Here is a 230,686-nt window from a genome sequence, read left to right as displayed (position 1 = left end):
CTGATTCACGGATTCGTCCCGAAACAATCGCAGCCGAAGATATTTTGCATGATCTTGGCGTGTTCAGCATTATCAGTTCCGATTCACAGGCCATGGGCCGAGTGGGTGAAGTCATTATCCGCACTTGGCAGACAGCCGACAAAATGAAAAAACAACGCGGCAAACTCGATCTAAACCCGGATTCACCCTCAGATAACGATCGAATCAAGAGATATATCGCCAAATATACGATTAATCCAGCTATCGCACACGGAATCGGTCACCTCGTCGGTTCGGTGGAAGTCGGAAAGTTGGCCGATCTAGTGGTGTGGAAACCAGCCTACTTCGGAGTAAAACCCGAGATCGTCATTAAAGGTGGCATGATCACGTTCGCCCAGATGGGTGATCCCAATGCTTCCATCCCGACACCCCAGCCTGTATTCGGCAGACCGATGTTCGGAGCCTATGGTAGCGCCATTGCCAGCGGATCGATCACCTTTGTCTCCCAAGCCGCAGCAGATGCAGGAATCAAAGAGACATTGGGCCTGAAAAAACGGGTCGAACCCGTCAAAGGCTGCCGCTCGGTCAGCAAAAAAGACATGATTCATAACGACGTAACCCCTGTCATTGAAGTCGATCCCGAAACCTATGAGGTACGCGCCGACGGCGAACTTCTCACCTGTGAACCCGCAGACGAGCTGCCTATGGCACAGCGGTACTTTATGTTTTGATATGAATACGGATTAGCTGATAAGGGGGCAACGCATGATGAATAGTGGCACGAAGCTACTTCGTTACGTTCAACTGCTGGATTCAGCGCTGCCCATCGGCGGGTTCTCCCATTCCTTCGGTCTGGAGGCTTATACGCATGATGGCACCGTGCGAAATACCGCGCAGCTTGAACAGTTTATTCGCAGCCAGCTTCATTCCAGCCTTGTTCGACTAGATGGCCTTGCCATCAAAGGAGTCTATCAGGCGATAAAACAGCAAGATGCCGCTCTACTTGCTCTATATGACAAGCGTGTCCACGCCCAGCGCTCCCCTCGGGAACTCAGGGAAAGCGGCCACAAAATGGGAAAGCGACTGCTTAAGCTCGCCCGCTCACTTTATCCATGGATGGACTTTTCCCTGATTGATGAGGCCATCCGGGAATACGGCGCGTATTGCGGCATCACGACCATTCACGGTTATATCAACTATCAATTGGAGATTGGATTGGATGAAGCCGTCACCGGGCATCTGTATACCTCAGTTAACGCTTATGTGAATAGCGCACTTCGCCTTCTGCCCATCGGACAAACCGAAGCGCAAATGTTGATTCAGAAACTGCTTGATGACATTGAAGCGGAATGGGCTCTCATTCGGGAAAATGACCCGGAAGACATGCACAGCTTCGGAATCGCCCAGGAAATCTACGCCATGCGGCACGAGAACTTACCCGCGCGACTGTTTATGTCTTAACTACAACTTTTATCTAACTTAGGAGGAATTGTTATGTGTGGAGGAGCTAATCATACGCATCATCCGGAGTGGGAACGCAAGGCATTTGATCGGAGTCGTCCGATGCGAATTGGAATTGGCGGACCGGTAGGTTCAGGTAAAACAGCCCTTGTGGAGAAACTATCCAAGGCACTGCGTACACGTTATAGTCTTGCTGTCATCACCAATGACATATATACCAAGGAAGATGCCGAAATCTTGCTGCGTCAGAATGCATTGGCACCAGAGCGTATTATCGGCGTAGAGACAGGCGGATGCCCGCACACAGCTATTCGCGAGGATGCCTCCATGAATTTCGAAGCGGTTGACGAGTTAATTGCACGTTTCCCGGATCTGCAACTGATCTTTATCGAGAGCGGCGGCGACAATCTCTCTGCCGCATTCAGTCCAGAACTCGCTGATGTGTTCATCTACATTATCGACGTCGCCCAAGGGGAGAAACTTCCTCGCAAAGGCGGTCCCGGCATCACACGTTCAGATCTGTTGCTAATCAACAAAACCGACCTTGCCCCTTACGTTGGAGCAAGCCTGGAAGTCATGAAAAATGATACGGAGCGGGTACGCGAAGGCCGTCCTTATGTCATGTCTAATCTAATGAGCGGTGAAGGTGTGTCCGAGATTGTCCACTGGCTCGAACATCAATATATGGATGACGACACTTCCGCTGCACATCTGCATTCACACAGCCATGAGCATGGCACTCACTCGCATTAATTCATCTTCTGTTCCCACGGGAACAGAGATGAATCGGAACGAAAGTGCAGGTGGACCCGTCACGCGCCGCAGCGAGCTTCGGGCCACTTTTGCCTTTCAAGGTGAGCGGACTGTCATGACCGATCGTTATTACAGTGCACCTCTCCGGTTTAGCCGATCCTTTCGACCTCCCGGAGGCGGAACCGAATTATGTGTGTATACGTCAGACGTCTCTCCCGGCGTCCTTAACGGGGATCATTATCATTCCGAGTGGGTATTAGGCGAAGGAACCCATGTGATGCTGAGCAGTACGTCAGCTACCAGGCTTCATCCCACTCCATCGCTTCCTTCATCTGTCAATCATCATTTTCGGTTGGGAAAAGGAGCCACACTGGAATATTTCCCTGAATGCGTTATCCCCTTCAAGGGAAGTTCTTCATCACTCGCTGTAACCTTTGAGCTGGAAGACCAGGCTATCCTGGCTTATGCAGATATCTGGTCTGCCGGACGCATTCATCGGGGAGAAGCTTTCCAATTCAAGCGTTACCGCAGCTTGACGGAGATATGGCAAGGAGAGCAACTGGCTGTCTGGGATCGATTCGGAATCGAACCGGAAACCGATGACCCCAAACACTCAGCGTCCCTCCTTCACTATACCCACACGGCTGCGTTATGGATGATTGCCCCGGGACTGGGCACTGCAGAGTTGGAACAAGTCAGATCCGCTCTGCCACCAGATGGACGAATGCTCGCAGGTGCGAGTTTGCTGGCAACCGGAGGCATCGGCGTTCGACTACTTGGCATGGCAGCTTGGGAGCTTCAGGAGCAATGTCTTCAGATCTGGAATACACTCCGTCCCCATCTACTGGGCAAAGAAACCCTCATCTTTCGTAAATAAGGCATGAAGCATGCATGGATAAACACAAAAACCTCTGAACATATTCCGAGTATGTTCGGATTAGTCCAGAGGTTTTTGTACATTTAGTCTATGGTTGCTCATATCGTTTACGCTTCGTTTTCCTCAGAATTGTTTTCTGATTTGTTCTCAGCTCCATAGCGATAGTCTCCTGCATCTTTGCTTTCCTTGGATTTGCGGTAACGGGTAAACTCGATATATTCACTGATAAAAGACTGTTCCACAGTCGATAATTCACTTTCCTGGCAATTCAATTGCCGCAACACGTCAAAAAAATAATCCTCCCGTTTTTCCCGTACCATCGCTTCCTTCGACGGACGCCCAATCATGAGCCAGTCCAGGCTCACATCAAAAAACGAAGCAATCTCAATTAACTTATTCGTACTCGGAATAGACTTGCCACGTTTCCAATCACCCAGATTGCCTGTGCTAATCTTCAGCTGTTGGCAGAAAGCCTTCTTGGTCATTCCTCGTTCGGCAATCAGGTGTTCAATTCGCTCATAGATCGACTGCATACAAGAACCGCCTTCCAACCGTAATAATCAACTCATCTGCTTGAATTATACCACATTATTCCTGAATGCTCAGCCTTTAAATACCTGACATGCCACCAGGTGTATCGCATAACACAAAGATAGACTCCCATGAGTAACCATGAGAGTCTATCTTATAACGTTGTTACTGTGATGCGGTCGAGAGGACTCGAACCTCCACGGGTATACACCCACTACCCCCTCAAGATAGCGTGTCTGCCATTCCACCACGACCGCATATTCAATTGTAAAAATGGTGAGCCATGAAGGGCTCGAACCTTCGACACCCTGATTAAAAGTCAGGTGCTCTACCAACTGAGCTAATGGCTCTTGCTGTAAACTTCACCGGATGTGCCATGCTTCATTCTAGTCTCTAAGAGCAATGACTTTGAGGATTTCTCATCAGGAATATAGATCTCATGAGGTGGTGAAGATATGACCCGTAGGGGATTCGAACCCCTGTTACCTCCGTGAAAGGGAGGTGTCTTAACCCCTTGACCAACGGGCCTTAATAACTAGTTGTCTTTCTTGGCGACAAGAATGAGTATACCACAGGACAATTTGAACTTGCAATACTTTTTTTCGAATTTACTTTTCACCCCTTTTTGCCCATTGCATACCACGCTTCAGAGATCCGTTATTCGCCCTCTCCCCATTCACGCTAATGTCATCCCCGTGCTGGAACAATGTAAACCATTCATCAAAACACTTATAAAAACTTACGTTCACTTATAATATTGCAAAGTACATTAGGAATACTTATAATTAAAGTATCAGTATAAGTACGGTCATCCATACACCCGGAGGTGACATGTTTGTTTCAAGAAGAACGAATGCAGCTCATTGTTGAACATCTACGCAAACACAATCGCATCTCAGCCGATGATATTGTCACCTTATTTGATGTATCACGGGATACTGCTCGTAGGGATCTGATCAAGCTTGAGGAACAGGATGCCATCATTCGAACACGCGGCGGTGCCATTCTCCCCCCTCCTCCGCAAGAATTCAGATCCTATAAAGACCGTCTACTCGATGTTTCTGAGGAAAAGAGGGCCATCGGCAAGCTCGCGGCGGCCATTGTAAGACAAGGCGAGATCATTATTCTGGATTCTTCCACAACCGTGCAGGCGTGTGCCGAGAACTTGAACGGCAAATCCTGTACCGTCATTACCAATTCAATTCATTCCGCTGATCTTCTCTCCAACCACACGGCTGTCCAGATTCGTTTACTCGGCGGCAAAGTGGATAAGGAACAACGTTATGTCTACGGTACTTCTGTTATCGAGACCCTCTCCCACTATTATGTAGATAAAGCCTTTATCGGAATTGGCGGTATCACCATGGATGGCTTCAGTGCTTCCGAAGAGGAAGGGAAAATTAAACACCAAATGATGAAGGCTGCCAAGAAAGTCGTTGTTCTTGCAGATCAATCCAAGTTTGATAGACGTTATGGTTATCGTTTTGCCGACTGGTCATTGGTGGATGTATTGATTACGGATCAATGGCCAACCAAAGAATGGCTTGTTTTTCTAGCCGAACAGCAAGTTGAGATTCTCATTCCTGAACCTACAGATGATAAGGAGTTGTAAGTATATGAAATTATTTGCCACAGATTTAGATGGAACATTATTGAACAGAGACAGCCAGATTAGCCCGGAGAACGCAGCAGCCATCCAAAAAGCACAGCAATCCGGTATGAAAGTTACCATTGCTACAGGCCGCGTCTATTCCGATGTTGTGACCATCAGCCGCGAAGGCGGAATCAAAACCCCAATTATCGGCTCCAATGGAGCGACAATTCATGACGCAGACGGTGAACGTTTATTCCATCTTCCGCTCGAGCGTGACACAGCAGCTTCCGTCATGCAGTGGCTGGAAGATCATGATGTCTATTATGAGGCTTCAACGCAACAAGGCATCTATGCCCCGCTTAGCAGTCATGAAACTTTGCTCGCTGAGATGGAACGCGTTCTGGGTTCTAATCCCGGTGAGGACATTGCACGGATGATTCGGGCCATCAAGAAACACTACGACAAAAAAGACTACCACCGCGTAAACAGCCACCTCGAAATTCCGGCAGAAGCTTACATCTATAATATTATGGCCTTCTCCATGAATCCGGACAAAGTAAAGACAGGACGAGAATACTTCGCTTCCCGATCCGATGTCGCAATGGTTGTATCCTTTGAGCATAACTTCGAAATGCAGCACCCGGACGTATCCAAAGGTAATGCCCTGTCCAAACTGGCGGCTCACCTGAACATCTCCATGGAAGATACAGCAGCGATCGGCGATAACTTCAACGATGTCTCCATGTTAAAAATGGCTGGACTCGGCATCGCCATGGGGAATGGCGAACCCGAAATTCAAGCATTAGCCAAAGCCATAACGCTGACGAATGTCGAGCACGGTGTCGCACATGCCATTGAGTGCCTGCTTGAAGGGAAACCGGTGTCCCGTCCGGAAACCGTTGTCGGAGAAGGTCAATAACTGACCCTGTGCTACAACCAACCACTGAACCTGCATGGTCACCTGTTAATCCATGCAGGTTCGCTTCATTTCAACTCAGCAGATCGAACATGAGGCACGTCCTGTAACAAAATAATCAGTTGCTCGCCCCGGTATGAACCCGGCAGTTGCAACGTGAACTCAAGCACAGTCTCTTCCACGGAGCCTGTGCTTGTTTGCTGTTCTGTTTTAAATCCGATGACCGAGATCTTTTCCTGTCCCAGAAGTGCCAAAACAGCCTTCAGGGCCTCCCCTTCCTTTTGCAAGTGGATGGTTAACGTCTCTGTTCGGGCCGACACCAGCCAGCGTGTGGGTCTATGCAGTAGCATCTGTGCAACTACAATAAGCAGTGTCACCCCTGCACCTGTCCAATACAGACCTGAACCTACCGCAAGCCCCATGCCTGCCGTAGCCCATATTCCAGTCGCTGTGGTCAATCCTCTGACCGTGTGGCGCTGCGTGAAGATCATGCCTGCTCCAATGAAACCCACACCGCTAACCACCTGTGCTGCAATCCTCGATGGATCAAGAGACAGATTGTCCCAGCCAGCTTGATCCTGGAATCCGTACTTGGACACAATCATCATCAGGGCAGCACCGACAGCGACCACAAAATGAGTACGAATTCCCGCCTCTTTCATACGGTTTTGCGCTCATATCCAATCAGCACACCACATATCCCAGCTATGAGTACACGCATCAAGTATTCCACTTCCATGCACATCACCTCTTTCGTTATGTATATGCTTACATGTGTCTTTCTTTACTATTACCCAATCTTTCCCTTGAACCTCACTCAGGTCAATTCTCTGCCCGGAAATTTTCCCCTTGTCTCTCTCCCAATCCGTAATAATGTCTGAAATTATATATCAGAGGATGCCATTCCTCCGGATTAATCTTGTTCGGTCCAGATATCAGGCGTGTGTGCGCGTGCACCTTCAACGCTTTCACTTCCACAATCGCCATGAACGGTGTATGTTCGGGAACACGTATGTGTTGTACAGACGCTTCAATCTGGAGCGGACATTCAGCTATTTTATCTGGAGCCACATGAACCGAGCTTTCAGATGTCAATCCAGCTACAGTGAATTTATCATGGCAAAACGTATAGCCCATCTGCCTTTTCTCCTCAGGAACCGGGGTAACTCCCGTATAACGACCCAATGCTTCAACCTGTTTCCACATAGATACATCCGGCAAATTAATCACACACTCAGGGTGTCGACTCAGATTTTCATAGGCTTTGGCCTGTGTACCTACACCGAGAACCAGACAGTCCCCCAGTGCCCAAGATGAGGACAGTGGAGACAGGTTCGTTGACCCACCCTTGTTTAATGTGCTTAACAGCAATACAGGCGTACCATAATATAAAATACTGGGATTAATCGTTTCGTGTTGAATCCATTCTGGACTTTGGGACAATTGCTCTGTAGCAAAGTCCTGTTTCGTTATTTTGTTCATCCTGTACCTCTCCTGTTCCAATTCCATTGGTTTTATTATCTCAATCTGACCCCTATGGGTCGATACAACAGAATTGTAATACAGCAATAGTTCATATATCATCGAAGTATGAATGTATATCCGAATATTACTATTATTGCGTCGTTAATCGCTGATCCAAGCCGCTCTATTTTTCTGTCATCTTTGCTGGATGGGCGGGCATTGCCCGCTGGAGAGCTTGCTCATATAGCAGGTGTCACTCCCCAGACGGCAAGCAGCCATCTCGCCAAACTCGTCGAGGGAGGATTACTTGAAGTTGAACAGCAGGGCCGTCACCGATACTACCGTCTTGCAAGCAAAGAAATTGCTAATCTGATTGAAACGATGGCCAGTATCGCCCCGCCGGTACAGGTACGCTCTCTCAAACAATCCGATCAGCTTCAACAATTGAGCTATGCACGGACCTGTTATGGTCATTTGGCAGGTAAATTGGGAATTTCGCTCTGTGAAGCCTTGTTAGAGAAGGGGTATCTTACAGAGCCCGAAGAGGCACACAGTAAGGATTACCATGTTACGGAGGAAGGAACGCAATGGTTCACCACGTTTGGAATTAAACTTCAGATGAAGCCGGGATCACGCCGGGCCATCGCTCGTAAATGTCTGGATTGGAGCGAACGCCGTCATCATCTCTCAGGCATGCTTGGCGAACAGCTAAAGCAACGATTATCGGAACTGGAATGGACTCGTCAAAAAAAAGGAAGTCGCTCTGTCGAAGTGACGGAAGCAGGCAAGAAAGGTTTATATGAGGTGTTGGGTATCTCACTATAGGCTGTAGATGGAAGTGCAGCACAGGATTAACGAAGAAGAATAAAACGCAAAAAATCCCCTTCACTGTGACCGGTTAGCCGATCTAATGTGAAGAGGATTTTATTGTTTATTCAGAACGGAGAGAGAGGGATACTCTCACTTCGTTCGAGACTGCGAAGTATTGCTAACGAAGCTGATGCTCCGACGAACCTTTAGGGTTCTCATCCCTTTGCAGAGAAGTTTAATCAGAACGGAGAGAGAGGGATTCGAACCCTCGCACCGCTTACGCAGTCTAACCCCTTAGCAGAGGGTCCCCTTATAGCCACTTGGGTATCTCTCCAAGAAATGGCTCCCCGAACAGGGCTCGAACCTGTGACAACTCGATTAACAGTCGAGTGCTCTACCAACTGAGCTATCAGGGAAAATTAACTTGAATAAGATTAATTTATCATGATTAATAATCCAAGTCAACATGCCTTTCATCACTTTCTTACGCGTAGTGAACAATACACACATCAGATATTCTGAAGTGCCAGTTTTCCCGCACAACGACCACAGCGGTAACGCTTCGGATCTATTTTCCGCTTACGCAAATATTCCGTACCACAGCTCTTGCACACCAGCTTATAACGATAGGGTAATGGCTTCCTGCCTTTGCCGTCAGGAAGGGATTGGCAGAACCGTGAGCCTCCTACCTTCTGCAATAAAGCCTTAAACTCCGGGTCCCGATGCTGATAACCGCGACCGCGAATATGCAGATGATAGTGGCATAGCTCATGCTTGATAATCTTCTCTACCTCATCTCGCCCGTAGGCTTCGAGCTGATGCGGATTGATCTCAATCCGGTGACTTTTGAGCATATAACGTCCACCTGTGGTAGTCAGACGACCGTTAAACAACGCTTCGTGGGTGAACGGAACTCCGAAATGATCCAGCGATACCTGTTCAATCCATCGTTGTAATTCCTCATTTTCCATCGGTATCCTCTCCTTGCACCCCCTCGGAGTATTGGTTTTTCCGGCCATATACTTGAATTTTAACCGTTTCGTAGGCTACACTGTCAAGTAGAATGTATGAGGGGAGATTATTACTCGTTATGCCTACAATGCGCTATGTTATCTTGCAGCAGGAACAACAATTGCAGTTTGTGGAAATGCCTTCAGATTATGCCTATCAACTCAGTGCGCTCAATCTGCGCCTGCATAAGGAAATTGATAAACTCACTGCAGCAGATGTCCCTGTCCTGCCTTGGGCGATCGCCGAATGCGACAACCTCGATCTCCTGAACGAAAATCTTACTATTATTGGCGGCCTTGATTATATCAATGCACTTGAAGAATCTTTTGCAGCACTACGTGAAAGCCATTATCCTTTGATCTCCCTGCTTACCGAAATTCGGGCGCTTCAGGCCCAATTGGAACAATGGTATGAAGAAGAGATGGAAGCTCTCTAATTCACTCCACGTATCATTTTAAAATGAGAACAACGGAAAGCACATCTCCCTGCATTGGGATTTGTGCTTTTTGGTGATTGAGATATTGATTTGCCGGGGTCCTTCACTTATCCCGCACAGTCCAGGCTATTGTCACATATGCTAACGTACAGATGAATTATGCAAGAGGAGGAGATACCCTTGCCTCAATGGCTTTGCAATCAACTGATGCGTGCATTTCACAAAAAGGACAGCCGGCAAATCAAGCTGCTGAACGAATGCTGGTTCTTTTATCGTAACAAACCAGCAAGCGGCACACCGCGCAGCGCGGAGAACGAACTTTAAGAGGTTGTTCAAAAAGTCCGCTTTTGACTACGAACTTTAAGAAAAAGCACATGATCATAGCTACCGTACTTACCAGAGGAATGAGAACGGATAACGGGACCATTATTGTCGACAACAAACAGCCTTCCTACTCAGGAAGGCTGTTCTCCAATCCTATAACTAAGAAGACTGTTGTGCGGACGCAGGCTTCTTCATCGTAAGGCCGACACGGCCTTTTTTGGTATCTACATTCATGACCCACACCGTTACGTTATCCCCGACAGACACCACGTCCATCGGATGTTTAACATATCCGTTGCTCAGTTGTGAAATATGGACAAGCCCATCACTCTTAATTCCAATATCGACAAAGGCACCGAAATCAATAACGTTCCGAACTGTACCCTGCAGCTCCATGCCTTCCACCAGATCCTCAATTTTCAATACATCCGTACGGAAGATTGGCAATGGCATCTCTTCACGCGGGTCACGACCCGGACGCTGCAAGCTGTCCAGAATGTCACGCAATGTAGGCACACCCACGTCCAGTTTCACAGCCAGCTGCTCTGGCTGTTGCTCAGAAAGCAATACCGACAGTTCCTTGGTACCCAGCTTGTCCAGTGCAACCTGAAGCTCCTTGAACAGCTGATCCACGACCTTGTAGGATTCAGGGTGAATCGGTGTACGGTCCAGTGGGTTCTCACCCTCACCAATACGCATAAAGCCTACACACTGCTCATACGTTTTGGCGCCTAGACGTGGTACTTTCTGCAACTGGCGGCGGTTCGTGAACCGACCATTTTCTTCACGGTACTTCACAATGTTTTTGGCAATCGTAGCGTTAACTCCAGCAACATAGGACAGCAATGAAGGCGAAGCTGTATTCACGTCCACGCCCACATGGTTAACTGCGGATTCCACGACAGCCTTCAGGCTTTCTTCCAAAATCTTCTGGGAAACATCATGCTGATATTGACCCACACCAATGGCTTTTGGATCAATCTTAACCAACTCAGCCAGCGGATCTTGCACCCGGCGAGCAATCGAAGCCGCACTGCGTTCAGCTACATCGAGGTCCGGGAATTCGTCCTGGGCCAGCTTGGATGCAGAATAGACACTCGCTCCAGCTTCGTTAACGATCAGATATACGAGACTTTCGTCACCGTTCTCCTGAATGATCTCGGCTACAAACTGCTCCGTTTCACGCGATCCTGTACCGTTACCGATAACGATCAGACCAATATCATATTGCTTGATCATCCGATGGAATACTTCGGCTGCTTCACGTTTCTTGTTGTGCGGTGGCGTCGGATAGGTAACAGCTACTTCCAATAGCTTGCCTGTATCGTCCACTACAGCCAATTTACAACCCGTACGATAGGCCGGATCGACACCCAGCACACGTTTGCCATGAATTGGCGGCTGAAGCAACAGGTTACGCAGGTTAGCCGAGAATACCGAAATGGCCTGATTTTCACCTTTTTCCGTAAGTTCTCCACGAACTTCACGCTCGATGGAAGGCGCAATAAGCCGCTTGTAGGCATCTTCAATTACCGCACGCAGGACGTCCTGTACGGCAGAAGCACCACGAATGATCTGTCCTTCCATGTGGCGATGGGCCGGCTCTGCCTGTACTTCGAGACCGACTTTCAGAATATTTTCCCGTTCACCACGATTAATCGCGAGAATACGGTGTGGAGGCATTTTCTTGGCTAATTCGCGGTAATCATAATAATTCTCGTATACGGACTCCTCTTGAGCATCCTTCGCCTCCGAAGTCAGCATGCCGTGATCCAAGGTGTACCGACGAATCCATGCACGAATGGCAGCATCGTCTGCAATGTTCTCCGCGAGGATATCTTTGGCTCCCTGAAGCGCCGACTCCGCATCTTCTACGCCCAGTTCAGCATTGATATAACGCGCAGCTTCCTGAAGCGCATCTCCTTGTTTCGGTTGACCCCAGATCCATACAGCAAGGGGTTCAAGACCTTTTTCTTTGGCTACGCTGGCACGCGTTTTCCGCTTCTGACGGTAAGGTCGATACAAGTCTTCCACTTCCTGCAGCTTCACAGCCTGGGTAATGGATTTCTGCAGTTCTGCGGTCAGCTTGCCCTGTTCCTCTATAATACGGATGACTTCCAATTTGCGATCCTCGAGGTTGCGCAGATACACAATGCGTTCTTCAATCGATCGCAGCTGGTTCTCATCCAGCTCTCCAGTCATTTCTTTACGGTAGCGCGCTATAAATGGAATCGTATTGCCTTCGTCCAGAAGCTCCGACGTAGTACGGACTTGCTTCAAGGACAGTGACAGTTCCTTGGCTACCTGTTTGATGATTCGTTCATGGCGTTCTGCCTTTATTGTTTCTTCATTGGGTTCCAGAACCGTTTCCTGTTCAGACAAAATAAATCCCTCTTTCCTTCCTGAATCGTTCGTTACAATCATTTCAGGGCAGCTCTGCTGCTGTAATTACAGTATGGTTGAATCATCAGATTCATCCACTCTACCTTATATTATCACAAAATCCCGTCCAAATTTCCATCAATCCGATAGCATACAAGTTCTGACAGGATGATGTCATTCTCAAGCCTTCCCCAATACACCATAAAAAGACCGAAAAACGTCAACACGACGCTCCTCGGCCCTCCCTTGTTAAAACCTTATATGCAATTGCAGTCTAAATAAGTGAAACTGCTCATTTACACGATGACGGAGAGGACAGAAAAAACCTGAAAAAGCGAAGCTATAAGCTTTCTGCAAGAAAGCTACTTCGGGAGCATACACTTCGCCTTTATCTCCGGATTTTCCCTTTGAGAAAAGGGAATCAAAAAATCTGGGGATAACAGCGATTGGAAGGTTGTTCTGTCATCGTAGTATCCGTGTAAATAAAATGTAGTTCACTTATCTAGACGCGCTCGAACCGGAACATCTCACTCAGGTAATCTCCTGATGCACTGCCTACTGAAATACCGCCATACATCAGGGCATCCCCGGTAAAGGTCTCCGAGCCGCCTTTCAGACGGTAATCCGCATTAGGGTCCAATCCTTTCAGTTTCAGACGCTGCAGTGGTGCATTCGGTTCAGAGAGCACGCGGAAGTAGAATACAACGGCTTCGCTACCGTCTGGTGCAATAAACATCCATGCTGTCTCATTGCCTTCAAATGGACTGAGCAAACGGCGGAATGTTCCATATTGAACCGTTCCACGGATCTCCTTGTACAGCTCTACCTGTGCTTTCACGATCTCGTTCTCTTCCTCCGTGAATTTCGTCAGGTCCAGCTCGTAACCGAAGTTGCCCGACATCGCAACATGTCCCCGAATCTCAAGTGAAGTTATCCGGTTGACCTGATGATTCGGTACCGCTGAGATATGCGATCCCATCGAACTTACCGGGTAAACAAGACTCGTACCGTATTGAATTCGCAGGCGGGATATGGCATCCGTGTTATCACTTGTCCACGTCTGTGGCATGTAATACAGCATACCTGGATCAAAGCGGCCACCACCACCAGAACAGCTCTCGAAGAGAATGTTCGGGAACGCCGAAGTGATTCGTTCCATAACGTCATACAGCCCCAGCATGTAACGATGCGCAGTCTCACGCTGTCTGTCTGCCGGAAGCAATGCAGAACCCACTTCCGTCATATTCCGGTTCATGTCCCATTTCACATAAGTGATTGGTGCAGAGCCAAGTACATCCGTTAACATGCGTACGATCTCATCACGCACATCCTGACGGGAGAAGTCGAGTACCAGTTGCTCGCGTCCTTCTGTCCGGCGACGATCAGGCACATGCAGACACCAGTCTGGGTGTGCACGGTACAGCTCACTGTCTGGTGAGATCATCTCAGGCTCGAACCACAATCCGAACTGCATGTCCAGACTTGTCACACGATTTGCCAGGTCATCAAGGCCTTGTGGCAATTTATTCTTATCTACAATCCAGTCACCCAGCGAGGAGTTGTCGCTGTCCCGGTGTCCAAACCAGCCATCATCCAGGACAAACAGCTCAATACCCAGCTTCTGTCCGGCGCGAGCAATCTGTTCGATTTTGTCTGCGTTGAAACCAAAATAGGTAGCTTCCCAGTTGTTGACCAGAACAGGACGTTCCGCATTACGGAACTGACCACGCGCAAGACGCTCCCGGTACAGTTCATGATAGGACTGAGACATGCCATCCAGCCCTGCATCCGAATACACCATAACGGTCTCAGGTGTCTGGAATGCTTCCTGTGGCTCCAGCTTCCAGCTGAACTCGAACGGGTTGATCCCAAGCGATACACGAGTGGTGTGGAACTGATCCACTTCAGCCTGTGCGGTGAAGCTACCGCTGTAGACGAGACTGAATCCATAGACTTCTCCCTGATCTTCATCCGTTCCCGGTGTCATCAGCGCAATAAATGGATTCTGTTGGTGACTGCTTGAGCCACGACGGCTCTCAATCCCTTGTAGTCCGGAAGCAAGAGGTCTGCGAACAATATCACGTTCACGTGTCCAAGCCCCTGACAACTGCAGCAATTCATAATCCGCATGCGGGAAATCGACGGAAGAACTGAGCGCACGCACCACGTTCACTGAGGTAGCGCTCTCATTAACGATACGCATGGAGCGTGTAATCGCATTAAATGCCGTAAAGGCTGTATAGGAAAGCTCAATCTTGATACCTGCGACTTTGTCTTCCAACTCAATAACCAGCGTCTCTGCTTCGTCATCGGATTCAACATACGTTGCTGGCAGTCCTGTAAGCGCTGCCTTTCCTTTGACCAGTCGATGGCCTGTATACGTAAACTCCGAAACCGTCGAGCCATTTTCAAGTTCCAGTTGGATAGCCGGATTACGGAAATCACTTGTGCCATACACGGGTAGTTCCACTGCCAATGTATCAAATGAAATCGTACGGTCCTCTGGTACCGGGTTCGGACTGAAAGATGCTCGTTCTGTCCGTACATGCAACCAGCTCAGATCGGTGTCGCGTAATTTTTTGCCATAATACAAATGTACCAAATATCCTGAAGGCAGTACCTGAAATACGTAACTGGCCTCACGGGTCTGTAAATGAAACTGAAGTTTCTCCTGATTGATGTAAATGCTCATATGTCTCCTCCACCTCTATATCTAAAAGTCTTTTGGGTAAACGGTTTCTCAGGTTCCATTATAACGAAAAGTATGCAAATGTTCTACGCTTTCATCAAGCTTTAATCAAAAGAGCGTACAACAACCCGAAGGATGTCATACGCTCTTTTGATTACAGTCTGAAATTAGTGTGTTCCCTTACAGGAACATCCATTGCCTACGGATGGCAGAGTAGTGTACAAGACGCTACCTGATGCCTTAAAAATCGATTAAACCAAGGCTGATCTGTAACGCTTCGTTGACCAATTTCATGGTCTCCTCGTCCAGATGGGTAATCTTGTCAGTCAGCCTCTGCTTATCAATCGTCCGTATTTGTTCGAGCAAAATAACCGAGTCCCGGTCAAAGCCGTGTGCCGCCGCATCAATTTCCACATGCGTTGGCAGCTTTGCCTTCTGGATCTGGGCGGTGATAGCCGCCACAATACAAGTTGGACTGAACCGGTTGCCGATATCATTCTGGATAACCAGAACCGGCCTGACTCCACCTTGCTCGGAACCGACAACGGGAGAAAGATCCGCAAAAAAAACGTCACCACGTTTTACGATCAATGTCTACACCCCGCTAACTAAGCGGTCCAGAGTGCTGTCCGCATCTTCCTCCGCATGAAAGGCTTCGGATGCCATGGTCAGATTAATTTTAGCCATCTCCATGTATCCGCGCTGCATCGTTTCACGGATGTAACGTTTCTTACGCTCCGTCAAATACAGCTTCATAGCCTGCCTAATCAATTCGCTGCGGTTGGAATTCTCCAGCGCTACGATGCCATCCACTTCCTGCAAAAGATAATCAGGTAAACTGATCATGATCCGCTTGGTGTTCTGCAAGTTGGCCACCTTTCTTCCACCCCCACAAACCTTTCGCCATTGTGAACCAGTATTACATTTTTCCAGAACTTTTATACAAAGGAATATATATGCCCCGAGTATATCAAGTATGCTGTACTCCATTATAAACACGGGGAACAATATTCGTACAGACCAAACATCTCATTTCAGGATTTTAAATCCTTACCGTCATACATAATTCGAGATGCTCCGACAGTTTTCCTTCTGTTCTGAAAAAAAGTTTATTGGAAATGGCGTCCAGTTCACCTGTTAGGATGTCAAAAGTGGATTGATTCTGGCGACTTCTGCTCCCCCACGGAAATATACCCGTGGAATGCGATGCGCCATCATGCAGATCACTTCATAAGCAAGCGTACCCAGCTGGGATGCCACCTCGTCTGCGGTTATAACGCCACCAGACTGATGACCGATGAGGACAACCTCTTCGCCGACTTGAATTTCTTCCGCTTCTTCTGCGAAAGATTGTAACGACACCATACACTGATCCATGCAGATCGCACCGACGACAGGAACGCGGCGACCACGCACAAGCACTTGCGCTTTACCTGTTAACATTCTTGAGAATCCGTCTGCATAACCGATCGGCAGGGTCGCTATTCGTTCGTGCTCTTGCGTAACATAACGGGTTCCGTAACTGATCCCCCAATGGGGTGGCAGTGTTTTGACCAGAACCGCCTTCGTCTTCAACGTCAATACCGGGGACAGCTTCACCACCTGATGATTCACCTGAGCCGAAGGATACAATCCGTACAGGCTAATTCCCACACGTACCATGTCATAGGACAATTCCGGTGTATCAATGGCAGCGGCGCTGTTCGCCGTATGTATAATCGGGATGACACATCCCTGATCCCTGAGCGCATGAACTACGCCTTGAAACCGTCGATACTGCTCCAGTGTATAGGTTTTGTCTTCTTCATCCGCTTTGGCAAAATGGGTAAACATGCCTTCCAGCATCACCTGCTCGAGCGAGGCCACTTCCTGTATAAAAGCCAGTGCCTCATCGCCAGGCAATAGACCTAATCGGCCCATGCCGCTGTCGATTTTGATATGAACCTTCAGTTTGTTAGCGAATGTGCCCGCATCCAGCTGTCGAATGGCATCAAGCACTTCCCTGCTGAACAGCGTGATGGTCACATCATGTTTCCATGCAACAGGGATCCCTTCAGGCGGCGTATATCCCAATACCATGATTGGAATCGTAATCCCATGTTGTCGCAATTCCAGAGCTTCGTCAAGAAAAGCCACACTTAAGTAATCCACACCCACTCGTTCCAGTTCTCTGGCCGTCTCCACCGCTCCGTGTCCATAGGCATTGGCCTTCACACAGGCGAGGAATTTCATGCCCTGAGGCAAAGCCTCGCGGAAAGCTTCTACGTTAGTGCACAAATGATCCAAATTGATCTCCGTTTGGGTCGGCCGATATTGTCCTTGCACGTTAAGTCACCTTCTCCAATCATCATAATCCGGCTCACGTCAGACTCCATCGTAATGCTCCAGCATGTGACTGTCAAATGGACCGAAGTTTCGCATTCCAAAACATATGCAAGGTGCGCCGTTTGAGGAACAAATGCGAATACCGATGATGACCGATAAGCAAGATTTTCAGGGCGAAATTTCACTTTCCACCCCAGCAAATATCTGCTTATATCGATTATTTACCCGGTTCCCTCTACATAGAAGCGCGTTTTGCATTATTGGTTGATCTTGGGATACGATACATGCATCTTCAGTCTATTTATAACACGTTGGACAGACGTTCCGGTCTTGTTCTGGATAAGAAAAACACGCTACATGTGATGTACATCCTTCACAACAAGCAAAGCACCGGAGTAAAGGTCTCCGATGCTTCTTAGCATTCCTTATGTTAATGCCACTATTCGTTCAAAAATTATTTACCTGACTCTTCCTGCATGGATGTTGCAATGCGTACCATTTCGTTCTCAGGCAGATCTGCACTGGTGATCCGATATTCTATACCATCTGCCATCCATGTCAGAGTCTGTAATGCATCTCCACTGATCATCCCCAGTGTGAATCCAAGATCCAGTACACGGGATGGGGCAAGCGATACAGCTCGATCCTGCGGTCGGGCTTCAAATATCGTGTAATTGTATGTTCCTTCATAACGAAGCATGACTGAATAGTCTCCTGCTTCCTCCAAAATCTGATCATCCTTAAGTTGGACTCCTTCCGGCGCATACGTCGGCTGAATTACACCGAAACTGTCTGCACCTTCCGGCTCTGCAAGCGTTGGTTCCTCGCCTTCCTGACCTGTTGTAGCACCCTCTGTACCTTGCTGCTCTGTGTCACCACTCACCCCCGTCTGTCCATCACTGACAGTTCCGTCAGGTTCGGGCGCCGTCTGAGGATTGGCTGGTTCTTTACTGCCGTCCTCACCTGTTTGCTCCGCAGGAGCGACACCAGAATCCGTTCCTGTTTGGCCGCCCTTTTCTGTAGCAGCGGTCATGTTACGTTGCATATCAAAGGCATCTTTTTCAAATTCAGTACCGAATTTGAAGGAGTCAAACTTCACATCCACAACTACATTGGCATTGGAGTCGGATACCTCCACCTGTTTGGGTGCGTAATCGGATTTGTTCAGCCAGATTTTTTGTCTGACAAGTGCATGTGTATTATAATTGGCAGCTACATCAAAAACATAGCTCTCCTTCTCATCCGCAAACTGACGGGTTGTATCCCCGGTAATGCTCCGAATCAAAGTTTCATAGAGGTATACCTGTCCTTGGTTATCTGGCCAATTGCTCTGAAAACGGAAGCTTTTGTTCTGGCTCGGCGTCAGAACAAACACACCCTCATCATTACGCAGTACAATCTGCGTTACATCTTTTTTTGCATTGGTTAACGCAATACGATAATAGGAAGGCTTCTGATGCCATACCTCGACCTTGTACTGCTGCGGCGAATCTCCGGTATGCAGCGTCATCACGCCTGCCCCCTGGTAACTTTCCATCTCTCCTACGACTTCGTTCAGATCTTTGACCACAGCTGCCGCATCCTTCTTCCCGCAGGCGGCAAGCAAGACCGATAAGACCAATACCATGGCAAGCATCCATGATATTCGGCGCATGACATCATCCCCTTTAGCACATGTTTTCACTTCAGGATTTTGCTTGCAGCAGAACCCCTACTTGATTAGTACATGTCTATGAGGGACTTGTTCGATATATGCGGACTAGTTTGACAAGCTTTCCGTGAAGTCAGTTAATACGGTATTGCTAAGCAAAATCAGTCTCGGGGAGGATGTTAAATTTATCCAGAAGAGGCATAGTGGATTGTAGGAAACTATCCACTTTATTGAATATCGGAGGGGAAGGTATGACGACAACTCAGCTTCGCGCTTCACTGAAAGGACTGGATGAATTCATCGATGATCAACTTCAACTATGGAAAGGTGTCGGCACAGCGGTGGCTGTGATCCATAAGGATGAAGTCATCTGGCAAAAAGGCTACGGTTACCGTGACCTGGAGTCTAAACTTGAAGTTACCCCAAATACGCTGTTTGCCATCGGTTCAAGTACTAAAGCCTTTACCGCAGCAACTGGGGCTCTGCTTGTGGATCAGGGGATACTGGACTGGGATGCACCTGTGAAGACGTATATGAAAGAATTCAAGATGTTCGATCCGGTCGCAACAGAACGTCTAACTATTCGCGACATGCTGTGTCATCGTTCCGGTCTCCCAAGGCATGAGTTGGTTTGGTACAACTCCCCACGTACAAGAGAAGAACTTGTTCGTACTTTACAGTATCTGGAGCCGAATCAGGATTTCCGAAACAAATGGCAATATCAGAATTTGATGTACATGACGGCAGGTTATCTGGTTGGACTACTTAATGAAACTTCATGGGAGCAAGTTGTTCAAAAGTCCCTATTTAATCCGCTGGGTATGAACTCAAGCCTATTCTCTGTCGAAGAGATGCAGCTTCAGACTGACTACGCCTGTCCTTATATAGAGAAAGATGGTCAGAATATCAGAACTCCTTTTCGAGCCATCGATACCGTAGGACCCGCTGGTTCCATTAACAGTAATCTAGTCGATATGATTGCATGGCTTAAGTTCCAGTTGCATCAGGGACAATGGGAAGGAACATCGCTGGTATCTAAGGAACAAATGAAGGTTATGCACAGTCCTCAGATGGCTTGTGATTCACCATTCAACAGCAAAGAGCTGCCTCTCAGTACATATGGTCTGGGCTGGATGATTGAGCCGTATCGTGGACATGCCATGATTCATCATGGTGGGGCTATTGATGGTTTCGCATCTCAGGTTGCCTTTTTGCCAGAGGAGCAGATCGGAATCGTAGTACTGAGCAATACCAACGGAAGTGTTATTCCGTATACGGTTGCTTTTCATATCATGGACCGACTGCTTGGACTGGAACCCGTCAATTGGAGTTCCAGAATAAGCAAATTAATGGGGAAAGAGCCGGCAGAACCAGAGACTAATCCGGAGAACTCGTCGGAAGTATCTACTCATTCAGAAACTGACGTTGAGGAAAAAACAGAAGAATCTCAAGTCACACCTTGTGATCGTCTTTCCACCGCCTATGTGGGGATATACACGCATCCTGGTTATGGCGAAATGTACATTCGGGAAACACCGGACGGGTTGCAGGCAACCCTCAACGCCATTGAAATGCCTATGGAATACACGGGAAAAGATACTTTTTCGGTCGAATATGTGTTGTTCGGCCTGAAGATCACGTATACGTTCACCCTGAATGAATCATCAGAAGTTGCTCAATCCATCTCCATTCCTCTGCTGCTCGAGCCGGGTACGAAGCCTATTGAATTCACCAGAGTTTCGTAGATGATCTTACCTAGTGTGATGCATTTCCGTTGTGGTAGCCGTTCCTACCTACCACAACGGAATATACACCGGATAACTCGCATCCTCTTCCTCGGCGCCTGGTTTTCTCTTCACCCACAATTGACGCAGATCAGGCAGGCTATGTCCCGCGACACAATAATTACGAAGAGAAGCATGATGAGCGTGTTCTTCCCTGAAGCTGTATGTGGGCAGAAGCAGTGCCTCGTGAATAAGTCGATCTTCCAGTTGAATCAAGCTATCTAACCGTTCAGCAGGTTCACGGATCATGACAATTCGTCCGCATTCCTGTTCCAGTTCATGTCTCCAGTAATCATTCATCGCAATCAGGAACAGCGTATTCTGGAAGGTATACATGGTCACAAGACTCAGCATGACATGTTGATCGAACACTTCTCCTGTATAGATTACATCACAATCCCTGAATCCATCTTGATAGACCGCATGGACCGGGTCTCCTAGGATGATCGTTATATGTAAGCCGATTTGTGTACACCTCTTTGCAAACCAGACCATATCTGTCTCCATCTTATCTCCTTCTTCCACCCACAGAGATAAGGTCTGTCCTTGATAAGAGCTACGTCGTAATAATGCTGCGGCCCGTGCCAGTGAGGACTCCACGGAAGGTGCTGGTTCATCAGAACCACCCAATTGTTCCGATTGCGGTTTCCACAGCTCCCCTTGGTCCAAATTCTCCGTTAAATGCTGCTTCTGTACTCGTCCTCGAATCAGACTATAGGCAGTCTGCGTATTCGTACTCCCGAGCGCCTCCGACAACTCATCTGCATTCAATAACTGTTGAACAGCCCGGCGAAAATTCACATCATGCTGTGGCCCTTCCTTTTGCATATTAAACGTCATATATACGCCGCCCTGCATCTCATGCTCCACGGCACGAGGCTCAGCATCCGGAAATAAATCATGCTTGATGACGGACTCCACCCTCCCAGCGTGGGGAAGTTGCCATACTTCAACGCGGTCAATATAGGCCCGGCCTCGGAAGTAAGATGGGAATACTTCCAACACAAGCAGCTTGGAATCATGACGCGTCAACCGATAAGGTCCTGTTCCAATCGGATGGAGCGGATTCACCTCCACATCTCTCGGCAAGATCGATGCAGACATACTGCTCATCAGATCCGGGAACATGAAATTTGGCTTGTTTAACACAAAACGTACAGTCAATTCGTCAAACGTCTCTATGCTCTCAATGGATCCATACAGAGGCCTGCATGGGTTACTATTATCAGAGATAATGCGATCAAAGGTAAACTTCACGTCCTCTGAATCCAATACCCTGCCATGATGAAATGGTATACCTTTGTGCAGATAAAAGGTCCATTCCCTCCCCTCCGAATGACTCTCCCATGCCACGGCAAGACTCGGTTCACAGACCTGGTGTTCAGCATTATAGCGAACCAAACGATCGAAAACCTCCGCAATAATAAATACTTCTCCCCACATGGCCGTCTGCGTGGGATCCAATGTCTTAAAAGGAGTATTCTGTGGAATCCGCAAGGTGTCTACTCTGCCTCTAACTCCTTCATTCGAACGTAGCCCGAATTGGTTCTGTAACTCCCGCATCAATTGTTCTCGCATCGTGAATGGCAGGGTTGAAGCCAGTTCATAGGCGTCTTCCATTCTGTTCCCGTACAGGAGATGTTCAAACCGCTCACGTGCCACTTCAAGCAGCGGCATACAGAAGACAAGCAACGATGTTTTACCTCTGCCGCGCTGCGGGTTCCATCTTACCCATCCGTTATCCATAAATTTGTTCATAATCAGGTTCATGTTGCGCATGGTACAACACAAATGATGGGCAAGTTCACCCACTGTGGTATGTATTTCTTGTTCCTCATGTACATGCAGAAAGTTCAACCGCAATTGAATGTAATGTTCTGATACGTCCATATATGCCCTTCCTTCTTCTATCTTCTAACTTCTATCTTCTATCTTTCTGCCTCTATCTGCTAAAATACGAAATCCATTCGATTGCTTCTACAGTTTTTCTTCAGGTTTTTCTCCATTATACTCAGTAACAGCAACATGACCAGTGGGAAGGAAGAAGAACGACTTATGAAATACGCCGATTTACACCCGAACATCAGGATACGTATCATTACTGATTTTTTCACCGATCTGACCCAGAAATCCATCATCCCATTCATGGCGATCTATCTGAGTATTCAGATTGGGGCAGGCTTGGCTGGATTATTGCTGACCGTCAATATTGTGGCTTCCATGATTATAGGATTGTGGGCAGGATATTGGTCTGACCGAATTGGAAGAAAGAAATTAATGGTGCTCGCACAAAGTCTGCAGGTCGTGGCTCTACTTGGCTTGGCTATCGCAAATTCGCCGTGGATGGATTCGATCATCGTCACTTGTCTCATGTTTCTCCTCAGCAGTCTCAGTTCAGGAATCACGGTTCCGATTGCCAATGCCATGATTGTCGACGTAAGCAGTGAACATGAACGTCATTATGTGTACGGATTGCAATATTGGACAACGAACGTTGCTGTAACCTTTGGCGCCCTGATGGGCGGGCTATTTTTCGAATCTTTTCGTTTTCTATTGTTCAGTCTGGTATGTATAGAAAGTATGATTACCCTGTTCATTCTGGTCTTTATGATTCGTGAAACAATGGATAAACGTCAAACAGAAAGTTCAACAGCTCTTTCGAAACAACCAATCAAGAGAAACATAATGAACACGTATAAGACCGTTCTTCAGGACAAACGTTTCATGATATTTTTCACTGCAACTGTGCTTGCCGTCTCCCTGGAATTCCAGTTGGATAAATACATTGCTGTTCGTCTAAAAAGTGAATTCACCTCACAACTGTTCGGTTTGGATCTTTCTGGTCTTCATATGTTCAGCCTGATCATGGTCATCAACACCGTCTTGGTTGCCTTGCTCGCCATTCCATTCTCCAGGTGGATGGGTCGTTTCCAATTCAGGTCCATCATGACTGTCGGTATGTGCCTGTATACCGCAGGCTTCGCCGTGCTTGCTTTCAGCAACTGGGCCTGGTTACTCATCTCATCCGCTATACTCCTGACCATTGGAGAATTAATGTACGCCCCTGTTCGTCAGGTCATGCTCGCTGGTATGATTCCCGATGCGGATCGTGCTGCCTACATGGCTGCTGACGGATTGAGCTATAACGTGGCTGCACTCCTCGGAAGTCTCGGGTTAACCATCGGCGCCTTTCTACCGTCATATGCGATGGCTGGTCTGTATGTACTCATGGGGCTCGGAGCGCTCGTCTATTTCCGAATGTCACTTCCGAAGGTAAAGGAACAGAAGGAACAGCCGCTGCGTGCAGATGCATCCTGATTTCACTTTTCCGGAACAAAATAATCATCCAAGGGAGCCCAGCAGGCTCTCTTTTTCATGTTCATTATCGTCGATTTAAAAGTAAATGATCATAAACATTTTGTATATTATAGTTTACATTTAGACAATTATCATGTACATTAGGTTCATGGAGGTGAGTAAGTGGAAGAATTACACAATCACGTTCGGGAGTTACGAGCCAGAGACCGGCTGTCCCAAGCGGAACTAGCCAAACTCATCGGCGCATCCCGCCAAACCATTGCCCTGATTGAACGTGGAGACTATTCTCCATCGGTCGTCCTGGCCTTAAAAATAGCCCATGTATTTCGTGAACCTGTCGAAAAAATATTTGAATTGAAAGGTGGAGATTAGAATGAAAAATTCATCATCCTCGTCCATCAAAAAGCGATTACGTCTTCCCTTGTATGCAGCTGGTGGCGCTGTAGTAGGTTTTCTCGGAGCTAGCGGAGTCCATAAAGTCCCTTCTGACTTGAACTGGACGCTGTCCGTGTATTATGACTATGATCTTTTATTCGCGATCCTGGCAGCTCTTGTGCTAATTATGACGGTGTGGAGCATCTTCAGTCTCTCCCGCACGCCATCTGTCCCTCCCAAGGAAGATGATGCTTATGGAGATTCTGATTCACTAATCTCTCCAGCAGAGCGCTCTCTCGGAAAAGCGATGATACTCAGCGGATTCAGTGTTATTGTTACGTTTACCTGGGCAGCACTTGCCTTGTCCTTGTATGCATCCAACAGAACCATGCCGAATTCTCCAGAACTGTTTAACCTCTTGAATCTCGTTGCTTCGTGTATCTCTATTATCATCGTCATGGTAGTGCAAACTCTGACTGTGAAGCGATACAACCGTTATTATCCTGAGCGCACAATGGATCTGAACTCGCGCAATATGAAGAAGGATCATTTTGAGAAGCTGGATGAAGGCGAGAAATGGGTTGTGTATCGCGCAGCCTATCGTTCTTTTCAGATGATGAATGTACTTCTTGGTGTCGGGATGGTCTCTATGGTTCTATATTCCATGCTCTTTTCCTTTGCTCCATTCCCGATTGTAGTGCTCTCCGTGATCTGGATTGCCAACATCGGAATCTATTATCGTGAAACCTATCGTGCGAGTAATCAGTAATACATGGGTAGGTAACTATTTTGTTAATATTTTCATAAAGGAGTGTTTGCATGCTTTTATCCAAACGAAACACCCGCTTCAGGTTCACCTCCCTAACAGGAGCTTTCATGGCCGTGGTTCTGTCTCTCAGTCTGTGGGTACCCGCAGTTCAGGCGGAGACCCCGACTTCTGTAGCTGCTGAACAGGGAAAGACGAAAGCGCTGACAACTGAATCGGCTACAGCATTTCTGGATTCATTCTTCGATTCACCTGAGGCAAAGCCCCATTATGTGGGTGCCTCCGTGGTAGTTGTGAAAGATGGCAAAGTACTGGCGGAAAAAGGATATGGCTTCTCCGATGTGGAGAGTAAAACACCTATCGATCCGAAAAAGACTGCCTTCCGTGTAGCCTCTGTCTCCAAAACGTTCACTTCAGCAGCTGTAATGCAGCTGGTCGAGCAAGGCAAGGTTGATCTGAAAGCTGATTTTCAGACCTATGTGAAAGGGCTCGAATTCGATAATCCTTTTGACAAACCTGTAACTGTGGAACATCTTCTCACCCATACGACTGGATTCGAGATCCGCGATCCGCAGCCGGAAGACATCCACGATGACTTCGATAAGTACATAGCCATGGAGGATTATGCACAGCAACACATGCCTCCTGTTGTCAGAGAACCTGGTAGCGCCTATATGTACGATAACTTCTCGTTTTTGCTGCTCGGCATGATTGTCGAGAATGTAAGCGGTGAGCCCTATGAATCCTATATGCAGCAGCATATCTTCAAACCGCTTGGCATGGATAACAGCAGCTTCATGCTCAGCAAGAAGTTCCAGGAACAGCTCGCTACAGGCTATGATGAAGCACACAATCCGCTTGATCTGTACACTATCGATCCAACACCTATGCCTCAAGGCGGCATGTTATCTACCGCAGAAGACATTGGGAAGTTCATGATCGCTTTCCTGAATGATGGCGTGAAGGACAACGAGCGGATTCTCAAGGAATCCACGGTAAAAAGCATGGAACAATACCGTTCTTCCATTCATCCATTGTTGCCGGACACCACCTATGGATTCGAAGCAGCATTTCAGATTCCGGGTGCAGGAAGCAGTCCAAAAATTATTACGAAAGCAGGCGACCTGACCGGATTCAGCTCTTATCTCTTCTTTATTCCCGAGCAAAATACAGGCGTCTTCCTGACGTATAATCAGAATGGAGCACTTCGTAATCTGTTCTACCCGGCATTCATTCAGAATTTCTTCCCGCAATATGCAGAGCCTGTGCAATTCAAGGAATACACGCCGCAATCAGCAGCTGAGCTGCAACGCTTCACCGGATTGTACGCAGATCTTCGACTGAGCACGATTGTAAGTTCCCTGAAAGGTGGGGGCGATAAGCCAGGACAACTAAGCATTAATGATGTGTTCCTGGGTCAACGCAACCTGATTCAAGTGGAAGATAATCTCTTCAAAGATGAATTGACTGGTCAATTCACAGCATTCAAAGAATATGCAGATGGTACCACATACCTGAAAGAACCTTACCTCAACCCTTTGGGTTATGAGAAAAAAGGTCAAAAGCCTATGGGCTTCCGGGATGTCCGCGAGAGCAGTCCTTATGCTGAAGCAATCTACGCAATACAATCTCTTGGATATTATGAGAATGATGCCAACAAGGCTTTCCAACCGAAAACAGCTGTCACACGAGCTGAATTTATTGAGAACACCCTTAAACAGAGTGGATTGAAGCCTAGCAAAACAACGCCTCCTGCAGGCACCGACTGGGCCGACCATGCAGCAGCCGGATATATTCAACTTGGATATGAAATGGGTATGATTACTGGCACGGACGAACAGCAGTTTAAGCCGGATCAAGTAATTATCCGACAGGAAGCCATGGTCATGATGTGGAGAATTCTGCAACTGCAATATCCTAATGAACTGTTCACGGATGTCCAACTTGCAGGACACACGGACCCTTGGGCTGTGCCTGCTGTTCAGATGATGGCGAAGCTTGGTATCCACGGACCTGAGGTGAAGGTTCTGGAGGATGGTTCCCTTGATTTCCTTTCTCGCAAACCTTTGATTCGTCAGGAAGAGGCTGCGATTATGTACGCGCTGCTTACACAGCCAACAGATCAAATCGTCGCTGAACTGATGGCTGCTCAGCAGCCGACAGCGGAACCAACGGATGAAACAGCGCCTGAGGGTGATGAGGCAGAAACTGCTCCGGTTCCAGCGCCAACACTGGTCCCTTCTCCAGCATCGGCACAATAGAAATAAAACATCCTAATAGCGATTAGATTTATCATGCTCATGATGTAAGACAAACAGGCTTGTTCAGAAGGATACAATCCTTCCCGAACAAGCCTGTTTCTTTACTTTTCATAACTTATTATATCTATCTGTTACAGAGTGAGATCCGTTTCTACGCCAGTAAGGAAGAGACATGACGATTGCCATTACGCTGGTCGTACTTGTCTGCCGCTGCTTGAGCATACCCTGCAAAATAATTCGCCAGTTTATGCAAATCTCCCGGATCTCCCTCATAAGGGAAGGACGCAGGTAGACGAAGTCGATATTCTGGGGATTCGTCCGCCCAGCGACGTAACAAGGGTGCAGTTCTGGCATAGAACATCATTTTGGCAAATGGATCTTCATTATCCATCGCGTACACCAGACTTTCTTCCAGCACGTCGATCCCCTTCGCCGGATTGGTGCGTACAAGGTAATCCATTTGCTCGGCAAAGCTCCTCACAAAATCATTTTGTCCCTTGATCATCCGGTACCCTTTTTGTTGATGTTTGTCTGCTTCCGCAGTCCGCCCCAATCTGTAAAGCGGCATCAAGATCTCCGACAACGTAAGATGTGGAATCTCCGCACAGCTCATCCGCCCTTTCAGGATCGGATTTGCCACTTCAAGCACCTTCTCGTCATCACCCGTAAGGATGAAATAACGCATAATCTCATCCTGTTCACAGGCTTCGCAATCACTCATAAAGTCTCGATCCATGGTTCTAAACTTGGCATAACTGCTTCCTGCTTCCTCCAGATCCCCAAGATCCATGGAGATACGGAATCGATAATACCAATACGACCGTTCGCTGTATCCAAATGACTTGAAACGCTGTCCGAAGTCCTCAAGCAACTCCATTATTTTATCGTGAGACACTTCCGGGAAACTGGATAGTTTGCCTAGAATCCATTTGTAAGACCACATTAACGTTTCTTCATCATATTCTTCTGGCTGTTGGTCGAACTTGCCCAGCTGCCAGGAAAAAGCAATCAGTGCTTTCATCGGATAACCACAGAATGTCGCTGTCTCCACAATCTCCGATCTTGCTTCGTATGCCTCTTCCTCCATACCGTTCACATCGGCCACTCTAGCTGCTTCTTCCAGCATCCCCAGCTTCGCTGGGCCATTAGGCAAGCCATAGGCCTCGTCCATCAATTCTTTAAAGTCCATCTCTGTCTTCATCAGGCATCTCCCTTACGATCTGTATTTGCACGTAAACCCCAGTCTATAAAACGAACAATTCCCTGATTTAACACTTCAAGCTCTTGCTTGCTCATGGCATAATGCCCCATCATCAGTGCATTGACATACAGCATCTCAATGGCAATCGGCGTCATCTGGGCATCCGGTGATGTTAACACACGCTGAATAACCGGATTGTTCACATTCAAGTACAAGGTTGAATATCCTGCCGAACTAATGCCAGAGGACAAGGAGCCAAGCACAGATGAAAATAATTCAGTGCTCTCTTCGCTTGCTTTTTCCAGCGCACGCAGGGTAGAGGATTCCTGAGACAACGTGAACAACACCGGCAGATCCGATGGCTTGAAACCTTTGACCTCAGCCCGACATCTGAAGCGCTGCAAAGCGGAATCAGCCAGTCGCAACGCATCGTAAAACTGATTGCGTTCAGCGGGTGGCACATCGGTGAAGCTCATCGAGACCTGATCCGGCTGGAGCCGCTCCGTGTGGACATTGTGCACACAGAGCGGCAGTGTCGCCATCAACTCGCTGTCATAGATGTAGCCACCGTTAATAACCAGCATCGATTGTGCGGAAGCCACATGATGGATCTGACGGTACTCGTCTACAGAGGACGTGAAATACAGCGTCTCCCCTTCATCCATTAGCTCACCGAGTTCCCGGTGGCCCCTCGTGCTCTCAAATGGCAGCCAGCGATGAATCATCGCGTAGAATGCCTGATCCTGTACAGCCAGCGCCTTCATGGACAGGGCATGCAGGCGGATCAGCTTCTGTAGCCGTTCCGTCTGGCTCTCAGCCATGTCGGCCAGTCCCTTGCGAAGTGCGTCGCCGAGTTCGGAGCGAACTTCCTCCAGCTTTTCATTTTCATAGAAATGTTCCCGCGAAGCCGTCGGTTGAAGCTCATCTGTCCAGATCAGACATTTCACGAAGAAAGCCCACTCTGGCAAAATGTTCTCTGCTTTCTCCGAAATCAGCATTCGCTTCAGATACACCCGATGAGAACGCTTGGCATTCAGGTTAACTGCGTGTGGCAGCACAAAAGCAATGCCTCCCGTACGGCCTGAAGCCGTCGTTAAAGGAATAAAGTCCTGAAACTTCTCGCCAAGCAGACGCTCACCAAAAGCCAATACCTCTACTCTGCGTGAACGTGCGAGTGCAGGGTCCATCAGCCAGATCGGAGTCTCGCTATTCACCACATGTTGCATACCATCATGATGCAGCGTGACCGGATATGGCAATAACGCTCCATAATAGAACAGAGCTTCTTTCACATAATCTGCTTCAAAGTAGTGAGCTGCGTCTGGTGTGCACCGTAGATATACTTTGGTCCCTGGGGACAGTTGTGTGTCCAGCTGACGGATTGTATATGTGCCATCGGGCTTCCCCCGCCATTCCATCGAAGGGCCACCCTTGGCGGATTGCGTCAGCATAACGATTTCGTGACTCACCATGAAACAGGATAACAACCCGATCCCGAAACGTCCGATAAACGAAGACTCTCCATCCAGCAGCGCTTGCTGTCCGCGCTTCGAGGATTGTCCAATCATGGCCAGGAATTCATGGATATCAGCTTCAGTCAAGCCGATGCCGTTGTCCTCCACCATCATGGTCAGCTGCTCACCTGTTCCTGTCAGTTCTACACGCACTGTACCCTGATATCCGGGCTCTGCCTCTGTTCGTGCAGTAATCGCATCCGTCGCATTCTGCATCAGTTCACGCAAGAACACTTTCGGACTGCTGTATAAATGGTTGGACAAAATCTGGATCATACCGCTCAGATTCACTTGAAAACGATACTCATTGGATGCTGTCATGACTCACTCACCTTCCTCTACGTCCAAACACAATATGTATCCATACGATGTATACATATGAATGTGTTAGACGAATTCATTATGTAATTGTTAAAACAGACGCTCCCATGACAGGCAAGCCAAGGCATGACGTCAAGCCGGCCCTGGGTAACCAAGACCGGCGTTAGATGCATATTCCAGGCATGCCTGAGATGTCTGCCTTTATATCCTTACAATAAGGATACATGGTACAAGCCATAGTGAAAACAAACCTGAGACCCGATTTGAAGGGGAATTGAGGGTATGTGTGCATCCTCCATCCGGGACTATTGACGGAGAGATTTATCTTTTTTTGTCATCCATTTGAACGATATGCTCCTACCGGACGTATAATCTCCAAACTCAGATCGGACGGTGAATGTACATGATCGAAGTACGAAATATATCCAAGCAATTCAAGGTGCATCAAGCACTGAATGATGTCAGCTTCACAGTTAAGCAAGGCAGCGTCACTGGGTTGATTGGCCCCAACGGTTCGGGCAAAACCACACTGATCCGTATCATGAACGGTGTCTTGGGTGCCTCAGGTGGACAGGTAACCATTAACGGATTGGACTCGGCTCGTGAGGCGGAGAAAGTACTGGCCATGTGTGGCACCCTTACCGAACAAAGTGGATTATATGAAAATATGGGCGGGCGTGACAATCTGACATTCTTCGCTGATGCATTCGGTCTGAAGCAAGCCAGAGAACGAATTGATGAGCTTGTGAACCTGTTCGAGTTGCAGGAATATCAGCATCGCAAAGTCGGCACCTATAGCACAGGCATGAAGAAACGCTTGGGCCTTGCACGAGTGCTCTTGCACCGTCCTTCCATCCTGTTTCTGGATGAGCCAACCAATGGCCTGGATCCGGATGGAATTCAGATGGTGCTTCGCATCATCCGGCAGTTAAATAAGGAAGAAAAGATGACGATTCTGGTCTCGTCTCACGTGCTGTCTCAACTGTCAGCTGTCTGTGATCGTTATATTTTCATGGAAAAGGGCCGCATTGTTGAGGAGGGTACGGAACAGGAGATTGTTAGCCGGTACCTGTCCACACCAAAGCTCGAAGTAGAAGCCAACATGCCTAATGGATGGCACAATTCAACCGATTATACGCCTGAGACAACATCCGCATATCAAGCGACGTATCAGCTTCCATCCCGTGAGGATATTCCACTGTTGTTACGGCAATTAACGGAGCACGGCCAAGTCTATCAGGCCCGCATCACGGGCAGTGATCTGGAAAGTATCTATTTTGCCATAAGGGAGGCACACCATCATGAATAACCGCCAAGCCATACGTGCACTGGTACGCAAAGATATTCGGTCCGTCACAGCCAGTGTTCAGCTCTGGTTGCCCATGTTAATCGTTCCACTGATCATCGGAATTATCATGCCCTCTGCGCTCCTGTGGGCGGCCTCCAGAATGGAACTTCGTTCTCTGGGCAACATCAGCTTTCTGCTCGAATCATTGGATACGTTAACCCATAGTGGACAGATTCCTCAGCTTGCTTCCATGCCTACAGATAATCATCGTATTGTATATTATTTGGCCATGTATATGTTCGCTCCCTTGTTTCTCATCATTCCGGTGATGGCGTCCAGTATTCTGACGGCCAATAGTTTCGCTGGAGAAAAGGAACGTAAAACGCTGGAAGGATTGTTATTTGCACCGATCAGTATGGACACTCTTTTTAAAGGCAAAGTACTGGCTGCCCTGATCCCATCCATTCTATTATCCTGGGTTACTTTCCTGATCTACGGATTGATAGCCAATATTCTGATGTACCCCATGTTTGGAACGTTGATGTTTCCCAATCTGAACTGGATGATTCTGGTCCTGTGGGTTGTTCCTGCTTGCAGTCTTATGGTGATTTTGTTAAACGTGCTGATCTCGGCTAAGGTTCGTGGGTTCCAGGAAGCCTATCAGCTCGGAGGAGTGATCGTCCTTCCCCTAATCGCCTTAGTCGCTGGTCAGGCCAGTGGCATGCTGTTGATCGGTCCCTGGGTATTATTCATCATTGGAGCTGTGCTCCTGCTTATTAGTCTGGTTCTGCTTCGTTTGGTCACGCTGTGGAATAGTCGTCAGCAACTGGCGGAAAGTCAGATCTGACTGATGTGCAGATTGAGAAATAAATAAACGCAGGGTATGATGTGGAGACATATACTTTCGGATGGTAATAGAGAGGAATGGAATAACCGCATGGAATCCAAACTACTTCAAAAATTAAAATATGCTTCACAATTAACAGCACAGGAGAAGCATATTGTGGACTATATCCTGAACAATCCCGAAGTTGTATTCGATTCTACGGCCCATGAACTGGCTCAGCAGACCTATACAAGCTCATCCACCATTGTTCGCTTATGCAAAAAGCTGGGTACCAAGGGGTACCCAGACTTTCAGTTAAAGCTTGCTGTCCAAAATGTCTTCGATGGTTTCTGTACTTTATATTTTCGACATGTTTACATGGGAAGCATTAGCGATACGTATTAACGATTACCGTTGATCTGCTGCGAATTGAATTCCAGCATCCTTACGCGCACTCATGAGCACACTCATCACAGACTGGCTGTGTTCCAGCAGTTCGTAAGACCGTTTGTGATCCCCACTTGCATGGATGTCCCTGAACGCTTCCCACTCATAGTACAGCCAATTGGATTTGGTCTGGCATTATACGCTTCAGCAGGCTCATTTCCGATCTGAAGCATGATCTCCCGGCAACCGTTTGCTCCTCCCACAACCTGAAGATACCCCTTCTCTCCCTGAATGAGGACAAAGTTCATACTGCTTGTGTCTTTGGCACCTACACATTCTGCAATAAACTCCGGATATTTAAGAATCACCACACCTGATGTATCAATGCCGTTCGCATGCTGGTTCGCGGTATACGTTACGGAATTCGGACTGCCGAACAGATTCATGACCAGATGTAGATTATAAATATTGATATCCATCAGTGCTCCACCCGAAAATTGTGGATTGAATACGTTCGGCGTTTCCCCTGCCAGCAGATCATTGTATTTGCGCGAGTATTGACTGTAGTTACACTGAATGAGTTTGATTGGACCGAGCTTGGGCAGTTGCTCCTGTATGATTTTAATATTGGGCAGATGTATGTTGGAGATGGCTTCAAACAGCAACAGATTTTTTTCCTTCGCAAGTGCAATCAGCGTTTCTGCTTCCTCAAGCGTAGACGTGAACGGTTTTTCAACAACGACATGTTTGCCATGTTGAAGTGCCTGATAGGCCTGTTCATAATGCATGCTATTCGGTGACGCAATGTAGATGAGATCTACATTCGCATCTGCGAATAGAAATTCCAGGTCCGTATAGATTGTACCCACAGCGTATTTTCCCGCGAGCTCCTGTGCTGTCTCTCTCTTTCGGGAATACATTGCTGTACAAGTGACATCCTCCAGTTCATTTATCGCGGATAGAATGGCATCCACAATGGACCCCGTACCAATCGTTGCTATATTCATCATATTATTTCGCTCCTGTCGTTGGTTTGTCAGTCGGCTCTCTTCGCTACTTCGACGCCTTCATGCAAATGCATGAAATTCAATTTCATTCTCTTCTTTTTTCATATTCGAGATCTAACATATCTTCCATTGTTTACCGATATAACATAAGGCGTTAATTACATACATATAGAACGAAGGGGACGATGAAAGAATGAAAACAGGGTATACATACTTGCAACGCACTATCTGTACATTGCTGCTCATTACACTGCTTGCAGCAATGACATTGGGAGGCGGAAGCGCAGCCCAGGCAGCTTCACTCAGCCAATCCACAGTGTATTATGAGTCCGACGGAGTCTTGTACAAAGTATCCGCTGATGGTAGCAACACGACTGAAGTATTAATTGATTTCCAAGGTGTGGACTTGCTCTCAGCAGGCTCTTATCTCTACTACACTCAGACTGCTTCTTCCACAACCTTGCTTCGGGTTCCGAATGACGGGTCCAGTGATGCGGCGGAGACATTTGCTACAGATGTACTCAGCTATTATACGGATAACGGGTTCATCTATTATCTGGACGCTACAGGTACGATCTATCGCGCTAATGGCAATAGTGATGCTTCCACTGCCACCAAGATTGCCGACAAGGCCGATACCGATTTTCCGTTTCTTGTGGTCGTCAAAGGGCGTGCCTACTATAATGCGTTAGTTAATGGAAACACATGGATCGTCTCCAAAACGTCCAACGGCTCTGGAGCTGTACAGCGGATTGCCGCAGGTGCAGTGGAAAGTCGTTATTTTACCAACCAAGCCAAAAAAGAACTGCAACTGATGGTGAATACAGATCCCGACGAGCAGTTCTACTCCACCAATGCTGTCGTTATGTATAAGGTGAATTACAACACTGGCAAGGCCACTGCTGTTAATCCAAAAGCCAAGCTGGATGTGAATGCTGTATATTCCGGTGGATGGGGAAACAACCTTTACGTGTATAACAAAGGAATCACGCTAGATAGTAACAAGGATTACAATTACGCCAAAGGCAAAGCGTTTGCGTTAACGACTTCAGCCAAAACGCTTCAGCTTCATAACAAGAGCGTCCGGGAAGTAAGTGCACTCGGTACAGACAAGGTTGTCCTTGTTGATGCAGACAAAAAGGCTTATGCCAAAACGGTCTCCGGCAACAAAGTGACCAAGTCCGCCAACCTGAACCTGAACAATGTAACGTATGTTGCGAATCAATTGACCAATGGCACATCTACGGCTGCATACATCTCGGGCAATAACGGTCTCTATTCAGTCAACACAGCTCTCAAGGTAACCAAACTTACCAGTGACGAGTGGGATGCATTCCATATCAGAGATGATGTTGCCGGCCTGTTCTACATCAATGCCAAAGATCAGTATCGCCTGTATCACGTGCAAACGGGTGGAACTGGTAAAAAAGTAATGAGTGACGTTTTCCTCGACAATATTCTATTGGTAACACCATACTAACCTATACTGTGGATTCAGACATATAGCCTATTTAACAGTCTTGTCCATAACGATGAGGATTACCTTGCAGCCATACTGGCTCTGGGTAGTCCTTTTTCGTGTCGAAAACTATTTTTCAAAAACATCTTCCATATGAGAATGATAATTGTTATCATTAAGAAAATAAGACAAAAGGATGGTCCGTATGACTGAACAGTTTCCTTTCATTGCTGAAACCTCATCTCTACCGCTCCTCTCCTCCATGTGCCGTGTGCGTCGCGGGGAGAACTTCCGTGTGCAAGGCAAGACGGTGTCTCGGCCCATGCTCTGTCTTATTTTGCAAGGAGACGGTGTTCTGGTCCTGAATGATACAGTCTATACGGCTCAAGCGGGCAGTTTCTTCGTGTTGAATCCGGGCACAACCATTGAGGCTGCTGCGCGCTCGAAAGTAACCGAATGTATATTAATAAGCATGGATACCGTTCGTTTGCAGCAAGTTCGCGGTGAATGGAAAATGACCTCTACTCCTGGCTTCCCGCTGGATTGGCAGACAGGCAGATTGCTGGTTCGTCACGAGCAGCAGGCTGTATCACGTTTGGGACAACTGTATGAAACCTATCGCGGTCTTCAACCGGATCACTTTATCAGCATACATAGCCAGCTGCACGAACTGCTGCAGTTTCTCTCGGAGAATCGGCTGGAAGCCAATCATGAGAAAGTGGACCCTGCCTTGGAACGCAGCATTATGTATATGCGACGCTTCATGAGTGAAGGAATCAGCATGGATCAGCTCGCCAAGATTGCTGGACTCACACCCAGCTCTTATTCTCGCAGTTTCAAGAAAGCCAAGGGCATGTCACCCACCGATTACCTGAACCGTTTACGTATAGACGAAGCCAAAAAACAGCTGACAGCGGAAACGTGTATCCTTAAAGACGTCGCGATATCTGTTGGGTACGGCAACGAGTATTATTTTAGCCGCAAATTCAAACAAACCTTGGGGATTGCACCCAGCGTATATATGAAAAGAGATCAACTTCGAGTTGCCACGGCATCCATCATGGGATTCCACGAGAACCTGGCCTCACTTGGACTGCATCCGGTAGCTGTGCTGGAAGGAGTCCTTGATCGCGATACCGATGATTATGGACAAGAACGCCGATTAACCAGGCAATTAGATCAACTTCGGCAGGCGAAGCCAGACTTGATCATCGGTGACTTTTACCACAAGCCCTATTACGATCGTCTGAAAAGCATTGCACCCACCATCATTTTGGAATCAACAAATGACTGGCAAGAGAACCATACTCGCATAGCCGAACTGGTTGGACGTGAGAAGCAGGCGTTGCTGAATTTCAAGGAACTTGAGTTTCGCAAACTTGAAGCAGGCCAGAGCCTACAACTGTATTTCGAACAGGGACGTATTGCTCTCATGCACATTACGAACCAGTTCATCCGCTTGCAGGGATCTGACGAGCACCCGTTAAATCAGTTGTTGTATGATGAACTGGGGCTCCACCCTGCCCAGCTTGTATCTCCCGAAATCTACAGAAATGAGTATGCAGCGGATAGTATCCCCGTGCTGGACACGGACTACCTGTTTATTCATCGTGCCGCGCTTCAGCCTGCCAGTGAAAAGGTGTTCCGACGCATGAAGCAAACGGCATCGTGGAATCGATCCCCTGCTGTGTTGCAAGGCAACGTTCACGACATCTCGAATTGGCAACGGTTATGCTGGACTCCAGCTGGACGTCTGCAGATTCTAAACGAACTGGAACAGATTGCCCAGCAGTCGGTGGTCTTTCCTCATGCAAGTCTGATCGGACATTAAACGTGAACATAAGTCGATACGATGGGCAAGGTTATCTTTTACATCGTGTTCCTTAAATTATAATAGAGTAAGATATTGCACAGGCCAAAGGGCCCTCTCCTGTAACGGAAAGGGCCCTTTGCATGTAATTATGAGTGTTCCTTAATCTCTTCCTTCGGAACCAACTTGTATATCTCTTCATCTTCCATGGTATCGATTAACCGATCCAACCATTTGTAATATGCTTCCGCTTGCAAAACCTTGTGTTTGTCTTCCATCAAGATGTGGATAAGTTCAGCATCAGCCTGCTCATCCAGATCTTCGACTAATCGATTCAGTTCTTCAATCGATTTGCGTAGAACCTGAAGGTTACTCTCCACGGCTTTTCTCCATTTGATAGCAAAATAATCCGTAAACGTCTGATGCCAGTCATATTCCACTTCATATAGGTCTTTTCTGGAGCCCTTGCTCCACACTTTATTTACCATTTTCAAATCCAGCAGTGTTCGCACACCTGTACTCATACTCGTTTTGCTCATTTCCATTTCCCGTCCCATATCGTCAAGGGTCATTGGTTTGTCTGCAAAAAATAGCAATCCATATAAGTGTCCTGTAGATAGCGTAACGCCGTAAAGATCCATATTACGTCCAATGGCTTCAATGACGCGCTTACGAATCCTCAGCACGGTTGCCTGCTGTTCCTCTTGTAAATGGTCCAAGCCCATGCTTGCAACCTCCATTCTGACATTCCCAGTCTTGGCAAAATAATTGCAACACTCTAAAGTCCTGCTTACATGGGAAAGCATCCGGCCGGACATCCTATATGCCAGAGGGTTTCCTTTCACCCAATGTATGAAAATGGGAACTTTACCATCCTGCAATTGCCTACGACTATCTTTTAACCAAATAAATTAGCTTCAATTCAACTCATTTTCTATTGTAGGAAAAGCAATGTCAAATGTAAAGGTGCCTTATTAGCCAGAATAAGGAGAATGACGGAGTATTTGGACGAAAAACTTTGTACAGTTTTTACTGTACAAACATTATGTACTGTTTATTCGGTTGATATACTGGTTAAGTATTGTTAGAATTATATACGTTACCCAGAAAGACGGGAAGCGAAGCAACAATTACCGGATTTCGTGGCTGGGCGCACAAGTGTATGGGCTTGTGGATGCTAAAGCCGTTCGAAGTGCACAACACATCAGAAGGGGTGAAAACATGACCATACTTGAAGTGAAAAACGTAAGTAAATTGTTTGGACCCCAAACCGAGCAAGGTCTGCAATTACTGGAGCAAGGTTGGGGAAAAGAAAAGTTGGCCAAAGAAAAACAGATAACGGTTGGTGTCAACCGGGTCAACATGGAGATTAAGGAAGGCGAAATCTTCGTTATTATGGGGCTGTCCGGGAGTGGTAAATCCACACTGGTACGGATGTTCAATCGCCTGATTGAACCAACATCCGGAGAAATTCTGGTCCATGGTAAGGATCTACGCAAGATGAACAAAGAACAATTGCGCGAAGTGCGCCGGAAAACGATCAGCATGGTCTTCCAGAAGTTTGCGTTATTCCCGCACCGTACCGTTCTTGATAATGTGGAGTATGGATTAGAAGTACAGAAAGTAGACAAAGAAGTACGCCGTGAGAAGGCGAAAACTTCACTTGAGCTGGTTGGCCTTAAAGGCTGGGAAGACAAAATGCCAGATGAACTCAGTGGCGGGATGCAACAACGTGTCGGCTTGGCCCGTGCACTTGCCAATGATCCCGAAGTATTATTAATGGATGAAGCCTTTAGTGCACTTGATCCATTGATTCGTCGTGATATGCAAGATGAGTTGATCGAGCTTCAGGATAAAATGAAAAAGACGATTATTTTCATTACCCATGACTTGGACGAAGCGCTGCGCATCGGCGATCGTATTGCCCTCATGAAAGACGGCGCAGTCGTGCAGATCGGTACACCGGAAGAAATCATGATTCAACCGGCCAACTCATATGTGGCCCGCTTCGTCGAAGACGTGGATCTGTCCAAGGTCCTTACTGCATCTCATGTGATGCGTCGCCCTGAAACAATTACGCTTGACCGTGGTCCTCGTGTTGCCCTCGAATTAATGCGCGAACGTGGTATTTCCAACCTGTTTGTCATTGACCGTTCGAAGAAGCTACTTGGTGTTATTACAGCAGAAGATGCTACCCGTGCGATGCGCGAAAACAAAGTTTTGAACGACATTCTGATCACGGACGGACCGACGGTGTCGCCTGAGACCCTGATTCATGAATTGTTCGAAATCGTAAGTTCTGCCCATGTGCCTCTCGCTGTTGTTGGTGAGAATGGCCGTCTGCAAGGTGTTATCGTCCGCGGTGCCCTGCTGGGTGCACTTAGCGGTGAAGTTGCAGTAAAGGAGGAACTTGTGAATGATTCCCAAAATACCACTAGCATCGTGGATTGAATCCATTGTTGACTGGATGAGCTCCTCGCTCTCCGGATTATTTAACGTAATCTCTGTTGTTATTCAGGAAGTGGTCGGATTCTTCTCCGGGCTGTTCATGCTGCCACATCCACTCCTGTTCATCGCCATATTGGGTGTTCTTGCGTTCCTCGTAGGTCGACTCCCACTTACACTATTCACGGTTATCGGGTTCTTGCTCGTAGACAACTTGGGCTACTGGTCCCAATCTATGGACACACTCGGACTGGTTATCACTTCAGGATTGGTCTCGATCCTCCTTGGTGTACCCGTCGGAATCTGGCTCGCATACAGTAAAACCGCGGCGCGTATCGTTACACCGTTGCTTGACTTCATGCAGACAATGCCTGCATTTGTCTACTTGCTGCCTGCGGTTACGTTCTTTAGCCTTGGTGTCGTTCCAGGTGTTATCGCATCTGTTATATTCGCGATTCCACCAACGATTCGTCTGACTCACCTGGGTATCAAACAGGTATCCAGCGAATTGGTTGAAGCAGCCGATGCATTCGGCTCGACTTCCATGCAAAAACTGTTCAAAGTTCAACTTCCACTCGCTTTGCCTACTGTGATGTCCGGTATTAACCAGACCATCATGCTGTCACTTTCCATGGTTGTTATTGCATCCATGATTGGTGCACAGGGTATTGGTGCAGAAGTATATCGTGCGGTAACACAGCTTCAAATCGGTAAAGGTTTCGAAGCCGGTCTTGCTGTTGTCGTACTCGCGATTGTGCTGGACCGTTTCACACAAAATCTGTTTATGCCAGGTCGCAAAAGAACCTCACGCATTACAACAAAGCAAAAAGCGTGGATCACTGCTGCAGCAACATTCCTAGTGTTAGTAGCTGGTTTCTCACAATACTTCGTTGGTGGCACGACTTCCGCTGGCGGCAACAACTCAGCAGCCAATGCTGTAGGTGAAGAAGTGAACTATCAGATTATTGGTATCGATCCAGGGGCTGGTATCATGAAGTCCGCAGCAAAAGCGATCGATGACTATAACCTGACTGACTGGACTCTCATTGAAGGATCAGGTGCAGCCATGACGGCCACACTGGACAAAGCGCTCAAAAATGAAGACCCAATCATCATTACAGGTTGGACTCCGCACTGGATGTTCAACAAATATGATCTGAAATATCTGGAAGATCCAGAGAAATCTTTCGGTGATGCTGAAGAAATTCATACTATCGTCCGTAAAGGTCTGAAAGAAGATCACCCTGTTGCCTTTGAATTCCTGTCCCGTTTCCAATGGACATCAGATGAAATGGGTGAAATGATGACTGCCATTCAGGATGGCACATCCGCAGAAGAAGCAGCTAAAGCTTATGCCGAGAAACATGCCGATCAGATTGCTGAGTGGACCAAAGGTCTGACTCCAGTGAACGGTGATGCTTTCAAACTGAGCTATGTGGCTTGGGATTCCGAAATCGCAAGTACTAACTTGCTGAAATATGTGATGGAAAACAATCTGGGTTATAAAGTTAACGCTCTGCAAGTAGAAGCCGGACCGATGTGGACGGGTGTTGCCTCAGGCGACGTAGATGCCTCTCCAGCAGCTTGGCTGCCATTGACACACGCTGACTACTGGGAACGTTACAAAGACCAGGTGGACGATCTGGGTGCCAATATGAAGGGTGTACGTACAGGACTCGTGGTTCCTAGTTACATGACTGAAGTAAACTCCATTGCCGATCTGGAGACAGGTGCCGCTTCTTCCACTCCATCAGCAAGTGCCAATGTGGGTGAAGAGGTTAATCACCAAATCGTTGGTATTGATCCAGGTGCTGGTATTATGAAATCCACGGCTAGTGCGATTGAAGCATACGGACTGACCAACTGGAAGTTGATTGAAGGTTCCGGAGCAGCCATGACGGCTACACTGGACAAAGCTTTTAAGAACGAAGAATCAATTATCATTACAGGTTGGACTCCGCACTGGATGTTCAATCAGTATGATCTGAAGTATCTGGAAGATCCCGACAAGGTCTATGGTGACGCGGAAGAAATTCACACCATTGCCCGCAAAGGTCTAAAAGAAGATCATCCTGTTGCCTATGAATTCTTGTCACGCTTCAACTGGACATCGGATGAAATGGGTGAAATGATGATTGCCATTCAAGATGGAACTTCTCCAGAACAAGCTGCCCAAGATTATGCAGAGAAACATGCGGATCAAATCGATGAATGGACTAAAGATTTGACTCCGGTGAATGGGAATACATTCCGATTAGGTTATGTGGCTTGGGACTCCGAAATCGCAAGTACAAACCTGCTGAAATATGTGATGGAGACCAAACTTGGTTACAAAGTAACAGCGTTACAAGTTGAAGCCGGACCAATGTGGACTGGCGTTGCAACAGGCGATGTGGATGCTTCTCCTGCTGCCTGGTTGCCTCTCACACATGCCGATTACTGGGATAAATACAAAGATCAACTCGATGATCTCGGTGCCAACATGACTGGTGTTAAAACCGGATTAGTTGTGCCTGAATATATGGATGTCAAATCCATTGAAGATTTAAAAGATAATTAAACCAGATTGAGATGAATAAACCTGAATTTGGTAAAAAGGCCACCGAAATTATTCGGTGGCCTTTTTCTGTCATCTTTTTTTCTGCGGTCTTTCTCAGCCAATCTTGAGCTACCTGAAGCTACACGACCTGACTTTTATATGCTTACAAAACACATGTTCTATGTAGGCAAAATGCTATCTAATCCTCAACTGCCGCTAACCGATCAGTAACAGTAATACACCAATGACAATCATGACAACACCCAGAATACCATACACTACCCTTGCGCCCTGTCGTCCAATGGTCCTCACAAAAATGCCTGCTCTAAAACTCTTCATAAACCAGTCCCAGTTATTGATTCCTCCGAGTAAACTAAAAATTCCTGCCGCTATAGCCAATAGTGCGATTAAAACGGGTTGATCTTGCATTTCGTCAACACTCCTTCAATATAATCCTGTCTACTATACCTTCACTTGGTGAAAATTAACAGGCATTAATTAGTAAAAAAACAGCTTTCAGATGGAAGTCTGCAAGCTGTTCTAGAGCGTGAGTGTATACCTCTTTACTGCTTTTGCAATTCGCTTGCCGACAATAGCAGAGTCACCACTTCAGCACGCGTTGCTTCTGCGAGTGGGTTGAACCTATTCTGCCCTGTTCCTTTCACTAGTCCTGCATCATATGCAGCAGCGATATATGGAACAGCCCAAGCGGGTACGTTATCTGCATCCGCAAAGCTCAGTGCCGGATTGGACTGTACCGGAAGACCGAGTGCTCTTACGAGCATAACCGTCATCTCTACCCGCGATACTTTGCCCGATGAACGGAAGGTATCATCCGTATACCCGCTAATGATCCCTTGCTCCACTGCCTGAGCAATAAAGGATTGCGCCCACGCAGGTATGCCAGCAGCATCCTTAAACGTCAATGCCTTGTTGTTGGATGGGAGTTCAAATGCTCTTGCCAGCATTACAATGAATTCGGCGCGTGTAGCTGGTGCATTCGGACGGAAATTGCCATCCTGATACCCGTTCACAATTCCCCGGGAAATGGCCTGCTCAATGGCAGCAGCGGCCCAGTGGTTCCCGATGTCCTTCAGGTCTACCACCGGAGTGGTTGGAGTAGTCCCTCCTCCATTACCTGGAACGGTAGGGGTAGTTGGAGTCGTAGGATTGGTTGGTGTAGTCGGTGTGGTTGGAGTTACAGGCGAGGTAGGTGTAGTTGAACCTCCACCACTGTTACCATTGCCTGGATTGCTGCCATTATTCCCGCCACCATTAACAGGGTTGCTGCCATTTCCGTTATCTGTAAAGGTTAATTGTGCGAGCAATGGGTCATGATCGCTCACCCGTCCATTCGCTGTCTCAAAGTCGGCGTTTACATGTACCACTTCGATGGCTGCAGTATCCGTCAGGTTTTTACTCACCAGAATGTGATCCAGTGTCTGAGAGTTTCCGTCATAAATATAGGAATAACGCTTGTTCTCAGGCAGTTTGTTTACCAGATTGTCCAGTTCATTACCTTCCACAATACTCATTGTTTTCGAGAACTGGAAGTCATTAAAGTCCCCGAGAACAGCAACACTTACATCCGGGTCTTTGTTGATTAATTCATTTACAAATTTATTGACAACCGTTGCTTGCTGCGCACGCTGTACTTCACTGCTGCGGGTTACAGGCTGAACATTTCCAAATGGGGCTACATCTCCACCCTTGGAATTAAAATGGTTAGCGATAACAACTACACGTTCACCATTAAATTCAAACTCTGCCGCTAGCGGTTTGCGGGAACTGGTGAACGCCTCGTCACCTGGTGCAATACGCCCCGGATTAACCGAGAGACTACCGTCTGCTTTGACTTCGATTGCAGTCGTGGCATTACCTTTGCCGATACCACTAGCTAACGATACACGGTCCGGCTGATACAGGAATCCTACGCGAATGTTGGCACCCGGTGCCCCGCCATCCTTATTATTTTCCGGAGCAATCTCACTGTATTGATATGTGGGTCCTTTATTCATTTTGATTGCATCAATTAGAGTCTGAAAACTCTCATCGGCCGCTGTTGTACCCGTGTCGGCATCACCATCGTTATCCTGAACTTCCATTATTCCTAGAATATCTGGCGTTTTCAGATTATCCACGATAATTTTACCGATTTTATTGGCTCGTGTTGCATCTTTTTTGCTGAAGTTCTCTACATTAAACGTGGCAACAGTCAACTTTTCTTGTTGTGGCTCAATTGATGTTGTTGCCTGTTTCAAACCACTGGACGTAATCGGAGGCAACTCGCCTTCCAAGGTAACTTTATAATTACCACCCGAATAAGAAAGCACACCATTAATGGAGCCTCTAAATTTATCACCCGTTGTCACAGCTTGAGGAGGTTTTTTATTAATGAACAAGCGTTGAGGATTTAGAGAACTCTCAAACTTTCCTGCTCCGTCTCCACGTAAGATTAATCCTCCTGCCGGAGTCTGCAATGAATTATTTGGTTCGTTGTCTACAGTCACTGCTAATCCAGGATTATAGGAATAAGGTCCAAGAATAGTAGCATCATCTAATTGAATACGCATGCCTTCCAAACTTTCATAAAAGTCTATGGCATCCACTTCAGGGTTAAATTGGCCCAAACCATCTGAATCAATGACAATAGGGATTACACGACCGCCTTTTCCAATAATTACGGGATGTGGCAATTCAGCATTGGCATGTTGAATATCAATCTCAGAAGCTACAATTTCAGTGGTTGGCAAATCTGCTGCACTTGCGGCATACTCTTTGACCTGACCTGCAACCTTTACTTGATCCTGGACTTTCATTCCATGATCTTTCTTATAGATTAAAATCCCCTCAGAAGTTGCCGGGTCTCCATCTTCCTGACCAGGAATCGACTGCATATAGAATGAATCCGCATTAACCACAGAAGTAACAACACCTTCTACATTCTGTACCTTCAATCCATCATAGATGGAATAATGGGTTGCACCCTGAATTTCGTGAATGCGTACACCATCCACTCGATCAACCGCTGTATACTCAAATGAAAAAGTTGTGCTTCCTCTGTTGTCGGCAACCGCAACAGCTTTAATCGTTTGATCTTGATTAATCGTAATAGGCTGCGTGTATTCAATCGAATTTACAGTTGGTTCAGAACCATCGAGAGTATAAAAAATTTGTGCTCCAGGATATGGAGAAGACAACGTAACTTCCGTTCCTTTCACAATACCACCTGAAGGTGTGCTCGCTGTTACGGAGAGCAGATCTCCCAGAATATCCGACGCCGTTCGAGGGATCAATTCCAGACCATAAGTGGAATGGTAAGTCAGCACCCCTGTCACTTTATGATACGTTTTGCCTATAGAAAGAGCAGAAGGACTATTTTTGGCATAAATGAGCATTTCCCCACCTTGATCATCTGTCGCAGTATAAGTTGGGATGTTGTTTTTTGTCACCTTAATATTGTTTACTTCGACAAGCATCCCTTCATACTGCCCTCCAGTACCTTTGCTCCCTCCCTCACCAGGGGCAAAATGGGATGAGTTCAGCGTTATTGGTGAGGGAATGTCCTGTGTTTTTTCGACAGTCCGAATGTAACCTCCCTGAAATCCGGATTTGCTTACTTCTACCTGTACAAGGCCGTTGTAGATCGTAATTGGGCCGTAGGCCTCAATTCGGTCTCCCACTTCCACACCGGAAGCATTGCCGCGCACAACGATCCCTGTATCGTTACCCTGAATATACAAATTGGATACACTTCCGGACAGCTCACTGTAGGTTACAATGCCTTGAACGGTAACCGGGGTATTTTCGGATGTATTTCTTGCTTCTGAAATTGAAATTGGGGTGTTGTCGAGGATGGTGTAATCGAAAGTGGTAACATCGCTATTTTCGACCCCCTCTTTGACTGCGTAGGTTTCAATATGAATTGCATCATTGATCGTTATGGGCACGGTATAGGGAAGATAATCAGCGTCCGTATTTTGCTTATAGTAGACGGTTGCACCGACTGTGGTCGTTTCCAATGTAACCTGCGTTCCTACTGAAACAGCACCAGAGGATGGATTAGCTCTGACGCTTGCCACTTTAGTTTCAGGTGTCTCATCGATTAATTGGAAGTTTGTTGAGGTAACGGAGCGTATACCTTTAGAAGTGAAATATTGAGATAATGTACCATTGTTAATACGTACTTTGGATTTATACAAGGAGGGATTGCTTTGTAGTCCGAACGTGCTGCGAGGAGCAGATGTGGGTACTTGAACAGGCATCATCTTGCTAATATCTGTTTCGGTTGGACTATCAGCAATTGCAAAATTAGTGTCTAAAGTAAAGGGTGGATTCGAATTTACATTCGGACCGTTGCTGTAGGTCCCTACAACATAACCTTCAACTGTAGCGAATGTATCATCCGAACCAAGAGCGAGCGCCTCTGCAACTGTTAATGGCTCGTCAGCCGCTACAACTTTACTGTTGAATAAGCCAGCAGGTATGGCTCCCGTAATCAGCAGGACCACGGCTAAGAATAATCTGAGCCAACTCTTTATTTGCTTACTTTGCATCTTTACCCTACCCCCATGTTTTGAATTTCCAATCATTTGTTCAGCCAGCTTGTACATTAGTTCAAATATAAGATAACTGAATAACAGATTGATGTAAATAATATTTCTTCTAAATGAAATAAAATAGAACATATACATTACATCAAAAAGCACCTTCTATCCTTTGAAGCTAAACAGGACTAATTTCAGATCAAATTTATGACTTTTTAATCTTTTTAAGTCATGTTCATGTGCACATTAAACAATTTACGTTAGATATACTAACGCTAAAGGTATAATCATTTAGTTTTTCGACAATTAGTGACGGCAACTATCTATCCCTTTTCAAGGAAAATCAGACTTAAGGCTTATAGCAAATTTCAAGATACAGGCATAGCAATGCGACGATCAGGACTGATCGCCGCATCTTTATTTGATATTAACCTACTGTTACTTCTTCACCGTACTGTTATATTGCGCAATCTTGTCTGTAATTTGTTTGGCTGCTGCATCCAATGCTTCCTGTGGTGTACCTTGTCCATTCAGGACCGTTTCAATCGCTCCTTCGACAAGTTGTCTGGCTTCAGGGAATACACCCATTAATGCCCCGGATGTTGCTGTCGAATCCGCGGAAGCGTGCAATTGGTCGACTGCTGTCTGGAATTGCGGGTACTTCGCCATATTATCCTTTAATACTTGCTCTTCGTAAGCTGCTGTCGTAATTGGGAAGTATCCTGTCGCAACACTCCAGTTCGCTTGCACCTCTGGTGTAGCCAAGTACTTGATGAACTCCCATGCCGCTTGCTGTTGGGCTTCCGATTTGTTGTTCATGATGTACAAGCTCGCTCCACCAACCACAACGCCGCCTTCTTTGGCATCCGCTGGACGAGGCAGGAAGCCTGTTCCCAGTTCAAACTTGCCACCTGAACCTTCTACGATTTTACGCAGGCCAGCTGTGGAATCCAGAGTCATACCGATTTGCTGTGCTGTAAATGCTGCTGTCGTATCGTCTGTGCTACGTCCCAGATTGGAGAGGGTTTTCTCGTCGATCATCTTTTTCCACCACGTTAATGTCTTAACCCCTGCTTCGGAGTTCAGCAGCGACTCTGTAGCTGCTTCAGTTCTTCCGTTTCCATTGTTTACATAATCTGCATTCTGGTTTGCAAAGAACTGTTCCATGAACCAGCCGTAGATCGCCATGGATGCACCTGGCTTACCGTCTTTCGCCAATGCTTTCGCTGCTTGTTCAAACTCTTCATACGTCTTCGGCGGGTTCTCCGGGTCCAGACCTGCTGCTTTGAACATATCCTTGTTGTAGTACAGGATCGGGTTCGATGTGTTAAAAGGCATCGCGTTCAACTTACCATCGATGGTGTAGTACCGGATGATGTTTGGTTCCAGTTGGGACAGGTCGAACTGATCCTTGTCGATGAACTGCTGTACTGGCGTAATCATGCCTGAATCAATCATGAACTTGCTACCGATCTCGTAGACCTGGATAATGTCTGGACCGCTGTCTGAGCCCATGGATGCTTTGAGTTTGTTCAGACTTTCATCGTACTTCCCTTGATAAATGGGCTTCACCTGAATGTCCGGATGACTTGCGTTAAAGTCGGAAGCGAGCTGGTTAATCGCTTTTTCCCCTGCACCCGACATGGAGTGCCACCAAGTCAATTGTGTTGTTTCAGCTGCGGCCGCTTCTGCTGGCGCTCCACTTGCCGGGCTGCTTGTTTCAGCTTTTGTTCCGCAAGCCGAAATGACCAACATTAGAGCAGCAAGCATTAATGCGAATGTTCCTCTTTTTTTCAACCGAAATCCGTTCATAATCGCTCTCCTTTTATATGGCTCGCTTCACAATAGTTCTTTACGTTCTGCAAGCTGGCCGTTACGGATATGAATCGTTCTTTTGATCGCTGTTGTCTCCAGATTTATTAGAATTAGCTCTTATTTGTATAAATTCCAGAGACAAAGGCGAACGCTTCGCTTCTTCAGAATCGATTCTTCTCCTTCACTACTTTTGCAGTCTTTAAAGAACTTATTTCAAGGCGCGAGCCTCATTTTATTCGCTCCTGGTATCCAAACCGCAAACCTGTACGACATGCAGGTTTTCATTCAACAGACTTGTTTCAACAGCTTCAATTCTAAAGTTGCAATACATATCCTAAATTCTTCAACGCTATTTCGATACTTTCTATATTCTTATCTGCTATTCACTGCTTCTGCGCTACCTAAAGTTCAAACTTCATTCATTGACTATCGTCTATTGCTTCGATTCAAAAGCTAAAGTTATTACGCTCGAATTGCTACTCCACAGCGGAGCTGTAGTTCAGAATCCTAACTTCCTCCTCTACCCCTTCAGCGCGCCTGCGGCCATACCGCGGACAAGCTGTTTCAACCCGAAAATCAATAACAGTAAGGATGGTAGAATGACCATCGCTGTTCCGGCAAATACCAGATTCCACGCCGTGGATTCCTGGAACTCCAGCATCGAGATCCCGATCTGTGCGGTTCTCATTTCTGGCGTGTTCGTCACCAGCAGCGGCCAGAGATACGAATTGTACATGCTTAAGAATGAATAGATTGCCAGTGTTCCAAGTGCCGGACGGGACAAAGGCAGGACATGCGATATGAAATAGCGGATATGACCACAACCGTCGATCTTCGCCGCCTCGAACAATTCCTTGGGGAGCTGCATGAAGAACTGTCTTAGCAGGAATGTACCAAACGCCGTTGCCAGAAACGGCACCGTCAGCCCCTGGTAACTATCCAGCCAGCCCCAGCTGCGAACTGTCAGGTAGTTGGGGATCATCGTCACTTCCCATGGAATCATCATGGTTGCGACAAACATGCTGAAGATGACGTTTTTGCCTTTGAACTGCATTTTCGCAAAAGCATAGGCTGCCATACTCGCTGTAATCAATTGACCAAGCGTCGTTAAGCCTGCGACAAGGAAGGTATTGCCGATAAATCGACCGATCGGAACAATATCGAATACTTCGCTAAAGTTGGACAGATCGATTGAATTCGGAATGATATGCGGCGGATAAGCGCTCGCATCTTCCGGCGTCATGACAGCCATGAAAAAGGTGTACATCACCGGATACAACACAAGTGCTGCACAGATCGTCAGTAATACATACAACAGTGTTTTGGTCCATGTCGCACTCATTGGTAATGCACTTTCCTTTCTACCCATTTGAACTGGATCAGGGTCAGCAGCATAATCACCACGAACAGGATCAGTGCCTGTGCACTACCTGTACCAAAGCGGAAATTAACGAAGGCTTCCTGATAGATGGAATAGACGAAAACATTCGTACTGTCCATCGGGCCACCCCGGGTTAGAATGTTGATCTGACCGAACGATTGAAAAGCGCCAATGATCGATACGACCGTAACAAAGAATAACGTTGGTGACAGGAGCGGCATTGAGATTTTACGAAACGTCAGTAATGGTCCTGCGCCATCAATCTTGGCACTCTCGTAGATCTCATCCGGGATGCCTGCCAAACCACTGGATAGAATAATGTAGTTGAATCCGAGGTTCATCCAGATCGTCATGATGGAGATCGAGATCAACGCCCAATCCGGGCTGGTAAGCCAAGGAATTGGATCAATACCTACTTTGCCAAGCAGATAATTCAGCATGCCCAGGGTCGGATGGAATAGAAACTTCCAGATCACCGCTGACGAACCGACGGATAACACCACGGGCAGAGAGAACACAAATTGGAACACACGCATTCCCTTGAATCGGTTGTGAGTCAGTGCAGCCAGAATCAGAGCAGCCAGCATACCCGTAGGCACTGTAAACAGGACAAATAGTAATGTCACTTTCATCCCTTGCATAAACAGTCCTGACTGGAACACGGCCTTGAAGTTGTCCAGCCCCACGTAAGCCGCAATCTGTCCCGTCGGATCTGTGGAATGCAGACTCAGGTACACGGACTTAAACATCGGGTAAAACAGAAACACTGCAAACAAAAGCAGCGATGGTGCCAGGAAACCATAGGCCAGCATATTCTCCCGCATTCGCTGCACACGCAGCGAGGCTGTACGACGCTGACTCGTACCTGATACGCGCCGTTTGGCGGCGGGTAAGCTGATCCGGTTATCAAGCTCACTCATCGGATTTTCTTCCCCCTTGATTCACGCATTCAGTGTGTGTGAAATGCTACATCAACTTCAGCACCACGTTATCTAGTGTAAGAGTCGAATGTCACAGCAAAATCTGTTCTGAATCAACGTAACGTTAATCATGGACAAGGGGCTTTACGAAATCAGGGATCAACTCTACGCCGGAATCCGAATTAAATTACACGACAAAAAACCGCAGGAACTCCCCTGTTTGGAGATGTCCCTGCGGTTCGATGTGTAAATGGAATATGAACGTTTGTCTATTCATGAAAGTGACTCATTTTACAATAATCTGTAAATCTTCCAAACAGGGTTAAGCGATTAACCGTTCGAGTTAACGATTAAGATGATATGGCACCGTGGTGACAATCACGTCTTTGTAATTAATCAGATAAGCCCGAATCATGAAGCTGGTCTGATTGTGCAGTACATTTTGCCACCAGTGCTTGGTGATGAATTGCGGAATCAAAATGGTGATATGATCAGTCTCAGCCGTTTTCCACTCTACTGTATCAATGAATTTCTTGAGCGGCCCCATAATGCTGCGGTACCTCGATTTGATCACGACCAGACGGACCCCTGGGTTCCAATCCTCCCACTTCTGCTCCATTTTGCGTATAGCCTCATCATCGAATCCAATATACAGCGCAACCACGTGATCCGACATCGTCTGGGCGTAACTGATCGTGTTCATGACAACCCGGGTAATGCCTGCAACAGGAATCACAATCGTATTACCTTTTTGGGCTGGCTTATCGACCTGAATATCAATCCGCAGCTCATCCGCAATGTTGCAATAGTGACGTTGAATACGCATGAACACATAGACAACAAGTGGCAAAAAGATAAAGATGACCCATGTCTGCGTGAACTTGGTGAAAATAAAGATCAGGGTAATCGACAGCGTAGTCAGCATCCCAACAGTATTGACTAGCAGTTTCATCTGCCAGCCAGACGGCTTGACTTTGATCCAACGAATCATCATGCCGAGTTGCGATAGCGTAAATGGAATGAACACCCCTACCGCATAGAGCGGAATAAGGCTTTCGGTATTTCCTTTGAACCCAACCACCAGAAGCGCAGACATCACACTGAGAAAAATAATACCGTTCGAGAAGCCAAGCCGATCTCCTCGGACCATGAACATATGAGGCATATATTTGTCTTTGGCCATCATGAAGGACAATAGCGGGAAGGCAGAATACGCCGTATTCGCTGCCAGGAACAGGATCAGTGCCGTCACACCCTGGATGATAAAATACATCCACCCTCTGCCAAATGTAGCTTCAGCAATCTGGGATATGACCGTGGCATGGGGATCAGGCTTCACCCCATAACCGAAGGCCAGCAACGTGATGCCAATGAACATGGCTCCCAATATACAACCCATGAGCAATAACGTACCCGCAGCATTTTTCTCGGCAGGCTGCTTGAAGTTCGGGATCGCGTTACTTACCGCTTCCACGCCAGTCAGAGCCGAACAACCCGAGCTGAATGCTTTCAACAGCAGAAAGATACTCACATGGGATAGACTTGTTCCGAATTCAGGTGCAGCTGCTTCCATACCCCCGGCAAGAAATTTGATTCCGCCCGAGATAATCAGAACTGCAATCGAAAAGATAAACAGATAGATGGGAATCGCCAGCACAGACGCTGACTCCGTCACTCCCCGCAAATTCATAATCGTTAGAAAAACAATCATAATAAGTGCAATCACGACACTGTAGTCATGCAGCATTGGAAACGCCGACGTAATCGCATCCGTCCCTGCGGACGAACTTACGGCAACGGTCAGAATATAATCGACGAGCAGAGATCCCCCGGCAATCAGACTGGAGGTGGTACCCAGATTATCCTTGGCTACGATATAAGCGCCGCCCCCTGTTGGATAAGCAAATATCGTCTGACGATAGGAAAAAATTAAAATGACGAGTAATCCCAGCACGGCGATGGAAATCGGAACAGAGTACCACAGGGCGGCGAATCCGGCCGCAACGAGCACCAGCAAAATCTGTTCCGTACCGTAGGCAACGGACGATAGGGCGTCCGAAGACAGGATGGCGAGTGCCTTCCATTTCCCCAATTTCTCTCCATCCAGTTCAGCCGATTTCATGGGCTTGCCTATTAAGATTCTCTTCATTTTGCCAAGCATGATCATAACTTCCTTCCGTCTCTCATCTGTGAAGCATTGTTATTATGCAAAATCGCAGAGCCCTTGACAATACGTCATTTCACACGAAATTCGCCAGCGCGTGATAATGCATTCTACGATTCAATAATCGATAACAAAGCCATTCTTGTTCAGCAATTTGAACTTTTTTGAACCAAAACGACGTTTGTTCGTCAAAAAAAAGGAAATGGCCTTCGGTTCAGTGAACCAAAGACCACTTCCTTGATCTATGCGTTAATTATATTATACTGCCCAGAATGCTAGGACGAGGGGTAACGCCGAACGATTGCGCCAGTGTAGTCAGCTGTTCATCCGTAATTCTCTGCCGAATCTCGTGACCAGCAACCAGCATGTACACCTGGGCTGCCTTCTCGATAGTCTCGATCAGACCAAATGCCTCGTCAATCGTTGTGCCCGTTCCGAATATGCCATGCTGCGGCCAGATGACCGCATGGTATTCTTTCATTTTCTCAGCGGTTTCTCGGCCAATCTCATTCGATCCTGGGATCATCCAAGGAATAATACCTATCCCATCGGGAAATACAACCACACACTCCGTGCACATCTGCCACAAGGTCTTCGTAAATTTTGCCTCATCCAATTCGTGGATAAACGTCATCGCCAGCACATGAGTCGCATGGTTGTGCATAACAACACGGTGGTTCGGGTCCAATTGGAGACGTTCAATATGGCTCATGAAATGCGTAGGTAATTCACTTGTTGGATTCGCCCCCGACTTCAATCCCCAGAGCACTTCCAGCTCCTTACCATCTTGCGATACACGCAGCAACCCCAGATTGCTTTCGGGATCAGCGAGTACATTTTTGAAATACTTGCCCGATGCGGTCACGATAAAATATTTGCCTGCCAGCTCTTGCACCGAAAAAGCCGGTTTGATTTTGCGAATCACATGATGGATATCGATATACTGGGCAACTTCCTCTTCCTCCAGCAGATAGCTGACATTACCACCATTGCGTTCATCCCACCCATTTTTCCACATATGCTGTGTAATTTCAGCCATCTCACGGACAAATGGAATATGGAAACCGGCGGCCTGTGTTGCTTCGTTTGTAAGGGTCACGTTCATGATCATTCTCTCCTTATATTGAAAATAATATGGCTTGCCACGTACATAGTAAGTTCTTTTTTTCACATTCATTATACCTTTGTTTATCTTTGATAGTCAATAATAAACACAGAAATATTCTTTTATTTATTTTTGTTTAGTTTTGTTTATTTGAAAATAAAACAAAAAAATACCCTACCGGCGCCCGGCAGGGTCAGTCACACATCTATTTAACACGAGAAGGGGTTTACAAGAATTATCGTACCGCAGCTACCTTAATAGAAGCTGAAAGCGAAATAAAAAAAGCCTGAAAACCAGGTTGATATACCGTAGACCACATTTCTCATATAAATGAATTCACTTCATTAGGATAGCTATGGCCTGTCCCTATTCGAAGCATATTTACGGTTTTTTCAGCACATAGGACGGATGCATTAATCCTGTCGGTTCATACTGTTCGTCACCTGTGTATTCGAATCCGAGCTTGATCAAGATGTGACGTGACACTTCATTATCCGGATGATGCTCCGCAAACAGTACCTTCGCCTTCATTTCGTCAAAGGCATACGCAATCACCGCACGGGCTGCTTCCTGGGCATACCCTTTGCCCCAGTGATCCCGGGTTAGATGGAATCCCAGTTCATACATATCCTCTTCTGGAGAATACGGACGCAGACCACAGCAACCGACAAACAGCTCAGACTCTTTCTCAAAAAGGGGCCAATATTGCACCCCCGCTTCCTTCTGCCTTTGAATTTCCTGTGTTAATCTCGCTTCTACTTCGTCTTCGCTTAAGAATCCCTTGCTGCTAATCCACTTCGAAATCTCATGATCGCCCCACAGCGCAAACGCCAGCGCACGATCCCCTTCGTTCCATGTGCAAAATTCAAGCCGTTCGGTTTCAAGAAAAGTATTTCTATCGATACTATTCATAGTCCATTTTCCTCCTGATTTCTAACCAGTACACTGACTGGGTTCTACAATAAATTAATCGAATGACTTCCCTGGTAAACAGGAAAATAGAATGGGACAAAACAAATGCCTGCTATTAAGCCGACATCTCATTCATGCTGAATAAGAATATCATCCCTAATCTATTCCTGAAAAAGATCAAGCCCCTGTCAGCAGGACAACATGTCCGACAGGGGCTTGTTACAACTTTAACATCGTTAGAAATCAGATGTTGCAATTTGAATCGTACCTGTAGAAGCACCAGCTGCACTAGTCAATAAGGCAGCTACGAGCAGCAAGTGTACAGACAGTGTAAGGCTGTTGCCGGCAGGAATTAAATACGTGATGACAGGTGCATTCACGCGAGTAACAACCAATTCGACTGCGAACGGACCAAAGTTGTTAACCGTGATGCTGGCATTAGTGCCCCCAGCCAAATTCTCATAGTAGGATTTGCCCACGCCTGCTGCCAAATTATAAAACTGTTGTGGTAAAAGGATGGCCATTGAAATCACCTCCTTTTGCTTTGATACGGTATTCTATGTTCAGAAACTAGTAAAGCCACGGTGAAACGACCGTGTTATAACGTCCATTTTTAATAGACAAGATAGATTGATAGACAACTGTACACAAAAAAGCCCCACCGAAACATCCGATGGAGCTGATAAAGCATATTATATTTAACAAGGTTAGCTATGCGTACAGCATGAAGAAATTCAATTCATGCCCCTGCTGCTTAAGATAGTTGTACAATTGCGAACGGTGATGGAATACATGCGTTACCGTTTCAATCTGCCATTGAACCTGCAGATGTCCATGTTCCATATAGAAAGCTTTCGTCGAACGATTCAAAAAGTCATCTTCGCTCAATCCCGTGATATATGCTTTGTAGGATTCGAAATTGCTCCACAACGTTGCTTCCAGCTTCTCGATATCCTGAATCCCGGACAAGCTATTCTCCACCAGCCCAACCTCAGCTTCACCTTTTTCCTGCATAATGGCAAGATCGGATGCAGTAATCTGGATAAAATGATGTACTAGCTCCACCAATGAACGCATATTCTCCTGTGGACGATAAGACCAATCCTCCGAACGGATTCAAGCGAATTAACGAAGCCCCCGTCCGTACGCCTGTTTCCAATTCATTTAACAAATGATCCCGAATCTGCAATGTTCCATTCATATATGATGTCTCCCTTATCTTTTATTCTCACGACTTCAGTATAACCGAAGGTGCTACAGATCTATTGTACAAATCGGACAACATTCTGCCACGCTCCCTGGCTGCTGTCAACGGAGTCTCTCCATAAAACTTGCGAAATTGCCGAATCAGATGGGCTTGGTCAAAAAATCCATGATTCTGGGCAAGCATTGCCCAATCTGCCGTATGCCCCTGATGAATGCTGCCCAGCACACGATGAAAACGAACCACCTCACTGAATCGTTTGGGACTGATTCCAATCCATTCCGAGAACTTGCGATGCAATTGCCGCTCGCTGACCACCTCACGCAGTGCAATCTCCTGTACACTCATACGTCCCCCATCCTTGAAGATGCGGTGCAGCACGTTTTTCATCAGATCGTTCTCGTATGTGCTTGCCTGCACTGACAAAGGACTCAGATATGTGTTCATAACCTCTACTCGTTCTGTAAAACTATTCGTTTCAGCCATCCGCTCCTGAAGCTCGTTCAGCTTCTCGGGCCAACATTCCTGAAGTGCAATTCGCTTATCCGTAAACCATTCCAGAGGCATGCCATGAAAGACATGTGCCCCACCCGGGAAGAACCGCACACCAAAGGTATAATCTCCAGCAGGAGCATCATCGTCAGATGACTCCGGTACCGCGAAAGGCTCTGTATAATTGCCGCAGTAAGCATAGGAATGTACTGAACAGACCGGGTCGTATGTAATCAGCATATCCGTGCAGCCATCCGGCAATACCCGGGCAGGGACAGTCATCACCGATCGCTCTCGACCTTCTCCCGCAGCAACATCCGCATGCGTGTTCGGAAGAGATCCCGATTCCCAGTAACAGGCCACATAAGCCATCAAGTCGGCAGCAGGTATTTTCTCAACATAATAACTGTTAGGGTATGTCCCATTTATCTGAATAGGCTTAAACAACGGGTGCAGGCTGTGATCCACAATTCTTCCCTCCGATCACTAGAGTTGTTGTACGTTATGTATTCATCTATCATACCATCAACCGAACAAATGGAGAAAAAAAGTGCCCTACCGGAGGACAATCCGATAGGGCCAGTCACACATCTATTTAACACGAGAAGGGGTTTACAAGACTTATCTTACCTTCACAACCTTAATGGAAACTGAAATTGGGATGAATAACAGATCAAAATTACTTTTTTTTAACTCAGCCCATGCAATTTTCGAAAACGCTCTGGACTCATACCTGTATGCCTTTTGAACATTGCACAGAAATAACTGGCGTTCTCGTAACCCACCCGATCAGCTACTTCATAGATTCGCAGCTCTCTCTCACTGAACATGAGTTGTTTGCTCCGATTGATCCTTTCCTGGTTCACGTAAAATAAAGGCCTGGTATGAAGTGCCTTCTGAAACAGCCTGCACAGATATTGAGGAGACACGACAGCCACTTCGGCCAGCTCCTTCAGCGACAGTGAGCGATCCAGATGCTCTGAGATGTAACGCAGCACAGGCTTCAAGCGCTCCAGTTCATCATTATAATTGGCAGATACGATGAGTAGTGGCTTGAGATCTAAAAGCAGTGCATATAATTGTTTGGAGCATTCAATATCGTAATCTGCATACGCCGTATTGCCCGTGTTCTCCCCCCGAACCAGCAGTTGCTCTAATCCTTCCAGCAGTGTGGGGTTTCTAAGCCTGCATACGCGTGAACCGGTTATCCCCGCATATGATAATAACTGGCTGGCCTCTCTACCCTGAAACGAGACCCAAGCCAGTTCCCACCGATCACTGATGGGCATATATCGATGCGGGACATCAGGATACAGAAAGAAAACGTCACCCGGTCCGACGATATACTCGTCTTCTTGTATAATCAGTCTCCCCTGGCCATGAATAATCTGGTGGATCTGATAATCTGGGAATCCCTCTGGACGCTCGGTTTCATATTGATGTTCCCAGTAACCAACCGTGGTCATATAGATCGGCAGGCGAGCAGCTTCTTCTGTTTTACCAAAAAAAATCCGGGTATCCATCCAGTACACCACTTTCTCCATCATTGGTTTCATATTGTCATATATATGGGCAATATTCTTTATTCTCTAAGTCATCATTCAATTCTATAATGACAATATTATAACATTTCAGAAGGAGTTGCTGTTATTGAGAAAGAAACTGGTACATACCCCTCCGGCAAATGGATACCCGGAATGGAACAACAATCCCGAGACTTTTCAAGTAGGCCGTCTACCCGCACATGCGTCTATGGTAGCGTTTCCATCTATAGCAGAAGCATTGTCCAATGATTCCAGCGCATCGCCTTGGTACGAATCACTGAATGGTCAATGGAAGTTTGCCTTTGCGGAGACTCCGGAGCAACGGATTACATCCTTTTACGAGAATAACTATGATGCCAGTAAATGGAATGAGATCGCCGTTCCTTCCAACTGGCAGTTGCAAGGTTACGATTATCCCCAATATACAAATATGACATATCCGTGGGTCGAGCGTGAGCCTGAACTGAAGCCACCATTTGCACCAACAAGCTATAATCCGGTGGGTTCGTACATCCGTACATTTACTGTTCCTGCAGACTGGAAAGACCGGCCTGTCCTGCTTCACTTTGAGGGTGTTGAATCCGCCTTTTATGTATGGGTCAACGGGGAGCTCGTCGGTTATAGCGAGGATACGTTCACACCCGCAGAATTTGATATCACTCCGTATCTGACGGAAGGTGAGAACAAGCTGGCTGTGGAGGTATACCGCTGGTGTGATGCGAGCTGGCTGGAGAATCAGGATTTCTGGCGGTTAAGCGGCATCTTCCGTGGTGTATATTTGCATTCACCTTCACCGGTTCAGATCGCCGATTTCTTTGTTCGTACTGAACTGGATGACGCGTATCAGGATGCGGAGCTACTGCTGGACCTGAAGTTATTTAATCATAATGCCGCGCAGACCCCTACCGGATTGTCCGTTCAGGCGCAACTCTATGATGCACAACAGCAGGCTGTACTGAAGCAACCACTTACTGCGGCCGTTACTTTCCAGGGCGAGGATGAACTTTCATTCCAGTTGTCAGCAGAGGTTATCCAACCGCTTCTATGGAGCGCTGAGTCCCCTCATCTGTATACACTTGTGCTGTCCATTCAGAATGAATCGGGCGAAACACTGGAGGCTGTTCGCAGCCGGATCGGATTCCGCAAGTTTGAACTGAAAGACGGCCTGATGCAGATCAATGGCAAACGCATTGTGTTCAAAGGCGTGAATCGTCATGAATTTTCCCCGGATACCGGTCGGGCCATTGGGCGGGAAGACATGATCCGTGACATCGAGCTGATGAAGTCCTATAACGTTAACGCCGTGCGCACATCCCATTATCCGAATCAATCACTCTGGTACGAACTGTGTGATGAATATGGTCTGTATGTCATTGACGAGACGAATCTGGAAACTCACGGCACCTGGTACTACGGGCAAAAGGAAATGAACGAGAACAACATTCCCGCGAGCAAGCCGGAATGGCGTAACAACGTAATAGATCGCTGTAACTCCATGTTCCAGCGGGACAAAAACCATGCGTCCGTTATTATCTGGTCTCTGGGTAATGAGTCCTTCGGCGGCGATAACTTCATCGCCATGTACGATTATCTGAAACAAGTCGATCCAACCCGTCTCGTTCATTATGAAGGAACTTTCCATTATCGCCCTTCCGATTCGGCAAGCGACATTGAATCCACAATGTATATCAGCCCTGAAAATGTGGAGAACTATGCTCGCATGCAGGGACCCAAGAAACCATATATTATCTGCGAATACAGCCATGCCATGGGTAACTCCTGTGGAGGTCTGCATCTGTACTGGGATTTATTTGATAAATATGATGTGTTGCAAGGTGCTTTCATCTGGGACTGGGTCGATCAGTCCATTCGTACCACTACGGCAGACGGTGTAGAATATTTCGCTTATGGCGGCGATTTCGGTGAATCCCCTCATGATGGCAATTTCTGCGGAAACGGACTCATTCTGGCGGATAAGACTGTTACACCGAAGCTGGAAGAAGTGAAGAAATGTTATCAGAACGTTCGTATGGAAGCTATTGATGTAAAAGACGGTCTGCTGCGCATCCGAAACCAGTTCCTGTTCACGGATCTGAGCGAATATTCGCTCGTATGGACAGTAACGCACGACGGCGTATCCGTAGAGAACGGCACGTTGGATATCGCGGTACCTCCTGGCGAATCGGCTGAAGTCCGCATCCCTTACACGCCATCGTCCGATCTGTTCCAGGAAACGGTGCTGACTGTATCTCTGGTCACCAAAGTCGCAACCAAATGGGCAGGAACAGGTCATGAGATTGCCTGGGATCAGTTCGTGGTATCTCCACGATTGCGTCCAATCCAACTGGTGAACCAAGGACAAGGCAATACGCCGCAGGTACAGGATTTACAAGATGAATTGAAAGTGGATACAGGCCAAGTCACGTTGAGCTTCAATCCAGCTACTGGCGCACTCACGTCCTATCAGATTAACAATCAGGAGCAATTGCTCGCACCTGTCCGGCCAAATTTCTGGAGAGCCATGACAGACAATGATCTGGGGAACCGGCTGAATGAGCGTTCTGCGTTCTGGAGAGATGCTCACGCTACCAACAGATTAATTCGCTTTCAGCACCATGCAGACGAACAAGGCTGTCTCGTGACGACCGATTATATATGGGATTCACATCCGGGATGCACGCTGTCCATCATGTACCGAATCGATCCGGATGGCGTATTGGAAATCAGTCAAACCCTTATTCCAGGCGAAGGCCTACCCGATCTTCCGGAATTCGGTATGCTGCTGCAACTGAAAAACAGCTTGGATACGATATCCTGGTATGGCAGAGGGCCGCACGACAATTACGCAGACCGCCTGACCAGTGCACGATTGGGATATTATACAGGTGCGGTTCGTGATCAATTCGTTCCATACCTGAAACCACAAGAGTGCGGGAACAAAACGGATGTACGCTTCGCTGAAATTACGTCAGCAGATAGTCGAAGTGGTCTGCACGTTGAAGCCACCATACCCTTTGAAATCAATGCGTTGCCGTGGACACCTGAGGAACTAGAAGCAAATGACCATGTGTACAAATTACCTCAGAGCACACAGACCGTTGCTCGCATCAATTACAAACAAATGGGTGTCGGTGGGGATGACAGCTGGGGCGCGCGTACCCACGCTGAATACACTTTGCCAGCCAATCGCGCGTATCACTTCACCTTTACGATAAGACCTGTATAACATCAAGCAAGCACTGCTGGCAGTATGCCGGCAGTGCTTTTTTTGTTGAGTGGTGAGCATTGTGAGTTTAAAGTTTTTCATGAGAACATTATAATGAATGGGGTACAAGCATGATGAAATGATTTTGATTACGAGGTGAGAATTTGCAATATCTGTTTACCGCTCTCTTCATTCTTGGCTTTATTGCTTTTTTAGTATTTGTTGTTCTGATGATCTTATCTATTCGCAAAGGTAATAGGTTGCCAATCAGGTATATTTTCCCAACTACGGCCTGTTTTGCGATTGCTTCAATAGGGTTGTATGGCATGCTGACTTTATCTTCGAACTCTACTCAGTCTGAAATAGATCAGACCCCTTCATCCCAGATCCAACTTTCTGGTCTCCACATGACAGCCGATGAATTTAAAAACAAGTTTAATGGCGCTGTGGGCAAATACCGACTGAATGGTTTGAGTATTACCCGCTTGAATATACAAGACTCTTCCGAGCAGGGCACTGGCTCTTTCGAGCATGTATTTAATGACGAATTGCGTTTGGTTGGTGTAATGAATGCAGATGAAAGTGTACAGGAAGTCAGGTTATACCGAACTGGTGATACGAGCAAACCAACGGGTGGTATTTTTTTAACTGCTATCGCCACGCTCATTCTCACAACCAATAGTGAGTACACGTATAATGACGCACAAGATGTCATCCAGGATATCGGTATATTGGAGCGCGATGTGAATCAGCTTGATTTTAATGGAACGACAGTTCGAAATGGATTGGAATATCGCTTCAGTATTCAAGATGGAGATCAACCCATTTTTGAAATAAAAAATGTTAATTAAGTTACAAATATAAAGAGTCGCTCCATTAATGAGCGACTCTAATTGCCAACAATCCATACATGAATAACGTCATCTGGTTGAAGATCAACACGAGGGTTGAAGGCTGAAGCATTAATCTAGTCCATCAACTATCTTAAAGATAAATAAATCACTATATTGTAAAATAGATGTAAACATAAAGTCTTATATACCTGTTTATTTGCATTAATAGAATACTAAAGGCACACTCCCCCTGTTTAACATCCAACAGGAACACAGATTGAATTGCCCGCTGTTCCTATTAACAAAGTTGCAAGATCCAGCTTGAATTAAAGTCAAGTCGATTACGATGTCTTTTCAGAACTGTAGGTATGCTTCAAGTGGGAATCTGGATAAACGCACATCGGCGATATCTGGACACTATGACAATCGAGGAGTATGTAGAGGCATCCAAATGGGAACGCTTCAAATACCGCCTGTACCGCAATCCATTGGTCATGTTCGGTTTAGGACCAATTTTGCTGATATTGGTTTCAAGCCACTTCAACCATAAGGAGGCACGAAAAAAAGAACGCAACAATACCTATTTGACTAACATTTCCCTAGTGGTCATCTATTCGCTCTTGATCTGGGCTATCGGCTGGCAGTGGGTGACCGGCAACATCGGATTCCATCATGTGCATCACTTGAGCCCGCGTGTGCCCAACTATCACCTGGAAAAAGCACACGAATCCGCTCCACCGCTTCAGCAAGCAACCACGATCAACCTTAAATCCAGCCTTAAATCGTTGCGCTACAAATTGTATGATGCACCGAATAAAACCTTCGTGACATTCGGTGAAATCAAACACTTGCTTCGCGATTCGAATACGGTTAATCAATAAAGCAGGTCGGAAGAAGGAAAGCTCAAAAGCCATCCCTTTTGTCTTCTTTAATGGGATCAAATAAAAATTAGGAGTAGTTTAAAGGATTAACTACTAATGAGGAGGATTTTAATGAAAATAAAAGCAGCCGTTACCCATGGCTTAGGAGAAGAGTTTACATTCGAAGAAGTGGAACTGGGCGAACCGAAAGCCCATGAGGTATTAGTAAAAATCGTGGCAACCGGTGTTTGCCATACGGATGCTGCCGCAAGGGACCTGGGATTATCTCCATTTCCTGCAGTCCTCGGTCATGAAGGCTCTGGAGTAGTTGAAAAAGTAGGGTCCGCCGTTACAACCATTCAAGCTGGCGACCATGTAGTATTGTCATTCGCTTATTGCGGTCATTGCGAAAACTGCCTGACTGGCCACCCAACCGTTTGCCTGAATTTCAATGATTTGAATTTCGGAGGCAAAATGCAGGACGGCACAAACCGGATTCACCACCATGACCATGCTGTGTCGACGTTCTTTGGACAATCATCTTTCGGGACCTTTGCGGTTACCAATGAACGGAATGTGGTCAAAGTTGATCCAGAGGTGGATTTAGAATTGCTCGGTCCTTTGGGCTGCGGCATTCAGACCGGCGCGGGTACGGTATTAAACCGCTTCAAGCCGAAGTTTGGTTCTTCCATTGCCATTTATGGCAGCGGTGCCGTTGGAGTGAGTGCTATAATGGCCGCAAAGATCGCAGGCTGCCTTAATATTATTGCGGTTGATATTCATGACAGCCGCTTGGAACTGGCCAAGGAACTCGGTGCTACCCACACGTTGAATGGCAAAGAGGTTGACGTTGTTCAAGAAATCAAAAAGATCACCAACGGCGGTACGCATTACGCGGTCGAGACAACGGGCGTTCCGCCTGTCGTCAAACAAGCCATCCATGCTTTGCGTCCACTTGGTTCTTGCGCCATTGTCGGCGTAACCCCTGAAATTACGTTTGATGTCCATAACGATATCATGGCGGAAGGCAAAACGGTAATGGGTGTCATCGAAGGCGATTCCATCCCCCAAGTGTTTATCCCTCAATTAGTGGATTATTACAAGCGCGGACTATTCCCGTTCGATAAGCTGACCAAAGTGTATGAGTTCGATCGAATCAATGAAGCATTCGAAGACTCCAAAAATGGAGCTATCATTAAACCGATTTTAAGAATCAACCAATAATTAATAATCTGTAAATAAGAAGCCTGTAGACAAACTCTGACTGATCGAATTTGTCTACAGGCTTTTTTTCATTGAATTTGCCTCTCTAATATTTCTGATTTTGAACATCATGCTCATGCTTGCAAAACATCCACATCAAGGAAATGTTATTTTGAATTGCATTTCTATAAGTACAGCATTAAAAATTTTCAGCAAAAATCACTTTCGGCCAGTTTGCAGCTGAATGAGGACAAAATTCCTTTGAATAAGATTACACGGCATATGTATCAATCCTACATCAATGCTCTTAGTGGTTTTTGATCATAACAAGAAACTGTGAAGAAATTGAAGGAGAAGTTTCTGAAGTTAAGAGAGTTAAATTAGCCCTTAAATGGTCAGACGTAGACTTCACTAAAAAAGACCTTGCGCATTACAAAGACGTATTCCCCCTAATAACGGGCACACTGGCTATCAATTATTAACGCCAAAGACTATGAAATATGTTCGGCACCATATCTTTAGATGGAGATTGGCTCACGCTTCTTAAGAAGCATCGACTTGATCAGAGAGCCTTGAAGATGAAACTTCTAAGAGATTTAGCCAATTGACGAAAGGTATTCTTAACTTTACTCAAATGAAATAGTCTCAAAAGAGAAAAAAAAGACCTTCTATAAGTTCAAAAAACTTACAGAAGGTCTCTCCAAGAGCTTAATTTAGTTGTTTCGAAACCCAAAAGTTAGCAATAAGTTAGCATTTCACAATCCTATCCCCTACAAACCCCGTCATATCAAGGGTTGCATGGTTAGATTACATCATGCCGCCCATTCCACCCATACCGCCCATGTCAGGCATTCCGCCACCAGCACCTGCAGGTTCTGGTTTGTCAGCGATAACTGCTTCAGTCGTCAGGAACATTGCCGCTACGGAAGCAGCGTTTTGCAATGCATAACGTGTTACTTTCGCAGGGTCAACGATACCAGCTTCAATCATGTTAACCCACTCGCCAGTTGCAGCGTTGAAGCCGATGCCTGTTTGTTCTTTTTTCAGACGTTCCACGATTACGGAACCTTCTTCGCCAGCGTTAGCTGCGATTGTGCGGATTGGTGCTTCCAAAGCGCGCAGGACGATATTTACGCCTGTTTGCTCGTCACCGGACAGACTTACAGCTGCAACCGCGTTATATACGTTCATGAGCGCTGTACCACCACCGGATACGATACCTTCTTCAACCGCAGCGCGAGTTGCGTTTAGGGCATCTTCGATGCGAAGTTTGCGTTCTTTCAGTTCCGTTTCAGTTGCCGCACCAACTTTGATTACTGCTACACCGCCGGACAATTTAGCCAGACGCTCTTGCAGTTTCTCTTTGTCGAACTCGGAAGTTGTTTCTTCCAGTTGTGTACGGATTTGGCTAACACGTGCATCGATATCGGATTTGTTACCAGCACCGTCAACGATGATTGTGTTTTCTTTGGTTACACGGATTTGACGAGCTGTACCCAGTTGTTCCACAACAGCGGATTTCAGGTCCAGACCCAGTTCTTCCGTGATCAATTGGCCACCAGTGAGGGCAGCGATGTCTTGCAGCATTGCTTTACGACGGTCACCGAATCCTGGAGCTTTAACAGCTACAGCATTGAATGTACCACGCAATTTGTTCACAACCAGCATAGCCAGTGCTTCGCCTTCAATATCTTCAGCGATCAATACCAGCGGTTTGCCTTGTTGAACGATTTTCTCAAGCAATGGCAAGATGTCTTGCGTGCTGGAGATTTTTTTGTCTGTGATCAAGATGTACGGATTGTCCAAAACAGCTTCCATTTTGTCCGTATCTGTAATCATGTAAGGAGAGATGTATCCACGATCGAATTGCATACCTTCAACCACTTCAAGCTCAGTAGCGAATCCTTTGGATTCTTCTACTGTGATTACGCCATCTTTACCTACTTTTTCCATAGCTTCAGCGATCAGTTCGCCTACTTCTTCGTCCGCTGCAGAGATTGCTGCAACTTGTGCGATGGATTGTTTGGAATCAATTGGTTTGGAGATGGATTGCAATTCAGCAACCGCAGCTTTAACCGCTTTATCGATCCCTTTGCGGATACCGATTGGGCTAGCGCCTGCAGTAACGTTTTTCAGACCTTCTGTGATCAGCGCTTGCGCCAATACAGTTGCTGTTGTAGTACCGTCACCGGCAACATCGTTGGTTTTGGTTGCTACTTCTTTAACCAGTTGAGCACCCATGTTCTCGAATGCATCTTCCAGTTCGATTTCTTTAGCAATTGTTACACCATCATTGGTGATCAGCGGGCTTCCGAATTTTTTCTCCAGAACCACGTTACGACCTTTAGGACCGAGTGTTACTTTTACTGCATTAGCCAATGCGTCCACACCACGAAGCATGGAGCGACGAGCGTCTTCACTGAATTTAATGTCTTTAGCCATGTTAAGAAAACCTCCCTAGTTTTTGTTGGAAAATGGTACTGCTATATGGTTCGGTTAACCGATTAAATTTTGAATTAGTCGAGAATCGCGTGAATATCGCTTTCTTTCATAATCAAATATTCTTTACCTTCGAATTTGATTTCTGTACCGGCATATTTGGAGAAAATAACGCGATCTCCTTCTTTCACTTCCAGAGCCACACGTACGCCGTCCTTCAATACTCCTGCACCAACTGCAATGATTCTACCCTCTTGCGGTTTTTCTTTGGCGGAGTCCGGGAGTACGATCCCGAAAGAAGTTGTTTGCTCTTGCTCCAGTGGTTCTACCAATACGCGTTCACCTAAAGGTCTGATCATGAAAAATAGCCTCCTTTTGAAATTATATAACGTTGCTTTGTAGGTTGTAGCCATATGTATTAGCACTCGACAGTGTTCAGTGCTAACAACCAACTTTATGATACTCAACTTGAAGCATGATTTCAAGTCCTTTTGACGAATTCCTGCGAGAATTTACGTTGAATTTACATCATCACAACCAAACAACACCCGGTATGCCTGGATAAATGTTGCAACTCGCTACTTTTATTCTACGAAATTCTTCAGCCATTCTGCAACGTTAGCAGACAGCCCCTTTCCCATTGTATCCATTGTTGAACATAATATGCCTGCTTGTCCTTGCTTGCAGGGGAACAATCTACAACAATAGCCCGGATAAGAACAGATCGTCTTTTCCGGGCATATTACAGATCATCCTCACCCATACACATACCCGTCATAAACCAGCAATGAATGCGATATCCTGTGTTCCATTTTCATATCAACTTCTGTTCTAGCCCACATGCTTCTTATCCTCGGCACGAACATAGCGGGATTCAATCTCTTCATCGGCCGCAAGCTGCTTGCGGTATACGACTGCGGATAGAAGCACACTGATCTCATATAACAGGAGCAAGGGAATCATCACCAGAAGATCAGATATAAAGTCTGGAGGTGTAATAACCACTGCAATGAAGATCAGAACAAAATAAGAGACTCTGCGCATTTTGCGAAGACGAATTGGATTCAGAATCCGCAGTCCTGTCAGAAACATAATAAGTAAAGGAAGTTCAAATAACAGGGACACAGGCAAAACAATCCCAAACAGGAAGCTGAAATACTGTTTCATCCCGTAGGTCTCCACAAGCCCCATCTTCTCCGTTATCGCTGTCGTGAAGGCAAGTGCCATCGGAAAAATAACATAATACGAGAAAGCCATACCTGTCAGAAATAAGAGAAACACATAGGGCACATACTTCAGCGTTGCTTTTCGTTCGCGCGGCTTTAGCCCTGGACTAACAAACTTCCAGATCTGATACACCGTAAACGGCAGTGTAATTATAAGTGAAAACAGACCCGCAATCTTCATGTAGATGCCAATCCCGTCCCAGAACGAGAAGGCATGCAATACAAAACCTTTTGCCGACTCTGCCTTGGTCAGATATTGGTATACCGGGTCCGCCACAAAAAATCCTGCAATCAGCCCCAGCACAAAAATACTTAATACATAAATCAGCCGCTTCCGTAGCTCGCTCAGATGTTCCGTAATCGACATTTCTTCCATTTGCTGCGTCATGCCTGCCCCCCATTATTGCCAGCTTAAAACACAAAACCCTTCCGGCAGGAAGGGATTTCTCTTTCATTGCCGTCAAGATTATTCCGGCAGGCGTTTATCAGCAGGCTTGTCTGCAGGTGTGCTCTCAGCTGCCAGCGGTTTTGCCTTCTCCTGCTCTTTGCGATTGGACGAGTCATCATCAGAGATAATGTCGCGAGCGCCCTCTTTGAATTCACGGAAAGTACGCCCAACTGCACGTCCCAGTTCCGGAAGTTTGTTGGGTCCAAATAACAACAATGCAATCACGGCCAGCAAAATAAAACCCGTTGGTCCAATTGAACTAAACATTGATATTCCTCCTCGTCTTAAGCTTCAAAGATGCGCATATTCGGCTATATGTTCATAGATGTCTCTGCTGCGTTCTTAATTTAAGCCCATCATACCACAGATGCAACCACTTACATAACCCGCAATATTAAGAGATATCACCTTACCAAGCAAATCAATGGTTTATGTCCCCAAGAGTCCGTGCCCGCTTATTGCTTGAACTGACCCGTCACCATCAGCAACGCTTCTGGAAGCTGATCCATAATGGCAGCCAGATGTTCATGTACACCCTTCGGTGTACCTGGCAGATTGACGATCAATGTACGTCCACGAATACCGCATACACCACGGAACAGCATTGCAGAACGGTTTTTGCTCATTACACTGTATCGCATGGCCTCTGCCATCCCGGGAACTTCCCGTTCAATCACGCGCCGGGTTGCCTCCGGCGTAATATCACGAATGGCCAGCTCCGTACCACCAGTAGTCAGCACCAGATCGGCGTGAAAATAATCCGTCATCTCAATCAAAGCTGCAATAATCTCGTCGGGTTCATCCGGAACGATGCGGTACTCCACGATTTGACCACCCAGCTCTTCTTCCACCAGTTCCCGAATGACTTGTGCACTCGTATCCTCACGTTCCCCGCGGGCTCCTTTGTCGCTGGCTGTCAGGATTGCTGTTCTCCACACCATAAAGATCACCCTTCTCCTCTATGAAAATAAATATTGCTTATCGGCTGTAATCGCCGTTTTTGCCACCACTCTTGGAATTCAGCATGGTTGGACCGATAATCATATCTTTTTGCATGGCTTTGCACATATCATAGACCGTCAGTGCCGCAGCCGAAGCCGCCGTGAGTGCCTCCATCTCAACACCCGTTTTGCCTTCGGTTTTGACAGTGACTTCAATGTGTAATTCATCCACTCCGTTATCATGAAAACGAATATCCACACCCGTCAATGCCAAGGGATGGCACATTGGAATCCAGTCCGACGTTTTCTTCGCGCCTTGAATTCCGGCAATCTGAGCCACAGCCAGAACGTCACCCTTGCCGATCCGGCCCTCCCGAATCGCTTCCAGCGTATCCGGGTTCATCGTCACTTTCGTTACAGCTACAGCCGTACGTACAGTAATTTCCTTACCCGAAATATCAACCATTCGGGCCCGCCCCTGTTCATTAAAGTGGGTCAGTTTCCCACCGGAAGGCTGGCCGTTGTTCGCTTCTGAACTCAATCACATCACAACCCTTTATTCGATATGTAATATACCTTCGGTTGTTATCAACAGATCAATCCGCAGATCGAGCAGGTCCATCGGAATCTCATCCTGTAGCTGCCCCGGTAATACCATCGCAGCCATCAACGGTTTCTTCTCCGTCATCGCACATTGTGCTGCAAGCGTCTCGGCAAAACGATCATAATAACCGCCACCATAGCCAATGCGTCCTCCATGAAGGTCATAACCAAGTCCCGGTACCAATACGAGATCGATATCAGGCCAATCTTCAGCTGACAGAACTTCACAGGAATCCTTGGGTTCCGGTATCCCCCATATGCCTGGCTCCAGATCCTGTTCTCCGGTTACTTGCCGCAGTTCCATTCGAGGTGGATTCGCCAAAATTTTCGGTGCTAACATCACATCTCCATGATTCCAACCTTCTTGAAACAGAACAGCTGTGGATGCCTCGCTTCCATAGGACAAATAACTGAATATGACGAGTGGTCTGTTCACGTCCTTGCCTTTGGCCTGTCTAAGGCGCTCCAGCTCTCGCTTCATTCCGGCATTAATCCTAGTCATCGCCTGCTGACGCATACTCGCATCCATCAGATCACGGCTCTGTCTCAGTCTGGATCGAAGCTGGCTTTTCAGTTCCGCATGATCCTGCATATCCTTGAATAACCTCCTGTTGATAGGGAAGGTAGAAAAAGCTTTCATTGAAAAACAATGTATATGTTATGACCAGGTGTCATCTTGTTGAAATGGTTAAAATGATTCATTTTCTGCAAAATCCTCATGTAATAACATGCCTTCTTTCAGTTTATCATTGATTGATCAAAAAGACTACATGCCCCATGCGTTCCCAATCGGTGCAATTGCTCAGTATTTCATGTAAACTGAGATGTAGTTGTCAAATCAAGAACTGGACCTATGGAGGAACTTAATTTTATGCTGCTGCAAGTATCCGGAATTATCAAACGTTTTGGTGTCGATCCAATCCTGGACGGCGTGAACTTACAAATATTGGAACGCGAGCGCATCGGCCTCGTTGGTGTAAACGGTGCAGGAAAATCCACTTTGCTCAAAATTGTGGCAGGGGAAATGTCCTATGACGGAGGACAGATTTTCAAATCCAAAGAAACGACGCTCGGTTACCTGGCTCAGAACAGCGGACTGCAATCCGACCGCAGCATCTGGGAAGAAATGATGAACGTATTTGCTCATCTGACACAGGCTGAAGCAGACTTGCGTCAGATGGAACGCGACATTGCCGACCCTTCCCAGATGGAAGACGAGAAAAAATATGCGGACCTGCTGGAACGTTATGCAAAACGCTCCGACTGGTTCAAGGACCACGGCGGGTACGAGATGGAAACTCGCATTCGCAGTGTACTGCACGGGATGGGATTCGGTGAATTCTCGCCAGACACCCCCATTGCTACACTGAGTGGCGGGCAGAAGACACGGCTTGCGCTTGCTCGCATTTTGCTTCAGGCACCTGATCTGCTCATGCTGGACGAGCCTACCAACTATCTCGATATTGCCACTCTTACATGGCTTGAAGATTATCTAAGGGGGTATTCAGGCGCACTGCTCGTGGTATCTCATGACCGGTACTTCCTTGATCGGCTTGTCACGACCATCGTCGAGATCGAACGGCACCGCTCCAAAAAATATACGGGCAATTACAGCCGTTATATGGAACTCAAAGCTGCCGAGTATGAAACTCAGATGAAGCAATATGAGAAACAGCAAGGCGAAATCTCCAAGATGGAGGATTTTGTTCAGAAAAACATCGTACGTGCTTCGACGACCAAACGGGCTCAAAGCCGTCGTAAAGCCCTCGACAAAATGGAGCGACTCGATAAACCGATGGGAGATTTGAAAAAAGCCCACTTTTCCTTCGAAACAGCCGTTATGTCAGGCAAGGAAGTGCTTCGAGTGGATCAGCTGTCTGTCGCTTATGACGAAGCTTCTCCATTGTTCCGCAATGTATCCTTCGATCTGCGGCGCGGGGAGACCGTTGCCCTGATTGGTCCAAACGGTATTGGTAAATCCACCATGCTGAAGTGCCTCACCGGAAGTTTACGTCCGGTAACCGGGGAGATCCAATGGGGAACAAAAGTGCAGATTGGCTATTATGATCAGGAACAGACAGGGCTCAATCCGTCCAATACGGTTCTCGAAGAGCTGTGGAGTGCCTACCCCGGGATGGAAGAAGCACGCATTCGGACCGTACTGGGGAACTTTTTGTTCAGCGGTGACGATGTGCTCAAGAAGATCTCCTCCCTAAGCGGCGGCGAGAAGGCTCGTGTCTCCCTCTCCAAGCTGATGCTGAAGGAAGCCAACATGCTCATTCTGGATGAGCCTACGAACCATCTCGACCTGTTTGCCAAAGAAGTGCTGGAAGCGGCATTAATGGATTATGAAGGCACCCTGCTGTTCATCTCCCATGACCGGTACTTCCTCAACAAAATGGCTGAGCGCATTGTCGAGCTTCATCCAGGCGGAACGGAACACTATCTCGGTAATTATGATGATTATGTGGAGAAAAAACAGGAACTTGAGGACATTGCACGGGAAGCTGCCGAAGCACGCCAGGCTTCGTCCAAGAACTCGTCCAAATCGGATTCAAGTATAGCCACTACCGAAAAATCCGGAGCGGCTTCATTCGAAGCGGAAAAACAGGCGAAGCGTGAAGAGCGTAATCGGCAACGCAAGCAAGAAGCTCTGGAACAACAGATTGCAGATCTGGAAACGAAAATTACAGAACTTGAGGCACAGATGGCCCTGCCTGAAATCTATCAGGATTATATGAAGCTGCAAGAACTCCAGCAAAAGTCGGAGGAACATAAGACACAACTCACCAAGGCGTACGAAGAATGGGAAGAACTAGCCATGGAGTAGTACGGCTAAGCCATCGCTGAATTTGTCCTGACAAGCATAGCCATACCACCCGCTGATTCCTTTTTGGGATCAGCTTTTTTTGTATAGATTGAATATACTAAAGCTATGTTCCCTATGTTCACTAGGAATAGACTCTCATACAGGGAGCATCAAGTAACTCGTTTTGGAATTTGTCAAATTCACTCGAATGACGTAAAATATTTTTATAGGTTTCCCCTCCACATTTACCCACAGCAAAGCAAGATAGCAAGCATATTAATAAGCTTAATTATACAGCGGTAGAATAGGCTTTCACACCAAAAAACCATATTTATCCACCAAGTTATCCACGTTATCCACAACTTTGTGGATAGCAGGGTACCATTCTATCCCCTAAACCCTTTTCGTTTCGAAAACATCACTGGTTTGACTTTACGGTAGTTACCCACAATTCACACTGGATATGTGGATAACTATAGTCACACCTTGACAAATGCATTTTCCCTCTTCTCATTGTCCCTCCATAAAAAGACATAAGCAGACCTCTGTCGTTCAAGGCCTGCCTGTGTTTATTTACTATATGCCATGCATATTTACATCGAATCACGATTGCTACTATTGCTGCTGCAAATGCGATCTGGCAAAGATGTTTTACGCATGCGCTTCTTGTTCATTATTTTCAGAAGACTCGGCCTTCAGCCCAGCAGCATTACAAGCCGCTACATAAGCAAGACCGGCAGCCATGACGATATCATTATGTGTTGCTGTTCCCCGGAACTCACGTCCTGCACGCTCCACGGTAACTACAGCTTCCGCACTTGCACCCTCTCCGCCACTCAAGGCATGCATCTCCATATCGACAAACGCAATATCATCGGAAATGCTCTGACCAATCGCGCGAATGGTCGCATCCACTGGGCCCCCGCCAACGGCAGAGTAAGACTGTTCTCCAGCGCTTGTGCGAATGCGAACGGCGGCCATTCGATCCGTCATGCTACCCGCCGTCACCTGCAATTCAACCAGCTCGTAATCCTGTGCAGGAATATTCATGGTCTGGCTAACCATCTGCAATAACTGGTCGTCACTGACCACTTTTTGCTGGTCCGCGGTTTCTTTGAACACCTCATACAATTGCTCCATCTGTTGCTCATCCGGCTCAAAACCGTATTTGCGAACCCGATCCTTCAGGGCGTGACGACCAGAGTGTTTGCCCAGAATAATCATGCTGCGCGGAATACCCAGCGCTTCCGGGTCCATAATCTCATAGGTGTTCCGATTCTTCAGCAGACCATCCTGATGAATCCCGGATTCATGCTGGAATGCATTACGTCCCACCACCGGCTTGTTGTAAGCAATCGGAAAGTGCATCGCACGACTGATCTGACGCGAGGTCTCGTACAGTTGGTTCAGCTTAATGTTGGATGTCGCCCCAATCGCATCTCCCCGAGTCTCCAGCGCCATGATCAGTTCTTCCAGCGCACAGTTCCCTGTCCGCTCTCCGATACCATTAATGGTCACTTCAATCTGCGAAGCACCATTGGCAATGGCGGCCAGGCTATTCGCTACGGCCAGGCCCAGATCATTATGACAGTGGGCACTATAACGAACCTGATCGCCGCCTCTTGCACCCTCACGTACCCGGCGGAACATCTCTCCATACTCATGTGGCAGAGCATAACCCACGGTATCCGGCAGATTGATAATGCTGGCCCCTGCTTCAATCGCTACTTCGACCATCTCGATCAGATCATCCATCTTCGTCCGAGCCGCATCCATCGCGGTGAACTCTACAATGTCCGTGAACTGCCGTGCATAAGACACCATCTCACGGGCCGTAGCCACCACTTCACTGCGCGGACGACGCAGCTGATGCTCAATATGAATATCCGAAGAAGAGATAAACAGGTGAATTCGGCGCCGCGCTGCATCCGCTGTAGCTTGAACAGCTGCATCAATATCGCCTTTGACTGCACGTGCGAATCCACAGATCTCCACATGCTGCAACTGTCTCGAAATCGCCTGAACCGCCGCGAACTCACCTGGACTTGAGATCGGGAATCCAGGCTCAATGACGTCGATCCCAAGAGAAGCCAGTTGGTGTGCCAGTTCGATCTTTTGCTCAGGTTGCAGACTTGCTCCCGGTGCCTGTTCTCCATCACGCAGCGTTGTATCAAAAATTTCAATCATGCGTTTGTTATTAGTCGTTGTCATATTCATCAGCCTCCATCAAATTGTAAAATGTTCATCCTGTTCCTCATCACAACAGAGTGTACGTCGACTTACACCCTGACCTTCTGACTTTTTATTGCTCCATATGGTTCATTCCATTGCCCACCCTGCTGCCGGCAGCAAACACAAATAACCCGCCATCTCATATAAGAGACGGCAGGTTATTATCCCCTCCGCGGTACCACTCTCGCTTGATGTGCCAGGCTTGCGCCGGACTCCATCCACCTCGTCGTCTCCGAGATCCGCTGGATTGTACTGCAAGCACAACACCACTGGAATTCGGAGAAACACCCTATAACGGGGGTTAACCGTTGCTATGTAATCACATGACGTTGTCCATTAGAACAACTGGACGATATCGTCCCCATGCTTCCACAACCCTGTTCCCGGGCGAGATTCGAATGATTCCAGCCACTGCGTCGCACCACCCCGCAGCTCTCTGAGCGCTTTATCGTTCTACTGCTCCCGTTCATCACATTTATGTTATGAATCTAACTTTCTTCAGCCTTTTAGATATCAAAAAAGCCTGCCACCTCATGCAATAATGCAAGAGACGACAGGCTGTTCACCTTCGCGGTACCACTCTTGTTGACTTTCTTCCTGTTCATTCAAGAGAACCCCTGAATGCTTTCGCACATCCGGATCACTTGAAGCAGCCTGAAAGCCCCCTCAGTTATTGTCGGTCAATCCTTATAATAACAGTCCTACCGACAACGGCCCATTCACGGAGGCAACCCGTAACCATGTACTTTGGGCCATGATCGGCCTTCGGATTCTCCCGGGGAGTCACCGTGTTCCATCGTTCCGCTTCCAGGTGAGTTTCAGGTTTCCTTTGACTGCGTTGCACCACACCGCAGCTCTCTAAGACCGGGAATGACCTTACTGTTCCTGTTCATTGCGTTTATCAGTTCAGGAATCTGAATTCCTGTTTAAATTTGTAACTAATATACATTCTTCACATCCAGGCTGTCAACTGTTAATCTCAATTTGCCTGTTTATATGGACTTAACGGACCATTCCTCCAGAGAAAGTCCCGGATCTGCTTTGGCGTCAAATTCCGAGATTTCTCCCCGCTGCCATTTCAGATAAGCAGCCGCTCCAATCATGGCTGCATTATCCGTACAATATTCCATTGGCGGAATTAACAGTTCAAGCCCTTCCTTCGTGCATCGCTCCTGTAGTGCCGAGCGCAATCCCCGGTTAGCTGCTACACCACCGCATAATAGCAGTTGACGTGAACCATACTCACGAACTGCTCTCACGGCTTTTTCCACCAATACTTCAACGACAGCTTCCTGAAAACCACGTGCAACCGCAGATGGCTCCAATGTTTCGCCGCGCATTTTAGCCTGATTGAGCGCATTCAGTACAGCAGACTTCAGACCACTGAGACTGAAATCGTACGAGCCCGCTTCCAGCCATACCCGTGGTAATGGCACCACATTCTCCGCTTCCGACGCCATCCGGTCCACATGAGGACCTCCCGGATATGGACAGCCCAATGCACGGGCTACTTTGTCATACGCTTCGCCTACAGCATCATCTCTTGTACGGCCAATCAGTTTGAACTTACCCTCAGATTCCATATGCACGAGTTCCGTATGTCCACCTGACACGACCAGTGCCATGGCCGGATATTGCAGTTCATGGGTAAGTCGGTTGGCATAGATATGCCCGGCAATATGATGTGTGCCAATGAGCGGTTTGCCTAGTGCCATCGCCATCGTTTTGGCCGCAACGATACCCACCAGCAGTGCTCCGACCAGCCCAGGACCCTGTGTTACGGCGATTGCACTTAGATCTTGCGGACGAATACCAGACTGCTCAATAGCCTGTTCCAGCATCAGTGTAATGACTTCAACATGCTTGCGTGAAGCCACTTCAGGCACAACGCCGCCGAATGCCTTATGGGTCTCGATCTGACTTGAGATCAGATTGGACAGCACTTCTCGCCCATCCTTAACTACAGCTACCGATGTTTCATCACAGCTTGTCTCCACCGCCAAAATATAGGATGGTGCAGAATTTATTTTTTCATTGAGTTCGTTCATGAATCCAGTACGCTTCCTTCCTCTTCGCCGCTCCGGCCTGCAGGTGGCAAGTTCGCCCACATAATCATCGCATCTTCCCCATTATCGGAGTAATACCCTTTACGAAGACCCGCCGATTCAAACCCTTTTTTCTGATACAAACGCTGGGCAATGATGTTCGAGACTCTAACCTCCAGCGTCATTCGTTCCATGCCGAGATAAGCTGCTGTACTCATGATTTCGTCCAGTAACTTTTCACCAAGCTTGCGTCCACGATACGCTCCCCTGACTGCAATATTGGTAATATGGGCTTCATCCATAATCGTCCACATTCCGGCATAACCAATAGCCTTGCCTTCCAATTCCATCACCATATATTTAGCAAAATGATTGTGTGTCAATTCATTTTGAAATGCTTCTTCCGTCCAGGGCAGGGTAAAGGCTTCATGTTCAATCTCCATCACATCGGGAATATCCGCGAGTGTCATGAACCTGAACTGAAGCGCTGCTTCCTGCTTGTTATTCACCACGTTGTCCATCTGCTTCCCCTCCCCCTTCAGTCTTTGCGCAGCAGATTGGCTTCTGCTTCAGACAGCTGGGTGTAGTTCGGCACCAGCGCATGCACGTCATCACGCTGACCAGCAAGCAGCGCGGCGGCGCCAAGGCGCCCAACCCAGCGGCCTTCCAGCTCATAAGGTACGAGCTGGAGCGCCGTTCCTGCGGGGCAGTGAAGCTCCGCCGCTGCCGCAGCATGCGGGCCCGTGTCGCCGACGATCCAGACGGCTGCGGGCCGCTCTTCCGGCGCCGCCTCCGCCATGCGGGCGGCGAGGGCTTCCAGCCATCCGTCCATCTTGCGGATGGCATCAGGCGCCAGACGCCGGGGCGCATCGCTCCCGGCGGAGGCAAACAGCGCGGTATATGCTTGACCGCGCCGGGCATCCACGAGCGGAACGATCCAGTGGACAGGGGCAGCACCTGTGCTGCCCTGGTCCGCGGATGGCGTTCCGCCAGCCCCTGCTGCGGCATCCTCTGCCGCAGCTTCTGCCTTGGCGGCGAGGCCGCTATGCCAGCCGCCCCAGGCGATGGCCTGAAGGCTGGACACCCCGGCTACGGGGATGTCCCACGCCCAGGCCAGTGTCTTCGCCGCGGTCACCGCAATGCGGATGCCCGTGTACGAGCCTGGGCCGATGCCGACAGCAATGCCGTCAAGCTGACCTGGCTGTGTGCTGCTGGCGGCCAGCAGCTGCTCCATCACCGGTACAACGTGTACCGAATGGTTACGCTCGGCCCGTTCATTGCGTTCTTCCAGAAGCGCATGATCCTCCATCATCGCAGCTGCCATCACTGCGGTGGACGTATCCAACGCCAAAAACCGCTGACGCGGCTCTTTTTGTAAATCTTCCATCATCATTTGACTCCATTCTGTCTGAACTGTCGGCACATGGCTGCATATGTCTCGCCGTACCCATCCAGTGTAATCGTTCGATCCTCTAGGCCCGTTGTTTCAATCTGCACATGCAAGTGCTCTTGCGGCAGCAATTCGGGAATGATACTCGACCATTCCACGAGACTCACTCCGGCTCCATAGAAATATTCATCAAGTCCAAGCTCATCCGCTTCTTCCAGCGAAATGCGATATACATCCATGTGATACAAGGGCAGGCGCCCTTCATATTCCTTAATTAACGTAAATGTGGGACTGCTCACCACATCACGTACACCCAAATGCCAGGCAAATTTCTGTGAAAATGCCGTTTTTCCCGCGCCCAGATCACCATCCAGAGCAATCACCATACCGGCGTTTGCCTGTTTGGCGAGTGCGGACGCGAGCAATTCTGTATCTGCAATGCCATGGGATTGATACACCCACTGCTCGTGCGTCAGATTCAATATAAGCCCCACCTTTGGCGGTCCAGCCGCCTGAGATCACTTTGAACCTTATTATATCGGTCCCTTTCTTCCCCCGCAACATCGAAGGAAACAAGCAGATGGCAAACGTTCGTTAACGGGTACAACAAAAAAACCGGCACCTCTAGGTACCGGCCATGTGATGCGCATTTTTTAGCTTACATTCATTCAACGATTTCTCCACCGCTGCAGCTACCTGTCACTACTCCTCCAAGCGATCCACACGAACCGTATGGGTATTTCCCGGGTTACTTCCAACCTGAACAGTTGCCATGCCATTGTCTTCATCTACACTCTCGATCCATACCGGATCACCTTCCAGCGTCACGGCAATGGTATCCTTCGAATCATAGATCGCTTTGGCGCGCTTCACATCCATCATCTTATTCATACTCCCCTTCCGGATCTTCGTGGTTTTCCCTAATCATGGCGTCTGTTGTGCTATCACCAATATAACCGTTGTCCTCCGTGACCTGACCGCCTCCAAGACCTTCATTCACCATCCGGTCAATATCGAGCATGAACGACTCCCGGTCGAGTGGCAGTTCTTCTGATGTCACCGCTTCCCAATTCACTGCAGCAGCGGGTGTATAGAATTCTTCAGCGCTTTCGGCTTCGGTAAGAGGATATGGAGAAAATGCATGCTTGTGTGCTTCTTCCTCATCCCGTCTGTTCTTCATATTGCACCTCCCGGCATATGTGCTGCGAGAATGACTATCTATCCCATGCCCATCTTCCTGTCGGAATTCAAGCATGTTTCTGTTATCATCCCCGAGTCTCGCCGAACCATACGAATTCATTCGTCCATAAGACGATTATCCCTCGCGCCAGATGCCCATACTATTGAATATAAATCCGTGTTCAAAAATTCCGGTTTTCAGTACCGAGAAGATGGAATAAAGCTAGAAATGGAGCAACGGAGCGTAGGCAAACTACGTGAGCAGCTACAATGTTTCGAAAGGAAACATACTTCGTAAGCCTCCCGCTTATTTCGGCTGAATTTCATATTCGATGCTGATCATGTCACCAGGCATGATTCGTAATCAAAAGCGGAATTTTTGAACAACCTTTCGAAAGGAGCCGTCCTATGCATACCGTCTGGAAAGGTGCAATCAGTTTTGGCCTTGTGCATGTCCCTGTCAAAATGTTCTCGGCTACCGAAGACAAAGACATCTCCATGCGCTACATCCATAAAGTCTGCGGCAGTCCGCTCGCTTATGTTCGTCAATGTCCCTCCTGTGAAGTGGATGTGAAGTGGGAAGAGATCACCAAAGGCTATGAATATGAAAAGGGAAAGTTCGTACTTTTCGAGAAAGAAGAATTGGAAGCGTTAAATGATTCCACCGGCAAAACCATTACCATTCTCGATTTTGTGGACTTAAATGAGATTGACCCGATTTATTTCCAAAAAACATATTATCTGTCGCCCGATCAAGCTGGAGGTAATGCCTATCAGTTGCTAATGAATGCCATGAGAGATACAGGCAAAATTGGCATAGCTAAAATTTCCATTCGCTCGAAGAGCAGTCTCGCTGCCATACGTGTGCTGGAAGATTGCCTGTCCATGGAGACCATTTTCTATCCGGACGAGATTCGTCCTGTCTCCCAGGTGCCAAACCTGCCAGAAGTGCAGAATGTGAATGAGAAGGAACTCACGATGGCAAAGCTGCTGATTGACCAACTGTCCACGCCTTTTGAACCCGGTAAATACACCGATGACTATCGCAGCAAACTGCTGGATCTTATTCAGCACAAAGTGGCAGGCGAAGAAATCAAGATTGCTCCAGCCAAACCTGAAGCCAATGTGATGGACTTGATGGCAGCATTGCAGGCAAGCATTGAGGCTGTGAAGCCCATTCCAGCTGACCCTGGGACAACAACCGCCAAGCCCAAGAAACGTGCCCCGCGAAAAGCACCTGCTCAAGCTGTTGCCGGGGGAGAATCCGATGCACCTGCTCCAGCCAAAAGAAAAAAGGCCACACCCAAACCAAAAGTTTGATTGTCGCTTAGGCAAGAACGAACCGTTATATGCCATGTAATGAGTTCAACACAGGTCCGGCTTCGCAGTCGGATTTTTTTTGTTTCACGGAACTAATCAGAACAATTCTTGTCAATAAAACATCAGCTATATTTGCAAATACGATTGACGAAAGGTGATTTATATTTTATATTAACTTATGAAAAGTAACTTATTTATGAATATACAGTTAACCTGCACTTTCACTTCAGTCAAGTGCAATCCAACAATCCAATTTCAACTCATATACGAACCAAAGGATTAGCCATATTATCTAATAATCAGGAGGAAACAACCATGAATACTGCATATCAAATCCCTGCCACGACCCATCTGGGTGAAGTGAGTCTACGAATTATGAACCTTGACCGTTCGATCCAGTTTTATACCGATGTGGTTGGCTTGAAATTGCTGGAGCGGAGTGGCAAAGTAGCTACATTGACAGCCGACGGAAAACAGTCTCTGCTGCGATTGGAAGAATTGACGGATGGAATTACCCTGCCTGAACGCTCACACGCTGGCTTGTATCATTTCGCCATCCTGCTGCCGGACCGTAAGTCTCTGGGTCTCGCTCTTCGTAATCTGGCTGCATCCGGTATTGAGATTGGGCAAGGCGATCACCTCGTCAGTGAAGCCTTCTATATCTCCGATCCCGACCAGAACGGGATTGAGATCTATGCTGACCGGGCACGAGATACCTGGAAACGGGATAGCGACAATAATTACGTGATGGCAAGTGATCCTGTAGATGTAGAAAGTCTGTTTGCCCTATCGGAGAATGAACCTTGGCAGGGGCTGCCTGCTGGCACAGTCATTGGTCACGTACATTTCCATGTCCGTAGCCTGGAAGAGTCACGCAACTTCTACACCGGTGTACTTGGTTTCGATATCGTGGGCAACTTCGCCAACATGTCTGCGCTGTTTGTTTCCGCAGGCGGTTATCATCACCATCTGGGACTCAACATCTGGGCAGGATCGAATGCACCTGTCAATCCGGATAACGCTACAGGAATTGACTACTTCACCATTGTTTACGCCACAAAGGAAGAAGTTGAACAGGCACTTGAACAATTGCGTCAATCCGGCGCAACCGTTACACAAGTGGAGGATACCTGGTTTACAGTAGATCCACAGAACATCCGTGTACGTCTAACAACTGCGAATTGATTTTTTTAGCACACACTATCATTATGAATAATTTCATAACACAAGCCCGAGTACCTGATTTCTCCACATCACAGAGAGATCGGGTACCTGGGCTTTTTAATTCGCTTTTTATAAGACTGTCCACATTAGTGCATCCTAACGACTACTCCGACAAGTTAGATTAAAAAATATGGATAATCGAAAAGACGTATGATGTATAGGCTGTCCGCTTCTCTAATGCTCCGGACGAGAAAGGAGTTCTCCATGTTCAAACCGTTGATTCCATTCGAACCCATATCCCGGGATACCTTACCCACAGGACCGCAATGGATTGCCCAGGTCAAGTGGGATGGCGTTCGCATGCTTGCCTATGAGGACGGGCAGGAGCTGCGCCTGGTGAACCGCAGATTACATGAACGAACCGCACAATATCCCGAACTGGTAACACCACGTAATCTATGCTCCGGTTCCTCGTATATTCTGGATGGAGAAGTGATTGCACTGGACCCGGACACCGGAAAACCTTCTTTTTATCATGTTCTGCGGCGGGATCGTATGAGCAGACCCGAAGGCATCGCCCAAGCCGTACATCAGATTCCGGTTACTTATATGGTATTTGATATCCTGTTCTATGAGGGGAAGTGGGTCACAGATCAGCCATTGGCCGATCGACAACGTCTGTTGCACGAGGTTCTCAACGCTGCTCCACATGTTCAAGAGGTGACGAATACAATTGATGCGGCTTCCCTGCTTACGGTCATGAGACAGCACCAGATGGAAGGAATCGTCTGCAAGGATCTAACAAGCAGCTATGGCATTCAAGGCAAGGATCAGCGCTGGCAGAAGGTCAAAATCATGCATGATGTATATGCCATGATCGGGGGTGTCACTTACCGGAGCGGTATCGTGAATGCCGTTGCGATTGGTGTATATGATGGGCCTGATTTTGTCTATATTGGTCATGTCGGGACTGGCAAACTCAATTCCAATACTTGGCGGGAACTGACGCATCAGATCGCACCTCTGATCAGGCAGGACAGGCCATTCCATAATATACCCGAGCGCAGTGCGGAGACTACCTGGGTTGAACCACGAATAGGTGTAAAAGTTCAATATATGGAACTGACACATCATCGCACATTGCGTCATCCCAGTATTCAGACCTTCGCAGATGTAACCCGCGAGGATTGCCTGGCGAACCAGCTTCTTCCATGATGAAGAGATCAATTACACATATAGGAGGTGTTCTGTTATGCCCCCCAAGATCCAAGGAACCATCATAATAGAAGGCACTGAGCTAACGGTCACGAACCCGGACAAGCTGTTATGGCCGGATGCGGGTGTCACCAAAGCCATTTATCTGCAAAAGCTGGCTGCCCTGGCTCCGTATCTGCTCACGTATACAAGCAATCGACTGCTCACCACCATAAGGTATCCTCACGGCGCTGGAGGGACATTTTTCTATCAAAAGAATGCCCCTGAGCCTATCCCGGATTATGTTCGGACTGAAGTACATGACGGTATCCGCTATGTGGTCATGAATGGACTACCCGAATTATTATGGCTTGGCAATCTGGCTGCACTTGAATTCCATCCTTCCCTGCATGCGATCGGAAGCACTCTGCCCTGTGAATGGATGATTGATCTGGACCCCTCTCAGGAACATGAACCCCGGATCATGCAAGCTACACTCATCGTTGGCGAAACCCTGACTTCCCTTGGTCTGCGGTCCATTCCCAAAACTTCAGGCGCAACAGGCGTTCAGATCATCGTTCCGATTATTCAAGGTGTAACCTTTGATGAATTGCGGGATATCGGTTATTTTGTAGGCAAATATGTCACCCAGAAGCACCCGGATCTGTTCACACTGGAACGACTCAAAAAGGACCGTGGAGACCGGATTTATTTTGACTACCTCCAGCATTACGGTGGCAAAACCCTGGCAGCTCCTTATACGCCACGTGCCAAATCCGGCGCCACTGTCTCTACTCCACTGACCTGGGATGAAGTTCGTAAGAATGTCTCCATTCAGGATTATCATCTGATGAACATTATTGAACGACTGAATACAACAGGAGATTTGATCGCAGCAGTAGACCCCCAACCCGTTGAGCATATCCTCAAACACTTGAAGAAAAAATAGCCGACACCCTCATGACAAGGGTCTCGGCTATTATTATTCACGCGTATGAACATTGCTAATGGATACCTTTTTTCTTGAAACGTCCGCCCTTCACATCATGAATGTTACCGATAGCCACAAAGGCTTGCGGGTCCCAATCTTCAACGATGGTCTTCAGCTTCGCTTCTTCCAGTCGGGTAATCACGACAAAAATGATCTTCTTCTCGTCCCCGCTGAATCCGCCCTCTCCATCGAGGAAAGTTACACCACGACCAAGACGGTCTGTCAGGGCTGAGCCGATATCACGATACTTCTCACTAATGATCCATACCGATTTGGACTGGTCAAGTCCTTCATTCACGATATCAATCATCTTCATCGCAATGTAATATGCAATCATGGAATACAGAGCATTCGGCCAGCCGAATACAAATCCTGCTCCTGCGAAAATAAATACGTTAATAAACAATACGATCTGCCCTACAGACAATGGTGATTTCTCACTAAGCAGGATGGCCACGATCTCCGTACCGTCCAGCGAACCACCAGAACGAATCACGAGTCCAACCCCCACACCCAGGATCAATCCGCCGAACACAGCTCCGAGCAATGGCTCCCCTGGTGTTAATGCAGGCACGCGGTGCAACAATGCAGTCCCTATGGACATCACCACGATTCCGAGCAGGGTTGATAACGCAAATGTTTTACCAATCTGTTTGTAACCCAGAATCAGGAATGGCAAGTTAAGCAAGGTCAGGAATATTCCGAGTGGCAGATGCGTTAGCTCTGACACCATAATCGAAATCCCTGTAATTCCCCCATCAATGACGCCATTGGGCACAAGGAATATTTCAAGTGATACAGCCATCAGTGCAGCACCAATCAGAATCATCACAATACGTTGCAGCAACTTTAATGTAAACACCGAGCTTTTGACGCCCCGGTCAGGCTTGGATGTCAGTTCTTTAACCGTTACATTGGACATGGTATCCCCCCCGTTGGATCAGTATGTGAATCCATTTCATAAATCATTTAAATACTCCACGGGGAACTTATCATATAGAGATCAAAAAATGATTCTATACGTACCCTGTCAGTACGAGCACAAGCACCTAAAGGCTATATGAAATGGATTCAAGATTGTCTTAATTCCGGTTTACACTTTCAAAAGAGAGCAAAAGGGAGCCTGTTTTCCCGCAGACTCCCCTCCTTCGCCAAGACATGATTTATATATCTATTATATCATAAAGGATCAAAATTGAGCAAAATAGTTAGCAAAAAGAAGATAAATTCACAAAAAGTGAACTTATCTTCAGAAATCTGGCCTAAATCGGCTAAAGAAGCGGAGAAAGCATCCGAGAAAGTATTTCTGCCCCTTTTTGCCGTCGTGAACGGCCCTGAAAAACCTTTAGGTCGATCTTGCTGGATACTGAAAGATCACGTTCAAAATCCGCCACCAGCCGATCCATCGAGGAGGACTCAAATAGTACGGCTGTCAGTTCAAAGTTGCAGAAAAAACTGCGCATATCCATATTGGCTGTCCCTACGCTGGCGAGCAGTTCATCCACAATCATGACCTTGGCGTGTATGAATCCTTTTCGATACTGATAAAACTCTACCCCTGCCAGAAGCAATTCCTCCACGTAGGAGACGGATGCGAGATGAACAAGACGTGAATCAGACTGGTATGGAATAATAATTTTAACGTCTACACCGCTGACAGCTGCAGTTTTGAGTGCTTCGTACAGTGCTGGATCCGGAATAAAATAAGGGCTCGTAATATAGATACGATCACAGGCTACGGAGATGGCACCGAAACACATTTCCTGAATGGCATCCCAGTCCTGATCAGGCCCACTGGCCAGGATCTGAATTCGCTCCTGGCCACTGCATATATGCGGCGGAAAGAGATCTATCAGTTGGGATTTAGTAATCTGCTCACCCGAAGCCAGCTTCCAGTCGTTCAAAAATGTGTTTTGCAGGAAATATACAGCGTCGCCTTCAAGCTGCACATGTGTATCCCGCCAGAACCCTACCTTCGAGTATTTCCCAAGGTAATCATCCCCCACATTAATGCCGCCCACGAATCCAACCTTTCCATCCACGACAATAATTTTACGGTGATTCCGGTAATTGACCCTTCGATCAATCGTGGCAATCATTGGTGGGAGAAAGTAATGGAATTCAACTCCAGCGTCCTGGAGTTCACGAATAAACCCTCTGCTCATTTTGTGGCTCCCCAATCCATCACAGATAAACCGGACCCTGACTCCCTCCTGTGCCTTGCGGATCATAACTTTCTGAAACTTGGTACTGATGGCATCATCCCGAAAGATGTAAAATTCCACATGCAAATGATGCTTCGCCTTCTCCATCTCCTTCAGCATGGCTGGGAAGGCCTCTCTGCCATTGGTTAGCACTCGGCTTCGACTGCATCCCGTTATAGGACTTTCCGACAGATGGGACAACAGATTGAATAACCGCTGTTGGTGCAGAAAGCGATTCTCAGGCATGTCTGTTGCCTTTTCCACAATGTGAGCCTGTTCCCAAATGGTTTCCCGAATCTCTCTGAAAATTCTCGACCCTGCTTTACGAACCTTTTTTCGTTTGTTAAAGTCTTGTGCCACAAAGTAATACACAACAAAACCAATTGGAGGTACACAAAACAATATAAATAGCCAGGCCACTGCTTTTGACGGATTCCTGAACTCCAGGATTAAAATGGTGGCTGCCTGAAAAATGAATATGATTAATATGATGACCAGCCAAAACATTCGGCTTCCCCCTTGGTGACAATCTCTTCGTTTTCCTCACTTACACAGCTTTGACGATTAAACCTACAGCTAATCATAGATACCCAATGTAAGCCCTGTTCGTAACGTTTACTTAGATAAAACTTTACATAAGCACGCGGAATACTTGATTCTGGTAATCGTAATTTCTACTCCTTGGTTGTATATTCTGACTGTGTTCCCTTCTACATATCAAATTAATGATGGAACAGAACCGCATGGTAACAGCAATCTGCTCAATCTAGCTTCCAGACTCTTCCTCTTTTCTTTGTCGGGAGGTGGCCTTCTTACGTAAAATTAGATATAATACTCGTTAAAAACTTATTACCTAAAGGAGAAGAGCAGTGAATGGAAAGTGAGAGGTATGCGTTAAATTTAGTATTGGTTGCGTTTTTGATAGGACTTTCGGCGTTTTTTGTTGCAGTGGAATTCGCTCTGGTGCGGGTTCGACCGAGCCGGATCGACCAAATGATTGCAGAAGGAAACAAGCGTGCGCTGGCTGTTAAACAAGCCGTTGCCAATCTGGACGGATATTTGTCCGCCTGCCAGCTTGGAATCACGATCACATCTCTGGGACTGGGTTGGCTGGGTGAACCGACGGTAGAGAAGATTCTCCACCCTGTGTTTGAAAGCATGCAAATTCCTGAGGCGGTTTCTTCATTCTTATCGTTTGTTATCGCGTTTGCTTCCATCACGTATCTGCATGTTGTGGTTGGTGAACTCGCTCCAAAAACGATTGCAATCCGGAAAGCCGAGACTGTTGCACTGCTGACGTCTACACCTATCATCTGGTTTAACCGAATTATGTATCCTTTTATCTGGCTGTTAAACGGCTCAGCGAACCAACTGGTGAAACTGTTCGGAATCAAACCTGCTTCCGAGCATGAAGATGCACACTCCGAAGAAGAGTTGCAGATCATTATTAATGAAAGCTTTGAAAGTGGTAAAATCAACCAAGCTGAGTTCGGTTATGTAAGCCGGATCTTTGCTTTTGATGAGATGCTAGCCAAAGAAATTATGGTACCCCGGACCGATATGGTCTGCCTTTATGTGAATAGAACGAACGAGGAAAACCTGGAGATCATTCGTGAAGAGCAATATACCCGTTTTCCAGTAGTTAATGAGAGTAAGGACGATATTATCGGTATCATTAATACGAAGCAATTCTTCCTGGAACTTTACGGAAATGATGAACCTGTCGATCTGTCTTCCCTGATTCAGCCTGTATCTGCTGTTCACGAAACAACTCCTGTGAAGGACTTGCTCAAGAAAATGCAGAAGGATGGCGTACACATCGCCGTGCTGGTCGACGAATATGGAGGAACTTCCGGAATTGTAACCATCGAGGATGTACTTGAGCAGATTGTTGGTGAGATCCGCGACGAGTTCGACGCAGACGAAGTGGAGGATATCCAGGTCATCAATGAGAACTATGTCATTATGGATGGCAAGGTTTCCTTATCGAAGGTAAACGACATGTTCATGTCCAGCCTGGATGCAGATGAGTGGGATACCATTGGCGGATGGCTCTATAGCCATCGTCCCGAGATGAACGAACAGGAAGAATATGAGTTCGAGAATCTGATCTTTGTTTTGCTGGAAAAAGACAAGAATCGGTTCTACAAAGTGGCCGTTGTTCCCAAGGAACCACTGACCATGTCTGACTACACCGATGAAGATGAGAAAAAGGCATAGTTGGGCTAAATAAAGCAACTTTATATATAAGAAAGAAGAGCACTTGCCTACATCGGTAAGTGCTCTTCTTATTATATCTAGACCCATCGGTCACTTCTCCATGTTATCATTCAACCAAGAATGGAACTCCCGTTTTTACTTTGATTTTAATACCCACTTCGCAATATCATCGATAATGGCTTTGGAGACATTAGATGGCTCAGCGTACTCTTGACCGATTGAAAGTCCATCATAGCTGGATAAAAGATGATTTACCTTTGGATAGCTATTGTACGTTACATTGGAATGACCTTGAAGAGCCGATTTCCAGTTTTGGAACTGATTCATAGACACTTGCACATCATTTTCGCCTGTTTCTCTCCTACCTTAACTACAATAGTAAGCTCATTTTTTCGTATTGTGATCTGTCCTGTTTTTTGCCAAGATATCTCAGCCCCATTCTTTTCTGCAATCTCACGAATAGGAACTGGATTTACCAGCGGTTTCTTCAGCAGCTGCTGGGTTGGATGTCACCGGCAGAATCAGACATACAAAACTATACTTATAACGGCAATAGCAATGATGAATAACAACAGGACCCAAGATAGTGGACGAGCGAAGTTAATCGTCCAGCCTATTCCAGAACGCTTTTCTATGGTTAAAGAAGGATCATTGGCATTGAAGTAAATAAACCCAAGCTTCCAATAATCATCGTCATTCACAGGCTGTTCCTTAGATCGTTCGTGATCCTCTTGTTGATTACGAATTTTCCCACCGCCTTGTCTGCCGGTGAGAGACAGCCATACAACACCTAACACGATCACCACAGGCGTGATGAAGCTAATAGCTGTTAACAAGACCAGATTAGGGACGAACATATTGATCTGAATGAAGGCAAATAAAATGGTAAGAAGTACGCCTGTTACAAGCGTAAATAGGGACCATTTACGGCGGAATTGAATATTATCAGCAGCAAATTTGGCAGGATTAGATGCAGTAAGCTGTTGTTTGCTTGTTTTAATACTCCAGTTCACCAACACCATAAGTGCAATGATTCCTAGCTGTACAAGATTAATAGCCAGTACCGAAAGGTAGGTTTTAGGCACACTGGAAGTGACATTGCCCTGAAGATCATATTTTATTGGAATGACGTTAGGTAGTGCCTTATAATTCAGGATCGAAATAATCGCAATGGCTACAATAATAGCAATGTGAATGAGGAACCAATAGTTGGAATAGGTGAGCTTATTTTGGCGGAAGTTGGTATCAATTTTAACTCTTTGAGGTGCTTCTACAGTTGTAAGTGTTCCCTTTATCTTTTTCATCTTGAAATGAAATAATATATTCAGGGCTGCCCAGTACACAATGAAGATCATTGTGCACACGCCGGTGATCATTGCGGTAGACTCTTCATTAGCAGATCGGAGTAAATACAGACAGACAAGGATAACCATCCCGCTTCCGATCAGACTTACTGTAGCAAATGTACTCCGTAGCTTACGTAAGATTGGAGTGTAGTAATTAGATTCACTTACCGTAACCCCAAAGCTAATTGTTTCCCTTGTCACATATGGTGCAAAGGATAGAAGTAAGGCTAATGGAGCAAAGATTAAGATGACAGGTAATATACTAAATAGTTGCATACATAACACACTCCCTTGATTCGCTTATTCTTTGTTGTGACCCATCTTTACATCATCATAAATTTGGTCTAACACCGCAGATAGTTCTTCTTTGGTCATTCCGCGACATATCGCTTCGGCAATAATCGGTCTTAATTCGCTTTGCTGCTTTTTCAAAAAATCATCCGTTAAATCAGGCATTCCATCAGGGTTTACTACGACTCCCTTTTGTCTATGAACTAGAATGTATCCATCTTGCTTGAGTAGTGTATAAGCCTTGTTGACCGTATGAAGGTTAACTCCAATATCTGCTGCCAAATTCCGTACCGAAGGTAGCGCCTCACCTAGCTGTAACTCACCACTAGCAATGCCTTCGATAATTTGATAAACAAGCTGCGAATAGATGGGAAGTTCGGACTGCATATCCAGTTGAATAATCAAGAGTTCACCTTCTTTCTTGTCATCTGTTATATATCAAGTATAACAGATGTAACACGAGTGAGCAATAAGTATGAACATAAAAATAAAGCCGCATATCAATTGCGAGGGCAAGTTACCTGACCCTTCACCATTGAGATGCGGCTTATCCTGATGAGCTTATCTATGTGATTCAAGAGCAAACATTAGTGGAGACACATGACAGAGTTGTATTTCAGATTCAATTCAAAGTTCAGTCTTATCCTCGACAATCCGATAATGGACTCTGCGAACTATAATTTTCAGGATCATATATAGCGGGATAACGATAATCATGCCCAGAATATTCCCCAGATCGGCACCTACGAGGAGCAAGATAACGGTAGTCAGTGGATGAATATCGAGCTGCTTGCCATAGACGTAAGGTGAGATCAGGTTATCCTGAATTTGCTGTGCGATCACAATAATGACCAGTGACCAGATCGCCATCGAAGGTGATTCAATAAACGCGACAATGACAACCGGGATAGCTGCCAGCAAAGCCCCCACATAAGGAATGAAGTTTAGGATAATGGATACGACGGTCAGCAGCAACGCATACGGCAAACCTAAGATGAGAAAACCGATGTACATCAGAATCCCCAGGGCTACATTAACAATAACCCGGCCGACGATATAACTGCTTAGTGCTTCATCGATCTCATGGACGGTTTCTTCTCCATCCTTGCGATAATGTCTCGGCAATAACAAGGTTAGATTCGTCCCAAACTTGCTTCCCTCCTTGAGCATGTAATAGAGCATGATCGGGAACGTTGCCAGGATAATAACCAGATTGGATACCACCGAGAATAACCCGGAGACATAATCGGTGACCTGAGTGATTCCTTGGCTCAGATAATCCGATAATTGCGCGAACAGATCGGAGTCCTTCGGCAGATACTTGGAGACAAAACGATTATTCTCAAGTCCAGCCAACTGATCGCTGAGCGAAGCAACCAACGCTGGAGCATTCTCCACAAAATTCATCAGTTGTTCACGTAAGGAAGGCCATACGAGCACACTGAAACCTGCAAGCATTAATGCAATCACGACATAAATAATCAGAACCGACAATGCACGTTTGATCTTATGCCTTTCCATATAATCGACGAGCGGGCGCAGCAGATAATAGAAAAAACCAGCAATCAGTAGCGGAATGATGATGATGTGAATCAGTGAGGTCAAGGGTCTGAAAATAAAGTTTACTTTATCCCCCAGATACACGATGAGCAGCAGCAGAATAATCGCTGTGCATATGCGGTAGAACTTGTTATTTATCAAGAAACGTGATCCCTCCATGCGCTGCTCTGCCAAAGTGACTGCGGCGGTGATATGTATATCTAGTCATTTACTTATGAGAGCTTTTTTCATAAATCCCCTGAGCGTCTTCCAATCAGCAAGATAAAGATCGAAATGATCCTATTCATCTATATCTTGTACCCGTGAGCGGTGAAATTCGAATTATGAAAAACGCTACTGATACTAAGTACCCTTAAATGACAGTCATGCCACAGCCGATTCTGAATATACACTTTTTTCTTCACAAAGCAGAATGGGAACAAAAAAAAGAAGCAGGCGTTAGCCTGCCACATCTCTTTTGCTGAATACTACCCAGGAAATCACCATGAAAATAACATAATACACGGCCAAAACTGCAATGGAGAAACCAAGCGTCATTCCTGCACTCGAGCCACCCATTAGCGCAAAATCCGCCCCGGAGGTCATGTATTTGCTAAGATCCATATTGTTGAATAGAACATACTTGGCCCACTCATAACGGTCTGGATTGAATATGAGTGAGAAGATACTTTGTGAGAACATAATGAATAGGGATAATCCAATCGCAAGTGCGCCTGAACGAAATACGGAGGACACCATGAACGCAATCGCAAGCGTAATGAACAGATCAACGTACAGATATCCCCATAGCGTCAGAGCATTCGTAGCCGGACTACTGCTTCCACCCGGAGCATCATGCGAGAAAAGAATATAGGACGTTAACATCGCCATCACGATGACCAGCAATGTACTCAAAATGCTAAAGCCAATTACAGTCAGGTATTTGGAAGCGAGAACTTTGCTTCGTGACCATGGACGGATTAGCAATAGCTTAATGGTGCCCCAGGTGAATTCGCCTGCGACCGATTCCGCTGCAATCACGACACAGAAGATCGTGTTCAGGAAAAACGTAATCTGGATGGTCGTCACAGCCGCTTCCCAGTATAAGACTTCATTGGACCCCATTCCTTCTCGAAGTAACACTGGCATTAACAGCGAGATCAGCGCCAGAATCGATAACATGATCCAGGTACGAGGACGACGGAAAATTTTCATATTTTCATTCAATATCAGATTACCGAAACTACCCAATGCCTCCACCCCCAGTTACTTGCAAGAATTGTTCTTCCAGGGTGTGAGTCACGTTACGAATACCGTATACCTGAAACCCTTCGCTAACCAGCTTGGCATTGATATCTGGAATCTGCTCACGAGACACCCGCATCACCAGGACATTGTCCTGTACGGTAGCACCCTGAATCAGATCCGCAGCGCGGTCAGCATCATTCAGCTCAAAAGCAACTTCGATTAATGCATCCGAACCGGCTTCAGCCCGAAGGTTTCTTACATCAATCAACTTGCCGTTCTGGATGATGGCCACGGTATCACACATCAGTTCCATCTCCGACAACAGATGGCTGGATACGAAGACCGTAAGACCTTCCTCTTGGGTAAGCTGACGCAAATAATCTCTCAGTTCCCGTATGCCCTGGGGGTCCAGACCATTGGTCGGCTCATCCAGAACAAGCAGCTTCGGTTTATGTAATATCGCTTGTGCGACACCCAGACGCTGGCGCATACCCAGGGAGTAGGTTTTGACCTTATCATGAATCCGAGCCGTAAGCCCCACTCGTTCAATCGTTTCCGCAATCCGTTCTTTCGTAACTCCCGGCGACATGCGGGCAAAGTGAACGAGATTCTGGTACCCGGTCAGAAACTTGTACATCTCCGGATTTTCCACAATGGCTCCTACCTGGGCTACCGCCTGTTCAAACTCATCCTTCACACTGTGACCCGAGATCAAAATGTCACCTTTACTGATGGACATCAGTCCAACCATCATTCGAATCGTCGTTGTTTTCCCCGCACCATTAGGTCCTAAAAAACCAAAAACCTGCCCCGGAGAAATATCCAGAGTCAGGTCGCTGACCAATGATCGGGAGGATATGATTTTGCTGACGCCCTGAATCCGGACGACCGGCTCCTGCTGCATTCAATCCCCTCCTTCATGGACGAGCATATACTTCATGCCCGTTTCTCATATGAACATAGTGTATCATAATCTTTAGTATATTGTCCCGCAAACTGGGATTTCCCCTGACGTTTCGCTTCAACTACACACGCTTCACAGCATCCAAGCGGCATTTCACTCCGGTAGAATCCGGTGCGAAATACGTGATTGCCTCCATTGCCCTCTTCCTTCATTTCGACAGAGCTTCTAGTGACCGACACAATCATCCCACAACTGACACAGTAAAAGCGGCCCGTTTCGATCAATAATATTCCTTCCCCTCACAAGGAGCTTAGAAGTCCCTGTTATTTGTCGTTAGACGCTGAAAATTGATACATTTTGTATCTACCTCGTAATTTACTTGACACCGGGACTAATGTCAAGACTTAAAGCCCTGAAATGATGTAAAATACAAAAAAAGCTCTATAAATGCGACAAAAGTCTCGCATTTATAGAGCTTTGTGTTAGGTAAATGATACAATTTGGTTCAATGTATGTGTGAATATTTATATCCCGTAGTTCCAGTTGCTTTCACGATAATGTTTCATCATTCACTGTTATTTTCCTTCGGGGTATCCTCATTCTTTGAATTTGGATAATACCAGAGTAAGCTCCACTCATCTCCATCCTCTACCAGATAACAGGTCTGCACAATATCGAATTGCCCAAAGGTGCCTGAGTACATCTGAGTAACCCGGATTTTGTAGGCTTCGGAGAATGGCTTCACGCCATCCACTACCGTTACATCAAACTCACGCTCCGGCTCTTCCATCTCCAGTTCAAAGGTTTCCACGCCAAAATGCTGCATGAATATATGTGCTCGGTTCTGTACATATGCGCTCTTTGGAAACCGCTCTTTCATCAGGGGATGAAACAATTCCCACGAACTGCCGAAGTCACCCGACTGTTCATATTTGTAAAACTCTTCGGCAATAGCAGCAGCTTCATCCGGTGTATCTGCCCGAAATAAATACGGAATGGTTCTGCCGATCAACCATAGCAATATCAAAACGATTGCTATGAAGCCTATCTTTTTGAGCAAAACATTCCTATTCCTTTTTCGTAGCATGTCTCCACCCTCCTTGTCCTACTCCATACCACTTTATGATGGATAGCAGACAAGTAGAAGCGGGTTCTGAAGACAGCATTTCCTGGGAAATCACTTATCGTAAACCGAATCACGTCTTCCCCTTCTGATCCTGCGGGTGATGGACAGAAGCGAAGCATATATGGCAATCCCACAGCAACCGCCAAGCAAGTCCACTCCAACATCACGTATCGAGCTTGTCCGATTTGGACTGAACTGCTGAATATACTCATCAATGGATGCGATGATAAGTACCACAGCAAGAGCAGCAACAATACAAGTCATGATACGGATTCTCCTGTATCGCAGCCCGCCATACACAAGCATGGCGAGCACAGCGTATACAAATAGATGCGCACTTTTGCGAAAGATGAACTCTGCAAAATCATACGGCCGCTGCTTCAGGGAATACTCATACTCCCCATATGTGAATTGGATATCAGGAAGTACGAAGCCAATCTGTACTTTTTGGGACCATTTATGAAGCCAGGGCTGAATGTCCTGCTGCTGAGAGGATTGGGTAGACATGGACCAGATGACCAGTATCCAGATCACAATCAGCAACAGAGCTATAAGAAATCCGTACGTTCTTCGAACATGCCTTTGTCTCGTGCGCCTGGAACCCTCCTCCATCATATTATTCATCACCACTTTCATATCTCTTTCTTTATTCTAATGAACCGACATACACCCCTCTGCCATTCGTACCTACATATACCTGGCCATAGATTTGACGGTCTGCCGCCATAATTTGCGGTTCATTGCCAAGTCCAATTCCAGCACCTGTAGGACCTATATTGTTCCAGGTTACCCCCATATCATCTGAACGGAAGAATCCATTCACATTATTTACGGTGCCATATACATAGACGGCTGGAACCAATTTGCCTGGCTGAGCCTTTCCAAAAGCAAATAATTTGGAATTCTGTACGCTCTGGATCTTGGAAAATGTATTTCCCGAGTTCGTCGATGCATATAGTCCATCGGTTCCCAAACTTACCCATACGGCATTCGCCACACCAGGTGCAGCCTCGACTTTAATGGAGCTCTTATTGATATCCGTATTAACAGGAAGGCGAACCGCATTGGCTTTGTACCAGTTGGCACCTGCATCCGTTGAGCGATACATATAACCAGCAGCATACATATAAAATTTATATCCATTGATGCGATCGGCAGCCAGTGGATGATTATAGGCGAAAACCATATTCCCCCCGATAGCCTGAAAAGGGGCACCGTTCATATTTTGCCATGTTGCGCCACGATTCGTGCTTCTGACCGGATTACCGGTCTGGGGGTAATAAACAATTACATTCGGATTGATGGCCGAGTAGGCGACCCTCCCCAGCTTGGAGCCAGCCGGAACATTCATTGGAGTTACGGTAACTCCGTTATTGGAAGAGACAAATAAACGTGTGGTGGTACCATACCAGTCGCTGCTTCCCAGAAATATCATGTAATTCGGATTTGCTTCATGATAGTCAATACTTACAATTTCTCGCATACCCGCGAGCGGGATTTTATTGAGAGGAACATCGGATACATTCTCATGTCTAAATCCGATCTGATCGGTTAAACCGCTAAAAAATGAAACACCTTGAGGCGGTGTGGATGCAGTCAGCGCAACGACTTCTTCATGACCATCGGTAATAGCTTCCCATGTACTCGCAGTACTTCCAGTCAATCCATTTGTACCATTGATGTTGTCTGTCTTGTATACGCCAAACCAGTCTGTAGCATATACGGTGCCCGGGTTATGTGGGTCAAACTTGATACTGGATGTCGCTGAGAAAAACATGTTGGGTGTCCACCATGACGGTTTGGATACCAGCGTTTTGCTCACTGTTGTCCAACTCTGTCCGCCATTAACGGAACGATACAGTGGCAGATTATCTCCGCCTGTTCGAACGGCTGCCAGGATGTGATTATCATTATTGGGATCAATCGTGATTCCATAATAAGATGAGTAACTGGAGCTGGGTGTTATATTCGTCCACTGCACACCGTTGAACTTGTAGACGCCTTGATTATCAGTGGTCACATACAACGTCCCGTTTTTCGCCACAGTCATGCGTGCAGGATATTCGGGACTTCTCCCGGTAAGTTGCCAGGTGGTCTGCCCATTGCTTCTTGGTGCTTTGCTATACACACCAATGCCGCGAACCCCTGCATACACAACTTGACCTTGCTTTGTCACGGGATTCAATCCATAAGCTACACTCCGTATTCCTTCACCGGACAGCCCGCTCGGTACATCCCATACCTTGCTCCACGTTGCTGCACCGTCACTGGAGGTGTACAATCCATCATATCGTGTACCCACGTGCAGGTAATTGGAGTTCGTGGGATTGACGGCGATGCTCTCTCCCATGGCTCGATGGATATTTCCATTCGATTCATTCCGAAGATTGAGTCCGGTTCGAATCCATGTTTCTCCTCGATCTGTGGATTTCAGAATATCGCTCGGCCCCACGTTCCCGTACTTCCCAGCAGCGATATACACGATATTGGGGTTTTGCTGATCCAGCGCAATTCCATCCACGCCGTACAGATTGCTGTCTTCATCTCCAAAATGATCCAGTAGTGGAACCCAATCTCCTGAAGTTACATCCAGTCGGTAAGCTCCTCCAACATCAGTTCGAGCGTAAACCAGATCAGGCTCAGTCGGATGAATGACCACCCCCGTAACGTACCCCCCACCACCAATAGGTATATTATTCCATTGATAGCTTTGAGCTGATTGAACATAATTGGTACTTGCGGGTATCATGAGCATATACATTAGTAGCACAATCAGGGACAATTTCATTAGCCTGGAGATACGCATCTGGTTCACCGCCCTATCCGATCATTTTGAATGTTCTTCAATCATCTGATGTATCCTGTCTCTTTCCGACTGTTCCACGATATAGTAATACACTCCGTCTATTTTCTTGCCCGTGCCTTTAATCTCGACGGATTCAATATGTTCCAGTACCGAACGATAATTGGAGAACATTTGCTTCATCTCATCAAAGGTAACGTCCGTTCTGACGTGAGCACTGACTTCGTCCAGCAACGTCTCCAGTTGCAACACGTTGGATACCTGGACCGTATTCTTCAGCACTTGTTTGATGATCTCCCGCTGGCGGTCATTCCGCCCGAGATCTCCCTTCGGATCATCATAACGCATCCGCGAAAATCCCAAAGCAGCTTCACCATCCAGATGAATATTCCCTTGCTCGAACCGATAACCCTCATAGTCAAATGCGAACGGGTTATTCACATTCACTCCACCCACCATGTCGATGACTTGTGCAAAGCCCTCCATATTCACTTTCATGTAGTAGTGTATGGGAACATTGAGTAATTGTTCCACTGTTTGCACAGCCATGTTAACACCACCAAAAGCGTAAGCATGATTGATCTTATCCTCTGAACCATATCCTACAATACTTGTTCTGGTATCCCGGGGGATATTAAACATGAGTACAGATTGTTTCGCAGGGTTGACACTCAATACAATCATGGTATCGGAGCGCCCCCGATCATTGGAACGCTCATCCACACCCAGGATCAAAGCATTAAAAGGCTCTTCATTCTCCATATCCACAGGGAAATCTCCCCCGCCCCTCTGGTCGACAATGGATACCTGTTTGATAGGTTCCCGGGGTTCATACATTTGATCCGCCGCTGATTTAACATGCAGATACAGATACACAGAATATCCAATCATAACGACTGCAACAAGGGAAATCGCACCTAATGTTATTTTGATCCCGCGTCTCATGGTATAGGCCTCCGTCAGATGACTGCCGTTTTTCTTCCATCAATATTGGTTAGACCCGGACGACCAACAGAGTAGTATTGGAAGGACGTATCTTTGATCTGATCTTCTCCGTAGATGTTTCTTCCATCAATCAGGATGGGCTGATTCATATGTGCTGCCAACTCAGTCAGATTAACCTCCATGAACTCTTTCCATTCGGTCAGAACACAGAGTGCATCTGCGCCTTCCGCCGCGTTCATAGCACGCTCTTTCCACGTAATGGATGGGGAATCCACCTCTTTGCGGAAGTTCTCGGTAGCGATGGGATCATACGCCCGAATCACTGCCCCCTGCTCAAGCAAACGCTGAATGATCTCAATCGCTGGAGCATCACGAACGTCATCGGTATCCGGTTTGAAAGCGAGCCCCCAGATGGCAATCTCCTTCCCTTCGAGTGAGCCTAGTGCGTCTTCCAGTTTTCGAATTACGTTGAAGCGTTGATCTTTATTCACTTCGACCACAGACTTCAGCAGTTTGAAGTCATAATCCACATTACCTGCAATTTGAATCAGAGCCTGTGTATCCTTTGGGAAACAGGACCCTCCATAACCAATGCCTGCCTTGAGAAAGGAAGCACCGATTCGTCTGTCATATCCCATGCCTTCGGCAACGCGGCTGACATCTGCACCTACTTTTTCACAGATATTAGAGATTTCGTTGATAAATGAGATCTTGGTCGCCAGGAAAGCATTGGATGCATATTTAATCATTTCTGCCGAGCGGATATCCGTAACGATAATCTGATCGGTTAATGGCTGATGCAGCTCCTTCAGTGTGGCAACCGCCCGTTCGCTATGTGTCCCAATGACTATTCGGTCAGGATAGAGTGTATCCTGCACAGCGGTACCTTCTCGCAGGAACTCAGGTACCGATGCCATGTCGAACGGATGATTCGTCAAACTGCTGATCCATTCCTGAATGCGATCGTTGGTTCCGACAGGAACAGTGCTTTTAGTCATTATTATTTTATAATTATCCATATAAGAACCAATTTCTCGCGCGACAAGCTCAATAAAACTCAGATTCGCTTCGCCATTCGGTAGAGATGGCGTTCCTACCGCGATGATAATGATATCCGAACGACTGATCGCATCCTGAATGTTCGTGGTGAAGGATAGCCTTCCTGCTTTCATATTCGCATTCATGATGTCCTTCAGACCCGGTTCATAGATCGGAACTTGACCATCCGTCAACATGTTCACTTTTTCCACATTATTGTCGACACAGATCACGTTATTTCCCAGTTCTGAGAAGCAAACGCCCGATACCAAACCCACATACCCTGTGCCAATCACCGTAATATTCATTCCCTAATCTCCCCCATGTCCTAATGTGTTGGTTACGCGTGTTTCACATATGTCTGAACAATGTCCTGCCATTCGATAGACACTCTAACGATATCTTCCTCAATCAGCTGGCTGCCGATCTGTACTTCGATGATCTCAAGTTCCGTAACTGCTCTGACGGAATGAAGCTTACTCCGGTCAATGATCACCGTATCTCCCTGCCCGATCATTCGGCTCTGCCCATCCAGGATCAATTCCCCTGTTCCCGATACAACCGTCCATACCTCATTGCGGAGCAGATGATATTGATAACTCAGGTTTTTCCCGGCACTGATGCAGATTCGTTTGGTGAGAACTTCGCCGCCGGCTTCGTTTCTTGTATAATCCAGCACTCGGTAGCAACCCCACCTGCGCTCCTCATACATGGGGCGTTGATCCTCGTTCTTCAAGATTTCCTTGATCCGTGGACTAGCTTCTTTGTCACTGACCAGAATGCCGTCCGGACTCACGGCTACCACCACATTCGACAAGCCCAATATCGCAACTGGAATGTTCAGTTCATTGACCAGGTGTGTATTCAGGGAATCTCCCGTAATCCACCCTTTTCCTACCACCGAGGTTCCCATCTCTTCCGTGAGCGTGTTCCATGTACCTAGATCTTTCCAGAATCCGTTATAAGGGATGGCAATAATCTGATTCGCCTTCTCGACAACCTGGTAATCAAAGCTGATCTTGTTCAATCTTCCGTATTGCTTCAGCATTTCGTCATACTGTATGGGCAGTTCCATCTCAATGAGCAGATTAATCAAATAACCCAGCTTAAAGGCAAAAACCCCGCAATTCCATAATGCGGCCTGCTCAATCATGAGGGCCGCATCGGATTCGCAGGGTTTTTCCTGGAACTTCGCTACGTTCACGTATTCATTGTTATTTTCTTTGGAAGATACAGGCTGCGGAATGATATATCCGTACTTCTCAGACGGATACGTCGGCACGACCCCCATCAAGGCCAAATCAGCACCAGACTTATCAAGTATCTCCGGCAAGGTCGCCAGAACCTCAAAGAACTCTTTTTCAACAAAAGGATCTACTGGCAAGACTGCAATGGTCTCATTCAGACTTACACTCTCTACGGAATACAGATAGGAGGCCGCGAGTGCAATGGCAGGAAACGTATCTCTGCGCTCAGGTTCCACGACCAGTCTTACATCGTCTCCCAGCTGAGAAGTCAGAATCTCCACCTGTGGCAAACTGGTCGCGATAAGCGCCTGTGATGCAAGTCCGGCATGATTCAGCTGTCGCCATACCCGCTGTACCATGGATTCCGAATTCCCTTCAGGCCCATGAAGTACTTTAAGAAACTGCTTGGATCTGGAATCGTTAGATAACGGCCAGAGACGCTTGCCAGAACCGCCGGATAACAGAATACTTCTCATAGGGCTGCACCATCCGACAGCACAACCGTACTCGCTCCCTTGCCGGTCTCGGTTGGCTTGCTATATGTGCTGGTCTGATTGGACTCCAATCTGCCTGCCGGATTGTTCTTCGTCCAGGCCGCATAATAATTCGAGTTCTTGCCATACGAATTATCCAGCAGAATGTTCGGTTGATCCAGGAGACAAGCCAGAATATGTCCATGCAGACGGGATGTCGTGATGGTTTGGTATTTATTGAATTCCTTAATGGCCGTATGTACCATCCGATCAGAGTATTTGTACCACAACCAGCGGGCGAAAGAACTGCCTTTCCCTGACTTCAACCGGGATGTAATCATGCGAATGATCTTGCGGTCTACCCGGTTGTACAATGTCTCCCAGTCTTTAAACGTGGCCTTGGGTCCACTGACGGATTCGTAATGCACCTGATTCTGAGTCTTCTCAATGTCTTTACGGAAGAAATACAACATCTCTGCACTAGGCTGGCTCTTGGACTTAAGAGGCCACAACTGATGCGCCATATCCGGAGAAAGGTACACATTCGTTTGTTGAAACTCTTTACTGGCTATCTCATAAGATAATGTGTCCCTGACAAAAAAGTGCACATCCTTATGACGATTGAATACTTGGGCTGTCTTTTTCAATTCAATATCACTCTTGTAAAACATCGTCTGAGGCAGAATCACGATCCGGTGATTCGGATGTTGGGCAATCATTCGTTCTCTCAATTTCTGATGGGCAGGGTACAGATCACCAAAGTTACCTCCCCCGTGCAACACAATCGTGATACCTTCCGGAACCTTAAGAGACAAAGGGCAATCCAGAATGCTGTATCTGGCACGTACATGAATATCATGATCTCGGAAGAACGCTTCAGTACCTTTCATGATCAACAAGTCTCCACCATTGCTGTGCACCGGGTAATCCAGATAATAGATCTCGGTACGCGGTGGAATGACCTTCAAAATCTGACGTAAATGTCCCTTCAACTCTTCCATCGGATGAATATTGTTAGTGCCCAGCATCTCCATCTCCTCCTTGGGTGACTCTTCTTCTTTTTTTGTTTAACCGTTCATAGAGAAACGGCAGATCTTCCTTGTCATAGAACATGGCGGCAAACTTCACCTTGAATACGATCTTCATGGCAGCCACAGTAACCACCATTCGCACAATGGAACCGATCAGCAAAGCAACCGCAATTCCGTTGAGCCCCCATAACGGGGTGAACACGAAGAATAAGGCCACCGTCACCGAGAGTGCAATAAGTTGTCTGATCATCACAAGCCCTGGTCGACCAAGTGCATTGAAGGCGGATGCCAGAATCCAGGAGCCACCACCAATGATGCATTCAACTGCCAAAATATAAAATGCCACGCTCGCTTCCAAAAATTCGGATCCAAACAGAATGCCCATCAGGTAGTTCCCCACAAACATGGTCGGTATAACAATGATCATCATGACCATAAGCGAGATGCGGAAGGCTCTGCCGACCGTTCGAATAATCTGCTCTTGGGGCAATCCGGTCACTTTTGGGAAAACAACATTGCTAATCGCCGTTTGAACTGCATTGTAGATTCGGGACAGCGCAAATACGACAGAATACAATCCAAAATCACGCGGGGTGAGCAAAGCCAAAATAATGATTTTGTCGAACTGGGTATACAATGTTCCTAGTAATTCAACGCCATACACCTTGCTGCCATAACCGAAAAGCTTCTTGGCCGAACTCTGGTCCACCCGATCCTTGAACCATCTCAGTCTTAATTCATTACGGTTGGCATAGATAGCCCACGCCACCACTGAGAAGCTCGTTACAAAATAGATTGCAGCCGCGAGCTGAATGCTCAGCATGCCCAGGCCCCATAACACAAAAAGCCCGCCTACATTAAACAGGGGGATCATTAACCGGATACCGTTATATACAGCGAACTTCTCCCGACTCTGCGAGAGGGCTGATATGAGATTGATGACTATGAGTACAGGAACCGTAGCAATCGTATACCATCTGGATATCTGCACAACCTCTGGCGGAAAGCTGGAGAGCCAGAACGGTAATCCGAACCAGGCAATTATACCAATGATGATGCATACCGGAACTTGAAAAAGAAAGCTTAGCCGAACATACTGCGCACTCTTCTCGGTTGCGCTCTGTTTGATGTTATAAATGATAGAAGTTGGCAGTCCGAAACCGACCAATCCAGTTAAAAGCGCCGGCCAGAACAGGATGGCCGAGAATGCACCCTTTCCCTCTACGCCGAACATGCGTGACGTCAAAATGGAAGACAGCATCGTCAGTGTCATGACGAGCAGATTGGTTCCACTTGTCTGAAATATGGCACTCATTAAGCCGTTTCCTCTGAATACTTTGCGAAGTGCAACTTGCGCCATAGCGATCCTCATCCCTTACTATTTTGACGAAGCGACCCAACGATCATGCCGTTTCTGTAACATACTTTGGCAAGCTGACGAGTGAACCGATCTGCATTATAGATGTAGATCAGTGCCGTCGTGACCCCTTGTGCCAGCTTAAGGCCATGTTTGGCAGTACGCACAACACCACGATCCTGATCACGTATGGCATCACTGACACCCTGCCAATAGATTCGGCGGAGAAACCAATTCTTCGTCGTTCGCTCTTTGGCTACTTTATGTTGTACCGCACCATACGGCGTGTAATATACCTTGAACTTGGTCCGGATTCTTGCAATCAACTCACTCTCTTCACTGGAAAGAAGATTGTTCCCCACTCTTCCAAGGTCTTCACGGAAGGGAGCCAGTTGATCAAAGACCGATAAGCGAAAGGCCACATTGGCGCCAAATGGAATATAGGGACTCTTCATTTCAGTGACTTCATCTGCAAAATCGAGAATCGTGAACAGCGACCTGTTCTCTGGTGGAATCCACATCGGCTCAGGTACTTCCCAGATCGGATCAATCTTGCCACCGACACAACCGATACTCTCGCTCATCTCAAACACGCTGACGATCTGGCGAATCCAGTCCCTGCAAGCAAAGGCATCATCGTCAAGGAACAGGATATACTCGCCTTTCGCCTCATGAATGGCCCGATTGCGGGCTACAGACAAGCCTTGCTTTTCTTCCAGCACATACCGGATCGAATGGTTCTCATACTGTAGAATGGTTTGAAGTACGATTTCCCGCGTGTTGTCTTTTGAGTTGTTATCAATGAGTATGATCTCATAATCGCTGCTTGCGTAATTCTGTTGTATGGCACTTCGTATAGCCTCTACCGCATCCTGTGCACGGTTATACGTACAGATCGCGATGGTTACTTTCATCATTTCATCCCCATATTCTTCAATTAGGTCCACCCTTTGATCTGCACTAACTGGAGTACAGGGTAAGTGTCCTTTGGGCAATCACTGGCCAATCCAGCCGCTCTAACGCTTTGACAAAACCACTGCCTTCCTGAAACTCCGATTGTTTTAATCGGATCATATTCATCGCTTTGAGTAATCCATCCGGATCCGAAGGTTCATAGAGTACCGCACAATCTTCAGGTAGATATTCCTCCAACAAGCCAATCCGTGGTGCCACCACCGGTTTGCAGAAGGTCAATGCCAGAATCGCACTGCCGGAAGTCGCAATTTGCTTGTATGGAAGAATGATCGAATCGACCGCATCGAAGTAGTCCGAATATTCATCATCTTCAATAAAATGAAAATGGGTATGAATATGTCCACTCTCGAGAAATTCTTCACCGAGATCGTAGTCCTTCACCTTTTTACCGGCAATCAACAGATGGGCCTGATCCGATTTCAGATCCTTGAATGCCTCCAGCAAATCATCCACGCCCTTGTACGGCGAGACCTGACCGAAGAACGCATACACATAACTATCCTCCGGGATGCCAAACCGGGAGCGGATATTCACGCCTTTTCCCTGATACACTCCCTTGTAATGTCCATGCGGAATAACCTCGATCCGGCTGGAATCAATCCCGAACGTCGAACAGATCTCGGAGATCAAGGGTTTGCCCATGACAATCAGCTTGGAGCAATTTTGGACCAGTATTTTTCTCATCCAATAATCGAACCGCGTCTTGCCGCTGTTGTGAGGCCAGATGTTATGCACGGTCCAGAACAATTTGGCCCCGCGCAAGCGTGCAAAACAAATCATCAATACATACAGTATGGATTTGATCACTGTTGCCAGCACGGATGAACCTCTGTAATAGAAGCTGGGCCAATGAAAATGCAGCACATCATTTTTTTTCAGTTTGACCAGATCTTTTTTGGTAAACTGCTTTACTTCCCATCCCTTGTTCTCAATGGAATCGGATAACAGCTCGTTGAATTTATTGTTTTCAATCATCTTGGGCAGCATATACACCGTCGGATTTCCCATCCAGACACCTCTTACTTTAGTTTCATTCGCACAGGTTCCTCTGTATACGTACCAACTGCGCGTCTTGCATGAAATCTCATTAGAAATCCTTGCATCATAATTTTCGTATTACGCTTGAGCAGCACCCAATCTTTCCACCAGGGATACAGCGACAGTGCCTTTTTCAAATAAACATTATTGCGAAGTGTATTTCTCGACCATTCGAGCATTCGATAGTGGTGTAACTGACGACGCTTCTGTTCCTTGGACATATCATTGTAGTATTTCAAAATAATCTTGCGTTGGCCCTTGTACTTGGCCGTTGTAGAGGTTGAAATTCGTGGACCACTATGAATGTTGATATCCACCAGCGGTTCTTTCACATTCACGGCGATGTAGCCGCGTTTCAATATGCGCAGATAAAAGTCATAATCCTGAGCGGATGTCAGATTCTCATCGAATCGAACTTCACGGGCCAGTGAGGTAAGTACCATGATTTTGGACGTTTCCCCGATCCAGTTGAATGTAAGCAGATCCTCATACCGAACAACCTCACGAGGTTCCACCGACAATTTCCGTTTGACCACCTGATGCTGCTCATTCGTGTATGCGAGATACTTGCTGCAAAAGGTGAATGATTCCTGTGTACGCTCCAGCACTTCCGCCTGGGTTTTTATTTTGTCAGCCATCCATTCATCGTCATCATCCAGGAATGCAATGTACTTGCCATTCGCATGGGATATCCCTACATTCCGTGCATGATTGGCTCCTTTGGGATACGGAACCCGAATGTACCGAATTCGTGAATCTTCTCGGGCCCAAGCCTGACAGATTTCTGGTGTCTGATCTTCTGAACCATCATCCACGATGAAAATCTCCAGGTACGGATGTGTCTGCTCACGTACACTTCTCAACGCATTTTTCAATAACTCCGCCCGGTTATGGGTGGTAATGATGCAAGATACCAAGGGGTTCATTTCATCACCTTTTCCTGTTCACTAGGATACCTTCACTTGAAGTGCATCATATATTCCCGACAATCTGCCCACGAGAAGATTCATATCGAATTTATTCGTTATAATCTCTCTGTTATGTGAACCCATTCTTGCTCTAAGCTCTTCATCCGTGATGAGATACTCCAGTGCCGATGTCAGTTCGTGCACATCTCCCGGCTCGATTAACAGCCCATTATGACCGGATGTAATCACTTCGGGAATGCCTCCGACGTTGGTCGATATAATGGGCAAGCCACAATTCATTGCTTCGAGTATGGCCATAGGTAATCCCTCATGATAAGAAGGCAGGACCAGTAGATCCGCTTCCTGCATCAGCTTTTCCTTTTGTTCTCCGTTAATCCAGCCGAGTACGTTGACACAATCCTGAATTCCATATTGCTGCACGAGCGCTTTGACTTCATCAACTTCGCCATCACCTGCCAGATTGAAAGTGGCTGTAACCCCCCGCGCCTTCAATTGTTCAATGGACTGAAGCAGATCGTAGACTCCTTTTCGCTCACCCAGTCTTCCCATGAAGAGAGCATTAACTGCCGCCTTCTGCTCTTTCGCAAATGGCTCTTTCACAAAGACCCCGTTATAGAGCACCTCAACAGCTGTCTCCGGCACAATCGTGACAAAGTATTCTTTCCACGTCTGGGATAAGACAATCAATTTATCGGCCTGATTCAAAATGTAATGACAATACTTGCGCTGCAGGGCGAATCGATTATAGAAATCATCAAAGCTCGCCGCATGAACATGCAGAATGACTGACTTTCGAAACAATTTTCGTGCCGTTAGCAGAAATAGAGACTTCCGATAAAAACTCCCGTTGTTCGCCATATGAATATGCACAATATCCGGCTTGAACGTGTACATCTTCATCCAAAATTGAATGAATCCCCGTATAAAAATAAGCAGCCGTGAGAACACGCTGCCTGTGATATACGTTTCAACCCGCTGCATGGGATACATTTCCGAGATGGAGGAATCCTCTATGTTTTTGATGACACTCACAATTCCGCCCATATCCTTCAAGGATGATCCAACAACCAATACTTTTGGTTTCATGATAGACTCCTTTTTTTATGGTTAATCTTCAAACCTCTTATAGACTGTTCACGTAATTTTTGATGGATGAGATCAGATCAGACTGTTTTCTCACATAGGGCTGGAACGTCAGCTCCTCTATGCAAGGAACCAGTTTTTGCAATTCAGCCTGACTCTCCGCGACGGCCACGTATCCGTTATCCTGAAAAACCTTGGAGATCTCAAGCTGATGGTCATCCACATGCTCGCCCCATTCTTTCCGGCGTGGAATGACGATAACCGGCTTGCCGCGTTCGAGACAATTCGTGATGGAACCCACACCTGCATGAGAAATAATGCATCTGCTGCGTTCCACATATTCATTCATCTCTTCCTGGGTAAGGAAAGGAATCGCAGTGAAATTTCGCGGCTGATACTCGGTATATCCGGATTGGGCAACAACCTCATCTTCAATAATCCCCGCCTCAATCGCCTCATCAATAAGTTCAAACATCCGATTGAAGGAAAAACGCTGGGTTCCAACGATAGCAAATATCAAAATAAAGCCCCCCTGTACTTCGCATTGGGATAGCTATCCTGCAACGTTTCCCATTGGATGAAGAACTCATCCGAGATTTTGTACATCAATCTTCCGGTAGCGCTGGAGGAATAGATTTTGGCATAACTTTCGATATAGATCAGCTTGGCCCCGAAGATTTTACCGATGAGGCAAAAAGGGTATGTGGCTCCCGCCCCTGTCGTAATAATCACCTTTGGACGCTCACGCAGATATAGAAAGAACGATTTAATAATATTAGCCACAAAGATTAGCAGGAACATCGCATTCTTTCGTTCCTGCTGCATTAAGAAGTATACTTTGCCCTGTGCCAAATCTACTTTTCTGCTTTTGTTCTTCTCGGTAATCAGGAAATAATCATGTTCTTCAACCGCAGGAATAATTTTGGTTAATTCATCAAAATGACCGCCTGTAGAACTGATCAAACAGACCTTCATGTTCTAATCTCCTTTGAAAAGGATACGTCCTTCGCTCGCTGTACCTGTATATCCACTTTTGCTTCGGCCCCTGACTTGGTATGGACTCCATTTCCCGTAGCATATAACACGTTCAGGAAGATACAGAATGGAGCAATCAGATGAACCGTGGACAAGGTATTGTCAAAAAAGGAATAGGCCAGGAAACCGATAATCATGCCGGCAAAATACAACCGGATCATGCCGCCCAATCGGAGGTATACGGCTCGGAACACCAAAAGCAGCGAAAGAAACAACAGGATGGCTCCAACTAACCCGCCATCGTAATAAAAACGAATGTATTCATTATGCGGAACGACGAAGCCAGAAAAGATACTTCCATCATTCGCTACGAGAGTTGAGCCGAGGCCACGTCCAAATATCGGATACTCATTCGCTTTGCCAATAAAATAATTCCAGGCTACATCTCTTCCCGACAAGCCCTTGCTCTCTGACCTCATCTCATAATTGTCCCACTGTGCAATGACCATATAGGCCACAGCGACAACGAATAGAATGAGAGGAATGATGGCACTGACTCTGCCTTTAATGAAGGCTTTCAATTGATCAAATAGATAAACCAGAATAATCGGAATCAACGCGATAAGCGGTCCCCGTGTTCCCGTCTGGACCAGAATGACCAGATGCGTCAAGGTAAGCATGTAATACAGAACAACCTGATGGCCTTGCTTGATCTGAATCAGACAGACGCAGATCGAGATAAAACACAACATGGCCAGATGCGCGGCGATGTTAGCTCCCTGTAATCGGGTTACTCCCGACATCTCCAGATTAGTAATGGACAAAATGCCAGCCAGCTGCAGGACATACCCACCAGCAAGACTGAACAGCGGCAGCCATGCGAGCACACGTATGATTCGTTGACTGATCTCTCGTGAAAAGTGGGGCATCAGCAACAAAAATGGAACAATGACTCCCAGAAAGGCCTTGAATGGATCAAGCGGACTAACCTTACTCGGCAGATCAGATAGAAAATAACTCTCCACAAATAAAAAACCGATTGCCAAAGCAGGATATATCAGATCTTTTCGAATACCAAAGCGTAAAAAAAGAGAGATGACAAAACCCAGGATCGCCAGCTTGTAGAAGGAAAGCGAATCCAGTCCTGCGAGATGAATGCTAAATATTTTATCAATGGACAATGAAAAACTTACAATGAGAATCATAAAGATCCAGCTGGGCTGTTTAATATAAACGCCCAGCAGAATCACAGATAGGAGTGCAACAACCGAGATTAGCGGAAGATAGATTGCTGCGAAGACAATGACAAGCGAAAAAAGAATGATATTAAACGACTTCATGTTCCATGCAGCAAGTATACCGGTCTTTTGCATATCTGCTATGCCACCTCAAAGCCAGAATCGTGTTTCAAAACGCATCCTTCGAACCAACCAACACCCTGAACGTTCTGAAGATAATTTTGATATCCACCATCATATTGCGCTCACGGGCATACGTCAGATCAAGCTCTACCATCTCATCAAAGCCAACACTATTTCGACCGCTAACTTGCCATAATCCCGTACATCCCGGAATCATCTGCAGGCGCTGTCTATCATAAGAAGTGTAGTTCTCCACTTCTCTGGGCAGGGCCGGTCTGGGTCCAACGAGACTCATCTCTCCACGGAACACGTTCCATAACTGAGGCAGCTCATCCAGACTGGTTTTTCGAATAAACTTGCCAATTCGGGTAATGCGAGGATCGTTCTTTATTTTGAACATGTTCCCGTTCACTTCATTCTGGTCAATCAGCTGTTCAAGCAGATCTTCTGCATTCGCAACCATCGACCTGAATTTGTACATATGAAACTCTTTCCCATTCTGTCCGACCCGTACCTGACGAAAAAAAACAGACCCCTGCGGGGCCTCGATTTTGATCAGTAATCCGATGACGGCAAACAAGGGGCACAAAATGATTAAACCTATGAAAGAACCCAGCAAATCGAGCATCCTTTTCATAAATAGATACACTTTATCCGCATTTTGCCCTGCCATCGTTGATGCATTGTACCCCAGACTTGGGTCCATAACAATCTCCGCTTCCTTCGTTTGGGGAGATGGACTCATTCAAACTCCCCCCCGGCTACATGTTCTACCGACTCTTTTTCCAGGATTTGTTGCAGAGCCTGCAACATCGGAATTCTAAGCTCCTGTTTTTGCAGAGCAAAGTCGATGGTCGTCAAAATGAATCCCAGTTTCTCGCCCACGTCATAACGTACTCCCTCGAAATCGTAAGCATACACTCCTTGTGTCTCATTTAAACGCTGAATCGCATCCGTTAATTGAATCTCTCCCCCTTGACCAATCTCCTGTTGCTCCAGATGTTCAAAAATCTCTGGACTCAGTACGTATCTCCCCATAATCGCCAGGTTGGAAGGCGCTGTGCCTTGGGCAGGTTTCTCTACGAACCTGAGAACCTCTGTCAAACGACCATCCGATTGAAGCGGGTCCACAATGCCGTATCTGTCTGTTTGTTCAGCAAGTACGGTTTGTACGCCAACAATGGAATGTTGAACCTGATCATATTGATCAATCAGTTGTTTGGTGCATGGCACTTCCGATACGACGATATCATCTCCGAGCAACACGGCAAAAGGTTCGTCACCGATAAAGTTACGTGCACACCAGACAGCATGACCAAGTCCTTTGGCCTCTTTTTGTCTTATGTAGTGGATATCCACATTAGAAGATTTGCGGACCTCTTCAAGCAGGCCCAGTTTCCCTTTTTCCAGCAAGTTGTGTTCCAGTTCAAAAGCGTTGTCGAAATGATCTTCAATCGCCCGTTTCCCTTTACCTGTCACGATGATAATGTCTTCAATTCCAGAGGCAATGGCTTCCTCAACGATATATTGTATAGTTGGTTTGTCCACAATAGGGAGCATTTCTTTAGGCATCGCTTTTGTGGCTGGCAAAAAACGTGTACCCAGTCCAGCTGCAGGAATGATCGCTTTTCTCACTTTTTTCATAAATACCACCCTATCCTCTTTTTTTAGTTTTATAAAAGTTGAACCAGGGCATCTAACCCGTCCTCACGTCATACCTTTGACGATTAACGTCTAAGGTTCATTGAACCCACAGCATGACCGAGTGCCTACAGTGATAAAGGTGCAGTAGACATTACCTGTTTATTTGGAAACATAGGGTAGAACTTTTACTTCTCTCCGTAGCCCACCGGAACTGCAGCGTTTTTGTTATTGTTCAGGATCGCGCCCAAGATTCGCGCATTGACATGCTCCAGAGCAGCCTTGGTCTTCTTCACCAATTCCTTCTTGACCTTGCCTGAGTTCACGACCAGCAGCACCCCATCGCACAGCGAACTTACAATGAGGGCATCTGTTACCGCCAGCACCGGCGGTGTATCAAACATGATGACATCGTATTGATCCTCTAACTCTTCAATCAGCTTTTTCATCCGATTGGAACCGATCATCTCGGAAGGGTTGGGCGGAATAGGGCCAGACGTGAACAGCTGGAGGTTGTCGATATAACTCTCTCTGAGTACCTCATCCACACTGTACTGATTAGACAGCACACTGCTAAGACCGATATGATTGGGTACGGAAAACACCTGGTGCAAAGAAGGATTACGCAGATCCGCATCAATCAGCAGAACCTTCTTGCCTTCCTGGGCATAGGTCACCGCCAGGTTGCTAATGGTTGTGGTTTTGCCTTCGCCGGCTTCAGCTGAAGCCACCATGATTTTACGGATGTGACTGTCGATCGAGGAGAACTGGATGTTCGTCCGTAATTTACGGTATCCCTCCGAGATTTGAGATTTGGAGTTAAAATAGGTCACCAGACTGTTATTTTCATTGGTTAGCCGCGACATATTTGCCATCCCCCACTTTCTGTTGAGATATGTAATTTTTCGTATTTTTCAGATCGTCTTTTTTCATTTTGGATATCACCGTAAGCACAGGCAGCCCCAGTTCTTTTTCCAGTTCAGTTTCGGATTTGAATGTATCGTCCAGGTAGTCCAGCAGAAATACGAGTGCAATCGCGAGCACTAGACCTGCGAACAGACTGACAATGATGCTTAATGTGGTTTTCATATTAATTGGAGATGCATTACTATCCACTTTTGCTTCACTGAGGATAGCCACATTATCAATTTTCATGATTAGGGGGATTTGAGATTGAAATACGCTGGAGATGGCATTGACTGTTTTTGCGGCTTTTTCGTAGGAAGTCCCTTGTACAGTTATGCTCATCACTTGGGACTCGCTTGCTGTAGAGACGGAGGTACTATTCATGAGCTGAGCAGAAGTTAAGCCCAGGTCTGGATACGTCGTAGCTACTTTATCCATAATGGCAGAAGATTTAATAATTTCTCTGTAAGAGTTAATAAGTTTGATATTGGTTTGGATCATGCTGAAATCCATCATGGCCTGACCTTCAATCGTTGATGTCTGGTTCACGATGAGCTTGGAACTTGCCTCATAGATTGGTTGGGTGAAGAAAATACTTTTGACTCCTGCACCCACACCCGCTATCAAAGCAATTGCAACAATCAACCACAGTTTCTTTTGTAAGAGTCGAAAATATCCTTTCAGTTCCACTTTCATTCCTCCTATACGTTGTGATAAAACCTATGTAACTACCAGATGGACAGCAACCATTTGCGAGGTTTCCAGCGTTCTGTGACCAGGCTCGAATTCGATAGAATGTGGGATGCATTCTCTGCCAGTTTTCTAACGGCTTCTGCTCCGAAGCGACGTTCAATGACACGCTCCCCCTCACCTATGGCGAACGTCCTTTTGCACGTATCATGTGCATCTGATGAAATGAAATGAAACCCATTTTCTTTGCAAAAATGAAAACACCACTTCTGAACTTTTCGTCCGAAAAGCCCGGTGAAAGATTGAGCCGTAAGCTGACATAGCCCACCTTGACTCAAGTAATCAGCCAACAGCTTTGGCTTCTTCAAAATGGCACGATTGCGTTCCGGATGAGCAATGATAGGGGTAATTCCCGCTATTCGTAGTTCATGCAGTATCCTGGGGAACTGTGAGGGAATATGACCAAAGGGCAGTTCCAGCAACATGTAACGACTTCCGGCGAGTGTGCAGCACTTTCCTGCATATAAGTCTCCAATCAGGTTGTCATGCACCCTGATCTCCTGTCCGGGACGGATCTCCAGGCGAATGTTACGTATGCGAAGTTCTGCGTGAAGCAGGTTCACGGCCTGATTGACCACCATCGGTTCATTGTTGTATTGCCCGTTCAGGTGATGCGGAGTAGCAATAATGGAGGTAATTCCTGAGGCTGCCGCCTTCTCAGCCATCGCAACGGACTGCTCCATTCGAACAGGACCATCATCCAGACCGGATAATATGTGGCAGTGCATTTCAACCATATCCAAACTTCCTGAAATAGTATGATCCCCCTTGCCGCTTTATTCATTGCGCAAATGCTTTTGGTGTTAAAGAACTAATGCATAACGCTATGAAATATAGTAAAATGGCGTTAAGCATGTTTTGTTCAGAAAATGTTCAGAATCGTTGGGATTATATGGTGAAATCAATGTAATGATAGGGTTGTTGCAGGGACTTTTGCTCTATTGCCTTTTCGTACTGAAAATGGGAAACAGTAGGAAACTGAACTTCAGTAAGCATTGTGTTTAACTGTCCAGTTATATATAGTTTCTGTTCGTGCTGAATATGCAAGTTTGACTGATACATTGTGAGCTCCCCGAAGGGCTGTTTCCATTGCAACCTTGCGTGAAGTCTTACACATACATGATGATCTTCAACATCCAAACCAATGAGCATTTTTGACGATACTGGCAAGTTCAGGTCGCTCAGGAAGGTAATCGTTTGAGTGTCCATTCCAAGTAACAGAACGGGGCGTCTTTTGCGGGCTACCATTTTCCCATGAAACTCCTGAATGTACATATGGACATTTAATTTCATATCAGCCCATTCCTGAATTATTGAATGCATGGTTTCATTCCTTTAGAATGGATTAGCCTATATGGACTGCCTTTACTTCCTTCTCACAGGTATATGGTCCAGGTAACAAGGAGATACTTAAAATATTCCAAATGATACATTTTGTAACTCCATACGTCCAATTTACGATACAATACGTATCATGTCAAGCGGTATTTGGACATGGTTCTTTTGATTTACGACAATATGAGATGTCCTTAGACAGACCTATTTACAAATGGAAACGGTTGTAGGAAACGCACGAGGAGATACTTTTTTTTGCAGGAAAGCTGCCCTGATCAAAAACTTGGCTCAGGATTGTTTCAATATATTTGATGTCGTTCAGGGGGAAATAGCTTATGAGCTACGGAAATCGCATTGCTGAATTAAGGGAACAGCGGGGACTTACTCAAGAAGAACTTGCGAGCTCCATTCATATTACAAGAGCTGCTCTATCCCACTACGAGAAGAACCGACGTAAACCGGATTTCGAAGTGTTAACGAGACTTGCTGACATCTTTGACGTGTCTATTGATTACCTCATTGGACGTACGAAGCAAAGTGATGTCGTGATGGATGAGGACGTACGTGAATTCGTTGACACTCTGGAGTTATCAGACAAGGAAGTGCTGGAGCGCTTCGATCTGATGATTGATGGTAAATCCTTAACGGAAGAAGAGGCACGTCGTTTTATCGCTTTTGTCCGAATGGAACGCAGCATGGACTAAACCCGAAAAGAGGACCCAGTTCCCGAGAGATATACTCTCTGGCTTCTGGGCTTTTTTTGTGTCTTGAATTCCCTCCATTCCATGGTTGTCTATCCTGTCAAGGACGCTTGTTGTTGACGGAGGATACGAATTGGTTCCAACGCTCCGGGTCGATTCCGCATTGCAGTAAAACTTTCATGATGTCCATCTGAGTTGCTTCGACTTGTTTACCTGTCGGCTTACGATCGCCCCTGTTTGGATGCTTCATATTCATTCCGCTAACCTCTCTTATCTTTATACTTTCCCTGCACTCCAAAACTAGCCTTATTATACTTGAGAAACTTCCTCAATGTTGTCGTCTCATGACGATAACGTTTTTTGAAGGGGTTCTAATTTTGTCGAAAGCAAAATAGGAGCTATCTGGCGCCAGCATGGCAACCATATAGCTCCTATATTCTTAATACAACCTGTTCACGCACTTACACTTGAACAAAAGGAAGTTATTAGCCTCCCGCACGCGCAAGTTCACGCATATTCGCTTCAAACGCTGCGAGTAATGCTGCTTCTCCAGTCAGACCTGTCGCCTGAATCCGTTCAATCTGTTCTGTCATCCGCTTGAAGTCTTTCGGAATAACCCGAACGAACTGATTCAAGGCATCTTGCCAGTTATCCAGAATGCGCTGACCGGCAGCACTTCCTGTGTTGGCAACGTGACGTTGAATCATGCCACGAAGATCTGCACTTTCAGCTACGTCTTCGATCCGCTCCAAAAGAACCATTTCCAGATTACAACGTTGCAGGAATGTGCCTTCCGGATCATACACATAGGCAATACCTCCGGACATCCCTGCTGCAAAGTTACGACCTGTATCGCCGAGTACAACGACACGTCCGCCCGTCATATATTCGCAACCATGGTCGCCTACACCTTCAACGACTACTTTGGCGCCCGAGTTACGTACAGCAAATCGCTCACCTGCAATACCACGGATATACGCTTCACCACTTGTTGCTCCATAGAGTGCCGTGTTACCGATAATGATGTTATCTTCCGCCTCGAATGTTGCTTTCGGAGAAGGCATCACGATCAGTTTACCTCCAGACAGCCCTTTACCTACATAGTCATTGGAGTCGCCTTCAACGGTCAAGGTCATGCCTTTAGGTACAAAGGCCCCAAAGCTTTGTCCGGCAGAGCCGACAAATTTGAATTTAACTGTATCTTCAGGCAATCCTGCGAGTCCATATTTGCGTGTGATCTCACTACCCAAAATGGTACCTACTGCACGGTTAACGTTCGTAATTGGAAGTACCGCTTCAACCGGTTGACCGGATACAATCGCAGGCTGTGCCAGTGGCAGCAATTGCTGCATATCCAGCGTTTCTTCCAATTGGTGGTTCTGATGCTGTGTACGGTAACGTGCAGAGCCTTCCGGCATTTCAGGCACGTGCAGCAATACAGACAGATCCACACCTTTTTTCTTCCAGTGATCTACGGCTTCTACCGTTTCGAGACAATCTGTACGTCCGACCATTTCCTGAATGGTACGGAAACCAAGATCAGCCATGATCTCACGCATATCTTCAGCGACAAATCGCATGAAGTTAACCACATGAGCTGGATCACCCATGTAATTTTTACGCAACTCCGGATTCTGTGTCGCTACACCAACTGGACAGGTATCCATTTGACAGACACGCATCATGATGCAGCCAAGTGCAACGAGTGGTGCTGTAGAGAAACCATACTCTTCGGCTCCAAGCAAGGCTGCGATCGCCAGGTCACGGCCGTTCAGCATTTTGCCGTCTGTTTCCAGAACGACACGGTCACGCAGATTGTTGAGCATCAACGTTTGATGTGTCTCTGCAAGACCCAGTTCCCAAGGCATACCTGCGTGACGAATCGATCCTTGCGGTGATGCACCTGTACCACCGTCATAACCGCTGACGAGGATAATATCGGCACGTCCTTTAGCTACACCTGCCGCAATCGTACCCACACCAACTTCCGATACGAGTTTCACGTTGATCTCTGCACGCGGATTGGCATTTTTCAAGTCATAGATCAGCTCCGCCAAATCCTCAATCGAGTAAATATCGTGATGCGGTGGTGGTGAGATCAGACCTACGCCTGGCGTTGATCCACGAACTTCAGCAACCCAAGGATACACTTTACGTCCTGGCAGTTGTCCGCCTTCACCCGGTTTTGCTCCCTGTGCCATTTTGATCTGAATCTCGTCAGCATTCACCAAATAGTTGGATGTTACACCGAAACGTCCAGATGCTACCTGTTTGATCGCACTGCGACGGGAATCCCCGTTGCTATCTTTAATGAAGCGAGCCGGATCTTCTCCGCCTTCACCCGTATTGGATTTACCACCCACACGGTTCATTGCGATGGCGAGATCTTCATGCGCTTCTTTACTGATCGAACCGAAGGACATCGCACCCGTTTTGAAACGACGCATGATATCTTCGACAGATTCAACTTCTTCGAGTGGAATGGAAGCTCCCACCGGTTTCAGCTTCAGCATGGAGCGAATGGTCAACAGTTGATCATTCTCACCTTGCACGAGCTTGGAATATTTTTTATACAGCTTGTAATCCCCAGTGCGTACTGCATGTTGCAGGGTATGAATGGTTTGCGGATTGAACAGATGCTCTTCTCCGTCGTTACGCCATTGATAATCCCCACCGGAATCCAATACTTTATCGTTACCGTCTTTTTCCGTAAAAGCACGGTTATGGTGTGTCAGCGCTTCGGCTGCCACTTCTTCCAACCCGATTCCACCGATACGGGAAGGTGTCCAGGTAAAGTAACGGTCCACGAAGTCTGATTTCAGACCTACCGCTTCGAAGATTTGAGCTCCACGATACGATTGAATCGTAGAAATCCCCATTTTGGACAACACTTTAGTTACGCCTTTGGTAGCCGCTTTAATGTAGTTCTTCACTGCTTTCTCATGCGAGATGCCACGCAGTAGGCCTTGCTGAATCATGTCATCCAGCGTTTCAAAGGCCAGATAAGGGTTCACAGCACTTACACCGTATCCCAGCAGCAACGCGTAGTGGTGAATATCACGCGGCTCTGCCGATTCGAGCATAATGCTGACTTTTGTTCGGGTTCCCTGACGAATCAGATGGTGATGCAGACCTGCAACAGCAAGCAATGCAGGAATCGCAGCATTCTCGGCATCCACACCACGGTCAGACAGGATCAGAATGTTATGACCTTTGTCGATGACACGGTCTGCAGCTTCGAAGAGAAGTTCCATCGCTTTACGAAGTCCTTCTGCTCCTTCCGCAGCAGTGAAGAAGATTGGAATCGTCATGGAGCGGAAGCCTGGGCGACGTACATGACGAATCTTCGCAAAGTCTTCATTGGACAAGACCGGTGTATCCAGACGAATCTGGCGACAGCTCTCCGGTTCAGGATTCAAAAGGTTACGCTCTGGACCAATGGTTGTTGCCGTAGATGTTACAATCTCTTCACGGATTGCATCGATCGGCGGGTTAGTTACCTGAGCGAACATCTGTTTAAAGTAGTTGTACAGGCGCTGTGGACGATCCGACAGCACAGCCAGTGGCGCATCATACCCCATCGAACCCGTGGCTTCCATACCTGTTGTCGCCATGGGCTCCAGGATTTTACGAAGTTCCTCAAATGTATAACCATATGCCAGCTGAAGCTGGGTCACGTTATCATGTTTTGGATCAGGAAGTTCCGGTGCTTCCGGCAATTCGCTCAGATCCATCAAATGCTCATCAAGCCAATCCTGATACGGATTCTCGGCTGCAATAATTGCCTTTACTTCTTCATCCGCAATGATACGGCCTTGTTGTGTGTCCACAAGCAACATCCGACCTGGACGAAGACGATCTTTGTAGAGAATCTCTTCCGGTGCGATATCCAGCACCCCAACTTCAGAGGACAGGATAATACGGTCATCCTTGGTTACATAATAACGAGCCGGGCGCAAGCCATTACGGTCAAGTGTTGCACCAATTTGCAAACCATCTGTAAATGCCATTGCTGCTGGTCCATCCCAAGGTTCCATCATTGTGCTGTGATACTCATAAAATGCCTTTTTGGCAGGGTCCATTCCCTCATCCGTGCTCCAAGGTTCAGGAACCATCATCATGGCCACGTGTGGCAGGGAACGTCCACTCAGATACAGGAACTCCAGTGTGTTATCGAACATGGCTGTATCCGAACCGTCCGGATTGATGACCGGTTTTACTTTCGCGATGTCGTTACCGAACAACTCGCTCTCGAACAAGGACTGCCTAGCATGCATCCAGTTCACGTTACCACGCATCGTGTTGATCTCACCGTTGTGGATCATGAAGCGATACGGGTGGGCACGTTCCCAGCTTGGGAAGGTATTCGTACTGAAACGGGAATGCACAAGTGCAATAGCCGATTCAACGAGATCTTGCTGCAGATCCAGATAGAACTCTCCGACCTGCTCCGTTGTGAGCATGCCTTTATATACAATTTTGCGACAAGACAAGCTCGGAAGGTAGAATGAACCGCCTTCTGCCTCATCTGCCGAATAACGAATAGCCAGCTCAGCGCGTCTGCGAATAACATACAGCTTACGCTCAAATCCAAGCTCATCCTTCACATCTGCGGATCTTCCAATGAATACCTGACGTACATAAGGTTTCGCTGCAAGTGCAGAACGGCCAAGCATTTCATCAAAAGTAGGAACATCCCGGAAACCAAGACAAGTCTGTCCTTCTTCTTCAATAATCTTCTTAAGGCTCTCTTCATGCGCACTACGAATGGCAGGATCCTGGGAAAGGAACAACATACCTACGCCATAGAAGCCCTGTTCTGGCAAAGCAAAACCAAGACGTTCCGCTTCCTGTGCAAAATAGCGATGTGGAATCTGAATCAGGATACCTGCTCCGTCACCGGAATTCGGTTCACTTCCCTGTCCTCCACGGTGCTCCATATTACTGAGCATGGTCAGTGCCTGACTAACGATATCGTGTGAAGGTACCCCTTTGATGTTGGCAACAAAACCCATTCCGCATGCGTCTTTTTCGAACTGCGGGTCATACAGACCCTGTTTTGGAGGTAATCCGATGTGTCTCATGGAACGCAACCTTTCTATAATGAAGTATTTCGGAAAGATCAAGAACATAGGCAACAGGCAACAATGAAACGGGAGGAGCTGGCCTTTCGCTTGCGATAGAGCCTGCTAGATAGAAGAGGCGACAGCATGAGACTGTCAAAAATATATGCCTGCTATTGGGCAGAAGCCATTGAATGAGATGAGCTGATCCGGACGATCCGGCAAACAGCATGTATAAATCAACACGCAGCCGCTGGCACGGCTACTGAAATGGAGCGACGTTTTTTTGATATAGTTCTATTATTTTAACACCGACCTAACATCAGCGCAATTTAAACTTTTTAATACCTCTGATAAGAAATGTTTTGCAGTACAGCTTTACTGTAATGACGTTTAAATTCATCTCTTTTTCGAATAATTATACACTTTTTGAGTCAGAGTACAACTGAATTAAATTGCTGACAGAAGAAAATCGTTCCATATGTGGCCTGTGTTTATCCATAATCCCACCAAATTGTTGCTGCTTGATCCAGCGAATCTTTGCTTCTCTATGCATTTGTATACAAAATAGCCTGCAGCCCTTTTTTGGGGTCACAGGCTATTTGCACTATTTGACTACTATATTGCATAATTTCACTACATGAAAATAAAGTTTTTTTTCGTAAATGTCACCCTGCTGATGATCAGGTTGGACTTATGCTGTCACAACTTGACCCGAATCAGCGAGTTCCTCTTCTTTTTTTGGACGTCTGGCATTCCAAAGGAAGTAGGCCAGCGTCAGCACGATGGACACACCAGCATATATACTGAGAATTCCTGCCTGATGCCACATCACATCCAGATTGCCACTCGATACAACCGCCTTGAAGCCCATAATGCTGTGCGTCATTGGCAACCAAGGGCTAAATGCTTGAAGCCATGATGGAATCAGTTCAACCGGGAAAGTTCCTGCACTAGCCGCAAGCTGGAAGACCAGCAGCAGAATGACAACATAACGTCCCGGCAGATCCAGCCAAGTCACAAGTGCCTGAACAATCAACATGAAGGTCAGCCCTGTAATAATGGTGAACAGGTAGAACAGCCCTACGCTGTGCGTCTCCAGTCCAAGACCGTATAACATGAAGCTTGCCACGATAACCGATTGGAAAATACTCACGGAGCCAAATACCAGTGTCCGGCTGACAAAACGATTCCAGCCTGTTGCACCAGGTACTGACGTTTCCCGCATTTTCAAAACAATCGTCGATATCAACGATCCTACGAACAGACCAATCGACAGAAAGAACGGTGTTAATCCAGTACCATAATTGCTCACGTTCTCTGCTGTGTTTTCTGAAGAGTTCACAGGTTCAGCGAACATGTTCACCACATCATCCGTTTTCTTGACTTCGGATGTTTTCTGCGCGGCATCATTCAGCTTGGTTGCCAGTTCACTCGAGCCATCTTTTAGCTCGGTAAGGCCGTCAGCCAGTTTGCCTGCACCATCGCCCAATTGCTTGGAACCATCGGTAAGTGAATGAACACCACCACTGAGTTTACCTACACCCGTTTGCAGAGCTGTTGTACCTGAGCCCAGCTGCTTGGCACCATCCGCAAGCAATGTACCGCCACTTGCAGCATCACCCAATTTGCCGCTGAACTGCTTCAGACCATCGGAGAGCTGTGCTCCTCCTTGACTGAGCTGTCCGGCACCAGCCAATAATTGCTGCTGACCCTCCACCAGCTGGTTCGCACCAGCCAGAAGTTGCTTCTGGCCTCCATGAAGCTCGGCTGCACCCGCAGCCAGTTGCTGGTTACCCTGATGCAGCTGATCTGCACCCTGTGCCATTTTCTGCTCGCTCTCATGCAACTGTGCACTACCATCGGCAACAGCTTCACTCGCCGCAAGCAGTTTCTGTACATCAGCATTTTCGGCCAGTTCCGGGTTCGATTCAGCAAGCTGTTTCAATCCGGCAGCTACGCCTTTTGCACCATCAGCAACTTTGCCGCTGCCATCTACGGCCGATTGCAAGCCTGTTGCCAATGTTCCACTGCCCTGGACTGCACTTTGCAGACCTTCAGACAACTTCGCGCTACCCTGTTCGGACGATTGCAGGCCAGCTTGCAGCTTGCCTGTGCCGTCCAGGGAGGACTGTAGTCCGGTTTCCAGCTTCGCACTGCCATCTTTCAACTGATCTGCTCCGCTCTGAAGCTGACTCGAAGCGGCTGTCTGAAGCTGTTGCAGACCGGAGACGAGATTCGTTGTACCACTCTCAAGCTTGGTCGCCCCCGTATGCAATGCATTAACGCCATCACTTAATGGAGAAAGTCCTTCCTGAAGTTCAAGTGTTCCGGATGCGAGCTTCTCCAGGTTATCCTTGAGCTTCACTGCACCATCATCCAGTTTGCCTGCACCCGTATTCAGTTCCCCTGCTCCGTCGCCTGCCTCAGCCAAACCATCGGATACCTCGGAGAACTTGTCGAGCAACGTCTCCGCATAGGATTCTGTCACTTTGGCCGAGACCTTCGCTTTCAGGTCCTTAATAGCGGTCTTACCGATCTGTGCACCGACAAAGCTGTAATTGCCATTGGGTTCATAGATTAGATCAGCCGGCTCCGGCTTGTCATCGAGCAATGTTGTTGCTTGGGATGAGAAGTTCTCCGGAATTGTAATTTGCATATAATATTTGTCATTACTCATGCCTTCTTTGGCTTGACTGGCACTGACAAAATCCCATTTGAAATCTGCATTTTTCTTCAACTCATCCACCAGATCACTACCGACATGGAGGGTTTTGCCCTCCAGCTCAGCGCCTTGATCCAGATTGACAACGGCAACCGGCATTTCATCCACATGACCATACGGGTCCCAATAGGCCGCCAGATAGATGCCACTATACAGGATCGGTATAAACATAATTGCAATAACAGGGATCAACACCTTCGGGTTTCTCACGGCCGATCCCACATCCTTGAAAAACACGGATAAAGATTTCATGTCATTTTCTCCCCTTAATCTCTCTGCTCTATGAGCAGGAATAACCTTAATGAAAAACAATGCCGCATTCCAGAAAACATACTGAAACACGAGATGACCACTTTCCTCAAACGGTCACTTTAGAGCAAAAAAAACAACCTGTCTTCCGACAAGCCTCACTGCTTGATACGCGTAAAAACCCTTATATATAGTAGATTAAATTCGGATTACGTTACAGCAGCAATTCCTTCCATTAAGAAAAGGCGAAAGTACGTCTTAATTTCCTCTTTGCTCAGCGGTTGATGTTGCTTGCTCCAGTCTGAGGTGAGTGCAATGTACAGGCGAATCATCATAAAAGCGACAACTTGCGGATCACAATCTCGAATCTCTCCATTGTCTTTCGCTTTCTCAAGCTCCTTAGCCAAAAAGTCGGAAATGACCTTCTCGACTTTGTCCAAACCTTCCTTGGCCTGCAGCGTTCCAAAGTCCTTCAACTCCTGTGATAACTTAACCAGCAGATCGTGATCACGACGGAACTCTAACAATTCATCCAATACCCGAAACAGATTATCAAAAAATGCACTTTCCTGATGTACTTCACGATGCGCGATGTTCTTCATTTCCTGAATCACTTCTACCAGGATCTGATCAAACAATTGTTCTTTATTCGTGAAAAATGTATAGATCGTTCCTTTGCCAACGTTCGCAATCTTGGCGACCTGATCCATCGTGGTTGCTTTGTATCCAAACATGGCAAAAGACTGGGCTGCTGCATGAATAACCTGCTGTCTCCTGTCAATCGGAGCCATCTAATCCCTCCTTTATTTTGATTCGTTGTTCAAACGCTCCATATAAATGACCAAAAATACAATTCAGTCATTCGGTTAAAACCTACAATACCACCTTCGAAATAAGATTGCAACCCTAACAATTAAAAAATTGTGTTAATATTTTTTAACCTAAATGCAGTGGAAACTCCTTCTGTCGTCGTCTATAGTGTAAGATGACTCAAACAATACGTATATAAATGAACTTAGTCTGTCTCATCGTAAGATATATGATGGAAATATTCATAGAAGAAACATGATTTTGTGCTTCAATGTATATTCATGTAGTAATTGCATTCTATAGCTAGAATAAACGATGAATATCTTCATTTTGAATTTAAACTTATGAATAAAGGTGAACTCATGCGAAAACCAAGAGTGCTCTTATTATCGGAAGGTTTCGGTACCGGTCACACTCAGGCCGCTCATGCGCTGGCACATGGCATCAAAAAAGTCAGTCCACATGTTCACAGTCGTGTCATTGAACTAGGCAAATTTTTGAACCCAACAGTAGCTCCACTAATATTTTCTGCATATCGAAAGACACTATCGGTCCAACCCAAACTGGTCAGCCTGTTGTACCGCACACAGTACAACAAATCATTAAATGGCTTTACCAAGCTGGCGTTGCACCGGATTTTCTATACACAGACGGCGCAGGTCGTATCCCAGCTGAAACCGGATGCGGTGATCTGTACCCATCCTTTTCCGAATGCAGTGATCTCCCGGCTCAAACGCCAGGGACTGAATATCCCGCTCTATACCGTCGTGACAGATTATGACGTGCACGGAACATGGATAAATCCGGAAGTGAACAAATATCTGGTCTCTACCCCTCAAGTCAAAGCATTGCTTGAGATCCGTGGTGTCGATCCATCCCACATTCAGATCACGGGAATCCCCGTGCATCCGGACTTCTGGGAAGCAGGAGACAAGGTGAAGCTACGTGAAGAGATGGGGCTTCAGAACATGCCTACCGCACTGCTTATGGGTGGTGGATGGGGACTTTCGTTTGATGAGGAACATATGAAAGCTCTCACGTCCTGGGCAGATCGTGTTCAATTGGTGTTCTGTCTCGGAAGCAACGAGAAAATGATCGCGAAGATGAAGGAAATGCCTTGCTTCCAGCACCCTAATATTCGTATTCTGGGGTATACACGGGAAGTAAGCAAACTGATGGATGTATCCGATGTGCTAATCACAAAGCCTGGTGGCATGACATGCACTGAAGCGCTGGCTAAGCGGTTACCGATGTTGTTCATACCTCCACTTGCGGGCCAAGAGGAAGAGAATTGTGAATACTTTGTACAAGCCGGATATGGTCAGGTCATTCACTCATCCGATGTGATCACCAATCGTTTCAGACAACTATGTGAGCAGGCATCTGCTCAAGCTGAAAGCCCGCTGAAAGTAGCGCACCATTCAGGTAACCGTTCGGTCTATGATCCGACATGTTGTGCCCAGGCTGTTCATGACTTATTATTCCCGTCTACAGCCGAAGTCACAACAAAGCCCGTGGAACGCTTTACAGCCGGAATTGCTGCCACGTCCTTGTCAGGTACCAGAATACCATTCTAACGTCTCTATGGACCTTTAGAACAGCTCTCACGAGGTGTTCTAGGGGACAAGACAAGTGCTCACTATATAAAAGAAGGTTCCCTTCCGAATTTTTGGAAGGGAACCTTCTTTTATTTTTACTGGATCCACCGTATGATTTGGTAGAAAAAAGGGTAATTTAGAGTATAACGAGATTTGAAAATAACGAAATAAAACTACGATTCAGGCTTTTTGAAGGACCGTGTGATGCACACACAGTTAACTACCCTGCCTGTTTGCAGAATTTACGGGTCGATTACTTGTAAAAAGTATGATGACCGATCGTTTTTACTTTTTTCTGCGACCGGGCAACTGTCAGATCGTCGGCAAGTGTCAATGATAAGAAATAATACGTATCATCAGCAACTTCCTTCTTCCCATTCAGCGCAGCATTCACTGCTTTGACACTGTCCTCGTTGGGAACCACACGTTTCAAACGTCCGTTCGCTACGGGACTGAACTGGGATTTCTGATAGATCACCTTGTAAATGGTATCGGGAAAATTGGCTGACCGCAGCCGGTTTAAGACAACATTGGCAACTGCCACTTTGCCTTCGTACGGTTCACCTTCTGCCTCTGCCATGACGATTTTTTGCAGCAGATGCAGTTCTTTATCGGACACACTGTATGACCAGGTTGCGAGTTTCGACTCTTCCTGGTTCAAAAGTTTGGTCCGGGTAAAGTATAGTTTTTGGGGGGGAGTTGTTACAGCAGCGACTTCTTTGGCACGTTCCATTTTGGCCAATTTCAGTGCAGCTTCTTTTTTGGCTTTGGCCGCAGCTACAGCTCTAGCTTTGTTCTTGGCCTTGGCTTCTTGCAGTTCCTGCTCCTCTTGAGCAGTCGTAAGCCAGTTCTTCGCTGGCAGAGATTCAGTCCACGTTACGGTTTGGGCAGACAGATTAGAGGACAGACTTGTCCCATCTTGCATCATACGCCTCTCTTCTTGCGTAGATGTTTGGTTATTTTGCACAGAAGCCGCAAGTTCGGTCATCTGTTTACTATCACTAGCTTCATTCCACTTCCCCGTCGCTTGAACGACATTTACCCCAACTATACATACAAGCAGCACTGATAACATCGGTGCTACCCAACGATTCTTGCTTATAATGTTCATTCGAAGATTCCTCCTGTCGAAACAATTCCCTAATCTAAGTAACCCAAAAAAAAGAATTTGAATAACGATGGCTAATATTACATAGGGATAAACGTAATGTCAATGTGATTTTATGGCATAAAAATGATTTTCAGGAAAAACAGAACGTATCCACGACCTCATACATTGGTGATTTTCCCAGCCTTGTCACATAAAGCACAACGTCTTCCACCACCCATGAATTAGCACCTGTGGAATGTTCCAGAAGCATACTAGCCACCCCTTTATTTTCATTACCTGGAACTTTGCCCAGATATTTTCTGGCGATGGTAATATGCGGAGAATAAGGTCTTAATTCAGCTTCATATCCAAGGGTCGAAGTCGCCTGCACGATTTGTTTTTGCAATGAAAACAATCGTTCCACCTCTCCGCTAACACCTTTCCAAAGCACTTTAGGGGCTTCTTCAAGTCCAAATGTACCCCAGTTCGAAAGCTGAAGTTCAAATGGCTGTACTCCGCTTGTTGCTGAGCGCAATGCTTTTCGCAGGTGTCCGATGTCACTAACTAACGTATCCCCCAGAAATTGCAAAGTTATATGATAATCCCTGTGATCTGTCCATTTACGAAAATCAAGCTTGTTCTGAACAAGCCTCGCATCCATCTGAAGAGACTGCTGAACAGCTGCAGGAAGACGGATTGCTACAAACAGTCTTTCCCGCCGGGTTGCATGATCCTGATATGATTGGTTATTCATTGCATACACCTCTCTAAAGTTCGCTCTATTATTTCAAAATTATACATATCGTTTCAAGTTGGGTAAGTATAGAGTGACACAAAGATAAGAATTTGCAAATAAGGCTAGATTCCTGCATTTCCCACCTTAATGCACTTCCAACATCAAATCTGATACACTTTAATTATCTAAACTCATCAAACTATTTATCTCAGGAGGACCACACACTATGGGTAAAATTGTATGTTTTCCATCTCTATCCGAAGAACAGCAACAACGCATTCAGAATGCTGCACCGGGTTACACCCTGAAATTTGGAAAGGCCAAGGAATTGGACCCCGCTGAGTTGAAAGAGGCTGAGATTATTTTGGGTTGGTCGCCACTCGTCACTGAGCATGCATTGAAACAGGACAACCTGTTGAAATGGGTCCAGGTCTGGTCCGCAGGTGTGGACAATCTCCCCTTCGCAGATTTGCAACAAAAAAACATTCAGATCACGAGTGCAAATGGGGTTCACGCGATTCCAATCACAGAAATTATTCTGGGCATGATGTTATCCCACAGTCGCTGGCTGAGACAAGCCATGTTGCATCAACAGCAGTCCGAATGGAAAACTCCTGCCAAACCACTGCCGGAACTGCATGGCAAAACAGCGGTCATCGTTGGCGTGGGTGAGATCGGCACGGAAACAGCCCGCATCCTCAAAGCACTCGGCATGCACACGATCGGAGTTCGCCGTTCAGGTAAAGATGTCCCTAACGTGGATCAAATGTACGATATGACCGGTCTGCACGAAGCCTTGAGCAAAGGCGATTATGTAATTAACATTTTACCACTGACCGATGAAACCAAGCATATATATGATCAAACTGCATTTGAGCATTTCAAATCTGGTGCTTGTTTCGTCAATGTGGGACGTGGCCCCAGCGTGAAAACGGAAGCGTTGCTGGATGCACTCCAAAGCGGGCAGATTGCCTTCGCTGCACTGGATGTATTCGAAGAAGAGCCCCTTCCGGCAGACCACCCGCTGTGGGGCATGGATAACGTCTTAATTACACCTCATATTGCAGGAAGTACAGAACAATATACGGAGCGAGCACTCGATATTTTCGTCAAAAATCTGGAAGCATACGTCGCTGGCGACACCCTGCCGCTTAACCTTGTAGATTATAGTCATAAATATTAACACAAACACCCGTTCCCATGCAATATTGTGCAAATTACATCTATTATAATTCCAAATAAAAAGCAAAAAACTCCATCTCCGGAAAGTGTAATTCCTTCCAGATTGGAGTTTTTTTGTTATCCGCGCTTACATACATAACCAAATATGACGTATAAACGTGCCTTTTTGTACTGTTCGATACTCTCTTACTGCCCAGCCTGCTTCCAGCAAGTGCCCTTCCACCCACTCTGTGGAAACAACAACTGCCCGATTTGCCAATCTGCGCAAGCTTGCCAGCATGGCTCGTTGCTCATCGTTAGGAAGTACAGAACACAGGTTATAGGGCATGTCCAGAATTACTGCATCATACAAACCTTCCAGTTCATTCATATCTCCCTGTGTGATTCGATCCGAATCATATCCATAATGCGGCAGATTAATGCGTGCACCTCGGACAGCCAGCGGATTCAGATCGTTACCTTTTGCATCAATACCCATCGATAAAGCCTCAATAACAACCGTTCCCATACCACAGCAAGGATCAAGCAATCGATGGTTTTCTATCCTCGGGACGGCAATATTTACCAACGATCTGGCCAGTGTAATGCCGAATCCGGTCGAGTAGTTTTGCGGCTTCTGCCTATGAATTTGCCAAGATCGATCTGCTTCTGTCCACTGGCCCAAGATCCATTTTTCTCCTGTTCGGATTAGGCCGAAAGTCACCTTGGGCTGCTTCATCTGTGCCTTACCTTTAATACACATGCCTACTTCTTTTTCCAATTGACGAGACTGCGCATAATCAGGTGCATGATCCCCTTCTTTCAGACATACCACCTTAAAGGTCTCTTCTGGAAATAGCTGGATGTCTTTGGCAAAGGGAAGCAGATCATTCACTGTGTCTCCTTCACCGATCACATCCAGTCTGCCATGAATAAACGGACTTCGTCCAGGCGGTATATTTATATCCGACCATACATATGAACCCCCATCTGACCGGATGCCAGAACTCGGTTCGAGCAATGTGTTCAGCTCCAGCGTACATAATTCGCGTTCATTCTCGTGGCAAGCAAAGGTGTAGAGATGGTTGCCGTAAGTAGGGTGAGTACCAGGTGATTCATCAGGCAAAATTCTCCTCTCCTTCCTTCATAACTCATGCTAATTCCCCACCAATTGCCGCCTGTGTGACCCCAGTTTCTTCTATTATAAGAAGAAGGTTATATTTTTAATTTTTCAATGGATGTAAGCAGGTCTTCCGATAATTCTTTCAGACTTTGAATGTTGCCGCTAATCGTTTCCATGGAACTTACCTGCTCCTCCGCCGATGCAGAAACTTCCTCCACACTGGCTGCCGATTGTTCTGAAACAGCGGAGATCTGTTGACTGAAATCATTCATGCGTCCGCTTGCTTCCTGCATGCCTGCGAGACCATCCGTCATGGTGCTGATGACACCAACCATGCCTTCCACCGATTCATTAATCGTACGGAACAGTTGACCTGAAGCAAGCACATGTTCCTGACCCAGTTCGGTCTCCTGAACGCCCTTGCGCAATTCTGCAACCACCCCTTGTGAATCCTGCTGGATATCCTCGGTAATCGTCGTAATCTCTTCCACCGAGGTCTGTACAGCCTCAGATAACTTCCGCACTTCCGATGCCACTACGGCGAAGCCGCGTCCACTCTCTCCCGCACGCGCTGCCTCAATGGAGGCATTCAATGCCAGCAGATTGGTTTGGCGTGCAATGTCATGAATGACCTGCACCAGCTTGGAAATATCTTCATTTTTACGATTCAATTGCTCCATCTTGTTCATGGAAGCCGAGACTGAACCGGCAATCTGTTGCATCTGCTGCACCGACTGTTCCATCGCTTGGCGACCATTCAACCCTTGCTCCAGCACACGATCCGACATGACACGCAACTGGCTGCCTTGTTCCGTATGCTTCTGAATGTGCTCATTCAGGCCTTCAACAGTACGGGCCGATTCCACGGCTGTCTCGGCTTGGCTCTCTGCGGCCTTCGCTGACTCTTCCATCGTTACAGCAATTTGGCGACTGCCAATCTTAACTTCTTCGGAGGAGATTGCAAGTTCCCCGCTCTGACGATTGACATCTTCCGCAATTCGTCTGACATTGAGCACCATGGAAGTCAGGTTACCTTTCATGTCATTCACTGCTTTGGCCAGAACACCGACTTCATCCTCGTGTTTGGTATGTATGTCCTGAACGTTCAATTGGCCTTCTGCAATCAGTTTCACCGCACTGATAACACGCAGCAGTGGTTTCACGACCTGTGAACGAATAACAGGAATACTGATCGCTGTAATGATAATCATGACCAGAACCCCGAAGATGATGAACAATCTCCCATCCTGCACAGATCTGATCGTTTGGGCAGCAGCTAGATTGGACTGTTCCTGATTGTATTCCACAAGATAATCCAGATCGACTTGCATGGCGTCAAAGGAATCAGCCCCTTTTTCAGACACTTCCTTCGCCAGCTGCGCCTCCCCTTCATCGCTCAGCTTGATCGATTGCGTATTAATCTTGAGATACGCTGCCCATTTATTCTTGAACGCAGTCCAGTGTTCGAGCTCATCTGGAGACTTCTTCTGCTGGTCATAGATTTTAATCGCCTGCGTCGTTTCACGAATATACTTGGTACGCTCTTCTGACAAGGATGCCTTGTCCGTTTCATCCGCGTCAAAATGACGATAACTTAGCGAAAGAACGTGCTCTGTGGTATAGTTCAACCGATTAATTTGCTGGATTGAGGGCATCCAATTGGTAGTAATTTCATTGGTGTTGGATTCTATTGAATTCATCCGGGTGACAATCGTAACACTTAAAAGAATTAAACAGAGGATTAACAAGTAGAACGCGATGCTGATACGCAGACCGATACTTTTGATCTTGAATCTGCTGAACATATGATTTCCCCCTTGACCTCTTCGGCCATCCTGAATTCAGTTATTTTGTCATTGTTTTCCCCTTCTTTTGACCTCTTGCCAAAAGCACTTATCTACATTATATCGATAGGAAAATAGACGTAAAGTATTATAACATTATTTTGTTATTAAGATGCTTTATTTTGTAAAAGATTGTTGAATTTTAGCAAAGTACAAAAAGAGCTGCAGCATACGGCAATATCCCGTTTTGCAGCTCTTCGGTTTGTTTAGCTTTCAGCAGGCAGGCATAGGCATCCTAACGTGATAACTTACTGCACAATCGCTGTCTCATGCTCAGCCAGCAATTGATAAGAGTCCAGCCTGCGCTCATAATCTGGTCCCGCTGTAACGAGAAGCAACCGTTCCGTGTCCAGTCTTCGACTCACTTGTTGCAATTGACCCCATACCTGCTCAGGTGTGCCTGCATAGTGCCGCGCCGCTTCGTTATGATCATCAGCACTAGCTGAATCCTTCGTGCGTGAGACCGAGTCCGTGCTGGGACTCGGCTCGGTCGAATGTTCTTTTCCATCCGCCTTGCGTCTCTCCACCATCTCACAACTCCAAGCCAGAGCATCCGTCTCTGACTTGGCACACAATACACTAACGGCCACCATAACCTCAGGCTCCTTCATGGTTGCACTGGGGATGAACCCTTCCCGGTACCGCCTTACAGCCTCTGTACCATCGGCATCACTCATGAATTGACCAAATACATACCCCATCCCAAACCGTGCCGCAAATTCTGCGCTCTTCACGTTGGTCCCAAGCATCCAGAGCGATAAAGGGAGCTTGGGAATCGGACGAGCTGTCACGGGATGATCCTCGTAGGTGTATCGGTCTTCAAGCAGTTCCGTCAATGCTGCAAGCGATTTAGGCAGCTTGGACACATGCTGCAAGTAATTGCCACTGAGTGCCATCGTGGCATGTGGTCCACCGCCAGGAGCTCGTCCGAGCCCCAGTTCTATGCGCCCTGGATAGAGCGCAGCAAGCAGACGGAACGACTCTGCCACCTTCAGCGGGCTGTAATGCGGCAACAGAACCGCACCAGAGCCAAGTTGAATCGTTGTCGTCCTTGCTCCGATATGGGAAAGTAACACTTCGGGAGATGCGGATGCCAGTTCAGCCATATCATGGTGCTCTGACGTCCAGTATCGGTTGTATCCCCACGCCTCAGCACGCTGAGCAAGTGTCACCGATTGCTGAAGAGCCTGTTCCGCTGTGGCATCGTTCAACCTTGGAACAAGGTCAAGTACGCCCAGACTGAACTTCTCACTCATTTTGGTAGCCAAGCGTCTCATCTCCCTTTGTCTCGATGAATTCTAATCCAGATCGTAGATGGAACCCACCTTCAGACCATAGAGTTCATTGTATATTTTCTCGGCAAATGCATCCGTCATTCCTGCAATATAATCAATCACCATGTGTTCCCAAGTCCAGATCGGCTGGGCTTTGGCTTGATCCTTCTCATACCGCTGCAGCCAGTCGGATGGAATAATGGATTTGGACGTTTCCGGATCGAGGAATGCATCCCATAATCGTTTAATCATCCACTCACTACGCTTCTGAAGACGCTGCACACGCAGATCTCGAATCATGGTCACCCAGGCAAAGCTCTTGAGCACACTTACCGTACGCAGCATGTCAAGGTCTTCAGCCCCTTCACGGACAAAGGTTACCTTCTTCCAGTCGCCATCATCAATAACGCCCAGACTACCTACAAAAAAGCTCACCCAGTAGGCTTTCACCTCACGGCGGGTACGCGAGTAATCATGCTCGCAGAACGGCATCTTCTCATTCCAGATGCGCAGGAACGAAGCGAGCACCTCTTCTACCTTTTGCCCAATGGCTTCTCGGGTCCATCCGTTCCAGAACAGATCCTCCAGCGTCGTAATCTTATCCACAATCAGTCGATTGACATACGGATCTTGCAGGAAATGCTCATGTACCTCAATTTTGCCTGCTTTGATGCCATCCTCCAGGTCATGCGAGGAGTATGCAATATCGTCGCACAGGTCCATCAGCTGCGCTTCCAGCGTCTTCTTGCCTGCCGGCATGTTCCAGCGATCACGGATCTCCCGAATATATTGCCACTCATGATGATACATGCCTTTTTTGCTCTCCGTGCCAGGGTACGGATATTTGTTAATTCCCAGCAATACTGCATCAGACAGGTTCAGCCCGTCGATATCTTCACGCTTTTCCAAGTGCATAATGAGGCGGAAGTTGTGCGCATTGCCTTCAAAATGCTCGTATTTTCGCTTAAGCTCTGCACGCACCTCGGATTCCGCCTTGGGAACTTTGGCGCCTCTACTTTTCTTCATGATTTTCTTCGTCTCGGTGTTGATCAGGTCATCCAGAATACCATCCAACACTTCTTCACCTTTATGTCCAAAAGGCGGGTGACCGAAGTCGTGTGCGATTGCAGCGCACTCCACCACTTCTGAATCTATAATGAGGCCGGGGCTGTCCGCCCGGTCCCAGTCTACCTCGGGAAAACGACGAATCAGGCTTCGGGCCGCCTCTCGTGCAATCTGTGCTACCTCCAGGGAATGGGTCAAGCGAGTACGATAATAATCGCCCGTTCCCGCGCCAAACACCTGCGATTTACCTTGTAACCGACGGAAGGTCGGTGAATGAATGAGTCTGGAATAGTCCCGTTCGTACGCTGCACGAGATCCATCCAATTTGGTTAGTTCGGGATATTGTCTATGTTCTCTCAGATCGTTCCATTGCATGGGGATCACTCCTAGCCGACTGTCTCTATTTTGAGTGATTATACACAACATCTGTGGTTTCGAAAAGTAAAACCTGTCTGTGATTGTCATCTCTTCTTACATCAACTTGTGATGAACAGTCATCTTCTCTTATTATACCCTGCCAGACTATCATCCGTGCATCTAAATGATAATGATTAATATTGAAATTACACTATCGTGACTAATGATGAAAAAAAGTGACTTACAGTTTGCGTCGCCGTTCCGGTTACGGATCGTTCTTATGGTCGCTGTTGTCTCCAGGTTTTCTGAATTCCCTTTACTAAGGGAAAAACCCGGGAATAGCTTATGCTTCCGATGCAGCTTTCTTTCAGAAAGCTTTCAGGCGAACGCTTCGCTTCTTCAGAATCGATTCCGTCCCCTTCACTACTTTTGCCGTTTGATTCACACCTAATCTAAATGACATTACATTCCCTATAAAGAGGGGATTTTTTCAAAACTTTGAAAGGCTAAAGAATCCTATTAAAACCTTCATCCATCTCTACAATGATAGTCTGCCTCCCCCACCCCGGTATGGGTAAAAAACAAAAAAAACCGACAGGACGGAGATGCCCTGTCGGAATGGAGATAGTGGGTGCAACGATGTTACACCATTACCTTACAGATATCGTTAGTGAACTCTACTGGATCCTGAATTGGCAATCCCTCAATCAGCAATGCTTGATGATACAGCAGGCTGGTGTACAGATTCAGCTTTTCCTGATCCTGCGCGAAAGCATCTTGCAGTGATTTGAAGACATCGTGGTTCACGTTGATTTCCAGCACTTTATCAGCCTGTACATTTTCACTGTTAGGCATAGCTTTCAGAATTTTCTCCATTTCAATCGTCAGCTCACCTTCGGTGGACAAACATACCGGGTGGCTTCTGAGACGTTTGGAAGCTTTAACCGCTTTGACTTTACCCGCCAATTGAGCTTGCATCGCTTCAAACAACTCTTTGTTGTCGTTGTCTTGCGCGTCCGTTTCTTCTTTGTCTGCGCTATCTTCGATACCCAGGTCACCACTGGAGATGGATTTGAATTCTTTCTCCTTGTAGTTCGTGATCATCTTGATCGCAAATTCATCAATGTCATCGGTAAAGTACAATACTTCGTACCCTTTCTCAAGAACACCCTCGATCTGTGGCAGCTTCTCAATACGACTAATTGACTCACCGGATGCATAATAGATGTACTTCTGATCTTCCGGCATTCTGGAGACGTACTCGTCCAGACTCACCAGCTTGTTCTCTTTGGAAGACGTGAACAACAGCAGATCCTGCAATGTATCCTTGTTCACACCATAGTCGCTGTATACGCCATATTTCAACTGACGGCCAAACGCTTGGTAGAACTTCTCGTAGTTCTCACGCTCGTCCTTCAGCAGGCTTTGCAGTTGGCTCTTGATTTTGTTCTTGATGTTCTTCGCGATCAGGCTCAGCTGACGGTCATGTTGCAACATCTCACGGGAGATGTTCAGGGACAGGTCTTCCGAATCCACCATACCTTTAACAAATCCGAAGTAATCTGGCAACAGATCCCCGCATTTATCCATGATCAATACACCGTTGGAGTAGAGTTCAAGGCCTTTTTCATACTCTTTCGTGTAGTAGTCAAACGGCGTGTTCTCCGGGATAAACAGGATTGCATTGTATACCACTGCGCCATCTGCGCTGATGTGCAGGTGTTTGAGCGGTTTGTCAAAACCGTAGCGTTTTTCCATATAGAAGTTGGTGTAGTCATCTTCGGTCAATTCACTTTTATTTTTACGCCAGATCGGCACCATGCTGTTCACGGTTTGCTCTTCTTGGTACTCTTCGAACTCGTTCTCTGTGCCCTCTTTCGGACGCTGACCCTTTACATCCATCTTGATCGGGTAGCGAATGAAGTCGGAGTATTTCTTGATGATAGATCTCAGGCGGTACTCTTCCAAAAATTCGTCATACGAATCTTCTTCGGTATTCTCTTTGATCGTCAGGACGATCTCTGTACCTACGGAGTCTTTTTCAGCCGGTGTAATGGTGTAACCATCTGCACCTTCGGACTCCCATTTCCATGCCTCGTCGCTGCCCAGCGTTTTACTCGTTACGGTCAGCTTGTCCGCCACCATGAATGCCGAGTAGAAACCAACCCCGAATTGTCCGATGATGTTGTGGCCGTCTTTGGCTTCATTTTCCTTCTTGAATGCCAGGGAACCACTCTTCGCGATAACCCCCAGATTGTTCTCCAGCTCTTCCTGCGTCATCCCGATTCCGGTATCCGTCAGTGTGAGTGTGCGGTTTTCTTTGTCGATGGTGAGCTTGATGAAGTAATCCTCTTTGTTGAAAACGAGCGCATCGTCCGTAAGTGCTCTGTAATAAATTTTATCAATGGCGTCACTGGAGTTGGAGATCAATTCTCTCAAAAAGATTTCTCTTTGGGTGTAAATGGAGTTGATCATCATATCCAGCAAACGTTTGGATTCTGCCTGGAATTCTTTTTTTGCCATGAGTGGTTGGACTCCTTTCAAATTGGATATCGAATGATTTAGTTGAAAAATAGGAAGTAGATCCTTGAGTTTTTCATGCAAAACTTACGGGTGCCAGAAAATCATTCGAAGCTTAAACGCTTGATTATCAAATCCACTAGATTGGCTAATCTCTAAAATGCATGACGTTCTGCAATGTAGCCGTTCCGGTTACGAATCGTTTTTCGGATCGCTGTTATCCCCGTATTTCTTTGATTCCCCTTATATAAGGGGGAAATCCGGTGATAAAGGCGAACGCTCTGCTTCCTCCAAATCGATTTCGTCCCCTGCACTACTTTCGCATTTGATCAGGAACTTGTTTGAGGATTAGGCCTTCTATTTAAATGGAATCTGTTAATTAAGCAAACATTTCGCTTCTTCAGGTCTGTTGCGCCCCTTGGCTTCGCATGTCCTACTCAGATTCAATATCTATTTTCAAAAACAGAATCATTCCATATGTAGTCGTGTAGTAAAAACATCATTTGTTAGCACTCTAATGATCGGAGTGCTAACCCCTTCCTTTTATATAACATATGGGAAAATTGGGTGTCAATACGCAGGCGGTTATTTTAACAAAAAGATCGAATAACCCTTCAACTTTTGCACATCACCAATCATTTTAACGTAATCCCGCAGGTAAAACAAAAGCCGACTCGAACCAAAGTTCGAACCGGCACGGGAAAAGAATGAATAAGTCGATGTTGAGACAGTGTTCAGTATCACAACAAATAGAGTTCCAGAGACGGAGTTAAAGAGACAGGGTTACAAATATAAGTTAGAGATAGAGATAGAGGTAACTGCAATTTCTACTTTTTCGCCATTTTTGGATCGAGGGTATCGCGGAGGCCATCGCCCATAAGGTTGAAGCCGAGAACAGTCAACATAATGGAAACGCCGGGGAAGATCAGTGTCCACGGTGCTTTTTGTATATACTGACGGGAGTCCGACAGCATTTTACCCCATTCCGGATCAGGTGGTTGCGCACCCATACCCAGAAATCCTAGCGCTGCTGCTTCGATGATCGCCGTACCAATCCCGAGTGTACCTTGCACGATCAGCGGAGTAAGGCTGTTGGGCAAGATGTGACGAAACAAGATTCGCCCGTTGCCCGCTCCAAGTGTCCGTGCCGACGTAATGAATTCCTCCTGTCTCAAGCTGAGTACCCGTGAACGCACCAATCTCCCATAGGTCGGGATGTTCACGATAGCGATGGCGAGCAGTGCATTTTGCAGCGACGGGCCCAATATTGCCACAATGGCAATAGCCAGCAGGATTCCCGGAAATGCGAGCAAAATATCAAATAGACGTGAGATGAGCATGTCCGCCCATTTCCCATAAAATCCAGCAATCAGACCAAGCAACGTACCTGCGATAATGGAACCAATGACGGAGAAGAAGCCTACCCACAATGAGATACGCGCCCCATGCAACACTCTGGAAAACACGTCACGTCCCAGATCATCGGTACCAAACCAATGCTCTGCCGAAGGAGCCTGAAGCCGATCCACCAGCACCTGTTCCTTGTAATCGTAAGGAGCGATGTATGGCGCCAGGAAAGCCAAGAGGATGAAAAATACAATGATAATCAAACCCGCAAGCGCAAGCCGATTTTTCCGAAACGTTCTCCACGCTTCCCGCCATGGACCGGATGTGCTCGCCGACGCAGCGTCAATGGATGGTCCGGTATTGGTCGATAATTTGGCCATGCGGCGTCTCCTTTCTTGGATATGAATATAACAAAAGATCAACGAGTTCTATTACTCTCAAGCACTGCGATTGCAGTACCATCTTCCGATCGCTGTTATCCCCAGATTTTACTGATCACCTTTTTAAAGGTGAAAATCTAGTGATAAATGCGAACGCTTCGCTTCTGCAGATTGGTTCTGCACTCTTCGTGTCGTGTAATTTTTACGGTTATCTTAAATTAAATTCCATTCATCAATCCAAATGATAAATCCCCTATTTATAACTAATCCGAGGATCGAACACGGCGTAGAGCAGGTCCACAATCAGGTTGATCACCACGAAAAAGAACGCCACGATCAGAATGCCACTCTGAATCACCGGATAGTCCCGCGAACTAATCGCTTCATATATATATCGTCCTACGCCCGGCCATGCAAAGATCGTTTCGGTCAACACCGCACCCCCGAGCAACGATCCGGTCTGGATACCGATCACGGTGAGCACGGGAATAAACGCATTTTTGAGGGCATGTCCATATACGACAAAAAACGGACCCAGTCCCTTCGCCTTCGCTGTACGAATGTAATCGGAACCCATCACTTCCAGCATGCTGGAACGGGTCATCCGGGCAATAACCGCCATCGGAATCGTTCCCAGTGCAACACTTGGCAGAATCAAATGTTTCGTTACGGTCCACAACTGATTCCATTGTCCAGCAATCATCGTATCCAGCACATACAAGCCTGTAATGGCTTCCACCGGATCACGTGCATTCATTCGTCCAATGGATGGCAACCACTGCAACTTGTTCGCGAACAACCATTGCTCCATCAGACCAAGCCAGAAGATCGGCATGGATACACCCACTAAAGCAATGACCATGCAGCAATAATCAAACCAGGAGTTGTGCTTCCATGCACTGACAATACCGGCGTTCACCCCAATAATGACAGCAAACAACATACTTGCCATCGTTAATTCGAGTGTTGCTGTCAGATAAGGCACAATTTCCTGGGCAATAGGCACCTTGGTGCGGATGGATGTTCCCAGATCGCCTTTGAGCAAATCGCCCAAGTAGGCAAAATATTGCTGGAACCAAGGTTTATCCAGCCCGAGCTGGTCACGAAGGGCCTGCTTGGATTGTTCGGTTGCCTTTTGCCCTAGTATCGTCTCAGCCGGGTCACCCGGAATGGCGTGGATGATGGAAAAGACGATCAGGGTCATACCCAGCAACACGGGCAGCAACACAAGCACACGTTTGACAATATAGCTGTTCAATCCTGTTCACCTGCCTTCGACATATCATCCAAAATAAAAAGCGCCGGCTGACACGCATGCTTTGGATAGTTACGTCCGGATGTAGGTTCTGCCAAGCATTGCGTCTCACCAGCGCTTTGAAAGAAAGAATAGTTAATGTGTTAGATGCAGATCCAGCTTTCCTCTGCGTTACTCAAAGTAGGCACCGGCATAGGATTCGCTGCCCAGCGGAGATGGTACGAAACCTTTCAGGTTCGATTTGCCCGCCAGAATTGGCGTGGTGTGCACGAGTGGAATCCACGGTGCGTCTTCCTTGATAATCACCTGTGCTTGTTTGTACAGTTCGGCACGTTTCTCCTGATCTGTTTCTTCCTGCGCATCGGTCAGCAACACATGCAACTCTTCGTTGACATAGAAGCTGCGGTTATTGCCCGGAATGGCGTCTTTATCCAGCAGCGTGTAAAGGAAGTTATCCGGGTCCCCGTTATCCCCCGTCCAGCCGAGCATGTAGATATCGTCTTTCACCCCGGCTTTGGCATCATCCAGATACGTCGCCCATTCTGGGGATTCAATGTTCGTGGTCACGCCAATTTTCTCAAAGTCAGCCTGGATTGCTTCCGCAACCTTCTTACCATCTGGCATATACGGACGGGATACCGGCATGGCATAGAAGGTTACCGGATCAGGCAATCCGTCAGGGAAGCCAGCTTCGGCCAGTAAAGCTTTGGCTTTTTCCAGATCATATGGATAATCTTCAATGGTATCGTTGTACCCCCACAGCGTTGGCGGCATTGGGTTCACTGCAGGCTCAGCTTGTCCCGCAAAGAACGCATCAATAAGGGCCTGCTTGTTCACAGCATGGTTAAGAGCTTGTCTGACTTTGACATTATCAAATGGTTTCTTCTTGAAGTTAAAGCCGATATACGCCACGTTGAACGGTGGACGCTCAATCTTCTGCAACTCGCTATTACCTTCAAGGATGGACAGATCGTCCGGATTCAGGTCTTCCATGACATCAATCTCGCCGTTTTGCAGGGCATTGAAGCGAGCCGTGTTATCCGGAATCGAACGCACGATCACTTTGTTCAGCTTCGGCAGTCCTTCTTTCCAGTAATCCGCGTTTTTCTCCAGGGTGATGGAGTCGTTACGCTTCCACTCTTTGAATACAAATGGCCCCGTGCCCACAGGCTCGCTCTTGAAATTTTCTTTTTTCTCCTGAATCGCGGTTGGACTGGCAATGCCAAATGGCGTCATCGCAATATTTTGCAGGAAAGGTGCTTGTGGCTGGTTCAATGTGAACTCCACCGTAGTTTCGTCTGTCGCCTTCACTTCCTTGATCACACGTCCGTCCTCTGGACCAAACATGGAATCGTAATAATCAAAGGAATCTCCTTCGAATTTATATTCACTCGCCGGATCACCCCAGCGGTTGAAGTTGAACACAACAGCCTCCGCGTTGAAGTCAGTTCCATCATGGAATTTCACACCGGACTTCAGCTTGAATACATACTTCAGCCCATCCGCCGAAATCTCCCAGCTCTCTGCCAGTCCAGGAACGACCTCTGTTCCGCCTTCCATGTAGTCCAGCAACGAGTCAAACACCTGATGTCCAATCTTGAGCGACTCTCCATCGGTTACAATCGCCGGGTCGAGTGCTACGGAATCCCCACCACGGCCCATAATCATCGTATCCTGCGCTACCGTTTCGGTTGGAGGGTCGGTTCCTTCCGCTGGAGCAGGTGTAGCCTCTCCACTCTCGTTACTGGAGCAACCGGACAACACCAATACGGTACTCAAGGCCATGGTTAGAACACCGGACATCCATTTTTGTCTCATTCGCATACGTACAACACCCTTCCCTGTCTCATAATGTGTGTGATGCTGGCATGAAAGATCTCCAATGTTGGCAATCGGTTTGGTGCTCTGTATCATATAAAAGGCTTTAGATGCCTTCGATACCTTTATTAAGGTTCTGAGAAAAGTAAGGCATGTATATGAAATGTAAAAACAGCCTGGATAGATGTAAATGTTAGATGGTGCACATGAATTGAGGACATGGATTAATTACATTTATAAAAAGAAGAGAAGGTTCGATAAAGCATCTTGTGAAATAAATCTATGAGATTGCTGTGTTTGATTGTTTCGTTTTATTTGAACTTAGGTCAATAAGCAACAGCGAGTGGTTTCGGACTGGTAACAGCAAGTTTAAGTCGGTAGATCGAACATACCGATGGGTGTGGGCACTATGCTGCTGGCTACGCTATAAAGCCTGTACATAAAGTGGGTCGTCTTGAACATGGAGTGGAAGCTAGACTAGGTATCGTTTGCAATACGGATGAAAGAAACTCAACATAGGCTAGGTTGTTTAGATGGTGTAAGTTGTTGATTACGGTGGCTTATTCTCTTGCAGATTGGATGTGTAAAACGTATGAGAGAGTCATCTTGAGATGCTGGATTGAACAGGGAGACATTACAATAACTTCTTATGTTATGGTTTTGTCATGATGAGGAGGATTATGGTTATAAACCGTAGTAAAAAAACATTTTCGTGTAACTTACTTTACATCACATTAATCAATTAGACAAGGGTTTTACAGACATATGTCTTCAACTTTATTATATGCGTTAGTATTACTTACACAAAACACAAAAAAGGAACACAGTTCGACAAAAAGCGTCCCGTGTCCCTTCTCCACTCCATCCACATTCAGATAAGATCAACCTGTCATTTGCTAAGAATCAGCTCCCTTTTTAAACAAACCTCTACGATGCATCACAGTAATAAAACGGTAAAAATCATAACTCGCCCCATTATCGATGCTGAACAATGGATTTTTAGCGTCATATGCAAGTGCTGCATCCACAGCTGCTTTCGCCCATACTGGAACTTCCATCTGCTGACGCGCCTGCAGTTTATCGACCTGGGATTTGAGCGCATCAAACGCTGCTTTCTCTTCGGCTGTCATCGGTTCGCCCCCTTTCGGTGGTTCGGCTGGCGGTTTCGGATTGGTCGGTTCCGTTGGCTCCGGTGGTTTCGGAGTCGCTGCTGCGTATCTTGCTCTGAGCTGTGCCGCTGTACCCTCGAATTCATTCATATCCACGTTGCCGCCAATGCCATTCACCTTGCCCGAATCCGTATACTGCCAGAACGTCCAACGCTTCCATGCTGGCTGGTCGTCCGGTACACGGGTGTTGCTGTAACGTGCGATCCACAGATCGTATGAGCTGAGTGATGTGTCAAAATTCCCGGCAAAAGAATTGCCCGTGTATATGATCGGTTTCACACCTGTCAGACGTTGCAATTCGGTTAAAAAAGCTTTGGCAACCGTATTCATCTGCGCTTTGCTCAGGTTGTCAGGGTTGTTCTCGTAGTCCATAACGGGTGGCAGTTGTAGCGCTTTAGCGCCTCCAACTTTGTTAAGTGTATTGGCGTAATGTGCCGCTTCTGCCTTGGCACCATCGGAGGATGTCGCGCGGAAGAAGTGATACGTTCCCACCAACATACCCGCTGCCAGTGCGCCTGTTACATTTTTCTGATAATTCGGATCGGTATACGTCTGTCCCTCGGTTGCCTTGATAAACACAAATGTCATGCCACTTGCCTTCACTTTGGCCCAGTCAATATTGCCCTGGTATCGGGAGACGTCAATGCCTTGTGTGTTGCCCGGAGTTCTTGTTTGCATGTTTCTCACACCCTTTATGCGGCAAATTGCCGTTTGTATCAGCATTTTACATCATTCGATTCAAGCGTTCCTGGGTACAAGTATAGACAGACTAAAGCATTCTGATCTATACATTGCTGATTGGATGTCACTCTCTGGATTGATGCAAAATGCTCTTATAGTTAATGCGGTTGAATTAAGGGTTGCTTGTGTGCGTGTCCCTTGTTGTTGGTAAAAGCAAGTTCAATGAGTATCTATCCACACTCTTAGGAAAACACACCAAGTTGGGTACGCGACCGTTCCAGATACGGATCGTTCTTCCGACCGCTCCGCTTCTTCAGAATCGATTCCGTCTCTTTCACTACTTGTAGTTAATGCGCAGACTTTCGACTCTGTAGTGCCCTATCTCTTGCCACAGGGCAATTTTGAATGAATGCTGAGTCCTTACTTCGTTTCATCTCTATTCTGTTGTTCAACGTCCTCATGATCTGACTGTACAAAAGATTCTCTGGAATCAGGAGTATAGTTACCGGAAATCCCCCCGTCTCCTCCCTTACCCTTGAGTACTTCAATAGCCTGTCGGATCACAGGCGGAATTGGTGCGCCCAACTTGCCCCCGTTTTCGATAATGGACAACAACTCATTTGCGATATAAAAAAAGGCAACCGCATCCCTGAACAAATGTCCGTCTCCCAGAACACCGTCCACCAGATGAGCCACCGATACCATTGCAAATATAAATACTTTTCGCGCGATGCCGAACATGCCAATGTTGCTTTCAAGCTTGCCGCTCATGCCCGCTGCCGCGATACCAGTTAGGTAGTCGAGGATGACGAATACGAGCAATACGCCCAGGACGCCTGACCAGCCTCCGAAGAAGTAGGTTACTGAGCTACTCATGAGTGCAATTCCCCATTTCCATAGGGTGTCCCATCGTTCCATGGTTTCACCTCTTTTGGTTCTACTGTTAAAATAAGTATTCTGTTTTCGTATTTCATTCAAATCAATTACAAAGAAATGAAACAATTTAATTTATAGAATTTTATTTACCTTGTATTTCCTTTCAATTAAATATAAATCCCATTCTATTTAAATTCTAATCGAAAAACGATGTTTTATTTTATCGTGCCTCCGGTACGAATAATTTCTGAAGTAGTACCTGATGGTTGTCCATTACTTTTAATAATACTCGACCCAAGAGATGCTTCAAATACAACATTATTAGAAGTACCTGAATTATTATCTGACATAACGTGTGAAAAAGAAATTGCTCTTATGGCTACATCTTTGTTTGATATATTACAGGAAAACACATCTACAAATGATCGAGATGCTTCCACACCATGTATCGTCTTGACAGAGTTATTTATAGCTAGATTTAGTTGTACATGTTGACAGTTACCAACACTTATAGCTGAGGTATATCTAGTAGAACCATCATAATTCACATTAACTCCACCAATCATGATGCGGCTTGAACATGCATAAAAACTTATGCGTCCATCAATAATACTAGTACTACTACTATCCCCAGTGATTAAAAGAAATCCTCCTCCTAAAAAGCCATCAAATGAAAGACTTTCTTTGTAAACTCCAGCCGAGATTCTGATATTGATATTATGATTTATAATTTTAGGTAGCATTGTTATAGCTTTATTGATAGTTTTGAAAGCACTATTACTCTGTAATCCTGTATTACTATCACTACCTGAATTAACATTCACGAAGTAAGTTAAATCATCTGTAGATGCACTTATTAACTTAATCCAAGAATTTCTTTCTAAATATTCCAAACTCCCTGTATTGACTCGTAAGCCATGGATCCCCACATTAGTTACCATTTTTTCAGAGTGTACATCTATATTAGTTTGTGTTTGTGCTATCAAAGAATTAGATTTTGTTGTGGCATCCCTAACAGCCTTCTCCGTCGCCGCCACCGTCTCAGACGTTCCATCCGTCTTGCTCGACAACTGCACCTTCCCTTTCTGCGTCAAAGACGCATCTGGAATATCCATCTGACTTACCGCTTCACGAAGCGTATCCAAATCAGCTTGCGTCGCAACGCCTGCATCAATCTTTTCAAAAATCCCGTTAATACTCTCCCGGGTTACGGTCTCGTTCCCCAAGGGAAGAGGTAATTTAAGTCGATCTGTTTCTTGCGGCATTACGCCCACACCTCCAGTTCATTCCACGTCAAGGACGCGGCGTCCAGTTCATCCCATGTTTTCTGTTTCTTATCCAAATCGTCCCACACCAGATAGCGATATTCATACTCCACAGCCATATGAGCCGGTTTCAGTTCATCAATCGCACGTTTGAGATCATCGATATTAGGCGGGATGCCCATCGTATCCACAAAGCTCACCGTAAAACTCCATTCTTCCGGCTGAAATGTCACATCCACTTTACCCCCGGCATACGCCTCAGCCACGTTCGTAACCAACCTGCCAGAAAACTTCCCGGCACCACGCAACTTCGATTCCACCACGGCGCGCCGCTGCTCAACTGGTTTGAGACGATCTGTCTCAATGCCAAGCTCCTGCTCCCAGAAGTCCAGCCCCCACGTCGCTGTACGAACAAAAAACTGCGCCAACGTCTCATCCAGCGCCTGGTACAGCAGATCCATTTCGGTGCCTTTGGCCTGCATATCGGCCTGCATGACGCGTGAAGTCTCATAATACCGTGGCAAATACGAGAACAGCTCCCGCCCTTTCTCACTCGTCAGTCCAACATCTGCAATAGAAGGAGCACTCATGCCCTGTCCCCTCCCTTCCTTGCACATCAACATGGAGCGTCTCGCTCACCAGCTCCAACCCGGATCGGTGTATTTCTCCCAATCTTCCTCTGTCTCCGCAATCCCCAATTACTTCTTCGTCCACGATCTGCACAACACTACTCATGCACATCCACCGTCCCCAGCACGGCGACCTGACTCGCGGTCATCTCAATATTCTGGTCGCTCACACCGTTCACGGTCAGCTCCGAATAGTCGATAATCGGCGGAATGTCCAGCAGGATCGCGGCAATGCGAGTATAACGAACGAGTGGATCGGCAAAAGCCAACTGCTTCAAATACGCGGTTACCCCGCGTTCGATCAATGCTCGCACATCGGCCAAAGTTGCATCACTTGCCAGCGTCAGCTTCACCTGAATGTTCATCGGCACTTCTTCTGCTGGCATCACAGACACCACTGGCCCTGCCGGGGCAACGCCTTCACCCTGTCCATCCTTCGTTGGGTCAACGTACTTCTGCACCGCCGCCACCAGATCGGTACCTGCAGCGCGTTTGTCCGTGTCCAGCAGATACAATCCCACCGTGCCTGGCCCCTCCCACAAAGGAATAACCCGCGTTGCACCAACACCTGGTACTTCACTGGCCCATTGCACATATTGCGACTTGTTGCCGCTGGTTCCTTGGTTGCGGACTTTGGCATAAAAACGTTCCAGCAGCGCCGTATCGGCCTCAATATCTGCACCGCCTTTGATCACATCAATGTTCGTGACAGAAGTCACGCCACTTACAGGTGTAGACAGTACAGTTACGGTGCCCGCAGGCACATTGCTTTCTTTTCCGGCAACAAGCGCTCGCACGCCTACCACCCCGGAACCCTCTGCATCCAGTTCCAAACGCCCCACCGTTTCATATTCGAGCGAAGCCTCAGCAGATACTTCATCCGCGAGCGTAGCCACGACCGTTCCCGCAGGCACCACTTTCCCCGGCGTACCCATGAACCTCACCGAACCCTGTGCCGCCACCGCAGCCCGCCGAGTAATGCCGTGCTCTCCCGCCCGCAGATCCAGCTCTTCCGAACGAAAATTCGGATCACTGCTCGCAGCAGTACTCGCAAAGCCACGCCGCAGTAATTCCTGCGCCCACAAAGCCGCCTCAGATAGCATAAACGCAACCGGAGCCTCCGCATCCCACAGAAACGAACCTTCCGACTTATCCAGATCCGCGGGTAGACGATCCAGCATGCGCTGCATAATCTGTTCCTCCGTCTGGTCCTCCAAATAACGCGGAATCTCAGCCATCCCGTCAGATCACCTCACTTTCCAGAATAAACATCTCTTCCTGCACACTCGCCACCCGGCACGAGAACATGCACTGCTCCCGATTCCAATCGAACGTAAACTGGTCTACCGAATCCGTGCGTGGATCAGCCAGCAGCGTCTCCGTCACCATCCGGGTAATCTCACTTTCTATCACACCTCGGCTATCACCCTGACCCACCAGATCCTCCAGCTCCGAACCATAGTCTCGGGAATAGATCACATGTCTGTACCTTGGCGTTTTCACGGCCTTAATGCACCACTGCACCCAGGCTTCGTGTGCACCCGCCGCAGCTACTTTGCCACTCGGGGTCAATACAAAATCCCCTGTATCGTAATCGAATCGCCAGCTCCGTCCAAAGCGTACCTCTTCCGAAGCCGCCCCCGACAGATCCTCCTCATCTCCCCATACCACACCCGTTTCCGGGAACAAACTAGGCATGCGCACTCACCACCTTACACAGCACCACAATGTCGTTACCGCCATTCACCCGCATCGCCAGTACACGATCTCCCGCTTTTAATCCCTTACCAAGAGACCACACCGCTTCTTCCACTTCTTCTTCTTGCAAAAGAAACCGTCCCGTGCCCGTCGTTCCGCCGTTTGCCACGTCAGATATACCGGAGATAGCGCCAGCAGCCTCGCGCTCCGGCAGTCCAAGCGTGCCCGGCAACTCGGCCACGAGATAATCCTGCACTTCGTGCTTGAAATCATCCAGCTTTACGCCGGATGAAGTCATCGTACCCAGTACCGCGCCCATTCCGCTCACAGCCTGACGGGAATGTGTGCTCATCGCACCCCGCATGACGTCGGCAAAATGCCCATATGGATCATCTTTATTCAAGGTAATACCTCCTTTTCACCAGCTCAGCTGTCCCCAGCTCCAACGTCATCGTTCCAGGCCCAGCGGATAGATCACGGCTGACCGACATAACGATTAGCTTCAGTCCTTTTAACAACACTGCGTCCCCGGCGCGAATCGTATTCACATCAGGTGCGGATATTGTAAAGGTCTCCTGAATACCCGTCAGATGACTTTTCGCCAGTTTTTTCGCGGCGGTTGTCGATTTCACCTGATCGTCTTCGATCAGCTTTTGCAATGTGCCCAGTTCTTCCACACCATTCTGCTCAATCGCGAGCACTTTGGAAGGAACTTCTTTGCCACTCGTAGACTCCGACGCTGCCATGACTTTAACTTTGGTGACCGCTCCTTCGAGCGTACGCATCTGGGTAAGATCAATAAGTCGATCCAGCTCATACACTTTCGTATTACTTCCTACCTGGTAAAGCTGCAACCCACCGGGTATCATCCGTGGATGGTACATGTCCCCGCCGGACTTCGCCGTTTCCTTCAAATCAGCAAACATCATCGAGAAAATCGTCTGTGACCGATACACGGCTTTGCCCAGCTTTGTCTTGGTTTCCGGCAGCGTAGCGTATGGAATCTTCCACTCTTTCGCGTAGGTTTTGAGTCTTTGCGTGGCAGTCTGATCTTTGGGCAGCAGGAACTCGTCCTCTGATTTTTCCAGATAAATCATCCGGTCGTACACCGTGAGAGAAAGCCGCTTAGTGCCGCTGTTCGAGCTTTCCACCTCCCAGATGACCGCAGGATGCAGCAGATGAACCATCGATTTTTCGCCAAAAGGAACCCCGCTAATCCGCACTGCCATGCCCGGTGAGATCGAAGGCAGACCGGAAGAGGCAGACACCGCCAGCCGGATGTTGGCCTGATACGCAATCTGGTCCAGCGAGTCCTTCAGCGTAATCGTCTCCACCAGCTTGGTGATGTCATATTTGTCGTCCACAATGACCTTGTAGGTCATGGCATCACCAGCTTTTGCCCGGGAGTGATCCGGTTCGGATCACTCCCGATGGTTTTCGCATTGAGCTTGTAAATCTCGTTCCATTTGGAACTGCTGCCCAGCTCCAGCTTTGCTATTTTGGAGAGGGAGTCGCCAGCTTTGACGGTGTAGGTCTTGCTGCTCTTTTTCAAATCCGTACGAGAACCTGACTTGCTCGCGGATGTATCCGCGCCGACCTTCTCCACCTTGGAATCCCGCCATGTGCGCAGCGTAATGTCGAAGTAAATATCCCCGCTCTCGCCGCCCCGGAAGGTCGTATTGTGCGAGATCAGAACCACCGGCACGTTCACCCCCGTGTTGGTGATGATGAAGCGCAGCGGTTTTTTCGATACCAGAAACGTATTCAACATATTCATCGCTATCCGCGGATCAGGCAACTCTTCGTACATGCAATAGGACGCATCATATTCTTTGGGAAAAAAAGAAGAGAAGGTGATCTCCTTCACCTTCTCTCCCTGCGCAAAATCAAACTCGCCATGCTCCAACATATTAATCGTTTCATATCCTTTGGAACGAGAGATTGTCAGTTCTTCCGGTTTCACCGGAAACTGGAACTTCGTTTTCCCATCGATCAGCGTAAATTCCATTCTGATCCCTTCCACGTTATCTTCAAATACAGTCATAAACGGCCTCCTTTCTGCTTAGGCCATAATGGTTTTACGGTTTTCCATGGCACGGCGTACTTCACCTACAATGCGTTGTCCAACTTGACGTGAAAGCCCGTCGTAGTCAATGGCATTTTCACGGACCGTCACCTGCACAGCGCCTTGAGGGACATTCACGGAGATCTGGTTAGTCGTCTCGGTTTTGAAATCCTTGAGGTAACCGGACAGACTGCTCATCTGGTCTTCAGATATCTGTACCGTCATCGTGGACGTTTTTCCAGTCGTCTGCGCGCCGTTACCAGGCGCCATCGCTTGGTTCTGCATCATGCTTGTACCCATTAACCCCGCAGATGTAGGTTGACCGACCTTGCTGTTCATATATGCAGTTGGGCCTGTCATGGTCAGCGCCGGTGGAATGTAGGCAGGTGCCATCTGCGGCCCTGTTGCAGCTGGAGACGGTGAAGCTACCGTTGCTGCCGAGACCGTCTTCTCTTCTTTTTTGGAACCAAATCCAAAGAAGCTGGATATACCATCAGTGATATTTTTTGTTTTCTCAGAGACGTAATCCGCTGCACCCGACAATGCGTCACCTACACCCTCAGTAGCGCTAGACATAAAGTTTCCAATATCCTTCGCTTTGCCTCCAATCCAGCCCCCTGCCTCACTGCCAACCCAACCACCTACTGCACCACCAACCCATGTTCCGATGCCTGGCAAAAGAACGCTACCGATGGCGCTACCAATCGCAGTACCTGCTGTGCCGCCAATCATGGAACCCACCGCTCGGCCACGTTCTTCCGGTGGTGCTGTCGCTACATTCGCCACATCAGCAAGCATGCTGATGGGTCCAAGCAACCTTTTGGCTCCTTTGGCAAAGCCACCGCCCAATTTACCAAGCATGCCATCACCTGAAAATAGATTCGACATTGCCGTTGGTGAACTGGACATGATGCCAGAGATGAGATTGGATCTCCTTCCACCAACATTTCTTCTGTTGTTAGCATTTCTGGCTTCATTAAAAGCACGATCTGAAGTATCTGTAATGATCGGACTTGGCGTTGGAACAGGAGTTGCTGTTGATGATCGATTCTTTCCACCGCGTCGTCCACCTACTCTCCGTGGGGGAGTTTCACTCGGATTGGCATTACCAGATCTTGAGCTGTTACGAGTTTGGCTTTTACCTTTCTTGCCCTCTGCCACTTCTGTACTTGCACTCGGATTAGACGCTTTATTCTTTTTAGCCTTTCGATCGGACATCCACTCTTTATATTTCTTACCAAGATCAGTAGCATTATTAAGAATATCTAATCCAGTACTGGTCCATTCCAGTGCTTTTTCCCACCACTTTTTATCTTCTTCTTTAGCCACATTATAAATCGTTGTATTATGACTCCCGATCACAACTGACGTGGACGACGCACTCGCCGGATTCATCTTACCCATCGCCACTTCGATCTTCTGCCGAACCTCAAGCGATACTGTTCCCGAAGCCGTAACCATCTGGTCCCTGAAACTGTTCAGTTTCGCCCATGCGCGATCCAGTGCCGGACTCAGCTTATCGATTAACCCAATCGTCGGTGTGATTCGCAGCCTGCTGATTCGCACAGCCATACTATAAATATGTTCCAACCTGCGTCCGGTCGTTCTCAGCTCATTGTTCACCTTGATCAGACTCTGATATCGAACTCTGCCCAGACGTTCGGTTGAGCGTTGGATCTGATCCAGATAACGAAGGGTTGTCCGCATTTCCGCATTAGATTTGGATAAACCTACAATCATTTCTGCCATTTTTTCACCTCCTGCCCTATATCGTTATCGATTCATTTGCGAGGTGATCGCTGACATTTCCTCTTCAGAAAACGCAATTAACAGCGAACGCTCCCCACGTGGCAAAGACCAGAACTCTCCGGGCCGGAGATGATGACGCACCCACATGTGATACAGGAACGTGGTCATCCCGCCGGAGTGAATCAGTTTTTTAGGTCTTCAATCTCCACACCGAAGCCGGACAACTCCAACACTTTATCGCCTACGGCATCCAACTCACCAGCAAGCAGCATGCGGCGAACCGCTTGTTCCCCACCGGACAGCTTCATGCGGCCGGTAATGCGGGTGTCTCCCCAGCCGGAGAGTTCCAGGCTGCGGACTTTCAATTTCACGGTTGCCTCAGAAATGAGCAACGCGTTAAACGTCTCGGTGTCCACCTTTTCCTCGGTGCGGCCTTTGGTCGTTTTTCGAATCGTACAGCGTTCGCGAATGTGATCCACTTTGGAGGATGTCAGTCCACGCAAGGTCAACAGCAGATCCAGACGCTGAATGCGCACATTCTCCTCTGGCAAACGTTCTGCTGCTTCAAACAACTGATCCAAAATCTGTTCTTCGGACATATTTTCATTCATACTCATCGGGCGTTATCTCCTTCTTATTTCACAAATGGGTTCAAGACATCATCCAAGCCTGTAGAGACCACAAAGAGACCGAGATCATCTCGGCCTGCATTGGTGTCCATATGATATGAAGTAACTAAGCAATCACGCTTGAGCAAACAAGCTCAATCACGTGCCTATTGCAAAGCTTAGTTCGCAACAATTGGATTCAATAAATCAAATCCTTCAAACGTAAAGCCTGTTTCCTCTGGCACTTCTTCGCCGGCTGTCCAGTTGGCAAGCTGGATTTTGTCCACCATGCAACCTTTTAGCAATACACTCTCATGTCCATATGATTCAGGGTCGTTCAGCTTCGAAATGATTTGGAATTTGGTGAAGCCGCGCTGGATCATATCCGAAGTGACTTTGTAACCAGTCATCGTACCCGTTCCTTTTTTTGCGCCGTTTTTGTGCACTTTCCAGTCGTTACCGACCAGATTCAGCTCACGCTTTTCAATCTCCACACTCGCTTCCAACTTATTAATGTTCGTCTGCCACACACCATCGATATGCAACTGACCATGGGTACCTAGAATCACTCTTGACGCGTCCAACATATATTTTCCTCCTTGGGTTCGTTGAACTAATAAATATTACACGGTATAACTCTGCAGTCAGAACAATCTTCCGATCGCTGTTATCCCCAGATTTTTTTGATTCCTTTTTATAAAGGGAAAATCCGGGGGATAAAGGCGAGCGCTTCGCTTCTTCAGATTTTTTCTGCCCTCTCCGTTATCGTGTAAACCAGCAGTTCAACGTATAGTAGTAATTCAGAAAAACAGTTCTTTCCTTCCACACAACCTTATTGCACGTAAAATGTACCAAACAACTGCTCCATCACATCGGTCAGCTTCACATTCCATTGCAGGAATACCTGATCTGCTTCCGGTTTAAGAACTGGTGCCGCGCCATAATATGCCGGGTCGAGAATGACATCATAACCGTCAGCTTCAATCACATTGCTCTGTGCGAGCAGCGCCAAATAGGCCTTCATGGCACTGATCAGTGCCTGACGACCCTCTTCGGTATTGTTTACTTTACCGATATACGTATCTTCCGCGGAGCGCTGCAAATCCGTGTTGATCGCATCCAATACACGAATGGAACGGATTTTTTTCCACGCATTATTCTGTCCAGCGGCCGGGGTTACGAGTGTGTTTACACCGCGAAGTGCTTTCACCTGACGTCCATCATGGAAGAAAATAAATACGCCATTCTGTACTGCCTGCTCCTGTTCTGCACGTGTCCAGCGACGTGTAACGTCATCGAACGGAGTAGCTGCATAAGTTGTGGATTGGTTCAGACGTTGTCCGGCGATCAGTCCTGCAACATAGGCGGACGTTTCCGCCGAGCTGTAGAATGCATCCCCAAGGCGCACGCCTGTACCGACATTAATCACACCTTCATGGTTGAGCGTAAGCGAACGTGCTGCTGCTTTTTGTGCTGCTGTAGCAGAAGTGTCGTCAGCTGCGGAACCGCCAAATACAGCTACCACCGGTTTGCCTTCACCACGCACACGTTTCACCCATGCCGCAAAACTCGCAAGCAGAGGCGCATCAGCCGCCTGATCCAAAGCCAAAACGTCGAATTGCTCCCCTTCCAGCGCACCCTGTACAGCAATGTATTCCGCATTGGTCAGGTCATCGTTGCCACTTCCCCCGCCTTTGAATGCCGCACCCGCAACGGTAGCAACCACACCCGTACCATCACCAATGGCCTGCGCCGTTACCCAGACATTTCGTTCATCCGCATTCATCTCTTTCGCCAGAGAAGCTGCTGTAATATCCGCTGTCAGGAGCGCATACAACATCCGGTTACCTTCAAAAAGGCGCACTTCATGCTTCGTATTATCAATCACACCCGGCTGGATTGTAACGTAGAATCCATTTGCACGATCCCCCGGATATTTCGCATCCAGTTGCAGCACATTTGCATCACTGCTGTCCTTCAAGCTAAGCGTGGCTGCTTTGGCCGCAGCACTTGCTACCCGATAAGCGAGCAACTTCTTTGGTCCGCCCAACAGGGCGAGCTTCAAGGACGTATAGGCCGTGCCGTTATCCAGTACATTCGCCGCATAGATACGTTCAATCGCCGCTTCGCTCCCCACTTCAACAAATGTCCCTACCGGACCCCAGTTCGCCTTGATCGGCACAACGACAGTTCCCCGTGTTCCGGCCTGAATGGCCGAAGATGCTGCCGCCTGAAAATTCATATATAAGCCCGGAAGGACCGGACGATTCGTTTGTTCCCAAGTTCCACCTGCCATTATCCCTTCACCTTCGCTTTCATAAATTGGTTAATTCGTTCCTGCGTTTCTTCAATGGAAAATGTCTCTTGCGCTACTTCGTACAGCGCACCGTACAGCACCTCTGCCTTAACGGCAAAGAGGGCTTCTGCATGATTCATCAGTTCGGCCCTTGTATACCGCGGGGCTGACTGTTTGCCTTTTTTCACTGAGCTTGCCATTGCCATCTCACCTCATTGTTGGACTGATATTTACACCAGCACTTCGATGACAAAATAACTTCCGATCGCTGTTATCCCCAGATTTTTTGTTTCCTTCTTTTAGGAGGTAAAATCCGGGGATAAAGGCGAACGCTTCGCTTCTTCAAGTTATTTGTGCCCTCTCCGTAATCGTGTAAATTTAATTGAACTTAGATATCTTGAAGCTATATTTTTGACCTATGAATTTTTGATCCTATGAACCTATGAATTTGAAGCTATAGTGTTGAATCTACATCCATCATTTCAAAGCTATAATCTGGAACCACCCCATAATAGAAGGTTCCTCTCGACTAACGTTTACTCCATGCCTTTGCTATGGTGAATCTCACGGATGAATGGCACATCGGTACCTGGACGACGAATCCGCTGTTGCAACGTCAGGCGAATCTGACCGTTCAGATAAGCATCCGTCTGCAGATCTGCCGTGACCTCATCCACCGTTACATACCTTGTGTTACCTTCGTGTTCTTCGCCACCCGTTTCATTGACGGCAAGACGAGCTTGCACCGCAAGTTTCTCGACCAACCGAGTAACCGTATGCCGTGTTAGCATTGGATGATCGGTGAGTACATGCCCAATCCACTGTTGTCGAACCTCCAATGCCGAAGTCCCTGCCACAGACGTGCCGCATCCGGCCAATCGCCATAACACAGACGGCTTTTCGTACCCACCAGGCCAGACATCCCCATACACCGACCAATTCAAGCCAAGTTCCTGCTGTGTCCAGCCTTGAAGCGCAGCTAGCCATCCATCTCCCGTTTCAGCGAGAGAATCTCCAGAGCCTTCGGGAACATACACCCCAAACCGCAGATTGCGTGTAAGCATTCCAGACCCTGCATCCACCCGGTCACTATCTGTAGAACCCAAATAGATGCAAGTGAAGGCCCCGCCTGCTTCATCCACCAACCTTACCTGATGCAACCCTTCGATTAGATCAGCTGACCAAGCTTCCACTTGTTCAGCGCCGCTATCTTCCGGACGAGCATATGGTGAGATTTTAATGATCCGTCGATATCCTGCCCAGGAAGACTTCGGCACCTCTTCGGCAAACGTAACGACTGCACAAGACCCAGTTAGCATTTCGCCTGACGCTGGAACATCCAGCACACGACCGTCCCAATCTGGAACAAGTACAGCGAGCTTTTGTTTCAGCGTTTTTTTAATGAGCGTACTCAATGTACTGGTGCTCATGGCAGTGCTAATCTCATTTCTCATAGACACATTCATTTCGCCCCCTTTGGCTGCAAGTTCAAGATCTGCCCGCATATTGCAGCGATACGCAGCAGCAGTAGAATCCCCCTTTAACACAGCGTCTGAATGACTACCGAACCCTTGCAGGGACTACTTCACCGCATCAAAAAGACCGGCCTCTTGGCCGGTCTGTACATTAGCGTATGTGCTTTCGGTGTGTCCCTTGCTATTGATCCGATAATACAATCTTACACCCTTTCATCCCTAACGCGGATGGTGTTCCGTACGACTTCGGTGCGATTAAGGGCGTCGTTCGGGTGGAAAAAAGACGATTCTGGAATCATCCTTTAAAGGATACCTAAGTAAGCATTAAGATCAATGAATTGATAAATTTATCCAAATATATTAATATTTCATTATCAAATTCGTTGTCGCTTACTTAAAAGAGAGAGGAATACCTATGAGTAAAACATTCAAGATCACTTCACTTGTCGTCTTATCATTTATACTCGGGATATCCTGCTGGGCCTACTTCGGACTGCTTGGTAATCCACTCAAGAAAAATGATGCTGAACAACAGGTAACCACTTACCTGATTGAACGGAAAGGTTACTCACCCGAACAGCTTATCGAAGTAAAAGGTACATACTCTTCAAAAAGCTCTGAAGCACCTTACGGTGCCTCAGTAACATTCGCGGATGAACTGGAAGCGAAGTATCAATACATCATTTTTAACAACGGAGAGATTAAGCAGTACAGTCACACCAGTAATCACTCCAAACACGAGGAGCCCATGGTGAGATAACAGTTTAGTTCAGCGTAACTTGCGGATTCAACGTAATCTCAAACGCACGGCCCCAGAGGAAATCGGGATTCGCATATCCCAACAGCGCACTAGCATACGTCGCATAAGACAATTCGTCATTACAGATCTGTTTGATCGCCACATTGCCTGCCTGGAAGGCTGTCTTATTCGCAAGCGCCGTGGTATAAGTCTGCATCAAATCACGGAGCAATGTTTGCAAATGGGCATAGTCTTCCTCCGAATTGAACAGCACCATATTTTGATCCGAAAGGGTAGCCACGTTGGTATAAAGCGCATGAGCTCGGGAATACGTGCGGATCTGTGCAATCGCTACCGCTTTGTAGTAGTAATCCTTCAGGAAACGCTTAAACAACAACGAGCCATGCGCGTTCATCGCATCTCGCAACTTATGTTCATGCTTCTCTGTTGTGATCAATGCGTACCTCGACTGTCCCATGCCTACGGCAATACCGATCTTGTTGCCCGGCGTATTCCAGGCACTATAACCCAGAACCCGGCCAGTATATGGACTGTTCAGCAACGCTTCAGCAACATCAACATTGGCTGGTCCTTTACCCACAAAATCAATCAACACCGAAGGCAGACCTTGCTCACCATTTAGCGTCAACTGCTCCAACGCAGCCTGCAACTGATCCAGAGCGGTAATCGCAATAATCTCGATGTCGATGCCTGTGTTCTCTGTGGAATTGCCCGGGTGACCCTTCGTCATACGGTCCAGTTCGGAGGCCATGTCAAACGGGACAACTTGCTCGGCTGATACAGCCACCAGCTCTTCATTCTCCACGCTAGCAATTGCATCCGTCCCCACCTCCGGTTCAGGATAAGCTGAATCCGCCACAAGTACACCACCTACAATATCCACGTGACGAACTACATTCTCGTGTACATCCATGTATTCATACGTGTTAATGATGGTATTGCCGTGAGGACCAAAATATTTCACTGCGTAACGTGTCTTCGCCCCACCTCGGAACAACTGGTTAGCCATGCGAGCAACCAAAGCGTGCCCCAGACCATCCGCATCCGGCAAGATGATAGCACGATCCGGATTTTGTCCATTGGTTCCACCCAGCCATTCATTGATCCGTGCTTCCACATATTTGATTTCATTGATCTGAACACCCTGCGTGTTGGCATCGTCCACTCCAACCGCGAGGAAATCGATATAACCTGTGCGAGCCAGCTGATCCAGAATGTACAGGTTTGTTTTGAATTTATGTTGTCTTGTATTGTAATACTCTTCTTTATTAAAATAGGTCGTTGTCCCATATTCCACCCCATCCGGAGACAGGTTATACCCTTGAATAATATCGTCAAACTCGGTGTACGTCTGACGTGGCTGCTGCATTAACGCACGGGACTCATTATATGCATCGAGCGCCAAACCATCTGCGAACGAGGTCGTGGCAAGACGCATAATCGTATCCATCACGTACACGGGTTTGCGTGGATATTTCTGCTTGATCACCCGGATCACATCCAGCAAACGAGTAGTCTCATCATCATATCCCGGATAGGCACCTCCCCCATCTTCGCGAAGCTGACGACTGCCAATCAGACCGCCATAGGCGAGCATATCGGATGAAATAATAAATCCATCGACTTTGGCAGCATGTTTCAGAATAAAGTCATGAATGATGGACGGTTTCCCATACATCGGCGTGGAGGTACCGAGCAACGTTGTGCCATCTACGGTTTTCTCCGAGTCCAGACGATTCTTGATATCACTCAGGTTCGGTGTAACGATATGGATACCGGCTGCTTTCCCTTGCACAATGACATCATCCAGATTCGCTGGACGATCATCCAGTGGAACATACAATACTGTTTTCATATCACGTAGCCTCCTGTTATCTATATAAGTTGAACTACAGAATATTTACACTTGCCACTTCGATGACAGAACAACCTTCCGATCGCTGTTATCCCCGGATTTTCTTGATCCACTTATATAAAGGTAGAAATCCGTGGATAAAGGCGCAGTGTATGCTTCCGAAGTAGCTTTCTTGCAGAAAGCTTTTAGCTCCGCTTCTTCAGGTTATTTCTGTCCTCTTCGTTCTCGTGTAAATCGTTAGTTCAACTTATATATCTAGTCTTTAATACCCGATCAGGGCAAGGATGCAATCACCGAATTAAAAAACCGGCCCCAGGGCCGGTCTGTACTTTAGCGTACGAGCTGTCGGTGTGTCTTCCTTGCTGCTGATCCGATAATACCATCTTAACGCCTTTTCCCACTCGCGCTGATGGTAATCCGTACGGATAAAGTCTATTTGCTGACGCCTTCACAGCGGTTAAAAGTCGGTTTCTTGCGAGGAACTCCTACCGGATAATCCAACCAAACCATTCCTGATGATGTTTTTATGATATAAGTAGCTTTTCAAATCCTATGTACAATAAAGGATGGATATGATCATGAAAAAAAGGCATCTCTTCTATCTTTGGATTGCGGTCACCAGCTATATGGCGGGTCCCGTCATGTATGCGTTGACGATGTACATCTTATATCAGGAAACAGATGTTGTAACGACATCACTCATTGAATGGACCGCGGCAACGTTCTTATCCGTTGGTATCCTGCTTATCCTGATCACAGTCATCATGCTTCGAGTGTTAAACATCTATTATTTCTGGCTGCAAACCCTGCTCTTCGAGCTGCTTTTCCTTGCGCTCGTCTATATGACCACTGTTCTTCTTGGGGCTGGCAACACAAGACTACCCAAGCTATCCTTTCCATTTACACCCGAAGGCGTTTCCTTATGGATGTTCTGGGGGAGTATTGCACTTATGAGTTCCTGGGGAATATGGGCAGCGCGTCAGCCTATACGAAAATCACCATACATGCTGGTGTCCAGAGTCATTCTGATCCTGTTTATCCTTGAAATTTGGCCCCGTTAAAAAGAGGCAGGCTGCCCACGATTCGGTAGACCAGAATAATGCCAAAAAGGGATGTCCTCCGTCAAACTCATAACTGACGGACACCCCTTCTGAAATGTATGTTTTATCTCACGCGATGATATAACGAAAATTTTCCCATGTTTCCGGCACAGGCTCCCCGTTCTTCGCATGATGATAGAAGCTGAACGGGAATTTGAACACATGACCTCCGTACCAGTCACGGGAACGTCTATCGGTGAGCCAGTATTCCAGTTCATGGGGCAGCGCCACCGACCTTTCCGCTCGTGCTAGTGGCAGCAGATCTACAGGGGATTGCAATGTTGGCATCTCCTGTTCGCTGTTCACATCTCGGCTTAAGCGTAGCGCCTTCACCATAGTAAGGAAAGGCGGAATACCTTTGTGAAATAATGCCGGGTAACCCAATTCATATAATATGTTAAGCGCATGTCCGTAGGTGAGCATATGACCAATTAGATCATGATGTGCTTCCGCGTGATAGATGGTCTGGAACGCACCAAGCTCATCCAGAATCAAGCGTGACAACTGCGTTGGATCTCCGATCTCAGGGAAACCATCGCTCATCTCCGGCTTCAGACTGCGAATTTCTTTCACGGTTGTATTCATCCATGATCTTCCCGGGATGGTTCGATCGAATGAATCGATCAGTTCAACCAGCCGACCAATGTCTTCAGCCGTACCCCATCCCTCCAGTTCGCGAATAGCCTTCAGGCTGATGGCCCCGTAGATGGCCTGGTGCCCAACCCAGTGCAGCTCTCCAATGGTTCGATGCAATGCGTCCGTAATGCGCGCTTCGGCATCTTCCATGGGCATCATCTCACCTATCGGAGAGGTCTGACCAGGGCTCAATCCATGCTGGCGAAGCATGGCTTTTGCTTCGGCGGTAACACTGCCGGCGGCAAGGGCAGTGAGACGATTTTCCCGTACCCAAAAATATGCCGCAATCGCACCTGCTCCATAATGGGCGTGCCACAGATCTCCTGTACGTTCCCGACTGGAAACAATAATTGCAAGTCCTTCTTCCAACAAACGTCGATCCAAGCTTGCCACCACCCTTCATCATATGTAAGCCCATCAGAGAAACTATATAAGTTGAACAAAGATTATTTACACTGACACTACGATGACAGAACAACCTTCCAATCACTGTTATCCCCAGATTTTTTTCGATTCCCTTTCCTATGGGAAAATCCGGTGATAAATGTGAACGCTTCGCTTTTCCAGATTTTTCCTGTCCTCTCCGTTATCGTGTAAATTTAGTTCAACTTATATATCCTAATGAATAAATAAAGCGTTTACTTCTATAACATGACGGAAATGCTCCACATATGCCCGTTTTGCCCCGGAATGCAAAGTTTAGCCGATTCGAAGCCTGCCCACGTCACGAATGGACACTTCCAGTGGATAGATCTGTGCTTTTTGCGTAGAGAAAAACCAAGTCCGTTCCTTCTTGACCACAATAAACAGACCATGCACATCCCCAACAGGGGCAAAGGTATCACTAACCTCACCCCAGCGCTCAAGTCCAATCTGCTGAAGCTCGTTCACCGCAGACAGAACATCATCCGTCACCAGGCCAATCTCACACACCTGTAATATATCTTTAGTGGAGAAGTCATGGTCACTCTCGTTCTGAATACGATGATGAGCAATCAGCTCGATAATATTGCCTGCCGGATCTTCAAAATAGAGAGAGTGTGAGTTCCAATGAACAGAGTACGTCTCATCCCGATTTCCTTCCCTACTTAAAGCAACACATGATGCAGCCCACTGCTTGGCTTCCTTAAACCGGTTCGTCGGAATCAACCAGGCCACATGATAGAAGGGTTTATTATCTGTTTCACACACTTTGAAAATCATCTTGGTTGTTCCAACCTGCAGGTTGAAAGCCTGATCCGTGGCATTGGACACCTCCATTCCTAACGTATCACGATAAAAATGCTTGAGGTCCTCCAGCCGTGCTGTATATATCTGTAATTCTTCGATCATCATATGGTCTTCTCCTGCATCTCCTCCCACTGACTCCATGGCACCATGCCAAGCTCAGGCTTCGCTTCATCCGGAAGCATCGCGATGAATTCAAGCGAATGACCATCCGGATCGTTAAAATACACAGATACCGCAGGCATCCAGCCGAAGACGTACAGTTCACCGATATCATCATCCAGGAAGTTGTGTGTTTTGATCCCTTTGTTCTCCAAGTGAGCCACCGCATGTTTCATATCCTCCAGAGATACGTGAAAAGCAAAATGCTGACGCTGCACCTCGGAAGATTCCTTCTGCCACAATCCCAGCATGGCATTGCCTTTTCCACCAATCCAGTAGAAGGAATTACCGCGTTCTGTCTGCCCGTAGGCATGGGGTAAACCCAGGATTGTTTCGTAGAAATGATGGGATCTCTCCAGATCCGTCACGTTCAAATGTGTTTCAAATATGCCTGTAATCATGATGATCAACCTCTTTTCCTTTTCCCATTTTCGTCGTCGCTTTCGTTCGTTCTTAGCTCATGGATGAGTTCCGCGCACTCGTTAACGTCTGAGCCAGATTCAAAAACGATCCAATGACCCGCTGAATCCGGTCCTCTATATCCTGGCTGCCTTCGTACTCTTCGTATCCGTCAAATGTCGCTTCAAATCGTCTGCGCTGTGCACCACCAATGGAAATCCACTCCTGTGCATTGATGCCATGCAGATTGCGAACAATCGCTTGCAGTTGTAAAAGCGAACTTACCCCTACCGCTCCACCAGAGGAGCTAATCGACAGGACGGGCTTGCCACTGAAATGAGCCTGGCTCAGGTGATCCAGCGCATTTTTAAGCACACCGCTAATACTGCCATGGTACTCTGGCGTAGACAGAATGATGGCATCTGCCGCGAGCATACGTGTATTCAAGTCTGCCAGATGTTCATGGTCCGCCTGTTTATCATCTGGTGCGTAGAATGGAAGTGGCGTCTGATACAAATCAAACAGGCTGGCCTGATGTCCCTGTCCCCGAATAATCTCCACAGCATACTCTCCCAAACGCGTACTGGTTGCATTGTTCCGATTACTACCTGCCAATATAACGATATTCATCAAAGTCACTCTCCTTGTTTTTAATACTTCAAACTCTCATGTTCCAACCGATCTGTTATTTCTACTCTTATCTTACCTTTCTCCCGCATCCATATCGTCAGCAGATAGACTTAACTTGAAATACCAAAAAACTCAACCTTTAGGTTGAGTTTATACGACTTAAGTATGAAGATATGTCGGAATTGGTCAGACGACCCAGCCATTTCTTACGGCATGAAGAGCCGCTTGCGTCCGATCCGCAAGCCCCAGTTTGTCCAGCAGATGACTGACATGGGTTTTGACCGTTTTTTCTGTGATAACCAATTGAACCGCAATTTCCTTGTTGCTCAGCCCTTGAGCAATCAGTCCCAAGACCTCTTGTTCACGACGAGTGAGCATATCCGGACCACCAAGGGATGCTTTAGTTGATTGTCCAGCCTGCTTTGGCTCTTGATGTTGACTGTATACTGATCGATCTGTCGGTATATGCTGTGGTTGCTGTTCATTAATGGACCAATCAGATGAAGCCATCACATGCATCAATTGACCTGCCGCCGCAGGATGTAATTCCACCTGACCCGCATGCACATTGCGAATGGCTACGGCCAGATCCTCCGGTTCAATATCCTTGAGTAGATACCCTTTCACTCCTGCACGAACAGCGGGAACCACATGATCCTGATCGGAAAACGATGTGAGCACAATGATTCGCGTTTCTGGCATTAACGTACGCATACGTCTGGCTGTCTCAATTCCGTCCATGACCGGCATATGCAGATCCATTAATACCACTTCGGGTTTTAGCGCTTCAGCCTGCTCCAGAGCTTCCTGCCCGTTCGATGCTTCACCAACAACCTCCATGTCTTGCTGCGTGGTCAAAAAAACGTGTAGCCCCCGTCTCACCATCGCATGATCATCTGCGAGCAAAATCGTAATCGGCATCTCTTCTTCCCCCTAACTTTTATACAGATCCGAACGGAAGTGGAATGACTGCCGTTACTGCCGTTCCCTTGCGGGAAGAACTGACCATTTCTAATCTGCCTCCGAGTGATTCAGCCCGTTCCTTCATAATGGACAGGCCCAGCGAGGTTCCAGAAGATACTTTTGGCCTTTTCGCACCGCCTGTTCCCTGATCTGTGATAGTGAGCACCGCTTCATGATCACTTAACTTGAGGGTGATCTCAGCAGATGGAACACCAGCATGTTTCCGTACATTATTCAGCGCTTCCTGTCCGATTCGCCACAATGCTTCTTCTATATTACGTGATAAAGACCGCATTCCCGTCCGATCCACCACCACTTGAAGACCCTGGCTGGTGCCATATTCCTGTAGCGCACGGAGCAGTCCTGCTTCCAGTCCCGCGGGCCGAAGCTGCATAATCAATGCACGCATTTCCTTGAGAGCCTCCTGAGACAAAACCCGAATATCCTTCATCGCTTCCGCTGCCGGGTGTAACTGTTCGGAGCCAGATAACATACTTTCTGCACCTTTAGCGGTTAACGAGAGTGAAAAAAGAATCTGATTAACCGAATCATGCAGATCGCGAGCCAATCGGTTACGTTCTTCCAGTCGTGCCAGTTCCCGGCGATTCTCCGTCAGCTTCAGACTCTCCCACGAGGCCGTAATATGCTCGGCCAAAGCCTCCAGCACTTCAAGGTCTGCCTGAATAGGACCTGATGTTCCTACCCCAATCACCAGAATTCCTGTTTCCCCTGGCGTATGATACGGAAGCGGAGCAGCAATTCCCGAAGTAAGGAGATTTATCGTTTTCTCCGGCTCGCACACCGTGAAAATCTCAGTCATTTCTATTGCAGACAGGGATGCAGCACGGTGACTATTGATCACTCGGTTCATGTGATTTGCTGCTTCCGAAGATAGAGTCGCACTTGGTAACGTTTGAACGATGCTACCTGCATAAGCTGCCTGCACCGTATATACGCCATTTTTCTGTTGAATAATAGCTGCCAAAGGCCAGTCATAATATTGTCCAAGCAGCTGCACAACTTTTAAAGACAAAGCCTCTGAATTACTGCATTCGTTGACCGCCAGACCCAAGGCCGCGCTGAACTCCCCCAGCTTGGCATACAGGTCGGCCCGTCGCTGCTCTGCGCGATACAATCTCATCCGCTCCATTGCACTACCGATCTGATAGGCAACGCCCTGTAACAATGCCAGTTCGCTGTCGCTGAAATGTTCCTTAGCGGGTGCGGCAACGTTGAGCAGGCCAAGCATCTTCTCACCCGATCGCAGTGGGACGGTCGCATGATGGGTTACATCCTGAGTATCTCCCCATTGGAATTCCACCGCATCCTCCAGCCGTTTACAGTTAATGATGTTGACCGCATGATTCAGTCGACCGTCCTTGAAGCGGTTCACACACCAGCAAGTGCCCGTTCGCATCGGCTCTTTGCCGTTCCGCAGTAATGCAGGGGGCAAGTTGTAATCCGAAACACAGGTATAGTCTCCGCGTTCATTAATGAGAAACACCCAGCCAGCAGTTAATCCGGTTAACTCCAACAATTTGCCGACCACGGTATCCAGCATTAGGCTCAGATCATTGGACGTATTGAGCGTTTCCGCGATTGTCTTCAGCGTGACCATTTCCTGCATTCCGAGTTCTTCCGACATGGCAGACTTCTCTCCTTTGGCTGTGCCAACTGTGGTTTGTTCAACTATTGTAACCAATCCACCTTGGATATTAAAGAATCAACTTTTTAGACGTTTCGCTTAGCCCAGCTTCTGCCGCTCTTTCCGAGACACTGACAAAGGCTCCATATTAATCAGTCCGCGGTCCGACAGAGCCAGCGCCATTTTATAGAAAGCACGCGTACGAATCTTCGTATACGTATCCTTACTGACAGGCGGATCAAACACATGGTTATACACTTTATAGTCAAACACATCATCGTCCTTCAAGTACCGTTCACATACGAGTACACGTTCCTTCTCACTCAACCGGGACACAATAAAGTCAATCGTATCGCAGTATGCCTGACGCGCGCGCTGCACGTCCACATTATAGATCGCCGTTCTTGCCGTGGAATCCCCCGTCACATTGGTTGTACCATGGAAACGCTCGGCATAACTTGCCGTCACCATAACTTCTCGTTCTTCAAATGCAATGGTTTTATAGATTCGGTATTTTTCAAGCGCAGCTTCGACAGCTGTTTGCGTTTTGCGTCGGTCCAATTCGGGCAGCATCAATTCCATAATCATTTTCCTCCTTTAGTGTTCTTTATAAAATGAATATCAACTGGTTCCGCATGTTCACTTGGATGACAGAACAATCTAGTTAAACATGCAACCATCCCATCTCCCGCACTTCTTCTCATTAATCAATTCAAGTCACTCTATCGTTCACATGATATTGCTTTGCCATCGTTCTTTGGACGATAGCAAAAGGCTCTTATTCATAGAGTTGTCCAGTTTTCCAAAAAAGTAACGACATTTTTTCATTTTCCCTTGTTGCCTTTTGGAATCAATCCAAACCGTTATAATCCGGGGAATTCCATCTTTAAAAAGGTAATCTCTAAAACCCCAACCTGTCTCAACTTTACATTTTGTTCGTATGTTGTTCGTATTTCTATTTGAGGATACCACTTTCTGGAGATCGGAGTAAACCTTCATTTTGGTTCGTTTTGACGATAAAATAAAACCTTCGCTCTCATTTCCTATACCTTTTGGCATAATTGTTTCATATCTCTTTACCTAATGGTATATATACGTTATAGTACTGTTTAATTAATGAACTTCCGTATAAGTCATTTGATTTTTATAATTTAAATTTGTATATGACATGAGAACGAAGAGGACAGAAAAGACCTGGAGAAGCGCAGCGTTTGCCTTTATCACCAGATTTCAACCTTTTGAAAGTAAACTAAAGAAATCTGGGGATAACAGCAATCGAAAGGTTTTCTGGACTCGAAGTGTCTTAATGACATCAATGGTTTAATTTATATCTCAAGCACTTGTACGAATCGAAGGAGTGGCATGAATTGTGGAGCACGCTTTTGGTCCTTATATGAAACAACTGCGCGAGCAACAGGGATATAGCATCAATCAGCTCGCCGAAGCAGCCGGAATAAGCAACTCACAGATTTCACGCATTGAGAACGGGGTCCGGGGTGTGCCCAAACCTGCGACTATCCGCAAAATTTCAGATGCACTCTCGGTTCCCTATACAGAGATGATGAAGCATGCCGGCTATATTGAACCAGGGAGTTCCACTGAACTTCAGAATGTGCCAGAATGGGCTACATACAAAGACCGTCGTGATTTTAAAAAGATGCTGGAAGACGATGATGATCTGATGTTTGACGGCATTCCACTCGATGAAGATGATAAAAAACGAATTAAGGATGTGCTGACAGGTCTGTTCTGGGAAGCCAAACAGATGAACAAACGCAAAAAGACAGATGAATCGGACAAGCGCCCATGAGGCACGACGAACTGAATTTAATAAGGCAGCAGGTGAGATCATATGGATGACATCGTAACAAAGCTGATTCGAAAACACCGGACCAACTGCCCTTTCAGCATTGCCCGCGCGGTTGGAATACAGATTCGTTTCACCAATTTGGGGAAGTCTACCAAAGGACTGTACTTTCGGAAGCTCCGGCGCAGGTTTATCGTCATACACAATGATTTGCCGCCGGAATGGCAGCGGTTCGTATGTGCCCATGAGCTTGGCCACGATCGGCTTCATAAAGGAATCAATCGATTCTTCCTGGAGGAACATTCCTATTTTGCTCCAGGCAAGCTGGAAAGACAGGCTAACCGTTTTGCCATTCAGTTGTTAACCTCCGGCGTGATGCCTGAACCGGATGAATCTTTGGAGAAATTCTGTTTACGTACCGGACTGCCGCGTGAAGCGCAGCATTTTTTTTACACCATTTAAGAACATATGTTCCTTCATAGGGTTATTTTATCTCTATTAACCATTAGAAGATTTATATGTTACTTTCAGGTTACCTATTTTTACGTAAATCGCGAGATTTCCACATAATAGTCTGTTAAAATACAACATGAGCTGTGTAAACGCTCAATTAGATTATTATTTTGGGAGGTTACTCATTCACATGAAAATCTGGAAGAATTACGTTTCACTTCTGCTAACGGTATGCTTGCTGTTTGGCAGTGTAGGCATTGCCGCGGCTGCAACGGACACCACGCCGGGCACAGGCAAACACATTACGATTCTACATACGAATGATACACATGCTCGCGCAATTGAATCTTCACCTGCTATGGGTTTTGCCAAAGTAGCTGGAATCGCTGACAAATATCGTAGCGACAACCCGAACACGCTCCTGCTTGATGCTGGAGATGCTGTACATGGTACTACTTTTGCCACTCTCGTGAATGGTGAAAGCATCGTGAAACTCATGAATGAAATGGGCTACCAAGCTATCGTACCGGGTAACCATGAGTTCAACTATGGCTCGGATCGCCTGCTTGAGCTGGCGGACATGATGAATTTCCCAATGATTAGTGCCAACGTGAAGAAAAAAGACGGAACTCGTCTCTTCGATCCTTACCTGATTGAAGAAATTGATGGTGTAAAGGTTGGAATCATTGCCCTGTCCACACCTGAAACGATGTACAAAACGAATCCGAAAAATGTAGAAGGTCTTGATATTACAGACCCATCTGCAGAGGCTAAAGTTCTGGTGAACGAGATCCGCAGCAAAGTAGATGTTGTTGTGGTATTGGGACACCTTGGACAAGACGCGTCCAGCACGGATACTAGTTTAAAAGTAGTTAAAGAAGTTCCTGGCATCGATGTATTCATTGATGGTCACAGCCACACAATACTGCAGGACGGTCTTGTGTCTGATAACGGAACGTTGATCGCAAGTGCAGGAGAATACACTAACTACGTAGGTGTCATCGACCTGTGGGTAGATGGTGGTAAAGTAACGAAGAAACAAGCAACTTTGATTGATGAAACTGAAGCAAAAGACATCAAACCGAATGAGAAAGTCGCGGCTCTCGTGGACTCCATTCAAAAAGAACAAGAGCCTATTTTGAAAGAAGAAGTAGCCAATACAGCCATTCTGCTTGAGGGTAAACGTGAACAGGTACGTGCAGGTGAAACCAATCTGGGTGACCTGCTTGCAGATGCAATTCGTGATGTCAGCAACGCCGATATCGCACTGACTAACGGTGGTGGTATCCGTGCTTCCATTGAAAAAGGTATCGTAACCAAAGGTGATGTTATCACTGTGCTTCCATTTGGTAATCAAGTGGTAACCCTTGAAGTGAAAGGGTCCGATATTCTGGCAGCCCTTGAAGTCGGTGTAGGTTCCTACCCTGAACCAAGCGGTGGATTCCCGCAAGTATCTGGCATCAAGTTCAAAATCGACACTTCCGCTGCAGAAGGTAGCCGTGTACATTCCGTAACCGTTGGCGATAAAGCCCTTGATCCGGAAGCAACATACACGCTGGCAACCAATGATTTCACTGCTGTTGGCGGTGACGAGTACACCATGTTCACCAAATATGCTACAACAGGTATGTACGGCGCGTTGGATGAAGCGTTGATTAACTACATGCAAAAGCTCGGCGCTGTAGACATCAAAACAGATGGTCGGATCAGTGAAGCGAAAAAACCTGCAGTAGAGCCAGAAACTCCGGCAACCGAAACACCTGCTCCAACCAAGCCAAAACCAGAAACACCAAAACCGGAAAAACCGTCTAAACCGACGCCAAGCAAACCAGCTCCAGCCAAACTGCACGTTGTGAAATCCGGAGATTCCCTGTATTCCATCTCCAAGCAATATGGAACAACTTGGAAGGCATTGCAAAAGCTGAACAATATCAAAAATCCACACTGGATCTATCCGGGTCAACAATTGAAATTGCCTGCAGCTTCTTAAGATCAATACAGAGCAGCAGCATAACGGATCTATCTTGTCATAACAAAAAGGGTGTCCCCAAGCCAGAATACTGGTTAAGGGGACACCCTTTTGTATAAGTTCTTAACATCAATCCACATCAGGTACATGAACATTCCCTGTGGACATATCCTGTTGATCCTGACAATCATCTGAGGCAAAAATACATCCCGGCCAGGCCTTTATGGACCAATCTCATCATATGCCTTCGACACCGAACTATATAAAAACTCTCCGTAATTACCGTGTTCATGCGGTTATTGTATATGATCTTTTCGACATCTCTGTCTTCTCAAAATTGCATACTTGCACATAAATCTGCCTGAGTAAGATCATCTCTAAACCTTTAATCATAAAATCATTTGTTTACTGAATACAACTACCCGAATATAGTTATTTCGTATGATACGATACCTGAAATTATGACTTTTTAATATGCCTATAGCCCTCTTTTTCTTGCTCTCATTGCAATTTCAGCAATCAAAATCATCTACCGCATTATAATCGGTACTATTATGTGAACTCATATAATTAGCCAAACCTATAGATCTAGGAAGTGAGCTGTTCCTTTACATAAAGCACAGCTTCCTGTGCAGTCATTCCCATTCGTTTCGATTCACCTGATGCTGCAAGCGCATGTGATCCCAGTTCAACCTGCTCTTCTGCTGCCCCTCTACCAATAACGATCTGCACAGGCAATCCGATCAACTCTGCATCCTTGAATTTCACACCCGGACGTTCATCCCGGTCATCAACCAATACCGTGTAACCACCCTCGACTAGTTGTTGTTCCAGTTCAAGGGTGAGCTGACGTTGCTGCTCATCCTTCCAACTTACTGTAATCAGATGCACATCATATGGCGCCACAGCGGCAGGCCATCTTATACCTTCATCTCCTGCATATTGTTCAGCTATCGCGGCCATCAGGCGGGATACGCCAATTCCGTAACATCCCATGACTGGTGCGCACTGGCGACCATTGCGATCCAGGAAGGAGGCACCCATGGCATCACTGTATTTCGTTCCCAATTTGAATATGTGTCCTACCTCTATGCCTTTGGTAAACACAAGTGGCGATGCACATGTTGGGCAAGCATCCCCTTCAGCAGCAAAGCGAATTCGTTCTACTCGCTCCATTGCAAAATCAATCCCTGGGCGTACGCCAGAAACATGCATATCCACTTCATTGGCTCCTGTAATTGCGCTCTTCATCACTGCCACGTCAGCGTCCACTACCATCGGCAGATTCAGTCCAATCGGACCCAGAAAACCTACCTTCAAGCTTGGATGTGCCGCAATGGCTGCATCGTCTGCAAGGATCAGTTCCTCTACACCCAACACCTGCTTCAGTGCGATGTCATTCAGTTCATGGTCTCCACGCACCAGCGCAGCGACAAGCTGACCATCTGCCACATAAAGCAGCGTTTTGATCATATGTTCAGCACCTTCACCTACAAAGGAACTTAACTCTGCAATCGTACGAACGCCAGGTGTCGAGATGCGTATTACCTCTTCATCTCCTGCATGCTGATCCGTTTGAAGCGCGGAGTTTGCACTCGCAGAGACAGGTGTAACTTCTGAGCTTCCTTCTTTTTCCCCAATATCTCCGAAAGTCTGATAATCAGCTTTCTCCAAGTTTGCAGCATATCCACACTGTTTGCAGGTTACAATCGTGTCCTCACCCACGTCAGCAAGAGCCATGAACTCATGTGTTTCCCCTTGACCGCCAATCGTTCCCGCGTCCGCCTCAACACGGATATAGTCAAGACCACAACGCTCCAGAATGCGACTATAAGCTGTATTCATCGCCTGATAGGTACGGTCAAGCTCTTCCCAATCCGAAGCAAAAGAGTATGCATCCTTCATGATGAATTCACGCCCGCGCAGCAATCCAAATCGCGGACGGCGTTCATCCCTGAACTTGGTTCCAATCTGATACAGGGTGAATGGCAGCTTACGATACGAACTCACCTCGTCCCGAGCTAACGCAGTTACAACTTCTTCATGCGTTGGTCCAAGGGCAAATTCTCGTCCATGACGATCCTTCAGACGCATCAATTCAGGACCATACTGTGTGTATCTTCCGGATTCTTCCCACAGCTCGGCAGGCTGCATAATTGGCAGCAATACTTCCTGACACCCTGCACGATCCATCTCTTCTCGAACGATCCGTTCAACGTTCAACAATATACGTCGTCCGAGGGGCAGATAACTGTAAATTCCCGCGGCCAGTTGGCGAATCATACCGGAACGCAGTAACCAGCGATGTCCCGCTGCCTCCGCTGGCGCTTCACGTAATGTTGGAACAAGCATTTCACTTTGACGCATCTAAACACACTCCTAATCTTTCTCATGGTTATTGGTTATCTAGAGTTATAAACAGCAAAAAGACACATCCGTCAAGGGACGAATGCGTCGTGGTACCACCCTTGTTTAACTGCACTTTAAACCATTCGCTCGCAATCTATGCGATCTGTGACATGCAGTCCTACGGAGCATAACGGGCCCTTCCGGCGGAGGTTGCAACCCTGGACGGGCATTCTCTTCCGCAGCTTGCGAGGTAGGAATTACGAAGCAGCCACAGGAACCTTGCACCACACCGTTCCCTCTCTGTTGAAGCTGACTAACGCAATCATGTCCTCGTTATAACGCTGTTATCATTTTTGATCACATTAGTTCATTTACAAGAAATTGTCAACCAGTTAGTCGAATACAACCCCAGAATAATATTCCACTACATCACGTATGAGCATAAACGCATCTCCATTTGTAAGACTGTTCTTGTCAGCAATGCCAGCAAGCGTGTTCTCACTTATAAAGTTTTGCGTTTGCAATTGAGCAAGTGCCTGTTCAAGTGATGTTTCCGTTTCTGAAGATCCCATTGCCAGACATAACATATACGCAGCCTGATCCAACGTTAAAGGTAGGGTTGCGGCATTCTCCATACTTGCTACAGCTTGATCGGCACTGCCTGTGTAGGCTTCTGGAAACATCGCTTGCATTCTTTTCAATTTACTTAAAAATCGTTCTGGATTCATTCCTTTATCCAGTTCCCAACCATCGTTATTATAATTGCCTGAAGTCATATACATACTCGCTGCAGCCAGCAATCCCTTGTAATCCTTATGCTCCATATAATCAGGTTGCTCGAAACGATGTACTTTCAGATCCATACCCTGGTTCTCCAGCATCTTACGTAGTTCAGATGCTCGCTCTTCAGAAGCTGAGAGTTCGCGGAAGGACTCCTTATGAATGTAAGCCAGCTTGACCGCCGCTCCTGCTGCTTCTCCCTCTGCCATTCCCAGTGGGACAACTCTTGCACTACCATGTGGGATTGTATCATAACTTGCTGCACGTCCGACGACGAGCAATCCATCAACCTTTAGCGGTACAAGAGTGCGAAAAGGTACTCCATATTGGATCGGGCTCAACATAATGGTGCCGGGGTTTCCAACACTCGTGCTCTGTATATCAATATCGTATGAACCGTATCCAATAGCATCCCAATGATCACGATTTTCCATGACATCAGCTAATGTCAATCGATACTCGCCATAGATGTGACGTGACTCCCTCACATAGAGCTCATCCGCGGTTCCAGCATATTGTAGCCCTGCAAATTCCTCGTAATTTTCCTTCAGAAAATCAACAATTAGCGGGGCTTCTTTACGCCCGATTTCAAGACCTTCTTTCACGGATATCGGATCTAACGGATCTACCCCAAAGATCTGCATCGTATTAATCAAGATTGTATCATCATTTTGTCTTCCGATATTCAGACTGCGGATCTTAATACGTTGTGGATTGGAGGATTCATATTGTCGAGCATCACCATATCCCCAAGCACTCATCTTATCAACCCCAGTTCCCTCTCTTTCCCTGAATTTTTGCCATACTTCATCTGTAACACCACTTAGCTTGAATACAAGCGTAGAGACCATTTTGGATTTACCATCTCCAATATCTTGCCTGCCTATGGAATAGGGTACTCCTGCAGCGGCTGCAATATCCGCATCTTGCGTAGCATCAATGATCGAGCGGGTTGAAATCTGAACAGTTGTTCCGTCTTCTTTAGTTATGCTCATACCCGTTATTGTCGTCTGATCCCCCGTAGATTGTTCAGTAAGGGGAACTAATTCCTTAGCATTCATCAATAGGTCAATATTAGGTTCGGAACGAACCATTCGATAGAAAATGTTAGCCGCTGTATTGGTATCAAATGAACTACCCTCTATCTGGTCATACCATTCTTGGAAAATGCCTTTATTCAAAAAGTCAGGCTGCCGCAAACTACTCAATAACTGGGGTTGTTCAGGGGAATAATTTAAATCCAGCGTATTAAGGCCTCCCTCGGTCATCAATCCTCCCAACATGCTGCGATCTCTTACTTCCACCAGCAACACATGCATCCCATTACGAGCAGCTGATAAGGCAGCCGTTATGCCTTCCGGATCCGTTCCAGCTACAATAACGTTATAGGAATCTTTCAGGTTTTTTGTAGATTGCACGTCCTCCAAAGGCTGCCATACATAATTATTATTAAATTTATAATTCTTGTTCCAAATATAGAATGCACCATATGCAACGCATACCAAAGCAATAAACACACTAGCTGTAATTACTGTTATTTTTAATTTTCTACTAATCAAAGAAATAAACCTCCATATGTACTTTATGCTTTACCAACAAAGACTACCTTTCTCTCCTTTCCTACATGAGTACACTGTAAAAACAAAAAAACTTCCTAACAGTTTATACTGTGTTAGGAAGTTTTGATAATAAACGGAAAATCCTACTTTTACGTTGCCATAAATACAGACAAAAACATAGGAAAGTTCCTAACTTTCCTCATTATAACGACCAATTTTTGTGAAGTAAAGACTTACCAAAACCGGAAATGCATTAGAGAGATAATTAAACACTTAGCCTGTTCATTCATCCCAATTACAAACGATGGCTGACACGACAGCGCGTTCCCTGTAATATAGAGAAATAGAAATATACCCTTGGTATTAATTGATAAAGGAGCTTGTCCTATGCCATATATTATATATGATCTTGAATTCACAGTAAGCCGCAATACTCGCTATTCATCTGAAATTATTGATATCGGTGCCGTCAAAGTTACGGAAAGTGCGGATGGATTGGCCGTTACGGATACATTCCATACGTATGTTCGTCCTTCCAACAAATCCGTGCTGTCTACCGACACAATTCAGTTCACAGGCATCACGCAGAAAGATATTGATGCAGCCCCTCTTTTTCCCGCAGCACTGAATCAATTCATCGCCTGGATGGGAAGCGAATCCTATTACATGTGTTCCTGGGGACCCGATGACCGCAGCAAACTGATCTCTCATTGTCGTACGCACCAGCTCGATGTGGCCTGGATTACCAATCATAACGATCTCCAGCAGCAATGGTCCCGGACCGTTCGCAAAGAAGGTAAGTTCCGTCAACTCGGACTCGCGCAGGCTCTTGAAATCTGTGGCATCGAATTCGATGGCACTCAGCACCGCGCATTGGATGATGCCATCAACACAGCCAAGGTGTTCATGCATCAATTTGACCGCTTCACGCTGGAAAACAATTGTGCAGCAGACGATGAGGGCATTGCATCCAAGGTCGTCTATTCGAGCTCCACAGAAGATGAGGAGAAAGAATCACCTTTTGGCAATCTGGCAAGTCTTTTCAAAACCAAAGAATAACCAGCCACAGCTCGGAAATTTTTGGTGTTTTGATATTCGTGTTCTTGCTTCAGATTGCATACGAATCTCAATTTCTATCGTACATTTGTTGCCAACTGTTCAGACGTTCTTTCATCATGATGCGGCAGACCTCAGGTTCGAGGATTTCCGCATCAGGTCCATATTTAGACACCCATGCGAGAATCTCCTCAACATCACTTAAAAAAATGGCTTCAAATAACAGGCTGCCTTCCGGTTCTATGGTTAAAATGGGGCGTATAAAGAATTGCTCCTGCATCACACGCTCCACAGCATGGGGTGAAAATCGAATTTTGAACGCAGTCCACTCCATACTTCCCTCGTATGCCCAAGGAATGTGGGAGTTCGATTGTATGAGAAATTCCTCTTTGCGAAACGTGCGTGGCAATATCCGTATCCTCTGTAGCCGACTCACCTGAAATATTCGCATTTTCTCCGACATGTGGCAATACGCTAACAGCTCAAATCTGTAATCACGAGGGATAAGACAGTAAGGATCTAAGCGTACGATCCCTTTTTTACCTTGAGACAGATATTCCCCTTCAATGGTGTTCTGTGAAATGCCGGCCTGAAGCAAGGTAATTAGGGAATGATTCTGGGGATCGTTTCTCTCATTTTGCCATATAGGCAATCCCAGTTTAAACAAGCTATTAATTTGCTCCGACCGTTCCACTCGTTCTGTTTTGTTTTTCTGACTCGCAGCAACCACTTTCTCATAAGCGCTCTCAAAAGCAGGTTTCAGCAAAGGACGAATATTCTCCATAACTTCAGCAAGATGCATGAAAGCTTGAGCTTCTTCATCAGACCAATTTAGCGGATACATGGCAAAATGGCTGATAAACATGTACCCTTGCCCGTGTCCCATATTGGCGATCGGGATATGCATTGCACTGAGGGCCTCCATGTCGCGGTATATCGTCCTTTCCGTCGTCTCGCACCGCTCAGCAAGCTCACGTGCCAGAATGCCCGGCTTGGCCTGTACCAGCGTTATAATGCGCATTAATCGGATTAGTCGGTCTGTCATTTTGCCGGACCCTCCACGATGTTGTTTCAATAAATTTGATACAACTCCATCCATTGTTTAATATGATATTGATACATACATTCGACCTTCTCCTAAACTTCACCTTCAAATATGTAGACTCTCTCTATACCGTTACCATCTGAAATCAACCCTATTCCCCTAGTATCTTTTTTTCACGGTCATGATATCCGGTTGTAAACGTGATCCCATAGTGATAACGCAGCTTTTCAACGATCTCGGCTTCCGCGTAATAGTCCAAATCCTGCTTCCGCGCAGCTTCGATTAACAGCGCATCTGCATGACGACGCAACATATTACTTCCCTCTTGAACCCGGCCTCTTTCATAAGCGCGCAGGGCTTGTTTGATCAGGGGCACGGTTTCACTTAATTTGATCGTCTTCTCCACCTTGGGATCTTCCGGCTGGCGCAACATGCCCAGATGACTGGTGTACTGAATATACAACTGTTCTCTGCGTAACAATACGCGTTGACTTTGCTTCAACTTTCTTGTGCTCCAATAGGCTGAACATACGGCAGCTTTTCCTGATACACGGGGTCCCATGACGAATTCAAGCAAAATTTGTTTGCTTTCCCCCTTGTACATATCGCCAAGCCTTAGTAACCAGCCAATATCCGTTTCTTTGGAACGACATCCATAAATGCCTTTTAGCTGTACTCCAAATTCCGGTTTGAGCAAAAGTTCCAAATCTCTTGATACAATTTTGGGTGCTATTTTCCTAAGTCTTTTGGCAGGGGCGCCGTTACGCCACTCAACCATCATATATACGGGGTCGGCTCCCCCTGTCGGTATGGCCTCTTTATTCCACGAATAAGATACTTCAAAGACTGAGTTCACTGGTAGTCTCTCCCCCGATTTATATGTATTATCTTCTAAGTTATCAGGGTGAATGGACACTATATTGTCACGGAACACATGTTCGCATTAAATTTTTCCAATATATTAGTTTTACATCCCTAAATCCGTCTCAATACGACAATAAACGACGAAAAAGCCTGGCGCTATGCCAAGCTTTTCAATCACTTATCTATGACAAGTCCCAAATTAAACAGTAGGATGATCGTTTCCCATTTTGTGTAAATATTGTGCGCTATCTGCTTCGGTTACCGGAGCATAGGTGACACTGTCAATGACCAGCTTACGTCCCACTGGCTCTCCGTTAACAGTGATCATAATGGTTTTGGTTGATGTGTTCTGATCTGCTGTATACATATGTTTCTACTCCTTCATGTTCACGATCTTATATTCAATCGGATATATTGGTATCGTTCATTAAATTGCGTATTTGTGAATAGCATGCACCCGGAACTGAAGTAAAAGATCTGTTAATACGGTCCGGTGTGCTTGCCTATCGTACTATTACCCCACAATTTTATAAGTTAAACAGCTCTTACGACAAATAATTTTAAATATTTCGGGTAATAAACGATATCATCTTGAACCCATCGTCCCGCTTTTGGCGTATAATGTAAGAGCCGTATTTCAACAATAGACGACGAATTCAGCGATTGACATATCTAACCGAAGAAAGAGGTGTTAACGATGCCAAAATCCACTCAGGGTTATTTCATTCGGGTGTTACTCACCACATGCATTCTATTTACCGTTTCAATAGCATCCACAGTAAGTGCAGCCAGTGCCAATATTTTTACTGATATATATAGCGGATGGGAGCGAGTCTCCGAACTGCCCGGAGAAGTGAACGCTCTGCAGGAAAGTTACAAGCAAACGATGGAGCAACTAAATCAAACGTCTGCCCAACTGGGACAAGCCCAGGCCAATGTCGAAGCATTCAAGACCCAGAACGAACAACTGCTGGCTCAGAACCAGAAACTTACTGAAATGGTAAGTAAACTGCAGGATGACCAGAATGCCAAAGCGGCTGCCAGCAAACGAATTCAGACGATGATTATCACTGTCGTTTCACTCATATTGGGTTACTTTATTCTGATTCGTGTGATGCGTTGGGGAATGCGTCGCCGTTCGGGCCGAGTATAAAAGAACAGGAGCAACTGCATGAACATACACCTGAACAATGCTGAAGCAGGCGGAGCTGGACAAGTTGTTACGTTCTCACTGATTCAAGATGACCGCCTTCATATTTTGCATCCGCAGCAGATTGTGGCCTTCCGCGGTCCGAGTGGTAGCCGCAATGATAAATTCATGAATATCACGGGCATATATCGCAAAAAAAAGCTGATTAAATCCGAAATCACCGGACCTTGCCAATTTGTGGCCGCCCTGCCTCCCGGATTCACCATGAAGGAAGTGGAGCTCACGGAGGATAGTGATCTGCTCTATGACTTCCGCCACCTGTTCTTCTACTCTGATGGTGTAACCATGCATACCAAAATTCTGAAAATCAAAAACATGCTGATCACCCGCGATGCAGTGAAAATGAAATTTTCCGGCAAAGGAAAAATCGGATTGCTCACCCAGGGTCAGGTCTGCCAGCAGGAACTACACCCAACTGCCCCGCTATATGTGGATGCTGGTAGCATAATTGCCTATCCCGAAAATGCACATCTGGAACTCACGGTATATGGTAACAACCTTGCCAGTCAGCATATGAATTATCATTGGAAGATGACAGGACATGGCTCGGTACTCTTCCAAGCTGGGCGGGAGAATCATCGACTGGAACAGGATCTCAACGATGAGGGATTGTTCAAACGAATCCTGAAAGAAGTTATTCCATTCGGCAATGTACTGATCAAATAAGCTGTTATAGGATGAAGTCACCCGATTAGCTGCCACTATGCTCCAGTGGGGTGGTCACCACGCGGTTTCATGTTATAATGGATCAGACAATTGAAGAAGAAAATCCATGCCTGTGGCATGGGAGAGGTTCGCGAACTCCCTCTATAAGACTTGACCATGCGATGGTCAGTATAAGTCTTGCGTACACGTTAGCAATCACAATGCAATCATGTACGTAAAAAACTAAGGACACTTACTCATGGCGGCTTTTTTGAAGCGGTTATTGAGAAGGTGTGTTTTTTGATGGATGTTAGTTCATGAACTTCTCTGTTCTTCCGACACTCTATGCCTACGTGCATGGTTTGATCTCAAGAAGATGGAGAGTTTTTTTTATGTTGAACGAAGAAAAAGCAGTCGTTGTATTTAGCGGCGGTCAGGACAGTACAACTTGTCTATTCTGGGCCAAACAACAGTTTGCCGAAGTCGAGGTCGTTACGTTCGATTATGGTCAGCGCCACAAGCTGGAGATTGAATGTGCAGCAGAGATTGCTCGCGATCTGGGCGTACAACAAACGGTTCTGGATATGAGCCTGTTAAACCAGCTTGCACCCAATGCGCTCACTCGCACGGATGTAGAAATTACCCATGAAGAAGGCGAACTGCCGAGCACATTTGTAGATGGACGGAACCTGCTGTTCCTCAGTTTTGCAGCCATTATGGCAAAGCAAAAAGGAGCACGTCACCTGGTTACAGGTGTATGCGAGACGGATTTCAGCGGATACCCGGATTGCCGGGATTCATTTGTGAAGTCGATGAATGTGACGCTTAACCTGTCGATGGACTATCCATTTGTCATTCATACGCCGCTCATGTGGCTGGACAAAGCCCAAACGTGGAAGATGGCGGATGACCTCGGTGCCTTTGATTATGTACGCGAGCGTACCCTGACCTGTTATAACGGTGTGATTGGCGATGGGTGCGGAGAATGTCCTGCCTGCAAACTGCGCAAAGCCGGACTGGATCGCTATGTGCAGCAGCGTACTGCTGCTGAATCTGCGGGAGTGGATGTGCGATGAGAGAGCCTGGAACATTCCGTATTGTTGAGCGATTGCAGCGAATTGACGAGGACATCCTGCCTACACAACTGAGATATCATCGCAAGCGTGTACTGGTCAGCAAAGAATTTACCTTTGACGCGGCACATCATCTGCATTGTTACGAAGGTAAGTGCAAGAACCTGCACGGTCATACGTATAAAGTTATTTTTGGCATCAGCGGTTATCCGGGTGAAACCGGGCTGACGGTTGATTTTGGACATATCAAAGATATTTGGAAAACTCAGATTGAGGGGTATTTGGATCATCAGTACCTTAACGAGACGCTTCCTTTAATGAATACAACGGCGGAAAATATGGTTGTTTGGCTGTTCGAACAGATGGAACATGCGTTGCAAACGGAGCCCTATGCCGGGCTGACAGACGGTGGGCGGACAGAGTTTGTCCGACTCTTCGAGACACCAACCAGTTACGCTGAGGCGAGACGGGAGTGGATGATCGATGAGTAGTGTTGTAGAACAGAGACAGTCGCGCGAACGCAACCAAGAGGCTCGTATCCCTGTGATGGAGATTTTTGGTCCGACGGTTCAAGGCGAAGGCATGGTGATCGGTCAAAAAACGATGTTTGTCCGCACCGCGGGCTGCGATTATCGCTGCTCCTGGTGCGACTCGGCCTTTACCTGGGACGGCAGTGGCAAGGACCAGATTCGGATGATTACGCCGGAGGACGTATGGGAAGAATTGCGCCGCGTTGGCGGCACGCGTTTCTCCCATGTCACCATCTCCGGCGGTAACCCCGCCCTGCTCGCTTCGCTGGGCGGATTGGTTGCCCTGCTGCGGGAGAACGGCATCCGCACCGCGGTGGAGACGCAGGGCTCCCGCTGGCAACCTTGGCTGGCGGACATTGACGAAGTCACCGTCTCGCCCAAGCCACCTAGCTCCGGCATGGACACCGATTGGGCCGTGCTGGATGATCTGATCGAACGGCTCGCCGCTGTCCCGGTGGAACGAAGTCATAGTCTGAAGATCGTGATCTTCGATGAGACAGACTTGGACTATGCCCGCCGTGTGCATGCACGGTATCCGGGCACGGATTTATTTTTACAAACCGGTAACCCGGATGTGACTTCCGCCGATACGCCAGATCTGGCGTCCTCGTTGCTTGCCCGTTATGAGTGGCTGATTGACCAAGTCAGTGCTGCCGATGACCTGAACAATGTTCGTGTGCTTCCACAGCTTCATACGTTGGTATGGGGCAACAAACGAGGCGTCTAATGGGCAGTATGGTTGAGACAATAAGAGAGTTAAACAGGCAGAATTGCCTATTCATATATACCGCGAGGCTTCGGGCTTTGACGGAAACAAGGAGCGTTTACGAACCGATGAGACAACCTGATGAAATGCAAGATGTGACGTTGCTGGGCAACCAGAACGTAAAATATACGTTTGAATATGATCCGGGAATCCTGGAGAACTTTGATAACAAACATCCGTACCGTGATTATTTTGTAAAATTCAACTGCCCGGAGTTCACTAGCCTTTGCCCGATTACGGGTCAGCCGGACTTTGCAACGATCTATATCAGCTACATTCCGGATGTGAAAATGGTGGAGAGCAAATCACTCAAGCTGTACTTGTTCAGCTTCCGCAACCATGGTGATTTCCACGAGGATTGTGTGAATATCATCATGAACGATCTGATCAAGCTGATGGACCCGCGCTACATCGAAGTATGGGGCAAATTTACACCGCGTGGCGGCATTTCCATTGACCCTTATACAAACTATGGTAAGCCGGGAACGAAGTACGAACAGATGGCCGACCACCGTATGATGAATCATGATATGTATCCGGAGACGATTGATAATCGTTAAATAAATCATAGAATGCACAGCAGCCGAACTCTTCAATTCTGAAGAAGTTCGGTTTTTTAGTATAAACTTGTATGAACCCACGTTTGGCAGAAGCATAAGGTGATAAGGATTTCATCTCCATCCCTCCTATATCCTTCTCATGCGTAAATATGGGTCTTCTTACAGTGGACGTTACGTTCATTTGTAAATGTGAAATTGGATATTCTGATCTATTTCCGCGATTATATTACTTCGGTTACTTCAGCTGAATACTGTCTACTGTGACAAACGATGTAATGAACTAAAATCAAATTTTTCTCTCAACGTTTTCTCTTGTTCCCCTTGTCGGTCCAATCAATCTATCCTATTATGTAACAATATGCTTACACGCATAGATTACAACATCAGGCGCTGATCCCTCGTGACCGCGACCAAAGGAGAATTGTACATGTCTACGCAATCCACATTAACCAAGGACGCCGCCGCGCGTTCGAAAGCCCCACCCGGATCGGATGCCCAAAGCACCGTTTACCGGATACTCATTGCCATCAGTCTGGTTCATCTATTCAATGATTCGATCCAGTCGGTCATTCCAGCCATTTTTCCGATTCTAAAAGATTCCATGCATCTCACGTATACTCAGATCGGATGGATTTCCTTTGCTATCAACTTTACCGCATCCATTATGCAGCCTGTCGTAGGCTGGTTTGCAGATAAAAAACCGACGCCTTCCATTCTGCCCATCGGTATGGGTTTTACGTTTACCGGCATGTTGCTGCTGGCCTTTGCTGACAGTTATATGGCTGTCCTGATCTCCGTTATCTTTGTCGGTCTGGGTTCGGCTGCTTTCCATCCAGAAGGTTCACGGGTATCACATATGGCTGCTGGTCAGCGCCGTGGGCTGGCACAATCCATCTTCCAAGTCGGTGGTAACGCTGGTCAATCCCTGGCTCCATTGCTTACACGTTGGATCTTTATCCCGTTTGGTCTGTTCGGAGCTATTGGATTTACAGGCATTGCTGCCATGGGAATTGCAGTTCAAATCTACATAGCCCGTTGGTATGGACGCATGCTGCAATCGGGAGGATACCTGCGTAGACAGGCTGCTGCCCGTCGTGCACCCAATCCAGCTTTGCGCAAGAAGATTACTGCAGCCATTACGATATTAATCTTGCTCGTCTTTGTTCGTTCCTGGTATATCGCTTCCATCGGCAGCTTCTATGCGTTTAATCTGAAAGATACTTTTGGATTGTCCACAGAGGACGCGCAAATCTATATCTTCTTGTTCCTGGCTGCCGGAGCACTTGGTACGTTCTTCGGAGGCCCACTGGCGGATCGATTCGGCAAACGCAACCTGATCTTCCTGTCCATGGCGGGAGCTGCTCCACTGGCGTTATTGTTGCCCTATGCGAATCTGTTCTGGACAGGTGTACTGCTAACCATTATTGGTTTTATCATGCTATCCAGCTTCTCGGTTACAGTAGTCTATGCACAGATGCTGATTCCAGGCAAAATCGGAACGGTCTCTGGCCTGATCACTGGTCTGGCATTTGGTATGGGGGGGCTGGGCGCACTTGTACTGGGCAACTGGATTGATGTCTTCGGCGTATCACCAGTAATGCAGATGTGCAGCTTCCTGCCACTGCTCGGGATCTTCACGTTCCTGCTTCCATCCGATAAATTACTGAATATCTGGGCGAAAGAAAATGGTAGTGAAGAGTAACCTACATTTGCAGCCTGAATAATTGAACCATAAAAAAAGGGGTTCCCACCGACTCTGTATTTTCAGACCGGCAGGAACCCTTTTTTTATATTTGTTTTCTCGTATTTAGCTTTAAGCGCTCAATTCAACGTCACACATAACAACGCTGCTACCTTGAGCTGTGATCAGAATATTTCCTCCATTGTGTACACTGCGGGATGTTCAACACTCTCGTAATTATTGCGATCCAAAAGATCATAGAAACCCTGTTTGTTTAGTTTGTAAAATTCATCTCTTTCATTTAAGTTCTTCCGTACATTATTTCAAACGCTGAAGGATCAGCCGTTTTTTGTACAGCATTTTACCTGCTTCGGCTACATCCCGAATTGTATTTTTGTTGCTGACTGAACCAAACACCATGCCGGCAATCGGGATGAGTTGGAACAGTTTCTTCCAGCCAAAGGATTCACTGTAGGAGTTAAAAACTTCTCGCCAGCCCTGCATCTGCGATACCACTTCAATGGGCTTGTCCGGATCATCGTAAGCTGCGAGTTCTTCAATAATCGCTTTCTTGCCTACAATATCAGCGGAAGAGAATTGCAGACATTTGACAATAAAGATACGCTCCAGCGGTTCATCCGGATCATACCCGTAACATAGTGCCATCTCCTGCAGAACCTTCAGAGAAAGCCCCATCACCATCGGAATATCTGCTGCAATGGTTACAATGCCACCAAACCCTGTAGCTGCTCCCTGAGCCGCGGCAAACTTCGTTCGACTCTCGGTAATGTTATCAGCCACCTGGTCCAGCACCTGAAGTGGCAGATTCTCTACACTATGAATCTTGGCTGTGCCCTCAGCTTCTGCTTCCTGCTCCAGACGATCGGTCGTATTTATCATGGAATAACCGGACTTCTCAGCTTCCTCTTGCAGCAATTTGGCTACTTTTTTCTTCTGTACGAGAAATTTGCCCCCATTCTGCACATACTGACCGACGTCGTTCAGGGAATCTCCGATCTTCTGTTTTAGCGCTTTAGGCATCACTTTATCCAACATCGCAAAGGGCAAACGCCCGATTTTATCCCAAATAAACAAGTCCTTCTGTTGTTTCTCCCATTTCAGAATCTGTTCGAGTTCCTGGTCCAATGTTTCGCGTGAATCCATATATGATCCTCCTAATAGGTTCTGTATCGCATATCTGTATCTTTCTCATACGCAGAAATCATCGTTGTGGTTGCTTTGTTTTATATCCAAGACATCGATACTTGACCACTCTTCCTTATCGTTCACATACGGAAGAGCCCTTAATCAGCATCACTCGCTAACTAAGGGCTCTCGTATTTATGGTTTCACTACCTCTTATTTTGCTTCTGCTACTGCTTTTCCATCTGGAACCGGAACACCGAAATCAGGTGTGCCATCTTCACGCCAGCGAATCACTTGAGCACGGGCGTGACGGTTCGGATCATACAAGGGATCGCCCTCGATATCTTTGTAATTACGCGCATGATAAATCAGAATATCGGTCTTGCCATCCGGTGACACCGTAAAGCTGTTATGGCCCGGACCGTATTGGCCGTTCGCTTCACAAGTCTGGAATACCGGCTTGGGTGATTTCACCCAGCTAGCCGGATCAAGCAAGTCGGCATTTTCATCTGCGGTGAGCAGACCCATACAATAGTTGTAATCGGTCGCGCTGGCCGAGTAGCCGATAAACAACCGCCCATTCCGATGCATCACGGCTGCTCCTTCATTGACCTTAAAGCCGATGATCTCCCAATCATACTCTGGCGTAGAGATCATGACCTGTTCGCCGCGTAGCGTCCATGGGTTTTCCATTTCGGAAATGTACAGGTTCGAGTTGCCCACAATATCGGGATCTTTCTGTGCCCAGACCAGATAGCGGATTCCCTTATGTTCAAAGGTCGTTGCATCCAGCGCGAATGATTCCCACCGGGTGTAAATCTGTCCTTTCTCTACCCACTCTCCTTCGAGTGGATTCGCAGAATCGTTCTCCAGAACATACATCCGATGATCGAACAGGCCTTCTTTGGTCTCACTGGTGTGAGCAGCAGCGTAGTGTATATACCATTTGCCATCGATAAAGTGAATCTCCGGTGCCCAGATGTTGGCACTCATCGGCCCTGTGTCACGCTTCGTCCAAGCCGTTACCGGCTCCGCATTTCTCAACTCTTCCAAAGTCTTTGCTCGCCGGATCTCAATCCGGTCAAAAGCTGGTACGGATGCGGAGAAGTAATAGTAACCGTCCGTATGACGGTACACCCACGGATCAGCACGCTGCTCCAGAATGGGATTAGTAAAGGTAATGGAATCAGTCATGGGAATGCTCCCCTTTCAAATGTATGTGATGGCTCGGAGTTAGGGATGTAACGCATACGTGAAAAGAAAAGGCAAGACATGGTGCACAGCGGACGTTCGGGGGTGGCAGGGCCTTGGTGCTCTCTTGTCCTCCGATTTCTTTTATCACCGCCCCTGGCGGTTGAAATCGGATGCCAAACTCGCTCCTGCGGCCCCTTCCTCCCCCTCACTGCTTGTGCACCTTGGCGCAGCAGCTCGCTCTTTTCGCGCTCGCTGGGTTACAACCTCACTTCGAGCCTTTTTGGTGGCTCGGTCTTATGGGGTTGACCGCTTCGCAGGGTCAACTCTCCCCATGTAATGCAGGACTCGACGCAAACTTAGGCCAGCATAAATGCATCTTGAGTGTCTAAAGGCAGCAATACCTTGGCGTTATCGCACCTTAACAGGACAGCTTTGTGGTGCACCGCGGACGTTCGGGGGTGGCAGTGCCTTGGCGCTCTCTTGTCCTCCGATTCCCTTTTCCCACCGCTTCTGGCGGTTGAAATCGGATGCCAAACTCGCTCCTGCAGCTCCTTCCTCCCCCTCACTGCTTGTGCACCTTGGCTCAGCAGCTCGGCTCTTTTCGCGCTCGCTGCTCGCTCCCTTACTCCTCAGCTTCGCTAATTTGCTTGCCCCAGATCGCGATACCGCGGTCATTAAGGCCTGTCACTACGAGCGCAGACTGGCTTCGCTCCCAGTCCCAGGACGGGAGCAGCTTCAGCTCTTCTGTGGAAGCTCCGCCCCATGGACTTTCTTTCCACTTCAGTGTCAATGTTTGTTTACCATCAAACGTCCAGGTTCCTGAACCGTTTTCGCTTTGAATTTTACCGTTGCCCGTTAGGGTATATGGCACGGCCTGAATCTGCCCGTCCACGGACGGATCAAGCGCCATGCCTTCCCACTCCCCGGCAATCATGGACTTCGGAATGTCCTGTGCAGTCTCACCGGCGTAACGCTCCGGTGAAACAACAGGCCAGCCGTCCTTGGTCCATAACATTTTGCGTACATGAAGATACGGCCAGTGTTTATCCGTCTCGCCCCTTGCATGATGCACGATGTAATAATCGTCTCCGTCCTTCAGAACGGAGTTATGTCCGGGCGCAACCCAGCCCTCGCCTTCTGTGAAGCGATAACCGCCGAGAATTTTGGTGCCGATCTCATATTGCGGCAGATGCTCCGTATCCAGCATGTTATTGCCGTTTATGTCCGTGTAAGGTCCTGTGATCGAATCAGCACGCGCAACCCGCACGTTATAGTCCTCAAATAAGGAGTCATATGAGACGAACAGGTAATACTTTTTGAACTCCGGGTTATACACAATGTATGGACCTTCGACTGCACCTTCTTCGGTAGCACGATCCCGAGCGGCAATGCGGGTACCATAACCCTCGTCCTTGAATTTCCCGGTGTCCGGATCGAGTGGCGCAATATAGATCCCGTCAAAAAACGAACCGTATACCATCCACGAATTGCCCTCGGCATCCACAATGGGATTGGCATCAATCGCATTCAGTTTGTCTTGTTCATTTGCGGAGGTTTGCACAACCAGCCCTTCGTCTGTCCAAGGGCCTTCGGGTGATGACGATGTCTGTAGACCAATGGCCGACTGGGTACTGCCAAAAGTAGAAGCCGAATAATACATCCGATAGGTATCGCCAGCCTGGATCACATCGGGTGCCCATAGATTAAGAGCACCTGTCCAGTCCAACGCTTCTTTTGGGATACCCGGCAGAGCCTGGCCCACCCATGTCCAGTGGATCAGATCATCGGATTTACGTACCATGACGCCAGGTTTGGGCTCTCCCGCTACGCGAACGTCCGTGGAATACACGTAGTAACCCTGGTCTGTTTTGATAATCGCCGGATCATGTGCATTGTTAACCGTCCAGCGAGATTCATCGTCCAGAATAGAATTGTCGTACAGTACCGTATCTTGGGGAGCATCCGGAAATACGGGACGTGAATTCGCATCTCCTCCCCCGTCTCCTGAGCAACCCGTAGCCCCGATAAGCAGTAACAGCATGGAAGCAACCACCCCTCTCTTCGAAAATGTCCACCCTCGGAAGTTATTCCGCTGATTCATCCCTTCACTCCCGAAATGGCAACCGATTCAATAATCTGTTTCTGGAAGATCAGGAAGATGATTAATACCGGTAACAGAGCCACAATCGACGCTGCCATAATAAGTGGATAATCCGTCTGGATTGCATAGGTGGCATTGAAGTTCGCTATAACCAGCTGCAACGTCTGCTTCTCCGGTGAATTCAGATAGATAATCGGTGCGAGATAATCGTTCCAGATCCCCATGAACCACAGAATTAACTGTGCAGCAACGGCAGGTTTAATCAACGGGAATGTGATACTGGAATAGAGCCGGAAATAGGAACTTCCATCAATTTTGGCTGCTTCAATAATGGCATCAGGCACACTAAGCAGATATTGCCGGAGGAAGAAGATCATAATCACATTACCGAACAACCCCGGTACAATAAGCGGCAATAATGTATCTGTCCAGCCAAGCTTTGAGAACATCATGAATTGTGGAATCATGACTGTTGGATATGGAATCATCATGGAAGCTAGCAAAGCAAGAAACAGTTTGTTTTTATGTGGAAACCTCAATTTGGCAAAAGCAAACGCAGCGATACTGGATGTAAACGTACCCACGATCGTTACACTCACCGCGACAATAAGGCTGTTTTTGATCCCGCTTAGCAGCGGGCCTGCTTCCCAGATTTCCTTATACTTATCAAATTGGAACACTTCAGGTATCCACACAGGTGGAAGGGCGAATACATCCTGCTTCTCCTTCACTGAAGTGGATAGCATCCAGATCAGTGGTGCAATCATCGCAATAGCACCAATTGCCAATACGATAAAAATGATTGTGTTTGTTAATTTTCTCTTTTGACTGTAAGACATCTCCGATTCACTCCTTTCCTTGACAATTAATCCCCATCATAGGCTGATTTTTCGTTCATTTTGAATTGCACCAAAGTAATGACAAAAATGAAAATACCGAGAATCATTGCCATCGCTGAGGCATAACCCATTTGCAGGTTACTAAATGCTTTCTGCCAGATGTAGAAGACAACTGATGCAGATGAATATTCAGGGCCACCCGTAGGCGTCATAATGTTCATTTCGGTGAAGATTTGGGAACCACCAATAATATTCGTAACGACGAGGAAAAAGGTAACTGGCTTCACCATCGGCCAAGTGATGTTGCGGAAGATCTGGAACGCATTCGCACCATCCAGCTCAGCTGCCTCGTAATATGTACGTGATACACTTTGCAGTGCAGCCAAGTACAATAACATGGTGTATCCAAGACCTTTCCAAACCGTCATAATAATCAGAGCCGGTTTAACCGTATCTTTGTTTGCTAACCAGTTAGGACCTTCAATACCAAACAGATCAAGGAACTGGTTAACTAATCCGTAATCCCCGTTGTAAGCCCAGTTCCACATGATGGACACGGCCGCGAGGGAAGAAATGACCGGAATATAATAGATCACACGGAACGTTGTTGTGCCGGGAATTTTACGATTCAAGCCCATCGCGAGCAGTAATGCCAGCAACAAACCAACCGGGATCCCGAGCATCAGATAAAAGGTGTTGAACATGGCTTTGTAAAACAGATCATCCGTGAGCAAATCCTTAAAATTGGCTAAGCCGATAAAGTTCATTTGTCCCAAGCCATCCCAATCCGTAAACGAACCGTACAACGAATATAAGAAAGGGAACATAACAAAGATCAGCAAACCAAGAACCGGAGGCAAAATAAATAAATATCCGTACAGCCTCTCTTTTCGATACAAGCTAGACTTTGTAATCACTGCGCTCACCCCTGTTTCTAATATCAGCATGTTGCATACATCGATCGACGGAACTGCTTGATTGATCAATTCATGTAACATACCCGTATGGAATCCAAAATGATGCCAGCAGCTTAATGCTGGCTGCTGGCATCGCTGTTTATCACTGAATCTACAACTCTTATCTATCTTGCGTAGGCTACTTATTTCTCGTGCCTACCTCTACTTAATCATTCCGCTAACTTATTTCTGCGTTTTCTTCTCTTGCTCTAGCGCTTTGTCTAACATCTTTTGCATTTTGGGCTGTTGTTGTTTCACATAATCTGCAGCTGTAATCTTGCCATCAAGCACTGGCTGAATGTCTGTAAAGAACAGGTCATACCACTCTGCGTTATACGTGTAGTTGCCTGGCAAAGAACGCCCGTAATCCTCTACGATATCAATGAATTCCTGCTTGTTGGCCGGTTTCGTGGATGTATCTTTGGCCCACTCGTCTGCCATGTCAAGCAGATTCGGAATCTGTACTTTGGCATCTACCAGTTGCTGCATACTTTCTTTCGAAGCGGTTAAGTAGTTCACCAATGCTGCCGCTTCTTCCGGATGTTTCGATTTCGCAGATACCCCGATTCCCAGTGAACCAATCCACGTAGCCGACTTGCCAGTCGATCCCGCAGGGAAAGGTAGCAAATCATACTCGAAAGGCAATGTCTCGAATGTACTCATATCCCAAGGACCTACAGGGAAGAAAGCCATTTCACCTTTCATCCAGCGTTGATACGTATCGAGTGTTTGTGCTTCCTCAATAGAAGGTGTGATCTTGTATTTAAGCTGCATATCAGCGAAAAATTGTAGCGCTTCTGCAAATTTCGGATCATCAATTGTCACCTTCGTTTTGCTATCATCCAGCCAGTCTGCACCATTGCTCCATACGAAGGATTGAAGAGCCCAATTGACGTTGAATCCTGTACCGAAAATATCCGGTTTGCCGTCTCCGTTAATATCCTTTGTTACTTGCTGATTCACTTTAATGAACTCATCCCATGTATATGGTTTATCAGTATCAGGCAGTGGAATGCCCTCTTTTTCAAACAAAGTCTTGTTGTATCCCAGTGCAAATGGCCCCAGATCCTTCGGCATGCCGTAAAGATCACCTTGTCCTGCCATCTTGCCGTCATAACGGTATAGATTCCACGCCATACTTCCAGATGTTATTCAAATCTACATCCGCATTATTTTCAATGTAAGGTGTAAGATTCAATAGAACATTGCTGTTCACATAGGCTTTAATATCGCCGGGATTAAAATAAAATACGTCAGGCAAGCTGTTGCCTGTAATTGCCGCTCTAAGCTTGGTTGCATATTGGTCCGCGGCCGTTACAATGATTTTGACTTTCACACCCGGGTGCTCTTCTTCGAATTTCTTAACCACCTTCTCGTACGCTTTCTGCTCATCTGTGCCCCCGCGGAACATAAATGTTAACTCCTTGTCCCCACTTGCACCGCTGCTTCCTCCTCCGCAGCCCGCAAGTACCAGTGCACTTACCAGCATAAGAAGCATAAACGTGACCCAACTCTTTTTCTTGATCATCTGAACCCCTCCTGATCTGGATTGTAAACGTATTCAACTGATAAAATATAATTTCTGTTGTTAAATTTATCAAATCCAGATCACTTTAGTCAATACTTTTCTAAAACATTTTATATTTATCTAAAATAAATCAATACATCGGCCAGCCGTTGGCGTCCCACCGCAAGTCATTGATCAACAATTTCGGGTCGCCGTCATTCTCTGCATCATAGGCATGGCGTGCAATTACATTGCCATACACATCCTGGCCACCTGGTCCTTTCCATCTGTCATTGCCTGTGTCCAATATAGTTCCGCCGCCATTCAGCATGTTTACTCCGTTTTTGTCCACATAAGGACCTGTAATGCTGGTCGAACGTCCATAGACCATTTTGTAGTTGCTGTTTACCCCTTGGCAGCAGGAATCGATTGAAGCAAAGAGGTAATAGTATCCGCCGCGATATGTAATACTCGGCCCTTCAATGGCACCTTTGTTATTCGGACGGTCAGCAATGGATGTTATACCCCCCGTCGGTTTCATCGTTTTTTTGTCCAACTTGACAATCTTCAGACCACTCCAGTAAGAACCGAAGGCCAGCCATGGATTGCCCGAGGCATCAATGACCAGATTTGGATCAATGGCATTATAGTTATTGGCGGATGTGGTCTGAAGCACCAGTCCTTCGTCTTTCCACTGCCCCGCACCAATGCTGTCTGCAGAGGCGAGTCCGATCGCGGACCTGTTGGAATGAAAGGTTGAGATTGAATAATAGAGCCACACTTTTCCGTTATACCGCTCTACATCCGGTGCCCATACATCCAATTCTTCTCGATCCGGAACAGCAGAATTCCACCAGGATGGCTCGTTTTGGAAGATCTGTGGAACACGATACCAGGACGTACCATTATCCGATTTCAATACCTGAATCCCCGGGCCGGTTGAGAAGGTATACCAGGAATTTCCTTCCTTGATGATCGTTGGATCATGAACATCAATATCCCCGGTCAAATTCCAGAACGCTGCAAGAGCCCGTGACTGACCTGACAGCAACAAAAATACGATGAGCAATGCTGATAATGCCCAACGTTTACTTTTGAACCTCTCTACGTTGTACAACTTGTCCAAACCGAATTCCACCTTTCCTAATCAAATAGTTAATTTGGTTCATGATGTATTGAATCATTTTATGTATAATAGGATTATAAAAGCGGTTACATAACAATTCAATGGTATATTTTAAATATAGGTGAACTGATTAGCATTTATTTTAATCGGAATAGTGAACAAAGTATAGGTTGTATTTGCATTTTTTCCGTTATATACAAGGGTTTTGACTTCAATCTCGGCCCTTCCCTTCCATCATATAATGATTTATAATTATCTGAAATAAAACATATAAATGTGCAAATGTCTGTTTCGAAGAGACTTTGTTCAGAACGGGGAAAGGAAATCCACCTATGATTTATATTAAAGATCTGATGTCGGGTGTGAATATCTTCAAAGCGCTCAGTTCGGAAATCCGGATTCAGATCATTGAGCTGCTGGCCAAGAACCAAAGTCTTAATCTCAATGATCTTGCAACCAAACTCGGACTCAGCAATGGTGCCATCACGATGCATATCAAGAAGCTCGAAGAAAGCGGATTGATCGAGATCAACACCGCTGTTGGCAAACATGGAATTCAGAAAATATGTTATCTCAATGAGGAAAAATTGATGGTTGATCTGCGTTCACAGGAGATCAACAATCGTTACGAAGTGGAGATTCAGGTAGGGCATTACAGCGATTATCAGGCTGCACCTACATGTGGTCTCGCTACCCGAGACAGTATTGTTGGAGAATTCGATGATCCGCGTTACTTTGCTGATCCACTCCGAATTGATGCGGAGATGATCTGGCTGGCTGAAGGTTATCTGGAGTATCGGATTCCCAACTATCTCAAGCCTAATCAGTCGTTTAGCGAAATTCAGTTGTCGATGGAACTGGGTTCGGAGGCGCCTGGCTTTTGTGACAATTACCCTTCGGATATTTATTTCTATGTCAATGGTATTGAGATTGGCTGCTGGACGAGTCCGGGGGATTTTGGCAATACACGCGGTACCTTCAACCCGGAATGGTGGCCTCCCCATCTGAATCAGTACGGCATGCTGAAGCTGATCCGAATCACGCAGGAAGGCAGCTATATTGATGGGTGTCGTATCTCGGATGTAACACTTGACCAGATTGGTTTGGATTACAAAAGCGATATTCACTTCCGCATTGCCGTTACCGACGGACCTTTGAACAAACGTGGCTTAACGATCTTCGGCAAAAACTTTGGCAATTACGGACAGAATCTGCTCGCCCGCGTTCTCTATAACGTACAGGAGGAATAGAGCCCACTCTGACTCAATGCCCGAAATAAAAGCTCAGCAGGACTGCAAAGATCTAAGATACCTGTTCTTCTACACAACACAACAATAATGTGCCTTGTAGAGAGTGCGATCCAGCACTCTTTTTTTGTTTTTTCATCCGATCCATACCTTGTTCAATCAGGACTGTAGTCATCCATCTTGTTCACTATGTCGTGATATAATAATGGCCTGGAATGACAATATGAAATAACGGGCGGGGATAGCTTTTGAAATTGGAGCGATTAATCTCAATCATATATAAACTGCTGAACCACGAAGTGTTGTCTGCTTCCACTCTGGCGAAAGAGTTTCAGGTGTCCCCAAGAACGATCTATCGGGATATTGATGTGATCTGCGCAGCCGGCTTTCCGGTTGTCTCCCATCAGGGACTTAAAGGCGGATATGGCATGATGGACGGATATAAAATGGATAAGAGCCTGCTCGGTTCTTATGATGTTGATGCCCTGATTACGGTCCTTAGCAGTCTATCGACGGTATTCGAAGATGCACGTGCACAGGGAACCATTGAACGTCTGCAGACGATTGGACCCAAGCATCAGAATCCAAGTCTATCGGTGGATTTGGAGACTCGCCGAACAGAGCCTGATGCGCTTCCTCATCTCCGTACAGGGATTATGAAGCATCAAGTTGTGCGTTTTGACTACATCAATACGAAAAATGAACATATAACCCGCCATCTGGAACCGGTAAGACTTCATTTTAAATATCGTAATTGGTACGTGTATGGATTTTGCCAGACACGACAGGATTATCGGGAGTTTCGACTATCCCGGATGATGAATGTGAGCCTGACCTCCAATACTTTTCAACCACATCTTGAGCTTCCTCAAGAGACTGTGGTATCAGATCCTTCATGGCAAGATCAGATCAGTGATGTTATATTTCGGGTGAAACCGGAAGCGCTCGCGGAAGCTATGGATCATTTTCAACAGGCGGATAAGCAATTTCACGAGGATGGAAGTATGACGATGCGTATTCAGGTCCATCAGCCGTTGCAAGCCAAATGGTTATGGTCGTTTCTGCTTAGCTTGGGCAGCGGCGCCGAGGTGCTTGAACCGATTGAATTACGTGGCATCCTGAAAGAACAACTTCGTAACGCGCTTAACCCCTATGAAGAAGTATGACACGCTGTTGTCATACTTCTTTTTTTATAATGATCTCAGTAAGTAACCAAATCCCTCGCCAAATTAAAGGAGACGATCATTAATGAATCATCCGGAGCAAATGTATAACTACCACACGTGGGCCACTCAAACCATCCTGAGCAGAATCAAGGAACTGCCCTCTTCCGTACTGAGTCAGGAAGTGAATAGTTCGTTTCCAACCATCGCTCATGCCCTCAGCCATATCTATGCCGTGGATAAGATGTGGTATCTGGTGTTAACTGGCACCGGTATGCCCGAGGCACTGCAAGCATGCATACCTCTCAATAGTGAGATTAACGGTTCAATAGATGAGTACATCCAATGTTTTGCCGACTTGTCGGTACAATACAAGGAATGGCTCCAAGGCCAGACTGATCTGGAAAAAACCGTTCTGCTCGATAATCCATTTGCGGGAGTCCGCGAAACCAGCTTATCGGAAATGGTATTCCATCTGGTAAATCACGGGACCTACCACCGAGGCAACGTGTCTACTATGCTCCGTCAGTTGGGGCATGCTTCCATCATGAACGACTATTCTCTCTTCTGGTATCAAGAACTGGCTCAAGTATAGACAACGATTCGATGGAAAATGCACATTGTATCCCCGTGACATCGAGAGAAGAATTGAGAAATTGGTTGCAGCAGCACGGAAAAGTCCAGAAATCTTGCTGGGTCATTGTAAGCATGAAACCAACCCCTGATACACTACTGTACTTGGACGTGGTTGAGGAGTCCCTATGCTTCGGCTGGATCGATGGGATCAAAAAGAAAATATCCGAGACCCAATTAGCACAGAGATTATCTCCTCGAAGCAAACGTAGTTCATGGACTGAATTGAACAAGGAACGTGTCCGTCGACTTGAAAAGTTGGGCTTTATGCATGACGAAGGTAGAAAGGTTCTTCCTGTTATGGACCCGAATGCTTTCACCATCGATGGCGTGATCGAACAAAGACTGAAAGAGGACCAGCAGGTTTATGCGAACCTCATGGCCTTCCCTGCCCTGTATCAAAAGGTTCGGATCGATACGATCCAAAGTGTGAAACAGCAGCCCGCATTATTTCAGAGCAGATTAGACAAATTCATAACCAACACGAAAGAAAATAAAATGTACGGTCAGTGGCATGACCACGGACGGCTTCTGGATTATTAAAGTGTCCCTGAGACAGCAAACAGGACTTCCCTTTTGAGGAGGCCCTGTTTTGATGTTTCTCATGTTAATGATTCTGCCTGTATGTTTTGGGAGACTGGCCAAAAGCTTTCTTGAACTGACGGGTGAAATAATTACTGTCGTTAAACCCGCATTCATACGAAATTTCCGTAATGGACAGGTTCCTGTTTTTCAACAGATGACAAGCCTTTTCCAGACGCAACTTCTGCAAATAAGAGATCGGAGTCATCTGATAATAGGATCGAAAAATCCGATTCAGATGCCTAATCGAAATATTTGACTTCCCCGCAATGTCCTCCAGCGACAATGGCTCCAGATAATGATCTTCAATATATGAAATGGCATTCGCCAAATGCATCAGATTGTTGCCCTCGATCCCCTTTTCCTGCGTATCATATTGCCTCGATAAATATACAACCATCTCCGTAAGACGTGAGATCAACATCGTCTGATACCCTTGCTGTTTACTATGATATTCCTCAATCATGAACGATATCAGTGATTCTACATACTCCAGACTTGCAATGGATAACGCCAGTTTACTGGGAAATGAGTGGGTATGACGATAAAACGGTTCCAAAACAAACAGCGCCTGAAAGCCATTTGATTTCCTCAGATCAGGCCCAGCCGAAGCAAGCATCTCGGGACTGAACATAACGTTACAGATCCTAAAGTCATGAGGGTCTTTATACGCATGATGGGTGTCGCCATTGATCACAAATACGTTCCCTTTTTTAATGAAAAATTCCTCGGTGTTCACCACATGCGTTGCATGACCATTCAGGACAATCACAAGTTCGGTAAAATCCATATGATTATGAAGCTCCATGTCCTCAACATGTCCACCGTACTGAATAAAAAACGGATATTGTTGATGATCTGAAGTAAACCATCTCAAATATGCATTACTCAAAAGCATTCCCCTCCACGAACATTGTTGGGTTGAATGTCTATATCATGCTATTCCAAGACCGAAAAATCAAGGTGCAATATACTTGAAAGCGTTATAATTCGCCTTGTAGCAGGGAATTTCAATGTGTCCAGATTCGTACTAAACTCTCTCAATGAATAGGAGTATAACATGATGAAATATACCAATCCGGTGATTCCGGGTTTTTATCCAGATCCAAGTATCTGCCGTGTAGATGAAGACTATTACCTGGTGACTAGTACATTTGAATATTTCCCGGGTGTACCGCTCTTTCACAGCAAAGACCTCGTGAACTGGCGACAGATCGGTCATGTCCTTACTACCCCAGAACAACTTCCTCTAGCGAATGCAGGCAGCTCGGGCGGTATTTATGCTCCAACACTCAGATATCATGATGGCTGGTTCTATATGACAACAACCAATGTAAGCGGCGGCGGAAATCTCTATGTACGCAGCACCCAACCCGAGGGACCGTGGTCTGATTCGATCTTTGTAGATCAGAACGGTATAGACCCTTCATTTCTATTCGACGATGACGGTCGTGTGTATTTTCAGACTGCCCGTAATGGCGATGAAGGCGAGGGCATCTACCAATGTGAGATAGATATCTCGACGGGGACCAGATTGACGGAAAGCCGATTGATTTGGACCGGAACCGGAGGAGCAGCCCCTGAAGCTCCCCACCTGTACAAAATAAACGACTTCTACTATTTGATGATCGCCGAAGGCGGAACCGAGTATGGTCATATGGAGACCATTGCTCGAAGCATAGATCCATACGGACCATTTGATCCGTGTCCTCATAATCCGATCCTGTCCAATCGAAGCATGAAATCCAGTATCCATGCAACAGGTCATGCAGACCTTATCCAGATCCCCGATGGAAGCTGGTGGGCCGTATGTCTTGGCCTTCGTCCAGCAGGCTACCCCATGCGGCACCATCTGGGGCGAGAAACCTTCCTGGCACCTGTCACTTGGACGGATGACGGTTGGCCGATGATCGGGGTGGACGGACATATTGAGCCGGAGATGACCGGACCTTCGTTACCTGAGCACCCTTGGTCACCTCAGGCTATCCGGGATCATTTTGACGAACCAACATTGCACATGAACTGGATCTTCTTGCGGAACCCGGCTCCGGATAGTTGGACGCTCACAGAAAATCCCGGGCAACTCATCCTGCGGGGTCATCCAGTTTCGCTCGATGATGGAAGAAATCCAGCCTTTGTCGGGCGTCGCTTAAGCCATTTCTTATGCAACATGGCGGCCGGGCTGCATTATGAGCCAAGTGCGAGTGGCGGTGAAGCTGGATTAACTGTATTTATGAATGATAAATATCATTATGATTTGGCTGTAACACAGATCGACGGTCAGAAGAAAATCATCCTGCGGCGAACGGTCGGCTCTCTACGAACAGAACAGATTCTTGACTGTGAGCAGGGTTCGGTTGTTTTACAGATCAAGGCCGACCGTAATCACTTTACGTTCCTCTACCAGCAAGGCTCATCCGATGCCATCGAAGTAGGTTCAGGTGAAACCCATCTGTTATCTACTGAAGTAGCCAGTGGTTTCACGGGTGTCATTATAGCCATGTATGCATACGATCCATCGGGGGAACGTACCCCTGCAAGTTTCGATTGGTTCGACTATGAACCTCTGAAAGAATAATCGTTTTAACTCCAAAATTTAATATTTGCTTGACTATAATTATCCCCTTAAAGTAGATACTCTTTGAAAAGCCTTATGTGGTAGCATAAGGAAATGAGTAAACTTCGAGGGGATTTTGCTATCGTCATATCTTTCTTGCTTTATTAGAGAAGTTCTCCTAGTATTTTTAGTAGGTACACCCCGTATCTCGCATCATGGCAATAGCTTTACTGTCCATATGAGAGCGCCATCGCTGCAGCACTAAAGAAAAATGGGAGGTTGCAGATATGAAATGGAATCACTTCAAGTCCAAGCTTCTGCTTAAGTACACACTATCCTATATCTCCATTTTCCTTATACCTCTTGTTATTTTAACCATCATTATTTACCACAATGCTGTGGACACGCTCCGTTCAGAGATTGAACAGACCAATGTCAACCAGCTCACTCAAGCCAAAACTGTCATTGATGATCGTATGAAGGAATTACAGGACATCGCGTTTCGTATCGCCTACGATGAGCAGTTAACGCGGTATTGGACCCACCATCCGTACTATAGCCGAGAATCGATTGGAGCATTGGTCAAATATAAAGCCACCAGTTCCATTATCGATGAGCTGTTCCTCTTCTTCCGTGGAGATGACAGCATCTACTCTTCTCAAGGTTCTGAGCATCTGGATGTATTCACGGGCCGCTACAAATTTAATACATGGAACGAAACAGAAATGATCCGGGATCTGAATAACGTGCAGTTCCCTACGATACGACCGGCGGAGCAAGTCGTTCAAGGAACCAAAATACCCAATTCCATGCTGGCTTACCTTGTACCGATTGCACCTAACAATACGCCCGCTCACGGAACCGTCATGTACCTGATTCATGAATCTAATCTGACCGGCTTGATTGATTCCATCCTCAGCGACTATCACGGGATGACTTACATTTTCGATAATTACGGGCAAGTTCTGGCAGCCAATTACAAGGGAGAGATCATTTCCGAACAGGAAGTCAGTGCTCTGTCTGCACTTGAACCTGGAACGCACAGCATCTCCTTAAATCAAGAACCACATTCGGTTGTATCCGTTAAATCAGACGCTGGCTGGACTTATGTAACCGCTATGCCTAGCAATCAATTTTTTAGCCGAATCGTTCATATTCGTACCTTTATTATTCTTGTTTTCTCCTTCATGGTGGTGATGGGCACTTTCCTTGCCATTATGTTGGCCCGGAGACAATACCACCCCATTTCAGATCTAATGGAGTTCATTCGGTTGAAGAATGATCCTGATACATCCTCAACGACCAACGAGCTGGAATGGATCAAGAAAACACTGCACGATTATAGTCAGCGCGTAGATCTTCAGGAGCCCTATGCCCGCAATCATATTTTGCTTATGTTGCTAAAACACGGCCATACCGGAGATTTCCCCTCTGAGTTTACGGACAAGCTCGGCATACGCTTCAACCGATCCCATTATTTTGTCATGATCATGGGCTGGGAAATGCATGCTTTTCCGATCAGTGATAACGATAACGCTGAGCAAAGAACTATAATGCAGCTGATGAACGATGTGGGACTGTCAGAGTTATCTGCTTATGCTTACGGCGTGGAGCTTCCACAGGCAGACCAATTGGCTCTCATCGTCGGGTTTAATGCCGAGATCGGGCATAAAGGGAGTCTGAACAACCGTATGGAGCCTATCGTTGAAAAACTGCAAGGGATGGTGACGGAGCACACCGGCGTCGCGCCCGCAATCGGGATAGGTAATCGATACAGTTATCCGGAGCAACTGAATCAGTCCTACATCGAGGCATCGACCGCTCTGGAAGCATCGATGCTGCATGGACAGGGCAGCAGTACATACTTTAACGCCCTTTCCGGTTCCAGTGCACAGGATTCTTCCTTCTGGGTCCCTAAAGATGTACTGCTCAAGCTGGTTCAGAGCTTAAAACAGGGTAGCTATGATGTGGCTGTTCAGATGGTGTCGACCGCGTTAAACAACCTGAAAACCGAAATGCCTTCCGTACCACTGCTGCGTTGCATCTGCTTTGATATTCTGAATACCATGCTTAAAACCGCCTCGGAACTCGGGATTCATCATGTCGTTAACCAACTCCCGAGAATTACATCCTATGACTCGCTGGAGGATTTGGAGAAGAAACTGACTGGGCTTGCCGCAGAGATCTGCGCCCATGTCGAGGCGAAGAGTGAGACGGAAGAAAGTTCCCTGATGGATGAAATCGTTGCTTATATCGATGCCAATTTCTCGGATTATGACCTCAGCCTGGGTACGATCTCATCTAAATTCAGCATCTCTTCATCGTATTTCAGTCGTTCCTTCAAAGAAAAGATTGGCATGAATTTCACCCAATACATTTGGCATAAACGGATGGATGAGGTCATTCGGCTGCTGCTGCATACAACTGATCCGTTAAAAGATATCATCACACGCGTCGGTTACCTGGATACACCGAACTTCATCCGCAAATTCAAGAAAGAAACGGGCTACACACCCGGACAGTATCGTAAAATGCACCGGCCTAACGATTCCGCCGATTCCCCGGATGATGATGACGAGGAATGTATTGGATAAAGGATTACTTTTCATGTGATTGTTACTGTTAGACCAAAATAACGCAGACAAGGGGCCGTCCTATAAGTCATGAGCATGACTTATAGGACGGCCCCTTCGTATGTTTTTAGTCCATATACATCATCTGACCCGTCGGCTCCCTGACGTGCTTATCCTATTTTCCCAGCCGGAAGATCCTTCAGCCCTTGATGCACTGCATCCAGCAGACGGTGGGTCGGATCACAGGCGTACTCCCAGAACATGATTCCGGCCAGACCCTGTCCCTTTACGTAATCACATTTGCATTGGATCGATTCTTCATCATCATAAGATATGAGGCTGGACCCATTAAACAGAAACGGTGCACAGGCTTCTTCATCCCAATAACGGATGTATCCATTCTTGTTGATGAACTTCGCTTCCAGCTCTTCAAATGAAGGACCATAGCCGCCTGTGCTGCCGGCCATTTGATGGAGCCCGTGGTTTCGGTCAGGAACCTCAGTCCAGATCCGGGAATAGAACGCGGCACCGATCACCATTTTCTCCTTCGGAACGCCGGCTCGAACAAACAGGTTCACCGAAGCATCCGCACTAATTCGAAACAAATCTCCTGTTGGCGTGTACAGATTCGTGTGATGTCCGGTTAGAACCTGAAAGCCGCCGCGCATATCATAGGTCATCAACTGGACGTAGTCCAGGTACTGATGTACCTCAGCCATCTCTGTACCGTCTACATAGTATTGGTCAGCCCCTGCCGCAATGGTGAGCAGATAATGACGGCCATCCTCGGCTCCCTTGGCATCCAGTGTCTCCCGGATCGTCTTGAGTAGCAAGGTGAAATTCCGTTTATCATCAGGACTGGATGCGATACCAGCTTCACCATAACAAGGATACTCCCAGTCCAGATCAATCCCGTCAAAAGGGTATTCCTCCAACACCCGGACCGCCGATGCGGCCATGGTATCCCTCCCCGCCTGGGTTGAGGCGGCCTCGGAGAAACCGCCAGCGCTCCATCCGCCAACAGACAGCAGCACCGTAAGATTCGGATGCTCCCGCTTCATAGTCTGGATAACATGACCGTTCTTTAAATGCTCGGTGGTGATTTCATCATTCTTGACATGTCCGAAGGCTATGTTCAGATGTGTTAACTTCAACAGATCCTCATGTGTCATATCGGGGAGAACTGAATCAACGGCATAACCCGCAGCAATATATTTCGTCACTTCTTCACTCCGCTCCGTTCGATGATTGAGATATCGCAACAGCAATCTGCAGGGCTTCCTTCCCGGTGCCGATCTTGTACCCGGAAGCCAAATACCGAATTTGATCCTGGTCATCCAGCACAAACAGATGTGGATAGCCCGCTTCGTGAGCTGCAGGCTTCGAAATGAAACCGGACAAGGAAGCATAACTGGAATCTCGTACAAAAATCGTGCGCACAGGCAGCTTCGGATAACCAATAGGATCAAAGGAAGCGTTCCATTCTGCATCTCCGATTATGAGTACGATTGGCACATCCAGCTTATTCAGCGACTCAGCGAGCTCGCACAGTTCCCAAATCAGATGCTTGGTCGGTTCCCGCTCCGGTTCAATCCAGGCAGCAATGGCACCCTCTGATCCCAGAAGTTCCTTCATTTCAACATCTGAACCATCCAGACGGGTCAGTACACTGCCTGGTGCCAGTTTACCAAGTACAGGAATATCAACCTCAGTCTCGCGAAAGGATAATACAACCTCAGTGGTATCTCCGGCGCTCACGGTAAAGTAAACAAAGCGCACTTTTGCCGTTCCATCTTTCAGACGAATGCCTGTCGTTAAGCGATAAGCTCCTGTTTCAACCTCATATGGCTCGCTATAGACATTCGTGCTGCCATAAGGATAAATCAACGTCTTGTAGACGCCATCTTCCAGACGGGCAAACGAGAAATTCTCGAAATAGGATGCTTCAGGTGTATCCTGCGGAGCCTTTATATCCCTATGAAGTTGAAGCATTCCCCAGCTTGTGCTCTTCTGAGTTAGAGTTGAGGTGAGACTGAACACCGCATCCTCCCAGCCTCCGTCACTCAGGTACTGTGGTTTCTGCGCACTCGGATGTAATCGCGCCGGAATACCTAAACTGCGACATACAGCCACAAACAAAATATCCAGTGACTGAGAGTCCCCTTTCATCAGACTAAATGTCCCGATCGGATTACCCTTGCCTTTTAGATTAGGAAGATCTTCATCGTATTCGTATTCCTGTTCCAGCATTCGGGCAAGCGTCGCAGGATTCTCCCTGAACGCCGCTGCCTCGTCCGCCGAGAAGGCATTTTGGAATACACCTCGATAAGGGACCAGCATTTCATAGGAAATCCGCGGGCACAAGATGTAGCTCACGAACGTATCTTCCGCCCATGATCCTTGCTGCGAGAGCGCACCGAGCAGATGATCGTCCAGCGTCTGGCGAAAAGTATCGATTAAATCTTTTTCATTCATTGACTCCAACAACCGGAGCGGCCACTCACCGTATGGATTGGAACGTTCCTCCAGGAAAGCTGCAATTTCACGGCTGTTCCCCCGTGCCTTCTGGAGAATATCCCATACACGCACCAGGGGCAGTCCAACCATTTTAGCCAGTGAGACAGCCTCCTCTTCACTCAGGAAAGTTTCCTCATACCCGCTCCGGGTCTGCGCTCCTTTCTCCAGACGACGATTGTGAATCTGGATCTTCTCTTCCGGTAATGCAATCACGTCCTCCCCCTCCCCTTCCGGCGGAGGAACCATATCGAAATCTGCGATCCCTGTGGGCTGCTCTGACAAGTCCAGCACAAGCTCTACAAGTTCGTTTTCCTGAGCCTTGTATAGAATTTCACTCCACTTGCCGCCGCTGACCGCACGAATCAAAAGGTCGCCATAACCCGTCTTAAAGGTAGCTTCTCCTTTTGCGTCCGTCCTGATTTCGGCAATCGGATAAAATTCAGCCGTATTGTACAGCTCAAAGCGCACGCTCGCGCCGGGTGCAGGCTCGCCCTGCTCATTTTTCACCTTCACACAGATCGTACGCGTTGGTGCATAGTTCTCAAGCAAATTAATTTCCGTAAACCCCTTTTCGGAGAGCGTTATATCCTCCGGTCCGGGATAGTCGGCATAGATCCTCGTATTAATCAGCATGGCCCTGCGGGCTGGCGGGCTGAACCACCCTTGATTCAGACGGGCTTCCGGCTCGCATGCTCCGATGTAATACCATTGACCATCTGCCCAGGCTTCTACCCATGCATGATTACTGTCACAGTGAGCCCAGCGCGGTGTGTAGACCTGACGGGCAGGTATACCGATGCTGCGAAGAGCGGCCACCGCCAGCGTGGATTCTTCGCCGCATCGACCACGAGCATTTCGGATCATCGTCAGCGGCGATATCGTACGCAGATCGCTGCCGATATAGGTCGCTTTCTCATGACACCAGTAATTCGTCTCCAAAATGGCATCCGCCATGGATAACTTCGTTGTCCGCTCAGCTAATTCGTCATATATCAAACCGCGGAAATCTTCAATATTCTCCGTGTTTATCCGATAAGGCAACACAAAATGAAGGAACAGATGATCCGGGACGCGATCTCCCCAAGGCACACGTTTGCGGATATCCAAAGCCCGGCGCACATGGCTCAAGAACAGGTCCCCATCATAATCAGCCATATCGTTTACCGGCATGTAAGCATACATATACTTCAATGCCCATGTCTCTTCTTCCGTTAGCTCCTGTTGAAAAATATGAAACAACTCCGATTTGCGGGCGTCTGCAAAACGCACCTTTTCCTGAAACTGCTGCTCAATCCTCTCCAAAGACTGTGCATCAAGGGAAAATACCAAGGTTTGGCTGGTCATTATGATCTCACTCCTTCCACAGCTTTCCGTCTTCCCGAATACAGATCAAGGCCGTGCCATCCGACGAAGGCACAGTAATCTGGAACAGACTGCGAGTCGTCTCAATTACAGGCTCACAGCTCCACGATTCCTCACCCATAAGCAGCTTCACATCCTGTGTAAATTCACCATGGGTTTCATAATAATTGCGTTCACGGTAATAGAGCCTGCGAAGCTCCCATTTGATTCGTTCGTCTTCCGGCAACTCAAAGGACTGATCCGTTCCGTCATCCGAGAATACGACATAGCCCCACAACTCCGGGTAATGCATGTTGATAATGCCCATGGGTGACCAAACCCAGTTGTCCTCAGGATAAGGTTTGCCCGTATCTGGATTCAGCATCTTGCGGTACTGACCGTCCTGCACCTCGGTCTGCCACTCCACGCGCGAGAAGTTGATGCGCCAGAACTCACCCGGCGCAGGCGGACGGTTTCCTTCGGCGCATTCCTTTAGACTAGTCCAGGGAATTGCGACTTCCACGCTCCATTTCCGGTTATCAGCCTCAGGATTGTTCAGTTCCCCATCGATATATACGGCCGTCTTGAGACCGCTGATATCCCAACCGTTGACCGGAGGTCCACCATCCCGATACGGCTTCACCAATAGCAGGTCCCATACCGTATTGAGCGCATTAATCTCGAACTCATAATATTGATGGGAATCCCCATCGGGATCGATAAAAATCTCAAAGTCATTGTCATAGAAAATAACGGAATCACGCTCGGTCAACGTAGCCCAGATCTGATCTTCAATCAGCTCAGCAGCAAAGTAGAAATAGTCGTCATCCCACAGCATTTTTACCCGTGTCTGTTTTGCAGGCTTCGGACGAAGATCCCCTTCGATATCAACGAAATCATCCGTCCAAGGGGCCGCATCCCAAAATGCCTTATCCACACGGCCGTCTAACACCAACGGTTCCTGCGCTCGCTTGCATATATAATGTTTGGGAGCATACTCAATTCTGGGTTCTGGCACTCCACTTCTGTTCATGTCGTTCTCTCCAATTCGTAAGGGAGGGCATGCATCTATCGGCACATGCCCTCCCTGTAATGGTTAGTTATGGGTGACAACGGCCCCAGAGCCGCCGTACATTTCCAGCTCCTCATCGAATTCGAGCTTAAGAACGGTCACCTGTTCATGCGTGTCCTCCGGGGTCATCTTGATCCACGTTGTCCCCGGGATATTGAACCAAGGCACACCCCCATGAATCTCATGATTAAGCTCTTTGTCCGAATGCAGCACGGTTATCTTCTTGATCGGATTGCAAAGACCCTTGATGCACACATTCTCTTTTGGATCGTCATACACGAATAGGTACAATGTCTTTCTGTCCTCAGATACGGTGCTTCCCCCCAAATAATAGCGAGGCATAATCCCTTCACTCGTTCCAAAGACAGCCTCCTCATGGGTTCGAATCCATGCTCCCAGCCCAAGCAGGATGTCCTCCTGCCTCTTATCGATCTTGCCATCTTCACGGGGACCGATATCCAGCAACATATTGCCGCCCATCGAAATACAGTCACAGAACATTCGAATGATCTGATTCAGGGATTTATATTTATGATCTGTTGGCACATAACCCCAAGATGTGTTGATCGTGGTGCAAAACTCCCAGGGGCCCTCCGGTCTTGTAATCGGGATGCCCTGCTCCGGCGTCTTGTAATCCCCATAACCCTGCAGACGGGAGTTGATGATGATATCCGGGTTGAAGGATTGCAGGTAATGCTTGAACTGCGGCAGATTCCACTGCTGGGCAGTCCGTTCCCAATCGCCATCAAACCATAGCAGATCCACCTTTCCGTAATTCGTCAAAATCTCTTGCAGCTGCTGGTTATTAAATTGCAGGAACTTCTGCCACTTTTCCTGATCCTGAACGCCGTCCACAGGACTTGAATGCCGATTGACACTGCTGAGATCCTCCGGTACTTTTCCACCTTCATATACGCTGGGATAATCCGGATGCGACCAATCGATCAGCGAGAAATACATCCCTAGATGAATCCCCTTCTCCCGAATCGCTTCCGCATACTCCCTCACGATGTCCCGATTCGCTGGTGTCTGTCTGACGACATTGAGGTCACTATGCTTGGTATCCCACAAGGCAACGCCATCATGATGCTTGGTTGTCAGCACGGCATACCGGGCTCCAGACTTTTCAATCAAGTCCGCCCACTTCTCCGCGTTGAATTCCGATGCCGTAAAACCGTCCAACTGCTTCATATAATCTTCATAGGACACCCTTCCATTATAGAAGGACCATGATTCCGCAACCCCGTCTACCGCATAGATGCCATAGTGGATGAATATCCCCAGCTTGGCTTCTTCAAACCATTTCTGCATATCTGTCCACACCTCTTTCGAGAGTCCTTATCTGTGAAAAACTTTTAGGTTATTGGCCGGTATTCCAGCGGTCATATGCCCCCTGATACAGTTCGACGATACGGTCGCTACCCATTTTCTTCATCTGTGCAATGTACTTATCCCAGTTATCAAGCGGTTCCTGGCCGGTCACGAACTTCGCTTCCATCTGCTTGACGTACGTATCCAGGTCAGACAATAGAGCGGTTGCTTCGCTTTGCTCTTCATTCGTCAGATAAACGTTAGGAAATGGTGCTTTTCCGATAGGTACCAACTTCTCTTGATTCTGCTGGTCAATCCACTCATCAAATTCGGTGCGAAGCCCTTTCGCTACATCCGGATCATTAATGCCCGGTGTCAGGATGCCAAAGTTCGGCGTGATTTTACCCCGGTATTCCTCACGATCACCGCCGCCAGGAACAGGAAGCCACTCTTTCACGTGATTTTCCTTATCTTTGAATTTCCACAGGACGCCTTCAGGACCTTGATTGAACAGGGTTGCACCTTCGTAACTGTATATATAGTCAATCCAGCGCATCGTCGCCTCAGGAGACGGGTTGCTGCTCGTAATAGCAAAGGTACCACGAGCTGACATGCCCGGGTGCTTGCCGTACACAGGAGAGTCTGCAACCTCGCTCTTCACTGGCGTCATCAGCGGATGATCCGTGCTAGGTTCACCACCGAGCGTGAAGTATGGATGGTAATCGTTGAACAGTGCAAGTTTGTTACTTTCGCCTTTTGCTTTTTTCTGATCGCCTGTTTGTGAGAAGGTCTCGTGATCCAGCAAATCTTCCTTCCACAAGCGGTTCATGAACGTCAGATAACCTTTGTAGCCTTCTTCTTGATAAGGATAGTGAACTTTTCCGTCTTTATCGGAATAGATGCCCTCGTTGTACATTCCCCAGAAGCCGAAGAAGAACATGCGAAGATCATCCAACTTTACAGAAGTAAGCGGTATTTCATCTTGCTGGCCATTGCCATTAGGATCTTCTTCTTTTACCCGCTTAAGATACGTATACAATTCCTCGGTAGTCTTGGGCTCTTCTACGTTAAGCGCCTTTAGGAATTCCCCGTTGTACCACATCGGACCTCTATACCACACAGCCACTGTGTCGATGAAGGGCAGTGCATACATATGCCCGTCAGGCGTTGTAAATGATTTACGGACATCCGGGTTCTCATCGAGGATCTTTTTGATATTGGGTGCATAACCTTCGTCAATGTATTTTTCCAATGGGATCAGAATACCCTGGCTGCCATAAGTTACCTGCTCGGCTGGCTTGAGATCTGCAGCGTAGAACATATCTGGCAAGTCCCCGCTCGCGAAAACCAGATTCTTCTTCGTTTCAAAGCTGTCAATCGGTGAAAGCTGGTATTCCAGCTTGATGCCCGACAGTTTCTCCATTTCTTGCAGCACAGGCATCGTGCTCCAGTCAGCTACACCCGCATCCTGGGACATAACCTTCAACGTTAGCGTTTTGTCTACAATGGGGAAACCTTCTTTTTTGACCCCTTCAACAGTAGAGGTCGAGCTCCCATCTTCATTGGTTGAACCACAAGCTGCAAGCAATGTTGCTAATAAGGTGAGACAGAGTGTAATGGATGAAGCCTTGCGAAGCTTTTTCATGACAACAACTCCCCTAGTTTAATGTGGTATATGGATTAAGATCATCCCTTAACGGAACCGATCATAACACCCTGTACAAAGTAACGCTGAAGGAATGGATAGACTGCGATAACCGGAAGGGTGGCAACAATAATGACGGCATATTTAACCAGCGCAGCGATCTCCGCTTTGGTATTCATCGCCGTTGCTGAAGAGGTATCAATCGCTCCCCCCCCTTGAGCCGCCATCTCCTGAAGCACCAGAATCTGGCGCAGAAAGAGCTGCAACGGGTACTTGGAGGAATCATTCAGATAGATCATGGCACTGAAATAGCTGTTCCAGTGTCCAACTCCGTAGAAGAGTGCCATCACTGCAATGATTGGCATGGAAAGCGGAAGCACGATTTTGATGAACAACCGGGTGTTGGTACACCCATCAATATGCGCCGCTTCCTGCAGCTCCTTGGGAATGGTCGATTGGAAGAACGTACGGCATACGATAATATTCCAGATGGATGCAGCTCCTGGCAGTATAAGTGCCCACATGCTGTTCACCATACCAAGATCCTTAACCAGCAGGTAACTTGGGACAAGCCCTCCGCTGAAGAACATCGTTACCATAAACATAGCCATGAAGAATCCTCGTCCCACAAAATCCGAGCGACTGAGCGCGTAGGCTGCCGGTAGCGTGACAATCAGGTTGACGATGGTGCCTACAACGGTATAGATAATCGTATTTTTGTACCCAATCCAGATGTTGGTGTTCTCAAACACCCGGGCATAACCTTCAAACGTAATGCCTTTCGGAAGCAGCCACATCTCACCGGAGCTTACGTATTTGGGATCACTGATTGAAGCACTGATGATGTATAGCAGCGGATACAACACAATGACGAGCGCTACCGTCAGATAGATGTAATTGCACAATAAGAACAATTTATCGCTTCTGCTTTCTTTCACTACGGTTGACATGTGTTTTCCCCTCCTTTTACCACAGGCTATTTTCACTGGTGCGACGTGCAATCTGATTCACGGTAATGAGCAGAATCGCATTAACCACGGAGTTGAACAATCCAACGGCCGTAGAGAAACTGTACTGCGCATCGACCAGACCAGACCTATAGACGAATGTCGAGATGACATCGGATGAACCCATGTTCAACGGATTTTGCAGCAGCAGGATTTTCTCGAATCCGACGCCCAGAATACTGCCCATATTCAGAATTAACAAAATGGTGATCGTAGGGATGATCGCTGGAATGTTAATATGCAAAATCCGCTTAAACCGGCTCGCACCATCCACCACAGCTGCTTCATGCAGTTGCGGGTCCACACCCGAGAGAGCAGCAAGATATATAATGGTACCCCAACCTGCACTCTGCCAGACTCCCGACAATACATACACCGTCTTGAACCACGCAGGGTCCGTCAGAAATTGAGGTGCCTGAAATCCAAGGGCCTCCACCAAATTGACAATCATGCCTGACGAGGGTGACAAAAAGGTAATGATCATCCCCGACATCACGACGACCGAAATAAAATGCGGTGCATACGTGACCGTCTGCACGGTACGTTTGAAGAAGGAGTCCTTTACTTCATTGAACGCTAGCGCCAGAATAATCGGCAGCGGGAAACCGATAGCCAGCTCATACAAGCTGATACTAAGGGTATTCCATAGTAAATCCCAGAAATAATAAGAATTGAAGAACCGGATAAAATGATCGAATCCGACCCATGGGCTTCCCGTGACACCAAGCGTCGGGATAAAGTTTTTGAATGCGATTTGTATGCCGTACATCGGACCATAATGAAATATCAGAAAGTATAAAAAGGCTGGCGCGATAAACAGATACAACTCCCAGTTTCGAATCATCCTTCTCCATAATTCATTTTTCTTGCTGTTCGGAATCGTGTTTACCGCTAAGTTTTGCGACAAGGCGGACTTCCCATTTGGCTGCATCAGTTGTTTCCTCCTTTTCTAATGAAAATCCGGCCGTTTGTGAGGAAGAGCGAAGCACTCCTGTTAAAATATAAGGAAAGAGTTCCGAACCGCGTGCGTTTCTATGATGAGCGGCTCTGTTCCCTCCCTAATTGATAACGCTTACATACTGAGTTTATGGATCATTTCCGAATCCGTAAATATGCCATTTCCATCTTCACTCTTAAAATCACGGAATATACTGTTACAACGGGGGTTTACACTTTTGTGATCAGCTTGTCATTGTCATTTTGGGGAAGTAAAACATGTAGAATTTGACCCTTTTCCCTCCTGTAGATGTCATTTGGAGTTGCATCATACGAACTTGGAAAGATGTTAGATCTAAACGTAGGTTAGAAAACAGGCCTTAAAGTCAAAACCCACATACTTATCTGCCCATGGTGTTCATGTCTAAAAGCATCATACTCCAGGGAAAGACACTTAAATGTTGAATCAAAATGTAATATTATCTATCATATACATATCACATATTACAAGCCTGTAATTGCTTGCCCTTATTCTATATTTCTCCTCCCTCTTTCGTATATATGTTGTTTTTATCTTTGCCTACAGGATACATAAACCCTTATAAACATTGGGAATACCGAGTCGTATATGTAGATTTTGCACAAGGTTTGGAAACTGAGTTATGTGAGTTTTTTGGAAGAATACCATAAATAAAGCCGCTACGATAACACAAATTAGCTGTATAACCTAAACAAATATTCATTAAATAATTCATACACGATAACATCCACGTTAATTAACATAACACAAATAATCTATCAAACTTCATAAAGTGTAATTTAAATTACCATACAAAAGAAAAGTTGACATATAACTTTAATCCGGATTCTTAGCGGTTTAAAGCCTATGTACAGCTTCAACTCAAATGAAAAACCCACCCTCCATACATATATGGAAGGTGGGTTTGAGGATACATATCCGTTTAACAGCGTTTAGTTTATATGGTTTGCAGTGAATTTACTTGCCAGAAGGTTGAGCTTCTGCCGTATATCCCGTTGGGATATCCGTTTCTGCAGTCGCATTCGTAATGACCATCGGATACATCATGTCCGGATCAGGTTGAATAATGGAATAGAGCACGATAGCGCGTCCATCCTTCTCCAATTTTACATCATCAATCTTCAATCCATAACCAGGGTGAGGCATTTCTGCACTGAGTTTAACTTTAGTTGTTTTGTCATCAACCTTCGTCGTTGTCACTTCAGGTACGATCGCTTGCTGGCCTTCACCTGGAGTGGTTGGAGCTGGCTCTGCTGAGCCGCCATTGCCGTGTTTATCCACAAATTCAAGTGCATTGAAGATCATGCTTGCAGCCTCCATACGGGTAAGCGACTGATCTGGACGGAAATTCCCGTCCTTATCCAGTTCAATGATGTTCATGTTCAGCAGGTTCTGGACTGCAGATATGGCGTCCTTACCGATTTTATTTTCGTCCTTAACAAGATTATACTTCATGATGACCGGATAATTCCCGGTTGTGTTAATTCCTTCATGCAGCAAAATAACAAACTGCTCGCGTGTCATCTTGCCCTGCGGGTTTACTTCTACCGGAACAGACAATCCGTTTTGCGTAGCCGCTTGAACAGCATCGGCATACCAAGTGTCCGGACTAATTTTATCCTGCGCGGAAGACGCAGCATATGCATTCTTCAGACCAAATGCGTTCACAATCAGTTGAACACCTTGTGGCTCGGACAATGCGAGATCTGGACGGAACAGATTCCGCTGTCACTCCGCTAACAATACCTTTTGATTTCAATGAATCGACAACCGACTTCTGCCCTTCATCTTTCACATCTGAAAAAGCGAGTACCGATGCACCTCCTGCTGTCAAAGAAACGCAGAGTGCGAGCGTTGCAGCCAATCCTTTTTTATGTTTCATTTCCTGGCACCTCCATATGATTAGTAAAACCTATTTTTTACCTCTTCATTCCTACAGACGGGATACCCTTAGAAAATGTTTCAGTAATTCGACATCTGGTGAATACAACACGGGAACACTGCATACAACTCTTTTCCAACGCCGATAATCTAATTCACCTAAGTGACTTCGTTGACATCCACTCGGATTAGCGCAAAAATAAGAATAGAGAAATTCATCGGTTGACGGATAAACAGCAAACTGGATCGCATACAGTAAGAGGGCACGACGCGCTAATAACAGGTGTCGGCCCTTTTCTTGACTCCACCTGCCGGACTGACTTCACCTATAACAAAAGGAGAACAACGCTTATGTCCAAGAAAGGATTACTTCGCGGTTATGTTGTATCGAACTGGCCTGTATATCTGGTTGCTGTCTTACTGATTATTGCCTCCAATGTCGGGCAGGCATCCCTGCCCCGCATACTGGGCAGCTTCACGGACCAATTGTTGCAGAATACGCTCCAGATGCAGTCGGTCTTAAGGTACAGCCTTTCCCTTCTGGCTATTGCCATCGGGTATAATCTGCTCTTCGGTACCGGGCAATTCATGATCATGAAGCTCGGTCGACGGTTCGAATTCATGACGCGTGAGCGTATATTCAGTAAGTTTTCCGAACTTAGTGAGCACTATTTCTCCAAACAGGGGAACGGTAAACTGCTCAGTTATTTCATGAATGACGTGACTTCCGTACGTGAAGCCATATCGAACGGCGTGACGCTCATGACTAATGCCACCTTCCTGTTATTATCCTGTATCGTCATGATGTTGCTTAGCGGGATTCCATTGTCTCTTATTCTGATTAGTATCGTGCCCTTGCTGGCCATTCCATTTCTGGTCGTGTTTTTCGGTCCGCGAATTCGCAAGCGCTCTCGTGACGTACAAGAGGCCCTTGCGACCATGACGGAGTCCGCAGAAGAACAGCTGGGTGGCATTCGCGTAACCAAAACATTTGCCATCGAAGACAGTGCCCGTGAACGTTTTGGAACCACCGTCGATGCGATGAAAAGCAAACAACTGCGGCTCGTTCGCCTGTCTTCCCTGTTTCAGGCTTTGCTCCCGCTGCTGGGAGCTATCTCATTGGTCGTTTCATTGCTTGTCGGTGGTATTATGACCATGCAGAATTCCATTACGCTCGGAAGTTTTGTTGCCTTGACGTTATATCTGCGCATTATCATGGGACCGCTTCAACAGATCGGCAATGTCATTAATACTGTCCAACGCTCTGGCGCATCCCTGGAGCGAGTGAATGACCTGCTGAGCGAAGTAGCCGATGTACGTGAACTTCCTGAAGCCACAGCACTCCAAACCGTACAAGATATCACCATGGAGAATCTAACCTTCTCCTATCCTGGCAGTTCATCTCCTGCTCTCAAAAACATTCAACTGAATATCCGTGCCGGGCGAACGGTGGGTATTGTAGGCAAAACAGGTTCTGGTAAAAGCACCCTCGTTAAGCTATTACTGCGTACATATGAACCACCTGAAGGATCGATCCGCATCAATGGTACAGATATTCGGCAGTTGTCGCTCGAAAGCCTTAGATCCCGCATCGCCTATGTCCCTCAGGATGGATTCCTGTTTAGTACCACCATCCGCGATAACATTGCATTCAGCGACCGGGAAGTATCGCTGGATACGGTGGAGCATAGTGCACGCCAAGCCATGATCTATGACAATATTGTCCGATTTCCCGATCGCTTCGATACACTGCTTGGCGAACGTGGGCTCACGCTATCTGGCGGACAACGTCAGCGAACAAGCCTCGCAAGAGGACTGATCAAGCAAGCCCAGTTACTTATTCTGGATGACAGCATGAGCGCCGTTGATGCTGTCACAGAGAGTGGTATTCTGCGCAGCCTGCGTGAGATCGGCAAAGGCAAAACCACATTGATCATTTCTCACCGCATCAGCGCGGTCCGCCATGCCGACGATATTATCGTTCTGGATGAAGGGCGAGTTGCTGAACAGGGAACACATGCTCAGCTGATGGCTGCCAAGGGATTATATGCGGCAACCTATCGTTTGCAGGAGGAGGGATTGCATCATGTCTAACGCTAACGCTGAACTTCGCCCAGACCCAGAGGCTGATCAGAGTAAACGAACTTCGTTTAAGGCCATGATGGCATACGCCAAACCTCATAAATGGGCCTTTGTCGGTATCTTCTTCTGTTCACTGCTTGGCATATCGGCAGATCTGCTGCAACCCTATCTGGTGAAGATCGCCATTGATGATCATCTGGCTATAGGCCAGACCAGTGTGGGCTTTCTCGTTCAGCTCGCAGCCATCTTTCTCGGGCTGGCTGTCATCAGTTTTATTTTTACCTATATCCAGAATAATCTGTTGCAGCATGTGGGACAGAACATTGTATCCCGGATCAGAAAGGACCTGTTCCAACATATCTCCAAAATGTCCATGTCCTTCTTTGATCGTTTTCATATCGGCAGTCTGGTTACGAACGTATCCAGTGATACGGAAACCATCAGCAGCTTTTTCACTCAAGTACTGCTCAGTCTGATTCGAGATGGCATGATGCTGGTGCTCATTATCGTCTTTATGTTCCAGCTTGATCCTGTACTGGCGAGTTACTCCCTGATCGTTCTGCCGGTCATTGCCGTTGTTGCGGTATTATTCCGTAGTCGACTGCGGAAAGCTTATCAAAATGCGCGTACGCGGCTTTCCCGTTTGATCGCATTTACGGCAGAGAACTTGTCCGGCATGTTCCTGATTCAGGCTTTTCACCAGGAAGAAGAACAGAAGAAACGTTTCTCGGAACAGAATGCACTCCATCTGAAAGCCAACATTGCTCAAGCCCGTTCCAATGTCATATTCAACCGGACGTTTGATATCCTTGGCAATGCGGCATTGGTCATGATGGTCTGGCTTGGAGGTCGCGCCGTACTGGGTGAGTCCCTGCAAGTCGGGGTATTGTATGCGTTTATCAGCTATATTCGTCAGTTCTTTCAACCGATTAACCAGATTACGATGCAATGGAATACATTCCAATCGACCACCGTGTCGATGGATCGCATCTGGAACATTCTGAATACGCGGCCTGAAGTTGCCGACCCCGAACCTCAACGGGCATCGTTGCTGGAACCTCGGAACGTGATGGGGCAGATTGATTTTAATGATGTATCGTTCGGTTATCGGGCAGATCGGCCCTTGATCCAGCAGATGAACCTGCACCTCTATCCGGGTGAAATGGTAGGTATCGTGGGAACAACAGGCGCTGGCAAAAGTACACTGATCTCCCTGCTCAATCGCTTCTATGATGTAGACAAGGGCAGTATTGAGATTGATGGTACCGATATCCGGCATCTGCCACAAGCTAAGCTTCATCGTATCGTGGGGCTGATTCAACAGGAACCCTTCCTGTTCTCCGGTTCCATTATTGATAATGTGAGAATGTTTCGTGAGGATATTACGAGAGAGCAGGCGATTGAGGCCTGCCGGTTTGTCGGAGCACATGCGATGATTTCACGTTTGCCTCAAGGGTATGATACGCATCTATCCGAACGCGGAAGTGGTCTGTCTGCCGGGGAGCGGCAGCTGATCTCATTTGCCCGGATCGTGGTGTTCCAGCCTCGCGTGCTCATTCTGGATGAAGCAACTGCCAATCTGGACTCACATACCGAACAGCTCGTGCAGCAGGCGCTGGAATCGGTATCTCAGGGACGCACAACCATCGTCATTGCCCATCGCCTGTCCACGGTGATGCATGCCGATCGAATTCTGGTGATGGAGAATGGGGAAATTGTGGAGGAAGGCCCACACCAGGAACTGATCGCGGCCAAAGGCGTGTATGCCGACTTGTACACCCATGCGCGTGATGCAGGCAAAAATTCAGCGATATCAGGGTAATGAACCTGAATTAATCTCATCTGCGTCTATGTTATAGCCAATATCGTTAAACATGCCGCTCTGCTCAGCAGGCGGCACGTTTGGCATAACGATTAGCAAATGTTAATTAGGAGGAGTATGTATGCAACCCGAAATATCCGAGCATGATATTCAGCAGATTCGTTACCGACGCAGCGCAGCTCTGTGGAAAGGGAGTCTATGCTTTTTGTTCCTTCTCTTGTGCGTGATCCTATTGTGGATCATCGTGGATGGACAAGCCGAAAGACTGGAGACGATATACTATTCCATCGCAGCCGTACTGGGTATGTGGTTGATCGGACCGTTGTTCTTCATGTTCCTGTCTCGACTAACCAGAACCCCCGCTGTTTTGTTGTCTTGGGATGATGAGTCTATACGTACTGGCAAACGAAAGATTCCTTGGGGCCTTATTCGTAAAATTGAACTTGCCTCACCCGCCCGCAGTAAGTGGCTACTATCCACCTCGCCCATGTTCGTCCTGTACCTGAAGGACGGCACACGATCTCACATTCAGACCGATCACCTGCTCAGCAAAAAGGAGCTGAACCAGGCACTAAGTCTGCTTCAGCAGACTTTGCGGGAACAGCAACAAGCTCTTTGAGCATCGGGATGGATGAGGACAAGCTTCCCACACATCACTGTGATTTCTCTACACCTATGGACAGGCTGACTTTGTAATTGCCGTAAGGCAGCAACGCTTCCAGCAGTTGGCCCAGCTGCTCTGTGGTGCCGGTCTGCACTCGCATCAGGTAGCAGCCTTCTCCGCTGACGCGATGGACTTCAACGATGTCCTCACGTTCGGCAGTAAATGCACGAAAGGCGGCATGTCTGTGGCCGGAGTTCAAAAAAACCGTGACAAAGGCCTGTAGGCCGAGGCCTAGACGTTCCGGGTTCCATTTTACCGTGTACCCTTCGATTACACCCAGATCTTGCAACTTGCGCACTCTTGCACCGACAGCCTGCCCTGTAAGATGCACCTCTTCACCAATCTCTTTGTGAGAACGCTTGGCATCCCGGATCAGGATCTGCAGAATGCGTATATCTGTGTTATCTATCGTTTCATTCATTTCGCTTTAGCAATCCTTTCACCGTGAAATTAGTGCAACCTGTTTCCATTCATCATGTTATGTACGACATTAAACGGGTTGTATACCATATAGGGTAATACTATTAAAGAACCTGAAGGAGTGCAAATATAATGAAAATTCAATTGATTCGCCATGCTACACTCTGGCTGGAATTCGGAGGGCTGAACATCCTCGTTGATCCGATGTTGATGGACGCTGAAGTCATGCCTGCATTTCCAAACACACCGAATGAGCTACGTAATCCGAGAGTCGGTCTGCCTGAAATCGAAACGGATTATCTGAATCCGGATCTGTTGATTATCACACACACCCATCTGGACCACTGGGATGAAGCCTCAGCGAAGCAATTTCGCAAGGACATCCCTCTGATCTGCCAGCCTGGGGACGAGAATGTATTTCTGGAGGCTGGCTTCACGGATGTAACAGCTGTAGATGAGAAGCATGAGCATCACTCTGTCCGATTCGCCCGTACTTCCGGGCGTCATGGTACGGGTGAAATCGGCGAACGTATGGGCAAGGTGTCCGGCTTTGTACTCGAAGCAAATGGGGAACCTGCCACGTACATTGCCGGGGATACCATCTGGTGTGAAGAACCGGCCGAGGCTATTCGCCAATATAGCCCTGAAGTCATTGTCCTAAACGCCGGAGGAGCTCGCTTTGTAGAGGGTGATCCCATTACAATGGACGGGCCAGACGTTGCAGCCGTGAAGCGTCATGCACCATCTGCTCATGTCATCGCTGTGCACATGGATGCGATTAACCATTGTGTGGTGTCCCGTACGGATCTCGCCACTTATCTGGCATCCGAGCAGTTGGACGGTCAGGTACTCATTCCGCACGATGGCGAAAGTTTTGAGTTTAAAGCGTAAGTGAGACCGTAGCACATGACGAAAAAAAGCTGGATGCGATGAACTCGCACCCAGCTTTTTTCGATTCAAGAAGCACGCTGATCCATTACTGTACTTTCAAACGGATCACGTTCCATGATGCTTTTGCCAAGCTCGCCGTAATCAGGGTATCGGATATAACTGCACCCCCACGATTATGAGGAGCGACACGGTTCGGTTGTGCTGCCGTATTAGATGCTTTGAGATCATCACTTTCCAGCACAATATGCTCGATCACAGTACACTTCCCGAAGCTGCGCAAGTCCACTTCGAGCGGAAGGGATTCTTCCAGATGGCGGTTGACTGCGAATACAGTCACTTCACCCTGCTCTTCGTTATGCACTGCAATAGCTTCCAGATAAGGAACATCTGTGATTTGTTTTGTATCGTATTTCGGAGACTGGATCAATGGCACCAATGCTGTTCCGCGTCCGAAGAGAGACGTATGCATGAATGGATAGAAGATCGTCTGTCTCCATGAACCACCCCCCGTATCTGTCATGATCGGTGCAATTACGTTAACGAGTTGTGCCAGACATGCCATTTTGACCCGATCCGCATGTTTCAGCATACTGATAAGCATACAGCCGACAAGCAGTGCATCCTCATGATTGTAGATATCCTCAAGCTGTGGCGGAGCAATCTGCCATGGGTCCATCTTCGAATCATTTTCGTTAGAGTGATACCATACATTCCACTCGTCAAAGGACAGATACATCGTCTTCTTGCTGCGCTTCTTCGCTTTGATATAATCACAGGTCGCCTTCACCGTATCGATAAAACGATCCATTTCAAGCGAGCGTGCGAGGAACGTTGGCGTATCTTGCTCCTGGTTGCCGTAGTATTGATGCAGGGACAGATACTCCACGTGATCATACGTATGATCCAGCACCGTCGCTTCCCATTCCGGGAACGATGGCATATTCAGGTTCGAACTTCCACAGGCTACCAGCTCAATCGCCGGGTCCGTCCACTTCATGACTTTTGCCGCTTCAACCGCTAACCGTCCATACTCTTCTGCCGTTTTGTGACCGATCTGCCAAGGACCATCCATCTCATTGCCCAGACACCATGTTTTGATCGCATGAGGCTCTTTGTAACCATGTTTGATTCGAAGATCACTATAGTACGAACCTTCCGGATGGTTGCTGTATTCTACAATGTTGCGAGCTGCATCCGTACCCCGTGTTCCCAGATTGACCGCCATCATCACTTCGGAATTGGCCTGTTTTGCCCAATCCACGAATTCGTTGAAGCCAAATTCATTGGTCTCAATCGTTCTCCAGGCCAGTTCAAGTCTGCGTTTGCGTTCAGACACGGGTCCAACCGAATCTTCCCAATTGTAACCGGATACAAAATTACCCCCAGGGTAACGTACAATCGGCACTTGCAGCTCCTTCACCATCTCCAGCACATCCGTGCGAAAACCCTGTTCGTTCGCAGATGGGTGTCCAGGCTCATATATTCCACCGTACACGGCACGTCCGAGATGCTCAATGAATGAACCGTATAAACGCTTATCAATTACGCCAATTGTAAAATCCTTGTCTACCGTCATTTTTGCCTTTTCCATAATGAATTTCAACTCCCTAAGATTAATATAAAAATTAATTGATATTCTATGGATCAACGTTCATATTTATATTAAAATCGATTATAGCCTTAATTTCAACAGGAATTTTGCAAAATGTTATTATTTTTACTGGATTTATGTTTAACTTAATTCTATACAAGAAAATTGGAGGAACAATTGTGATCAGAGCAAATACCGATGCCGAATGGCTACCCCTATATGAAGCACTCGCCAGTGAAGTTCGTCTACAGATCATCCGCCTGGTTGCAGAGACACCCATGAATGTGAAAGACCTCGCTGCTTCACTGGGTCTGAGTAGTGCCATCGTAACCATGCATGTCCGCAAACTTCAGGATGTGGGCATTATTCAGTCCAAAATGATACGCAAAGACGGCGGCACCCATAAAATGAACAGCCTTGCAGTAGACTGGATTGGCATCTCCATGCCTCAGGAAAGCGGGACAGCACGCAAACTCCATGAGGTTTCCGTCCCTGTGGGACATTATACTCATTTTGATGTCTATCCCACATGTGGTCTGGCTACATCCACTCAGGTCATTGGACAGTACGATGACCCTCGTTATTTTCTCGACCCCGAGCGGATGCATGCCCATATTCTGTGGTTTGGCCGTGGATTTGTGGAGTACAAAATTCCAAACTATATCTTGTCCGGACAGCAGATCAATGCCATTGAATTGTCCCTGGAGATCGGATCAGAAGCCCCTTCGGTGAATCCGAATTGGCCCTCGGATATTACATTTATGCTTAATGGCATCCGATTGGGGGAATGGACAAGCCCTGGGGATTCAGGCAACGGACGCGGCATGTTCACCCCGGAATGGTGGAGTGACAGTGTCAATCAATATGGCATGCTCAAGGTGCTGCGAATTACGAATGAAGGTACGTTTATCGATGGACAACATCTATCCAAAATTACACTTGCAGATATCCCGGTGGAACGCAACCAATGGACCCTTCGTCTCTCGGTAGAGGAAGATGCTCAGCATGTAGGCGGTCTTACCTTATACGGTGAGGGATTCGGCAACTACAATCAGGATATCCTGTTTCGACTGTACTACCAGGATTGAGTTCATCGGAATTAATAAATTACACAAAAACACCTTCCACTCGCCTTTTAAAGGCAAATGGAAGGTGTTTAATTATGCATATGAACATGTGCAGAATATCTAAGAAGGTTCTTGTTCTAACCTACAGTGCACTGCCACCAAACAGGAAGCGATACTCCCAGTGTTTCCCCGAGATATCACTAGTCGTCACACCACCGCCAGCGTTGGAATATGTGTGTAGTACTTTTCCGTCGCCCAGGTAAATCCCTGTGTGAGTAATGGTTGCGCTAGATTTATTCACGCCCGAATACGATGATGCCGAGCTGCCATTATAAGACATGAAATACATCAGATCACCACGTTTCAGGTTTTTCCAATTCGTCTGAACCGTACCCTTGGCTTTTACATAGGCTCCCTGTTTGCGGGAATCCGCTGGAAGCTTGATGCCAAGTGCATCGATGAAGGCCTGACGTACAAAGCTGGAACAGTCAAACGTCGCTGTGCTGCTACGACTGGCTCCGAATTCATAAGGTGTACCCCAATATTTCATCCCTGCAGCAATCACTTTCTCCACAGCCGCATTACCGGTTACCGTGGTACCACTCGAACCTGATCCACTTGTGCTGCCACTAACCGCTTGTGTGTATTTGGATGAAGAAGATATGTAGCCTGTCCGATTAGCAGAATCCTTAATTTTATACCAATTCGAACCGGATTGCTGAAGCACCGTTACTGTTTCCCCTTTAGCGACCATACGAACAATCTTCGCAGAAGAAGCAGGTGATGTGCGAAGGTTTACGCCCCAAATTACTTTTACTTGTGAATTGTCAACAGCAGCTGCTGATACCTGTGCCGTTAGTGCTCCTGTCGTCAGACTTCCCATCAGCATCGTTGCTGTGACACTTGCCGTAATAATGGTTTTCTTCCAGTTCATGATGTCGAGTTCCCCCTGATGTTACAGAATTTTAACCTGGCTTGGTTCTCCCCGGCTTGCCCCATTGTAAACGGGCTATCCATAACGTTCATCAGTCGAAAGTCCTGTATTGATATAGGCACACTTGAGCACTAAGTATCAGGGTCTGTCCATCATCTACTGGCAAAATTCACTGCTGATTCCTTCTTTTTCAAAGGTTAAATTATTGTAACTATTTGATATACTTCATTTTTCCACGATACAAGAGCTAGGTCGTTTCTCATTCAGGACATGCGTCATATGACCTAGGTTTTAATGTTTATAATCGCAAATATGGTAAACATTACTATGGTTCATTTACCGATTACGGTTCCCCGTATTCACATTTTTGCTTCCACCCTCGATACTGATCGATTTGCCAACGGTGTCCGGTACATTATTTCGAATTTCATTGTTGCTTGATGAAGTTATATTTTTCGGTCAGAATCATTCAAATTTGAAGCATTTTCATCAAAAAAAGAACAAGCCAGGGGTTTCTCCCCGGCTTATCCTGCATCATTAATATCATTACCCTACAGCTCGAACAGCTGTTTAAGGTTCAATTCCCCATACCTTGGCGCCATCCTGATACGCTGTCACTTTAGTCCAGGCACTGAAGTCCGTTTTGGTGGAATCAAAGGAATAATCGTTCGTTTGGTCAAAAGTAGTCCAGTTGTTTTTGGAGAAACGTCCCTGGATGACTCCGGTCTCGGCACCCGCAGCCAAGCTGCCAGCACCCGGTGTGAATCCAATCTCCAGATACGTATCTGCCGTGCCCTTGGCTGGATCTAGAGAAACAAACTGCCCTTCCACATTACCGCTACCAATCTGTGCATAATCACACCAGAAGGTCAGATCAGCAGCACTGTCTTTCGTGAAATAATACCGGATCTTCACTTTGCTCAAGTCCACAGCCGTTGTACCTGTATTCTTCACATTGAACTGCGGAGTAATCGCATTGCCCGAAGTTCCTGAGCCACCACTGCGATACTGCACTTCAAGCGTACCCGTTGTGACTGGAGGGGCCAATGGTGTCAGTACCAATACATTGGAGATCGTCTGACCACTCGGATTAATCGCCACGACTCTGTAATTATAAGCCGTACCATTCACCGCCGTAGCATCGGTATAGGTCAATGCAGTCAAATCTGTTGCCAGATCAGCATATGCCCCGCTGCCCACTGAACGCTGTACCTTATAACTTGCTGCTCCAGTCGATGCTGTCCATGTCAGTACCGCCTGAGCATTGCCAGCCGTTCCTGAAAGGGTGAGTACGCCTGGCACAACGATACCTGCCATCGGTACTGCAGAGGCCTGTGTCGACGGTGCGGACTCCCCTACGGCATTCACTGCAGTAATGACATAATAATACGTTGTACCGTTGGTCAAGCCCGTATCCGTAAATGTCGATCCTGTGACCCCTGTCGCTACAGACGTATAAGGACCACCGTTCACTTCTGCACGTTTCACGGTATACGAGGCTGCACCAGCAGCTGCGTTCCAATTCAGAACCACTTGCTCGCTTCCTCCGGTTGCTGTCACGCCAGCAGGAGCAGCGGGTACTTCCACTTCCGGACTATCGGAATCTCCGAGGAGACGATCATACTCTCCATACGCTGTAGCCATATCCACCTGTGACCAGAAACGGTGATACGTAAAGGTTGGAGCACCATTTTCCCACGTTTTCGTTGTCGGATTATACGACGTTTTGTACAGATTATCCAGGTAAGCCCATGCCGGATCTTGCTTGATGGCCGGACGCAGGTCGGAGTATCCAATGTATACGCCATTCCCACCTTTCGCCGGATCGGAAGGAACACCTGCTGTACCTGGAATCGTGTTGCCCTGACCGAAGGTTCCGGACCAGTTCGCCGGAATGTAGATCTCCTTCGCGAAGTAGCGGAAGTAGTCTTTACGTACTTCTTCCGTTACAATCCCCACGCCATCATTGTACTCCCAAGCCGTATCCAGCAATCTCTCTGCCAGATCTTTTGCTTCCTGTCCTTTGGCACTAAGCGTTCCATTCTCGGCCTGGGTTCCAGCGGCAAAGAACGTCAGTGCCTTAATGTAACTTCCGAGTACCCCGGTATCCTGCGCAGGATCTTTCGTTACCACACGGAAGTTCGGATTTTCCGTAAAGGAACTGAAACCATTCCATTTGTCCGGTTGACCTTGCCACTCCTGACTGCCCGGAATCCAGAACTCTCCTGGAGCTGAAGTTGTTGCTACCTGGGCATTGGTACCGCCAAGAATACGTTGACCTGCCGCGTTCAGATAATACCCTTGGGCATCCGTCACCGGGCGCTCATCCACAAATACATAATCCTTGGACCAGTCGATCCATTTCGTAATGACTTTTTTGGCCATCTGGAAGTTCTCGGAACTCAGGTCTCCGCTCTCGGCGAGAATATAATACATCTCGGCTACACGTTCCAGCGACCATGCCTGGAATCCAAACCAGGTGTTGGAATCCGGATCACGATACACCGGCGCCTCCTGATAAGCCATGTCATAGAATGTGCTTACCCCAGCCGGATAAGCTTTGTATGAACCATCCAGACTGTTCGTTGCACCTCCGCCGATCGCTCCTTCATGGGATTGCAACCATGTGTAGAACTCCAACTGCCGCTTCAGTGATGCATTCCAGTCTGCCTTGGCTGTAGCTGATTTCGGAATCAAGCCACCTGCGGGATCAGAGAGTGCATATGCTGCGACCGGATTCTGATATGCCTGATGGGTATGACTCGCACCAATCCGCCACGCCCAATCCCCACCTTGACCCAAGCCACCGCCCCATGACGTATACCAGGCCATGAGATACATGTTGGAGTCCTTGCCTGTACCCGGAGTTGGTGTACCATTCTTCGCACTTCCGATCTTCTGGAAGTACTTATCATGCATACCATACCGCAGATAGTCACCCATCTTCTTCGCCTTATCCAGATACGCCGTATTCGTGTATCCCATCTCCTTCGCCCAATACAGTACCTGTACTGCACGTGCATCGGCATCGGTTGCATTCGTGTAACGCCACTGCGCTGATGGTGCCTGCGTTTCTTTCGTAAACAGGCTCATGAATCCTTCGTTCGGTTTCCCAAATGTTTTATTATCCTGTGACGGATGCGGGATGGCTTCCCACACGGACTCCTGCTCCCCACGCTGGAACGTATTCACATAGGCAGCAGTATGGGATGGATTCAACAGGTTTCCATATCCGTACCAGTTATCCACATCGAGTAACCAGTGCATCAAATAGGTCTGATTGTTGCCATAAGCAGCCTTGAATTCCGCATCAAGCGGGTCCTTTCCTGCCGCATATTGTCCATTAATCGCCGAAGGATATTGATCCGGGAACGGTTTTTCCGCTGCATACGTAGCAGGGCTATTCGGATTGTAAGAACTCATGGTAGGCTGCTCTTCATTGCCATCGCCTTCATTGACCGGAATAATATACTTTTCCATACTGTCCCATGCCGCTTCCAATTGGGACCAATCCCCCGTATAGTGCCCATACATGGTCTCCAGCCATAACCAGTAACTGTACGCCTCTGAAGTCGTCATATGCCCATGATCCGGCGCCTCGCTGAGCAGTGTTTCAATGGAATGATACGGAATGCCCTCTGGCGAAAAGTATCCGTTCGCCGGATCTTTCAACTGATCATACAATTGCAAAAAACGGGCTTCATTCATGCTGTCTGACTGAATCTCGATGGCTTGATCTGCGGCATGTGCCGTTTGCGGTCCTGCCCAAAGACCGGTGTATCCGGTCAACATGACGGTTCCTGCCAGCATGGCTGTTAAACTTTTCTTCGCAGCTGATTTCAACATTGATATATACCTCCCTGAAATAGTGGAAATTGAATATAAGTCTGTTGGTCTGCCGATGCTGATTTTTCGACTTCTGACATTCAGTCAGTTACGGCTCCAAGCCCCATACTTTGGTGTTTCCCTGATACCCGGTTACCTTGTTCCAAGTTGCAAGAGCCGTCTTGGATGCGTCATAGGAATAGTCATTACTTTGATCGAAATTGCTCCAATTCGTTTTGGAAAAGCGTCCCTGGATCACGCCGGTCTCTGCTCCAGCGGCCAAACTGCCCGCTCCAGACTTGAAGCCAATCTCCAAATACGTGTCAGCTGTACCCTTCGCCGGATTTACTGTACCAAATGTCCCTTCTATATTAGCTGCGCCAACCTGGGCATAATCGCACCAGAAGGTCATATTCTCCGTACCATCCTTGGTGAAGTAATACCGGATCTTCACGGTACTGAGATCAATCGCCTGTGTTCCCGTATTCTTCACGTTGAACTGCGGGGCTACCGCATTACTCGAATTACCGGACCCTACACTGCGGTACTGCACTTCAAGTGTACCGGTAGTTACCGGAGGTGCAGAAGGCGTCAGGGCCAGGACGTTGGAAAGTGTCTGTCCATTCGCATTTACTGCTGCAATCCGATAATTGTACGTGGTGCCATTCACGGCTGTTGTATCCATATAAGTCAGCACAGACAATCCGGTTGCCACATCCACATATGCTCCGCCCGCAACCGAACGTTGCACCTTGTAGCTAGTAGCGCCCGAAGCTGCTGTCCAATTGAGGACCGACTGCGCATTGCCCGCTGTCCCACTTAAAGTCAGTGCCTCCGGAACTGTCGTTGCGGCTTGCGGCGTAGCCGACACCTGCACAGAACCTGCCGACTCCCCGGCTGAATTCACAGCAGTCACTACATAATAATAGGTCTTGCCATTCACAAGTCCCGTGTTCGTATAGGTCAGTCCATTAACACCCGTCGCGACAGATATATATGGTCCTCCACTCGCCTCGGAACGCTTCACCGTGTATGATTCGGCTCCGGATACACCTACCCAGCTCAGGTTAACCTGATTGCTTCCGGCCACAGCCTGCACACCAGCAGGTACGCCCGGAACCGTTACTGGTGTAACACCAGGCTCCTGTCCATACACCCACACCCCTGCATCATAGACTGGAAGGTACACGCTCTTCACAGGATTGCCTGTGGTCAGCGTCTGGAACGAGTGATCATTACTTGCATTCCATGCGCCCTGTGGGCCTGTAATGCGGAACTGTACTTCTTTGCGATAATTCCCTTCCCCACCCGGATAAATCTTCGTATTGCTGAAATTTGCAGTAATTGCATAGATATGCTCGGCTGCATTCACCACAACCGGTTGGGACACTGTCGCTCCTTCCGTATAGGAGGTCGTAACTTGCACGTCCGAGACAGTACGTCCGGCAGCATACACTTCACTCAGATCAAGGAAATACCTGAAGGACAATTGATCCCCCATTCGGGCAGGCCAAGCAGAACGATTATTCAGTTGTGCCCTGATTTCCGTATAATTGGAACCGGATGATTTGATGGTAGCCTCAACAAAGAACTCATCACCCTTCACCTCAGGTGCAGGAAAGTTCGAAAGGGGCTGATGATTCTGACCATACAGCAGATTCATCTTCGCCAGTGCACCTGTAAAGCCAGCATTGTAATCGGTTGCCACCTCATTGCTCACATAATCTCCGATATCATCGGTATAGCCATCCGATGCGTCTGGTCCACCAACCATGGCGCCGTACAGAATGTGGCGATGGTTAGCCGGGATATCTTCACTATTCAGCCATGAGCCGTGAGCGGTCCGATGATGCGGATGTTGGGGTGCATTTTGCCCGTATCCGACCACATAACTGCTCTGACGCGGGTTATCGCCCAGAATGTAGTTCATTTGTGAGACGGCAAAATCCTGATATCTTGCTTTTTTCACAGGGTCACTGACCCAATCGGAATACACAAACGAGATAAACGACGCATTCGCTGCATATCGGAGCGAGCCCCATTGATCCAGCCACGCCAGACCTCCCGGTGTGTATCTGACTCTCTGTCCATTCGTCCCAACAGACCAATAATCCAGGTTACGCTCGGTAGATTGAATAAACCTAGCAGCTTCCGGCATGTTCAGACTGGACGTAATACGCGCCAGCAAAATCTGGGCACCATAATTTTTGTTATCCCAGCCTTGTGTCCAGGTATATGGCCAATTGGCAGCACCTCCACTGGAAGACCACTGACTGGTGGCCGCAATGGCTTTGGACAAGTAAGTGCTGTCATTAGTAGCTAAATAAAGCCATGCCCCACCCCATGCCAGCTCATCATAGTATCCGGACCACGAGTTGTAGAACGATTGTGCATCGGTGATACAATCGGAGTACTTCCCCCGATATGTATCTGCAAAGTGATACAGTTCCTTCGCATGTTGAAGCAGCTTCGCTGAATACACTGGATCATCATCGGCAAATACAATGGAGGCAGCTGCCAGTGATGCAGCAGTTTCTCCCGCCAGGTCGCTGCCTGGACAAGAAGCATCAATCTTGAAGGCAGGACGGTTCATCTGCATCACTTCAGCCGGGCCCCACCAGGCATGATCCACATTCCCGGCTCCGACTTGTCCCCATAATTCATTTGGTTTCGTATGCGCTTTCATAAAATAGTCTGTGGCCCATTTGATATTATCCTTAATCTCTTCCAGCTGTCCTGCCTGCTCATACCCTTCGCGGTATTCCACGACGGACCAGGCAAGCATGGTAGCAGAATAAGCCATGGGTAATCCAAATTTCACATGATCTCCGGCATCATACCATCCCCCGGTCAGATCAACACCTACATCAGCCCCATCCTGCATACCCGAATCGCCACGCCATTCGACCCTGTTGCTCTCTGGCAATGGACCCGAACGCTGCGCCTCATAGAAATAGATGGCCTTTTGCAGTGCTTCAGCATAGTTCTGGTTTCCGGCGGCCGCATCCGCCTTACGAAGTCCTGTACCCATCGATAAACTCCCTGCCAGTAGTCCTGTCGATAACGCGATCATGGCGACTCGTCTCCACCAGCTCCCCTTCATGATTAACTATTCATCTCCTCTTCATGAGTGTTTCGTATGCATTCCTCTGGACTGCGAATTGAACCGCTCCTTCCCATGGTGTAACTCCGTGTAACTTCCACCATTAATTACCATTATAGTCGTTTGT

189 protein-coding genes, 5 tRNA genes, 4 pseudogenes and 1 other annotated feature (1 of these 199 running past the window's edge) are annotated in these 230,686 nt (G+C 47.1%); of the genes and pseudogenes, 58 read left to right on the top strand and 140 right to left on the bottom strand.

What is annotated here, in order from left to right; genetic code table 11:
- The 4 genes in view from ureC to M1D71_RS06420 are tightly spaced (at most 34 nt apart) and all read left to right on the top strand, a layout consistent with a single transcriptional unit that may run on beyond the window.
- Nucleotides 1-710: the end of an urease subunit alpha gene (gene ureC, locus M1D71_RS06435; protein WP_145320427.1), read on the top strand. The gene continues 1,009 nt to the left of window position 1, outside the view; only the last 710 of its 1,719 coding nucleotides appear in the window; its start codon lies beyond the left edge, outside the window; its stop codon occupies nt 708-710.
- A gap of 34 nt (nt 711-744) precedes the next feature.
- Complete coding sequence (locus M1D71_RS06430) at nt 745-1,440, top strand: urease accessory protein UreF (RefSeq protein ID WP_458125743.1); 696 nt, start codon at nt 745-747, stop codon at nt 1,438-1,440.
- Between the two features lie 33 nt (nt 1,441-1,473).
- Nucleotides 1,474-2,193: an urease accessory protein UreG gene (gene ureG, locus M1D71_RS06425; protein ID WP_458125742.1), complete on the top strand. Its 720-nt coding sequence runs from the start codon at nt 1,474-1,476 to the stop codon at nt 2,191-2,193.
- A gap of 28 nt (nt 2,194-2,221) precedes the next feature.
- Nucleotides 2,222-3,070, top strand: coding sequence for an urease accessory protein UreD (locus tag M1D71_RS06420; protein ID WP_458125741.1), 849 nt, complete (start codon nt 2,222-2,224; stop codon nt 3,068-3,070).
- Between the two features lie 107 nt (nt 3,071-3,177).
- Here the strand turns inward: M1D71_RS06420 and M1D71_RS06415 are convergent, their stop codons facing one another.
- The 4 genes from M1D71_RS06415 to M1D71_RS06400 all read right to left on the bottom strand — a co-directional run bounded on the left by M1D71_RS06415 (nt 3,178) and on the right by M1D71_RS06400 (nt 4,129).
- Entirely contained in the window at nt 3,178-3,603 is a 426-nt protein-coding gene (locus tag M1D71_RS06415; RefSeq protein ID WP_458125740.1) for a helix-turn-helix domain-containing protein, read from the bottom strand.
- A gap of 172 nt (nt 3,604-3,775) precedes the next feature.
- Nucleotides 3,776-3,858 (bottom strand) — tRNA-Leu (locus M1D71_RS06410).
- Nucleotides 3,859-3,875: 17 nt separating this feature from the next.
- Nucleotides 3,876-3,951, bottom strand: a tRNA-Lys gene (locus M1D71_RS06405).
- Nucleotides 3,952-4,057: 106 nt separating this feature from the next.
- Nucleotides 4,058-4,129, bottom strand: a tRNA-Glu gene (locus M1D71_RS06400).
- 307 nt (nt 4,130-4,436) lie between these two features.
- Here M1D71_RS06400 and M1D71_RS06395 point away from each other — a divergent pair.
- Both M1D71_RS06395 and M1D71_RS06390 read left to right on the top strand, forming a co-directional pair.
- Nucleotides 4,437-5,213 carry a DeoR/GlpR family DNA-binding transcription regulator gene (locus M1D71_RS06395; protein WP_062833114.1) on the top strand — a complete coding sequence of 259 codons (777 nt, stop codon included), beginning with the start codon at nt 4,437-4,439 and terminating at the stop codon, nt 5,211-5,213.
- 4 nt (nt 5,214-5,217) lie between these two features.
- A complete protein-coding gene (locus tag M1D71_RS06390; RefSeq protein WP_458125739.1) occupies nt 5,218-6,114 on the top strand; it encodes a Cof-type HAD-IIB family hydrolase in 897 nt (298 codons plus the stop codon).
- Nucleotides 6,115-6,179: 65 nt separating this feature from the next.
- Here the strand turns inward: M1D71_RS06390 and M1D71_RS06385 are convergent, their stop codons facing one another.
- Complete coding sequence (locus M1D71_RS06385; protein ID WP_458125738.1) at nt 6,180-6,773, bottom strand: MgtC/SapB family protein; 594 nt, start codon at nt 6,771-6,773, stop codon at nt 6,180-6,182.
- Between the two features lie 160 nt (nt 6,774-6,933).
- On the bottom strand, nt 6,934-7,593 hold the full coding sequence (locus M1D71_RS06380; RefSeq protein WP_458125737.1) for a flavin reductase family protein: 660 nt from the start codon (nt 7,591-7,593) through the stop codon (nt 6,934-6,936).
- 108 nt (nt 7,594-7,701) lie between these two features.
- Here M1D71_RS06380 and M1D71_RS06375 point away from each other — a divergent pair, with 108 nt between their 5' ends.
- Nucleotides 7,702-8,400, top strand: coding sequence for an ArsR/SmtB family transcription factor (locus tag M1D71_RS06375; protein ID WP_458125736.1), 699 nt, complete (start codon nt 7,702-7,704; stop codon nt 8,398-8,400).
- A 230-nt stretch (nt 8,401-8,630) separates the two neighbouring features.
- Here M1D71_RS06375 and M1D71_RS06370 read toward each other — a convergent pair.
- From M1D71_RS06370 to M1D71_RS06360, 3 genes are all read right to left on the bottom strand, one after another.
- Nucleotides 8,631-8,719 (bottom strand) — tRNA-Ser (locus M1D71_RS06370).
- Between the two features lie 6 nt (nt 8,720-8,725).
- Nucleotides 8,726-8,801: transfer RNA gene (locus M1D71_RS06365), tRNA-Asn, on the bottom strand.
- Nucleotides 8,802-8,894: 93 nt separating this feature from the next.
- Entirely contained in the window at nt 8,895-9,356 is a 462-nt protein-coding gene (locus M1D71_RS06360; RefSeq protein ID WP_458125735.1) for a SprT family protein, read from the bottom strand.
- A 119-nt stretch (nt 9,357-9,475) separates the two neighbouring features.
- Here M1D71_RS06360 and M1D71_RS06355 point away from each other — a divergent pair, with 119 nt between their 5' ends.
- Both M1D71_RS06355 and cmpA read left to right on the top strand, forming a co-directional pair.
- A complete protein-coding gene (locus M1D71_RS06355) occupies nt 9,476-9,832 on the top strand; it encodes a hydrolase/acyltransferase (RefSeq protein WP_336759533.1) in 357 nt (118 codons plus the stop codon).
- A gap of 180 nt (nt 9,833-10,012) precedes the next feature.
- Nucleotides 10,013-10,156, top strand: coding sequence for a cortex morphogenetic protein CmpA (gene cmpA / locus M1D71_RS06350; RefSeq protein ID WP_105408244.1), 144 nt, complete (start codon nt 10,013-10,015; stop codon nt 10,154-10,156).
- A gap of 159 nt (nt 10,157-10,315) precedes the next feature.
- Here the strand turns inward: cmpA and M1D71_RS06345 are convergent, their stop codons facing one another.
- The 6 genes from M1D71_RS06345 to M1D71_RS06320 form a co-directional block, all read right to left on the bottom strand.
- Nucleotides 10,316-12,538, bottom strand: a complete 2,223-nt coding sequence (locus M1D71_RS06345; RefSeq protein WP_458125734.1) for a Tex family protein — start codon at nt 12,536-12,538, stop codon at nt 10,316-10,318.
- A 502-nt stretch (nt 12,539-13,040) separates the two neighbouring features.
- A complete protein-coding gene (locus tag M1D71_RS06340) occupies nt 13,041-15,230 on the bottom strand; it encodes an alpha-galactosidase (protein WP_458125733.1) in 2,190 nt (729 codons plus the stop codon).
- Between the two features lie 237 nt (nt 15,231-15,467).
- Nucleotides 15,468-15,818, bottom strand: coding sequence for a type II toxin-antitoxin system PemK/MazF family toxin (locus tag M1D71_RS06335; RefSeq protein WP_024630714.1), 351 nt, complete (start codon nt 15,816-15,818; stop codon nt 15,468-15,470).
- A gap of 3 nt (nt 15,819-15,821) precedes the next feature.
- A complete protein-coding gene (locus M1D71_RS06330) occupies nt 15,822-16,103 on the bottom strand; it encodes a CopG family ribbon-helix-helix protein (RefSeq protein ID WP_017690037.1) in 282 nt (93 codons plus the stop codon).
- A gap of 261 nt (nt 16,104-16,364) precedes the next feature.
- Nucleotides 16,365-17,552 carry an alanine racemase gene (alr, locus tag M1D71_RS06325; protein WP_458125732.1) on the bottom strand — a complete coding sequence of 396 codons (1,188 nt, stop codon included), beginning with the start codon at nt 17,550-17,552 and terminating at the stop codon, nt 16,365-16,367.
- Between the two features lie 454 nt (nt 17,553-18,006).
- Nucleotides 18,007-19,206 (bottom strand): DUF4367 domain-containing protein, encoded by a 1,200-nt coding sequence (locus M1D71_RS06320; protein WP_458125731.1) that lies wholly within the window; start codon nt 19,204-19,206, stop codon nt 18,007-18,009.
- A 248-nt stretch (nt 19,207-19,454) separates the two neighbouring features.
- On the opposite strand from M1D71_RS06320, the gene M1D71_RS06315 reads away from it, so the two are divergent.
- Entirely contained in the window at nt 19,455-20,948 is a 1,494-nt protein-coding gene (locus M1D71_RS06315; protein WP_458125730.1) for a serine hydrolase, read from the top strand.
- Between the two features lie 48 nt (nt 20,949-20,996).
- Here the strand turns inward: M1D71_RS06315 and M1D71_RS06310 are convergent, their stop codons facing one another.
- Nucleotides 20,997-22,877, bottom strand: coding sequence for an ABC transporter substrate-binding protein (locus M1D71_RS06310; RefSeq protein WP_458125729.1), 1,881 nt, complete (start codon nt 22,875-22,877; stop codon nt 20,997-20,999).
- A gap of 165 nt (nt 22,878-23,042) precedes the next feature.
- On the opposite strand from M1D71_RS06310, the gene M1D71_RS06305 reads away from it, so the two are divergent.
- The 4 genes from M1D71_RS06305 to M1D71_RS06290 all read left to right on the top strand — a co-directional run bounded on the left by M1D71_RS06305 (nt 23,043) and on the right by M1D71_RS06290 (nt 27,707).
- On the top strand, nt 23,043-24,305 hold the full coding sequence (locus M1D71_RS06305; protein ID WP_458125728.1) for an MDR family MFS transporter: 1,263 nt from the start codon (nt 23,043-23,045) through the stop codon (nt 24,303-24,305).
- A 162-nt stretch (nt 24,306-24,467) separates the two neighbouring features.
- Entirely contained in the window at nt 24,468-24,677 is a 210-nt protein-coding gene (locus M1D71_RS06300) for a helix-turn-helix transcriptional regulator (protein ID WP_017690042.1), read from the top strand.
- A gap of 1 nt (nt 24,678) precedes the next feature.
- Complete coding sequence (locus M1D71_RS06295) at nt 24,679-25,449, top strand: DUF3169 family protein (protein ID WP_458125727.1); 771 nt, start codon at nt 24,679-24,681, stop codon at nt 25,447-25,449.
- 50 nt (nt 25,450-25,499) lie between these two features.
- Nucleotides 25,500-27,707, top strand: a complete 2,208-nt coding sequence (locus M1D71_RS06290) for a serine hydrolase (RefSeq protein WP_458125726.1) — start codon at nt 25,500-25,502, stop codon at nt 27,705-27,707.
- Between the two features lie 151 nt (nt 27,708-27,858).
- Here the strand turns inward: M1D71_RS06290 and M1D71_RS06285 are convergent, their stop codons facing one another.
- Together M1D71_RS06285 and M1D71_RS06280 are read right to left on the bottom strand one after the other, a co-directional pair.
- Nucleotides 27,859-28,908 carry a hypothetical protein gene (locus M1D71_RS06285; RefSeq protein ID WP_458125725.1) on the bottom strand — a complete coding sequence of 350 codons (1,050 nt, stop codon included), beginning with the start codon at nt 28,906-28,908 and terminating at the stop codon, nt 27,859-27,861.
- Nucleotides 28,908-30,743 carry an HSP90 family protein gene (locus M1D71_RS06280; RefSeq protein WP_458125724.1) on the bottom strand — a complete coding sequence of 612 codons (1,836 nt, stop codon included), beginning with the start codon at nt 30,741-30,743 and terminating at the stop codon, nt 28,908-28,910. Before M1D71_RS06280 ends, M1D71_RS06285 begins: the two co-directional genes overlap by 1 nt.
- 403 nt (nt 30,744-31,146) lie before the next feature.
- Here M1D71_RS06280 and M1D71_RS06275 point away from each other — a divergent pair, with 403 nt between their 5' ends.
- From M1D71_RS06275 to M1D71_RS06265, 3 genes are all read left to right on the top strand, one after another.
- The gene (locus tag M1D71_RS06275) at nt 31,147-32,052 is read left to right on the top strand and encodes an ABC transporter ATP-binding protein (RefSeq protein WP_458125723.1); all 906 of its coding nucleotides are present in this window, start codon (nt 31,147-31,149) and stop codon (nt 32,050-32,052) included.
- Nucleotides 32,045-32,878 (top strand): ABC transporter permease subunit, encoded by an 834-nt coding sequence (locus M1D71_RS06270; protein ID WP_458125722.1) that lies wholly within the window; start codon nt 32,045-32,047, stop codon nt 32,876-32,878. Before M1D71_RS06275 ends, M1D71_RS06270 begins: the two co-directional genes overlap by 8 nt.
- 90 nt (nt 32,879-32,968) lie before the next feature.
- Nucleotides 32,969-33,262, top strand: coding sequence for a MurR/RpiR family transcriptional regulator (locus tag M1D71_RS06265; RefSeq protein WP_458125721.1), 294 nt, complete (start codon nt 32,969-32,971; stop codon nt 33,260-33,262).
- 3 nt (nt 33,263-33,265) lie between these two features.
- Here the strand turns inward: M1D71_RS06265 and M1D71_RS06260 are convergent.
- Nucleotides 33,266-34,251, bottom strand: a pseudogene (locus tag M1D71_RS06260) (Gfo/Idh/MocA family protein).
- 193 nt (nt 34,252-34,444) lie between these two features.
- Between M1D71_RS06260 and M1D71_RS06255 the strand changes: the two are divergent.
- Both M1D71_RS06255 and M1D71_RS06250 read left to right on the top strand, forming a co-directional pair.
- Nucleotides 34,445-35,731: a DUF5050 domain-containing protein gene (locus M1D71_RS06255; protein WP_458125720.1), complete on the top strand. Its 1,287-nt coding sequence runs from the start codon at nt 34,445-34,447 to the stop codon at nt 35,729-35,731.
- 184 nt (nt 35,732-35,915) lie between these two features.
- Complete coding sequence (locus M1D71_RS06250) at nt 35,916-37,541, top strand: helix-turn-helix domain-containing protein (protein WP_458125719.1); 1,626 nt, start codon at nt 35,916-35,918, stop codon at nt 37,539-37,541.
- 128 nt (nt 37,542-37,669) lie between these two features.
- Here M1D71_RS06250 and M1D71_RS06245 read toward each other — a convergent pair whose 3' ends face one another.
- Complete coding sequence (locus M1D71_RS06245) at nt 37,670-38,245, bottom strand: GbsR/MarR family transcriptional regulator (RefSeq protein ID WP_458125718.1); 576 nt, start codon at nt 38,243-38,245, stop codon at nt 37,670-37,672.
- A 496-nt stretch (nt 38,246-38,741) separates the two neighbouring features.
- Here M1D71_RS06245 and M1D71_RS06240 point away from each other — a divergent pair, with 496 nt between their 5' ends.
- Complete coding sequence (locus M1D71_RS06240; protein WP_340400913.1) at nt 38,742-39,971, top strand: quaternary amine ABC transporter ATP-binding protein; 1,230 nt, start codon at nt 38,742-38,744, stop codon at nt 39,969-39,971.
- Nucleotides 39,937-42,525, top strand: coding sequence for a glycine betaine ABC transporter substrate-binding protein (locus M1D71_RS06235; RefSeq protein WP_458125717.1), 2,589 nt, complete (start codon nt 39,937-39,939; stop codon nt 42,523-42,525). Before M1D71_RS06240 ends, M1D71_RS06235 begins: the two co-directional genes overlap by 35 nt.
- A 195-nt stretch (nt 42,526-42,720) precedes the next feature.
- Here M1D71_RS06235 and M1D71_RS06230 read toward each other — a convergent pair whose 3' ends face one another.
- The 12 genes and pseudogenes from M1D71_RS06230 to M1D71_RS06175 form a co-directional block, all read right to left on the bottom strand.
- A complete protein-coding gene (locus M1D71_RS06230) occupies nt 42,721-42,933 on the bottom strand; it encodes an immunity 17 family protein (RefSeq protein ID WP_458125716.1) in 213 nt (70 codons plus the stop codon).
- Between the two features lie 134 nt (nt 42,934-43,067).
- Nucleotides 43,068-47,060, bottom strand: coding sequence for an S-layer homology domain-containing protein (locus tag M1D71_RS06225; RefSeq protein ID WP_458125715.1), 3,993 nt, complete (start codon nt 47,058-47,060; stop codon nt 43,068-43,070).
- Nucleotides 47,061-47,489: 429 nt separating this feature from the next.
- Nucleotides 47,490-48,863, bottom strand: coding sequence for an ABC transporter substrate-binding protein (locus M1D71_RS06220; protein ID WP_186327739.1), 1,374 nt, complete (start codon nt 48,861-48,863; stop codon nt 47,490-47,492).
- A 523-nt stretch (nt 48,864-49,386) separates the two neighbouring features.
- Nucleotides 49,387-50,208, bottom strand: a complete 822-nt coding sequence (locus tag M1D71_RS06215) for a carbohydrate ABC transporter permease (RefSeq protein WP_336759487.1) — start codon at nt 50,206-50,208, stop codon at nt 49,387-49,389.
- Entirely contained in the window at nt 50,205-51,167 is a 963-nt protein-coding gene (locus tag M1D71_RS06210; protein ID WP_458125714.1) for a carbohydrate ABC transporter permease, read from the bottom strand. The genes M1D71_RS06215 and M1D71_RS06210 overlap by 4 nt, the downstream gene beginning before the upstream one ends.
- Nucleotides 51,168-51,510: 343 nt before the next feature.
- Complete coding sequence (locus M1D71_RS06205) at nt 51,511-53,328, bottom strand: APC family permease (protein WP_458125713.1); 1,818 nt, start codon at nt 53,326-53,328, stop codon at nt 51,511-51,513.
- A gap of 256 nt (nt 53,329-53,584) precedes the next feature.
- Nucleotides 53,585-54,436, bottom strand: coding sequence for a rhamnulose-1-phosphate aldolase (gene rhaD / locus M1D71_RS06200; protein ID WP_458125712.1), 852 nt, complete (start codon nt 54,434-54,436; stop codon nt 53,585-53,587).
- 381 nt (nt 54,437-54,817) lie between these two features.
- Entirely contained in the window at nt 54,818-55,348 is a 531-nt protein-coding gene (locus M1D71_RS06195) for a GNAT family N-acetyltransferase (RefSeq protein ID WP_458125711.1), read from the bottom strand.
- A 236-nt stretch (nt 55,349-55,584) separates the two neighbouring features.
- The gene (locus tag M1D71_RS06190; RefSeq protein ID WP_458125710.1) at nt 55,585-55,872 is read right to left on the bottom strand and encodes a hypothetical protein; all 288 of its coding nucleotides are present in this window, start codon (nt 55,870-55,872) and stop codon (nt 55,585-55,587) included.
- Between the two features lie 187 nt (nt 55,873-56,059).
- A pseudogene (locus M1D71_RS06185) lies at nt 56,060-56,549 on the bottom strand (DinB family protein).
- A gap of 27 nt (nt 56,550-56,576) precedes the next feature.
- Complete coding sequence (locus tag M1D71_RS06180) at nt 56,577-57,512, bottom strand: helix-turn-helix domain-containing protein (RefSeq protein WP_458125709.1); 936 nt, start codon at nt 57,510-57,512, stop codon at nt 56,577-56,579.
- A gap of 221 nt (nt 57,513-57,733) precedes the next feature.
- The gene (locus tag M1D71_RS06175) at nt 57,734-58,567 is read right to left on the bottom strand and encodes an AraC family ligand binding domain-containing protein (RefSeq protein WP_458125708.1); all 834 of its coding nucleotides are present in this window, start codon (nt 58,565-58,567) and stop codon (nt 57,734-57,736) included.
- Between the two features lie 127 nt (nt 58,568-58,694).
- Here M1D71_RS06175 and M1D71_RS06170 point away from each other — a divergent pair, with 127 nt between their 5' ends.
- The 4 genes and pseudogenes from M1D71_RS06170 (at nt 58,695) to M1D71_RS06155 (ending at nt 64,710) form a co-directional block, all read left to right on the top strand.
- Nucleotides 58,695-61,814, top strand: a complete 3,120-nt coding sequence (locus M1D71_RS06170; protein ID WP_458125707.1) for a glycoside hydrolase family 2 TIM barrel-domain containing protein — start codon at nt 58,695-58,697, stop codon at nt 61,812-61,814.
- Between the two features lie 143 nt (nt 61,815-61,957).
- Nucleotides 61,958-62,644: a hypothetical protein gene (locus M1D71_RS06165; protein WP_458125706.1), complete on the top strand. Its 687-nt coding sequence runs from the start codon at nt 61,958-61,960 to the stop codon at nt 62,642-62,644.
- A 349-nt stretch (nt 62,645-62,993) separates the two neighbouring features.
- A pseudogene (locus M1D71_RS06160) lies at nt 62,994-63,507 on the top strand (fatty acid desaturase); the annotation flags it as partial.
- A 111-nt stretch (nt 63,508-63,618) separates the two neighbouring features.
- Complete coding sequence (locus M1D71_RS06155) at nt 63,619-64,710, top strand: NAD(P)-dependent alcohol dehydrogenase (RefSeq protein WP_458125705.1); 1,092 nt, start codon at nt 63,619-63,621, stop codon at nt 64,708-64,710.
- A gap of 786 nt (nt 64,711-65,496) precedes the next feature.
- Here the strand turns inward: M1D71_RS06155 and groL are convergent.
- The 7 genes from groL to M1D71_RS06120 all read right to left on the bottom strand — a co-directional run bounded on the left by groL (nt 65,497) and on the right by M1D71_RS06120 (nt 70,938).
- Nucleotides 65,497-67,131 (bottom strand): chaperonin GroEL, encoded by a 1,635-nt coding sequence (gene groL, locus M1D71_RS06150; RefSeq protein ID WP_145320515.1) that lies wholly within the window; start codon nt 67,129-67,131, stop codon nt 65,497-65,499.
- Between the two features lie 74 nt (nt 67,132-67,205).
- Entirely contained in the window at nt 67,206-67,487 is a 282-nt protein-coding gene (gene groES / locus M1D71_RS06145; protein WP_017690077.1) for a co-chaperone GroES, read from the bottom strand.
- 472 nt (nt 67,488-67,959) lie between these two features.
- Nucleotides 67,960-68,742 (bottom strand): twin-arginine translocase subunit TatC, encoded by a 783-nt coding sequence (gene tatC, locus M1D71_RS06140; RefSeq protein WP_145320517.1) that lies wholly within the window; start codon nt 68,740-68,742, stop codon nt 67,960-67,962.
- A gap of 78 nt (nt 68,743-68,820) precedes the next feature.
- Nucleotides 68,821-69,069, bottom strand: coding sequence for a twin-arginine translocase TatA/TatE family subunit (gene tatA, locus M1D71_RS06135; protein WP_336759396.1), 249 nt, complete (start codon nt 69,067-69,069; stop codon nt 68,821-68,823).
- Between the two features lie 188 nt (nt 69,070-69,257).
- A complete protein-coding gene (locus tag M1D71_RS06130) occupies nt 69,258-69,743 on the bottom strand; it encodes a MogA/MoaB family molybdenum cofactor biosynthesis protein (protein ID WP_017690080.1) in 486 nt (161 codons plus the stop codon).
- 37 nt (nt 69,744-69,780) lie between these two features.
- On the bottom strand, nt 69,781-70,209 hold the full coding sequence (gene moaC, locus M1D71_RS06125) for a cyclic pyranopterin monophosphate synthase MoaC (RefSeq protein ID WP_047844160.1): 429 nt from the start codon (nt 70,207-70,209) through the stop codon (nt 69,781-69,783).
- 90 nt (nt 70,210-70,299) lie between these two features.
- Nucleotides 70,300-70,938 (bottom strand): 5-formyltetrahydrofolate cyclo-ligase, encoded by a 639-nt coding sequence (locus M1D71_RS06120; protein WP_458125704.1) that lies wholly within the window; start codon nt 70,936-70,938, stop codon nt 70,300-70,302.
- Between the two features lie 279 nt (nt 70,939-71,217).
- Here M1D71_RS06120 and M1D71_RS06115 point away from each other — a divergent pair, with 279 nt between their 5' ends.
- Nucleotides 71,218-73,176, top strand: a complete 1,959-nt coding sequence (locus M1D71_RS06115; RefSeq protein ID WP_458125703.1) for an ABC-F family ATP-binding cassette domain-containing protein — start codon at nt 71,218-71,220, stop codon at nt 73,174-73,176.
- A gap of 630 nt (nt 73,177-73,806) precedes the next feature.
- On the opposite strand, the gene M1D71_RS06110 is transcribed toward M1D71_RS06115, so the two are convergent.
- From M1D71_RS06110 to M1D71_RS06080, 7 genes are all read right to left on the bottom strand, one after another.
- On the bottom strand, nt 73,807-75,366 hold the full coding sequence (locus M1D71_RS06110) for a 2-isopropylmalate synthase (RefSeq protein ID WP_458125702.1): 1,560 nt from the start codon (nt 75,364-75,366) through the stop codon (nt 73,807-73,809).
- 164 nt (nt 75,367-75,530) lie between these two features.
- Nucleotides 75,531-75,866: a binding site (T-box leader), on the bottom strand.
- A 513-nt stretch (nt 75,867-76,379) separates the two neighbouring features.
- The gene (tsaD, locus tag M1D71_RS06105; RefSeq protein ID WP_458125701.1) at nt 76,380-77,435 is read right to left on the bottom strand and encodes a tRNA (adenosine(37)-N6)-threonylcarbamoyltransferase complex transferase subunit TsaD; all 1,056 of its coding nucleotides are present in this window, start codon (nt 77,433-77,435) and stop codon (nt 76,380-76,382) included.
- Complete coding sequence (gene rimI / locus M1D71_RS06100) at nt 77,432-77,953, bottom strand: ribosomal protein S18-alanine N-acetyltransferase (protein ID WP_458125700.1); 522 nt, start codon at nt 77,951-77,953, stop codon at nt 77,432-77,434. The genes tsaD and rimI overlap by 4 nt, the downstream gene beginning before the upstream one ends.
- Before the next feature lie 17 nt (nt 77,954-77,970).
- Nucleotides 77,971-78,819 carry a tRNA (adenosine(37)-N6)-threonylcarbamoyltransferase complex dimerization subunit type 1 TsaB gene (gene tsaB, locus M1D71_RS06095; RefSeq protein ID WP_458127183.1) on the bottom strand — a complete coding sequence of 283 codons (849 nt, stop codon included), beginning with the start codon at nt 78,817-78,819 and terminating at the stop codon, nt 77,971-77,973.
- A gap of 2 nt (nt 78,820-78,821) precedes the next feature.
- Nucleotides 78,822-79,304, bottom strand: coding sequence for a tRNA (adenosine(37)-N6)-threonylcarbamoyltransferase complex ATPase subunit type 1 TsaE (tsaE, locus tag M1D71_RS06090; protein WP_458125699.1), 483 nt, complete (start codon nt 79,302-79,304; stop codon nt 78,822-78,824).
- Nucleotides 79,305-79,524: 220 nt separating this feature from the next.
- Nucleotides 79,525-79,701: an H-type small acid-soluble spore protein gene (locus tag M1D71_RS06085; protein ID WP_458127182.1), complete on the bottom strand. Its 177-nt coding sequence runs from the start codon at nt 79,699-79,701 to the stop codon at nt 79,525-79,527.
- Nucleotides 79,702-79,705: 4 nt separating this feature from the next.
- Nucleotides 79,706-80,002 (bottom strand): hypothetical protein, encoded by a 297-nt coding sequence (locus tag M1D71_RS06080; protein WP_458125698.1) that lies wholly within the window; start codon nt 80,000-80,002, stop codon nt 79,706-79,708.
- Between the two features lie 407 nt (nt 80,003-80,409).
- On the opposite strand from M1D71_RS06080, the gene ku reads away from it, so the two are divergent.
- From ku to ligD, 4 genes are all read left to right on the top strand, one after another.
- Nucleotides 80,410-81,321, top strand: coding sequence for a non-homologous end joining protein Ku (ku, locus tag M1D71_RS06075; RefSeq protein WP_458125697.1), 912 nt, complete (start codon nt 80,410-80,412; stop codon nt 81,319-81,321).
- A gap of 315 nt (nt 81,322-81,636) precedes the next feature.
- Nucleotides 81,637-82,506: a VOC family protein gene (locus M1D71_RS06070; RefSeq protein ID WP_458125696.1), complete on the top strand. Its 870-nt coding sequence runs from the start codon at nt 81,637-81,639 to the stop codon at nt 82,504-82,506.
- 243 nt (nt 82,507-82,749) lie between these two features.
- A complete protein-coding gene (locus M1D71_RS06065; RefSeq protein WP_458125695.1) occupies nt 82,750-83,700 on the top strand; it encodes an ATP-dependent DNA ligase in 951 nt (316 codons plus the stop codon).
- A gap of 37 nt (nt 83,701-83,737) precedes the next feature.
- Entirely contained in the window at nt 83,738-84,628 is an 891-nt protein-coding gene (gene ligD, locus M1D71_RS06060) for a non-homologous end-joining DNA ligase (RefSeq protein WP_458125694.1), read from the top strand.
- A 55-nt stretch (nt 84,629-84,683) separates the two neighbouring features.
- On the opposite strand, the gene M1D71_RS06055 is transcribed toward ligD, so the two are convergent.
- Both M1D71_RS06055 and cls read right to left on the bottom strand, forming a co-directional pair.
- Complete coding sequence (locus M1D71_RS06055; RefSeq protein WP_458125693.1) at nt 84,684-85,592, bottom strand: YitT family protein; 909 nt, start codon at nt 85,590-85,592, stop codon at nt 84,684-84,686.
- 349 nt (nt 85,593-85,941) lie between these two features.
- The gene (gene cls, locus M1D71_RS06050; protein ID WP_458125692.1) at nt 85,942-87,381 is read right to left on the bottom strand and encodes a cardiolipin synthase; all 1,440 of its coding nucleotides are present in this window, start codon (nt 87,379-87,381) and stop codon (nt 85,942-85,944) included.
- A 366-nt stretch (nt 87,382-87,747) separates the two neighbouring features.
- On the opposite strand from cls, the gene M1D71_RS06045 reads away from it, so the two are divergent.
- The gene (locus M1D71_RS06045; protein ID WP_458125691.1) at nt 87,748-89,094 is read left to right on the top strand and encodes a hemolysin family protein; all 1,347 of its coding nucleotides are present in this window, start codon (nt 87,748-87,750) and stop codon (nt 89,092-89,094) included.
- Between the two features lie 135 nt (nt 89,095-89,229).
- Here the strand turns inward: M1D71_RS06045 and M1D71_RS06040 are convergent, their stop codons facing one another.
- From M1D71_RS06040 to M1D71_RS05900, 29 genes are all read right to left on the bottom strand, one after another.
- Nucleotides 89,230-89,433, bottom strand: a complete 204-nt coding sequence (locus M1D71_RS06040; RefSeq protein ID WP_458125690.1) for a hypothetical protein — start codon at nt 89,431-89,433, stop codon at nt 89,230-89,232.
- Entirely contained in the window at nt 89,418-89,522 is a 105-nt protein-coding gene (locus tag M1D71_RS06035; RefSeq protein ID WP_458127181.1) for a hypothetical protein, read from the bottom strand. The genes M1D71_RS06040 and M1D71_RS06035 overlap by 16 nt, the downstream gene beginning before the upstream one ends.
- A gap of 93 nt (nt 89,523-89,615) precedes the next feature.
- Nucleotides 89,616-90,716: a DUF1648 domain-containing protein gene (locus M1D71_RS06030; RefSeq protein WP_458125689.1), complete on the bottom strand. Its 1,101-nt coding sequence runs from the start codon at nt 90,714-90,716 to the stop codon at nt 89,616-89,618.
- A 24-nt stretch (nt 90,717-90,740) separates the two neighbouring features.
- Nucleotides 90,741-91,136: a GntR family transcriptional regulator gene (locus tag M1D71_RS06025; protein WP_458125688.1), complete on the bottom strand. Its 396-nt coding sequence runs from the start codon at nt 91,134-91,136 to the stop codon at nt 90,741-90,743.
- Between the two features lie 222 nt (nt 91,137-91,358).
- Nucleotides 91,359-92,432, bottom strand: a complete 1,074-nt coding sequence (locus M1D71_RS06020) for an AI-2E family transporter (protein ID WP_458125687.1) — start codon at nt 92,430-92,432, stop codon at nt 91,359-91,361.
- Between the two features lie 297 nt (nt 92,433-92,729).
- Nucleotides 92,730-93,521 carry an ABC transporter permease gene (locus M1D71_RS06015; RefSeq protein ID WP_458125686.1) on the bottom strand — a complete coding sequence of 264 codons (792 nt, stop codon included), beginning with the start codon at nt 93,519-93,521 and terminating at the stop codon, nt 92,730-92,732.
- The gene (locus M1D71_RS06010; protein ID WP_458125685.1) at nt 93,514-94,422 is read right to left on the bottom strand and encodes an ABC transporter ATP-binding protein; all 909 of its coding nucleotides are present in this window, start codon (nt 94,420-94,422) and stop codon (nt 93,514-93,516) included. Before M1D71_RS06010 ends, M1D71_RS06015 begins: the two co-directional genes overlap by 8 nt.
- Before the next feature lie 32 nt (nt 94,423-94,454).
- Complete coding sequence (locus M1D71_RS06005; protein WP_143760279.1) at nt 94,455-94,706, bottom strand: hypothetical protein; 252 nt, start codon at nt 94,704-94,706, stop codon at nt 94,455-94,457.
- A gap of 281 nt (nt 94,707-94,987) precedes the next feature.
- Nucleotides 94,988-95,509, bottom strand: coding sequence for a hypothetical protein (locus M1D71_RS06000; protein ID WP_458125684.1), 522 nt, complete (start codon nt 95,507-95,509; stop codon nt 94,988-94,990).
- 90 nt (nt 95,510-95,599) lie between these two features.
- Nucleotides 95,600-96,163: a VanZ family protein gene (locus M1D71_RS05995; RefSeq protein WP_458125683.1), complete on the bottom strand. Its 564-nt coding sequence runs from the start codon at nt 96,161-96,163 to the stop codon at nt 95,600-95,602.
- 31 nt (nt 96,164-96,194) lie between these two features.
- Complete coding sequence (locus M1D71_RS05990; RefSeq protein ID WP_458125682.1) at nt 96,195-98,354, bottom strand: WD40/YVTN/BNR-like repeat-containing protein; 2,160 nt, start codon at nt 98,352-98,354, stop codon at nt 96,195-96,197.
- A gap of 21 nt (nt 98,355-98,375) precedes the next feature.
- Nucleotides 98,376-99,296 (bottom strand): LCP family glycopolymer transferase, encoded by a 921-nt coding sequence (locus M1D71_RS05985; RefSeq protein ID WP_458125681.1) that lies wholly within the window; start codon nt 99,294-99,296, stop codon nt 98,376-98,378.
- A 14-nt stretch (nt 99,297-99,310) separates the two neighbouring features.
- Nucleotides 99,311-100,642 carry a UDP-glucose dehydrogenase family protein gene (locus M1D71_RS05980; protein WP_458125680.1) on the bottom strand — a complete coding sequence of 444 codons (1,332 nt, stop codon included), beginning with the start codon at nt 100,640-100,642 and terminating at the stop codon, nt 99,311-99,313.
- A 32-nt stretch (nt 100,643-100,674) separates the two neighbouring features.
- On the bottom strand, nt 100,675-102,057 hold the full coding sequence (locus M1D71_RS05975; protein WP_458125679.1) for a sugar phosphate nucleotidyltransferase: 1,383 nt from the start codon (nt 102,055-102,057) through the stop codon (nt 100,675-100,677).
- Nucleotides 102,054-103,082 carry a polysaccharide pyruvyl transferase family protein gene (locus M1D71_RS05970; protein ID WP_458125678.1) on the bottom strand — a complete coding sequence of 343 codons (1,029 nt, stop codon included), beginning with the start codon at nt 103,080-103,082 and terminating at the stop codon, nt 102,054-102,056. Before M1D71_RS05970 ends, M1D71_RS05975 begins: the two co-directional genes overlap by 4 nt.
- Complete coding sequence (locus tag M1D71_RS05965; protein ID WP_458125677.1) at nt 103,069-104,445, bottom strand: lipopolysaccharide biosynthesis protein; 1,377 nt, start codon at nt 104,443-104,445, stop codon at nt 103,069-103,071. The genes M1D71_RS05970 and M1D71_RS05965 overlap by 14 nt, the downstream gene beginning before the upstream one ends.
- Nucleotides 104,446-104,453: 8 nt before the next feature.
- Nucleotides 104,454-105,389 carry a glycosyltransferase gene (locus M1D71_RS05960; RefSeq protein WP_458125676.1) on the bottom strand — a complete coding sequence of 312 codons (936 nt, stop codon included), beginning with the start codon at nt 105,387-105,389 and terminating at the stop codon, nt 104,454-104,456.
- A 13-nt stretch (nt 105,390-105,402) separates the two neighbouring features.
- Complete coding sequence (locus M1D71_RS05955; protein WP_458125675.1) at nt 105,403-106,425, bottom strand: glycosyltransferase; 1,023 nt, start codon at nt 106,423-106,425, stop codon at nt 105,403-105,405.
- Between the two features lie 11 nt (nt 106,426-106,436).
- A complete protein-coding gene (locus tag M1D71_RS05950) occupies nt 106,437-107,381 on the bottom strand; it encodes a glycosyltransferase family 2 protein (RefSeq protein WP_458125674.1) in 945 nt (314 codons plus the stop codon).
- 21 nt (nt 107,382-107,402) lie between these two features.
- On the bottom strand, nt 107,403-108,470 hold the full coding sequence (locus M1D71_RS05945; protein ID WP_458125673.1) for a glycosyltransferase family 4 protein: 1,068 nt from the start codon (nt 108,468-108,470) through the stop codon (nt 107,403-107,405).
- Nucleotides 108,471-108,507: 37 nt separating this feature from the next.
- Nucleotides 108,508-108,987 (bottom strand): PssE/Cps14G family polysaccharide biosynthesis glycosyltransferase, encoded by a 480-nt coding sequence (gene pssE / locus M1D71_RS05940; RefSeq protein WP_458125672.1) that lies wholly within the window; start codon nt 108,985-108,987, stop codon nt 108,508-108,510.
- The gene (gene pssD, locus M1D71_RS05935; protein ID WP_458125671.1) at nt 108,984-109,442 is read right to left on the bottom strand and encodes a PssD/Cps14F family polysaccharide biosynthesis glycosyltransferase; all 459 of its coding nucleotides are present in this window, start codon (nt 109,440-109,442) and stop codon (nt 108,984-108,986) included. The genes pssE and pssD overlap by 4 nt, the downstream gene beginning before the upstream one ends.
- Nucleotides 109,439-110,815, bottom strand: coding sequence for an O-antigen ligase family protein (locus M1D71_RS05930; RefSeq protein ID WP_458125670.1), 1,377 nt, complete (start codon nt 110,813-110,815; stop codon nt 109,439-109,441). Before M1D71_RS05930 ends, pssD begins: the two co-directional genes overlap by 4 nt.
- A gap of 34 nt (nt 110,816-110,849) precedes the next feature.
- Nucleotides 110,850-111,548, bottom strand: a complete 699-nt coding sequence (locus tag M1D71_RS05925; RefSeq protein ID WP_458125669.1) for a sugar transferase — start codon at nt 111,546-111,548, stop codon at nt 110,850-110,852.
- Nucleotides 111,545-112,447, bottom strand: coding sequence for a UTP--glucose-1-phosphate uridylyltransferase GalU (gene galU / locus M1D71_RS05920; RefSeq protein ID WP_036611572.1), 903 nt, complete (start codon nt 112,445-112,447; stop codon nt 111,545-111,547). The genes M1D71_RS05925 and galU overlap by 4 nt, the downstream gene beginning before the upstream one ends.
- 185 nt (nt 112,448-112,632) lie before the next feature.
- Nucleotides 112,633-113,310, bottom strand: a complete 678-nt coding sequence (locus M1D71_RS05915) for a CpsD/CapB family tyrosine-protein kinase (RefSeq protein ID WP_458125668.1) — start codon at nt 113,308-113,310, stop codon at nt 112,633-112,635.
- The gene (locus M1D71_RS05910; protein WP_458125667.1) at nt 113,291-114,046 is read right to left on the bottom strand and encodes a YveK family protein; all 756 of its coding nucleotides are present in this window, start codon (nt 114,044-114,046) and stop codon (nt 113,291-113,293) included. The genes M1D71_RS05915 and M1D71_RS05910 overlap by 20 nt, the downstream gene beginning before the upstream one ends.
- A gap of 32 nt (nt 114,047-114,078) precedes the next feature.
- Nucleotides 114,079-114,837, bottom strand: a complete 759-nt coding sequence (locus M1D71_RS05905) for a tyrosine-protein phosphatase (protein WP_458125666.1) — start codon at nt 114,835-114,837, stop codon at nt 114,079-114,081.
- Between the two features lie 151 nt (nt 114,838-114,988).
- The gene (locus M1D71_RS05900) at nt 114,989-115,348 is read right to left on the bottom strand and encodes a hypothetical protein (RefSeq protein WP_458125665.1); all 360 of its coding nucleotides are present in this window, start codon (nt 115,346-115,348) and stop codon (nt 114,989-114,991) included.
- Nucleotides 115,349-115,770: 422 nt separating this feature from the next.
- Between M1D71_RS05900 and M1D71_RS05895 the strand changes: the two genes are divergently transcribed.
- On the top strand, nt 115,771-116,139 hold the full coding sequence (locus tag M1D71_RS05895) for a helix-turn-helix domain-containing protein (protein WP_047841965.1): 369 nt from the start codon (nt 115,771-115,773) through the stop codon (nt 116,137-116,139).
- A 97-nt stretch (nt 116,140-116,236) separates the two neighbouring features.
- Here the strand turns inward: M1D71_RS05895 and M1D71_RS05890 are convergent, their stop codons facing one another.
- From M1D71_RS05890 to M1D71_RS05875, 4 genes are all read right to left on the bottom strand, one after another.
- Entirely contained in the window at nt 116,237-116,392 is a 156-nt protein-coding gene (locus tag M1D71_RS05890; RefSeq protein WP_167350832.1) for a hypothetical protein, read from the bottom strand.
- A gap of 229 nt (nt 116,393-116,621) precedes the next feature.
- Complete coding sequence (gltB, locus tag M1D71_RS05885; protein ID WP_458125664.1) at nt 116,622-121,220, bottom strand: glutamate synthase large subunit; 4,599 nt, start codon at nt 121,218-121,220, stop codon at nt 116,622-116,624.
- Nucleotides 121,221-121,893: 673 nt separating this feature from the next.
- On the bottom strand, nt 121,894-124,176 hold the full coding sequence (locus tag M1D71_RS05880) for a YhgE/Pip family protein (RefSeq protein WP_458125663.1): 2,283 nt from the start codon (nt 124,174-124,176) through the stop codon (nt 121,894-121,896).
- 206 nt (nt 124,177-124,382) lie between these two features.
- Complete coding sequence (locus M1D71_RS05875; RefSeq protein WP_458125662.1) at nt 124,383-124,964, bottom strand: TetR/AcrR family transcriptional regulator; 582 nt, start codon at nt 124,962-124,964, stop codon at nt 124,383-124,385.
- A gap of 381 nt (nt 124,965-125,345) precedes the next feature.
- Between M1D71_RS05875 and M1D71_RS05870 the strand changes: the two genes are divergently transcribed.
- The gene (locus tag M1D71_RS05870) at nt 125,346-126,560 is read left to right on the top strand and encodes an MGDG synthase family glycosyltransferase (protein ID WP_458125661.1); all 1,215 of its coding nucleotides are present in this window, start codon (nt 125,346-125,348) and stop codon (nt 126,558-126,560) included.
- 274 nt (nt 126,561-126,834) lie between these two features.
- Here M1D71_RS05870 and M1D71_RS05865 read toward each other — a convergent pair whose 3' ends face one another.
- Together M1D71_RS05865 and thpR are read right to left on the bottom strand one after the other, a co-directional pair.
- Nucleotides 126,835-127,692 (bottom strand): cell wall hydrolase, encoded by an 858-nt coding sequence (locus M1D71_RS05865; protein WP_458125660.1) that lies wholly within the window; start codon nt 127,690-127,692, stop codon nt 126,835-126,837.
- Between the two features lie 130 nt (nt 127,693-127,822).
- On the bottom strand, nt 127,823-128,425 hold the full coding sequence (thpR, locus tag M1D71_RS05860) for an RNA 2',3'-cyclic phosphodiesterase (RefSeq protein ID WP_458125659.1): 603 nt from the start codon (nt 128,423-128,425) through the stop codon (nt 127,823-127,825).
- 208 nt (nt 128,426-128,633) lie between these two features.
- On the opposite strand from thpR, the gene M1D71_RS05855 reads away from it, so the two are divergent.
- On the top strand, nt 128,634-129,590 hold the full coding sequence (locus M1D71_RS05855) for a D-2-hydroxyacid dehydrogenase (RefSeq protein WP_458125658.1): 957 nt from the start codon (nt 128,634-128,636) through the stop codon (nt 129,588-129,590).
- A gap of 126 nt (nt 129,591-129,716) precedes the next feature.
- Here M1D71_RS05855 and M1D71_RS05850 read toward each other — a convergent pair whose 3' ends face one another.
- The 23 genes from M1D71_RS05850 to M1D71_RS05740 all read right to left on the bottom strand — a co-directional run bounded on the left by M1D71_RS05850 (nt 129,717) and on the right by M1D71_RS05740 (nt 157,047).
- Entirely contained in the window at nt 129,717-130,694 is a 978-nt protein-coding gene (locus M1D71_RS05850) for a TRM11 family SAM-dependent methyltransferase (RefSeq protein ID WP_458125657.1), read from the bottom strand.
- 89 nt (nt 130,695-130,783) lie between these two features.
- Nucleotides 130,784-132,496, bottom strand: a complete 1,713-nt coding sequence (locus M1D71_RS05845) for a HAMP domain-containing methyl-accepting chemotaxis protein (protein ID WP_458125656.1) — start codon at nt 132,494-132,496, stop codon at nt 130,784-130,786.
- A 287-nt stretch (nt 132,497-132,783) separates the two neighbouring features.
- Complete coding sequence (locus tag M1D71_RS05840; RefSeq protein ID WP_458125655.1) at nt 132,784-133,812, bottom strand: MsnO8 family LLM class oxidoreductase; 1,029 nt, start codon at nt 133,810-133,812, stop codon at nt 132,784-132,786.
- Between the two features lie 21 nt (nt 133,813-133,833).
- The gene (locus tag M1D71_RS05835) at nt 133,834-135,249 is read right to left on the bottom strand and encodes a deoxyguanosinetriphosphate triphosphohydrolase family protein (RefSeq protein WP_458125654.1); all 1,416 of its coding nucleotides are present in this window, start codon (nt 135,247-135,249) and stop codon (nt 133,834-133,836) included.
- Nucleotides 135,250-135,873: 624 nt separating this feature from the next.
- The gene (gene htpG, locus M1D71_RS05830) at nt 135,874-137,754 is read right to left on the bottom strand and encodes a molecular chaperone HtpG (RefSeq protein WP_458125653.1); all 1,881 of its coding nucleotides are present in this window, start codon (nt 137,752-137,754) and stop codon (nt 135,874-135,876) included.
- A gap of 824 nt (nt 137,755-138,578) precedes the next feature.
- Nucleotides 138,579-139,478, bottom strand: a complete 900-nt coding sequence (nikC, locus tag M1D71_RS05825) for a nickel transporter permease (protein ID WP_458125652.1) — start codon at nt 139,476-139,478, stop codon at nt 138,579-138,581.
- A gap of 253 nt (nt 139,479-139,731) precedes the next feature.
- On the bottom strand, nt 139,732-140,736 hold the full coding sequence (locus M1D71_RS05820; RefSeq protein ID WP_458125651.1) for an ABC transporter permease: 1,005 nt from the start codon (nt 140,734-140,736) through the stop codon (nt 139,732-139,734).
- A 168-nt stretch (nt 140,737-140,904) separates the two neighbouring features.
- Entirely contained in the window at nt 140,905-142,551 is a 1,647-nt protein-coding gene (locus tag M1D71_RS05815) for an ABC transporter substrate-binding protein (RefSeq protein WP_458127180.1), read from the bottom strand.
- 896 nt (nt 142,552-143,447) lie between these two features.
- A complete protein-coding gene (locus M1D71_RS05810) occupies nt 143,448-144,398 on the bottom strand; it encodes a glycoside hydrolase family 25 protein (RefSeq protein WP_458125650.1) in 951 nt (316 codons plus the stop codon).
- A gap of 423 nt (nt 144,399-144,821) precedes the next feature.
- Nucleotides 144,822-145,319 carry a phage holin family protein gene (locus tag M1D71_RS05805; RefSeq protein WP_458125649.1) on the bottom strand — a complete coding sequence of 166 codons (498 nt, stop codon included), beginning with the start codon at nt 145,317-145,319 and terminating at the stop codon, nt 144,822-144,824.
- 173 nt (nt 145,320-145,492) lie between these two features.
- Nucleotides 145,493-146,542, bottom strand: coding sequence for a tail fiber protein (locus tag M1D71_RS05800; protein WP_458125648.1), 1,050 nt, complete (start codon nt 146,540-146,542; stop codon nt 145,493-145,495).
- Nucleotides 146,542-147,132, bottom strand: coding sequence for a YmfQ family protein (locus tag M1D71_RS05795; RefSeq protein WP_458125647.1), 591 nt, complete (start codon nt 147,130-147,132; stop codon nt 146,542-146,544). The genes M1D71_RS05800 and M1D71_RS05795 overlap by 1 nt, the downstream gene beginning before the upstream one ends.
- Nucleotides 147,133-147,269: 137 nt before the next feature.
- Nucleotides 147,270-148,409: a baseplate J/gp47 family protein gene (locus M1D71_RS05790; protein WP_458125646.1), complete on the bottom strand. Its 1,140-nt coding sequence runs from the start codon at nt 148,407-148,409 to the stop codon at nt 147,270-147,272.
- Nucleotides 148,410-148,413: 4 nt separating this feature from the next.
- The gene (locus M1D71_RS05785; protein WP_458125645.1) at nt 148,414-148,869 is read right to left on the bottom strand and encodes a DUF2634 domain-containing protein; all 456 of its coding nucleotides are present in this window, start codon (nt 148,867-148,869) and stop codon (nt 148,414-148,416) included.
- Nucleotides 148,862-149,272 carry a hypothetical protein gene (locus tag M1D71_RS05780; protein ID WP_421887400.1) on the bottom strand — a complete coding sequence of 137 codons (411 nt, stop codon included), beginning with the start codon at nt 149,270-149,272 and terminating at the stop codon, nt 148,862-148,864. Before M1D71_RS05780 ends, M1D71_RS05785 begins: the two co-directional genes overlap by 8 nt.
- Nucleotides 149,265-150,251, bottom strand: coding sequence for an XkdQ/YqbQ family protein (locus M1D71_RS05775; RefSeq protein WP_458125644.1), 987 nt, complete (start codon nt 150,249-150,251; stop codon nt 149,265-149,267). The genes M1D71_RS05780 and M1D71_RS05775 overlap by 8 nt, the downstream gene beginning before the upstream one ends.
- A complete protein-coding gene (locus M1D71_RS05770; protein WP_458127179.1) occupies nt 150,248-150,877 on the bottom strand; it encodes a LysM peptidoglycan-binding domain-containing protein in 630 nt (209 codons plus the stop codon). Before M1D71_RS05770 ends, M1D71_RS05775 begins: the two co-directional genes overlap by 4 nt.
- 54 nt (nt 150,878-150,931) lie before the next feature.
- Nucleotides 150,932-152,683, bottom strand: a complete 1,752-nt coding sequence (locus M1D71_RS05765; protein ID WP_458125643.1) for a hypothetical protein — start codon at nt 152,681-152,683, stop codon at nt 150,932-150,934.
- A 182-nt stretch (nt 152,684-152,865) separates the two neighbouring features.
- Entirely contained in the window at nt 152,866-153,300 is a 435-nt protein-coding gene (locus tag M1D71_RS05760; RefSeq protein WP_017690174.1) for a phage tail assembly chaperone, read from the bottom strand.
- 170 nt (nt 153,301-153,470) lie between these two features.
- Nucleotides 153,471-153,878 (bottom strand): phage tail tube protein, encoded by a 408-nt coding sequence (locus M1D71_RS05755; protein WP_024632938.1) that lies wholly within the window; start codon nt 153,876-153,878, stop codon nt 153,471-153,473.
- A gap of 245 nt (nt 153,879-154,123) precedes the next feature.
- Nucleotides 154,124-155,587, bottom strand: a complete 1,464-nt coding sequence (locus M1D71_RS05750; RefSeq protein WP_458125642.1) for a phage tail sheath subtilisin-like domain-containing protein — start codon at nt 155,585-155,587, stop codon at nt 154,124-154,126.
- Nucleotides 155,587-155,787 (bottom strand): hypothetical protein, encoded by a 201-nt coding sequence (locus M1D71_RS05745; RefSeq protein WP_458125641.1) that lies wholly within the window; start codon nt 155,785-155,787, stop codon nt 155,587-155,589. Before M1D71_RS05745 ends, M1D71_RS05750 begins: the two co-directional genes overlap by 1 nt.
- A gap of 336 nt (nt 155,788-156,123) precedes the next feature.
- Nucleotides 156,124-157,047, bottom strand: coding sequence for a hypothetical protein (locus M1D71_RS05740; RefSeq protein WP_458125640.1), 924 nt, complete (start codon nt 157,045-157,047; stop codon nt 156,124-156,126).
- 430 nt (nt 157,048-157,477) lie between these two features.
- Between M1D71_RS05740 and M1D71_RS05735 the strand changes: the two genes are divergently transcribed.
- Nucleotides 157,478-157,822: a YfjL-like protein gene (locus M1D71_RS05735; RefSeq protein WP_458125639.1), complete on the top strand. Its 345-nt coding sequence runs from the start codon at nt 157,478-157,480 to the stop codon at nt 157,820-157,822.
- Between the two features lie 4 nt (nt 157,823-157,826).
- Here M1D71_RS05735 and M1D71_RS05730 read toward each other — a convergent pair whose 3' ends face one another.
- Nucleotides 157,827-159,677, bottom strand: a complete 1,851-nt coding sequence (locus tag M1D71_RS05730) for a DUF4127 family protein (RefSeq protein ID WP_458125638.1) — start codon at nt 159,675-159,677, stop codon at nt 157,827-157,829.
- 578 nt (nt 159,678-160,255) lie between these two features.
- Here M1D71_RS05730 and M1D71_RS05725 point away from each other — a divergent pair.
- On the top strand, nt 160,256-160,738 hold the full coding sequence (locus tag M1D71_RS05725) for a hypothetical protein (protein ID WP_458125637.1): 483 nt from the start codon (nt 160,256-160,258) through the stop codon (nt 160,736-160,738).
- Nucleotides 160,739-160,846: 108 nt separating this feature from the next.
- Here M1D71_RS05725 and M1D71_RS05720 read toward each other — a convergent pair whose 3' ends face one another.
- The 7 genes from M1D71_RS05720 to M1D71_RS05690 form a co-directional block, all read right to left on the bottom strand.
- Nucleotides 160,847-161,806, bottom strand: a complete 960-nt coding sequence (locus M1D71_RS05720) for a hypothetical protein (RefSeq protein ID WP_458125636.1) — start codon at nt 161,804-161,806, stop codon at nt 160,847-160,849.
- A gap of 306 nt (nt 161,807-162,112) precedes the next feature.
- The gene (locus M1D71_RS05715) at nt 162,113-162,748 is read right to left on the bottom strand and encodes a VOC family protein (protein ID WP_458125635.1); all 636 of its coding nucleotides are present in this window, start codon (nt 162,746-162,748) and stop codon (nt 162,113-162,115) included.
- Nucleotides 162,745-163,203: a VOC family protein gene (locus M1D71_RS05710; RefSeq protein ID WP_458125634.1), complete on the bottom strand. Its 459-nt coding sequence runs from the start codon at nt 163,201-163,203 to the stop codon at nt 162,745-162,747. Before M1D71_RS05710 ends, M1D71_RS05715 begins: the two co-directional genes overlap by 4 nt.
- A 52-nt stretch (nt 163,204-163,255) precedes the next feature.
- Nucleotides 163,256-163,831 carry an NADPH-dependent FMN reductase gene (locus tag M1D71_RS05705; protein WP_458125633.1) on the bottom strand — a complete coding sequence of 192 codons (576 nt, stop codon included), beginning with the start codon at nt 163,829-163,831 and terminating at the stop codon, nt 163,256-163,258.
- Nucleotides 163,832-164,017: 186 nt separating this feature from the next.
- Nucleotides 164,018-164,752 (bottom strand): response regulator, encoded by a 735-nt coding sequence (locus tag M1D71_RS05700; protein WP_458125632.1) that lies wholly within the window; start codon nt 164,750-164,752, stop codon nt 164,018-164,020.
- Nucleotides 164,753-164,771: 19 nt separating this feature from the next.
- On the bottom strand, nt 164,772-166,496 hold the full coding sequence (locus tag M1D71_RS05695) for a GAF domain-containing sensor histidine kinase (protein WP_458125631.1): 1,725 nt from the start codon (nt 166,494-166,496) through the stop codon (nt 164,772-164,774).
- 42 nt (nt 166,497-166,538) lie between these two features.
- Nucleotides 166,539-167,021 carry an ArpU family phage packaging/lysis transcriptional regulator gene (locus tag M1D71_RS05690; RefSeq protein WP_458125630.1) on the bottom strand — a complete coding sequence of 161 codons (483 nt, stop codon included), beginning with the start codon at nt 167,019-167,021 and terminating at the stop codon, nt 166,539-166,541.
- Nucleotides 167,022-167,805: 784 nt separating this feature from the next.
- On the opposite strand from M1D71_RS05690, the gene M1D71_RS05685 reads away from it, so the two are divergent.
- The 3 genes from M1D71_RS05685 (at nt 167,806) to M1D71_RS05675 (ending at nt 170,689) form a co-directional block, all read left to right on the top strand.
- Entirely contained in the window at nt 167,806-168,249 is a 444-nt protein-coding gene (locus M1D71_RS05685) for a helix-turn-helix domain-containing protein (protein WP_458127178.1), read from the top strand.
- A 42-nt stretch (nt 168,250-168,291) separates the two neighbouring features.
- Nucleotides 168,292-168,708, top strand: coding sequence for an ImmA/IrrE family metallo-endopeptidase (locus tag M1D71_RS05680; protein ID WP_101314157.1), 417 nt, complete (start codon nt 168,292-168,294; stop codon nt 168,706-168,708).
- 181 nt (nt 168,709-168,889) lie between these two features.
- A complete protein-coding gene (locus M1D71_RS05675) occupies nt 168,890-170,689 on the top strand; it encodes a 5'-nucleotidase C-terminal domain-containing protein (RefSeq protein ID WP_458125629.1) in 1,800 nt (599 codons plus the stop codon).
- A 567-nt stretch (nt 170,690-171,256) separates the two neighbouring features.
- Here the strand turns inward: M1D71_RS05675 and M1D71_RS05670 are convergent.
- Both M1D71_RS05670 and M1D71_RS05665 read right to left on the bottom strand, forming a co-directional pair.
- A complete protein-coding gene (locus M1D71_RS05670) occupies nt 171,257-173,035 on the bottom strand; it encodes a proline--tRNA ligase (RefSeq protein WP_458125628.1) in 1,779 nt (592 codons plus the stop codon).
- 374 nt (nt 173,036-173,409) lie between these two features.
- Entirely contained in the window at nt 173,410-175,215 is a 1,806-nt protein-coding gene (locus M1D71_RS05665; RefSeq protein WP_458125627.1) for an FAD-dependent oxidoreductase, read from the bottom strand.
- Nucleotides 175,216-175,743: 528 nt separating this feature from the next.
- Here M1D71_RS05665 and M1D71_RS05660 point away from each other — a divergent pair.
- Complete coding sequence (locus M1D71_RS05660) at nt 175,744-176,415, top strand: exonuclease domain-containing protein (RefSeq protein WP_458125626.1); 672 nt, start codon at nt 175,744-175,746, stop codon at nt 176,413-176,415.
- Between the two features lie 67 nt (nt 176,416-176,482).
- Here the strand turns inward: M1D71_RS05660 and M1D71_RS05655 are convergent, their stop codons facing one another.
- The 3 genes from M1D71_RS05655 to M1D71_RS05645 form a co-directional block, all read right to left on the bottom strand.
- On the bottom strand, nt 176,483-177,457 hold the full coding sequence (locus tag M1D71_RS05655; protein WP_458125625.1) for a helix-turn-helix transcriptional regulator: 975 nt from the start codon (nt 177,455-177,457) through the stop codon (nt 176,483-176,485).
- A gap of 151 nt (nt 177,458-177,608) precedes the next feature.
- Nucleotides 177,609-178,313 (bottom strand): hypothetical protein, encoded by a 705-nt coding sequence (locus M1D71_RS05650; protein WP_458125624.1) that lies wholly within the window; start codon nt 178,311-178,313, stop codon nt 177,609-177,611.
- Nucleotides 178,314-178,520: 207 nt separating this feature from the next.
- Nucleotides 178,521-178,688 carry a hypothetical protein gene (locus M1D71_RS05645; protein ID WP_458125623.1) on the bottom strand — a complete coding sequence of 56 codons (168 nt, stop codon included), beginning with the start codon at nt 178,686-178,688 and terminating at the stop codon, nt 178,521-178,523.
- A 330-nt stretch (nt 178,689-179,018) separates the two neighbouring features.
- Between M1D71_RS05645 and M1D71_RS05640 the strand changes: the two genes are divergently transcribed.
- The 7 genes from M1D71_RS05640 (at nt 179,019) to M1D71_RS05610 (ending at nt 184,807) form a co-directional block, all read left to right on the top strand.
- Complete coding sequence (locus M1D71_RS05640) at nt 179,019-179,474, top strand: hypothetical protein (RefSeq protein ID WP_458125622.1); 456 nt, start codon at nt 179,019-179,021, stop codon at nt 179,472-179,474.
- A gap of 18 nt (nt 179,475-179,492) precedes the next feature.
- Nucleotides 179,493-180,197, top strand: a complete 705-nt coding sequence (locus tag M1D71_RS05635; RefSeq protein ID WP_458125621.1) for an AIM24 family protein — start codon at nt 179,493-179,495, stop codon at nt 180,195-180,197.
- Between the two features lie 374 nt (nt 180,198-180,571).
- Entirely contained in the window at nt 180,572-181,252 is a 681-nt protein-coding gene (queC, locus tag M1D71_RS05630) for a 7-cyano-7-deazaguanine synthase QueC (protein WP_062835912.1), read from the top strand.
- The gene (gene queD / locus M1D71_RS05625; RefSeq protein ID WP_440117089.1) at nt 181,249-181,740 is read left to right on the top strand and encodes a 6-carboxytetrahydropterin synthase QueD; all 492 of its coding nucleotides are present in this window, start codon (nt 181,249-181,251) and stop codon (nt 181,738-181,740) included. The genes queC and queD overlap by 4 nt, the downstream gene beginning before the upstream one ends.
- Complete coding sequence (gene queE, locus M1D71_RS05620; protein ID WP_458125620.1) at nt 181,733-182,506, top strand: 7-carboxy-7-deazaguanine synthase QueE; 774 nt, start codon at nt 181,733-181,735, stop codon at nt 182,504-182,506. The genes queD and queE overlap by 8 nt, the downstream gene beginning before the upstream one ends.
- 107 nt (nt 182,507-182,613) lie before the next feature.
- Nucleotides 182,614-183,105, top strand: a complete 492-nt coding sequence (gene queF, locus M1D71_RS05615) for a preQ(1) synthase (RefSeq protein ID WP_036668798.1) — start codon at nt 182,614-182,616, stop codon at nt 183,103-183,105.
- 427 nt (nt 183,106-183,532) lie between these two features.
- Entirely contained in the window at nt 183,533-184,807 is a 1,275-nt protein-coding gene (locus M1D71_RS05610; protein ID WP_124117101.1) for an MFS transporter, read from the top strand.
- 297 nt (nt 184,808-185,104) lie between these two features.
- Here the strand turns inward: M1D71_RS05610 and M1D71_RS05605 are convergent, their stop codons facing one another.
- From M1D71_RS05605 to M1D71_RS05575, 7 genes and pseudogenes are all read right to left on the bottom strand, one after another.
- On the bottom strand, nt 185,105-185,950 hold the full coding sequence (locus M1D71_RS05605) for an EcsC family protein (protein WP_458125619.1): 846 nt from the start codon (nt 185,948-185,950) through the stop codon (nt 185,105-185,107).
- 195 nt (nt 185,951-186,145) lie between these two features.
- A complete protein-coding gene (locus M1D71_RS05600) occupies nt 186,146-187,126 on the bottom strand; it encodes a glycoside hydrolase family 43 protein (RefSeq protein ID WP_458125618.1) in 981 nt (326 codons plus the stop codon).
- 622 nt (nt 187,127-187,748) lie between these two features.
- The gene (locus M1D71_RS05595; protein ID WP_458125617.1) at nt 187,749-189,227 is read right to left on the bottom strand and encodes a family 43 glycosylhydrolase; all 1,479 of its coding nucleotides are present in this window, start codon (nt 189,225-189,227) and stop codon (nt 187,749-187,751) included.
- Nucleotides 189,224-190,066, bottom strand: coding sequence for a carbohydrate ABC transporter permease (locus M1D71_RS05590; RefSeq protein ID WP_458125616.1), 843 nt, complete (start codon nt 190,064-190,066; stop codon nt 189,224-189,226). Before M1D71_RS05590 ends, M1D71_RS05595 begins: the two co-directional genes overlap by 4 nt.
- 26 nt (nt 190,067-190,092) lie before the next feature.
- Entirely contained in the window at nt 190,093-190,983 is an 891-nt protein-coding gene (locus M1D71_RS05585; RefSeq protein ID WP_458125615.1) for a carbohydrate ABC transporter permease, read from the bottom strand.
- A gap of 222 nt (nt 190,984-191,205) precedes the next feature.
- A pseudogene (locus tag M1D71_RS05580) lies at nt 191,206-192,550 on the bottom strand (ABC transporter substrate-binding protein).
- Nucleotides 192,551-192,680: 130 nt separating this feature from the next.
- On the bottom strand, nt 192,681-193,655 hold the full coding sequence (locus tag M1D71_RS05575) for a glycoside hydrolase family 43 protein (RefSeq protein ID WP_458125614.1): 975 nt from the start codon (nt 193,653-193,655) through the stop codon (nt 192,681-192,683).
- Nucleotides 193,656-193,987: 332 nt separating this feature from the next.
- Here M1D71_RS05575 and M1D71_RS05570 point away from each other — a divergent pair, with 332 nt between their 5' ends.
- The 4 genes from M1D71_RS05570 to M1D71_RS05555 all read left to right on the top strand — a co-directional run bounded on the left by M1D71_RS05570 (nt 193,988) and on the right by M1D71_RS05555 (nt 197,241).
- Nucleotides 193,988-194,905 (top strand): ArsR/SmtB family transcription factor, encoded by a 918-nt coding sequence (locus M1D71_RS05570; protein WP_017690213.1) that lies wholly within the window; start codon nt 193,988-193,990, stop codon nt 194,903-194,905.
- A gap of 245 nt (nt 194,906-195,150) precedes the next feature.
- Entirely contained in the window at nt 195,151-196,068 is a 918-nt protein-coding gene (locus M1D71_RS05565; protein WP_458125613.1) for a helix-turn-helix transcriptional regulator, read from the top strand.
- 82 nt (nt 196,069-196,150) lie between these two features.
- Complete coding sequence (locus M1D71_RS05560) at nt 196,151-196,660, top strand: DinB family protein (RefSeq protein ID WP_458125612.1); 510 nt, start codon at nt 196,151-196,153, stop codon at nt 196,658-196,660.
- An 11-nt stretch (nt 196,661-196,671) separates the two neighbouring features.
- Complete coding sequence (locus tag M1D71_RS05555; RefSeq protein WP_458125611.1) at nt 196,672-197,241, top strand: YdeI/OmpD-associated family protein; 570 nt, start codon at nt 196,672-196,674, stop codon at nt 197,239-197,241.
- A gap of 64 nt (nt 197,242-197,305) precedes the next feature.
- Here the strand turns inward: M1D71_RS05555 and M1D71_RS05550 are convergent, their stop codons facing one another.
- Complete coding sequence (locus tag M1D71_RS05550) at nt 197,306-198,178, bottom strand: helix-turn-helix domain-containing protein (RefSeq protein ID WP_458125610.1); 873 nt, start codon at nt 198,176-198,178, stop codon at nt 197,306-197,308.
- Between the two features lie 165 nt (nt 198,179-198,343).
- Between M1D71_RS05550 and M1D71_RS05545 the strand changes: the two genes are divergently transcribed.
- Both M1D71_RS05545 and M1D71_RS05540 read left to right on the top strand, forming a co-directional pair.
- Nucleotides 198,344-199,858, top strand: a complete 1,515-nt coding sequence (locus M1D71_RS05545) for a glycoside hydrolase family 43 protein (protein ID WP_458127177.1) — start codon at nt 198,344-198,346, stop codon at nt 199,856-199,858.
- 266 nt (nt 199,859-200,124) lie between these two features.
- The gene (locus tag M1D71_RS05540; protein ID WP_458125609.1) at nt 200,125-202,431 is read left to right on the top strand and encodes a helix-turn-helix domain-containing protein; all 2,307 of its coding nucleotides are present in this window, start codon (nt 200,125-200,127) and stop codon (nt 202,429-202,431) included.
- 149 nt (nt 202,432-202,580) lie between these two features.
- Here M1D71_RS05540 and M1D71_RS05535 read toward each other — a convergent pair whose 3' ends face one another.
- From M1D71_RS05535 to M1D71_RS05500, 8 genes are all read right to left on the bottom strand, one after another.
- Nucleotides 202,581-203,633 (bottom strand): glycoside hydrolase family 18 protein, encoded by a 1,053-nt coding sequence (locus tag M1D71_RS05535; RefSeq protein ID WP_458125608.1) that lies wholly within the window; start codon nt 203,631-203,633, stop codon nt 202,581-202,583.
- A gap of 4 nt (nt 203,634-203,637) precedes the next feature.
- The gene (locus M1D71_RS05530) at nt 203,638-206,271 is read right to left on the bottom strand and encodes a transglutaminase-like domain-containing protein (protein WP_458125607.1); all 2,634 of its coding nucleotides are present in this window, start codon (nt 206,269-206,271) and stop codon (nt 203,638-203,640) included.
- Between the two features lie 7 nt (nt 206,272-206,278).
- Nucleotides 206,279-207,301, bottom strand: coding sequence for a carbohydrate-binding family 9-like protein (locus M1D71_RS05525; RefSeq protein WP_458125606.1), 1,023 nt, complete (start codon nt 207,299-207,301; stop codon nt 206,279-206,281).
- Nucleotides 207,302-207,364: 63 nt separating this feature from the next.
- The gene (locus M1D71_RS05520) at nt 207,365-208,651 is read right to left on the bottom strand and encodes an alpha-L-fucosidase (RefSeq protein ID WP_458125605.1); all 1,287 of its coding nucleotides are present in this window, start codon (nt 208,649-208,651) and stop codon (nt 207,365-207,367) included.
- A 49-nt stretch (nt 208,652-208,700) separates the two neighbouring features.
- On the bottom strand, nt 208,701-210,296 hold the full coding sequence (locus M1D71_RS05515) for an extracellular solute-binding protein (protein WP_458125604.1): 1,596 nt from the start codon (nt 210,294-210,296) through the stop codon (nt 208,701-208,703).
- 41 nt (nt 210,297-210,337) lie between these two features.
- Nucleotides 210,338-211,246, bottom strand: a complete 909-nt coding sequence (locus M1D71_RS05510; protein ID WP_458125603.1) for a carbohydrate ABC transporter permease — start codon at nt 211,244-211,246, stop codon at nt 210,338-210,340.
- Nucleotides 211,247-211,262: 16 nt separating this feature from the next.
- Nucleotides 211,263-212,234, bottom strand: coding sequence for an ABC transporter permease (locus M1D71_RS05505; protein ID WP_458125602.1), 972 nt, complete (start codon nt 212,232-212,234; stop codon nt 211,263-211,265).
- Nucleotides 212,235-213,236: 1,002 nt separating this feature from the next.
- Nucleotides 213,237-213,947, bottom strand: a complete 711-nt coding sequence (locus tag M1D71_RS05500; protein ID WP_458125601.1) for an S-layer homology domain-containing protein — start codon at nt 213,945-213,947, stop codon at nt 213,237-213,239.
- A 564-nt stretch (nt 213,948-214,511) separates the two neighbouring features.
- Between M1D71_RS05500 and M1D71_RS05495 the strand changes: the two genes are divergently transcribed.
- The 3 genes from M1D71_RS05495 to M1D71_RS05485 all read left to right on the top strand — a co-directional run bounded on the left by M1D71_RS05495 (nt 214,512) and on the right by M1D71_RS05485 (nt 218,683).
- Nucleotides 214,512-216,254 (top strand): ABC transporter ATP-binding protein, encoded by a 1,743-nt coding sequence (locus tag M1D71_RS05495; protein ID WP_458125600.1) that lies wholly within the window; start codon nt 214,512-214,514, stop codon nt 216,252-216,254.
- Complete coding sequence (locus M1D71_RS05490; RefSeq protein WP_458125599.1) at nt 216,247-218,064, top strand: ABC transporter ATP-binding protein; 1,818 nt, start codon at nt 216,247-216,249, stop codon at nt 218,062-218,064. The genes M1D71_RS05495 and M1D71_RS05490 overlap by 8 nt, the downstream gene beginning before the upstream one ends.
- A gap of 121 nt (nt 218,065-218,185) precedes the next feature.
- Nucleotides 218,186-218,683: a hypothetical protein gene (locus tag M1D71_RS05485; protein ID WP_458125598.1), complete on the top strand. Its 498-nt coding sequence runs from the start codon at nt 218,186-218,188 to the stop codon at nt 218,681-218,683.
- 34 nt (nt 218,684-218,717) lie between these two features.
- Here M1D71_RS05485 and M1D71_RS05480 read toward each other — a convergent pair whose 3' ends face one another.
- Nucleotides 218,718-219,149: an Lrp/AsnC family transcriptional regulator gene (locus M1D71_RS05480; RefSeq protein ID WP_458125597.1), complete on the bottom strand. Its 432-nt coding sequence runs from the start codon at nt 219,147-219,149 to the stop codon at nt 218,718-218,720.
- 131 nt (nt 219,150-219,280) lie between these two features.
- On the opposite strand from M1D71_RS05480, the gene M1D71_RS05475 reads away from it, so the two are divergent.
- On the top strand, nt 219,281-220,039 hold the full coding sequence (locus M1D71_RS05475; RefSeq protein WP_458125596.1) for an MBL fold metallo-hydrolase: 759 nt from the start codon (nt 219,281-219,283) through the stop codon (nt 220,037-220,039).
- 85 nt (nt 220,040-220,124) lie between these two features.
- Here the strand turns inward: M1D71_RS05475 and arfA are convergent, their stop codons facing one another.
- Nucleotides 220,125-221,630, bottom strand: coding sequence for an arabinosylfuranosidase ArfA (arfA, locus tag M1D71_RS05470; RefSeq protein ID WP_458125595.1), 1,506 nt, complete (start codon nt 221,628-221,630; stop codon nt 220,125-220,127).
- 179 nt (nt 221,631-221,809) lie between these two features.
- Between arfA and M1D71_RS05465 the strand changes: the two genes are divergently transcribed.
- Nucleotides 221,810-222,718, top strand: a complete 909-nt coding sequence (locus tag M1D71_RS05465; protein ID WP_458125594.1) for an ArsR/SmtB family transcription factor — start codon at nt 221,810-221,812, stop codon at nt 222,716-222,718.
- 121 nt (nt 222,719-222,839) lie between these two features.
- Here M1D71_RS05465 and M1D71_RS05460 read toward each other — a convergent pair whose 3' ends face one another.
- From M1D71_RS05460 to M1D71_RS05450, 3 genes are all read right to left on the bottom strand, one after another.
- Nucleotides 222,840-223,631, bottom strand: coding sequence for a C40 family peptidase (locus M1D71_RS05460; protein WP_458125593.1), 792 nt, complete (start codon nt 223,629-223,631; stop codon nt 222,840-222,842).
- A gap of 570 nt (nt 223,632-224,201) precedes the next feature.
- Nucleotides 224,202-227,477, bottom strand: coding sequence for a glycoside hydrolase family 48 protein (locus tag M1D71_RS05455; protein ID WP_458125592.1), 3,276 nt, complete (start codon nt 227,475-227,477; stop codon nt 224,202-224,204).
- Nucleotides 227,478-227,565: 88 nt separating this feature from the next.
- Complete coding sequence (locus tag M1D71_RS05450; protein ID WP_458125591.1) at nt 227,566-230,559, bottom strand: glycoside hydrolase family 9 protein; 2,994 nt, start codon at nt 230,557-230,559, stop codon at nt 227,566-227,568.
- Nucleotides 230,560-230,686 lie beyond the last annotated feature (127 nt).

The sequence above is a fragment of the Paenibacillus sp. Z3-2 genome, from assembly GCF_054161325.1.
Note: the sequence above shows the minus strand (reverse complement) of the source record. Positions and strands in the feature narration are given on the sequence as shown.

Coding starts and splice junctions, on each gene's coding strand:
- M1D71_RS06295 (WP_458125727.1), top strand. CDS start 24,679: ATGAAAAATTCATCATCCTCGTCCATCAAAAAGCGATTACGTCTTCCC.
- M1D71_RS06205 (WP_458125713.1), bottom strand. CDS start 53,328: ATGCTTGGCAAAATGAAGAGAATCTTAATAGGCAAGCCCATGAAATCG.
- tsaD (WP_458125701.1), bottom strand. CDS start 77,435: ATGAACGAACTCAATGAAAAAATAAATTCTGCACCATCCTATATTTTG.
- M1D71_RS05880 (WP_458125663.1), bottom strand. CDS start 124,176: ATGAAATCTTTATCCGTGTTTTTCAAGGATGTGGGATCGGCCGTGAGA.
- moaC (WP_047844160.1), bottom strand. CDS start 70,209: ATGGTTGATATTTCGGGTAAGGAAATTACTGTACGTACGGCTGTAGCT.
- M1D71_RS05610 (WP_124117101.1), top strand. CDS start 183,533: ATGTCTACGCAATCCACATTAACCAAGGACGCCGCCGCGCGTTCGAAA.
- nikC (WP_458125652.1), bottom strand. CDS start 139,478: ATGGCCAAATTATCGACCAATACCGGACCATCCATTGACGCTGCGTCG.
- M1D71_RS05715 (WP_458125635.1), bottom strand. CDS start 162,748: ATGATGATCGAAGAATTACAGATATATACAGCACGGCTGGAGGACCTC.
- M1D71_RS06215 (WP_336759487.1), bottom strand. CDS start 50,208: ATGAGTGCGACATGGACCAAAACACTGTTGTATGTATTACTGACGATC.
- M1D71_RS06310 (WP_458125729.1), bottom strand. CDS start 22,877: ATGGACGTATCAGAACATTACATTCAATTGCGGTTGAACTTTCTGCAT.
- M1D71_RS05595 (WP_458125617.1), bottom strand. CDS start 189,227: ATGAATCAGCGGAATAACTTCCGAGGGTGGACATTTTCGAAGAGAGGG.
- M1D71_RS05925 (WP_458125669.1), bottom strand. CDS start 111,548: ATGAGTCCATCTCCCCAAACGAAGGAAGCGGAGATTGTTATGGACCCA.
- M1D71_RS05810 (WP_458125650.1), bottom strand. CDS start 144,398: ATGCAAACAAGAACTCCGGGCAACACACAAGGCATTGACGTCTCCCGA.
- M1D71_RS06265 (WP_458125721.1), top strand. CDS start 32,969: ATGGAATCCAAACTACTTCAAAAATTAAAATATGCTTCACAATTAACA.
- M1D71_RS06430 (WP_458125743.1), top strand. CDS start 745: ATGATGAATAGTGGCACGAAGCTACTTCGTTACGTTCAACTGCTGGAT.
- M1D71_RS06085 (WP_458127182.1), bottom strand. CDS start 79,701: ATGGATGTGAAGCGCGCCAAAGCGATCTATGATTCGAAGGATACCATT.
- M1D71_RS06385 (WP_458125738.1), bottom strand. CDS start 6,773: ATGAAAGAGGCGGGAATTCGTACTCATTTTGTGGTCGCTGTCGGTGCT.
- M1D71_RS05785 (WP_458125645.1), bottom strand. CDS start 148,869: ATGCCTAGTTTGTTCCCGGAAACGGGTGTGGTATGGGGAGATGAGGAG.
- M1D71_RS06375 (WP_458125736.1), top strand. CDS start 7,702: ATGAATGTATATCCGAATATTACTATTATTGCGTCGTTAATCGCTGAT.
- M1D71_RS06080 (WP_458125698.1), bottom strand. CDS start 80,002: ATGAAGAACAGACGGGATGAGGAAGAAGCACACAAGCATGCATTTTCT.
- M1D71_RS06155 (WP_458125705.1), top strand. CDS start 63,619: ATGAAAATAAAAGCAGCCGTTACCCATGGCTTAGGAGAAGAGTTTACA.
- M1D71_RS05550 (WP_458125610.1), bottom strand. CDS start 198,178: ATGCTTTTGAGTAATGCATATTTGAGATGGTTTACTTCAGATCATCAA.
- M1D71_RS06210 (WP_458125714.1), bottom strand. CDS start 51,167: ATGAGTGAGCTTGATAACCGGATCAGCTTACCCGCCGCCAAACGGCGC.
- M1D71_RS05475 (WP_458125596.1), top strand. CDS start 219,281: ATGAAAATTCAATTGATTCGCCATGCTACACTCTGGCTGGAATTCGGA.
- M1D71_RS05675 (WP_458125629.1), top strand. CDS start 168,890: ATGAAAATCTGGAAGAATTACGTTTCACTTCTGCTAACGGTATGCTTG.
- rimI (WP_458125700.1), bottom strand. CDS start 77,953: ATGGACAACGTGGTGAATAACAAGCAGGAAGCAGCGCTTCAGTTCAGG.
- M1D71_RS05985 (WP_458125681.1), bottom strand. CDS start 99,296: ATGAGACGCGGGATCAAAATAACATTAGGTGCGATTTCCCTTGTTGCA.
- M1D71_RS05765 (WP_458125643.1), bottom strand. CDS start 152,683: ATGGCAGAAATGATTGTAGGTTTATCCAAATCTAATGCGGAAATGCGG.
- M1D71_RS06235 (WP_458125717.1), top strand. CDS start 39,937: ATGATTCCCAAAATACCACTAGCATCGTGGATTGAATCCATTGTTGAC.
- M1D71_RS05455 (WP_458125592.1), bottom strand. CDS start 227,477: ATGTTGAAATCAGCTGCGAAGAAAAGTTTAACAGCCATGCTGGCAGGA.
- M1D71_RS06115 (WP_458125703.1), top strand. CDS start 71,218: ATGCTGCTGCAAGTATCCGGAATTATCAAACGTTTTGGTGTCGATCCA.
- M1D71_RS05865 (WP_458125660.1), bottom strand. CDS start 127,692: ATGAACATTATAAGCAAGAATCGTTGGGTAGCACCGATGTTATCAGTG.
- M1D71_RS05480 (WP_458125597.1), bottom strand. CDS start 219,149: ATGAATGAAACGATAGATAACACAGATATACGCATTCTGCAGATCCTG.
- M1D71_RS05965 (WP_458125677.1), bottom strand. CDS start 104,445: ATGGCGCAAGTTGCACTTCGCAAAGTATTCAGAGGAAACGGCTTAATG.
- M1D71_RS05730 (WP_458125638.1), bottom strand. CDS start 159,677: ATGAAAACAGTATTGTATGTTCCACTGGATGATCGTCCAGCGAATCTG.
- M1D71_RS06270 (WP_458125722.1), top strand. CDS start 32,045: ATGAATAACCGCCAAGCCATACGTGCACTGGTACGCAAAGATATTCGG.
- M1D71_RS05515 (WP_458125604.1), bottom strand. CDS start 210,296: ATGAAAAAGCTTCGCAAGGCTTCATCCATTACACTCTGTCTCACCTTA.
- M1D71_RS05845 (WP_458125656.1), bottom strand. CDS start 132,496: ATGTTCAGCAGATTCAAGATCAAAAGTATCGGTCTGCGTATCAGCATC.
- M1D71_RS06230 (WP_458125716.1), bottom strand. CDS start 42,933: ATGCAAGATCAACCCGTTTTAATCGCACTATTGGCTATAGCGGCAGGA.
- M1D71_RS06045 (WP_458125691.1), top strand. CDS start 87,748: ATGGAAAGTGAGAGGTATGCGTTAAATTTAGTATTGGTTGCGTTTTTG.
- ku (WP_458125697.1), top strand. CDS start 80,410: ATGCATACCGTCTGGAAAGGTGCAATCAGTTTTGGCCTTGTGCATGTC.
- M1D71_RS05870 (WP_458125661.1), top strand. CDS start 125,346: ATGCGAAAACCAAGAGTGCTCTTATTATCGGAAGGTTTCGGTACCGGT.
- M1D71_RS06390 (WP_458125739.1), top strand. CDS start 5,218: ATGAAATTATTTGCCACAGATTTAGATGGAACATTATTGAACAGAGAC.
- M1D71_RS05555 (WP_458125611.1), top strand. CDS start 196,672: ATGGAAAATGCACATTGTATCCCCGTGACATCGAGAGAAGAATTGAGA.
- M1D71_RS05915 (WP_458125668.1), bottom strand. CDS start 113,310: ATGTCGCGGCTAACCAATGAAAATAACAGTCTGGTGACCTATTTTAAC.
- M1D71_RS05955 (WP_458125675.1), bottom strand. CDS start 106,425: ATGGGAAATCCGACGGTGTATATGCTGCCCAAGATGATTGAAAACAAT.
- M1D71_RS05520 (WP_458125605.1), bottom strand. CDS start 208,651: ATGCAGAAATGGTTTGAAGAAGCCAAGCTGGGGATATTCATCCACTAT.
- M1D71_RS06120 (WP_458125704.1), bottom strand. CDS start 70,938: ATGCAGGATCATGCGGAACTGAAAAGCCAGCTTCGATCCAGACTGAGA.
- M1D71_RS05900 (WP_458125665.1), bottom strand. CDS start 115,348: ATGGTAGCCCGCAAAAGACGCCCCGTTCTGTTACTTGGAATGGACACT.
- M1D71_RS05790 (WP_458125646.1), bottom strand. CDS start 148,409: ATGGCTGAGATTCCGCGTTATTTGGAGGACCAGACGGAGGAACAGATT.
- rhaD (WP_458125712.1), bottom strand. CDS start 54,436: ATGAACGTGACCCTTACAAACGAAGCAACACAGGCCGCCGGTTTCCAT.
- M1D71_RS06355 (WP_336759533.1), top strand. CDS start 9,476: ATGCCTACAATGCGCTATGTTATCTTGCAGCAGGAACAACAATTGCAG.
- M1D71_RS05950 (WP_458125674.1), bottom strand. CDS start 107,381: ATGAACCCCTTGGTATCTTGCATCATTACCACCCATAACCGGGCGGAG.
- M1D71_RS05995 (WP_458125683.1), bottom strand. CDS start 96,163: ATGATGGAGGAGGGTTCCAGGCGCACGAGACAAAGGCATGTTCGAAGA.
- M1D71_RS05485 (WP_458125598.1), top strand. CDS start 218,186: ATGCAACCCGAAATATCCGAGCATGATATTCAGCAGATTCGTTACCGA.
- M1D71_RS05490 (WP_458125599.1), top strand. CDS start 216,247: ATGTCTAACGCTAACGCTGAACTTCGCCCAGACCCAGAGGCTGATCAG.
- ureG (WP_458125742.1), top strand. CDS start 1,474: ATGTGTGGAGGAGCTAATCATACGCATCATCCGGAGTGGGAACGCAAG.
- M1D71_RS05570 (WP_017690213.1), top strand. CDS start 193,988: ATGATTTATATTAAAGATCTGATGTCGGGTGTGAATATCTTCAAAGCG.
- M1D71_RS05460 (WP_458125593.1), bottom strand. CDS start 223,631: ATGAACTGGAAGAAAACCATTATTACGGCAAGTGTCACAGCAACGATG.
- tsaB (WP_458127183.1), bottom strand. CDS start 78,819: ATGGAAGATTTACAAAAAGAGCCGCGTCAGCGGTTTTTGGCGTTGGAT.
- M1D71_RS06290 (WP_458125726.1), top strand. CDS start 25,500: ATGCTTTTATCCAAACGAAACACCCGCTTCAGGTTCACCTCCCTAACA.
- M1D71_RS06420 (WP_458125741.1), top strand. CDS start 2,222: ATGAATCGGAACGAAAGTGCAGGTGGACCCGTCACGCGCCGCAGCGAG.
- M1D71_RS05840 (WP_458125655.1), bottom strand. CDS start 133,812: ATGAGACGCTTGGCTACCAAAATGAGTGAGAAGTTCAGTCTGGGCGTA.
- M1D71_RS05545 (WP_458127177.1), top strand. CDS start 198,344: ATGAAATATACCAATCCGGTGATTCCGGGTTTTTATCCAGATCCAAGT.
- M1D71_RS06110 (WP_458125702.1), bottom strand. CDS start 75,366: ATGACAACGACTAATAACAAACGCATGATTGAAATTTTTGATACAACG.
- M1D71_RS05710 (WP_458125634.1), bottom strand. CDS start 163,203: ATGATTACAGGCATATTTGAAACACATTTGAACGTGACGGATCTGGAG.
- M1D71_RS05450 (WP_458125591.1), bottom strand. CDS start 230,559: ATGAAGGGGAGCTGGTGGAGACGAGTCGCCATGATCGCGTTATCGACA.
- M1D71_RS05495 (WP_458125600.1), top strand. CDS start 214,512: ATGTCCAAGAAAGGATTACTTCGCGGTTATGTTGTATCGAACTGGCCT.
- groES (WP_017690077.1), bottom strand. CDS start 67,487: ATGATCAGACCTTTAGGTGAACGCGTATTGGTAGAACCACTGGAGCAA.
- cls (WP_458125692.1), bottom strand. CDS start 87,381: ATGTTTTGGCTGGTCATCATATTAATCATATTCATTTTTCAGGCAGCC.
- M1D71_RS05855 (WP_458125658.1), top strand. CDS start 128,634: ATGGGTAAAATTGTATGTTTTCCATCTCTATCCGAAGAACAGCAACAA.
- M1D71_RS05700 (WP_458125632.1), bottom strand. CDS start 164,752: ATGCCGATTACGATTTTGCTCGCAGATGATCATGCGATGGTGAGACGG.
- M1D71_RS05755 (WP_024632938.1), bottom strand. CDS start 153,878: ATGTTGGACGCGTCAAGAGTGATTCTAGGTACCCATGGTCAGTTGCAT.
- M1D71_RS06415 (WP_458125740.1), bottom strand. CDS start 3,603: ATGCAGTCGATCTATGAGCGAATTGAACACCTGATTGCCGAACGAGGA.
- thpR (WP_458125659.1), bottom strand. CDS start 128,425: ATGAATAACCAATCATATCAGGATCATGCAACCCGGCGGGAAAGACTG.
- M1D71_RS05680 (WP_101314157.1), top strand. CDS start 168,292: ATGGATGACATCGTAACAAAGCTGATTCGAAAACACCGGACCAACTGC.
- queF (WP_036668798.1), top strand. CDS start 182,614: ATGAGACAACCTGATGAAATGCAAGATGTGACGTTGCTGGGCAACCAG.
- M1D71_RS06175 (WP_458125708.1), bottom strand. CDS start 58,567: ATGGATACCCGGATTTTTTTTGGTAAAACAGAAGAAGCTGCTCGCCTG.
- M1D71_RS05970 (WP_458125678.1), bottom strand. CDS start 103,082: ATGCTGGGCACTAACAATATTCATCCGATGGAAGAGTTGAAGGGACAT.
- M1D71_RS05705 (WP_458125633.1), bottom strand. CDS start 163,831: ATGAATATCGTTATATTGGCAGGTAGTAATCGGAACAATGCAACCAGT.
- M1D71_RS05980 (WP_458125680.1), bottom strand. CDS start 100,642: ATGAATATTACGGTGATTGGCACAGGGTATGTGGGTTTGGTATCGGGC.
- M1D71_RS05530 (WP_458125607.1), bottom strand. CDS start 206,271: ATGACCAGCCAAACCTTGGTATTTTCCCTTGATGCACAGTCTTTGGAG.
- M1D71_RS05930 (WP_458125670.1), bottom strand. CDS start 110,815: ATGCAAAAGACCGGTATACTTGCTGCATGGAACATGAAGTCGTTTAAT.
- pssD (WP_458125671.1), bottom strand. CDS start 109,442: ATGAAGGTCTGTTTGATCAGTTCTACAGGCGGTCATTTTGATGAATTA.
- M1D71_RS06000 (WP_458125684.1), bottom strand. CDS start 95,509: ATGCTACGAAAAAGGAATAGGAATGTTTTGCTCAAAAAGATAGGCTTC.
- M1D71_RS05745 (WP_458125641.1), bottom strand. CDS start 155,787: ATGGCAAGCTCAGTGAAAAAAGGCAAACAGTCAGCCCCGCGGTATACA.
- M1D71_RS06380 (WP_458125737.1), bottom strand. CDS start 7,593: ATGAACAAAATAACGAAACAGGACTTTGCTACAGAGCAATTGTCCCAA.
- tatC (WP_145320517.1), bottom strand. CDS start 68,742: ATGACGCAGCAAATGGAAGAAATGTCGATTACGGAACATCTGAGCGAG.
- M1D71_RS05655 (WP_458125625.1), bottom strand. CDS start 177,457: ATGACAGACCGACTAATCCGATTAATGCGCATTATAACGCTGGTACAG.
- M1D71_RS06280 (WP_458125724.1), bottom strand. CDS start 30,743: ATGACAGCATCCAATGAGTATCGTTTTCAAGTGAATCTGAGCGGTATG.
- M1D71_RS05525 (WP_458125606.1), bottom strand. CDS start 207,301: ATGAACAGAAGTGGAGTGCCAGAACCCAGAATTGAGTATGCTCCCAAA.
- M1D71_RS06250 (WP_458125719.1), top strand. CDS start 35,916: ATGACTGAACAGTTTCCTTTCATTGCTGAAACCTCATCTCTACCGCTC.
- M1D71_RS06055 (WP_458125693.1), bottom strand. CDS start 85,592: ATGTCCAATGTAACGGTTAAAGAACTGACATCCAAGCCTGACCGGGGC.
- ligD (WP_458125694.1), top strand. CDS start 83,738: ATGCCCCCCAAGATCCAAGGAACCATCATAATAGAAGGCACTGAGCTA.
- M1D71_RS06070 (WP_458125696.1), top strand. CDS start 81,637: ATGAATACTGCATATCAAATCCCTGCCACGACCCATCTGGGTGAAGTG.
- M1D71_RS05600 (WP_458125618.1), bottom strand. CDS start 187,126: ATGACTGATTCCATTACCTTTACTAATCCCATTCTGGAGCAGCGTGCT.
- M1D71_RS05905 (WP_458125666.1), bottom strand. CDS start 114,837: ATGGTTGAAATGCACTGCCACATATTATCCGGTCTGGATGATGGTCCT.
- M1D71_RS06225 (WP_458125715.1), bottom strand. CDS start 47,060: ATGCAAAGTAAGCAAATAAAGAGTTGGCTCAGATTATTCTTAGCCGTG.
- M1D71_RS05505 (WP_458125602.1), bottom strand. CDS start 212,234: ATGCAGCCAAATGGGAAGTCCGCCTTGTCGCAAAACTTAGCGGTAAAC.
- M1D71_RS05815 (WP_458127180.1), bottom strand. CDS start 142,551: ATGAGACAAAAATGGATGTCCGGTGTTCTAACCATGGCCTTGAGTACC.
- M1D71_RS06240 (WP_340400913.1), top strand. CDS start 38,742: ATGACCATACTTGAAGTGAAAAACGTAAGTAAATTGTTTGGACCCCAA.
- M1D71_RS06190 (WP_458125710.1), bottom strand. CDS start 55,872: ATGGCCATCCTTTTACCACAACAGTTTTATAATTTGGCAGCAGGCGTG.
- M1D71_RS06220 (WP_186327739.1), bottom strand. CDS start 48,863: ATGAACGGATTTCGGTTGAAAAAAAGAGGAACATTCGCATTAATGCTT.
- M1D71_RS06130 (WP_017690080.1), bottom strand. CDS start 69,743: ATGGTGTGGAGAACAGCAATCCTGACAGCCAGCGACAAAGGAGCCCGC.
- M1D71_RS06245 (WP_458125718.1), bottom strand. CDS start 38,245: ATGGGCTTGGACCATTTACAAGAGGAACAGCAGGCAACCGTGCTGAGG.
- M1D71_RS05770 (WP_458127179.1), bottom strand. CDS start 150,877: ATGGAATTTACGCTGATCGATGGGAAAACGAAGTTCCAGTTTCCGGTG.
- queD (WP_440117089.1), top strand. CDS start 181,249: ATGAGAGAGCCTGGAACATTCCGTATTGTTGAGCGATTGCAGCGAATT.
- M1D71_RS05890 (WP_167350832.1), bottom strand. CDS start 116,392: ATGAATATGAAGCATCCAAACAGGGGCGATCGTAAGCCGACAGGTAAA.
- M1D71_RS05910 (WP_458125667.1), bottom strand. CDS start 114,046: ATGAAAGTGGAACTGAAAGGATATTTTCGACTCTTACAAAAGAAACTG.
- M1D71_RS05725 (WP_458125637.1), top strand. CDS start 160,256: ATGAAAAAAAGGCATCTCTTCTATCTTTGGATTGCGGTCACCAGCTAT.
- M1D71_RS05590 (WP_458125616.1), bottom strand. CDS start 190,066: ATGTCTTACAGTCAAAAGAGAAAATTAACAAACACAATCATTTTTATC.
- M1D71_RS05660 (WP_458125626.1), top strand. CDS start 175,744: ATGCCATATATTATATATGATCTTGAATTCACAGTAAGCCGCAATACT.
- M1D71_RS05560 (WP_458125612.1), top strand. CDS start 196,151: ATGAATCATCCGGAGCAAATGTATAACTACCACACGTGGGCCACTCAA.
- tatA (WP_336759396.1), bottom strand. CDS start 69,069: ATGTTTAGTTCAATTGGACCAACGGGTTTTATTTTGCTGGCCGTGATT.
- M1D71_RS06360 (WP_458125735.1), bottom strand. CDS start 9,356: ATGGAAAATGAGGAATTACAACGATGGATTGAACAGGTATCGCTGGAT.
- M1D71_RS05605 (WP_458125619.1), bottom strand. CDS start 185,950: ATGGATTCACGCGAAACATTGGACCAGGAACTCGAACAGATTCTGAAA.
- gltB (WP_458125664.1), bottom strand. CDS start 121,220: ATGAGACACATCGGATTACCTCCAAAACAGGGTCTGTATGACCCGCAG.
- M1D71_RS05690 (WP_458125630.1), bottom strand. CDS start 167,021: ATGGAATTGATGCTGCCCGAATTGGACCGACGCAAAACGCAAACAGCT.
- M1D71_RS05540 (WP_458125609.1), top strand. CDS start 200,125: ATGAAATGGAATCACTTCAAGTCCAAGCTTCTGCTTAAGTACACACTA.
- galU (WP_036611572.1), bottom strand. CDS start 112,447: ATGAAAAAAGTGAGAAAAGCGATCATTCCTGCAGCTGGACTGGGTACA.
- M1D71_RS05895 (WP_047841965.1), top strand. CDS start 115,771: ATGAGCTACGGAAATCGCATTGCTGAATTAAGGGAACAGCGGGGACTT.
- M1D71_RS05800 (WP_458125648.1), bottom strand. CDS start 146,542: ATGCCGCAAGAAACAGATCGACTTAAATTACCTCTTCCCTTGGGGAAC.
- M1D71_RS06255 (WP_458125720.1), top strand. CDS start 34,445: ATGAAAACAGGGTATACATACTTGCAACGCACTATCTGTACATTGCTG.
- M1D71_RS06285 (WP_458125725.1), bottom strand. CDS start 28,908: ATGAAGACAGAGATGGACTTTAAAGAATTGATGGACGAGGCCTATGGC.
- M1D71_RS05875 (WP_458125662.1), bottom strand. CDS start 124,964: ATGGCTCCGATTGACAGGAGACAGCAGGTTATTCATGCAGCAGCCCAG.
- groL (WP_145320515.1), bottom strand. CDS start 67,131: ATGGCTAAAGACATTAAATTCAGTGAAGACGCTCGTCGCTCCATGCTT.
- M1D71_RS06065 (WP_458125695.1), top strand. CDS start 82,750: ATGTTCAAACCGTTGATTCCATTCGAACCCATATCCCGGGATACCTTA.
- M1D71_RS05990 (WP_458125682.1), bottom strand. CDS start 98,354: ATGCGTATCTCCAGGCTAATGAAATTGTCCCTGATTGTGCTACTAATG.
- M1D71_RS05510 (WP_458125603.1), bottom strand. CDS start 211,246: ATGTCAACCGTAGTGAAAGAAAGCAGAAGCGATAAATTGTTCTTATTG.
- M1D71_RS06275 (WP_458125723.1), top strand. CDS start 31,147: ATGATCGAAGTACGAAATATATCCAAGCAATTCAAGGTGCATCAAGCA.
- M1D71_RS05645 (WP_458125623.1), bottom strand. CDS start 178,688: ATGTATACAGCAGATCAGAACACATCAACCAAAACCATTATGATCACT.
- M1D71_RS05635 (WP_458125621.1), top strand. CDS start 179,493: ATGAACATACACCTGAACAATGCTGAAGCAGGCGGAGCTGGACAAGTT.
- M1D71_RS05975 (WP_458125679.1), bottom strand. CDS start 102,057: ATGAGAAGTATTCTGTTATCCGGCGGTTCTGGCAAGCGTCTCTGGCCG.
- htpG (WP_458125653.1), bottom strand. CDS start 137,754: ATGGCAAAAAAAGAATTCCAGGCAGAATCCAAACGTTTGCTGGATATG.
- queE (WP_458125620.1), top strand. CDS start 181,733: ATGAGTAGTGTTGTAGAACAGAGACAGTCGCGCGAACGCAACCAAGAG.
- M1D71_RS05735 (WP_458125639.1), top strand. CDS start 157,478: ATGAGTAAAACATTCAAGATCACTTCACTTGTCGTCTTATCATTTATA.
- M1D71_RS06320 (WP_458125731.1), bottom strand. CDS start 19,206: ATGCGCCGAATATCATGGATGCTTGCCATGGTATTGGTCTTATCGGTC.
- M1D71_RS05805 (WP_458125649.1), bottom strand. CDS start 145,319: ATGGAACGATGGGACACCCTATGGAAATGGGGAATTGCACTCATGAGT.
- M1D71_RS06030 (WP_458125689.1), bottom strand. CDS start 90,716: ATGCAACTATTTAGTATATTACCTGTCATCTTAATCTTTGCTCCATTA.
- M1D71_RS05640 (WP_458125622.1), top strand. CDS start 179,019: ATGCCAAAATCCACTCAGGGTTATTTCATTCGGGTGTTACTCACCACA.
- M1D71_RS06010 (WP_458125685.1), bottom strand. CDS start 94,422: ATGCAGCAGGAGCCGGTCGTCCGGATTCAGGGCGTCAGCAAAATCATA.
- M1D71_RS06315 (WP_458125730.1), top strand. CDS start 19,455: ATGACGACAACTCAGCTTCGCGCTTCACTGAAAGGACTGGATGAATTC.
- M1D71_RS05835 (WP_458125654.1), bottom strand. CDS start 135,249: ATGCAATGGAACGATCTGAGAGAACATAGACAATATCCCGAACTAACC.
- M1D71_RS06305 (WP_458125728.1), top strand. CDS start 23,043: ATGAAATACGCCGATTTACACCCGAACATCAGGATACGTATCATTACT.
- M1D71_RS06340 (WP_458125733.1), bottom strand. CDS start 15,230: ATGAGCATTTACATCAATCAGGAGAAACTTCAGTTTCATTTACAGACC.
- M1D71_RS06195 (WP_458125711.1), bottom strand. CDS start 55,348: ATGAATAGTATCGATAGAAATACTTTTCTTGAAACCGAACGGCTTGAA.
- M1D71_RS05945 (WP_458125673.1), bottom strand. CDS start 108,470: ATGAAACCAAAAGTATTGGTTGTTGGATCATCCTTGAAGGATATGGGC.
- M1D71_RS05775 (WP_458125644.1), bottom strand. CDS start 150,251: ATGACCTACAAGGTCATTGTGGACGACAAATATGACATCACCAAGCTG.
- M1D71_RS05750 (WP_458125642.1), bottom strand. CDS start 155,587: ATGGCAGGTGGAACTTGGGAACAAACGAATCGTCCGGTCCTTCCGGGC.
- M1D71_RS05795 (WP_458125647.1), bottom strand. CDS start 147,132: ATGAGTGCTCCTTCTATTGCAGATGTTGGACTGACGAGTGAGAAAGGG.
- M1D71_RS05670 (WP_458125628.1), bottom strand. CDS start 173,035: ATGCGTCAAAGTGAAATGCTTGTTCCAACATTACGTGAAGCGCCAGCG.
- arfA (WP_458125595.1), bottom strand. CDS start 221,630: ATGGAAAAGGCAAAAATGACGGTAGACAAGGATTTTACAATTGGCGTA.
- M1D71_RS05760 (WP_017690174.1), bottom strand. CDS start 153,300: ATGAGTATGAATGAAAATATGTCCGAAGAACAGATTTTGGATCAGTTG.